Here is a 230,686-nt window from a genome sequence, read left to right as displayed (position 1 = left end):
GGAAGGGAGGAGGGTGTGCATCGGGCGATGCCAATGCGAACCGAGGGGTGCGACTGCGAATGGGCGACCGGCGAAGCGGAACCCGGCGCGCGGGCGTGCCGGATTCCGCCGGTCGGTCAGCGCATCAGGAACGTTCGTTCCACGTGTCCTTGTGGATAATGTTGCCGTCCTTGTACGACCACGTGATCGTCTCGTAGCGCAGTTCGACGTCTTCGAGATGGTTGTGTTTCTCGTAGTCGGGGTTCTTGATGTCGAGCATCTTCGGCTTCACGGCAACGATCTTCACGTTGTCGAGCTTCGTGTTGAAGTACTCCTTCTCCTTGCCCGCGTCGTCGATCTTGTACCACTTGATCTCGACCGACTTCAGCGTCTGGCCGCTCGTCACGGCCTTGTACAGATAGGGCGTCGACGCGTCCGTCTCTTTCGTCAGCGTGATCGGCTTGTGCACGCGCGTGCCGGTGAGCTTGCCCGTGTTGCCGTCGGTCGGAATGTGCACGCCGTGATCGAACGCGACCAGTTCGACGCTGCCTTCGCGATCCTGGACGGTCACCGAACCCTTGATGTCCGCACCGCCGTCGTCCTTGAGCCACATGTAGGCCGGAATTGCCATTTGTTCACTCCTTCTTCTTCGTACTGCGAATCGCCGGAACCGGAGCCCGGCGCTGACAAACCCGGGGCGGATGCCCCGGGAACCAAAACGCGTGTTACATCGCGGTGCGGATCGAAGCGGACGGCGCCGGCATATCGGGCACCAGCGTGATTTCGACCCGACGATTCTTCGCCCGTCCTTCGGGTGTCGCGTTGTCCGCTACCGGTCGCGTATCGCCATAGCCCTGAATCGCGAATTGCGTCGTCGGCAAGCCCGATGCATCGACGAGCCAGTCGCGCACGGCGGTCGCGCGGTCGATCGACAGCTTCAGGTTGCGGTCGGGGCGGCCCTGGTCGTCCGCATAACCGGCGACAAGTACGCGCTTGCCGGGATGCGCCTTGATCAGTTCGAGCGCATCGACCATCGCGCGCGTGGTGCCCGGCTTCAGCTGTGCTTTGCCGCTGTCGAACAGCGACATGCTGTCCAGCGTGACGACGGCGGGCGGCGGCGCGGGCGGTTCGTAGGAGGCGATCGCGTCGTTGAGCATCGGCAGCAGTCGAGCGCCGCGATATGTGCCGAACGACAGTCGGAGCGGAACGCCGATGCGCGCATACCGGTCGAGTTGGTCGCGGTCCGACGAAAGGGATTCGAGCGCGTCGCGCTTCGCGGCGTCTTGCGCAGCGGGGAGGCGGTTGTAGCGCTCGACGTGTTCGCCGATTCGGGTCATCAGCGTTTCGTTGTTTTTCGCGGCGCCGCAGACGGCGACTGTTGCCGCGCAAGCAACGATCGCGACGACATGCGCGACCGCGGTGAAGCGCGGTGATCGCCACGACCGGCGCGGCATCGCATCGATCAGCGGCTGCGGCAGCGGCCATGGGGAAGGCGATGCAGATAGCGCGGCCGGCGCGATACCGATGCACGATCGGACTTCACGTTCCCATGGCTTGCCGGGGCCCGTCGCCGGGCCATGGTCGATCCAGCCGGCGCCGAACAACGGCCAGGGCGACGCAGGCTGGCGTCGGTCCGTCAGCGTGTCGAACACGGTGCGGCGAGTCCATCCGATCATTGATCCGATGCCGGCGGCGCGTGCCGCGACTGCGTGGCTTCCGTCGGCATGGAGGGCATCGGATTCGGCTGCGTCGATCGCGGAGTCGAAACGGTGCATATCCGCGATCGGCGAGCCTGCCGATACGCCATACCACTGGGGCGCCTGCCCCGCTGAAACGGCTGAATCGGAGAGCCGCTGATAGATCGCGACGTAGCCCGGCAGCGACGCACCAAGCAGGCGCGACGTGTCTGCAACCGCCTGCCGGATGACGCGCAGCGTTTGCGACAACACATCGTCGTTCGCATGAAGTCCCGGCGCGACCGACAACACGACGCAATCGGGCGCATGACCGTCCCGCCACTGGCGGACGGCGACGGCAAGACGGGGAAGATCCTGGGGGCGATCGGCCCGTAACCAGATGGCGCCGTCGCCGACGTGGACGAAACGCGACCGGGTTGCGTCGCGATCGAACAGGGCGGGCAGGCCGTCCCCGGTGACGAGGGCGAGCGGCATCCTGGTGCGCAGCGCGACGGGCAGGTCGGCGGTCGCCGCGCCGAGTTGCCCAAGCACGTGCACGTTCCGTTCGCGAGCATGCGTCAACCTGCGCGAATGCAACCAGACGATCAGCGCCGAAAGCGCGACGACGATCGCAATCAATCCCCACATGACGCCGCGGTCGACGGGCAAAACCCATCCGATGACGGCAAGCGCCAATGCGGCCGATATCGTCACGACGGTGCGCAGCGGGTAGCCGAGGCCCGACAGGGCCGCGCGGGCGGCATCGGAGTCGGCGCGTGTTGCCGCCGGCGGGAGAGCGGTATCGGAAGTCACGGCCGCTTCGCTTTCTGGACGAGTTGTGCCAGTTCCGCGTCGAGGATGCGATCCCACGCGAACCACACGCATATCGCGATCACGCATGCCGTTCCCGCAATCGCCCACGGCGACAGGCGCCTGAGCCGGTCGATCAGTCGCGCGTTCGAGCGGTCGGTGACGAACCCCGGCTGCGCGGCCGGTCGCAACTGATCGATCCGTGCGACCAGCGCAGCGATCACGGCCTGACGTTTCGCTTCGCCGTCGTGGGCTTCCGCCGACAGGCCCGAACGGGCAGCGTAACGGCCGCGGAACCCGAGGCCGAGCACGGCCGCATAGCATTCGAGCAGGTCGACGTTCGGCGCGGGTTCGCGCATCCGGTGATCGAGGCGCTCGTAGATGCGCGTTCCCGCGTCGTGGGTGCCGAAGCGCTCGACCTGCAGCGGTCGGGACTCCCAGTTCCCCTTGTCCGACGCGGAAAGGTAACGCAATGCCGCTTCATCGATCAGCCCGCACTGAGCGAGGACGGCGTCGTCCCGGATATCGGCGGCGATTCCTTGCGCATCGAGTGCCGTCGCGAACTGCGCGATGAGCCTGATGCACTGCTGACGCAGGTTCTCGTGGCTGTCGATCTGCCCACCGTTCGACAGGTGGGTAACGAGCAGCGCGGTATCGCGCAGCAGCGCCCGCATCGAAGGCCGGGGCGAGCGGCCGGACGATGGCTCCCGCGCCAGCAGCGCGGATTCGTGACGAGTGGAGACGATGGCATTCATCAGCGCAGCACCGCATAGAGTTCGATCGACGCGTCCGGAATCGACGCGGGCAGATAGATCTGGCACGCGCGTGCGGCGAGCATCCGCGCATGCGCGGCGTCATGCGCATCGAGCGCGAAATAGTGGTTGTCCAGCCGGACCGGAATGGCACCGGGCACTCGCTGCACGGCCTTGAGCGGAATGCCGGCCACCGCGGAATTGACGATGTGCTCGACGTCGTCCGGCGCACCGATCTTGCACAGGCGCGGAAATTGTTCGACGAGCTCGAATGCCGGCAGCGCGGCGCTGACGGACAGGTACCAGTCCGCCGCGTCTTCGACGATGCGCTCGTCACGGAACTGGCCGGCCCAGGTTGTCGGCGTCGTGTGCGAAAGTCCGATCGACACGACCCGCGACGGGATGATCGCGTCCAGCAGATCGCGGATCAGCGATTCGAGCGTCGCGAAGACCTCATGTGCCGCGGCGTGATCGTAAGGCGGGATGTCGGTCAGCGACACGCGCGTCGAGAACGTGGTCAACGATCCTGCCAACTGGGCGAGTACCTGGTACAGGCGATCCGTGGGCTGCCCCGGATGCGACGCGAGGAAGCGCAGTTGCGGCCACGCTTGATGAATGCAGTGCAGGAGCCAGAAGAGCTGGACGTCGGCGACACCGTATTCGGCCACCTGCTCGATCCGCTCGCTGCGGCGCGCGCCGAGGAGCGCGCTTTTGGCGGCGAGGATATCCGCAAGCCGCCGGATGCGCTCGATATGCAGTGCATGACCCGACAGCGACAGGCAAGGCGGCACATATCCGCGATCGATCTGGAACTGGCCGCTCGTCGTGCGCGTCAGGCGGGCTATCGCGCATGTCGTATCGTCCGCGTGCGATTCATAGCCGTACAGCAACCGGACCGCGTGGCGCTCGGCGGCGATTTCGGATTCCGCCGCTCCGTTCAGGTCCGTCACCTTCACGAATTCGCGGTACGCGCGACGCGGGCGGGCCAGCGCCGTTTCGTCGAAACGGCAGTTGCTGCCGTTCGCATCGGGCAGCGCGAGCGCGGCGAGCACCTCGACGGTCTGGGTATCGGCGGGAATTTCGCTGATGAGGTCGCGAGCGGGCGGCAGCGCGTCGGCGACGGTCGTGTCGACCGGCGTGCCATCCGGGAAGCGTAGCCGCAGCCGCGTGAGCTTCAGGCGGCCGGAGGCCAGTGCCTCTTCGTCGACGTCGACGTTCAGCGTTCCCCAAGGCGATACGGCAATGGCCGACGCCAGTTGTTGCAGCGCGAACCCGTTCCAGCGGTCCTGCTGCTGGAAATGCTGCTGCGTAAGAATCAGCCCTTCATGCCAGAGCGGCTTTTCGATCCGCATGGTTTGGTCTATATCGATTAGGAATTATGAGGCGCCGATTCTATACGGTATTTTCTGATTTCGTATACCCCTGGATTGGGTGATTCTTTAACGAATGTGTCATTTGGATTGAGATATTTGAGTGATTTATTTTGAGATTGCGCGGGTGGATGGATTTTGCGGGTGAGGGAGTTTGGGTGCGTGGTTTTATTGGGATAGTGGAAATTTTCGAATTGGATATTTTTGTATAAAAATCAATGTTTTGGATTGATGGTTTTGCTATTTGAAATTGGTTTTGTATTCGGGCTGATCTCGACCCGGCGGGGCGGGTGGCTGGATTATTTATTCGGACTTGTCCTATTTTGTAAATTCCGCGTGTGGTTGGCGATCGATTTTTGGTTTTGGTGGTTTACTTCATGTGAAAGGGCATGATATTTTTTGCCGCCTGAATCGGATGTCGTGCCGCGAATATCCGATTCGGTCGTCCGTCAATATGTGTTGCGGGGTTGAGCAAAGGTGACGTGAACGACGGTGCACCAGCGGTTGCGGGTGCGCATCGCGGAGTCTTCAAGCTTCCTGAGATAAGGAGAACGAATTGGATAGCTTTCAGCGAGAGATCCCGAAGAGCCGGGTGTCGATCACCCTTGATCTGCATACCGGTGGGGCGCAAAAGAAGGTCGAGCTGCCGCTGAAGCTGCTGGTGGCCGGCGACTTCAGCGCCGGCCGCGAGCAGGCGCCGCTGGCCGAGCGGAAGAAAGTGAACATCGACAAGAACAACTTCGACGCCGTGCTGGCCGATTACGCGCCGGATCTCAGGATCGCCGCGGACAACACGCTGGCCGGCGACGGTTCGGAGCTGCCCGTCAACCTGTCGTTCCGATCGATCAAGGATTTCGAGCCCGAGCAGGTGGCGCGCCAGATTCCCGAGCTTCAGGCGCTGCTCGCGATGCGCAATCTGTTGCGCGACCTGAAATCGAACCTGCTCGACAACGGCACGTTCCGTCGGGAGTTCGAGAAGGTGCTGAAGGACGACCGCCTGTCCGCGAAGCTCCGTGGCGAACTCGCGCAGATCGCGACCGCCGCGACGCAGCCGGAAGGGCATGCGTGAACGACGCTGGGCAAAGCGCGCGTTCAGCGCATTCCGCAACATCGTAGCGATTCGATCGCAGACAGGACCCGAGATGAAATCCACTGAAACGCAGCAGACTGGCGCGACCGAGACCGTCGTGCTGGACGTCCCGCATGGGGATATCGACAGCGTCTATGCATCGCTGTGCAGCAAGATCAACCTGAAGCCCGTCAACGAAGCACGCCCGCTCGAGGCGTTCCGCGACAACGACATGCTGTCCGAGGCGTCGGCCGACGAGCGCATCGCGCGCGGAATGGGCGCGTTCCTCGAGCTCGTCGCGAAGGCGAGCCAGCCGGTCGACCGGCTGGACAAGTCGCTGCTCGACTTCCATATCGGCCAGATCGACCGGCAGATCGGCCGCCAGCTCGACGCGGTGATGCATGCGCCGGAATTTCAGGCGCTCGAAGCACGCTGGCGCGGCCTGAAGATGCTCGTGAGCCGTACCGATTTCCGCAAGAACGCGCGAATCGAGGTGCTGGACGTGTCGAAGGATGCGCTGCAGCGCGACTTCGAGGACACGCCTGAACTGATCCAGAGCGGCCTGTATCGCCTCACGTACATCGAGGAATACGACACGCCGGGCGGCCAGCCGATCAGCGCGATGATCAGCGACTTCGAGTTTGCGAATTCGCCGATGGATGTTGCGCTGCTGCGGAACATATCGAAGGTCGCCGCCGCCGCGCACATGCCGTTCATCGGCTCGGTCGGGCCGGCGTTCTTCGGCAAGCAGTCGATGGAGGAAGTGGCGGCGATCCAGGACATCGGCAATTACTTCGATCGCGCCGAATACATCAAGTGGAAGAGCTTCCGCGATACCGACGACGCGCGCTACGTCGGCCTGACGATGCCGCGCGTGCTCGGCCGCCTGCCGTACGGCAAGGATACGGCGCCGGTGCGGGCGTTCAACTACGAGGAAGCGGTCAAGGGCCCCGATCACAACAAGTATCTGTGGATGAACGCATCGTTTGCGTTCGCGGCGAACATGGTGCGCAGCTTCGTCAGCAACGGCTGGTGCGTGCAGATTCGCGGGCCGCAGGCGGGCGGGAAGGTCGAGGATCTGCCGGTCCACCTGTACGACCTCGGTACCGGCTATCAGCCGAAGATTCCGACCGAAGTGCTGATCCCGGAAACGCGAGAATTCGAATTCGCGAATCTCGGCTTCATCCCGTTGTCGTTCTACAAGAACCACGACTTCGCGTGCTTCTTCTCCGCGAGCTCGACGCAGAAGCCTGCGCTGTACGAGACGAAGGAAGCCACGGCGAACAGCCGCATCAACGCGCGGCTGCCGTACATCTTCCTGCTGTCGCGCATCGCGCACTACTTGAAGCTGATTCAGCGCGAAAACATCGGTACGACCAAGGATCGCCGTCTGCTCGAACTCGAACTGAACGGCTGGATCAAGGGGCTCGTGACCGAGATGAAGGATCCGGGCGACGAGTTGCAGGCGTCGCACCCGCTGCGCGATGCGAAGGTGACGGTCGAGGATATCGACGACAACCCGGGCTTCTTCCGGATCAAGCTGTTCATCGTGCCGCACTTCCAGGTCGAAGGGATGGACATCGGGCTGTCGCTCGTGTCGCAGATGCCGAAGGCCAAGAACTGATCAGGCGTTAGTTCCATGAGGCGCCCCCGGGGCGAAAGTCGCCCCGGCGTGCCGCATGCTCGCGCAACCGAGAGATTCCATGTCGATGATTCTGCCTTCGCAGGCTTATGAATTGAAACTGGCGCCACATCCGGCGCCGTTCTCGATCCTGACTTTCACCGGGCTGGACCGGATCAGCGAGCTGTACCGGTACGAGATCGAATTCACAAGCCCGGTCGCGGGCATTCCGATGGATCAGGTGCTGGGGCGACCGGCGAAGTTCATCGTCGATCCGGTCGATCCGGACATGGGGTATCTGCAGAAGATGTTCGGGGAGAACGCCGGACAGTTCAGCACGAAGCCGCCGGCATATACGGTGCACGGGATCATCACCCGGTTCGACGAGCTCGGGACGTCGGCTGATGAGACGCACTATCGAGTCGTGCTGGAGCCGACATTGGCGGATCTCGATCGCGGGGTGACCAGCCGGCTGTTTCAGAAGCAGTCGGTCGAAGAGATCGTGACCGATACGTTGCGGCATTACGGGTATCGCGCGGGCGTCGATTTTCAGTTCCAGTTGCGAGGCGAGTACAAGCGTCGCGAGTACGTGACGCAGTATCGAGAGACCACGTTCGCCTTCATCCGGCGTATCTGCGCCGAGGCAGGGATATGGTTCCGGTGGGAACAGAAGAAGGATCGCGCGGTGGTCGTGTTCGGCGACGATCTGGATGCCTATGCGCGCAAGCAGCGCACGGTTCCCTATCGTCGTGATTCGGGGCTGGAGAGCGTCGGGGCCGACGCGATCAAGATGCTTGGGCGTGAAATGCAGCGTGTGCCGGAAACGGTGCGATTGCATGACTACAACCATCGGCAGGCGGGGGTGTCGCTACTTGTCGAGGAAAACGCCGCGCGTGACGACAAGACGACGAACTCAGTCGATTATCGCTGGGGCGAACATTACGAGACGCCGGAGGAAGGCACGCGCGTAGCCCGGTTGCGGCACGAGGCTTATCTGGCCGGACAGATCATCTTCAAGGGGACGGGCAATCCATTCTGGCTCGAAGCCGGCGAGGTGATGCGGGTCGCGCCGAATCCGGTCGATGCGAAGCACGGGATTTTCGTGACGTCAGTCGAGTCGCACGGCGGGCGCAGCGAGGCGTATTGGGTGGCGTTCGAGGGGATTCCGTCGGATCGCGTGTGGCGTACGCCGATGGCGTTGGTTTCGCGGCCGGTGGTCGACGGGATCTTGCCGGCACGGATTACGTCGCCGGGGAATTACAAGTATGCGTATCTGACCGAGCAGGGCTGGTACGTGATCAAGCTGCCGTTCGATCTCGATGAATGGAGCCCGGGTGGAACGAGCCGCCCGGTGCGGTTTGCGAAACCGTATAGCGGCGACAACTATGGGCATCACTTTCCGCTGATCGATGGCGCGGAAGTGGCTATTGTCCATACGGACGGAGATCCGAATCGGCCGGTGATTATCGGCGCGATGCACGACAGCGTGCATCCGGATCTGGTCAACAACCTGAACCATACGCGGAACCTGATTCGTACTGCTGCGCGGAATGAGCTGCGGATGGAGGATAAGGAAAGCAACGAACACGTCCATCTGATCACGCCGTTCCGCGCGAGCCAACTGAATCTCGGCTTCATGGTGGATACCGATCGCAAGGCTCGCGGAACGGGTGCCGAACTTGCAACCGATGGACACGCGTCGATCAGGGCGGCAGACGGGGTGCTCGTATCGGCCGAGGCACAGCCAGGCGCGGCCGGCGAGCAGCTTGCCATGCAGAACGCGGACGCAACGTTCGCGCAGGCTGAAGAAATTTTGCGTTCGCTCAATGACGCCGCGAACGCGGCCAAGGCACTACAGGCTGAGGCTAACCAGCAACGCGTGCTGATCGAGCAAAAGCTTAGCCGCCTCCAGAAGCCAGTCATTGTTGCGAGCGCGCCAGAAGGTGTTGGCATCGCCAGTGGGCAGCACGTTCAGATCGCTGCACGCAAACAGATGTTCGTGACGGCCGGCGAAGGGCTCGACATCGGCGTGATGAAACGCATCACGGTGGCGGCCGGCGACGCGATTTCGTTCCTCGCCGCAAAGTTCGGAATCCGACTCTTCGCGGCAAAGGGCAAGGTACAGATTCAGGCACAAGGCGACGGTATGGAGCTGATGGCAATGCAGGACATGCTGATGAGCTCGTCGGACGGTGAAGTCACGATAACGGGCCGCAAGGGCGTCACGATTGGTGACGGCGCGGGCGCCTATATCAAGCTGGCAGGCGGAAAGATCATTCTCGGAAGCCCTGCCGGCGAGATCGAATTGAAAGGTAACCTGACCGTCAACGACGCCGCCGGCGGTAGTTTCAAATTCCCGACGTGGTCCACGGTGCCGCTCAACGACGTGAAGAACACATTGAATTTCGGATTTTCGGAGTAAACCCGACCATGGCGACCAAAGCCGCACCGAAGAAATCGCCGCCGCCGCCTGCCAAAGCCGGTTTGAAGCAATTGTCATTCGCGTTTCCGTTTTTGCGCAAAGGGCAAGGTCAGTCCGAGGCGTCCACTCGATTCACCAACGAGCACGATATTTATCGGTTGCTGGCCGAGAGTGAACCGTCCGGTACCTATCTCGCGAGCAGTAACGGCATGTGGCACGGCGGCATCCATGTCACGGAGGCCGGCGCCGGGCAGTCGCTGGACCTCGATGGGGGATTACGGTGCATCGCCGATGGCGTGTTGATCGCGTTTCGCGTCAATAAGGCCTATCCAGTCAGCGAGGTCGCAACGGCAGATGGCGGATCGCCGTACGAGGCACCGTATAGCACGACCTTTGCGCTGGTGCGGCACACGATGGAGTTCCCACGGGACACGAAGCTGACGTTTTACAGCCTATACATGCACCTGATGTCATGGGAAGACTACGCAAACTTCCCGAAGCGGGAAAAGCCGTCGTATTGGCCGCGGCAATGGCTGGTGACGCAGTATGCGCAGGACAAGCAAGCGTCTGGCCGAAGCGGGCAGGCTCCCGATCCGGCACAGCAGGGGCTGCGTATTCGCAAGACCCCGGGGGGGAGCCCCATCGCGATTCTGCCGCAAGGCGCCAACGTCGGCATCGGGAAGATTGAGACGAAGAACGGAAAGCCGTGGGGGCAGTTGATGGATCTTCGTGGGACATCACTGTATTCACAGAAAGCAGGTGAATATGTCGAACCGTCGAGTGCGATCGGCAAGTGGGTCTTTCTCGGCCAGGAAAACGGTGGTCCGGTCGCCGAAGAGACGGTTGAGGACTCTATATTTGATCGGGTTGTCGTGACGACTGGCCAAGGTGCGCCAGGTGATGCGTCCGGCATTCCAGTCAAGGCAGGGGACCTGATTGGGCATTTGGGGCGCTACGACTCGCTGAACCAGTGTAGTTCGGGAACCCGAATGGCACACATCGAAGTCTTCTGCGATGACAGCATCCAGCCGTTCCTCGAACAAGGACGTGCGTGGGTCAATCAACACAGTCCGAACAAGGAGGACTGGACTGCATTGGGCCTGCCATCCGAGCCGACGATCCTGCGGATCGCGCCGGGTACGGTGCTGTATCAACGTACTCAAGACAAGAAAAAATTTGTCCCTGGTGTTGACCCACAGTTGAGAAAGACGGACGCCGTTCAGATGTATTCGCTTGCTGAACTGGCGCGTGACCCGGATCGACGAGTTGCCGAGCCGCGACCGAATCCCGATCCGGGTTATCCCGTGAACTGGTGGCATGTTCACGGTGTGAATGCACAAGGTCAGCCGATTGACGGTTGGGTGTGCGACTTCAACCACGCGGGCGGCCAGGTGACCCGAGAGTTCGCACAGAAGTGGATTGATTTCGAGTGCCTGGCAGATACCCATGATCCGGCGCATACGATCTTTGCGACAACGCAGGGGTGGATTGATTATGCGAGCGGCGCCAATGTTGACGACCTTGCTTCACGTTCGAAGCTCAGTCCGTTGATGCTCAAGGTGTATGACGCTCTGTTTACGGCAGGAGATGGCAAGCGAGCGGCTGATGAATTATGCGCACTGTCTCGGACCGAGCGTGGTGGATATCCGTGGTTGATGCAGGCGGCGTCTCGGCTGATCGTCAAGCATGAAAGTGAGTGGGCGAATTCGTCGAAATGGAAGCAACTGATTGCGGAGTTGGAAAAGAAGACGGGATCCAGCCGTCAGAATGAGGAAGAACGAAAGCGAATCGAGAAGCTCGTGTGGTGGGATGAGGTGAGGGCCGGAGTAGCGGAATTTCCAGGATCGGAGGTTTTTCATATTCATCCTGTTGCGTTAGGGGGGAATTTTTTAAAAGGGGATGCTTGCGCCTGCGGATGTTGTCTTGGCAAGGTATTTAACCGCTACCGTTGGGTAAGACATCGGCGTCACTATCCGCCTCAGACATACTATGGCCCGGTTTTTGCGGGTACAAAGAAGTTGGATAAGTTCACGGGATGGGATGATCTCATTGCTAAGTCCAAGGCCACTGAGGACGAAAAGTCAATCGTAATCGCCATGTCGTCCAACGAAGGTAATATGGATGCTGTGCAGGCTTGGGATTGGCAGACATTCAGTGCCGGTGCCATGCAGAAGACCGTGACACCAGAAGGCTACGGAGAACTCCCACAACAGATCTGGGAATTTCAGAACGAAAATCCTAGTCTGTTCGAGGAAATTTTTGGCCGATGCGGATGGTCCGTTGTACAGGAAAAAGGTCCGAGGATTTACTATTCATCCAGTGATACCGGAAACAGGAAAATCACTGGGCAGGAACTCTATGACTTCATCAAGAAGGAGTTTCAAGAAGCGGACAGTGGATTCCCAAAGGAGTCGAAACCATTGGCTTCCATTGCGCACGCGATGATCAATGAGGAGTATCAGAAGAAGCAGGTTGTGGATTTCATTGGCCGTTTGCACATTGCCATCGCTAAGAAACCGAGTGGTTATAGTAATTCCGCAAGTGACTTCTTTTCATCCCAGTTAGGTCGCGCACTTGTTCTTGATCAAGACGTCAACGCACCCGGTAATGTCTCTGTAGATCTTGGAGCATCGATTAATACACTTCGGGCACGGCACACGGGATTGGGCACGGACCCGACGCAATGGGGTGACAACAGATCGCAGTATGAAGCCGAACTCATTCAGATCTATGGCCCATCACGCCATATGAACTCTGCTGTAGAACGTTACAACCACCTTCGCGGGATGCTGTAGGACTTCAAATGATTCGTAGATCCCTATATTTGTTCTTGGCAGTACTGTCTGCTTGCGTTCAGGCTCAGGTGAATGTGTCGGGTGAATCAAGTATTTTAGAGTATGCCAATCACGGGCACGACGCCTACCAATCGCTTCGCTTTAAGCGGCTAGATGGTACGATGTTTGCCCCTTTCGATGAGGGGTTGAGATTTTACGAGCCCGGTACGAACAGCCTGTCTCCGGACAAACAGTACTCGGTCGTGAATTTTTCTGCTGAAGGAGAGCTCGCTGATTCCAGTGGTGTGTCTGTGCGCTCCGAGTATCTATGTGCCTTCGTACGTATGAAGGACGGTTGCGTTGTACATGTGGCGCAAGATGCACTCTGTGGTGGAGAGTGGCAAGCGCCTCACCAGTGGTCCGTCAACATTGAGCCGATCTTCGATAATCCACCTAATGCAACCGACATCTATGCCGCTTATTCATCGAAACACAAAAACGGATACCAAACTTCACAGCCGCCAATCCTAGCATATCTGGCGGAAGGTACCACATTTGACAATCTGCTTGCGTGCGATCCACCACGTGCAGGTAACAGAAGTGCTTATTTGAAACTACTTGTCCAATTGCAGAGGGATGGAGACGCGGAAAACGCCGCTAAGTTGAAGAAGATCCTGACTAGCGGTCGGAATGGCAGACCTATCCACGTAGCACCAGTTGAGTCGGGTGCCTGGGTCGGACATGCAGTGATTTCAAAGAAGGCGTATCTATATGCAATGCCCGAGAAATCATCAGTTACTAGATCCTACCTTGTCCAAGGTGATTCAGTATTGGTGAATGAATCTGGCTTGTCGAAGGGGTTTGTGATGTCAAGGTATCGTCAGAAGAACGGAAATATTATCGAGCGATGGATTCGTTGTGAAGATGTGAATGCGTGCTCCACAGGTAATTGAAGCGTCGAGTCTTAATTTTCTGGGCAATATTTGCTTAAGGCGTACGATGCTCCATGGCGCTACCGCATACCTAGACGGCGGCAGCTTCAAATTTCCGTCGTGGTCCGAGGCGCCACTCAACGACGTGAAGAACGCCACGAACTTCGGATTCTCTGAATAAGCTCATCCATGCCAACCCAACCCGCACCGAAGAAGCCGGCCGCGCCAGCCAAGCTGAAGCTACTGCCGTTTGCGTTTCCGTTCCTGCGCAAGGGGCAGGGCCAGTCCAAGGCATCCGCGCAGTTCACCGATGAACACGCAATTTATCGACTGCTAGCCGAGCGTGAGCCGTCCGGGACCTATCTCGCGAGCAGTAACGGCATGTGGCATGGCGGCATCCATGTCACGGAGGCCGGCGCCGTGCAGTCGCTGGACCTCGATGGAGGATTGCGGTGCATCGCCGATGGCGTGTTGATCGCGTTTCGCGTCAATAAGGCCTATCCAGTCAGCGAGGTCGCAACGGCAGATGGCGGATCGCCGTACGAGGCACCGTATAGCACGACCTTTGCGCTGGTGCGGCACACGATGGAGTTCCCACGGGACACGAAGCTGACGTTTTACAGCCTATACATGCACCTGATGTCATGGGAAGACTACGCAAACTTCCCGAAGCGGGAAAAGCCGTCGTATTGGCCGCGGCAATGGCTGGTGACGCAGTATGCGCAGGACAAGCAAGCGTCTGGCCGAAGCGGGCAGGCTCCCGATCCGGCACAGCAGGGGCTGCGTATTCGCAAGACCCCGGGGGGGAGCCCCATCGCGATTCTGCCGCAAGGCGCCAACGTCGGCATCGGGAAGATTGAGACGAAGAACGGAAAGCCGTGGGGGCAGTTGATGGATCTTCGTGGGACATCACTGTATTCACAGAAAGCAGGTGAATATGTCGAACCGTCGAGTGCGATCGGCAAGTGGGTCTTTCTCGGCCAGGAAAACGGTGGTCCGGTCGCCGAAGAGACGGTTGAGGACTCTATATTTGATCGGGTTGTCGTGACGACTGGCCAAGGTGCGCCAGGTGATGCGTCCGGCATTCCAGTCAAGGCAGGGGACCTGATTGGGCATTTGGGGCGCTACGACTCGCTGAACCAGTGTAGTTCGGGAACCCGAATGGCACACATCGAAGTCTTCTGCGATGACAGCATCCAGCCGTTCCTCGAACAAGGACGTGCGTGGGTCAATCAACACAGTCCGAACAAGGAGGACTGGACTGCATTGGGCCTGCCATCCGAGCCGACGATCCTGCGGATCGCGCCGGGTACGGTGCTGTATCAACGTACTCAAGACAAGAAAAAATTTGTCCCTGGTGTTGACCCACAGTTGAGAAAGACGGACGCCGTTCAGATGTATTCGCTTGCTGAACTGGCGCGTGACCCGGATCGACGAGTTGCCGAGCCGCGACCGAATCCCGATCCGGGTTATCCCGTGAACTGGTGGCATGTTCACGGTGTGAATGCACAAGGTCAGCCGATTGACGGTTGGGTGTGCGACTTCAACCACGCGGGCGGCCAGGTGACCCGAGAGTTCGCACAGAAGTGGATTGATTTCGAGTGCCTGGCAGATACCCATGATCCGGCGCATACGATCTTTGCGACAACGCAGGGGTGGATTGATTATGCGAGCGGCGCCAATGTTGACGACCTTGCTTCGCGTTCGAAGCTCAGTCCGTTGATGCTCAAGGTGTATGACGCTCTGTTCACGGCAGGAGACGGCAAGCGAGCGGCTGATGAACTATGCACGCTGTCTCGGATCGAGCGTGGTGGATATCCATGGCTGATGCAGGCGGCGTCTCGGCTGATCATCAAGCACGAGAGCGAGTGGGCGAATCCGTCGAAATGGAAGCAGTTGATCGCCGAGTTGGAAAAGCAGACGGGGCCGAAGCTGCAGCATGAGGAAGAACAGAAGCGAATTGAGAAGTTGGCGTGGTGGGATGATGTGCAGGCTGGAGTAACAAGTTTCCCAGAGGCGAATGTCTATCACATCAATCCGATCGCGATCATCGCAAATTTTGCAGACGAGTGCGACTGCGCCAAAAAATTTAAAAAAATATCGCCAATTATCCTTCGTCATGAAGGGGGGTATTCGAATAGAAAGAACGACAAGGGTGGCGCAACTAATCACGGGATTGCGTGGAACACATGGCAGGCCTATGCAATGGAAGATCTTGGTGTTGAGCCTAGTCTCGAAAATCTTAAAAATATGACCGACGAACAGGCGGAGACGATATATTTGAAGAGATACTGGCAGCCAAAGGGGTTCTGTAAGTTCAAGGATATGCGTGTTGCATTGATGGTGTATGACTGGACAATTACATCTGGTGGTGCGGCTAAGCAGATTCAAAAATTAATTAATGAAAAATATAATGGTAATGTTGCCGTGGATGGCGGGATGGGAGAGCAAACCGTCTCGGCACTAAATAATGTCAATGACCAAGACACCCTTCTACAGGACATTGCTGAAATTCGCCGCCAATACTATACGAATCTGACTGTTAACGATTCAACGCAACTTGAAAATTTGAAGGGTTGGCTCAACCGTGTAAATGATTGACTCGGCGTGGAGATTTAGAGTATGGAGATGAGGTCGCTATTTTGGCTTTCGGCTGTTTTGATGATATTGAAGTCCGGGCTTGCATTTGCAAATGACCAATCGTTCTCTGGAAGTTGGTCATTCAAAGAGGTTGTCACGGGGCAAAGCAAGCCCTACTCCACGTTTGTCGTCAAAATTAATGAAGACGGGGCAGGGAATATTTCAGGGTCGTACTGCTTTATTACTCGGAATGGCAACAGAATAGATTGCAGTCCGGACGGGGAGCATAATATAAGTGGCCGTGCAGAAGATAGAAAAAATAAGGCACTTGTTAATTTTTACTCGTTTTTTGGTGCTACGGGTGGAGTCGCGGAGATTACGTTGGAAGGCGAGCGGCTGCTGTGGAAAGTTGTAAAGCAGCCGAAAGGAGGGGGTTACTATGGCCCGAATCGGGTTGAAATGCACAGGGATGATTTGTTGGGATATCGCGCCGGCGAACGAAAGGTTGTTGCGAAAAGAGCTTTTTTGTACGATTCCCCGTCGAAGTCGCAAGTGAGTCGCTCCTATGTAATCAAGGGCGATTCGGTGAGAATAATTAATGTATCCCCTGACTCAAGATTTTGGAAGATCGAATTTGTAACGGCTAATGGGCGTCATCTTGTTAAATGGATTGATTGCTCGGACATAGATTTTTGTGCCAAGTGATTGTGTGTGGATAAGTTGATGTTTTTTTAAAGATAATTAATTGAAGAGTCGTGGTTTGCGAAGGTGAGGTGCCGCGATGTGGTGAAGTGGTGAGGCGATCGGTGGCCATCTTGATGGATTAAATTATGATTATTTTGTGATGATTAAAGGTTTCATCTTTATGGTGATTGCGCTTGTAAGTGGTTCGGCGTTTTCGAAAGATTCGTGTTCTGATCTTCAAGGTAAGCAAATTTTTCCATCATTGAATACAAAGAGTGGAACGGTTTGCTTTGTTCGGGAGCCTATATTGGATGATAGGACTGGGGTGCCAATCGGTCTTGATGGAATTTCGTTGTATTCCAGTGCGCTTGGAGGTGTGCCGGTGGAAGCGAAAGGAAGAGGGCTACCTTATGACGACACTCCTGGTGAAATTGTCGATGCCTTTTCAATGAAAATTGGACCTGATCAACGAGAAAAAGTCTTTGTAATTCACTCTTTTGAAGTTCGGTACTCGCTTGTGGAGCCTAATTCGTCGGGTAAGTTTTACTCAGTTTCTGTTTTTGAACAAATCGGGGATATCTTGCGTCAAGATGAGCGCTCTACTGAATGGTTCGGGGTTGGTTACAGTTGGCTATCCGACGGTCAGAAACGAGTTTGGAAGTTTCCTTACCAATCGAGAAAAGATGTTCGGAAAGCGATAGATTCTCCTCTTGCCTTGTTGATGAGTTCGGCCGACAGTATTCCTGTCAGAGTGAAGTCGAAAACATATCTATTTGACGAGTCGAGTATCAGAGGAAAGACAAAAAAATATTTGATTGAAGGGGATCGAGCGGTGGTTGAAGAGGCTGGGGCTGGATGGTGCAAGATTAAGTATGAAGGGGGTGTGAAGCCAATAAGGATGTGGTTGATGTGTAGTGCGCTTGATGTTGAAGAACAAGCGAGGAGGATGAATTAGCGCTTGATTTTTGTGCGCGACGCGAATGGCACGACGAATTCCTGATTTTATGAAATTCATAGGGGAAAACGCGAAATGAAAAATCTCGCATACGAAGGCGATGCAACGAGCCACGGCGGAAAGATCCTGACCGGCTCGGACCGCATCAAGGTAAAGGGTCGCCGGGCCGCCCGTGTGGGTGACAAAGTCTCGTGTCCGATCCACGGCGACAACGAAATCGTCGAAGGCAGCGGCAGGATGAAGGATGGCACCACGCCGCTATCGCGCAATGGCGATCGCACGCGGTGTGGGGCGGCGCTCATTGCGTCGTCCACCGGAGCGCAGGTCAAGTAAGCGATGCCCGTCGATTTCAATCGCGTGCCGCCGCGAGTGGATGTGCCACCTCCGCCTCGAGCTTCGATGATCGTCTGGACGCCGCTGCTGGTGCTCGTCATGGGAGCCGGGGCCGGGCTGACGATCACGTTTTGGCCAACGGACCGCCCGACGAATACGCTTTGGTTCTGGCTCTGTGTCGTTGGTTATCCCTTCCTGGTCTGGGCTTTCCTGCTATTCGCGTGGCTCGCGTATGGCTACACCCGTCGCAATCAGGCGATCGCGACCAACCGCGTTAGTGATGAGGCCGAGCAGGCATGCCACGCAATGGCGAGCAGACCGCTCGCGATACTGGGCCATGCATGGTGCTTCTCTGCGAACGATTCGGAAAACTCGCTTGAAGGGATACTGACGGGAACTGAACTGGCGAAGCTTCGGCCGAGCGGCGCGGTCGCGGATAGTGACGTCAATGCACGTTGGCTCGACATCCCGGAGATGCATTTTCATCCGGGTAACGAACTCACTGAACATGCTCGGCATCATGCCGTGTGTACGTGGCTGCTCAAACGCTTGATAGACCGTCTCCTGCCGCAGCTTAATACGCTTCCACCGAGAACGACGCTTCAGATCGATCTTCATCATCGATCCAGGCTGAAATCCGAGGTTTTCGAGACCCGGCTACGGGAAGTGCTCACTGAACGAGTGCCTGCGTTGAAGGTGGACGTCACATCGGGTGAACAAACGATTTCGCTCTTCCGAACGGACGCGTGGCTGGACAATCGAGCTGTCGATACGGTCCACCTGCTGGTCGCCGTTGAGCTTCGCAATGCAATCAGTTCCGTCCTGTCCGATGGCGTTGCAGAGGTGGGTGTCGCATTGCTCGTCGGACACCCGCGCCTGGAGTCACCGGCCATGCCAGTCGGGTTGCGGTTGCATCGCCCCGCCAGGGGCTCGCTCGATACCGCCGCCCGGACGCTTGAGCTTGCCGCGCGCTGGGGACAAACCTCGCGCGACCGTCTGAGCACGGTGTGGACGCATGGCCTGACCGGCGACAGAGTAAGTGCAGTTCGGCAAGCCGCATCGTTTCCCGACGAGACGCGATGGATCTCGCTCGAGACGTCAGTGGGTGACTGTTCCGGCGCAGGGCCGTGGTTGGCTGTCGCCCTTGCTGCAGAAAGTGCCCGGACAACGGGCGACCCGCAACTAGTGCTGTGTGGCGAAGGTGAAGAACTGATCGCCCTCATGTGCAGAAAGCAGACATGAACGATAACAAGAACGACAACAAGACCCGGCCGGCGGGCCTTTTCATAGGCATCGCGGCAGTGATCGTCTTCATTGCGCTCGGTAGCGCGGTCTGGATGGAAGGGCCCCGTCACGGATGGTCGCGCGATACCCGGATCATCATCGAGCTTGTGCTGTTGGTGGGTTTGCTGATAGTGATCCTGTCGATCAAGTACTTCGAGTTTGTGCTGCTTTCGATTGCCTCGCTGAGAGCATCCCGTTGGTTTGCTCGTTACGATGCCGGAAAACGCGCAGCGTCCGTCGACCACAACGATCAGAGCGGTCCACCGGGGCCGGTCGACAGAGCTACGGCGCTGCGGAATCTCCTGCGTGACCGTCACGGCTGGCGTTGGCGCAATCGCGAACGATGGGTGCTAGTCGCCGGCGACCTGCCGCTGGTGAAGCGCTTGGCACCGGGACTTGCCGACACGGGGTACGTAATCAACGGCGATACGATCCTGCTGTACGCCAGGCAAACCCGCGACACGCTTGAGACGGAATGGCTCGATCAGATCCGCCGTCTGCGCCGGTATCGCCCGACCGACGCGATCGTTGCGGTAACACGCAACCGCAGTTCGGCGGACGTACCGTTCGACGTCGATGGCGTTCGCCGGCAACTCGCGCTTCACGCGCGTGCCCTGCGCTGGGCGGCGCCCGCATATCTGCTCGATGCCACCGATTTCGGCAGCATGACGTCGAGCCCGGATGAAGCAATCGGCTTTATCTGGTCGAACGTGTGCCTGAACGCAGACGGTATCGATTCGTCGCTGCAAGATCTCACCTACGACCTGGCGAGCACGGGAGTTGTACGCCTCACGAAAGACGCACGCGATCGCTATCCCGTCGAGTTGTCGCAGCATATTGCCAATCTGCGCTCTGCGTTGACGAGTCTCGTGCTGGAAGCTAACCAATCGCGTGCCTGGAAACATGGGGTTCACGGCCTACTGTTCGCGCCATTGTTCAAGGAGCGCGAACTCGAACCGCCGCTATCAAGCGATACGAGCGACGACGACTCGCCACTCGGTCCTCAACATCGAACGATCTGGCAAACCGTCGCCGATCACAGCCGCAAGGTTCATGGTCGCCGCGTCGGCTTTTCGCTGTCGACCACGGCAGCGTGGATGGCGACAGCCATGCTCGGCTGCTGGATTGCCGGCACGATGCTGTCCGGCTTCGTCAACCGCGCGACGATTGGAAGTGCGGCAGACACGGTCGTGAATATCAAGGAAGCCCAGGATCCGACACTGTCCCTGCAGACGCTTACCCATCTTGACCGACAGATCGACACGCTTGAAATCCACCAGCGCACCCGCGCACCGCTGAGTGCCCGCTTCGGCCTGAACCGCGACCACGCATTGCTCGATGCCCTCTGGCCGCACTATGCCGATGCGGCAAACCGGATTCTCGTCGGCCCGATTCGCCGGCAGCTCGAGGCGCGACTGCATCAACTGGCATCGTTGTCCGACGCGGAAATCGCCAGCGGCGGCGATGCTCAGGTACAGGCCGCATACGACACGCTCAAGACCTATCTGATGCTCGCGAAACCGGAGCGCGCGGTGGGGGCGTTCCTGACACCCCAACTCGTCGCGACGTCCATGCCGGCGCGCCCCGTCAATTCATCGTTGTCGCCAGGCAGGTGGGAGGACTTGCGGCAGCAAGCCATTACATTCTTCACGAACCATCTGGGACCCGGTGCGAAATCGACGGCTGCTGCGTTGGCAATCGTTCCGGACAGCACCTTGATCGCAGCGACTCGCCAGACTGTGATCGGCGTTCGGGGCATACAGAATTCGCGGGACGCGGTCTATCAGCAGATCCTCGACGAAGCGACGCCGAAGTACCCGCCGGTATCGCTTGCCACGCTGCTGGGTGACGCGGCATCCCAGGCCGGTGCAGGCGGCGCAACAAGCCGGGGTTTGTTCAACACGACCATGACCATACCGGGCGTATTTACGCGCGCAGCATGGGACGAACGGATCGCCAAGGCCATCGACGAAGCCGGCGAGCAACACGATGTGGCAAGCGACTGGGTGCTTTCCGACACCAAGGCCGAAGGCCAGTCCTCGTCGACACTAAAGGACGAACTGCGCCAACGCTATTTCGACGACTATGCGCGCGCCTGGGCACAGTTCCTCAACAGCGTGCGCTGGCAACCAGCACCGACGCTTTCCGCCACGGCCGATCAACTGACCTTGCTGGGCGATCCGCAACGTTCGCCGCTCGTCGCGCTGATGAACGCGATCGTCTATCAGGCTGGAACGGGAGCCAACACGCAGTCGCTGTCCGACACGCTGATCAGCAAGGCACAGCAGCTCGTCGGTGCCGACGAAAAGGATCCGTCGAAGCAGGTCAAGCCGCGGCTCGCGCCGCTGGCGGCTGCGTTCGGCCCGATCCTGCGCCTGACCGGCAGCGATCTCGTTTCCGGCGTGCCGGCCAACGGCAAAACCGCCGTCGCGCAAATGGCCGCGACCGGTGACCTGAGCCTCGCCCGTTATCTGGAGCGCATCACGGCCATGCGCCTGAAGACGTCGCAGATCGTCTCCAGCGCCGATCCGGATGCGGTCGCGCGACTGGCCGCCCAGTCGGTGTTGCAGGGCAAGACATCCGACATCGCCGACAGCCGCGACTATGCGAGCCGGGTTGCCGCGAGCCTCGGCGAGCAATGGTCCGGCTTCGGCGCACTGTTCCGGGCGCCGTTCGATCAGGCATGGCAGGTCATCGTGCAGCCGGCCGCGTCGAGCCTGAACGAGATCTGGCGCGCGGCGATCGTGGCCGACTGGAACAAGTCGTTCGGCGGCCGCTATCCGTTCGCGGATTCGGACAACGACGCGTCGTTGCCCGAAATGGCGCGCTTCATGCGGCCCGATGGCGGCGTGATCACGCAATTCGTGACGACACAGCTCGCCGGCGTCATCGAGCGGCAGGGCGACCGCTGGGTGCCCGCACAGGGCACCGATTCCGGTGCCCTGACGATCGATCCGGGCTTCCTGAGCGGATTGAACAAACTCACGCGCATTTCGACGGTGCTGTTCCCGTCCGGCGATGCACGCGTGCGCTACGAGTTGCAGGCGGTGCCGACACCGGGCGTCACCGACATGCGGTTCGTGTTGTCCGGCCGCGAATTGCACTACTTCAACCAGAAACAGGAATGGACGTCGTTCGAATGGCCTGGCCAGTCGCTCGAAAACCTGTCGCATATCGAATGGCAGACGGAGCAGGGTGGTTTGCGGACGGCGCTCGATTCGCAAGGGCGCTTCGGACTGGTTCGCCTGTTCGAGCGAGCGAAGGTCACGCAACAGGACAACGCACGCTACCTGCTGACCTGGACGCCGGATACGAGCCAGGGCATTCCGCTGAAGGTGCAACTGCGCAGCGAGGCGGGCGCCGGCCCGCTTGACGTTCTACAGTTGCGCAACTTCGTGCTGCCTGCACGGATTTTCATGACCGGGGCGGCAAGCGCCGGGCCGAAGGTGTCGACGGCCAGTCCGCCGCCGTTGCCGGCTGCCGCGATTGCCGCAGCCAGGCATGCTGCCGTGCCGTTGCCACCGGGGCTGCCGGGTGCGATGACATGGCCGGATGAGGCGATGCCGGTGGAGTCCAGGAAGGCGTCCCGTCAGACGACCGCGATAGCTGAAGCACGTCCGAGCGCGCCCGTCGAGAAACCACCAAAGAGCGATCCGCGGATGGCGGTGTCGTCGTTGGCGACGAATTCCGCATCTTCCGATGCCTCCACCAGACCGTTCGGACACGCCCTCCGTTTGCTGGGCGACGCATTTACGTTCTGAGACCTGCCATGACGCTTGCCAATTTCGTAAAGACACTCGTCGGCGGTCCTCGCGTCGATTCGCTGCAGGAATCCCGACAGACCACCTGGGCAGCATGGCTGGTTCCGATACCCGGGGAGCAAGCATGCGGCCGCGATCCCGGCTACGAGGATGCGTTCTTCGAACTGAAGGACGAGGCAAACAAGCTGTCGGGAATCGACGACGGACTGATCGTCCGCACCTGCGAGCAATTGCTCAAGGAAACTGGAAAGGATCTGCGTCTGGTCGGCTACTACACGTTTGCGAGGTTGCGGCAGGACGGTCCGGCCGGCTTTGCCGACGGACTCGAACTGGCTGCTTCGCTAGTCGACCGGTTCGGCGACGCAGTGCTGCCCGCGCGGGCCGAAGCGAAGCGGGCGGCGATGGAAATGCTGGCGACGTCGCGCATGATCGAGACGCTGGACAGTCGCGGCGACTTTGCGCCGGCCGATCTCGAACGTGCGCTTGCTGCGCTCGACGTGCTCGTCGAACAAACGGGGAACTGGCCGGAAGCCGCGCGGCCGAATCTGCAGCCGCTGGTTACCCGTTTCGAGCGCAAGGAGGAACCAGCTCGCGGTGCGAATTCGGGCGTGGTCCCGTCACAAAAGATCGCTTCGGTTCCCGCGTCGAGCGGGGCGATCGCGTCGGCGCGCGACCTGCTCGATCAGGCACGTTCGATGTCGACGTGGCTGCGGGATCAGGAAAACGGCTATTTGCCGTCGGTGCGCCTCGTGCGCAGCGTTCGATGGGACACCTTGCATGACGTGCCGCCAGCGGATGCCGCATCGCATACGCGTCTGGCGCCGCCGCGTGCCGAGTTGCGCCAGCAGATGAAGCGCCTTGTGCTGCAGAAGCACTGGCACGAGTTGCTGGAGCGTGTCGAGGGCGCGTTCATGGAAGGTGTGAATCACCTGTGGTTCGATCTGCAGTACTTCCAGCATGTCGCGCTCGATCACGTCGGCACGCCGTACAGCGCGTGGCGCGAACTGCTGCGCGCCGACTTTGCGCTGTTTCTCGAACGGTTGCCGGGCATCGAACGACTGGCATTCAGCGACGGCACGCCATTCTCCGACGACACGACGCTCGAATGGATCGCCCGGCACGCGGTCGTGCGCGACCTGGAGGCGGGCGAGACGGTGGCGCCGCTGTCGGTCTCCGCGGATAGCGACGGCGACGCCGCCGGCGATTGGCCCGAGATCGAGACTCAGGCCCGCGAACTGGCCGCGCGCGAAGGCATCGAGACGGCCTTCGCATGGCTCGAAGCGCTACCCGGCATGAAAACCGATCGGCATCGCTACCTGCAGCGGCTCGTAATGGCCCGATTGGCCGATCATGCCGGCCGTCCCGACGCTGCGCTCGCGCTGCTTGCCGAGCTCGACGCGTCGTCCCGGTCGCTGCCGCTGATGCGCTGGGAGCCTGCGCTGACGTTCGAAGTCAAGCAACAACTCGTCAAGGCATTGAAAACGATGAGCAGCCGCAAAGATGCCGACAAGCCGGCGCTCATGCGTCGTGTTGCTGAACTGCAGGCCGAACTCACTGTGCTCGATCCCGCTCGCGCCTTGACCCTTTCGTAACGGATTCTCATGGACAACAACGATTCCATCTTGCGCTACTACGAAGCGGAAATGCGCTATTTGCGCGAATCCGGCAAGGAGTTCGCGAAGGCACACCCCGATCGTGCGCGCCTGCTCAATCTCGATCGCGTAGGTGATCGCGATCCTTACGTTGAGCGGCTCTTCGAGGGTTTCGCGTTCCTGACCGGCCGGCTCCGACAAAAACTCGACGACGAATTGCCCGAACTGACCGAGGGACTCGTCAGCCTGTTGTGGCCGCACTATCTGCGGATGATTCCGTCGCTGTCGATCGTGGAGTTGATGCCGTTCGCGGAGAAACTGCAGAAGACCGAGGTGGTGCCGGCCGGCGCACCCGTCAGGTCGGCACCGATCAATATCCCGTCGCCCGGCGGTGTCGAAGGTTCGGCGCCGCGAACGATCCAGTGCTTGTACCGGACCACACAACCCGTCGCGCTTCAGCCGGTTACGATTACCCACGCCGGTCCGGCCGTGCGCCATGACGGCCGTTCGGTGATCAGGATCGGCTTCGCGTTGGAGGGATCCGCACTGCGCAACGAAACGAACCTGTCGCGCCTGCGTGTGCATCTGAACGCGGATCTTCCGACCGCATTCGCGATGCATCTCGCGCTCACAAGGCAGGTCGACGCGATCCACTGGCGCATCCCGGAAATTCGCGACGGCGAACCGGTGCCGCTCACGGGTGTCACGATCGAGCCCGCGGGCTTCTCGACGGAAGAGCGATTGTGGCCCAAGGCCGATGCTGCGTTTTCCGGGTATCAGCTTCTGCTCGAGTACTTCACGTTTCGCGAGAAGTTCCTGTTCGTCGACCTGTGCGGACTCGATGTCGCGAAGCTTCCGGAAGGTGCGACCCGCTTCGAACTCGAAATCGTGCTGAAGCACGCGTATCCGTCGGACCAGCGATTCAGCGCTGAGAACGTGCGGCTGTTCTGCACGCCGGTCATCAACCTGTTCGAACTCGATGCCGAGCCGATCGAGATCGATCATCACGAAACCGAATATCGCGTCGTGCCGGCCGGCCATCAGGGCGAGCATGTCGAAACGTATTCGGTCGATGCGATCGCGACATTCGACCACGATACGGCCGAACGATACGAATACGTGCCGTTCGCCACGTTCCGTCATCGCGGCGGCATGCTGCGGCACGAGGCCCCCGAGCGCTATTTCCATACGCGCGTGCGTCCCGGCGTGTCGGGGTTGCACGAAACCTGGGTGATTCTCGGCGGCCATGCGTGGGAAACGATGGATACGCTTCCCGAGGAGAGCCTGTCCTTGCGCGTGACCGGCACGAACGGAATGCTGCCGCGCAAGGGTTTGCGCGAGGCAAGTCTCAACGAGATCGCGGTCAGCACGCAAAGCGTTGCCGGCGTGCGTAATCTCGTGTCGCCGACGTTGCCGCTGTATCCGCCGACGGAGGATCGCTTTCAGTGGCGCGTGTTGTCGCATCTGGCGCCGAACTTCCTTTCGATGATGAACGCGGAAGTATTGCGCGGCGCCCTGGCGCTTTACGACTGGACCAGCGACGAGCTGAACCGTCGACGGCTCGCGGGCATTCTGCATGTGTCGCAGGAGTTGATCGAAGAGGTGTCGGGCGGTGCGGTCGAGCGAGGCGCGCTGATCGAGATCACGCTCGACTCGCACGCGTTTTCCGGCGAAGGCGACGTGATGCTGTTCGGGGAATTGCTGCATCGGTTCTTCGAGGCATATGCGGAGATCAACCTCTTTACTAAGCTGGCGATCGTCAGCCTGCCGTCCCAGCTTCGGACCGAGTGGCCCCGCGGCAAGGTGCAGAGGGCGGCACTATGAGGCGGTCATTCAATCGGGTTGGCGTCGAAGCGACCGATGCACAAGCGCTTCCGGCAATTGTCGGGAGCCTGCTGGCGCGTGCACCGAAGATGAGCTTCATGCAGTTCTGTCGACTGCTGGAAGCCTGTGATCCCGACACGCCCGGATTCGGCACGCGCGACACGCCGGAACACGAGCCGGTGCGATTCCGGCCGCGTCCTCGTTTGGGCTTTCCGGCCGGCGAGATGGCGGCGGTCGAGAGCGACGACGAGGATGGCGATGCGCCGCCGACCATCCGCACGACGTTCATGGGGCTGTACGGGGTCGATGCGGCGATGCCGTCGCATACGGTCGACGAGATCGCGCTGCGCGAAGAGGGACATGAAGCGGTCGAGGCGTTTCTCGACCCGTTCAATCATCGCATCGCGACGCTGCTGTACCGCACATGGAAGAAATACCGCTATCCCGAGCGTTTTCAGACCGGTGGCGTCGACGATTATTCCCGGAGCCTGTTGTGTCTGGCAGGGTTCGGATGGGGCGACAAGCCCGCGCGCGCCGGTTTGCCGGCGTCGCGAATGCTGGCGCTGCTCGGTCTCCTGATTCAGCGCACGCGAACATCCGAAGGGCTGGCCGGCGTCATTGCGCTTGCCGCGCCGCGCGTCGGCGTCCGCGTCGACGAGTTCTGGGCGGTGACGACAAGTGCGGGCCAGCCGAGGCCGCTGACGTCGACACGCCCGGCGATTGCAGCTTCACGGGACGACCGGCGTGTCGGTCTCGGCGGGGGTTACGTGCTCGGCAGGCGCATCGCGTATCGCAGCCGTGCGGTGCGTGTGACGCTGCGGCCTGACGATGTGCACCAGGCGCATGATTTGTTGCCGGGCGCGTCGTTGCACCGCGAGTTGATGGCGTTCATTCGGTTGTATGTCGGCGTGAAAGCCGATGTGCATTTGCGAATGGAAGTGTCGTCCCGTTTCGTTCCGAGTCCGGTTGTCGGGGCAGGGCGTGCAGATCCTGCGCCGCGTCTCGGCTGGACCACGGTGTTGCCCTCCGGGGACGCGCGCTTGATCGATATCGCGCTCGGTATCTACGAGGCATTTCCGACACCTCAATCGAACTCGCATCCCGTGCCACGCACGATCTGATTCCGGAGTCTTCATGTTCAATCGAATGAGCGCGGCGACCGTTGCCGCAGCGTTGCTTCTGTCGGGCTGCGGTGCCTGGCAGTCCGTCTCGGATGCATCATCGAATGCCTATCGTGCGGTGTTTTTCAAGCAGGTGAAGGTGCTGAATGTCGATCTCACGGCACGGGCTGCACTGAATCCGGACGAGGCGGGGCGAGCGACGTCGGTAGCGGTTCGCGTGTATCAGCTTAAGGATCGCAAGATATTCGATGAAGCAACGTACGAGGACCTGTTGAAGAGCGATCGGACTGTTCTCGCGCCGGATCTGCAGGCAGACATGTCGGCGGTTGTGAATCCTGGCGCGTCGTCGAGTTTGTCGCAGCCCATGCAACGAGAGACGAAGTACGTGGCGATCGTTGCGTTGTACCGCGCCCCCGGAGCGTCAGGAGACTGGAAGCGGGTGATTGAGAAAAAGAAGCTCGATCCGGATAAGCCGCTCCGAATGGATCTGTCGCTGAACGGGCTACAGGTGGCAGGAGAAGTCACGAAGTCAGCGTCTTCTAGATAAGCTGCGGAGACGGCGATAGAGAGCTGATATCGCGTGCAAACGCAGGGCGTTTCAGTCCCCGCGCGGGCCCATGTGCCGGGTAACCGGCAGCATGGGCCGCTGGGGAATTACCGATCGTCTTCCCGAACCGAAGACGGATGCCGGCACAGCGCCCGGACCTCGAGCTCCATATACGGAAACAGCGGCAACTGGCTGAGCAGATCATGCAGTTGCTGCACGCTCTCGACATCAAAAATGCTGACGTTCGCATAGCGCCCCGCGATCCGCCACAGATGTCGCCAGATCCCTTCGTTCATCAGCCGCTGGCACATCGCCTTTTCTTCCGCCTTCAGCGTCGCCGCCTTGACCGGATCCATGTCCGCCGGCAGACGGACCGTCATTTCCACATGAAACAGCATCCTGCACTCCTTGCGTTATCGATTCGTCGAACGGAAAGGCCGCTCAGGCTTGCGCGCGGGCACGCTCGACTTCGCTCGCCGGCACGTCCTGCTTTTCCTTGAGCAGCGAGAAATCGAAGTCGATCAGCGCGAACTGCCCGTCGACACCATACGGCTTGCCTTCCGCGCCCTCGGCCTGCTTGACCTTCGGGATCAGCCCTTCGCGGGTCGCGAATGCGAAGTCGTCCCAGATGTGCGGATCGCCTTCGATGTTGATCTGCGTCGTCAGCTTACGATAACCGTCCGCCGAAACGAAGAAGTGAATGTGCGCCGGACGATGGCCGTGGCGGCCGAGCTGGTCGAGCAGCTGCTCGGTCTTGCTGCCCGGCGGCACGCTGTAGCCGACCGGCAGCACGCTGCGGAAGCTGTAGCGGCCTTCGGCATCGGTGCGGATCGAGCGGCGCAGGTTGAACGCGGGCTGCGATTGATCGAAGTACGAATAATTGCCGAGATGGTTCGCGTGCCATACCTCGACCAGCGCATTCGCGAGCGGCGCGCCATCGTTGCCGAGCACCTGGCCGCGCATGATGAGCGTCTGGCCCGGGTCGGTGCCGTCGTCGAGACGCGCATGGCCGACCGATTCCGGTGCACCCGCTACATACAGCGGCCCTTCGATCGTGCGCGGCGTGCCGCCCTGGATGCCGGCCTTTTCCTCGGCCTCGTCCATCCGCACGTCGAGGAAGCGCTCGAGGCCGAGGCCCGCGGCGATCAGCCCGAATTCGCGGCCGGCTTCGTTCAGGTAGTTGAGGGCCGTCCAGAACTCGCTCGGCTGCACGTCGAAGTCCTCGATCGTGTAGCAGATGTCCTTCACGATCCGGTTGACGATCGCGCGCACGCGCGGGTTGCCGGGTTTCTCGGCGGCGTCGTCGAAGGTCTTCAGCAGTGCGTCGATGGCTTGCTTGTTCATCTGTGTCTCCGGTTTCGGTTGTCGTGTGGGGATCAGCGGGCGCCGCGTCGCATCCGTTCGATGCGGGCCCAGTCGAAGGTGATGCCGAGGCCGGGCGTCGCCGGCAGGTGCAGCTTGAAATCCTGGTAGCGCAGCGGCTCGACGAGGATTTCCTCGGTGAGCAGCAGCGGGCCGAACAGTTCGGTGCCCCATTTCAGCGAGTCGAACGTGCTGAACAGTTGCGCGGACGCCATCGTGCCGGCCGCGCCTTCGAGCATCGTGCCGCCGTACAGTTCGATGCCGGCCGCCGCCGCGATCGACGCGACGCTCGCCGCGCCCTGCAGGCCGCCCGATTGCGCGATCTTCACCGCGAACACGTCGGCCGCGCGATCCTGCGCGAGCGCGAACGCATCGACGGGGCCGTGCAGCGCCTCGTCGGCCATGATCGGCACCTGCGCGAGCTGCGTGAGGCGTTTCAGCCCCGCGCGGTTGGTCGCGGCGATCGGCTGCTCGACCAGGCTCACGCCGGCGTCCGCGAGCCGCGCGCCGGCCCAGATCGCGTCGGTTTCGCTCCACGCCTGGTTCACGTCGACCCGCACGTCGCCGCGCTCGCCGAGCGCGCGCTTGATCGCGACCACGTGGGCGACGTCGTCCGCGACCGTGTTCGAGCCGATCTTCAGCTTGAATGCACGATGGCGGCGTGCGTCGAGCATCGCCTCGGCTTCCGCGATGTCGCGCTGCGTGTCGCCGCTCGCGAGCGTCCAGGCGACGTCCACCGCATCGGTCCTGCGGCCGCCGAACAGCTCGGACAGCGGCACGCCGAGACGCTGCGCCTGCGCGTCGAACAGCGCGGTCTCGATCGCGCACTTCGCGAAACGGTTGCCCTGGAACAGCTTGCGCGCCCGCGCCATCGCGGCGCCCGGGCGTGTCGCGTCCATGCCCTGCAGCAGCGGCGCGAAGTAGGTGTCGATGTTGACCTTGATGCTTTCGGGGCTCTCCTCGCCGTACGCGAGGCCGCCGATGGTCGTCGCCTCGCCGACGCCTTCGATACCGTCCGTGCATCGAATTCGGACCAGCACGAGGGTCTGGCAATTCATCGTGGCGACCGACAATTTGTGGGGCCTGATCGTCGGCACGTCGACGAGCAATGTCTCGATGCGTTCGATGGTGGCGGCAGTTGCTATCATGCGATTCCTCCTGTTGGTGCACATGGTAGGAATTCCCGCCCCGCGTCGTCCAACACTCTTTCCGACTACTTCCATACCTTTGAGGCATGAAATGGAATTGCGCCAGCTCCGCTACTTCATCGCCGTCGCCGAGGAAATGAACATCACGCGGGCCGCCGAGCGGCTGCACATGACGCAGCCGCCGCTGAGCCGTCAGCTCCAGGCGATCGAGGACGAGATCGGGCTGCCGCTGTTCGAGCGCGGTGCGCGGCCGCTGAAGCTGACGGACGCCGGGCGCGTGTTCTATGCGCAGGCGAAGCGCCTCGTCGACCAGGCCGACGAGCTCGGCCCGCTGACGCGGCGGCTCGCGCAACTGTCGGAGCGGATCGTGATCGGCTTCGTGCCGTCGACGCTGTACGGCGCGCTGCCAGACGTGATCCGCGCGTTTCGCGAGGCGCAGCCGGACGTCGAGCTGTCGCTGATCGAAATGTTCACGCTGGAGCAGCTCGGCGCGCTGAAGGGCGGGCGGATCGACGTCGGGTTCGGCCGCCTGCGTTTCGACGACGACCAGGTCGTGCGCGAGGCGCTGATCGAGGAAAAGCTGATCGCGGCGCTGCCGGTCGGGCATCCGCTCGCCGATCCCGACCGGCCGCTCGCGCTCGCGGATATCGCGAACGAGACGCTGATCGTCTATCCGAGCACGCCGCGGCCGAGCTTCGCCGACCAGCAGTTATCCGCATTGCGCGACGGCGGGCTGGTGCCGGCGGCCGTCCATGAGGTGCGCGAATTGCAGACGGCGCTCGGGCTCGTCGCCGCGCAGGTCGGCGTATCGCTGGTGCCGGAGAGCGTGGAGGGCGTGCGCGTGAGGGGTGTCGTCTACCGGCGGCTGCCGGAACCGGCCGCAACGTCGCCGATCATCATGAGCCGCCGGCTGCACGGCGAAAGCGCTGCGACAGCCGCGTTCTGCGCGATCGCGCGGGAGATGATCGTGCCGGCGGCGTAACCGCCGTCGCTGGTTTTATAAGTCGCAACTAACGGTCTGTTTCGGCATGTGCCGTCGAATGCGGAGAGGGTATCGCGATGTCATGCCGTCTCGCGTGATGCCGTTGCCGGTTGCGCAAGCTGCCGCGTGCACCGGCGGACTCATTGTCAGCGCTTCCCGTCGAGCGTCTCCGACGGCGATTCCCCGAACTTCTCCCGGTACGCGATCGCGAACCGGCCAAGGTGCGTGAACCCGCAATCGAGCGCGACATCCGCAATCCGCCGGTCGGACGCCGCGCCGCGCAGCAGCTCGCGTGCATGGTCGAGCCGCGTCGCGCGCAGGTATTGCATGGGGCTCATCCCGCGGAACTGCAGGAACGCGTCGCGCAGCGTCCGCTCCGGCACGTTGGCGGCGCGGACGATATCGGCAAGCTGCAGCGGCTGAGCGTAATGTGCGTTCACGAACTCCTGCGCGCGCCGCACGAAGCCCGGCGCCGGATCGCGGTGCGACGCGGGCAGCACGGACGGCGGGTGGCCTTCGATCAGCAGGTCGATCAGCAGGTGCTCGAGCTGCGACGCGACGCGCGGGTTCGCGTTGGCGCGTTCGAGCAGTTCGGGCGAACGCGCGACGAGCATCAGTTGCTGGCGCCATGCGGCGAGCGCGGCGTCGCTGATGTGCAGCACGGGGTCGAGCGTCGCGCGCGGGTCGCCGGTCAGCGAGCCGACGGTCGCTGCGTCGATGCGCAGCACGAACTGCTCGCAATCGGCGGACAGTACCGCATCGAAGCGCTCGCCGGGCGCGCACAGCACGCCGGTCTGGCCGTCGACGCCGAGCTGCCGCCCCATCGCGCGCACCTCGGCCTGGCCGGACAGGCAGAACATCAGCAGGTAATAGCCGTCGACCGCGTCGACCTGTACGCGCATCGCGTCGCCGAACGCGATCGTGCCGATCCCGAGCCCGCCGAGCTTGACGAAATCCATGTGCGACGCCCCGTGCACGCGGCCGTTCGGCAGCAGCGCGTGCGGCTGCATCACGCGCGAGATCCGCTCGCGCGTCTCGTCGAGATCGCGGGATTCGAACAGCCGGTGCGCGCGCAGCGCGAGCGGCTCGAACGACATTGGGGACATGGGCCTCAGCCTGATTGGGGACGCCGCGTTTCGATCCGACGAATGGGTCGCGATCGGACGCGGCATCGTGTGTGCCGCCATGCTAGCTCAGAAATCCGCCGAAAGTGGATATTGCACCGCCGCAATCGCACTTTCCGGATAGACGGCGAATATTAGCCTTTCAAAAATGGACCCCATCTTATTAATGAAACGGATCAACAAGGAGTCCGACATGGAGCAGACAGAATCGCCCGTCGTGTTCGCCGCGCGCGGCGACGCGTCCGACGTGAGCTTTCCGCACGACGACGGCTCGCGCGTGCCGTACAAGGTGTTCAGCTCGCAGGCCGTCTACGAACGCGAGCAGGAACGCATCTTCCGCGGGCCGACGTGGAACTTCGTCGCGCTGGAAGCGGAAATCCCGAACGCCGGCGACTTCAAGAGCACGTTCGTCGGCGACACGCCGGTCGTCGTCACGCGCGCCGAGGACGGCACGCTCGCCGCATGGGTGAACCGCTGCGCGCATCGCGGCGCGCAGGTGTGCCGCAAGTCGCGCGGCAACGCGACCTCGCACACGTGCGTCTATCACCAGTGGAGCTTCGACAACACGGGCAACCTGCTCGGCGTGCCGTTCCGGCGCGGCCAGAAGGGGATGACCGGGATGCCGGCTGATTTCGACCCGAAGCAGCACGGGCTGCGCAAGCTGCGCGTCGACAGCTATCGCGGGCTCGTGTTCGCCACCTTCAGCGATGAAGTGATGCCGCTGCCCGACTATCTCGGCGAGCAGATGCGCCCGTGGATCGACCGGATCTTCCACAAGCCGATCGAGTATCTCGGCTGCACGCGCCAGTATTCGAAGTCGAACTGGAAGCTGTACATGGAGAACGTGAAGGACCCGTATCACGCGAGCATGCTGCACCTGTTCCATACGACCTTCAATATCTTCCGCGTCGGGATGAAGGCGCGTTCGATTCCGGACGCGAACCACGGGCTGCACAGCATCATCACGGTGACGAAGACGAACGACGACACGTCGGCCGCGTACAAGCAGCAGAACATCCGTTCGTTCGACGAGGGCTTCCACCTCGAGGACGAATCGATCCTCGATCTCGTGTCGGAATACGACGAGGACTGCACGAACCATATCCAGCCGATCTTCCCGCAGCTCGTGATCCAGCAGATCCACAACACGCTGGTCGCGCGGCAGATCCTGCCGAAGGGCCCCGACAACTTCGAGCTGATCTTCCACTTCTTCGGTTATGCGGACGACACGCCCGAGCTGCGCGCGCTGCGCATCAAGCAGGCGAACCTGGTCGGGCCGGCCGGCTATATCTCGATGGAGGATACGGAGGCGACCGAACTCGTGCAGCGCGGTACGGTGCGCGACGGCGATGCGACGTCGGTGATCGAGATGTCGCGCGGCAATCCGGACCAGCAGGACACGGTGATCACCGAAAGCCTGATCCGCAAGTTCTGGGTCGGTTACCAGAAGCTGATGGGCTATTGAAGCGGGAGCGAGAAATGACGGAAGACATGAAGACGTGGTTCGAGATTTACATGCTCCAGAACCGCTACATCGGGCACCTCGACAACGACCGGCTCGAACACTGGCCGGAAATGTTCACCGAGGACTGCACGTACGAGATCGTGCCGAAGGAGAACGCGGATCTCGGGCTGCCGGTCGGGATCGTCCACTGCACGAACCAGCGGATGCTGCGCGATCGCGTGGTGTCGCTGCGGCACGCGAACATTTTCGAGGAGCACACGTACCGGCACATGACGTCGGGCCTGACGATCGTCGCCGAACGCGACGGCGAGATCGACACCGAGAGCAACTACGTCGTCGTGCAGACGCGCAGCAATGGCGAATCGAACGTGTACCAGGCCGGCAAGTACTACGACACGGTCGTGCGCACGCCCGACGGGCTGCGCTACAAGACCAAGCGGGTGATTTACGACACGTCGCGCGTGCAGACGCTGCTCGCCACCCCGATCTGACGAAGCAAGGAACCGACATGACCGAAGCAACGCTCGCCGAGTGGCATCCGCTCGGCGCTTTCGACGAATTCTCCGAAGACGAACCGGCGGCGCGTGTCGCCGGCCAGAAGCCGATCGCCGTGTTCCGGATCGGCGACGAACTGTTCGCGATGCACGACCTTTGCACGCACGGCCATGCGCGGCTGTCCGAAGGTTATGTGGAGGACGGTTGCGTCGAATGCCCGCTGCACCAGGGGCTGATCGACATCCGCACCGGCGCGCCGAAATGCGCGCCGATCACGGAGCCGGTGCGGACCTATCCGCTCCGGATCGTCGACGGGCAGGTGGAAGTCAATGTCGGCTGATCCGTTCGTAATCGTCGGCGCGGGCCACGCGGCCCGGCGCACGGCCGAAGCGCTGCGCGAGCGCGATGCCGCCGCGCGTATCGTGATGATCGGCGCGGAGCGCGAGCTGCCATACGACCGGCCCGCGCTGTCGAAGGATGCGCTGATGAGCGACGGCGGCGAGCAGCGCGCGTTCGTGCGCGATGCGGCGTGGTACGACACGCAGCGTATCGAGCTGCGGCTCGGCACGCGCGTCGATGCGATCGGGCGCGACGCGCAGCGCGTGCAGCTCGACGACGGCACGACGCTGCCGTACGCGCGGCTCGTGCTCGCGACGGGTTCGCGGGTGCGCACGTTCGGCGGTGCGATCGACGAAGGCGTCGAGCCGCATTACGTCCGCACCGTTGACGATGCGCGTGCGTTGCGCACGCGACTCGCGCCGGGCCGCCGCGTCGCGGTGCTCGGTGGCGGTTTCATCGGCCTCGAGGTCGCGGCTGCGGCGCGCCAGCTAGGTTGCGACGTGACGGTGATCGATCCGGCACCCCGATTGCTGCAGCGTGCGTTGCCGGAAGTCGTCGGTGCGTATGCGCGTCAGTTGCACGACGCGCGTGGCGTGGTGTTTCAGATGGCGACGCTGCCGCGTGCGATCCGACGTGCGCCGTCCGGCGGTGCGATCGTCGAGACCGATCGCGGCGATGTGCCGGCCGATATCGTCGTGGTCGGCATCGGTGTCGTGCCCAATGTCGAGCTTGCACAGGCGGCCGGGCTCGACGTCGACAACGGGATACGCGTCGACGCGGGCTGCCGCACCGCCGATCCCGCGATCTTCGCGGCGGGCGAGGTGACGATGCATTTCAATCCGCTGCTCGGGCGTCACGTGCGGATCGAATCTTGGCAGGTTGCCGAAAACCAGCCGGCCGTTGCGGCCGCGAACCTGCTCGGCGCGGACGAGACCTATGCCGAACTGCCGTGGCTATGGTCCGATCAGTACGACTGCAATCTGCAGATGCTCGGGTTGTTCGGCAGCGAATGCACGACCGTCGTGCGCGGCGATCCGGCGAGCGGGCCGTTCACGGTGTTCGGGCTGGGCGACGACGGCCGAATCGCCGCGGTGGCCGCGGCGAACCTGGGGCGCGACATCGGCGCATCGCGCCGGCTGATCGCGGCAGGAGCGGTGCCCGATCCGGTGAAACTCGCCGATCCGGCGGTGAACCTGAAAACGTTTCTGTAGCGGCGGCAGGCGCGGCGAGCATGGCCGGCGCGGCGGACGGATTGCGTCGGCGATGACGTCGCCGGCCGCGCGCTTACCGGACGGTTGCGCGAGCGGAGGGTGACCTGATGCGCGGCGGCGATCGCGCGGGCCCGTCGCGCATCATGCCGCGCGTTTGTCGGCCGGGGCGAAATCGGGGATATTAGCGACATCGCCGATCCGCCCGTCCTCCATGACGCCTGACAAAGCCCTCGAACTGAAACGAAGCAAGCGCCGCGCGCTGTGGCTGCTGCTGGCCGCAGTCGCGGTGTTCGTCACGACGATCCTGCTGCCGCGCGGCCCGTGGGTCGACGGCGTCAAGGCCGTGGCCGAGGCCGCGATGGTTGGTGCGCTCGCCGACTGGTTCGCGGTCGTCGCGCTGTTCCGTCGCGTGCCGATTCCGTTCGTGTCGCGCCATACCGAGATCATCCCGAAGAACAAGGACAAGATCGCCGACAACCTCGCGGTGTTCGTGCGCGAGAAGTTTCTCGGCCCCGATGCGCTCGCCGCACAGATCCGCCAGCACGATCCCGCGCAGAAACTCGGCGCATGGCTCGGCGAGCCGGCGAACACCGACGCGCTGGGCGTCTACGTGACGAAGCTGATGAGCTTCGCGCTCGACATGACCGACGACGCGCGGATCCAGTCGTTCGTCCACGACGCGTTCCGCGCGGTGATCGACCGGGTCGACCTGTCGCAATCGGCCGGCGCGATCCTCGACACGCTGACGAAGGACGGCCGCCACCAGGCGTTGCTCGACGATGCGATCGAACAGGTGGTCGACGTGCTCGACAAGGAGGAGAACCGCGAGGTGATCGCGGGATTCATCGTCGAATGGCTGAAGACGCAGTATCCGAAAATCGAGAAGATCATGCCGACGCAGTGGTTCGGCGAGAACGGCGCGCGGATGCTCGCGAGCGCGGTGAGCCGCGTGCTGGAAGACGTGGCGGCGGATCCCGAGCACGAGCTGCGGCAGCGCTTCGACCGGACGGTCGTGCGGCTGACCGTCCGGCTGAAGCACGATCCCGTGTTCATCGAAAAGGGCGAGGAGATCAAGCGCTACATTCGCGACGGCGATGCGTTCAACGAATACGCGCGCGACTTGTGGGACCAGTTGCGCGCGTGGCTGAAGGCCGATCTCGCGCGCCCCGATTCGGTGCTGCACCGGCAGGCCGCGACGCTCGGCGGCTGGCTCGGCGCGCGGCTCGCCGAGAGCCCGGCGCTGCGCGCGTCGCTGAACGAGCATATCGAGAAGGCCGTGCACGAGATGGCGCCGGATTTCGCCGATTTCCTGATGCGCCACATCCGCGACACGGTGCGCAACTGGGATGCGCGCGAGATGTCGCGGCAGATCGAGCTGAACATCGGCAAGGATCTGCAGTACATCCGCATCAACGGCACGCTGGTCGGCGGGCTGATCGGGCTCGGGCTGTATCTGGTGTCGCTGGTGCCGCGCTGGGCGGCCGGGTGGTTGCACTGACGCGGCCATGCCGGCGAACGGCGGCCGCGGTGCCTACGCGTGCGTGCGCTCGCGCGGTTCGACCTTGCGGTCGATCTCGCTGCGCGTCGGCAGTGTCTTGAGATCGTAAGCGGCTTGCAGGTTCAACCAGAATTCCGGCGACGTATCGAAGTAGCGCGCAAGCCGGTAAGCCGTATCGGCCGTGATGCCGCGCCGTTCCTTGACGATTTCGTGCAAGCGTGTCGCCGGCACGTTCAACGCGAGCGCCAGTGCGTTGACGCTCATTTCCAGCGGAACGAGGAACTCTTCCCGCAGGACCTCGCCCGGATGAATCGGGCGCATTCCATTCTTGAGCATGCGAGGCTCCAGTCAGTGATAGTCGACGATCTCGACCTGGGTGGGGCCATCGTCGCTCCATTCGAAACAGATCCGCCATTGCTCGTTGATGCGGATGCTGTGCTGGCCTCCCCGATCGCCTTGCAACGCCTCGAGCCGGTTGCCGGGAGGCGCCCGCAAATCGCGCAGTTCTTTCGCAGCGGCGACCATTTGCAGTTTCCGGGTGGCAACGGTTTCGATCGTGCGGAAGCGCTTGGGCGATTCTCCAGCAAACAGCAACTGGGTATCCTTGCATCGGAACGATCTGATCATTACGGGCATGGTATTACGTTTGGCGTAATACGTCAATAAGGGCGAAATGGTTTCAACGATGCGTACGTCGAAGCGCCGCCGCGTGAAACGACAAATAGGAAACCTAAATGATTGGGAATGGGTGAGGTCAACGCGTGATGACAGGTATCGCCAATGCATGCCGGCCGGTTTCTGTCGTCCCGACGAGTATAGGGGCGCGCGTTGCCTTTACGGGTCCGCTATGCCATTCGGACGATCCATTGCATCAACGGTACGCTGGTCGGCGGGCTGATCGGGCTCGGGTTGTATCTGGTGTCGCTGGTGCCGCGCTGGGCGGCCGGGTGGCTGCATTGATGCGGCCGCGGCCATCGCGCAGACGGCGCGGTGGCGCGCGCCCACGCATCACGCGTGCGCTTTCGAGCCGTGCAGTTGCAGGCCGAGCGCCTTGATGACCTTCAGGATCGTGCCGAAGCTCGGGTTGCCGTCGTGCGACAGCGCCTTGTACAGCCCTTCGCGCGACAGGCCCGCATCGCGCGCGACCTGCGACATGCCGCGGGCGCGTGCGATCACGCCGAGCGCGTGCGCGATGAAGGCCGGATCGTCGCCGGCCTCTTGCAGGCAGGCCTCGAAGTAGTCGGCCATGTCGTCTTCGGTTTTCAGATGGTCGGCCGAATCCCACGGCCGGGTGCTGATCTTGTCCATCGATCACTCCATGTCGAGATGCGCAAGCATCGCGTGCGCGGCGCGTATGTCGGCCTGTTGCGTCGATTTATCGCCGCCGCAGAGCAGGATGACCCAGATCGTTCCGCGCCGGACGTAGTAGACGCGATAACCGGGGCCATGGTCGATACGCATTTCGACGACTGGCGAGCCGGCGGATTTCCAGTCGCCCGGATTGCCCATCGACAGGCGGTCGATGCGTGCCTGGATGCGGCGCTTCGCGACGCGATCCTGCAGGCCGGCAAACCATGCGTCGAAGACGTCGGTGGTCCGGATGCTGAACGTAGGCGCACTGTAGGGCATTGATTGCAGTATGTCAACCATGGTTCACAGGTATATCGGGCTATTCCGTAGTCGCTACATTAGGGCAGCCTGCTTCGTTTGCGCGCCAAATGGCCATTCGGCCGAAGTCGAAATTTTCCGAATCCGTCTACAATCAATCACGTCTTTGCCGCCCGTGCGCGCCCGTCGCGCACGGGCGGGTCCGTTCGTCCTCCGGTATCCGGAGGCGCCGCCGCGCATCGCTCATTGCGCGGCGGGAAGTGCCGTGGTCAGTGTCCAGTAGGTAAAGCGTCCGCGTGCCGTAGGCCGGCGCGCGTCATGTACGCCGCGTGTCCGTAGGCCGGGCAGGCGGCATCAACCGAGAGTCCCCCATGAAAGCATCGGATCTGTTCGTGAAGGCGCTGGAAGCCGAAGGTGTCGAGTACGTGTTCGGCATTCCCGGCGAGGAAAACCTCGATCTGCTCGAATCGCTGCGGCGATCGAAGATCAAGCTCGTGCTGACCCGGCACGAGCAGGCGGCCGGCTTCATGGCCGCCACCTACGGCCGCCTGACGGGCCGCACCGGCGTGTGTCTCGCGACGCTCGGGCCCGGCGCGACGAACTTCGTGACGGCCGCCGCGTATGCGCAGCTCGGCGGGATGCCGATGCTGATGATCACCGGGCAGAAGCCGATCAAGTCCAGCAAGCAGGGCCACTTCCAGATCGTCGACGTGGTCGACATGATGCAGCCGCTCACGAAGTTCACGCGGCAGATCGTGTCGATCGGCAACATCCCGTCGGCCGTGCGCGAGGCGTTCCGCCGCGCGGAGGAAGAGCGCCCGGGCGCCGCGCACCTCGAATTGCCGGAAGACATCGCGCACGAGGAAGGCGACGGCAAGCCGATCCCGCGCAGCTACAGCCGGAGGCCGATCGCCGAGGAGAAGGCGGTCGCGCACGCGGTCGACGCGATCCAGGCCGCGCGCCATCCGCTGCTGATGATCGGCGCGGGCGGCAACCGCAAGACGACCCGCAAGATCCTCGTCGAATTCGTCGACAAGACGGGCATCCCGTTCTTCACGACGCAGATGGGCAAGGGTGTGATCGACGAGACGCACCCGCTGTGGCTCGGCAATGCGACGCTGTCCGACGGCGACTTCGTGCACCGCGCGATCGAGCATGCGGACTGCATCATCAACGTCGGCCACGACGTGATCGAGAAGCCGCCGTTCTTCATGCGCGCGGACGACAAGACCGTGATCCACGTGAACTTCCTCGGTGCGCAGGTCGACCCCGTCTATTTCCCGCAGATCGAGGTGGTCGGCGACATCGCGAACGCGGTGTGGCAGATGACGGAAGCGATCGCGCCGCAGCCGCACTGGGATTTCGCGCGCTTCGCGATGATCAAGGAGCATTTCGACGCGCACCTGGAGAAGGGCCAGCACGACCCGCGCTTCCCGATATACCCGGTGCGCATCGTCAACGACCTGTACAACGCACTGCCGGCCGACGGGATCGTCTGTCTCGACAACGGGATGTACAAGATCTGGTTCGCACGCTACTGGCGCGCGCACGAGCCGAACTCGCTGTTGCTCGACAACGCGCTCGCATCGATGGGCGCGGGCCTGCCGTCGGCGATCGCGACGAAGATCGTGCATCCGCAGCGCAAGGTGATCGCCGTGTGCGGCGACGGCGGCTTCATGATGAATTCGCAGGAGCTCGAAACGGCCGTGCGGCTGAAGCTCGACATCGTCGTGATGATCCTGCGCGACGATGCATTCGGGATGATCCGCTGGAAGCAGGAGAACATGAATTTCCCCGATTTCGCGATGACGCTGCAGAACCCCGATTTCGTGTCGTATGCGCAAAGCTACGGCGCGCACGGGCATCGCGTCGAATCGGCCGACGATCTCGAGCCGCTGCTGCGCGAGTGCTTCTCGTCGCCGGGCGTGCACGTGATCGACGTGCCGATCGACTATTCGGACAACGAGCGCGTGCTGAACCGCGAGATCAAGCGGCTGTCGGCGCAACTCTGAATTCACCGTTCACAGGAAGGAGTCGTTCCATGTTGAAGGAAACCTATCCGTACTACCTCGCCAACGAGGCCGTCTACGCGAACACCGATCTGGAAGTGACGGACAAGTTCAGCGGCAAGGTCGCGACGCGCGTCGCGCTGGCCGACGCGAAGGCGATCGATGCGGCGATCGGCGCGGCGGTCGACGCCGCGAAGCCGATGCGCGAGCTGCCGGCCTTCAAGCGGCAGGCCGTGCTCGACCATTGCGTCGCGCGCTTTCGCGAGCGCTTCGACGAGCTGGCCGAAGCGCTGTGCATCGAGGCCGGCAAGCCGATCAACGATTCGAAGGGCGAAGTGACGCGGCTGATCGACACGTTCCGCGTGGCATCCGAGGAATCGGTGCGCATCGACGGCGAGATCATCAACCTCGAGATCTCCGCGCGTGCGCAGGGCTATACGGGCTACACGAAGCGCGTGCCGGTCGGCCCGTGCTCGTTCATCTCGCCGTTCAACTTCCCGCTGAACCTCGCCGCGCACAAGGTCGCGCCCGCGCTCGCGGCCGGCTGTCCGTTCGTGCTGAAGCCCGCGAGCCGCACGCCGATCGGCGCGCTGATCATCGGCGAGGTGCTCGCGGAAACCGACCTGCCGAAGGGCGCGTTCTCGGTGCTGCCCGCGCATCGCGACGGCGCCGATCTCTTCACGACCGACGAGCGTTTCAAGCTGCTGTCGTTCACGGGCTCGCCGGCCGTCGGCTGGGCGCTGAAGGAGAAGGCCGGCAAGAAAAAAGTCGTGCTGGAACTCGGCGGCAACGCTGCCGCGATCGTCGATGCGGATCAGCACGACCGGCTCGACTACGTGGTCGAGCGTCTTGCGTTCGGCGCGTACTACCAGTCGGGTCAGAGCTGCATCGGCGTGCAGCGGATCCTCGTGCATGCCGATCTGTACGACGCGCTGCGCGAGAAGCTGATCGCGAAGACGCGTTCGCTGAAGATGGGCGATCCGAAGGATCCGTCGACGTTCGTCGGCCCGATGATCTCCGAGTCCGAATCGAGCCGGCTGTCGGGGTGGATGGATGCGGCCGTCGCGGCGGGCGCGAAGATCGTCGCGGGCGGCAAGGTCGACGGTGCGATGTTCGAGGCGACGCTGCTGGAAAACGTCGGGCATGAGCAGGACCTGTACCGGAAGGAGGCGTTCGGCCCCGTCGCGATCCTCGAGAAATTCGACCGGTTCGACGACGCGCTCGCGCGCGTGAACGACAGCGACTTCGGGCTGCAGGCCGGCGTGTTCACCGATTCGCTCACGCATGCGCAGCGCGCGTGGGACGAGCTGGAGGTCGGCGGTGTCGTGATCAACGACGTGCCGTCGTTCCGCGTCGACAACATGCCGTACGGCGGCGTGAAGGACTCGGGCCTCGGCCGCGAAGGGATCCGCTACGCGATCGAGGACATGACCGAGCCGCGGCTGATGGTCGTGCGGCGCCGGTAACGCGGGGCGGGCAGCGCGGTGCCGCGACGGCACGCGGGCGGGCGATCGTGCCGGCCCGCGTGCCGTTTTCCATCGCGGCGCACACACCGGCCCGCAACGGGCCCGTACCGCGTGGCGGGCCTCCCGAACGCGCTCGACTGCGGGCATCGCATCGTGATGTAATCGCGCCAAACTGCCGACCGGGGTACGACGCCGGAACGCGCGAATTCATTCTTCACGAGGTCGATTCATGTCTCCCGTCTCGGCATTCAAGCTGGTTTTGTTGTCATTCCTGGCGATCGTCGCGCTCGAATGCATCGCCAAGCGGCTGCGGCTGCCGCCCGCGGCCGCGCTGCTGATCGGCGGCATCGGCATCGCGTTCATCCCCGGCTTGCCACCGATCAACCTCGATCCCGAACTGGTGCTGCTGGTATTCCTGCCGCCGCTGCTGATGGACGGTGCGTATTTTTCGGTGTGGGAGGAGTTCAAGCGCAACGTCGGCGGCATCCTGCTGCTCGCGATCGGCGCGGTCGTGTTCACGACGTTCGCGGTCGGCTTCGCCGTGCACTGGGTCGTGCCGGCGCTGCCGTGGGCCGCATGCTTCGCGCTCGGCGCGATCGTGTCGCCGCCCGACGCGGTTGCCGCGAAGGCCGTGCTCGAACGCGTCGCGCTGCCGCGCCGGCTGATGGTGCTGCTCGAAGGCGAGAGCCTGCTGAACGACGCGGCCGGCCTCGTGCTGTTCCGCTTCGCGGTCGCGGCCGCGCTCACCGGCGCGTTCAGCCTCGAGCATGCGGTCGTGCGCTTCGCGGAGCTCGGGCTCGGCGGCGTGGTGGTCGGCTTCGTGGTCGGCAGGCTCGTCGTGTGGTTCCTGAAGCTGCTCGACGATGACTATCTCGTGATCACCGTCGCGGTGATTGCCGGCTGGATCGCGTATATCGCGGGCGAAATGGTCGAGGTGTCGGGCGTGATCGCGACCGTCACGGCCGGCATGATCATCGGCTGGCATCAGCACGAGGTGTTCTCGGCGGCCGTGCGCACGCGCGGCACCGCGTTCTGGCAGGTCATCGTGTTCCTGCTCGAAGCGATGGTGTTCGTGCTGATCGGGCTGTCGCTGCGCGGCGCGATGCACCGGCTCGGCGGCTTCGAACAGGTGCTCGCCACGATGGTGCCGCCGGTGCTCGCAGTGCTGTCGGCGGTGATCGTGTCGCGCTTCGTGTGGATCTACGCGGTCGAGGCGCTGAAGTGGCCGGTGCGCGGGATCGCGCGGCGCGGCGACGCGCCCGACTGGAAGGCCGCGACGATCATGAGCTGGGCCGGGATGCGCGGTGTCGTCACGCTGGCGATCGCGCTGTCGCTGCCCGAGGCGATGCCCGGCCGCGACGTGATCCTGGTCGCGTCGTTCGCGGTGATCCTCGTCACCGTGTTGCTGCAGGGCACGACGATCGGGCCACTGATCCGGCTGCTGCGTTTGCCGCAACGCGAAGCGCGCGCCGCGCATCACCTGACCGAGCCGCAGACGTGGGCGTACGTCGAGGCCGCGCAGCTCGCGGCGATCCAGCCGCTCGTGCGCGACGAGAACGGCGTGGTCATCCATCCGCGCCTGCTCGAGCAATACACGTATCGCGCGGAAATGACCGAGCGGGCGAAGAACGAGCCCGCGTATCCGGCGGAAGTGCGCACCGCGCACTACGACGTGGTGCTGGCCGCGATCAAGGCCGGGCGCGCGGAACTGTTGCGCCTGCATCGTTCAGGCCGCATCCACGACGAGATGCTGCACATGCTCGAACGCGATCTCGACCTGCAGGAAGTGTCCGCGCAGCACGGGCGCGGGTAGGCGGCCGCACCTCCATCATCGGGCCGGCTTCCTGCCGGCCCGATGCGCGCGGGTCGATCCTCGCCCTGGGCGCCGTATTTTTCTCCCTTCCTCCGGCCGATTCGGTGCATTTTCATCAGGCCCCAATACGTCTCGCAATCGAGCCTTGCAGCGCATGCAAACCTCGCTTTGCCGAGCTCGCAAACGTTATCGTGTTTCGAATCCGGAAATGATCTGATTTATCTGATTGCGGCTCTTTCTGCATATTTGGCAAAACTAAACCGGAAGGAGATAGATGCTGTGTTCTAATTTCATTTAGAATCAGCCGGTTATCTTTATTGAGAGAAAGAATGCGGAGGTAATGCGGCCGTCGACGGGGAAAATCCGGCGTCCGGAGCCCCGCAAGGCATTGCCGACAGGCCAAATCGGCGGAATCAGGCGGGGTTTTCAACCGCCAATATAAGATCGCGTCCAAGTCGGATAAACAACTCCCATGAAAGAATCGGTTGGAGATTCGGCGTTTGAAACTGTATTTATGAAAGAATCAAGCAGCGATAATGCCCCGGATTGTCTTGAATCGGGGCTTTCGGTTCTCCTGGTCGACGATCAACCGTTCGTCGGCGAGGTGATCCGCCGCGCGCTGCGCAGCGAACACGACATCGACCTGCACGTGTGCACCGACGCACACCGGGCGATGGCGGTTGCGCGCGACGTGAAGCCGACGGTCATCCTGCAGGATCTCGTGATGCCGGAGATCGACGGCCTCGATCTCGTTCGCGCATGGCGTGCGGACGCCGGCACCGCACGCGTGCCGATCATCGTGCTGTCCGCGAAAGAGGAGCCGATCGTCAAGCGCGAGGCGTTCATCGCCGGCGCGAACGACTATCTGGTGAAGCTCCCCGACGCGATGGAACTGACCGCGCGCATCCGCTATCACTCGAATTCGTACCTGATGTCCCGCCAGCGCGACGAGGCGCTCGATTTCCTGTCGCACGACATGCGTTCGCCGCAGACGTCGATCCTCGCGCTGCTCGACGTCTACCGGACCGAGCACGGCGACATGCCGGCGATCATGGAGCGCATTGCCGGCCATGCGCGGCGCGCGCTTGCGCTCGCCGACGGCTTCATCCACCTGACCCGCGCGCAGTCCGAGCGCCGCGCACACGAGGTCGTGAGTCTCAACGAGATCGCGCTCGATGCCGTCGACCAGCTTTGGGAGAAGGCGGCCGGGTGCGGCAGCCGGGTCGTCGCGCACGTGCCCGATACCGAGTGCGTGACGATGGGCGACCGCATGATGCTCACGCGCGCGGTCGCGAACCTGATCGACAACGGGCTGAAGTACGGCCCGGCCGGCACGGACGTGCACTGCACGCTGAGCGGCGAGGGCGGTGCCTGGCTGATCGGCGTCGAGGATACCGGCGCCGGCATCGCACCGGAGCAGCGCACGGCCGCGACCGAGTCGTTCGTGCAGCTCGAATCCGCGCATGGCGCGGCGCGCAGCGGCTTCGGCCTCGGGCTCGCGTTCGTCCGCGCGACGGCGGCGCGGCATCGCGGCCAGATTTTGATGCGCAATACGGCGCGCGGCTTCATGGTCGCGCTACGTTTGCCGGCGCAAGCGGAGCGGTGATTTCGCGGCGCGGCCTGCCGGCGCCGCGTCGTCCGCATCCGACCACGAGGCGCTCGTGGCGCGCCGACCGGCGCGCAGGCGGGCGTGGATTTTTTCAACGCTGATTTTAGAAAGCCCATAACGAACATGGCCACCGTGACGCCCCGCGCGACCAATGAAAGCCTGCATCCGACGATCGGCGCTACCCGGCTGACGCTCGGCAATCGCATTCTGCTCAGCTTCGGCGTGCTGTTCGTGCTGATGCTGGTGACAGCTGGCGTGTCCTACGAGCGCCTGCGCGCGATCAACAGCGAAGCCGTCAGCATCGAGCGCGACTCGCTGCCCGGCGTCTACCTCGCGGCGTCGCTGCGCGGCGCGGTCAACGAATCGTTCGCGCTGCTGCAGCAGGCAACGTTCGTCGACACCGACCCCGAAGCCGTGCAGCGCGATCTCGCGAAAATTGCCGACGCGCTGAAGGACGTCGAGTCGCTGTCGGTCGATTACCAGAACACGACGTTCCGCGACGACGACCGTCAGCGTTTCGCGACGTTTCGCGGCTCCTACGACCGCTACCAGCCGCTGCTGAACGAAGCCGTGCAGAAACACCGCATGTCGCGCGACGATGCCGTTGCCGCCTACGCGAAGGTACAGCCGGTGTGGATCGAGGTCGTGCGCAATGCCAATACGCTGGTACAGGAGAACCGCAAGTTCGCCGACCAGTCCGCCAAGCTGATCCGCGAATCCGTGCAGGACACCGAGGTCGTGCTCGCGACCGCACTGGCGGTCATGCTGCTGTCCGCGATCGCGCTCGGCTATTTGCTGTTCCGTTCGGTCACCGTGCCGATGGCGCGGCTCGTCGAAGTGCACGACGTGATGCGCACCGGCAACCTGACGCGCCGCCTCGACCTGCGCCGCCGCGACGAATTCGGCACGCTCGAGACGGGCTTCAACCGGATGGCCGACGAGCTGACCGAGCTGGTCTCGCGAGCGCAGCAGTCGTCGCTGCAGGTGACGACGTCGGTCGCCGAGATCGCGGCGACGTCGCGCGAGCAGCAGGCGACGGCGAACGAAACCGCGGCGACGACGACCGAGATCGGCGCGACCTCGCGCGAGATCTTCGCGACGTCGCGCGACCTGCTGCGCACGATGAACGAGGTGGCCGGCGTGGCCGAGCAGTCGGCGACGCTCGCGGGCGTGAGCCAGAGCGGGCTCACGCGGATGGGCGAGACGATGCGCAGCGTGATGGACGCGGCCGGTTCGGTGAACGCGAAGCTCGCGATCCTCAACGAGAAGGCGCTGAACATCAACCAGGTGGTCGCGACGATCACCAAGGTCGCCGACCAGACCAACCTGCTGTCGCTGAACGCGGCGATCGAGGCCGAGAAGGCCGGCGAGTACGGCCGCGGCTTCGCGGTCGTCGCGACCGAGATCCGCCGCCTCGCCGACCAGACGGCCGTGGCGACCTACGACATCGAGCAGACGGTGAAGGAAATCCAGTCGGCCGTGTCGGCGGGCGTGATGGGGATGGACAAGTTCTCCGAGGAAGTGCGCCGCGGGATGCTCGACGTGCAGCAGGTCGGCGGGCAGTTGTCGCAGATCATCGCCGAGGTGCAGACGCTCGCGCCGCGCTTCCAGATGGTCAACGAAGGGATGCAGACGCAGGCGAACGGCGCCGAGCAGATCACGCAGGCGCTGTCGCAACTGTCGGAAGCTGCGCAGCAGACCGCCGAGTCGCTGCGCCAGTCGTCGCAGGCGATCGACGACCTGACGCTCGTCGCGAACCAGTTGCGCACCAGCGTGTCGCGGTTCAAGGTCGACGCGTGACGCGCGCCGACCCGCAGAGCGGCGCGCACGCGCTGTTCCTGATGTTCGAGCTCGACGGCGAGCGCTATGCGCTCGACGCGGCCGGCATCGAAGAGGTGCTGCCGCTCGCGATCACGAAGGCCGTGCCCGGTGCGCCTGAATGGATCGCCGGGCTGCTGATGCGCGGCGGCCAGCCGGTGCCGGTGATCGACGTGCCGATGCTCGCGCTCGGGCGGCGCGCGCATGCGCTGCGCTCGACCCGGCTCGTAATGGTGCGCTACCGCGCGGGCAATGCCGACGGCGAGCGCGTGATCGGCCTGATCGTCGAGCGCGCGACGCAGACGATGCGAATCGATCGCGCGGCGTTCCGCGCGAGCGGCATCTCGACCGCGCGCACGCGCTGGCTCGGGCTCGTCGCGAACACGCCCGACGGCGTCGTGCAGCAGGTGTCGATATCCGACCTGATCGACGACGTTGCGCGCCTGTACCTGTTCGACGGCCTGCCGGGCCACGTGGAGGAATCCGCATGAAAGAGTCCGAATCGCGATTTCGCGGCTGGCTGCTGCGCGAAACCGGCATCGACCCCGACTCGCTCGGCAACGATTTTCTGATCCGTGCGCTGACGGAGCGTGTGCACGCGCTGCAAACGGACGGCGAGCGGCTGCCGTCGGCGGCGCGGCCGCCCGTGACGCAGGACGCGCTCGACGCGTACTGGCAGCAGCTCAACGCGTCGGCCGACGAGCGGCGTGCGCTGATCGAGCTGTTCGTCGTGCCCGAGACGTGGTTCTTTCGCGACCGCGAGGCCTTCGCGACGCTTGCGCGGCTCGCGGCCGAACGGTTCGCCGCGACGCCCGGGCGCGTGATCCGCGTGCTGAGCGCGCCGTGCTCGACGGGCGAGGAGCCGTATTCGGCGGCGATGGCGCTGCTCGACGCGGGGCTCGAACCCGCCAGCTTCACGATCGACGCGATCGACCTCAGCGCGCGCGCGATCGAGCAGGCGCGGCTTGGCTGTTACGGGCGCAACGCGTTTCGCGGCACCGCGACGGAGTTTCGTGCGCGCTACTTCAGGCCGGCCGCCGACGGCTGGCTGCTCGACGAGCGCGTGCGCGCGTGCGTGCAGTTCCGTCACGCGAACCTCGTCGAACCGATCGCCGATACGGGCATTCGCTACGATTTCGTGTTCTGCCGCAACGTGCTGATCTACTTCGATCGCGACGCACAGGATCGCGTGATCCGTTCGCTCGGCGCGTGTCTGGCCGACGACGGCATGCTGTTCGTCGGGCCGGCCGAAACGGGCGTCGCGATGCGGCACGGGATGCGCTCGGCGCGCGTGCCGCTGGCATTCGCGTTTCATCGCGAGCCTGCCGCCGGTGTGGCGGCCGATGCAAGTGCGGCCCGGGCTGCGGCAACGCCGTCCGCGGCAGCGGCGTACCGGCGCGCGGAGCGCCTCACGGTCGCGCCGCTCGCGGCGACGCGCCCGGTGCTGGCCGTGGCGCCGCCGCCCTGGTTCGGCGACGGGCTGCAGCCGTTCGCGGCGCCGGCCCCGGCCGTGCGTACGGCCGCGTTCGACGCACGGGCCGACCTGTCGGTGGCGACGGCCGAAGCGGCCGCGTCCGTCGACGAACGTGTTGCGCCGACGCTCGAGGATGCGCAGGCGCTCGCGAACGCCGGCGCGTTCGACGAGGCCGAGCGCGTGCTTGCGCAATTCTCGGCGCGCGTCGGCCCGCATGCCGATGCGTTCTACCTGAACGGGCTGATCGCGGATGCGCGCGGGCGCGCGGCGGAAGCCGGCGACTTCTACCGCAAGGCGCTGTATCTGCGGCCCACGCACCACGAGGCGCTGACCCATCTCGCGACGCTGCTCGACGTCGGCGGCGATCGCGCGGGCGCGCAATGGCTGCTCGAGCGCGCACGGCGCTCGGCCGGCTGATACGAATACGGGATCGGGACCGACACCGCGATGACCAGAGGAATCCATGAACCGCGACGCCGCTGCCACTGACGACACGACGATCGACGTCGACGATTGCTGGAACCGGATCGGCACGCGCGGCGACCGCTCGTGCGAGCGGCTGGCCGACTGCCAGCGCTGCCTGAACTGCCCGGTCTACGCGTATCACGCGGCGAAGCTGCTCGAGCGTCCGCTCGGCGACGCCGAGATGGCCGACGCGACGCGCCGGATCAGCGCGTTCGGCACCACCCGCGTGCGCGACGACGACGGCGATACGCGCCACGCGGCGCTGGCGTTTCGCGTGGCCGACGAATGGCTCGCGCTGCCGATCGGCGTGCTGCGCGAGATCGCCGGCACCCGCCCGATCCATTCGCTGCCGCATCGCCGCAATTCGGCCGTGCGCGGCGTGGTCAACATCCGCGGCACGCTGCGCATCGCGATCTCGATCGGCGCGCTGCTCGGCCTCGATGCCGGCCAGGGCGGCAACGGCGGTGGCGACGGCCGTTTCACGCGGTTGCTGGTGGCCGCGTACCAGGGCGAACCGGTCGTGTTTCCGGTCGACGAAGTCGAGGGCGTGCTGCGCTTCGGCGCATCCGACTGGGTGCCCGTGCCGGCGACGGTCGGGCGCGCGAGCGCCGGCCTGTCGCGCGGCGTGCTGTCGTGGCGCGGCAAGTCGGTGGGCCTGCTCGACGACGATCGCCTGTTCGACGCCGTGACACGGAGCATGCGATGAGCGGCGATGACGATCTGAGCCACCTGTCGCTGCTCGAGCTGTATCGAGAGGAGACGCGCACGCAGACCCAGGCGCTGTCCGAGCGCTTGCTCGCGCTCGAATCGGGCGAGCCCGATGCCGTCGCGCTCGAGGCGTGCATGCGCGCCGCGCATTCGCTGAAGGGTGCCGCGCGCATCGTCGGCGTGCCGCTCGGCGTCGACATCGCGGGGCGGATGGAAGAATGCTTCGTCGCCGCGCAGGCCGGCACGATCGCGCTGACGGCCACGCACGTCGACGTGCTGCTCGCCGGCGTCGACCTGCTGGTGCGCGTCGGCGATCCGCAGGGGCCGCCCGTGTCGTCGACCGAGATCGACGTGTTCGCAGCGGCGCTGACGGGCGCCGACGGCGCGCAGACGATGCACGCGCCGGCCGTCGTGCCGCCGCAGGTGCCACGGTCGGCCGTGCCGTATCGCGAGCACGACGGCGCCGCGAACGAGCCGGTCGGGGCCGGCGCCCCGGTGCCGCCGCTCGCGGTGTCGGGCACGGTGCCCGATCCGGTCCAGGCCGGCCGCGTGGCCGGTGCCGGCGCGATGCGCCGCGTGCGCGCCGATACGCTGAACCGGCTGCTGAGCCTGTCCGGCGAATCGCTGGTCGAATCGCGCTGGCTCAAGCCGTTCGCCGAATCGATGCTGCGCGTGAAGCGCGCGCAGCGCGACGCCGCCCGTTCGCTCGATCTGATGGTCGAACAGTTCGCCGACGATCTCGACGCGGGCATGCTCGCGTCGATGAACGAAGTGCGGCACATGCTCAACGACCTGCAGCGTTCGCTTGCCGAGCGCATGGACGAATTCGACCGCTTCGAGCGGCGCAGCACGCATATCGCCGAGCAGCTCTACGACGAGGCGCTGCAATGCCGGATGCGGCCGTTCGGCGATGCGACGCGCGCGTATCCGCGCATCGTCCGCGATCTCGCGCGTTCGCTCGGCAAGCAGGTGCGCTTCTCGATCGTCGGCGAGGGTACGCAGGTCGACCGCGACATCCTCGACCTGCTCGACGCGCCGCTCGGCCACCTGCTGCGCAACGCGATCGACCACGGCGTCGAGTCGCCCGACGCGCGGCTCGCGCGCGGCAAGCCGGCCGAGGCGAGCGTGACGCTGGAGGCGCGCCATAGCGCCGGCTCGCTGCTCGTCAGCGTGATCGACGACGGCCCGGGCGTCGACATGGACGCGCTGCGCGCGGCCGTCGTGCGCCAGCGCCTGACCGACGACGAGACGGCTGCGCGGCTGTCCGATCCCGAACTGCTCGAATTCCTGCTGCTGCCGGGCTTTTCGATGCGCGACGCGGTGACCGACGTGTCGGGTCGCGGCGTCGGCCTCGACGCGGTGCAGGAGATGGTGCGCGGCGTGCGCGGCGCGGTGCGGATCTTCAACGAACCGGGCGCGGGCATGCGCTTCGTGCTGCAGTTGCCGCTCACGCTGTCGGTGATCCGCAGCCTGCTCGTCGAAGTCGGCGGCGAACCGTATGCGTTCCCGCTCGCGCACGTGCGCCGCACGCTCGAACTCGCGCACGACGACATCGACGTGCTCGAAGGGCAGCCGCATTTTCCGTTCGACGGCCGGCGCGCGGGGCTCGTCGCCGCGCACCAGTTGCTCGATGCGGGCGAGCCCGACGCGGCGCGCGCGAGCACGGCGGTCGTGGTCGTCGGCGGCGAACCCGAGCTGTACGGCGTCGCGGTCGACCGTTTCCTCGGCGAACGGATGCTCGTCGTACAGCCGCTCGACAGCCGCCTGCACAAGATCCAGAACATCGCGGCCGGCGCGCTGCTCGAGAACGGCGACCCCGTGCTGATCGTCGATGTCGAGGACCTGATCCGCTCGGTCGACAAGCTCGTGCGCGGCGGGCAGCTCGCGCGGCTCAAGCGCGACCCGCAGCTCGCGCTCGTCGACCGGCGCCGCCGCGTGCTCGTCGTCGACGATTCGCTGACGGTGCGCGAGCTCGAACGCAAGCTGCTGGAAAAGCGCGGTTACGACGTGACCGTCGCGGTCGACGGGATGGACGGCTGGAACGCGGTGCGCAGCGACGCATTCGATCTCGTCGTCACGGACGTCGACATGCCGCGCATGGACGGCATCGAACTCGTCACGCTGATCAAGAGCGATCCGATGCTCAAGCGCGTGCCGGTGATGATCGTGTCGTACAAGGATCGCGACGAGGATCGCCGTCGCGGGCTCGATGCCGGCGCCGACTACTACCTCGCGAAGAGCAGCTTCCACGACGAGGCGCTGCTCGATGCCGTGCACGACCTGATCGGGGGCGCGCGCGGATGAACATCGGCATCGTCAACGACCTGCCGCTGGCCGTGGAGGCGCTGCGCCGCGTGCTCGCGCTGCGGCCGGACCACCGCGTGCTGTGGGTGGCGACCGACGGCGACGAGGCCGTGGATTTCTGCATCGCGCATCCGCCCGACCTCGTGCTGATGGATCTCGTGATGCCGAAGGTCGACGGCGTTGCCGCGACGCGCCAGATCATGGCGCGCGCGCCGTGCGCGATCCTGGTGGTGACGGCGAGCGTCAGCGCGAACACGTCGTCGGTCTACGAGGCGATGGGCGCAGGCGCGCTCGATGCGGTCGACACGCCGACGCTCGCGCTCGGGCTGTCGACCGACGCGTCGCCGCAGGCGCTGCTCGCGAAGATCGACCAGATCGGCCGGCTGCTCGAAAGCCGCACCGCGGCGCTCGTGCCGCCGGGGCCGACGCCCGCGCGCGGCCAGCCGACGCTCGTCGCGATCGGTGCGTCGGCGGGCGGGCCGACCGCGCTTACCGCGCTGCTGCGCGCGTTGCCGGCCGATTTCCCGGCTGCGATCGTGATCGTCCAGCACGTCGACCAGGCGTTCGCGCTCGGGATGGCCGAATGGCTCGACGGTTTTACGCGGCTGCCGGTACGCGTCGCGCGGCAGGGCAGCGTGCCGCAGGCCGGCGAGGTGCTGCTCGCGGCGACCGACGATCACCTGACCCTGTCGCCGCGCGGCGTGCTCGGCTATACGCGGCATCCGGCCGAGACGCCGTACCGGCCGTCGATCGACGTGTTCTTCAACAGCGTCGCCGACGGCTGGCAGGGCGACGCGCTCGGCGTGCTGCTGACGGGCATGGGGCGCGATGGCGCGCTGGGCCTGAAGGCGATGCGCGCGAAAGGCTGCTACACGATCGCGCAGGACGAGGCGACCAGCGCCGTCTACGGGATGCCGAAGGCGGCCGCGGCGATCGGTGCGGCGTCGGCGATCCTGCCGCTCGAACGGATCGCGCCGCAACTGATCTCGCGCATCGCGCGCACGCCGCGGGACTGACGGCGCGCCCGGGGGGAGGGGCGCCATCCTGTCCGGCGGTCCTGGTGACCGCGTTGCGTGCGGTGCGCGGCGGCGCGTACAATTGCGGCCTGCGGAGATGGCATGCCTCCCTGCGGTCGTTCCGGCGCGTTGCGCGCGGTGCGGCCCTCAACCGCCGGTTTGCCCGGCTGATGATGCCTGCGTGTTCCTGGGTCGTCAGGAGGTCGCAGGCCGTCCATGCGGTATTCTGCCGCCCAGGTTTTGATGTTCTGTCGAATCTGGAAATCATGTTTTTCACGACTTCTGCCGATCTTCTCGCGACCGTGCGCTACGTGTGCCGCTGGCTCGCGCTCTCGGCCCTGCTCGGCGCGCTGGCCGGCACGGCTTCCGCGCTATTCCTGATCGCGCTCGACTGGGCGACCGGCACGCGCGTCGCGCATCCGTGGCTGCTGTGGGGGCTGCCGGCCGCCGGTTTCGCGACCGGGTGGATCTACCATCGTTTCGGCCAGTCGGTCGCGCGCGGCAACAACCTGCTGATCGACGAGATTCACGACCCGAAGGCGCTGGTGCCGAAGCGGATGGCGCCGCTCGTACTCGTCGCGACCGTCGTCACGCACCTGTTCGGCGGCTCGGCCGGCCGAGAAGGCACGGCCGTGCAGATGGGCGGCGCGCTCGCCGATCGCGTCACGCACGTATTCCGCCTCGATCGCGAGCATCGCCGCGTGCTGCTGATGGGCGGCATCGCGGCCGGTTTCGCGTCGGTGTTCGGCACGCCGCTCGCGGGCGCCGTGTTCGGGCTCGAGGTGCTCGCGATCGGGCGCGTGCGGTACGACGCGCTGCTGACCTGCGTCGCATCGGCGATCGTCGCGGACGTCGTGTGTCGCGCGTGGGGCGTGCATCACACGGCCTATGCGATTCCGTTCGTGCCGGCCGTATCGGCGACGGGGCTGGCCGTGACGGTCGTCGCGGGCATCGCGTTCGGCGTCGTCGGGCGGCTGTTCGCGTTTGCGACGCATGCGCTGACCGCGTGGTTCCGGCGCATCGTCCGCTGTGCGCCGCTGCAGCCGGTGCTCGGCGGCCTGCTGGTCGCGGTGGCGGCCACCGTGCTGAACGTGCCGCAGTACCTCGGCCTCGGCATCCCGACGATCGAGGCCGCGTTTCACGGCCCGCTGCCGCTGTACGATTTCGCGGGCAAGTTCGCGTTCACCGTCGTCACGCTCGCATCGGGGTTCAAGGGCGGCGAGGTGACGCCGCTGTTCTACATCGGCGCGACGCTCGGCAACGCGCTCGGCCAGGTGCTGGCGCTGCCGGTGCCCGTGCTCGCGGGGCTCGGCTTCGTCGCGGTGTTCGCGGGCGCGGCCAACACGCCGATCGCGTCGACGATCATGGCGATCGAACTGTTCGGCGCCGATATCGGCGTGTATGCGATGGTCGCGTGCGTCGTCGCGTATCTGTTTTCGGGGCACGCGGGGATTTATCGCGCGCAGCGCGTGGCGGTGGGGAAGGGCGAGCAGGCCGAGGCGGAGTGAGGCGGAACCGTGAGTCGAGGTGTTCGCCGACGGAACCCGGCACGCCGGCATCCGTTACTTCTTCGGCAGCTTCGCGACGTTGCGGGCCAGCAGCTCCTCGATATCGACGCCTTTTTCCGCGAGCAGCGCCGTGACGATGCCGGTCAATTCGCCGAGCGTTTCCTTGACCGATTCCCGGATCGTATCCACGACGACCTGCGTGCTTCGCTCGATCTCGATGTTGACCGTGTCGTTGACGCCCTTCGCATCGAAGGTGGTTGCGCGCCGCGTTTCGGGAATCAGCCAGACGTCGAACCAGCCTTCGTCGCGATTGACGTCCGAAACGGTGAGGCTGCAGCCGTTGATCGCGATATAGCCTTTCGCGAACACATAGCGTTTGAAATCGGCTGGCACGCCGATACGAATCATCCGGTTATGTTCGGACGACGCGATGTGCAGGATGGTCCCCGTGAAGTCGACATGGCCGGACAGCGGATGCCCGCCGATTTCCGCGCCGTCCTTCGCGGCCCGCTCCACGTTGATCCGCGCGCCTGTCGCGAGGTCGGCCAGCGTGGTGATTTTCAGGCTCGGCAACATCACGTCGAAGTCGATCAGTTCCGGCGAATGGATGGTCGTCACCGTCAGGCACACGCCGTCGACCGAGACGCTGGCGCCGATCTCGATGTCGTCGGTGAACCGCTCGGGGAATTCGACGCTGAAGGTTCTCAGCTCCCCGTGATCCTTGATGGCCTTGATGGCGGCAACGCCCTGGACAATTCCTGTAAACATGATCGATCCCTCGTCGCAGATTTCCTGGCCGACATGATAAGTGATCCGGGAAAAGGCGACGCGGCGGCACGAGGTTCAGGGGCGGCCGGCGATACCCACGGACGCAAAAAAGGCCGTGCACGTGGCACGGCCTCGATCCGAATCCGGTCGGGTCGACACGGCCCGGCGGTGATGACCCCACCGCCGGGCCGCATCGCGACACGCTTGCGTTACGCCTCGGCCGGCTCGCCCAGCGGCCCGGCGGCGTCGTCCGCCGTGCGCCGCGGCGAATCGATCAACCCCTTCGCGAGCTCCAGCGCCTGCCGCTCGAACAGCCGGCGATAGATACCGCCGTCGATGCGGATCAGCGCGTCGTGGTTGCCTTCCTCGATCACCTTGCCGCGATCGAGCACGAGCAGCCGGTCGAGCGCGCGCACGGTCGACAGCCGGTGCGCGACGACGAGCGTCGTGCGGCCGACCATCAGTCGCTCCATCGCCTGCTGGATCAGCAGTTCGCTTTCGCTGTCGAGGCTCGACGTCGCTTCGTCGAGGATCAGGATCGGTGCGTCGGCGAGGAACGCACGTGCGATCGCGACGCGCTGGCGCTCGCCGCCCGACAGCTTGATCCCGCGTTCGCCGACGAGGGTGTCATAACCGTCCGGCAGCGTGGCGATGAACTCGTGCGCGCTGGCGAGCCGTGCGGCGCGCTCGATGTCCGCGCGGCTCGCGTCGGGGCGCGCATACGCGATGTTCTCCGCGAGCGTGCGGTGGAACAGCACGGGCTCCTGCTGGACGATCGCGATCTGGCTGCGCAGCGATTCCTGCTGCACGCGCGCGATGTCCTGCCCGTCGATCGTGATGCGGCCGCCCGACACGTCGTACAGGCGCTGGATCAGCTTGATGAACGTCGTCTTGCCCGACCCCGAGTGGCCGACGAGGCCCACGCGCTCGCCGGGCGCGATCCGCATCGAGAAATCGTCGTACAGCGGCACCGGATGGTTGCCGTAGCGGAACGTCACGTGCTCGAAGCGGATCTCGCCTTGCCCGATCCGGATGGCCGGCGCGCCGGGGCGATCGTCGATGCCGAGCGGCTGGCGTTCGAGCGCGACGAGTTCCTCCATGTCGTTCACCGAACGCTGCAGGTTGCGGATGTGCATGCCGACGTCGCGCAGGTAACCCTGCAGCATGAAGAACATCGTCAGCGCGAACGCGATGTCGCCGACGCTCGCCTCGTCGTTCGCCCACAGCCGCAGCGCAACGCCGATCATCGCGGCCTGCATCGCGACGAGCATCGCGCCCTGCAACCCGCCGTTGAACGTGCCGCGCACCCACGTGCGGCGCGTGCGCTGCCGCCACTTGCCGATCACGCGCGCGAGCCGCGCTTCCTCGCGCGTTTCCGCGCCGAACGCCTTGACGACCGCGTTGCAGCTCACCGCGTCGGCGAGCGCGCCGCCCATGCGCGTATCCCACAGGTTGCCGAGCCGCGCGGCCGGCGCGACGATGCCGAGCGACACGGCGACCGTCACCGCGATGTACAGCAGCGAGCCCGCGCCGACGACGAGCCCCATCACGGGCCAGTGCGTGCCGAGCAGCACGGTTGCGCCGACCAGCATCGTGACCGACGGCAGCAGCGCGATCAGCACGGTGTCGTTCAGCAGGTCGAGCGCCCAGATCCCGCGCGTGATCTTGCGCACGGTCGAACCGGCGAAGCTGTTCGCGTGCCAGTCGGTCGAGAAGCGCTGCACGCGATGGAACGACGCGGCGGCGATCTCGCTCATCATCTTCAGCGTGAGCGTGATGATGTTCAGGTAGACGCCTTGCCGCAGCACCGTCGCGCCGATGCCGAGCGCGGCGAGCGTGCCGAACGCGACGACGGCCGAATGCCACGCGGCGGCGCGGTCGGTCAGGCCGGTCGACAGCGCGTCGACGAGGCGGCCTGCGAACAGCGGCGTGAGCACGTCGGCGAGTGCGGCGAGCAGCGCGAAGGTCGAGACCGTGGCGATGCGCGCCGGCTGCTTGCGCCAGTAGCGGATGGTGAAGCCGAAGACGGCCTTGAATGCGTGGCCGCCCAGATGGGAGGTTTTTCTGGTCATTTATCGTTGCCCGGCGCATCGCGCGACGGGACTTTCCGGTTCGGAGAACGTCGAAAACGCAACAGCCGGAGCCGCGTGGAAAACGCGGGCGGAACGAAACGGGCTGTCGGGAAAAGCGCGGCTGACGGGTTAGCGGAAAACTCGGGAGCCGGCGCGGACGGCGGGCTGGATCAGCTACGCCGTGGGACCACGTTCGGGAAGGTTGCTGGCATTCGGAACATCTGCACCTCCCCTGAAGTGAACGGTTGAAAAGACGCCGAAAAGACGTGTAAAGATTCTATCAGCAGTGTTCTGCACGCCGCAACGTCTGACGAATGCGGCGTTGCGGCGTCGATACGGTTAGTATTCAGGGTTTCGGCCCTTCTTTAGCGGACCTTCCGCAAAGGGCCGGCGGGCGCTTCGATTACACTTCGGCGTCCGCGGCACGCGACGGTGCGTGCGTCCCGGCGCGGCCCGGCACGACGAGCGGCCGGCCGATGCGGCCCTCGCAGATTCACCCCGATACACTCCTGAGGAAACGATGAGCGACGTTCAGCAAGGCATCCTGGCTCCGATCGACACGGCGGCCCGATACCTCACTTTCACGATTTCGAATGACGGCAATGTGGCGGCGGCGCTGGCCGCGCTGCGCGAGATCGTCGACGGACGCGACACGGTCGTCGGTTTCGGACAGGCGCTGGCGGCGCACCTCGGGCGCCCGGTTCCGGGCCTGACCGACTACCCGGCGTTCGCAGTGAAGGACCGCACGCTGCCGGCGACGCCGGCCGACGTGTGGGTCTGGCTGCGCGCCGACGATCGCGGCGAGATCGTGCTGCGCGCGCGGGCGATCGAACGCGCGCTGGCGCCGGCGTTCGCGCTGCAGGACGCCGTCGACGGCTTCCGCTATTCGAACGATCGCGACCTGTCCGGCTACGAGGACGGCACCGAGAACCCGACCGGCGACGACGCGCTCGCGGCGGCGATCGTGGCGGGGCAGGGCGCAGGGCTCGACGGGTCGAGCTTCGTCGCGGTCCAGCAATGGCTGCACGACTTCGACCAGATGGAACGCATTCCGTCGGGCGACATGGACAACATCATCGGGCGCCGCCGCTCGGACAACGAGGAACTCGACGACGCACCCGAGTTCGCGCACGTGAAGCGCACCGCGCAGGAAAGCTTCGAGCCGGAGGCGTTCATGCTGCGCCGTTCGTCGCCGTGGTCGGACGCGCGCCGCGCGGGTCTCTACTTCGTTGCGTTCGGCTGCTCGTTCCGCGCGTTCGACGTGCAGATGCGCCGCATGAGCGGCGCGGAGGACGGGATCGTCGACGGCCTGTTCCGCTTCACGCGGCCGCTGACGGGTGCGTATTTCTGGTGCCCGCCGATGAAGGGCGGCAAGCTGGACCTGTCCGCGCTCGGGCTGTAAGCACCTGCTGATATCGATGGACGGGCGGGCCGCGCATCGTGCGCGGCCCGCCCGTTTTGTTTTTCAGGTGGCGAACGTGCGTTGCTTTCTGCTCGCCGCTCGCCGTGCACCACTCGCCGCGCGCGTCATTTCAACGTCGTCTCGATTCGCGTACCGCGCTTGATGAACTGCGTCACCGGCGTCTTCTCGCAGATTTCCGCGAGGCGCTGGCGTTGCGCGTCGTCGAGCGGGCCGTCGAGCGTCACGACACGGCGCACGTATTGCACGCCTTCGCGATCGGCATGCAGCTCGGTACGCACGTCGATGCGCGCGGCCGGCCACGACTTGCGCTGCATATACATGCGCAGCGTCGCGGCCGTGCATTGCGCGAGACCGGCAAGCACGAACTCGTACGGCGCCGGCCCGCGATCCTGGCCGCCTTCGCGCGGCGCTTCGTCGCCGGTCAGCGCATGCGTGCCGGCCTGCAACTGGACGACGTAGTCGGGCGCGTCGGCATCGAGGACGGCGGCGGCATGAATGAGCGACATGGCAAGTCTCCGGTAAGCGGAATATGGAGCAGGGCGCCGCGTGGCAGCGCGAAGCCGTCAGCATACCGTTTCGATCGTCACGGCGTACGCAGCGTGCCTACGCGTCCGCAATGCCGGCGCTGCTGCGCACGAGTGCGGCGATGCGTTCGCGTACCCACTGGTGCGCGCGATCGGTGTCGCGCGATTCGTGCCAGTACGCGAGCAGCGGGAACGGCTTGAGCCGCAGCGGCAGCGGCCGCACGACGATCGGCAGCAGCGCGGCCATCCGCAGCGCACAGGTGTGCGGCAGCGTCACCAGCAGGTCGCCGGTCGCGGCGATCTGGCACGCGGCGAAATAGTGTTGGCAACTGAGCCGGATATCGCGGAAGCGCCCGTCGTTGCCGAGCAATACGTCGAGCGATTGCGGTTCGCCGAACGACGACACCGCGATATGCCGCGCCGCGAAATAGTCGCCGCGCCGCAGCGGGTCGCGCGCAAGCGGATGATCGCGGCGCAGCGCGACGACGAGCGAATCGTCGAGCAGGTGTTCGGTGGCGATGCGCGGGCCTGTCTGTACGCGACGATCGATGACCAGATCGAGATTGCCCGATGCGAGTTCGCGCTCGATGTCGGACACCGCGACACGTCGGCTCACGAGCCGCAGGCCCGGCGCTTCGTCGGCGAACGCGGCGACGATTCGCGGTAGCGCGATCGATTCGAGCACGTCGCGAATGCCGACCGCGATGCTCAGGTCGAGCGTCGCGGGATCGAATGCCGACGGATCGCGCGCGGTGCCTTGCAGGCCGTTCAGGTGCAACTGCACGTCCGCGATGATCGACCGCGTGCGTTCGGTCGGCACGACGCGGTTGCCCTGTCGCACGAACAGCGGATCGTCGAAATGCACACGCAGCCGGTTGAGCGCGTGCGTGACCGCAGGCTGCGTGAGATGCAGCGCGCGGGCGGCCGCGCCGATGCCGCCGTACACGTAGACGGCGTCGAGCACGCGAAACAGGTTCAGGTCGAGACGGTGATCGGCGGGCACGGGGCGCGGGTGGCGTGGTGAACGGTGGATCGATTCTAAAGGATGCGCAGGCAACGGATACGCGGGTTTTCGTGCGCGGCGATCGGCGGCGTTCGATGCATGTCGATGCCGTTCGGACCGGTAAGCGACCGCAGCTTCGTCCGATCTGCAACGCATCACAATGAAACGAAATGTGCACATCGTGACGCATGACGGCCGCAATGATCGGCTGCATCGACGGGCGCGATTCCGTGCCGGCATACCCGTGGCCCGCGACAGTCTGTAGTAATCCGCCATCATGCTGTCCACGTCGGCCATTTCGCGCCAAAGGCGCTACCCGTTCGGCTAAGATGCCGTCGCTTCATATTTCGAGATAGCCGTCCTGTCGCACGCATTCAAACCAAATATAAGCCTGACAGTTCGACGGTATTAGAAGAAGTCGAAACAAGTCGGGGGCTTGGCAAGTGAATGCAGCAGATCAGCGGTGGGTCGTTATCTATTTGAGTACGGGGTTTTCGTTGGCCCAGGCCGCGCGTCTCGGCGAGGCTTTCAATCTGGCGAATCGCCTGCATGCGTTCAGTGCGGATTACCAGTTGAAGTACGTATCCGAAAGCGGGGGACTGTTGCAGTCGTCGTCCGGCGTGAGCATCGCGGCCGATCCGCTCGGCGACGAGCACGGCCGCCGTGCGCTCGCGTTCTTTCATCTTCATGGCGATCGCGCGGCCGTCAACTGGGACGACGCATTGCAGCGCCGCCTGACCGACATTCGCCGGCACGCACGCTGGATCGTCGACGCGATGGACCTGCTGTCGCTCGCGGCCACGCAGCGGCCGTCGACGGCGCTCGACGTGCGGCCCGGCCGGGCCGGGCGCCGACCCGCCGCGACGGTCGAGCTGCAGGCGGGCGAGACCGATGTGTTCGCCGCCGCGCTCGACATGTTCCGCGCCGATCTGGGCGACAGCGCCGCGCAGGAGATCGCCAGCAACATGCTGCGGCCGGTCGAGCAGCGCTATGCACAGTCGATGTGGGCGTTTCGCGAACTGAGCGCGAGCCCGTCGATCCGGATGTCGGCGCAGCGGCTGCGCGCGCAGAGCGTGAACCGCATCTCGATCGCGAATGCCGCGCAGGCGGCCGCGATGAGCGAGCGCAATTTCCTGCGGCGCTTCAAGAAGGAGATCGGCGTGACGCCGACCGAGTTCGTCCAGAACGTGCGGCTCGAGCGCGCATGCCACATGCTGATCCATACGACGCTGCCGGCCGACAAGGTCGCGCGCCGCACGGGGTTCGGCAGCGGCGAGCGGCTCGCGAAGCTGTTTCGCCAGCGCCTGCTGATGTCGCCGACCGAATTTCGCGTCGCCGAGCGGGAAAAGATCCTCAGCCACGGCGCCGCATCGCCCGATGCGGACGACGGGCCCGCAGCCGCGTTTTGCGACGGTGACGGGGGAGGTTACGGCGCGTGCGCCGACGCTCGGGAGAAAACGGGGCGGATACCCGTAGAATCGTGCTGTCGCGATCTCGATTCCCGGTTTCCATGTCCTTCCTCCCCACTACCGCCACCGCCCCTTTCTGCCCGTCGGAAGTAAAGGGCAGCATCACGATCGACGCCGGCGCGTCGCGCTGGCTGAAGCTCAAGCGCTTCTTCGGCCCCGGCTTGCTCGTCGCGATCGGCTACATGGATCCCGGCAACTGGGCGACCGACATCCAGGCCGGCTCGCAGTTCGGCTATTCGCTGCTATGGGTCGTCGCGTTCTCGAGCCTCGCGGCGATCTTCCTGCAGATGCTCGCGGCGCGGCTCGGCCTCGTCGCCGGCAAGGATCTCGCGCAGGCCAGCTACGACCGCTACGGCCGGTTCGGCCGCATCGTGCAGTGGGTCACCGCCGAAGTGTCGATCATCGCGTGCGACATCGCGGAAGTCCTCGGCTGCGCGCTCGCGTTCAAGCTGCTGCTCGGCGTGCCGCTCGCGTGGGGGATCGTGCTGACCGCGCTCGACACGGTGATCGTGCTCGGCCTGCAGGGCAAGGGGGTCCGGCAGATCGAGGCGATCGTGCTCGGGCTGATCGCGACGATGGCGTTCTGCTTCGTCGCGCAGGTCGCGATCACGCCGCCCGACTGGCACGCGGTGGTCGGCGGGCTCGTGCCCGGCGATCCGGGCCACGACCGCAAGGACGCGATCGTGCTCGCGCTCGGCATCGTCGGCGCGACGATCATGCCGCACAACCTGTATCTGCATTCGTCGGTCGTGCAGACGCGGCGCGTCGTCGGCGGCGCGCGCGGCGTGGTGCGCGACACGCTCGCGCTGGTGCGCATCGATACCTGCGTGTCGCTGTTCGTCGCGATGCTCGTCAACGCGGCGATCCTGGTCGTCGCGGGCGCGGCGTTTCACGCGACGGGCCAGCACAACGTGACCGACATCGAGCAGGCCTACAAGCTGATTACGCCGATCGCGGGCGGCGCGGCCGCGCTGCTGTTCGGCATCGCGCTGCTCGCGTCGGGGCAAAGCTCGACGCTGACCGGCACGATCGCCGGCCAGGTGATCATGGACGGCTTCCTGCACACGAAAATCCCGTGCTACCAGCGCCGGCTGATCACGCGCGGGCTCGCGCTCGTGCCGGCGCTGATCGGCGTGCTGTGGCTCGGCGACGGGTCGGTCGGGCAACTGCTCGTCTGGAGCCAGGTGCTGCTGAGCCTGCAGTTGCCGTTCGCGATGTGGCCGCTGATCCGGTCGGTCAGCGATCGCAACACGATGGGCGAGCACGCGATCGGCCGCAAGATGCAGGTTGCCGCGTGGGCGCTGTTCGTCGTCATCACCGGCACGAACCTGCTGCTGATTACCGGTGTCGCGGGCTGATACAGCCTGTCACAGGCTGACACCGGCGCGGTGCGCGCATGCGGTAAACTGCGGCCTTTCGATAGCCGTCCGAAGTCCGTTATGTGGAGTGAAATCAGCAACATCGGCGATGCCGCGCTGACCTTGCCGATCGCGCTGACCTGCGCGGTGTGGCTGGCGCTGACCGACTGGCGCCTCGCCGTGCGCTGGGTCGTGCTGCTGGCCGCCGGCATGGGCCTCGTCGGCGCAACCAAGATCCTGTATGCCGGGTGCGGCATCGAGATTCCCCAATTCGATTTCCGCGTGATCAGCGGCCATACGATGCTGTCGACATCCGTGTGGACGGTCGCGCTGTCGATGCTGTGGCAGGCGTTCCTGCCGGGCAAGGCGCCCGGCGTCGCGGCCGGGCTGGCCGTCGGCGCGGTCACGGCCGTCGCGCGCGTGTTCGATCACTCGCACACGGTTCCGGAAGTCGTCGTCGGCTGGATGCTCGGCGCGGTGGTCGCGCTGGTGTTCCTGCGCGGCTACGACGGTGCGCGCCAGCGCGCGTTCTCGCCGCGCATCGCGGCTGCCTGCCTGCTGCTCGTGTCGGGCATCGCGTACGGGCATCGCGCGCCGTTCCAGCAGATGATCGATACGCATTCGCCGCAACTCTGCGCGTTCGTGCGCGCGCCGTCGGGCGACGGATTCTGACGGTTGCCGGTTGCGGCGGTCCGGTGAGCCGGTGCCGCCAGGTTGCCGCCGGCGATTGCCCGGCTGTTGCACGATTCCTTTTCCGATCGTTTCCTGCCCGGTGCGGAACGCATCGCCCGTCATTCCCCCGAGTCAATGAACCGGCCGCTCCGCAGGATCGGCCGTGCCGTTTTGCGCAACGACGCAGGCGCGCGAAGGTCATGAACGGAATCTATGACCGGGCATAACGAATATTCATTTCATCGATAGGCGGCATTCGCGTACGCTGGCTGTCGTTCGAGCGCGGCCGGCTGCCCGGCGCGGGTCACGCTCGTCTCGATATACTCGCGGAAACCGTGCGGCACCTTATGAAGCCGATGCGCCGTCGACCGGCATGCGTCGGCCGCAACATGCACGGAAACCCCGTCGCGGCAGCATGCAGCGACGACGATTCACGACAGGAGCAACTCACATGACAGTCGTTTCTCCGCGCCTCGCCGGCAAGTGCGCATACATCACGGGCGCCGCGGGCGGCCTCGGCCGCGCGATCGCGCGCCGGATGGTCGAGCAGGGCGCGCGCGTGTTCTTGACTGACATCGCCGAAGCGGCGGTGCTCGACGCGTTCGCGCAGGAACTCAACGCGGGCCACGCGACGCCGGTCGCGTTCGCCGCGACGCAGGACGTGCGCGACGAGGCGCGCTGGCAGGCGCTGCTCGCGCAGGCGGACGATGCGATGGGCGGGCTGTCGGTGCTCGTCAACAACGCGGGCGTCGGCTCGATCGGCTCGCCCGCGCAAATCGAGCTGGACGAATGGCGGCGCGTGATGGCGATCAACGTCGAAAGCATCGTGCTCGGCTGCAAGCATGCGCTGTCGTACCTGGCCGAGAGCCATCCCGCGTCGATCATCAACATCTCGTCGGTCGCCGCGTTCAAGGTCGAGCCGGATTTCACCGCATACAACGCGTCGAAGGCGGCGGTTGCGTCGCTGACGAAGTCGGTCGCGATCGACTGCGCACGCCGCGAGCTCGACGTGCGCTGCAACTCGATTCACCCGGCGTTCATCCGCACGGGGATCGTCGAGCCGCTGTTCCAGACGCTCGGCGAACGCGACGCGACGCGCAAGCTCGCGCGCGGCATTCCGCTGCGCCGGCTCGGCGAGCCGGACGACGTCGCGCATGCAGCCGTGTATCTCGCATCCGACGAGAGCCGCTTCGTGACGGCCGCCGAACTCGTGATCGACGGCGGCATGTGCGCGGTCTGACGCGCATCCCGAGTAACAACTACCGGAGGAGAACATCGTGTCGACACCCGTGAACCGCCAACTGCTGCTGAAGACGCGCCCGGAAGGGCGGGTCGGCCGCGAACACTTCTCGCTCGTCGAGACGCCGGTGCCGGCGCTCGCGGACGGCGAGGTGCTCGTGCGCGTGCTGTACCTGTCGATGGACCCGACCAACCGCGTGTGGATGAGCGACGTGCCGCAGTACCTGCCGCCCGTCGCGATCGGCGAGGTGATGCGCGCGCTCGGCATCGGGCGCGTGGTTGCGTCGCGCCATGCCGGTTTCGCGGAAGGCGATCTCGTGCAGGGGCTCGTCGGCTGGCAGGACTACGCGGTCGTGCCGGCCGACCAGGCCGTGCAGCTCGTGAAGCTGCCCGCGCAGTCGGGCCTGCCGTTGCCGACGCTGCTCGGCGCGTGCGGGATGAGCGGGCTGACCGCGTACTACGGGCTGACCGACATCGCGCCGGTGCAGCCCGGCGAAACGCTCGTCGTGTCGGCGGCGGCCGGTTCGGTCGGCTCGATCGCCGGGCAGATCGGCAAGATCCACGGCGCACGCGTGGTCGGCATCGCGGGCGGCGCTGACAAGTGCCGCTACCTGACCGAGACGCTCGGCTTCGACGCGGCCGTCGACTACAAGGCCGACGATTTCCGTCAGCAACTGAAGGCGGCGACGCCGGACGGCGTGCACGTGAACTTCGAGAATGTCGGCGGCGAGGTGATGCGCGCGGTGTTGTCGCGGATGGTGATCGGCGGGCGCGTCGCGCTGTGCGGCGTGATCTCGAACTACAACAGCGGCCGCGCGGCCGACGACGTCGGCGTGCTGATCTCGAAGCGGCTGACGATGCGCGGCTTCCTGATCCTCGATTACCGCAAGAGCCGCGAAGCCGTGCAGACGCTCGCGGGCTGGCTGCGCGACGGCCGGCTCAAGGCCGAGGAGACCGTTGCCGACGGTCTCGAAAACGCGCCCGACGTGCTGAATCGCCTGTTCGACGGCGACCATCGCGGCAAGCTCGTGCTGCGCGTCGATCCGGACGCGTGACCGGCCTGCGGTGCGGCGCGCGAGATCGGTCGCGCGTTGCCGCGAGGTGTTGTCGAACGCGGTGAGTTCGATCAACCGGGCTTCAGTTTCGGACTTGTCCCATATATTGTCCGAGCGTCTCTCCCTAAAGTGATTGCCAGCGAACAGGCGGTGTGACCGACGCGTCACGCCGCCTATTTTTTCTGGTCACGCGGCAGAGGAGAGGGAACATGCGGAACACCGCGAAGCGGGCGGCATCGGTATCGGCAGCAGCGATGCGCAATCGAACGGTGCGGTGTGCCGGTGCCGTGCGGACGATGGCGATCGGGCTGGGTGTCGTGCTGGCGATGTCGAATGCGGTGGCGGCCGGGCAGGCCGTGTCGGACGGTGTCGTGCGGTTCACCGGCGCGCTCGTCGATCTCTACGACGTGACGTTCGACGCGCCGTCGGGCGCGGTTGTCGAAGGACGGGAAGCAGCGGGCAGCGGGGCCGCGGCGATGCTCCGGTTCGATGCGCATGGCCGGCGTTTGCCGGGGGCTCATGTGGCACTGGTCGGGCCCGACGGTGCGCCGCTCGCGCTGGATGCCGGTTCGGGCGTGCGCGCAACGTGGCGCGATGCGCACGACGATCGAAGCGTGCCGCTGGTATCGGGCCGCGTTCATCGCGTGGGCCCGTATGGCGGCGTGATGACCGTCGCGGCGGATGAAGCGACGGGCGCCGTGGCGCCCGTCGTGATCAGGATTCGCCATCCGTGACGGAGGGCGTGTGCATGCGGATGGAGCGGTGGCGGACGGGGGCGTGGCACGCGGCCACGCGCGGCGTCATTCGCCCTGTTCGGCGCGCGCGTAGATGTCCCAGCTCGCCATGAACAGCGCGGCGACGAGCGGCCCGATCACGAAGCCGTTGATGCCGAACAGCGCCATCCCGCCGAGCGTCGAGATCAGCACGACCCAGTCGGGCATCTTCGTGTCCTTGCCGACGAGGATCGGGCGCAGCAGGTTGTCGACGAGGCCGATCACGCCGACGCAGAACGCGACGAGGATCACGCATTTCCAGATTTCGCCGGTCGCCAGGAAGTAGAGCGCAGCCGGTATCCACACGAGGCTCGCGCCGATCGCGGGCAGCAGCGACAGGAACGCCATCAGCGCGCCCCACAGCACGACGCCCTGGATGCCGAGGATCCAGAAGATCAGCCCGCCGAGCGCGCCCTGCACGAGCGCGACCGCGACGTTGCCTTTCACGGTCGCGCGCACGACCGTCGTGAACTTCGCGAGCAGCAGGTTCTTGTGCTCCTCGTCGAGCGGCAGCGCGCGGCGCACGCGGCGGCCGATCTCGCCGCCGTCGCGCAGCAGGAAGAACACCATGTACAGCATCACGCCGAAGCTGACGATGAACTGGAACGTGTTCTGGCCGATGCTGAACGCCTGGGCCGCGGCGAACTGGCTGATCTGCGCGGCGCCGTCGGTCAGCTTCTTCTGGATGCCGGGGATGTTGGACAGCCCGTATTTCGCGAGCAGGCGCTGGATCGAGGTCGGCAGTGCGTGGATGAGGTCCTGGAAGTACTGCGCATAGTTCGGCTGCGCGGTCTTGAGTTCCTGGTAGACGTAAGCGATTTCCTGTACGAGCGTGGCCGTGACGAACACGAGCGGCAGGATCACGATCAGGACGATCAGCGTCATCGTCACGAGCGCGGCCAGGTTGCGCCGCTTGCCGAAGCGCGCAGCGAGCCAGCGCTGCACGGGCTGGAACAGGATCGCGAGAATGGTGCCCCAGAACACGGCTCCGGAGAACGGCGCGAGAATCCCGCACATGCCGACGGTGACCGCGAACAGCAGGAAATAGAAGAATTTTTGGTGATCGTGTCCGCTATCCATGGGTGGCATTTGCGCAGATTGATGCTTGGTTTGATTGAATCTCGTTGCCTCGGGCGCGATCGGCTCGCGAACGTCACGGGTTCGCGGCGAAACGCGCCGCCGGGCGGCCCAACCGGAGTATGCCCGCAAAGGTGCCGCCATCATAGCCGCTGCGCGCGACCCATGCGAAAACGCCGCGGCCGGGGCCGCGGCGCTGCCGGGAAGCGGGCGCGGCCGAAGGCCGCGTGCCGCATCGTCAGATATCGAGCTTCGTGACCTTCGTGCCGTTCACCGACAGGTCGCCCATCAGGCCCGCGTTGGTCAGGACCAGCACCTCGACCGGCGCGGTGGCCGTGTTGGTGTCGACCGCGCCGTTCGCGCCGACCTTCACGACCGCGACCGACGCGTCGGCGCCGGCGGCCCAGCCGTCGGACTTGCGGAACGAGTCGAGCGCATCCTGCGTCATGAACAGGAACACGATCGCCTTCGATTGCGCGCCGGCCTGCAGGCCGACCGACAGCGACGACGTGTTGTAGTAGCCGACGGTGCTGCCGCCGACCCGCAGCGCGCCGTTGCCGGACTGGCCGCCGACGATGAAGCCGGCCTGCAGCACGTTCGGGAACACGAGCACGCCGCGCGATTTCGCGACGAGTTCACGCGAACCCGGCACCGTCGAATAGAGCCGCGACAGCGTCGCGTTCACGCTCGCGTCGATCGACTGGCGCTTCGATGCGCTGGTCGACGCGTTTTCGGGTTTGTCGGGCGTGGTCGTGCAGCCGGCGAGCGCGAGGCTGCCGAGCATCACGGCGGCGGCGGCTTTCATGGCGAGAGACTTCTGCATGGCGGTTCTCCTTCGTTGTCTGATTGAGAGCGGACGGGGCGGGCGGCGGTGCGGGCCGCCCCGTTCAACGGCGGGCGAGGAGCAGGCCCGCAACGAATGCGAGGCCCGCGACGACGCCGGCGGTCTGCCACGGGTTGTCGTGCACGACCTGCGACACGCGTTCGGCCGAATCGCGCAGCCGGGCGGCCGCGCTGCCCGACGCGTAGTCGAGCGTGCTGCGCGCTTCGTCGAGCCGGGATTGCACGCGCTTGCGCAGCGCGGCGATATCGCCGTCGCCATCGTTTTTCAGCAAGTCTTCCAGTTCGTCGACCAGCCCGCGCAGGTCGTCGGTTACATCCGCATGCAGGTCACGGGCGGCCGAGCGCGTCGTGCGTCCCACGCGGCGGCCGGTGCGACGGATGTCGGCCAGCCCGCGGTCCAGCTTGTGTTCGATCGAGTCGGTGAGTGCCATGGTGTTTATCCTCCTTCGATTCAACGCTAATTTTGAAGATAAGACGAATCCCAGCAACTAGTGTGATTCACTTGATCCAGTTGAGTTTCGCGACAAATTTTCAATTCGTCGGCCGGATCGCCGCGAAGCCCCGTCGCGCGGGGCGGTGCGGCGGTTGAAAAAATTTCGCAATCAGGTGTGTCAGGCAGCGGTACGAAGTGAACGCCCGGTAAATATGGCGTAGCCAGGGGGTTCAGGTAAATAGTGCCGTTTCAGGCCTCGCGTTGATGCCAGTGCACTAGTCGACGCCGTTTGGCGGAGCACGGTTTGTTCCCGAGCCACGCTGCGGGCCGCCATCGCCAAGCGCGACATCGACGATGACGGGATCGTGGTCCGACGAGCGATATGCGTCGGGTGCGTAATAGGACGACCGGTGCACGCGCGTTTTGTAATCGGGCACGGCTTGCAGCGCAACCGGCTCGTCGGCGTTGATGTGCCATATGTGCACGGCCTTCACGCGTGCGGCGAGCGTCGACGTGGCCAGCGCGTGGTCGAGGTTGCCGGCTTCGCCGCGAAATACGTAGCTGTACGCAGCATCGCCGACGAAGCGGGCAACCAGGTTCGCAAAACCGCGCGATTCGAGCGCGCGGATCGGATCTTCCTTCGCGTAGCTGTTCAGGTCGCCGATCAGCAGTGTGCCGTCGGCCGCGGCGCCCGTCGGCGACGCGGCGAGCCAGTCGGCGATGCGCGTGGCCGCGCGCGCGCGTGCCGCATTCCAGCAGCCCTGGCCGTCCGCCTGGTCGAGATCGGCGCCGGTCGCGTTCGGGCAGTTCTTCGACTTCAGGTGATTGACCGCGACCGTGAACGCGCGCGTGCCATCGATGCGCCGGAATGTCTGAGCAAGTGGCGGGCGGTGCCGGCCGCCGAGCGCGACGGTCGCCGCGCGCCCGACCGGCTCGACCGTGCGGCTGTCGTATAGCAGCGCGACCGCGATGGCGTCGCGGCCGAGCCGTGCGGTGCCGGGATCGACCGCGCGCCAGCTGTCGCCAAGTTGCGCCGCGAGACGCCGCACGGCGCTCGCGTTGCCGTGGCCGTTGTTCGCGATTTCCATCAGCCCGATCACGTCGGCGCGCAGCGCGCGCAACGCCGCGACGATCTTCGCTTCCTGCCGCGCGAAGACAGCGTGCGTCTTTGCGCCACGGTTGGACGGCGCGTCGAATCCGCCGCCATGGCCGTCGCCGTTGAAATAGTTGAACACGTTGAACGACGCGATGCGCACGTCGGCGTCCGCATGCCGGATCGGCGCATCGGTACGCGGATTCGCGGCGACGTCGAAGACGGGCGCCGCGCCGGCTGTCGGTTGCAGCCGCCACGTGCCGTAGCGCAGTTCGAGCACGCCTTCGACGCCGCGCACCGTGTAGCCCGTGCGCAGCGTGTTGGCGGCGCCCAGCGCGGGCGGCGGATAGCGGACGGTCCCGGGATCGCGGCGGCTCGAGCCGTCGTCGAGCACGATGCGGTTGCGCGCGTTGGCCGCCGCGTGCGCGGCGGCTTCGGCCGGCGGCGCGACGTGGGTCGGGATGCGCAGCCGGCCGTTGCTGAGAACGAGGGTGCCGTAGCGGCCGAGTTCGTAGGTATCGCTGACCGTCAGCGTTTGCGGCAGGCGCACCCGCATGCCTTCGTGCGCGGCCAGCACGGCCGGCGTGTCGACCGGCAGCGTGAGCGTCGCAGGCGTGACCGTCTGCCCGCGTGCGCAGATGGCGATGCCGCCCGACAGAGCGAACTGCGTGCGGCCGTATTTATCGTCGACCCGGCCCGTGAGATGCACGAGATCGCCGGCGTTTGCGCGCGCGTTCGGCGCGTAGACAAACAGGCCTTCCGGCACGCCCGGCCGATGCCGCCGCTGCGCGTCGGCCTGCTGGACGAAGAAGCCGCCGAAGCTGTCGGCGCCGCCGAACACCGCGGTGACGACCGCTTCGATCGACGTCGTTTGCCCGGCCAGCGGCGACGGGCCGCCGGCACTGCGGAGGTCGGCAATCGCCGTGGTTGCGCCGCCGCAGCCGGCGCTGACCGGCAGCGCAGCCGCGGCCGGCGGGAAGGAGAGGGCGAGCGATAGTGCAACGGCAAGCGACGGAAGCAGGCGTGACATGGGACGGTCCACTGGAAGAAAATCCGACAGTTCGGGAACGCATCTTGACGGCAAAATGTCGGGAAGCGGCCGAATTGGCCGTCCGGCCAGTGCCGGATGGCTAACGATGCATGCAGGCCCTGCCGCGGCTGTTACGCTTTCGCATCGGGTGCCGCATTCCGATCGCACAGCGAACGCTGCCGCACCCGTCCCCACAGGAGAATTCCATGTCTTACATGCTGTTGATTGTCGAACCGACCGACCAGCGCGCCGAACGCACGCTCGACGACGGCCAGGCACTTTACGCGCGGATGGTCGATTTCGCCGAGACGCTGAAGGCACGCGGCGTGCTGCGCGGCGTCGAGTCGCTGGAGCGCTCCGAGCGCGGCACGCGCGTGCAGGTGCGCGACGGCGAGACGCGCCTGCTCGACGGCCCGTTCGCGGAGGCGAAGGAGATGGTCGGCGGCTTCTTTCTCGTCGACGTCGACACGCGCGAGGAAGCGATCGAGATCGCACGCCAGTGCCCGGCCGCGCAATGGTGCACGGTCGAGGTGCGCGCGGTTGGCCCGTGCTTCCTGTGAAGGCCGTGACTCGGTATTTACCCTGATTTGTCGTGGCGAGTGTCGATCCGTTCGTCTTCCGCCCGTCGTCTGGATAGGGCGCCGATGAACGGGCGCCTCCTGCCACCGACGACAAGGAGTGAACGATGCGATTCATGATCATGATCCGGGCCAACGCCGTCAGCGAATCCGACGCGTTGCCGGACAACCGGCTGGTCGAGGCCATGACCGTCTATCACGAGGAACTGGCCAATGCGGGCGTGCTGCTCGACGCGAACGGCCTGCGGCCGAGCGCGCGCGGCTGGCGCGTGCGCTACACGGGCGGCAAGGGCACGGTGGTCGACGGCCCGTTCGCCGAAACGAAGGAGCTGATCGCCGGCTATACGCTGATCCAGGTGCGTTCGCGCGACGAGGCGCTCGAATGGACGCGCCGGTTCCCCGCGCCGTTCGGCGCCGAGATGGATTGCGAGATCGAGGTGCGGCCGCTGTTCGAACTCGACGACCTCACGCCGAGCGAAGCGGTCGAGCGGTTCCGCGAACTTCATGTCGGCCGCGGCAACGCCGCCTGAATCCCAGCCTGAATCCAACCTCACCCGGAGCACCCGTCATGCACAAAATGGTTTTCATCAACCTGCCCGTGGCCGACCTGCCGCGCTCGAAGACGTTCTACCAGGCGCTCGGCTTCGAGGTCGTGCCGGCCTATACGAACGATCAGGCTGCTTGCATCAAGATCAGCGACACGATCTTCGCGATGCTGCTCGTGCGGCCGTTTTTCCAGACCTTCACCGGCAAGACCATCGTCGATCCGGCGACGCAGGTGCAGGTGCTGTCGTGCCTGTCGTGCGACAGCCGCGCCGAGGTCGACGCGATCGTCGCGAAGGCGGTCGCGGCCGGCGGGTCCGCGCCGCAAGCGCCGCGCGAGTATCCGAACATGTACGGCCACGGGTTCGACGATCCGGACGGCCACGCATGGGAGCTGATGGCCATGCCGCTGGACGCGTCCGCGCAGGGGGCATCGGCGTGACGCGCGAGGCGACGCATCGTGCGATCGAGGCGGTCTGGCGGATCGAGGCGCCGAAGATCATCGCGCGCGCCGCGCGCGTGGTGCGCGACGTCGGCGTGGCCGAGGAACTGGCGCAGGACACGCTCGTCGCGGCGCTCGAGCACTGGCCCGTCGACGGCGTGCCCGACAACCCGGCTGCATGGCTGATGACGGCCGTGAAGCGTCGCGCGCTCGACCGCGTCCGGCAGGAGTCGCTTCATGCGGCGAAGCGCGACCAGCTCGGCCACGAGATGGACGCGCTCGAAGCGCATGTCGTCCCCGACATCGCCGATGCGCTCGCCGACGCGACTGCCGACGACATCGGCGACGACCTGCTGCGGCTGATCTTCACGTCGTGCCACCCGGTGCTGTCGACCGACGCACGCGTCGCGCTGACGCTGCGGCTGCTCGGCGGGCTGACGACGGGCGAGATCGCACGTGCGTTCCTGACGCCCGAGCCGACGATCGCGCAGCGGATCGTACGCGCGAAGCGCACGCTTGCGGCGGCGCGCGTGCCGTTCGAGGTGCCGGCCGCCGATGCGCGGCCCGCGCGGCTCGCGTCGGTGCTCGAAGTGATCTACCTGGTGTTCAACGAAGGCCATGCGGCGACCGCGGGCGACGACTGGACGCGTCCGGCGCTGTGCGAAGAGGCACTGCGGCTCGGCCGCGTGCTGGCCGGGCTCGCGCCGGACGAGAGCGAGGTGCTCGGGCTCGTCGCGCTGATGGAGCTGCAGGCGTCGCGCATGCATGCGCGCACCGATGCGCAGGGCCGGCCGGTGCTGCTGCTCGACCAGGACCGCAGCCGCTGGGATCAGTTGCTGATCCGGCGTGGCCTCGCGGCGCTCGAACGGGCGTCGAAGCTCGGCGGCGTGCGCGGGCCGTATGCGCTGCAGGCCGCGCTGGCCGCCTGCCATGCGCGGGCGCGCCACGCATCGGAAACGGACTGGGCGCAGATCGTCGCGCTGTACGACGCGCTCGCCGAAGTCGCCCCGTCGCCGGTCGTCGAACTGAACCGCGCCGTGGCTGTGGGAATGGCGTTCGGGCCGGCCGCGGCGCTCGAACTCGTCGACGCACTGCGCGACGATCCCGCGCTCGCGCGTTATCACTGGCTGCCGAGCGTGCGCGGCGACCTGCTGGCGAAGCTCGGCCGTGCCGACGAGGCGAAGCTCGAGTTCCGCCGCGCGGCGGAACTGACGCGCAACGAGCGCGAACGCGAATTGCTGCTCAAGCGCGCGATCGATGCGTGACGCATGAAGCGCGCGCAAGCGCGGCCTACGCGACGCTTACACACCCTCCCGATGCCCCCCGATGCGCGCCCGGGACTATCGCCCGGATTGAAAAAGCCTATTGGGGGATGCGAACGCGAGCGCCTAGATTGAAAGGCACGATGCGTACGCCCTCCGGCAAACGCATCGTTCCCCACATATCTGATCGGCCCGGCTTCGCATGCGGCCGCGCCGACTCGAACGGAGGCGTAAATGGCTCACCTCAAGGGCAGCAAAACCGAAGAGAACCTGAAGGCTGCATTCGCAGGCGAATCGCAAGCGAATCGACGCTATCTGTATTTCGCTTCGAAGGCTGACGTAGAAGGCCAGAACGACCTCGCCGCGCTGTTCCGCTCGACCGCCGAAGGCGAAACCGGCCATGCGCACGGCCACCTCGAATACCTGGAAGCCGTCGGCGATCCGGCCACGGGCTTGCCGTTCGGTTCGTCGCGGCTGAATCTCGAATCGGCGATCGCCGGCGAGACGCACGAATATACCGACATGTATCCGGGCATGGCGAAGACGGCGCGCGACGAAGGCTTCGACGAAATCGCGAACTGGTTCGAGACGCTCGCGAAGGCCGAACGCAGCCACGCGAACCGCTATACGAAGGCGCTGGGCAGCCTCGTCGACTGACGGGCCGCCGCAGGCCGCACGGTACGGCCGTGTGGCCCGCAAGCGGCCGGCCGTTCGTTCATCGCTGCCCGCAGCGCGCGGGCGGCGCGCTCGCGCGCATGCGCGCCACGCTGGAGCGCCCCATGCCCCACAAGGAAGGCAGTCTCGAAGCCCCGACCCGGCATCCGCTCGACTGGCAGTCCGATGCGTTCTACGACCAGGCCGCGATCGATGCGGAAATGACGCGCGTGTTCGACATCTGCGCCGGATGCCGGCGCTGCGTGTCGCTGTGCGGCGCGTTCCCGGCGCTGTTCGATCTGGTCGACGACACGCCGATGGGCGACATCGACGAAGTACCGAAGGCAGCCTTCGGCAAGGTCGTCGACCAGTGCTATCTGTGCGACCTCTGCTACATGACGAAATGCCCGTACGTGCCGCCGCACGCATGGAACGTCGACTTCCCGCACCTGATGCTGCGCGGCAAGGCGGCGCGCTACAAGCGCGGCGAAGCATCGCTGCGCGACAAGGTGCTGTCGAACACCGATGCGCTCGGGCACTTCGCGGGCATCCCGATCGTCACGCAGACGGTGAACGCGGTGAACCGCACGGCGCCCGCTCGGCATGCGCTCGAAGCGACGCTCGGCGTCGATCGCAACGCGTGGCTGCCGGAGTTCGCGCCGCGCAAGTTCCGGCGCGCCGCGAAGCGCTCGGACAACCCGCCCGCGCGCGACGGCGAACGCACGCCCGGCAAGGTCGCGATCTACGCGACGTGCTACGTGAATTTCAACGAGCCCGGCATCGGCCACGACCTGCTCGCGATCCTTGCGCACAACGACATTCCGTACGAGCTCGTCACGCGCGAAGCGTGCTGCGGGATGCCGCTGCTGGAGCAGGGCAACCTTGCCGGTGTCGCCGCGAAGAAGGACGTGAACCTGCCCGTGCTCGAACGCTATGCGCGCGAAGGTTATGCGCTGATCGGCGCGATCCCGAGCTGCGTGCTGATGTACAAGAGCGAGCTGCCGCTGATGTTCCCCGGCGACGAAGCGGTGCGTGCGGTGGCCGATGCATTCTGGGATCCGTTCGAATACGTGATCGCGCGGCATCGCGACGGGCTGCTGAAGACCGATTTCAAGACCGGCCTCGGCACCGTGTCGTATCACGTGCCCTGCCATGCGCGCGTGCAGAACATCGGCCGCAAGACGGCCGACACGCTGTCGCTCGTGCCCGATACGCGCGTGAATGTCGTCGAGCGCTGCTCGGGCCATGCGGGCACGTTCGGCGTGAAGAAGGAATTCCATGCGGACGCGATGCGGATCGGCACGCCGGTGTTCAAGGCGATGGCCGAGCCGCAGCCGGATTTCGTGTCGTCGGACTGCGCGCTGGCCGGCCATCACATCGTGCAGGGCATCGACGAGAAGGGGCTGCCGTCCGCGCCGCTCGCGCATCCGCTCACGCTGCTGCGCCGCGCATATGGCATCTGAGCCGCTGCCGGCCGACCCACGAGGACAACCCATGACGCTGACCCGCGACTCCCTGCTGACGCTCGAAGCGTACGCGAAGATCCGCAGGACCGAACACGCGCGGCTCGTCGCGTACAAGCGCCGCCGCGCGGTCGCGCTCGGCAACCACCTGCGTTTTTTGTTCGAGGACGAGACGACGATCCGCTATCAGATCCAGGAGATGCTGCACGTCGAGAAGATCTTCGACGAGGCGGGCATCGAAGGCGAGCTGGAAGCGTACCTGCCGCTCGTGCCCGACGGCACCAACCTGAAGGCGACGCTGCAGATCGAATACGAGCACGAGATCGAGCGGCGCGCGGCGCTCGCGCGATTGATCGGCGTCGAGGATCGCGTGTACCTGCAGGTCGACGGGCAGGCGCGCGTCTATGCGATCGCCGACGAGGATCTCGAGCGCGACAACGACGAGAAGACGTCGGCCGTGCATTTCGTGCGCTTCGAGCTCGACGCGCCGATGCGCGCGGCGCTCAAGGGCGGGGCGGCGCTGTCGATCGGCTGCGATCACCCGGCTTACACGATGCCGCCGCAGCGCGTGGATCCGGATGTGGCCGCGTCGCTGGCCGGCGACCTGCGCTGACACGACCGCCGCGCGTCCTGCGCGGCGTATCCCGCTTTTCCGTTCCGACCCGAAAACAGGCTTTCCGCGATTAGCGTGGCACGGGCGCTCGCCTGTCGCCGCGAAGATGTAACAGGCGCCCCGCGCTTGCATACCGAGAAATAATGTGCGTCCCGCGTCAGCGTGCTTTCATCACTCGCGGTGAAACAATAAAAAGATTGTGCATGGAGATAATTCAGTTGAACGGAAATTGAATGATTTACCGATTCATGAATATCTTGTTACTGAATTTTCCCTGATTTACCGATTTTATGGGGCAATTCCGGGGATTGTTGCCGACAGGGGGCGGATCAGCCCGGAAGGGCCCGTTGGCGGCCATTCTTCATACCTTGTAGAGCCCCGCCAGGCGGGCCTTTGCGGCGCCGGGCATAAAGATCTCGCAAAAAAATTCATCCGTAAATGCATTGCGCATTCATGGCAGGTTGTTTCAGTGCGTAACATTAAGTCATTGTCATATTGAGATAAACCCTGAGGATGGTATGCTTCGTGCACAAAAATTCCCACATTGGAGTGAGACCGTGACTTGTGCGCCATTGCCGGGAATTCCGGCACCGTGAAAGTGCGGTGTCGGCCGGCATGCACAACACCGGATAAACATAATGTGCAACCTGGCCGCCCCGCGACGCGATAAGTCGCGACGGCGCCGCCAATCGCAGCCCGGCCTGGCTGCGTGGAGAGATCTACTATGTTCTTCGATGAGCTTAACGATGAAGAGTGGTTTCGTCTTTCAACGCTGATCGCCGATGAACCCATCCGGCTGAATCGTCGTGGGCGTCCACGAGCCGAACCGCGCGTCGTTGCCAACGCGGTGCTCTGGATCCTGACGACCGGTGAAGCCTGGTCCAAGCTGCCCGGTCGTTATCCGTCCGGGCCGACGTGCCGTCGTCGCTACGAGGAGTGGCTCGCGAGCGGCACGTTGCTGCAGATGATCGACGTGCTGACCCAGTTCAGCGGGCGCACGTTCGCGTATATTCCGCCGCCGCCGGTGCCGGTCGTGCCTGCGCGTCGCGCGGAGCCCGTGCCCGACAACGATCGCTTGCGCGGCGTGTTCTGGCAAAACCCCGAGTCGTGGCAATTGCCGGTTGCGCAGGCAAACGTTTGGGAGGGCGAAGGTGCGTCGCTGAGCGCGAGGCCGGATGACGAAGTGGCCGATCCGGCCGGCACGTCGTTCGCGGTGCCCGGTACGCCTGCGGCGGAACTGCGCCATGCGCGCGCGTCGTCGGCGAGCTTCGCCGCGGCCGAGCCGCAAGTCGACGAGTATCGCGGTTATACGATCTGCGGGATCGCGCAGCCCGTGCAGAACCTGATGTATCGCGCGTGGGCCGAGATTTCGCAGGACGACCGGCGCGTCGAGCGCTCGGGTCTCATCGGCCCGCGTTTCACCGATGCCGAGGAAGCCGAGCAGTTCGCGCTGGACTGGGCACGCCAGTGGATCGATCGCCACGGTGCGAGCGACGAGCCGGCGCGTGCGCCGCAAAGCGAGGTGCTGGCCGGTTTGTCCGCGCTGGCGCGTGCGGAGTCGGATATCAAGCGCTTCATCGCCGAGCGTCATGCGGGCGCGCTGTCCGAAAGCCGCAACGATCCCGTGCAGTCGGATCGCCGCGAATATTCGTACCGCGTAGGTTGAGCACCGGTCGAATGCATCGCGCGGGCCGTCGTGTGCCACGACGCCCGCGCGGAGGCTTCGTCTCTCCATGCTTGCCGCACCGGGGGGGGCGCCGCTGTCGCAGCGGCGCCCCCGGCGCTTGATGCGTCACTGCCGGCCGTAGGTATCGTCGAAGCGGACGATGTCGTCCTCGCCGAGATACGCGCCCGACTGCACTTCGATCAGTTCGAGCGGCATCTTGCCCGGGTTCTCCAGGCGGTGCGATACGCCGAGCGGGATGTACGTCGATTCGTTTTCGGACAGCAGGAACGTTTCGTCGCCGCGCGTGATGCGCGCGGTGCCGCGCACGACGATCCAGTGTTCGGCGCGGTGGTGGTGCATCTGCAGCGACAGTCGCGCACCCGGCTTCACGACGATGCGTTTCACCTGGAAGCGCTCGCCCATGTCGACCGAATCGTAGTGGCCCCACGGACGATGCACCTTGCGGTGATCGGTGGCTTCCGCGCCTTGTTGCGCCTTGATGCGGCCGACGATCTTCTTCACGTCCTGCACGCGCGACTTGTCCGCGACGAGCACCGCGTCGGGCGTTTCGACGACGACGAGGTTCTGCGTGCCGACGCAGGCGACGAGCCGGCTTTCCGAATGCGCGAAGGTCGATTCGGCGCCTTCGAACAGCACGTGGCCGCGGCCGACGTTACTGGCCTCGTCCTTCTGCGAGATCTGCCAGATCGCGTCCCACGAGCCGACGTCCGACCAGCCCGCGTCGAGCGGCACGACGACGCTCTCGCACAGTTGCGGCAGGCTCGCGAGCGGCTCCATCACCGCGTAGTCGATCGAGTTCGACGGCGATGCGGCGAACGCATCGCGATCGACGCGGAAGAAGTCGCCATCGGCCTTGCCCTGTGCGACGGCCTGTTCGCAGGCTGCGTAGATCGCCGGTTCGAGCTGGCGGATCGCCTTCAGCCATACCGACGCGCGGACGATGAAGATCCCGCTGTTCCACCAGTACTCGCCGGACGCGACGTACTGCTGCGCGAGTTCGAGGTGCGGCTTCTCGACGAAACGGTCGAGGCGGCGCACGTCGAGGTCGCCCCTCGCGGCGTCGCCGAGCGGCGCGCCGACGCGGATGTAGCCGTAGCCGGTTTCCGCGTGCGTGGGCACGATGCCCATCGTCGCGATCCTGCCTTGCACCGCGCAGTGCACGCCGGCCGCGACGGCCGCGTGGAAGCGCGGCAGGTCGGCGACCGCATGGTCGGCCGGCATCACGGTCATCACCGCATCGTTGCCGTCGGCGACGAGCCGCAGCGCGGCGAGCGTCAGCGCGGGCGCGGTGTCGCGGCCGAGCGGCTCGAGCATGATCGTCGCGGGCTTGGCGGTCAGGCGCAGTTGTTCGGCGGTCGTGAAGCGGTGGTCCTCGCCGCACACGATCAACACGTCGTCGTTCAGCGGGTGGTCGGCCGTCAGGCCGTCGAGGCGCAGCGCGGTCGACTGCAGCAGCGAATGATCGCCGAGCAGGCCGATGAGCTGTTTCGGAAAACGTTCGCGCGACATCGGCCACAGGCGTGTGCCGGAACCGCCGGCAAGAATCACCGGCTGCACGGCGACGCGCGTGCCTGCGGCGGGGGCGGCGGAAGAAGATTGGCGCGTTTCGGCGGCCACGGCCGGAGCATTCATGATGATACTCTCCACGGTTGAAGTCAGTGCCTGTCGTTGTAGCATGAAGTAAATCGACAATAAAACCGGGTCCATTGGCTGATATTCGCCAGGCATTCATCTGGAAAAATTTTCCGCGATAGCATCGGATGCAAATAAAAAAATAAAAAATAATTCCGGGCATTGTTGGCCATCCCGTTCCTGCAAAGGGCTTGCGGCGAACGTAAAGTTTCCGAAATCTTCCCGATTTCCGATCGATTCGGGAAAACCTGCCGAATTAAATCGAAAAGTTCGCAGCAAGAATTTCCGATTATTTTTCGAAATACTTGTGCGCTTGAGGGGCGAATTTCTTGCCGCTTCAATAGCGTCATGCAACGTTTGAATCGAATGTGCGGCAAGGGCTGCACGAGGAGCTGTTCGGCAAACGCCTGTTCAAAGAGGAAGCAGACATGTTGAGCGTGCTGGCGAGAGTCATCGATATCGCGATGGTCGTGGCGGGGGCGCTGATCGCCGCCGCGCTGCACGACGGCAGCATCTGGCTCAACGACCTGCAGCGCACGACGGTGCTGTTCGACTGCCTGCTGGTCGTGGTGTTCTTTCCGGCCATCGGCATCTATCAGTCGTGGCGCGGCAAGCGTCTCGTCGGGCTGATGGGGCGTGTCGCGTTCGCGTGGCTCGTGGTCGAGCTCGCGGGCATCCTGATGAGCTTCAGTTTTCACCAGTCGGGCGACCTGTCGCGGCTGTGGCTCGGTTACTGGGCGCTCGTGACGATGGCGCTGCTCGCCGGCTCGAAGGCGTGCGTGCACGTCGTGCTGCGGCAACTGCGCCGCGGCGGCTACAACCTGAAGGCGGTCGCGATCGTCGGCGGTACGCCGGCGGCGCGGCGGCTGATTGCGCAGATGCGGGCGCGGCCGGAAGCGGGCTTCAACCCGGTGTGCGTGTACGACGAAAGCGAAGCGCGGGGCGATGTCGCACTCGACAACGTGCGCATCGAGCGGCAGTTCGAATCGCTGGTGTGGCTCGTGCGCAGCCGCGCGATCAGCGAGCTGTGGCTCACGCTGCCGATCTCGGAGGAACCGAGGATTCACCAGATCGTGACGGTGTTCCGCCACGACTTCGTGAACATCCGTTTCATTCCGGACGTGCGCACGCTGTCGTTCTTCAACCAGGAAGTGGTCGAGGTGCTCGGCGTGCCGGCGATCAATCTCGCGGCGTCGCCGATCACCGACGTGCGGATCCTGCCGAAGTTCGTGTTCGACCGGCTGTTCGCGCTGGCGGCGCTCACGGCGCTCGCGCCGGTGATGCTGCTGATCGCGGGGCTGATCAAGCTGACGTCGCGCGGGCCGGTGTTCTTCCGCCAGAAACGCAAGGGCATCGACGGGCACGAGTTCGAGATCTACAAGTTTCGCTCGATGAAAGTGCACCAGGAAGCGGCGGGCACGGTGACGCAGGCGACCAAGCACGACACGCGCGTGACGCCGGTCGGCCGGTTCCTGCGCCGCACGAGCCTCGACGAGCTGCCGCAGTTCATCAACGTGCTGAAGGGCGAGATGTCGGTCGTCGGCCCGCGCCCGCATGCGCTCGCGCACGACGACATCTACAAGGATCTGGTCAAGGGCTACATGTTCCGCTACCGGATCAAGCCCGGCATCACCGGGTGGGCGCAGATCAACGGCTTTCGCGGCGAGACCGACCAGATCGAGAAGATGATGGGCCGCGTGAAGCTCGATCTGTACTACATGCAGAACTGGTCGTTCTGGCTCGACATCAAGATCGTCGCGCTGACGCTCTGGAAAGGCTTCACCGGCAGCAACGCGTATTGAGTGCACCCAAGGGGACTTCCTGCGGGGCGGAAGACCCGGGACGGCCCGGCGTTTTCCCGAGACGCACTCCCGTGCAGGCATTCCGGTTTAACGATTTTCGAATCATTGGTCACGAGGTCCGACACATCATGAATCTGACTATCATCGGCAGCGGTTACGTAGGTCTTGTCACCGGCGCCTGTCTCGCCGACATCGGGCACGACGTGTTCTGTCTCGACGTCGACCAGGCAAAGATCGACATCCTGAACAACGGCGGCGTGCCGATCCACGAGCCGGGCCTCAAGGAGGTCATCGCGCGCAACCGCTCGGCCGGCCGCCTGCGTTTCTCGACCGACGTCGAGGCCGCGGTCGCGCACGGCGACGTGCAGTTCATTGCGGTCGGCACGCCGCCCGACGAGGACGGCTCGGCCGACCTGCAATACGTGCTCGCGGCGGCGCGCAACATCGGCCGCTACATGACGGGCTTCAAGGTGATCGTCGACAAGTCGACGGTGCCGGTCGGCACGGCCGAGCGCGTGCGCGCGGCGGTCGCCGAGGAGCTCGCGAAGCGCGGCGGCGACCAGATGTTCTCGGTCGTGTCGAATCCGGAATTCCTGAAGGAAGGCGCGGCGGTCGACGATTTCACGCGGCCGGACCGCATCGTGATCGGCTGCGACGACGACGTGCCGGGCGAGCGCGCCCGCGAGCTGATGAAGAAGCTGTACGCGCCGTTCAACCGCAACCACGAACGCACGCTGTACATGGATGTGCGCTCGGCCGAGTTCACGAAATACGCGGCGAACGCGATGCTCGCGACGCGCATCTCGTTCATGAACGAGCTGGCGAACCTTGCCGACCGCTTCGGCGCGGACATCGAGGCCGTGCGCCGCGGGATCGGCTCCGATCCGCGCATCGGCTATCACTTCCTGTACGCCGGCTGCGGCTACGGCGGCTCGTGCTTCCCGAAGGACGTCGAGGCGCTGATCCGCACGGCTGACGAGCACGGGCAATCGCTGCAGATCCTGAAGGCCGTGTCGTCGGTCAACGCGACGCAAAAGCGCGTGCTCGCCGACAAGATCGTCGCGCGCTTCGGCGAGGACCTGACGGGCCGCACGTTCGCGATCTGGGGCCTCGCATTCAAGCCGAATACCGACGACATGCGCGAAGCGCCGAGCCGCGAGCTGATCGCCGAGCTGCTGTCGCGCGGCGCGCGCATCGCCGCGTACGACCCGGTCGCGCAGCAGGAAGCGCGCCGCGTGATCGCGCTCGATCTTGCCGATCACCCGAGCTGGCTCGAGCGCCTGAGCTTCGTCGACGATGAAGCGCAGGCCGCGCGCGATGCCGATGCGCTCGTGATCGTCACCGAATGGAAGGCGTTCAAGAGCCCCGACTTCGTCGCGCTCGGCCGCCTGTGGAAGTCGCCGGTGATCTTCGACGGCCGCAACCTGTACGAGCCGGAGACGATGAGCGAGCAGGGTATCGAATACCACCCGATCGGCCGGCCGGGATCGCGCCAGGCCGTCGCCGCCCGCGTGCCGGGCACCGCGCGCGCGAGCGCGTAACCCGTTTCACGTCACTCGTTACGAGACGCCATGTTCCGGAACATCCTGATCGTCTGCCACGCGAACGTCTGCCGCAGTCCGGCGGCGGAAATGCTGTTCAAGTCGCACGCCGCGTCGCGCGGCGGCCCGCGTCCGACGTTCCACTCGGCCGGCGTTCATGCGAACGACGGCGACGGCATCGATCCGGTGATGCGGCAGTTGCTCGCCGAGCGCGGCGTCGATGCGACGACCCACCGCTCGCGGCGGCTGTCGCGCCGGTTCGTGCGCGACGCCGACCTGATTCTCGTCAGCGAGCGCGGACAGATCGCGGCCGTCGAATCGGTCGATCCGTTCGCGCGCGGCAAGGTCCACCTGCTCGGCAAGTGGGAAGGGGCCGAGATTGCCGATCCGCACGGCGGCCGCGAGGCCGATTACCGCGAGAGCTACTCACTGATCGAACGTCTGGTTCAAGGATGGCTACAGAAATTATGCTGAAACGCCCGATGCGCCCAATGCGCCCGGTGGCGCTTGCCGTCGCGCTGACGACTTTCCTGTCAGCCTGTGCAACCGCGCCCGGCAACTACCTCGACTCGTCGAACCTGAAGGACGAAGGCCGCCAGCAAGCGGCCGAGACCTATCCGGTTCATTACATCGACGCCAAAGTGGTGATGGACCAGTTGCAGAAGCAGCAGGTCGAGCACCCGCTGCCGCCTGCACGCTATACCGATCCGTCGCAGTACGTGTACCGCGTCGGCCCGCAGGACATCCTCGGCGTGACCGTCTGGGACCACCCCGAGCTGACGACGCCGCAGGGCCAGTCGTTCTCGAGCGGCGGCAACACGACGCAGACGATCGCGGGCGCGCTGCAGCAGCCCTATTCGTCGTCGCTGCCGGGCCAGGCCGATCCTTATGGCCAGACGGTGGCCGCCGACGGCACGATCTTCTTCCCGTTTGTCGGCCGCATCCACGTGGCCGGCAAGACGATCGCGCAGACCCGTGACGAGCTGGCCACGCGTCTCGCGCGCTATGTGAAGAACCCGCAGCTCGACGTGCGCGTGCTGTCGTTCCGCAGCCAGAAGGTGCAGGTGACGGGCGAGGTGAAGACGCCGGGCCCGCTCGCGATGAGCGACGTGCCGCTGACGCTGGTCGACGCGATCTCGCGCTCGGGCGGCTCGACCACCGAGGCCGACCTGCAGCGCGTGCGCCTGACGCGCGACGGCAAGCTCTACACGCTCGACGCGAACGGCGTGCTCGACCGCGGCGAAGTGCGGCAGAACGTGATGCTGCAGCAGGGCGACATCGTCAACGTGCCGGACCGCAGCGACAGCCGCGTGTACATCATGGGCGAGGTCAAGACGCCGGTCACGGTGCCGATGCTCAAGGGCAAGCTGACCATCGCCGACGCGCTGACGGCCGGCGGCGGCATCCTCGACACCGATGCGAACCCGCGCAAGATCTACGTGATGCGCGGGATGCGCGACAACCCGACGAAGCCTGAAGTGTTCCGTCTCGACATGACGCAGCCCGATGCGCTGATGCTGTCGAGCCGCTTCCCGCTTCAGCCGCTCGATGTGGTCTATGTCAGCACGGCGAGCTCGGTGCAGTTCAACCGGGTGCTGCAGCAGGTGCTGCCGACGATCCAGACGATTTTCTTCATGAAGCAAATCACGCGCTGATAGCCCGCCGGGGCGGCGCCTCCGCCCCGGCACCACTCAAGCGGGAACGAATGGTGAACACGCAAGCGAAACACTCCTACGCGGATCTGTCCGTGAAAACCGAGGAAGAGGACGTCGTCCTCGGCCAGTTGCTCCAGGTCATCATGGACGACATCTGGCTGCTGCTCGGCATCGCGGTGACCGTCATCGCGCTCGCCGGCCTCTACTGCTACATCGCGAAGCCGGTGTATCAGGCCGACGTGCACGTGCGGGTCGAGAGCAACGACAACACGTCGCAGGCGCTCACGCAGACGCAGACCGGCGCGACGATCAACACCGGTCCGCAGCAGGCGCAGACCGATGCGGAAATCGAGATCATCAAGAGCCGCGGCGTCGTCGCGCCGGTCGTCGAGCAGTTCAAGCTGAACTTCTCGGTCGTGCCGAAGACGCTGCCCGTGATCGGCAGCCTCGCCGCGCGCGTCGCGACGCCGGGCACGCCGGCACGGCCGTGGCTCGGCCTGAAATCGTATGCGTGGGGCGGTGAAGTCGCCGACGTCGATTCGATCAGCGTCGCGCCCGCGCTCGAAGGCAAGAAGCTGACGCTGACGGCCGGCCCGAACGACACGTATTCGATCGTCGACCAGAACGGCACCCGGCTGCTGGCGGGCCAGGTCGGCGAATCGGCGCAGGGCGGCGGCGTGACGCTGCTCGTGAAGAAGCTCGTCGCGCGCCCCGGCACGCAGTTCACAGTGGTCCGCTACAACGATCTCGATGCGATCGGCGGCTTCCAGGCCGGTATCCAGGTGAGCGAGCAGGGCAAGCAGACGGGCGTCGTGCAGATCTCGCTCGAAGGCAAGGACCCGGACCAGACCGCCGCGATCGCGAACGCGCTCGCGCAGTCGTACCTGAACCAGCACGTGATTGCGAAGCAGGCCGAAGCGACCAAGATGCTCGACTTCCTGAAGGGCGAGGAACCGCGCCTGAAGTCCGACCTCGAACGCGCGGAAGCCGCGCTGACGCAGTACCAGCGCACGTCGGGCTCGATCAACGCGAGCGACGAGGCGAAGGTCTACCTCGAGGGCAGCGTGCAGTACGAGCAGCAGATCGCCGCGCAGCGCCTGCAGCTCGCGTCGCTCGCGCAGCGCTTCACCGAATCTCACCCGATGGTGATCGCCGCGAAGCAGCAGCTCGCGGAGCTGCAGGGCGAGAAGGACAAGTACAGCAACCGCTTCCGCAGCCTGCCGGCGACCGAAGTGAAGGCCGTCCAGCTCCAGCGCGACGCGAAGGTCGCCGAGGACATCTACGTGCTGCTGCTGAACCGCGTGCAGGAACTGTCGGTGCAGAAGGCCGGCACGGGCGGCAACATCCACCTCGTCGATTCGGCGCTGCGCCCGGGCGATCCGGTCAAGCCGAAGAAGGTGCTGATCCTGTCGGCCGCCGTGTTCCTGGGGCTGATTCTCGGCACGGGCGTCGTGTTCCTGCGCCGCAACCTGTTCCAGGGCATCGAGGATCCCGATCGCGTCGAGCGCACCTTCAACCTGCCGCTGTACGGGCTGGTGCCGCAAAGCGCCGAGCAGGTGAAGCTCGACGCCGCGGCCGAGAAGAGCGGCAGCCGCGCGCGGCCGATCCTCGCGAGCCTGCGTCCGAAGGATCTCAGCGTCGAGAGCCTGCGCAGCCTGCGCACCGCGATGCAGTTCGCGATGATGGATGCGAAGAACCGCGTGATCGTGCTGACAGGCCCGACGCCCGGCATCGGCAAGAGTTTCCTGGCGGTCAACCTCGCGGTGCTGCTCGCGCATTCGGGCAAGCGTGTGCTGCTGATCGACGCCGACATGCGTCGCGGCCTGCTCGACCGCTACTTCGGCCTTACCGCGCAGCCGGGCCTGTCCGAGCTGCTGAGCGACCAGTCGCCGCTGGAGGATGCCGTGCGCGAAACGCCGGTGCAGGGCCTGTCGTTCATCGCGGCCGGCACGCGCCCGCCGAACCCGTCGGAGCTGCTGATGTCGACGCGCCTGCCGCAATACCTCGAAGGGCTCAGCAAGCGCTACGACGTCGTGCTGATCGATTCGCCGCCGGTGCTGGCGGTGACCGACGCGACCATCATCGGCCGCATGGCCGGCTCGACGTTCCTCGTGCTGCGCTCGGGCATGCACACCGAAGGCGAGATCGCCGACGCGATCAAGCGCCTGCGCACCGCGGGCGTCGATCTGGAAGGCGGGATCTTCAACGGCGTGCCGCCGAAGGCGCGCGGCTACGGCCGCGGTTATGCGGCCGTGCACGAATACCTGAGCGCCTGACCGCAGTGCGCGAAACTGGGCCGGCGCGCAGCGCGCCAGCCCGGCCGACTGGAGAACCATCGATGAAAATTTCCGTGCTCGTTCCGACCTACCGGCGCCCGGCCGACCTCGCGCGCTGCCTGCTGGCGCTGCAGCGGCAGCAGCGGCTGCCCGACGAGGTGATCGTCGTCGCGCGCCCGGAGGACGACGCCACGCACGAACGGCTCGCCGATCCGGCGGTCGGCGGCGCGCTGCCGCTGCGCATCGTGCCGGTCGACGTGCCGGGGCAGGTCGCCGCGCTGAACAAGGGGCTCGACTCGGCGAACGGCGACATCGTCGCGATCACCGACGACGATGCGGCGCCGCGTCCCGACTGGCTGGCGCGCGTCGAGTCGGCATTCCAGGCCGATCCGCGCGTGGGTGCGGTCGGCGGGCGCGACTGGGTGCACGAGAAAGGCCGCCTGCTCGACGAGTCGCGCGAACGCGTCGGCCAGCTCACGCTGTCCGGCAAGATCGTCGGCAATCATCACCTCGGCGTCGGCGGCACGCGCGAAGTCGACATGCTGAAAGGCGCGAACATGAGCTACCGCCGCACCGCGATCGAACGGCTGCGTTTCGACACGCGGCTGCGCGGCGCCGGTGCGCAGATGCACAACGACATGGGTTTCAGCATGCACGTGCAGCGCGCCGGCTGGAAGCTCGTCTACGACCCGGCGATCGCGGTCGATCATTTCCCGGCCGAGCGCTTCGACGACGACCGGCGCGATGCCGCGTCGCTGAATGCGATCAGCAACGGCGCGTACAACATGCATCTGATCCTGCGCGAGCATCTGCCGCCGCTTCGGCGCGAGATCGCGTGGTGGTGGTGGACGCTGGTCGGCACGCGCGTCTATCCGGGGTTCGCGCACGTGCTGCTGTCGCTGCACACGGCGCAGCGCGACCGGATCCGCGAGCATTGGCGCGCGGTGCGCCGCGGCGCACGCGATGCACGCCGCGCGAACCTTGCCTCCCATCGTGCGGCGATGCCGCCGGTGACGTCTTGAACGGGCTGCGCGCATCGCGCGCGGTAACCCCCGGAGGGCTCGAAATGAAACAACCCCCACGCGCGCCTTGCGCTCTGCCCCCCGAGGGGGCGGTCAGCCTCCTTGGGGCGGCCCGGCGGAGGCTGACATGACTTCAACAAACGTTCACGTCCACCTGTTTTACGGCGCCGATCCGCGTACCTATCGGAAAGGCGAGAACATCGGCTGCCTGTACGGTTATCACCATGCCGAATCCGACGAGTTCCGGCTGACGTATTCGCAGGACGGCGGCGAGAGCCGTGTCGCCAGCCTCGCGCGCCGCGCGCTAAAGGCGGCGCTCGGCTTCGACGTCGTGCATGCATGGCGCAACCGCGCCGCGCTGCTGAACACCGATGTGATCTGGACGCACACCGAGCAGGAGCACCTCGCCGCTTCGCTGATCCTGAAGTTCGCCGGTGCGCAGGGCAAGCGCCCGCTGCTGCTCGCGCAGAGCGTGTGGCTGTTCGACAAGTGGAGCAGCTTCGGCGGCCCGCGCCGCTGGCTGTACCGCAAGCTGCTTGCGCGCGCCGATGCGTTGACCACGCTCGCCCGCGACAACGCCGACCTGTGCCGCCGCTACCTCGGGCGCGATGCCGAGTTCGTCTACTACGGGCTGAACACGCAGGATTTCCCGCTTACCGAGCCGCAGCAGTGGAAACCGAACCGGCCGCTGCGGATCGCGGCGATCGGCAACGACCGCGACCGCGACTGGCGCACGTTCCTCGCCGCGTTCGGCGGCGACGAGCGCTACGACGTGCGGCTCGCGACGCGACGCCGCGTGCCGCGCGAGTGGCATGCGCCGAACGTGCAGATCGGCTCGGCGTCGGGGCTCGCGAAGCAGCACGAGCTGTACGCGTGGGCCGACGTGATCGTCGTGCCGCTGCGGCCGAACTTCCACGCGTCGGGCATCACCGTGATGCTCGAGGCGGCAGCCGTCGGCAAGCCGATGATCGTGTCCGACGTCGGCGGGCTCAGCGACTACTTCCCGCACGATACGGCCGCCTATGTGCCGGCGTTCGACGCGCAGGCGATGCGCCAGGCCGCCGACCGCTTCGTCGCCGACCCGGTTGCGGCGCTCGGCTGCGCGCGGGCCGCCGCCGCGTGCCTGCGCGAGCGCGACCTGACCACGCAGGCGTTCGCCGAGCAGCACGTGCGGATCACGCGCGACATGCTGCGCCGGCGCCGCACGCCGGCGGCCGCGGGCCTGGCGATGCCGCTGGCGGATTCGCATCCGTCGTCGCGGTGAGAGAGGATCGATGAGTACGATTGCCGCCGAACGCGCACCGTCGCGCAACCGCAGCTGGTTTGCCGAACCGAAGCACTGGATCGGGCAGGCCGGGCTGTGGTCGTTCACCGCCGCGCTGATCGCCATTCACCAGGGCAAGGTGCTGACGCTCGCGTTTCCGGTGCTGGCCATCGCGGTCGGCATCTGGCTGTATTTCAAGAGCCCGGCGCGTTATGTCGGCTTCATGTGGTGGGTGTGGTTCCTGAGCCCGGAAGTGCGCCGTCTCGCCGACTGGTCGAAGGGCGCGTTCACGCCGACCAGCCTGATCCAGGTCGCGCCGCTCGCGGTGACGATGATCGCCGGCCTGGGGCTGATCCGGCATTACCGCGTGCTCGCGCAGCGGCGCGGGATACCGGTGCTGCTGATGCTGTTCGGGCTCGCGTATGCGTATCTCGTCGGGATCGTGTCGAGCGGCGTGATGGCCGCGACTTATGACCTCGCGAACTGGGTGTATCCGGTGCTGATCGGCTTTCACATCATGGTCAACGCGCGCGACTATCCCGAGTACCGCGACGTGCTGCTGTCCACGTTCATGTGGGGCATGCTCGTGATGGGCGTGTACGGCGTCGTGCAGTATTTCGTGATGCCGCAGTGGGACGTGCTGTGGATGATCGGCTCGGACATGGGTTCGCAGGGTGAGCCGGTGCCGTACGGCGTGCGGGTATTCAGCACGATGAACTCGTCGGGGCCGTTCGCGTTCGCGATGATGGGCGCGCTGGTGTTCGTGCTCGCGGCGCCGCAGAAGATCCGCTGGTTCGCGGGCGCAGCCGGTTTCGTGTCGTTCGCGCTGTGTCTCGTGCGTTCGACGTGGGGCGGCTGGGTGATCGCACTCGCGATCCAGCTCGCGCAGTCGAACAACCGCGTGCGGATGCGGATCCTCATCAGCGGCGTCGTGCTGGTCGGGTTATGCGTGCCGCTCCTGACCGTCGGGCCGGTGGCCGATCGTCTCGGCGCGCGCCTGCAGTCGATCACGAACCTGAAGGACGACCGCAGCTACGACGACCGCAACAAGTTCTACGCCACCTTCGCGCAGACGGCGTTTACCGACGTCGCCGGCGAAGGGATGGGCGCGACGGGCGCATCGACGAAGCTGTCGAGCGACAGCGGCGAGCTCGGCAAGTACGGCAGCTTCGACAGCGGCGTGATGAACGTGCCGTTCGTGCTCGGCTGGCCCGGCACGCTGCTGTACCTCGCCGGCGTCGTGATGCTGTTCGGCCGCACGCTGCGCGCGGCGTTCAAGCTGCGCAAGGACAAGTTCGTCGGCGCGTGCCTGAGCCTGTGCCTGTCGACGTTCGCGATGCTCGTGTTCACGAACTCGCTGATCGGCACGGGCGGCCTGCTGATGTTTACAGCCATTTTTTCGATACTTTCCGCGGCGCACTGGCAGAAGTCGAAGCGCTTGCAGGTCGCCGCGCGTCTACGGGGAGGCGACCTTTGAGAATCGCGATCGTCACGCATGTCGTGCGACATAACGACGGGCAGGGCCGCGTCAATTACGAAATCGCGCGCGCGGCGCTGGCCGAGCACTACGAAGTCACGCTGGTCGCGTCGCACGTCGCGCCCGAACTGCTGGCCGACCCGCGCGTGCGCTGGGTGCCCGTGAAGGTCGGGCGCTTCTGGCCGTCGAATCTCGTCAAGCAGCAGGTGTTCGCGCTGAAGAGCGCGTGGTGGCTGCGCACGCATCGCAGCGAGTACGACGTGCTGCACGTGAACGGCTTCATCTCGTGGATCAAGGCCGACGTGAATACCGCGCACTTCGTGCACGGCGGCTGGTTCAGGAGCCCGTACTATCCGTTCGGGCTCACGAAGGGGATGTGGTCGGCTTACCAGTACGTCTATACGCGCGTGAACACCGCGCTCGAGCGCTGGGCCTACCGGCGTTCGCGTGCGATCACCGCCGTGTCGCAGAAGGTGGCCGACGAGATCGCCGCGCTCGGCATCGACAGCCGCAAGATCAGCGTGATCTACAACGGCGTCGACGGCAGTGCGTTCGCGGGCGCGCAGGCCGATCGCGCGGCGTTCAAGCTGCCGGACGACGCGTTCCTGCTGCTGTTCGTCGGCGACCTGCGCACGCCGCGCAAGAATCTCGGCACCGTGCTGAAGGCGCTGACGAAGCTGCCGGCGAACGTCCATCTGGCGGTGGCCGGCTATCTGCCGGGCAGCCCGTATCCGGACGAGGCGCGCGCGCTCGGCATCGATTCGCGCGTGCATTTCCTCGGTCTCGTGAAGAACATGCCGACGCTGATGCGCTCGGTCGACGCGTATGTGTTCCCGTCGCGCTACGAAGCGATGAGCCTGTCGCTGCTCGAGGCGATGGCGGCCGGCCTGCCGGTCGTCACCGCGCGCACTGCGGGCGGCGCGGAAATCATCACGCGCGAATGCGGGATCGTGCTGGAGGATCCGGACGATCCGGCTGCGCTCGCGCAGGCGATCGGTTCGCTGGCGGCGTCGCGCGACACCTGCCGCGCGATGGGCGACGCGGCCCGCGAACTGATGACCCGTTTCGGCTGGGCACACATGGGTGCCCAGTACGTCGCGCTTTACCGGCGCATCGGCCAACCCACGCAGCCGTCCGCTTTCGAGCGGGTCGAGCATGCAGTCACGCAGGAGCAGTCGTGATGTCCCAATCTTCCCGGCCGATCAAATCGTTGCAGATCGGCATGCACTGGTTCCCCGAACGTGCGGGCGGCCTCGACCGGATGTATTACTCGCTCGTCGGCGCGCTGCCGGGCGCGGGCGTCGAGGTGCGCGGGCTCGTCGCGGGCTCGCCGAAGGTCGCCGACGACACGGGCGGCGCGATCCAGGGCTTCGGTCCCGCGTCGCAGACGCTCGCGCGCCGGATGCTCGCCGCGCGGCGCGCATTGCGCGAGGAGATCCGCAGCGAGCGGCCGGACGTGATTTCGTCGCACTTCGCGCTGTACACGTTCCCGGGCCTCGACGTGACGCGCGGGATTCCGCAGGTGTCGCACTTCCAGGGGCCGTGGGCCGACGAAAGCCAGGTCGAGGGCGCCGCGTCGCTCGGGCAGCGCGCGAAGCGCTATCTCGAACAGGCCGTCTATACGCGCTCGTCGCGGCTGATCGTGCTGTCGCAGGCGTTCGGCCAGATCCTGACGAACCGCTACGGAATCGAACCGTCGCGTGTGCGCGTGATTCCCGGCTGCGTCGATACCGCGCAGTTCGACACGCCGCTCACGCCCGCCGAGGCGCGGCACAAGCTGCAACTGCCGCAGGACCGGCCGATCGTGCTGGCCGTGCGCCGGCTCGTGCGGCGCATGGGGCTGGAGGACCTGATCGACGCGATCGGCCTCGTCAAGCACCGTCACCCGGACGTGCTGCTGCTGATCGCCGGCAAGGGCAAGATCGGCGAGGAGCTGCAGCAGCGCATCGACGCGGCAGGGCTGCAGGACAACGTGAAGCTGCTCGGTTTCGTGCCCGACCATCATCTCGCGGCGCTGTACCGCGCGGCGACGGTCAGCGTCGTGCCGACGGTCGCGCTCGAAGGCTTCGGGCTGATCACCGTCGAATCGCTCGCGTCCGGCACGCCCGTGCTGGTCACGCCGGTCGGCGGGCTGCCGGAGGCGGTTGCCGGGCTGTCCAGCGATCTCGTGCTGCCGTCGACCGGCGCGGACGCGATCGCGGAAGGGCTTGGTGGCGCGCTGTCGGGCGCGATCGCGCTGCCCGACGAGGCCGCGTGCAAGCGTTATGCGCGCGATCATTTCGACAACGCGGTGATCGCGCGGCGCGTCGCCGGCGTGTACGAAGAGGCGATCCAGGCGGCAGGCTGAGCGCCCGCGGCGCGCACCGTGCGTGCCGAACCGAAGATCGAACCGGCGCGCATGCGCGGCCGGTTCGTGCGCCGGCCGCCCGTTACGGGCGCGCCGGCTTTTCTCGTTCGATCCGCATCGCCGGCACGCGTCACGCGTCACGCGCGCCTGAGCGTCGCGGCCCACACGCCGAGCGCGGCCACGCTCACGACCGCGCCGAGCGCGCAGACGCCGGTCCATCCGGCGCGCGCATACATCATCGTCGATGCGATCGCACCGAGCCCGCTGCCGGCCGAGTAGAACAGCATGTAGCAGCCGACGAGGCGCGCATGCGCGTCGGGCCGCGTGCCGAGAATCATGCTCTGGTTGACGACGTGGACGGCTTGCCCGCCGACGTCGAGCAGCACGATGCCGACGATCAGCAGCGCAATCGACGTATTGGCGAACGCGAGCGGCAGCCACGAGCACGCGAGCAGTGCGAGCGCGGCGCCGGTCGTCGCTTCGCCCCGCCCGCGATCGGCGAGCCGGCCTGCGCGCGTGGCCGCCGCCGCGCCCAGTGCGCCGACGAGGCCGAACGCGCCGATCTGCGTATGCGACATCGAATGCGGCGGTGCGCTCAGCGGCAGCACGAGCGCGCTCCAGAAGATGCTGAACGCCGCGAACATCAGCAGCGCGATCGCACCGCGCACGCGCAGCACGCGTTCGTCGCGGAGCAGCGACACCATCGATCGCAGCAGCGCCATGTAACCGATGCGTTCGCGCGGTCCGTTCGTGTCGGGCAGCATCCGCGACAGCACGGCGAGCATCGCGATCGCGAGCGCACCCGAGACGAGATAGACCGCGCGCCAGCCGGCGATATCGGTGACGACGCCGGCCAGCGAGCGCGCGGCCAGCAGCCCGATCACGACGCCACCCTGCGCGGCGCCCACCACGCGCCCGCGTTCGCCGGCGCCGGCCAACGCCGCCGAGCACGCGATCAGCCCTTGCGTCATTGCGGTGCCGAGCAGCCCGACCGCGACCATCCCCGCCAGCAGCGCGATGCGCGTCGATGCCGCCGCCACGCCGATGCAGGCCGCCGTCAGCAGCAGAAGCTGCACGGCGATCAGCCGCTTGCGGTTCAGCAGGTCGCCGAGCGGCACGACGAACAGCAGCGCGAGCGCGCAGCCGAGCTGCGTGGCCGTGATGACGCCGCCGACCGCGGCTTGCGACACGCCGAAATCCCGCGCGATCGAATCGAGCAGCGGCTGCGCGTAGTAGACGTTCGCGACGCTCGCCGCACAGCAGGCGGCCAGTAATGCGACGCTCGCCGCGGACAGGCGGCCGTCGCCGGCCGGATGCGCTGCGTTCGACGGAACGGTACTTGAATGACAGGAAGACGCCATGGGTTTCCTCGCGCAATGTAGTTGCAATTTGAAACCAGTGTGAGTGTAGGAAAAGTAGTTTTAAAATGCAACCTGTTGTGCGGCGGGCGATGGGCCCGCGCACGAATGGCCGGTGCTGCCGCGAGGGCGGCCGGCAGGACTGCGGAGAGGAACATGGCCAGGCAGAAGAGTCTTGCGGATTCGCCGTGCCCGGTGGCGCGGGCAACCGATATCGTCGGCGATCGCTGGGCGTTGCTGATCGTGCGCGATGCGTTCGACGGCGTGCGCCGCTTCGGCGATTTCCGCGCGAGCCTCGGCGTCGCGAGCAACATCCTGTCCGACCGGCTCAGGATGCTGGTGGACGCCGGCGTGTTCGACGTCGTGCCGGCGTCGGACGGCACCGCGTATCAGGAGTACGCGCTGACCAAGAAGGGCGAGGGGCTGTTTCCGGTCATCGTGATGCTGCGGCAGTGGGGGGAGGCGAACCTGTTCGCGCGCGGCGAGCCGCATTCGGTGCTGGTCGACCGCGACACGGGGCGCGCGATCCGCAAGCTCGCGCTGCGGCACGACGATGGCCGGCCCGTGAAGGCGGCCGACACGGTCGTGAGGAAAGTTGGCGACGAAGCGGGCGCGACGCGGCGGTGAGCATCATGCGCACCCGGTCAGTCGACGGCCGGCACCGCCCGACCCGCGGGCGATGCGCCGCGATGCGCATCGGGCCGGACCAGCGTTGCGAGCAGCGCGGCGATGACCAGCAGCGCGACCGACACGGCCGTTTCGATCCGCAACCCGTCGACGACCTGCCACGCACCGCCGCCGCCCGCGAGCGCGCCGAACGCGGCGACGCCCATCGCGCCGCCGGCCTGCCGCGCGGTATTCAGCACGGCCGACGCGATCCCGGCCCGCTCGGGCGCGACCGACGCGAGCACGGCCGTCGTCATCGCCGGTACCGCGAAACCCATTCCCAACGGAATCAGCAGGAACGGCACCAGCAGCACGGCCAGCGGCGTCGACGCATCGACGAAATGCAGCGACCCGTAGCCGAGCGCGGCGACGAGCGCGCCCGCGATCATCGGCACGCGCGGGCCGTGACGCGCGACGACCCGGCCGCTCGCGAGATTCGACAGCAGGAAGCCGCCCGTCAGCGGCAGGAACGCGAGGCCCGCCTGCAACGCCGATTCGCCGCGCGCGCGCTGCAGGTACAGCGCGAGCACGAACACGGTGCCGTAGTACGTGAGGTTCACGCAGATCCCGAACAGCACGGCCGCGCTGAACGTGCGATGGCGAAACAGCGACAGCGGCAGCATCGGCGTGGCCGTGCGCGACTCGACCGCGACGAACGCGAGCGCGGCGAGCGCCGCCAGCGCGAAGCCGCCGGCGACGACCGGGTGCGCGAAGCCGAGTGGCCGCCATTCGATCACGGCGCCGGTCAGCGCGGTCAGCATCGCGATCGCGATGAGCTGGCCGCGCAGGTCGAGCGCGCGGATGGAGCGGGTGCGCGCGGCTACCTCACGGCGTGCGGGTACCCACGCGAACGCGGCCGCGAGCCCCGCCGCGCACAGCGGCAGGTTCACGAGGAAGATGCCGCGCCAGCCCCACGCCGCGATCAGCAGGCCGCCGACGACCGGGCCGGCCGCGATCGAGATCGAGCCGGCGGCCGTCCACCAGCCGACGGCCCGCGCACGCAGGTGCGGGTCGTGCCGGCACGCGTCGTTGAGCAGCGCGAGCGAATTGGGCAGCATCGCCGCGGCGCCGACACCCTGCAGCGCGCGGGCCGCGATCAGCATCGCGGGCGCGCTCGCGGCGCCGCACGCGAGCGACGCAAGCGCGAACAGCACGAGGCCCGCGACATACAGGCGGCGCGCGCCGAAGCAGTCGCCGAGCGCGCCTCCCGACAGCATCAGTACCGCGAACGCGAGCGTGTACGCATCGACGACCCACTGCAGGCCGGCGACCGGCAAGTGCAGGTCGCCGGCGAGATGGGCGAGCGCGATGTTGACGATCGTCACGTCGAGCTGCGTGACGACGAAACCGGTGCTGACGGTCGCGACGACGCGTGCCAGCGCGGGCGGGAAGGCGGGGGAGGGAACGGTCGTATCCATGCGCCCATCGTAGGACGCGACGGGCCGGCGATGTTTCAGCGGTACGTGAAGCGTCGATACGCGCGACGCGCTGCAGCCGGGCTGCGAGCGGGAAAGAAGCGGGAACGAAGCGGGAACGAAGCGGGAACGAAGCGGGGGCGATGAAGGTTGCGGCCGAACCGGCGCGAATGTGGTTTGCCGAACCATGCCGCTACGTGGATTGACGCGTGTCCAGGGAGACGGATTCGCTCAATGCCGCTCGCCGCGCCAGCGTCCCGGCGCAACGCCGAAACGCTTCGTGAACGCATGCGTGAACGTGCTTTGGTCCGCGAAGCCGACCATGCCTGCGATATCGACGAGCGGATACCGGCCGTCGGCGAGCAGCACGATCGCCGCATCGAGCCGCAGCCGCTGCAGGTAGCGATGTGGCGTTTCGCCGAATGCATCGACGAACAGTTGATGAAACCGGCGCATCCCGTAGCCGCAGTGCGCGGCGAGATCGGCGATGCGCAGCGGCTCGGCGAGCCGTGCGCGCAGCCAGCGGTCGATGCGCGCGAAATCGAGGCCCGACGCGGGCGCGTCGATGCCGGCATCGTCGAGCAGCGCGCCGCACAGGCGCGCGGCGGCCTGCCACTGGAAACGGTGCGCGGCGGCCTGCCGCGCGTCGCCGGCCGGTGCATCGAGCTGCACGGCGGCCGCCGCGACCTGCGCGACGAGCGACGTCAGGGCCGGATCGATCGACACGGCGCGCGCACGGTCGAACAGCCGCTGCGGCACCGCGAGCGATGCCGCGGGCAGGTCGATCACGAGCTGGCGATTGTCGCCGAGGCCCGCATAGTCGTGGCGCGCGCCGGCGGGAATCAGCCAAGCCGCGTGCCGGTCGATGCGCCGGCCGATCCCGTCCACCGCCATCACCATCGCGCCATCGACGCCGAGCACGACCTGGTGGAAGTCGTGCACGTCCGACGCTTCGCACGTGTCGTAGCGGCGCAGCGCAATGGCGGGGGAGGCGATGCGTTCCATCGGAAGGAAACGGCCGGTTGCGTCGTCAGACGTCGAGCAGTTCGACTTCGAACACGAGCGTCGCGTTCGGCGGAATCACGCCGCCTGCGCCGCGCGGGCCGTAGCCGAGTTGCGGCGGGATCGTCAGGCGACGCACGCCGCCGACCTTCATGCCCTGCACGCCTTCGTCCCAGCCCTTGATGACCATGCCGCCGCCGAGCACGAACGCGAACGGGTCGTTGCGGTCCTTGCTCGAATCGAATTTCTGACCGTCGGTCAGCCAGCCCGTGTAGTGGACGCTGACGGTCTTGCCGGCTTGCGCTTCCGCGCCGGTGCCTTCGGTCAGGTCTTCGTATTTGAGGCCCGATTCGGTCGTGATGACAGACATGACTTCTCCTGAAAGAGGTTGCGTAAAACCGCTATTGTAGGCGAGCGCGCAGCGGGTCGCCGCACGTGGCTTTCACCCGCCGGCACGCGTGTCGCGGACGGCTGCGGGACGCCGCGCCGACGACCGCCGAAAACATGAATGGAACGCGCGTTTGAATTTTTCACGGGCCGCGCGACCGAGGTTGCACCGCGCGAGTGCGCCGCGCGTATGAATCGGTGCTACCCGGGCAGTATTCCGCATCCCGCGCACCGCCGATGGATTCCTCGGAACGCCCGTCGCACGGGGCTTTCGCGCCGATGTCGGGATGCAGCGCCGACTGCCTCGCCTCGCTCGCAGGCCGACGAGTGCGTTCGAATCGAAGCCCGTCCGGGCGCGGTTCGAACGCCGTTTTTTCCGCCTTTTTGACCGTGCCCTGTTTGGAAGCGCGCATCTACCGCGCGGCTTGCACGCGCCGGCGCGGGCGGCCTATCTTTACATCTGTCGATGTCAAGATTTTGGCGGTGCGCGATGTGCCGCCCGGGCCTGCGCCGGCCGCGTCGGACGACGCGCCGGGCCGCTCCGGAACAGGAGAACGATGAACATGAAGTCAGCCGTTTCCGCCACCGCAGCCGGGATCATGCCGGTGCGCCGCGACCTGCGCTTCGACCTGCCGGTCGAACGCGCGAAGGACTGGCATGGCCTCGGGTCGCACGTGACCCATTTCTTCAACGCGCTGTCGCTGCTGTTTCCGGCCGGCGAGCGCTTCTTCATGGATTCGGTGCGCAATTACCGCGACCGGATCGACGATCCCGTGCTGAAGCAGCAGGTGCTCGGCTTCATCGGCCAGGAGGCGATGCATACGCGCGAGCACATCGAATACAACGAGCTGATGCAGGCGAACCGTTTGCCCGCACGCAAGCTCGACAAGCGCGTGTGGGCGGTGCTCGGCTACATGAAGCGCAAGCTGCCGCATTCGGTGCAGCTCGCGCATACGGTCGCGGCGGAACACTATACGGCGATGCTCGCCGACTGGCTGCTGCGCGACCCGACGCGCCTCGAAGGTTCGGTCGAAGGCTACCGGCAGATGTGGATATGGCATGCGCTGGAGGAAACCGAGCACAAGGCCGTGTCGTTCGACGTGTGGAATGCCGCGATGAAGCCGGGGCTGCGCCGTTACCTGATCCGCATCGGCGTGTATCTGCTGACGACGCTGACGTTCTGGCCGACCGTGTTCCTGATGCACGCGACGCTGCTGTGGCGCGATCGCGGCGCCGGACATCACGTGCGCGGGATGCTGCGGATGATCGCGTTCCTGTACGGGCCGCGCCGCGGGCTGTTCCCGCGCATCGCGGGCGAATGGCTGAGCTTTTTCCGGCCGGGCTTCCATCCGTGGGATCACGACAACCATCACCATCTCGCGCGGGTCGACGCGCTCGTCGACACCTACGGCGACCACGGCGGCACCCTGGCCGGCCGTGGCCGCGCGAACGCGCTGGCGCCGGTCGCGTCAGGTCGCTGACACAATCCGCCGCTCCGCCATGGGCGGCGTCGGGCCGCGCATGTTGCGTTCCTGCATCAGCCGGCTTCCTCTGACGATTGACGGAAGTCGATCGGAGCCGGTTGCGCGGGCGTCCGGCGGTCCGGTCGACCGCCCTCGCGTGCCTGTCCCAGGTAGCCGATTCCGCGTGCACCGCATCGCACGCGAACGCCGCGCGCCAGCACCGGCGCGGCTTTGCGCGCAGCGCGCCGGCCCGTTCCGGGTTCGCGCCGTGCACGCTACAGGGATAACACCCATCTAGCCGCAGGCCGGCCGCATCGATATACCGTTCATGACAATGTCCACCTCACGCACGATTCATGCACGGGGGGATTTTATTCGTACCGAAATGCGGCCAATATGTCGGTTCAATCATGGTCCGTCGTTCGCGGCGGCGAGTCGTCGAGCCGGCGCGCGATACCAACGCCAAGCGGGGAACAACGATGGTTGCAAGGTCACCCGACGCAGACGGGCATGCGGCGCCCGAGATGACGCAAGTATCCGTCACCGCTCCCGAGGCCGGCCGCAAGCTGTTCGTGATCATGCGTGCGCCCGACGAGCCGTTGCTTGCGCAACTGCGCGGGCTCGGCTGGGAGATCGCGGTCGCGAAAACAGCCGGCGCCGCGCAGAACATGACGTCCGGCGTAAACGTCGCCGCCGGGCTGGTCGATTTCACGGGGTTCACGTCACGCGACTATCCGGCACTGAAGGCGTGCCTGAGCCAGCCGGCGATCGGCTGGATTTCGATTGCGCAGGCCGGCATCACGATCGGTCCAGCCGTGCGCGAACTGATCCGCAGCTACTGTTTCGATTACGTGACGCTGCCGCTGCCCTACGAATGGATTTCGCATGTGCTCGGCCATGCGCGCGGGATGGCCGCGCTCGACCGCGTCGACGGCGCAGCCTATGCGGCGTCGATCGGCGAACACGGGATGATCGGCAACTGCGAGGCGATGCAGCAGTTGTTCAGCACGATCCGCAAGGTCGCGAAGACCGATGCCAGCGTGTTCATCTCCGGCGAGTCGGGCACCGGCAAGGAACTGACGGCGCTCGCGATTCACGAGCGTTCCGTCCGCGGCAAGGGGCCGTTCGTCGCGATCAACTGCGGTGCGATTCCGCATCACCTGCTGCAGTCGGAACTGTTCGGCTATGAGCGCGGCGCGTTCACCGGCGCGAACCAGCGGCGCGCGGGCCGGATCGAATCGGCGAACGGCGGCACGCTGTTTCTCGACGAGATCGGCGACATGCCGGTCGAAAGCCAGGCGAGCCTGCTGCGTTTCCTGCAGGAAGGGAAGATCGAGCGGCTCGGCGGACAGGAATCGATCGCGGTCGACGTGCGGATCATCTCGGCGACGCACGTGGATCTCGACGGCGCGGTCGAGGCCGGGCGTTTCCGCGCGGATCTCTATCACCGCCTGTGCGTGCTGCGCATCCACGAGCCGCCGCTGCGCGCGCGCGGCAAGGACATCGACATCCTCGCGCACTACGTGCTGCAGAAGTTCAAGGCCGACAGCGGCCGCAAGATCAGCGGTTTCACGTCGGCCGCGCTCGATGCGATGCGGCGCTACGAATGGCCAGGCAATGTGCGCGAGCTGATCAACCGCGTGCGGCGCGCGATCGTGATGGCCGAGAGCCGGCTGCTGACACCGCACGATCTCGGGCTCGAGACGCCGGGCGAAACCGAACCCGTGACGCTCGAACAGGCGAGGGCGCTCGCCGAACGCACCGCGATCGAGAATGCGCTGCTGCGCAACGATCACCGGATCAACAAGGCCGCCGCCGAACTCGGCATCTCGCGCGTGACGCTCTACCGGATGATGATCGAGCACGGGCTGAACGATCACGACAACAGCGGCGGGAACGGCGACAACGGCGGGAACGACGGCGCGCCGTCCGGCGACGCGGGGCACCAGCGCGTCGGCTGAGCGGCGCGCAAGGCGCTTGAACCGGTTCGGTGTCAGGGTTCAGCGATACGTCCAGAGCCGGTGCAGCACGAACGTGACGGGCGGCACGCACAGCACGACCGCGACGACGCTCCATGCGCGCGCGAGCCCGAGCATCCCGGTGCCGTGCGCGAGCAGCATCGTGACGACGAGGCCGGCCGTTGCGACCGCGAGAAAGCGTGCGAAGTTGCCCCACGTCGCGGGCGACGAAAAACTCCACAGCGTATTGGCGAGATACGAGAACGCGGTCGAGCAGACGAACGCGGCCGCGTTCGCGATCACGGGCGTCGCATCGAACAGCGCGAACGTCGCGGCCGCGATCAGCGCATGCAGCGCGGTCGAGCAGAGGCCCGACACGCCGAAGCGGATCAGTCTGGCGCGCTCGGCGGCATAGAGGGTGCGGATCATCGACGGGCGGTCGTGCGGGCGGTGAGGTGTCGCGTGAAGCGTTGTCGCGCGGCGCGGCGTTCGCCGGTGAAGGTCGCGCGCAACGCGTGGCGCGTTTCGGCTTCGCAGTATAGCCGTGCGATCGGCAGCCGGACCGGCCGCCCCCGCCATCGCCGGCCCGGCCCGCGCACGACCAGCGGCCCCGATGCCGCCGACGGCATGTAAAGCGCATGAAACATTTCGCGTCGGCAACCGGGTGAATTTCCTCAGCGAATCGGGCCGACCGGAACGGCGCCGGTCGGTAAGAATTCCGTGCCCCATTGTTCAGCCTTATCCCGCAAGGTTTGGTCGCCACGCGGCCGGCGCGTGCCGCGCGCCGCATGTTTCAGTTTCGTAACTTCCGGCATTCGGCACCCGTTCCGGCTGCCATCCCGCGCGCCCAACCCCTTGTGCGGATGGGCGCGCGCGAAGCTGGCCCGCTCCTTGCGAATGAAGGTGTACGAAAGTCGACGACGCGAGGTCCGGCCGGTTCTGCAGCGAACCCTGTCAGTACCGGCCAGGACGCAGTCCGCGGGGATGCGGCGGCGGAGCGCGGCGCAGCAGCCGCGCTCCGGCGAGCACGGAGCGTCGTCGCCTGATCGTCGGGGCACCGGCATCGTCCGGTTGCCGGAACAAGCATCAGACTGAAAGCGGGGGTAGAAAAATGATCGATCGCCAAACGCCGCGGCCGGCTGGCCGCGATCGCAGTGATACGGGGCATCGCCGGTCGAACGTCGTTCTCGCAGCCGGCCGGCATGCATCGACAGGCCATCTCTCCGCGCCCGGTGCGAGGCGGATCCGGCTGATTCCCGGTCATCCGCGCCGGGTCGGGACTTTCCTGCACGCAGACCGGATTCGAAAGGGCATGTGCACACGGGCGCCGGTATCGCGACGCCCGATCTTCGCCTACTGAATTCGCACGCTATCCGGTCGCGTTGCTCATCGGTCACGCGAACCATTGCAAATGATCTGCGATCCGTATCAGGTTTGACGCGTTGAGTTGCGTTGCGCTGCGCGCGCGACGGAGGATGAATTCGATGCGGCGGCGAACGGCGCAATGCCGTTGCCGCCCGGTGGTGAGGGGAGGGCGGTCGGACGCGCGCGACGGGAGTGGCGGGAGTGGTGCCCGTACGCGCGCGACGCCGTTTCAGCCGCCGTAGATGTCGAAGTCGAAGTACTTCGACGCGAGCCGCTTGTAGGTGCCGTCCTTGACCATGTCGGCGATCGCGCGGTCGATCTTCGCCTTCAGGTCGGTGTCCTCCTTGCGCAGCCCGATGCCGGCGCCGATGCCGAGCACCTTCTCGTCGACGAGCTCGGGCCCGACGAACTGGTAGTTCGCGCCGCGCGGCGATTTCAGGAACCCGATCGCAGCCTGCACTTCGTCCTGGAGCGCCGCGTCGAGGCGGCCCGAGGTCAGGTCCGCGTACACACCGTCCTGGTTCTGGTACGACACGACGTTCGCGCCTTGCTTGCCCCAGTACGCCTTCGCGTACGTTTCCTGCGTCGTGCCCTGCTCGACGCCGATCGACTTGCCCTTCAGCGATTCGGGCGTCGGCAGCAGCGGCGAGCCCTTCTTCACGACGAGCCGCGTCGGCTGGTTGTAGATCTTCGTCGTGAAGCCGATCTGCTCCGCGCGCTGCGGCGTGATCGACATCGACGACAGCACCGCGTCGAACTTCTTCGCCTTCAGCGCCGGAATCATCCCGTCGAAATCGTTCTCGAGCCACACGCACTTCGCCTTCAGGTGCGCGCAGATCTCGTTGCCGAGGTCGATGTCGAAACCGACGAGCTTGCCGTCGGGCGCCTTCGACTCGAACGGCGCGTAGCTGGCATCGGTGCCGAAGCGGATCGTGGTCCAGTCCTTCGCGACGGCGGGGCCTGCGGATACCGCGAGCAGGGCGATCGAAACAGCGGCAATCAGTCTCTTCATGGTGTGTTCCTTGGCGGGGGGCTTCCGGTTCTGTGCGACACGGTTCCACGGACACGAACCGCGTCTGCGCGCGGTGTCCGCATGGCCATTAACGCAGAAAATAAAATTAGAGTCCAGAATGGACAAAAAATATCGTTTTGTCGGGTGCGCGGGGCGGCCACCGCTGGCCGATCGTCGGGTGTCGATCCTTGCAAAAATACGAAAATGGACTAGTCTTGTTAGTGAATTCATTTCGAGACTAACGATCATGTCACAGCCTGCCTACGAATCGCATTCCGCCCCGCCGCAGGCCTCGTTCGCGCAAATGTCGGCGGCTGGCCTGCGTGCGTTTTTCAACATCGCGCGCGACTGGGAACTGACGATCGACGAGCAGATCGTGCTGCTCGGGTCGCCCGGCCGTTCGACGTTCTTCAAGTGGAAGGCCGCGCCGGAATCGGCGCGGCTGCCGCGCGATACGCTCGAGCGGCTATCGCTGCTGCTCGGCATCTACAAGGCGCTGCAGATCCTGCTGCCGCAGCCGGCCTCGGCCGACGCATGGGTCAAGCGGCCCAACGACGCGGCGCCGTTCGGCGGCAAGCGCGCACTCGACCGCATGCTGGCCGGCAATGTCGGCGATCTGGTCGCCGTCCGGCAATATCTCGACGCGATGCGAGGTGGCTGGGCGTGACGATGCCGATCGAAGCAAAACAATGGCCCACGACCGCCGTCGACTGGGCACCTGCCTATCGTGTGATCCCCACCCGTTTTCCGGCCATCAACCTGTTCGACCGCGTCGCGTCGGCGGACGATTTCGACGCGCTGTACGCGCTCGAATCGCTGACCAACGACCGCATCCGCAACGAAGTCGGCACGCTCGACCTCGTGCCGCCCGCCGAGCGCCGCTACGGGCTGGGCTGGGGGCCGATCATGGCCGCGTTCACGCACCTGAATCCGCAAGGCAGCCGCTTTTCCGACGGCAGCTACGGCGTGTTCTACTGCGCCCGCTCGCGCGACACGGCGATCGCCGAAACGCGCTATCACGGCGCGCTGTTCCTGGCTGCGACGAAGGAGCCGCCGATGCGCCAGCAGATGCGGCTCTACACGGTGTTCGCGCAGGGCGACGTGGTCGACGTGCGCACGTGGCCGCAGCGCGATCCGGCGTTGCTGCATCCGCTCGATTACAGCGCGGGGCAGGCGCTCGGCCGCGAAGTGCGCAATGCGGGCGGCGCGGGGATCGTCTATCCGTCGGTGCGCGACCCGCGCGGCGAGTGCCTGGCGGCGTTTCGCACCGCGCTGCTGCGCGACTGCCATCATGCGGCCTACCTCGAATACAACTGGAACGGCTCGGCCGTCGACGCGGTGTTCGAACTCAACCAGGTCGGCTAGGGCCTGTTCCCGCTAATAACGGGCTTGCGAACGTGCCTTGCCGGCTGCAGTGCAAGAAGCAAGGAGCGCCGTTTGGCCGAGCCAAACAAGCGACGCGCGACGCCGCAATGCGGCCGGCAAGGCACGTTCCCCTGTTCTTGGAAAATACATTCGTGGGGCTGGCCACCAGAAGGGCCGATCGCTGCGTCATGCTCCTTGCGAATACGTCGAGTATTCGCTTCGTCGCAATCCTTGCGCTCGGCCCTTCTGGTGGCCAGCGCAAGCCCGTTATTAGCGGGAACAGGCCCTAGCGCTCGCTCGCGGGTCGATGCGGATGCGAGGGCGCGAGGGGATCAGGGCAGCGGCCAGTCGCCTGCGTGGCGTTCGCGCGCCTCGGCCTGCGTCATCGACCATGTGCGGCCGGTGCGCGGCTCGGCGAGCGTGAGCCGCCCGGACTGCGCGAACGCGCCGGTGTCGATGAACCACTGCGCGCCGATCCGCTGCGGTGCGCGCACGGGCGTGTGCCCGGTGCAGGTCAGCGACAGCCCGGCCTGCCGCGCCGGATCGGCGAGCCCCTGGACCAGATCGCGGCCCCAGATCAACCGCTCGCGCACGTCGTGCGAATAGCTGCCGGTGTCGAGGTCGGCGTCCGAGCCGAAGAATTCCGCATGCAGCACGTTGAAGCGCTCGGGGCCGTCGCCGATCACGCGCACCAGCGGCAGCGCGTCGACGCGTGCCGCATGCGCGTGCAGCCGTTCCGGCGGCAGGTCGGCGCCCCAGTCGCCGCCGATCCCGCGCCACGCGTCGGGCGACAGCTTGCCGCGCGACACGAGGCTCAGCACTTCCTCGTGATTGCCGCGCACGACGTGGCACCACGGGCGGTCGAGCAGGTCGAGCGTGGCTTCGGATGCAGGGCCGCGGTCGACGAGATCGCCGACCGAGAACAGGCGGTCGCGGGCCGGGTCGAAGCGGATGTCGTGCAGCAGCGCGCACAGCACGTCCACGCAGCCGTGCAGGTCGCCGACGACGAAGTCGCGGCCGGCCGTGTTCGCGGGGTGGCGGCAGAGGGGGGCGGTGGCAGTCATCCCATTATCTTAGGCGCTCGCGCCCATCGCCACGTCACGATGGAATGGCGATAATCGGGGCGCGTTACCCGCCGGCACGGCGCAGCGGGCCGCCCCGCGCGACGCTCGAACCCTTTCCATCCGCTTTCGGAATTTCACGATGACGTTTTATCCGCAGGTATTACGCAACCGGCCGCGCATGGTCGCGGCGTTCGTCGCGGGCGTGCTGTGCGCGGTGCTGCTGCCGTTTCCGCTGCGTTCGACCGTGCGTGCGCTGATCGGCTGGGATTGCGCGATCTGGCTGTATCTCGCGCTGATGTGGGTGCGCATGGTCACCGCTCACCATCACAAGGTGCGCGAAATCGCGGTCCGCGAGGATGAAAACGCGACGACCGTGCTGACGGTCGTCTGCCTCGCGACGGTCGCGAGCGTGGCCGCGATCGCGATCGAGCTGGCGACGGCCAAGGGCGTCGGGTTTCGCGCGGGGCTCGGCCATTACGCGGTGACGGGCGCGACGCTGTTCGGCGCATGGTTCCTGATCCCGACGATCTTCACGCTGCACTACGCGCGGCTCTACTACGGCTCGCCGAGCAGCGACCGCGCGCTCCGCTTCCCGGACCAGCACCCCGAACCCGATTACTGGGATTTCCTGTATTTCGCGTTCACGCTCGCGGTCGCGTCGCAGACCGCCGATGTGTCGCTGGCGAACCGCTCCGCGCGGCGCGCGGTGCTCGCGCAGTCGATCCTGTCGTTCTACTTCAACATGGCCGTGCTCGGGCTGTCGATCAACGTCGCGGCGGGGTTGCTGAGTTGACGCCGGTTACTTGAGCAGGTCGTACGGGCCGCCGCGTTCCAGCGCCCGCCGGTATGCAGGCCGCGCGTGGATCGTGTCGAGAAAACGCGCGATCGCGGGGTACCGGCTGCCGCCGACGCGCGCGGTCGCGGCTTCGAGCGGAAAGCTCATCTGGATGTCGGCCGCGCTGAAGCCGTCGCCGACGAACCACCCCGTGCGATTCAGCGCGCCGTCGATATGGCCGAGGTGCAGCGCGATCTGCGGATCGACGAAGCCCGACTGCAGCGTGTCGGCGATCTTGCGCGCGATCGGCCGTGCGAAGAACGGCATCGGCGCATGCGCGATCCGCAGCGCGACGAGCTTGAGCAGCAGCGGCGGCATCGCCGACCCTTCCGCGTAGTGCAGCCAGTACGTGTAATCGTGCCGCTCGGGCGTGCCGGGCGGCGGCGCGAGGCGCCCGTTGCCGTAGCGTTCGACCAGGTATTCGATGATCGCGCCCGATTCGGCGAACGTGCGGCCGTCGTCGGTGACGATGGGCGACTTGCCGAGCGGATGGATCGCGCGCAGCGCGGGCGGCGCGAGCATCGTTTTCGGATCGCGCTCGTAGCGCACGATCTCGTACGGCACATCCAGTTCTTCGAGCAGCCAGAGCACGCGCTGCGAGCGCGAGTTGTTCAGGTGGTGGACGGTGAGCATGTCGAGGCCGGAAGGGGGCGGGAACGACATCATACCCAGCGCGTGCGGCGTGTACGCGAATCGCGCCGCCCGCCGTTTCGAGCCGCTTCGATCCGTTATGCGCGCCGCACCGCGATCCATGCGCCCCAGAACAGGCTTGCGAAAAAGCGCAGCGGCATATCGAAGCCCGCATCGCGCAGCAGGTCGAACACGGCTTCCTCGGACGCGGGCGGATCGGCGCCTTGCAGTATCTTCGCGAGTTGCGCGCGTACGGCGTCGGGCGTCGCGCCCTTCATGCGCCAGCGTTGCTGCCACGCGTCGAGCAGGCGAGGGTGGTCCGCGTAGCGGCGATGATTGCCGGCGAGCACGAGCGGCGCGCCGGGCTTCAGGCGCCGCGCGATCGCATGCAGCAGCGCCGCCTTCGCATCGTCGCCCGGGACATGATGCAGCACGCCGATCAGCGTCGCGCCGTCGAACGCGGGCGCGTCGGGCAGCGCATCGACGTTGTCCTCGACGAACGTCGTGCGCGCGCCGAAGCCCGCGGCTTCGACGTTCGTGCGCGCGAGCGCGAGCATCGGCGCGGACGGGTCGACGGCCGTGAACCGCCAGCCCGGTTCGAGCGCGGCCGTCACGCAGATTTCCTGCCCCGTGCCGCCCGCGCCCGCGACGAGTATCCGCGCATCGGGCACGCCGATCGCCGACGCGAGCATGCACGCGGTGAGTTCGTGGCAGGCATCGTAGCCGGCGAGCGCGATGCGCGATTGCTCGGCGTATTCGTGTGCGCGTGCCGGATCGAATTTCGCGGCGCTGGCGGGAAGCGACATGGCGGGTTCCTCTGGTTGGGCGCGGACGACGTGTCCGCGAGCATCGCGCAGAGCGTAAGCGGGCGTGGTCGACGCAACAAGGCGAGCGGTCATTCCGGTATGCCGACTACCCGACTCGGCAAGCGTCGGGTTGCCGATTTTCCGGGGGTCGATTCGCATTAAAAAATGTCTGACCACGATGCATCGCGGTGGCGAATCCGGCGCATACTCGTTCCTCTCCCCCCGCCTGGCCGTCGCATGCCGGGCCCCGATGCGCCGCACCACTGGCGCGGCCATGCCGCTCGGCACGCACGAGGAGCGCATGATGTCCGATTGTCCGCACGATCCGTACGCGCAGCACTACATTCATTGTTTGCCGTTTGGCGCGCAGCCCTGTGGCGCGTTGTGCACGACGCCGCGCACGCATTTTCGCGTGTGGGCGCCGGGCAGCACGCAGGTCCAGCTCGAACTCGATACCGGCTTCGGCCCGACGCTTGTCCCGATGACGGCCGCCGGCCCGAACTGGTTCGAAGTCTTTGCCGATTGCGGCGCAGGCGAGCGTTACCGGTATCGCCTCGACGATGCCGTGTCGATTCCCGATCCCGCATCGCGCTCGCAACCGGAAGGGCTCAACGGCCCGAGCGAGGTCGTCGATCCGCGCGCATTCACGTGGCGCAACACGTTCTGGCGCGGGCGCCCGTGGGAAGACATCGCGCTCTACGCGATTCGCCCGCATGCCGTTGGCGGCTTCGAAGGCGTGCGCCGCCGCCTGCCGCAACTCGCGCGCCTCGGCGTGACCGCGGTGGAACTGCTCGCATCGCCGCACGACAGCCTGCCGTTCGCGCCGCTTGCGGCTGAAGGCGGCCCCGACGCGCTGAAGGCGCTGATCGACGACGCGCACGGCTACGGTCTCGCGGTGCTGCTGGAACTCGACTACGCGCGCTTCGGCAGCGGTACCGAAGCGCTGCGTCACTACGCGGCGCCGTTCTTCCATACGCGCGACGATCCGCTGCAGGTGCCGCCGCTGGCGCTCGATCATCCGGAAGTCTGCGATTTCTTCTGCGACAACGCGCTGTACTGGATCGACGAATACCGTTGCGACGGGCTGCGCCTGCGCGAAGCCGACCGGATCGGCGTATCGTGGCTGCGCGAGATCGCGGACCGCGTGCGCGCGGCCGTGCCGGCCGACCGGTTCATCCATCTCGTGCTCGGCAGCGAGCGGCATCCGGCGCATCTCGCCGATACCCATTTCGATGCGCAATGGAACGGTTGCGGCGAACGCGCGCTGCACCGGCTGACGGGGCGCGACACGTCGGCCCACGAAGGTATTTCCACGCACCAGTCGATCCACACGCTCGCGCGCGCGCTGACCGCGGCCGGCGCGGCGTTCCAGCCGGCCGCGTCGGGAGAAGGCATGGCTGCCGAAACCGGGCTGTCGTTGACGTCGCTGGTGTTGTCCGATGGCGCGTGGCGCGACTGCGGCCAGGGTGGCAGCGGGCAAGAGGCCGGCCTGGCCGGGCTTGCGCTGTCGCTGCTCACGCCGCAGATCCCGCTGATCTTCGACGAAACCGCGCGCGACGCCGATCGTGCGCATTTCGTGCAGTCGGCGCTCGCGGTGCGCGCGAAGCTGATCGCGCCGCGCTTGTCCGATTGCCGGCCGCAGGACGCGCATGCGCTGAAGGCGAACGGCGACGGCGATGCCGACGCGCTGCTCGCGTCATGGCGCCTTGCCGACGACGAGACGCTGACGATTGCGTTGAACCTGTCGCCCGATGCGGTGCCGTTCGATGCGCCGAGAGGGCAGGTCGTGTTCGAGACGCCGGCGCGCGCGCGCGACCGGGTCGATGAAGGGGAATTGCCGCCGTATTCGCTCGTCGCGTGGCTGACGGGCGACGTCAACCGGTACGCGCTCACACACGACGTGCGTCGTATCGACGACGGCTCGTGGCGTGGAGCGCGACCGAACCTGAACGCGTGAAGCACGCCTGAGCGCGTGAACGCGTGACTTTCCGAGCGGCCGGGCGCTTCCGCGCCCGGCTGCACTGCCGGAACGCCCCGAATTACCAGAACCCGCGAATGCCTGCGATGCCGTACGCGCCGTGACGGCGCGCATCGTCGAGGTGTGCGCGCGTCATTCCGCCGAGCGCGTAGACGGGCATCGCGGCTTGTGCGGCCAGCGCGTCGAATCGGCTCCAGCCGAGCGCCGGCGCACCGGGGTGGCTGAGCGTCGGCAGCACGGGCGACAGCGTGACGAAATCCGCGCCGGCGCGCGCGGCCAGCAGCAGGTCGTCTTGCGTGTGGCAGGCGGCGGACACCCATCGTCCGGCCGGCAACGGCCGCTGCGCGGCGGCGCGCAACGCGGTGCCGTCGAGATGCCAGCCGGCGCCGTCGAGCCGCATCACACCGGCCGCATCGATCGGGCCGTTCAGCATCAGGTGCGCGCCGGCGGCATCGCAGCGCGCGAGCGCCGCGGCGGCGAGCCGCGCGAACGCGGCCGCATCGAGCGATTTCACGCGCAGTTGCACGAGCGTCTCGCCGCGCGCGAGCACGGCCGACAGCCGGTCGAGAAACGCGTCGCAATCGGCCGCCGACGCGGACACCGGTTCCGGCGTGATCACGCAGCAGCGCGGCAGCGTCGCGTTCATCGTGTGCGGCGACGACAACGAGCGGCCGTCATTCGTCGGCCTCCTTCGCGATCTTCGGGTAGACGCGCACCAGCACGATGCGCGGCCCGTTCATCTTCTTCACGACGACGTCGAAGCGGTCGAACGACACGCGCTGCCCTTCGGTCGGCAGGTCGCTGAGCGCCTGGATCACGAGGCCGCCGACCGATTCCGCGCGGCCTTCGTCGATGTCGATGCCGAGCGCCTGCTCGAGCGACACGACGGGCAGGCTGCCCTTGCCCATCAGCGTGCCGTCGTCGAGGCGGCTCCAGTCGGCATCGCCCTGGCGGAACTCGTCGTGGATCTGGCCGACCAGCGCGCCGAGCAGGTTGTCGAGCGTCAGGAAGCCGATCGGCTTCTCGCCCTTGTTGCCGACCAGCGCGAAGTGCGGCGCGCCCTTGCGGAAGCGGCGGAACAGGTCGAGCGCCGGGGTGTCGGGCCTCACGTACTGCACCGGGCGCACGTAGTCGGACAGGTCTTCCAGCGCAGCACCGGCGTGACGCGCGAGCAGCAGGTCCTTCAGGTGGATCAGCCCGCTCACCTGTTCGCGCGACGCGTCCTCGAACAGCGGATAGCGGCTGAAGCGGTGCCGCGCGACGATCTCCATGTTGTCGGGCAGCGGCAGGTCGCGCCGCAGGCCGATCATTTCATGGGCCGGCCGCATCAGGTCCGACACGGTCATCGACGAAAAATCGAGCGAATGCGCGAGCGTGTTCCACTCGTCGTTGCTGTACGTGCCGCGCGCCGGCTGTGCCGGGTTGCCGGCCGTGCTGCGGCGGCTGCGCAGGATCAGCTTCAGCTCGTCGGTCGAATAGTGCGCGTCCCCGCCATGGTCGGCCGACAGCCCCGCGAGCCGCAGCACCGCGTTGGCGCTGTTGTTGAGCACCCAGATCGCCGGATACATCGCCCAATAGAACGCATAGAGCGGCAGCGCGACCCACAGGCCGACCTTCTCGGACTGGCGGATCGCCATCGATTTCGGCGCAAGCTCGCCGACGACGATGTGCAGGAACGAGATCAGCGAGAACGCGAACACGAGCGAGATCAGGTGCACGACGCGTTCGGACTGCACACCGATCAGGTCGAGCAGCGGGCCGATCAGTTCCGCGAAGGCAGGTTCCCCGACCCAGCCGAGGCCGAGCGACGCGAGCGTGATGCCGAGCTGGCACGCGGAAAGATACGCGTCGAGCCGGCCGTGCACGACGCCGAGGATGCGCCCGCGCAGGCCGTGCTTGCGGGCAAGGGTCTTGACGCGCGTCGCGCGCAGTTTGACGAGGCCGAATTCGGCCGCAACGAAGAACCCGTTCAGGGCCACCAGGAACAACGCGCCGATGAGCGCGAAGATCTGTAACAAAGAATCGCTCCGGTTATGACAGGCCCATCAGTATAGGGCCTGAAATGAATTTGTAATGTCTCGGGCGGCCGATTGCTTACACCGGCGCCTCGCACGGAACGGTGAACGTGATGGCGGCGGTCGCGCCGTCGGCGAACGCGGTATGCGAGAACGTGCCGCCGTGCGCGAGCGCAACGCGCTGGCACAGCGCGAGCGCCCAGGCGATCCGCTTCGCGTCGCGCTCGCGCAGCATCTCGCGCCGCGCGAACGATTCGAACGCATGCAGTTGCGCCGGATCGGCGAGCGCGTCGGCGCTGACGGTGCAGGAGGCGCGCGCGGCGAACTGCGCACCGTCGCGCGTGCAGGCGAACGTCACGCGGCTGCCGGCGGCGCTGGCCTCGACGGCCGCCGTCAGCAGGGTCCAGAGCGCCTGCGCGATGCGTTCGCGGTCGGCCGACAGCGACGGCTCGCCGTCCGGCAGCGTCGCGTCGAGCGCGACCTGCCGTGCGTCGGCGAGTGCGAAACGGACCAGCGCGATCGTGTCGTCGAGCAGCGCGCGCAGCGCAAACGGCCGCGGCGCGATCGCGAGCGTGCGCGTTTCGGCACGCGGCGCGTCGAGCACGTCGTCGATCAGCGTCACCTGCTGGTCGATGCCCGTGCGGATGCCCGCGAGCGCGCGCTGCAGGTTCGGATCGGCATTGGCGAGCTGGCGCTCGAGCACGTATGCCCAGCTATGCATCGCATTCAGCGGGCTGCGCAGGTCGTGCGACGCGGTGGAGAGCGCCTGGTCGCGCAGGAACAGCGCCGCCTGGGTGGCGTAGTGCGCTGCGCGTTCGCGCAGCAGGTCGGCGGCGGGATCGACGGAAGTGGACGTCACGGAGCAGGCCTGTCGGAAGCGGTTGGCGTGGCAGTCACGCGAACCGCCATTATAGGGACGGTGCGTGTCACGCCGGCAGCGCGTCCTCGTCCTTTTTCCGTGCGTCGCCATTCGGCAGCAACTGGCACGCGAGCAGGCCGGCCAGCATCAGCGCGCAGCCGACGAGCGCGCGCAGCGTCAGCGTTTCGCCGAGCGCGGCCCAGCCGGCGATCGCCGCGAACACGCCTTCCATGCTGAAGATCACGGCCGCGTGCGCGGGCGCCGCGTCGCGTTGCGCGACGACCTGCAGCGTATAGCCGACACCGACCGACAGCAGCCCGCCGTACAGCAGCGTCGGCAGCGCGCCGCGCAGCATTGCGACGCTGACCGGCTCGACGGCGAGACCGACCGCGAGGCACGCCACGCCGCAGACCACAAACTGCAGGAACGCGAGCACGAGCGGATCGTGGCGTTTCGCGAGATGGCCGACGGCCATCACGTGCGCGGCGATGATGACGGCGCCCGCGAGCTGGAACCAGTCGCCGTAGAGCACCGAGAAATGCTCGTCGATGCTGAGGAAATACAGGCCGATCGCCGCGAGCAGCGCGCCGAACCACGTGCCCGCGCCGATCCGGTGGCGCGCGAACACGCCCATCAGCGGCACGATCACGACGTACAGCGAGCTGATGAAGCCCGCGTTCGCAACCCGCGTGTACTGCAGGCCGAACTGCTGCAGCGAGATCGACACGGCGAGCAGCCCGCCGAGCGCGAGGCCCGGCAGCAGCAGCGCCGGCGCGCGGCGGATCGCCGCGAGTTGCGCGCGCGACGCCGTGTTCAGCATCAGCAGCGGAACCAGTACGAGCGCGCCGAGCAGGAAGCGCAGCCCCGTGAACAGGAACGGCCCGATCACGTCGAGGCTCAGTCGCTGCGCGACGAACGCCGAGCCCCAGATCGCGGCGGCGGCGAGCATCAGCAGGTTGGCGCGGAGGTGCTTGCGGGCTTCGGGCTTCATCGGATTCTTCTGGAGATTGCGGGCGGCGAAACCCGATAGTTTACGCCGAGATTGCAAGGCTGTCGGCAAACCTGCGCAGCGCGGCGGCTGCACGGGCGTCGCGCACGCGCGAATACAGCACGACCTGCGACTGCGGCAGCGGCGGCAGCCCGAATTTCGCGCCGACGTCGACCAGCGTGCGCGGCGCGACACGCCGCGCGAGCGGACAGACGGCGAGCCCCGCCGCCGCGGCCGCCGTGACCGCCGCGACACCGCCGCCGGTGAAGCGCTCGCGCCACGGCCGCCCCGCATGATCGAGCGCGCGCAGTGCGGCGGCTCGCACGCCGCACGGGCCGGCCAGCACCGCGAGCGGCAGCGGCTCGCCCGCGCGCGGTGCCCAGTCGGGCGCGGCGAGCCAGGCCAGCGGTTCGGCAAACAGCAGCGTGCCGTCGTCGCGCGGCGGGTCTTCGCCGGGCTCGTGCCGCACGATCGCCGCGTCGAGCCTGCGTTCGTCGTATTGCGCGAGCAGGCCCGCCGACATCCCGAGATGCATTTCCAGCGACAGCCCCGGATCCTGCCGATGCAGGCTCGTGAGCACGGCCGGCAGGTCGGGCACCGCGACGTGCTCGCTGACGCCGAGTGACAGGCGGTGCGTGCCGGCCGAGATCGCGCCGAGCGCGTGGTCGTGCGCGTCGAGCAGCGCCCGGGCGGCCGGCAGGAAGTTCTCGCCGTCGGCGGCGAGCTTGACCACGCGCGGCGTGCGCGCGAGCAGCGGCTTGCCGAGGTGCGCCTCCAGCCGCTTCAGCTTCAGGCTGACGGCCGATTGCGTGGTGCCGAGCGCGTCGGCGGCGCGCGTGAAGCTGGCGAGATCGGCGACCAGCACGAACGCGCGTACGGCATCGAGATCGAGTACTTTCATTTCAAATGAAAATGAATGAAATATTCATTGATGACTGTTAATTATAGATCGGCAAGCCTAACCTGACGCTGCGTTTCCGTTCTTCAACGTCACCGACAGGAGCAGGACCATGCCATTCACCCGTATCGCAGTGCGCGAAGGCAAACCGGCCGCATACCGCGCGGCGCTCGTCGACGGCGTGCATCGCGCGCTGATGCACACGTTCAACGTGCCCGAGGACGACATCTTCATGGTCGTCACCGAGCATGCGGCCGAGAACTTCGTGTTCGGCCGCCATTACCTCGACATCGAACGCAGCGACGATCTCGTGATGATCCAGATCACCGCGAACAACACGCGCACGCTCGAGCAGAAGCGGGCGCTGTACCGGACGATCGCGGAGAACCTCGCGCAGCAGCCCGGCGTGCGGCAACAGGACGTATTCATCAGTCTTGTCGAGGTGCTGAAGGAGGACTGGTCGTTCGGCAACGGCATCGCGCAATACGCCGTTTGATGTGTGGCAGGGCGACGGGGCCGGATCGTCGCCAGCACGCTTTTGCGGCGTGTACTATGGAAGTTGCTTCACGGGCGACGCCGGCGCGGACGATGCGCCGGCGATTCTTCATGTGCGGGAGCCTCCATGTCGCGTGTGCTGGAAATCGTGTTGTCGCTGTCGCTGGAAGGTTGGCCGGTCAAGGCTGCGAGTCGCGCCCGCGGCGCGCAGCGCGATTTCGGCGCCGAACTCGTGCGTGCGTGGCGGATCTGCCCGCAGGTCCGGATGAGGCGAGGCCAGGAGCGCGTGACGATCGAGCCGTGCCAGGTCGAGGAGGCCGAACCGAGCCCCGGCGCAAGCTGGTGGACCTGGGTCGAGTCGAATGCGCATGGCACGCGGGTCGTCGCGTCCCGCACGAAGGCGTTCGCGCCCGGCGTCACGCAGCGCGAACTGTTCGACGCGGAGCATGAGGGCATCGTCGTCGCGATGCCGCTACCCGGACCCGCGACGGCCGTCGCGGCCAGTGCCGACGCGCCGACCGGCGAAGTCGATGGCGTCGCACCGGAATCCACGGAGCCCCCGGCCGCCGGTGCGTCGCCGGAATCGTCGGCGCTGCGCCTCGTCAGCGAACGGCGGCGCGGGCGGTGGGCCGACGACAGCGGCGTCGTGGTCGAGATGACGCTCGACGACGTCATTGTGTACGGCGGCGGCGAGCCGCCGCGCCGCTGCGTCGAGCTGCGTCTCGCCGCGCCCGACTGGGAAACCTTGGCCGCACGCACGGCCGCGCTGCACGCGCTGTTTGCTGCGGCGCGCGAACTGAGCGGCGCGTGGCCGGCATTCGTGCAACTGACCAGCGTGATCGACCGCACCTGTGCGGGCGAGCCGGTTGCCGCCGGGCCGGTCAAGGCGCAGCTCGTCGACCTGACCGGCATCCGCACGCAGCGCGCCGCGCTGTTCGCGCTGTCCGGCGACATCACCGCGCAATGGCTCGGCAACGAGGGCGGCGTGCTCGAGCGCGACGATCCCGAATTCGTGCACCAGATGCGCGTCGCGCTGCGCCGCCTGCGCACGCTGATGCGCTTCTTTCCGCTCTTTGCCGATCGCCAATGGCGGGACACGCTCGGTGTCGACCTGCGCTGGCTCGCCGCGCTGCTCGGCACGGTGCGCGACTGGGACGTGTTCTCGACCGAAAGCCTGCCCGCGCTGATCGCGGCCGACGGTGGCGGTGCGGACTGGAACGGCACGCTCGATGCGGCGCGTGCGCAGTCCATGGCCGCGCGCGTCGAGCTGCGGCATGCGCTGCATTCGGCCCGCTATGCGCGGCTGACGCTCGGCTGGCTCGAATGGCTGGGCGCGCTCGCGCTGCCGCCAGCCGAAGGCGGCGACGCACCGTCGCTGCGGCGCCACGCGACGAAGCGTGTGCGGCGGCTGTTCGGCCATCTGTACGCATCGCCGTCGCTCACGTCGCTCGATACGGCTGCGCGCCACCAGGTGCGGATCGACGCGAAGCGGCTGCGCTATGCGCTCGAATTCTTCGCGTCGCTGGCGTCGCGCCGCACGCGCAACGAGACGATCAAGACGCTCGCGCGCGTGCAGAGCGTGCTCGGCGAATCGAACGACACGATGGTCGCGCTGCAACATCTCGAGCAACTGGCGGCGCCGCCGTACCAGCTCGGTTTTGTGCGCGGCTATGGCGCGGCGCTCGAACAGCGCGCGGCGCGCGATGCCGAGACGCTGCTGGCCAGCCTGCGTCCGCCGAAGCTCGACGGCAAGCCGCGCTGAGCGGTGCGCGCTGACTATAATGCCCGCCCGTTTCCCGCATCCATACCCATGACCGACGCACCGCATGCTTCCCCGTCCTCCGAGCCGCTCGAACTGGGCGGCGAGCTGTGGCTGCGCGCGGGCGAACAGACGCTCGGCGGCGCCACGCGCATCGCGCTGCTCGCGGCAATCGGCGACACCGGTTCGATCACGCGTGCGGCGAAGGCCGTCGGCCTCAGCTACAAGGCTGCATGGGATGCGGTCGACACGATGAACAATCTCGCCGGCGAACCGCTCGTCGCGCGGTCGACGGGCGGCAAGGGCGGCGGCGGCACGACGCTGACGCCGCGCGCGACGTCGCTGATCGCCGCGTTCCGCACGATCGAGCGCGAGCATCGCCGCTTCATCGAGGCCGCGAGCGCGGTCGTTGCCGGGTTCGACGTCGACTGGGCGCTGATTGGCCGGATCGGGATGAAGACCAGCGCGCGCAACCAGTTGTTCGGCAAGGTCGCGTCGATCGTGCGCGGCACTGTCAACGACGAAGTGACGCTCGCGCTGCCCGGCGGGCAGCCGGTCGTCGCGGTGCTGACGCACGAAAGCGTCGATGCGCTCGGCCTGCAGGAAGGTGCGGACGCCTGCGCGCTGGTGAAGGCGTCGTGGGTCGTGCTGGCGGTCGACGATGGCGGGCCTGAGCTGAAGGTGTCCGCGCGGAACCGGCTGCGCGGCAGCGTCGAATCCGTCACGGCGGGCGCGGTGAACAGCGAAGTGACGCTGGCGCTCGACGGCGGCGGGACGCTGACGGCTGTCGTCACCAACGAAAGCGTCGATGCGCTGCGGCTCGACGCCGGCCGGCGCGCAATCGCGCTGTTCAAGGCATCGAGCGTGATTCTCGCGGTGACGGGCTGACAGCGCAGGCAGCGCAGCGCGCGGGCGTGCGGCGGCGATCGTGTGACGGACGGGGCGAAGCCGGCGCCGGACGTCGTCTGCACGGCGCCGGCTTCGTTTCCGTTTTCAGCATATGCCGCGACGTGCGGCTTCTCTCAGGCTCCAACGTGGCTGCCAGCGCCACGGCCTCGGCCTCGCGCGTTCACGTGACGCGCGTCGGCAACTCGGCGTGCGGCGGGGGCGCCTGCACGCGTCCTTCGCTCAATTGCACGACCTGGTCGCCGAACGCGGCGACGTCGTCGGGGTCGTGCGAGATCAGCACCATCGGGATGTCGAGCCGTGCCTGCAGTTCGGCGAGCTCGTGGCGCATGCGCTGGCGCATGGCGCCGTCGAGCGCCGCGAACGGTTCGTCGAGCAGCAGGATTCGCGGTTGCGCAACCAGCGCACGAGCGAGCGCGACGCGCTGCTTCTGCCCGCCCGACAGTTGCGCCGGATACTGCCCGGCGAGCCCTTCGAGGTCGAACGCGTGCAGCCAGTACGCGACTTCGGGCGGCACCGTCTTCGCGCGCGGGTTGCGCAGCCCCGACGTGAGCCCGAACGCGATGTTCTGGCGCACGTTCAGATGCGGAAACAGCGCGTAGTCCTGGAACAGGTACGCGACGCGGCGTTCACGGGTCGGCACGTCGATGCGGCGCGCGGCGTCGAACAGCGGCTCGCCGTTCAGCGCGATCGTGCCTTCGTCGGGCGACAGCAGGCCGGCGATCGCCTGCAGCGTCATGCTCTTGCCCGCGCCGGACGGCCCGAACAGCACGACGCGTTGCGTCGCTGCCGTGAACGACACGTCGAGCGTGAAGCGGCGCTCGGCGTTCGCGTAGGTCTTGCGGATGTCGACGACGAGGCTCATGCGGACCTCCGCCGAAGCAATCCGGCTGCGGAGCAAGACAGCCTGTACGGACGAGACAGGCGCTTCATGTCAGCTGGCTCCGCGAGGCGCGCGCCGGCACGAGCCAGCCGGCCGAGAGCAGCACGAGCACGCAGGTGATCGACGTCACCAGCACGAGAAAGTTGGCCGTGCTGTCGTCGCCGGCCTGCACGGCCGCGTAGATCGCGACCGACAGCGTCTGCGTGCGGCCGGGCAGGTTGCCCGCGATCATCAGTGTCGCGCCGAACTCGCCGAGCGCGCGTGCGAACGCGAGCAGCGCGCCCGCGAGGATCCCGCGCGTGGCGAGCGGCAGCGTCACGCGGAAGAACACCGCGGCTTCGCCGAGCCCGAGCGTGCGCGCGGCGCGTTCGAGATGCGGATCGACGCCTTCGAACGCCGCACGCGCCGACTTCAGGATCAGCGGAAACGCGACGATCATCGACGCGATCACCGCGCCTTGCCACGTGAAGACGAGTTCGATGCCGAGCTTGTCGAGCCACGCGCCGAACACGCCGCGCCGGCCGAGCAGTACGAGCAGGTAATAGCCGAGCACGGTCGGCGGTAGCACGAGCGGCAGCGTCAGCAGCGAATCGACGACGTCGCGCAGCGGCGAGCGCCAGCGCGCGAGCACGAACGCGGCCGCGACGCCGAGCACGATGTCGAGCGCGGTCGCCCAGCCGGCGACCTTCAGCGACAGCAGCAGCGGTACCCAGGCGTCTTGCATCGCGATACGCTCACTTGCCCGCGGGCTTGAAGCCGAACGTCGACAGCACGGCCTGGCCCTGCGGCGACGCGACGAAGTCGATGAACGACTGCGCCTGCGCGGCGTGGCGGCTGTCCTTGACCACGGCGATCGGATAGGTGATGGCCGTCTTCGTCGGCACCGTCAGTGCGACCTTCACGCGGCCGGGCATGATCGCGGCGTCGGTGCCGAACACGAAGCCCGCGTCGACCTCGCCGCGCGCGACGTAGTCGAGGCTCTGGCGCACGTTGGCGGCCAGCACGCCCTTCGCGCTGACGGCATCCCACACGCCGGCCGCGCGCAGCGCGCCTTCGGTGTAGCGGCCGACCGGCACCGATGCCGGGTCGCCGTACGCGATGCGCTTCACGCCGGGCGCGGCCAGGTCATTCAGCGACGTCGGCGCGGCCGCGTGGCTGTCCGCCGGCACGATCAGCACGAGCGAGTTCGCCGCGAAATCGCGGCGCGTGCCGGGCACGATCACCTTTTCATCGGCCGCGCGATCCATTGCCTTCTGGTCGGCCGATGCGAACACGTCGGCCGGCGCGCCCTTGGTGATCTGCTGCATCAGCACGTCCGACGCGCCGAAGTTGAACAGCACCTTGGTGTCCGGATGCTGCTTCTCGTACGCATCGCCGACGGCCTTGAACGCGTTCGTCAGGCTGGCGGCCGCCGACACGACCAGTTCGTCGGCGGCGGAAGCGGGCGCGCTGAACGCGACACCGGCGGCGGCAAGCGTGGCGATCGGCAGCAGGCGGAGCAGGGTGCGGCGAAGCGGACGGACGGTCGAGCGCATGGTGGATTCGTTGTAATGGGTGGAAACCGTAATCGTAATATAGGGCGGGTTATAACGCTCGGCATACCGCTCATGCGACGGTGCGCATGAAATGGTCAGGTCTGAAGAATGGCGGGCGTGACGGCCGGGCGGCCCGTCACGCGTGCAGCGTGTGCGTCGACGATTCGGTGCGCTGCAGCGACGACGGCTGCGACGCGGGATGGTAGTTCGGGTTGGCCTTCCAGCGCGCGCGGACGAACGGGCGCTCGTGGCCCGACAGCTCCAGCGCAACCTTGGTGACCCAGCGATGCGACGGCACCGTGATGCCGTGCAGCGCCACGGTGACGATCGCGAGGCTCGCGACGACCGCGGGCACCGACCAGCGGTGCGGCACCGCGCGCCACGAGCCGGCGATGAACGCAAGCGCGGCGATCGCGCCGACGATGCAGCCGGTGATCGATTCGGACGGCGAATGCGCGTCGAGCGCGACGCGCGACACGCCGACCGCGACGCCGGCTGCGAGCCCGAGCGCGATGCCGGCGATCCGCACCGGCGTGCGCGTGCGGATCAGCATCAGGAAGATCGCGACCGGATAGACCGACGTCGACAGCATCGCGTGGCCGCTGAAGCCCGTGAAATCCCACGCGCGGATGCCGATGCCCCAGCCGAGGAACGCGATCTTCGTGAGCGCGACCACGCCGATCGCGGCGGCGAGCACGCCGAGCCACGCGGTCGCACGCTGCCACGAGTAGCCGAGCGTGAGCCAGACGGCGATCGTGATCGCAAGCGGCAAGGTCAGGCCGGCGCCGCCGAACGCGGTGATCATGATCCACAGGTGAGATGACAGGTCGAACATCGGGAAGGGGACGAACGAAGGCGGGGAGGATGCTTAATTCAACGCGCGAGCCGGGAAGAACGACTACAACGGATACAAGCGGCGAAACTCCAGTATAGCGCCGCGTGCGCACGAGCCCCGTTTTTTGCGCCGCCGGGAACTATCCACGCGCAGGAAAAATCCCAGAAACAATGTTATGGTGCATTGCACAAAGTCGAACGATGCATCCGTTGCGGCGCCCTCATGGCGCCCCTATTTTTCCTGACAGCGAGCCCGATCGATGACCAAAAGTCTGACCAAAGTGTGGCTGGGCGGCATGAAACGCATGTTGTCTCCGGCCGCCAAGCGCGCGGCGCGCGATGCGCAGCGCATCACCCGCGACGCACTCGAGGCCGCCGCGTCTCCCGCCGTATCCGATCTGTCCCCGCCGCGCGAATCGCGCGTGCGTCCGCGCGCAGCCGCGTGGGCGGCGGGCGAGTGGACGCGCGGTGAACACCCGATGGCGCCCGCGCTCGGGCGCCTCGTCCAGAATCTCGCGTACGGCCTCTACGTGCCGCCCGGCCGCCGGCGCGGCGCGATGCCGCTCGTCGTGATGCTGCACGGCTGCCAGCAGTCCGTCGACGAATTCGTGCAGGGCACGCGGATGAACCTGCTGGCCGACAAGCACGGCTTTGCGGTGCTGTATCCGGAACAGTCGCTGCGCGCGCACGCGCACGGCTGCTGGCACTGGTATGAAGACACCGACCGCGCGGGCCGCGGCGAGGCGAACGCGGTTGCGTCGCTGGTCGACGCGGTCGTCGACGAACACGGTTTCGATGCGTCGCGCGTTTATGTCGCGGGGCTGTCGGCCGGTGCGGGCCTCGCGTCGCTTCTTGCACTGCACCATCCCGACCGCTTCGCGGCGGTTGCGCTGCACTCGGGCCCCGCGCTCGGCGAGGCGAATTCCGGCATCACCGCGATGGACGTGATGCGGCGCGGCGTGCGGCAGAACCCGGCCGCGGCCGTCGATGCGCTGGTCGACGCCGCTACGTATCCGGGCATGCCCGCGCTGATCGTCCAGGGCGACGGCGATCACGTCGTCGCGCCGAAGAATGCCGACCAGCTGACGGTGCAGTTCATGCGGCTGAACGGGCTTGCCGACAGCCGCGGCGCGCTGCGCGGCGGCGAACGCGTCGAGACGCGCGGCGCGGGCGTACAGATCACCGATGTCTGCCGCGACGGCGAACCGGTCGTGCGGCTCTGCCATGTGAAAGGGCTCGATCACGCGTGGGCAGGCGGCGACGAAGCCGTGCCGTTTCATGCGGCCGTCGGGCCCGACGCGAGCGCGATGATCTGGGCCTTTTTCGAAGCACAACGTCGCACTGTGGCGACCGAACGACGCATCGTTTGATCGACGCTGGCCAAAGACTAGGGTTTTCCCTATAATTCGGGAAAACCCTAGTCAAAGACCCTTTGGATTGCGAGATCGAACATGTACCTGCTGAGCCACCTCTTCCTGATGCTGACCAAGAACGCTGAAACGGCCCGTAAAGAGCGCGCCGAGGCGTACCTGTCCGAAGCAACCGACATCTACGATCTCGAATTCCGTATGCGCAAGATCGATCGCGAAGCGTCGATGAACCGCCCGTATTCGTTCGGTGCGCGCTAAGTAGCGCAGGCGGGCCAGCCGGCCCGCCGTTCCGGCGAGTCACGCAAAAGGGCGCGTGCGGCAAGAAGCCGCACGCGCCCTTTTTGCATTCGTCGCGCTGTGCCGCGTCAGACGACCGTCAGACGCACCGGCACGTTGTTGCGCGTTGCGTTCGAATACGGGCACACGTGGTGCGCCTTGTCGACCAGCGCCTGCGCGTCGGCCTTGTCGAGCCCCGGCAGCGATACGCGCAGTTCGATGTCGAGCCCGAAGCCGCCTGCGTCGTTCGGGCCGATGCCCACTTCCGCCGTGACCTGCGTATCGGCCGGCAGCGCCTGCTTGTTCTGGCCGGCGACGAATTTCATCGCGCTCAGGAAGCAGGCCGAGTAACCTGCGGCAAACAACTGCTCCGGATTCGTGCCTTCCGCGCCCGTGCCGCCGAGTTCGCGCGGCGCGGCCAGCTTCACTTCCAGCTTGTTGTCTGCGGAAACCGCGCGGCCATCGCGGCCGCCCGTGCTCGTGGCGCTGGTCTTGTACAGAATGTTCATCGTGCAGCTCCTGTCGGGAAAAGGGGAGAAAAGCGGCCCGGTCGAATGGAGTGTCGCCGGCCACGAAGAAAATATAGAACACAAATCATTAGTGTGCAAATGAAATTTTGAAGAAAAACCCGGCCGTGCCGGGTCGGTTGGCCGATGCTCGGCTCGTCAGCGTTCGTTGGCGGCCGACAGCGCGTCGCGCAACTGCTGGAGATCGGCGCGCAGCCTGATCAGGAACTCGGGCGTTTGTTGCATCGCGCAGAAAAGATCGGTGGGCACCGAGCGCGCGGGATCCTTCAGCGCCCGGCCTTCCGGCGTCACGCGCACGTTCACGACGCGTTCGTCGGCCGCACTGCGCACGCGCTCGACGTAGCCGAGCGCTTCCAGCCGCTTGAGCAGCGGCGTGACCGTGGCCGGGTCGAGGTCGAGCCGCGCGGCGATGTCCTTCACCGCGATGTCGTCACGCTCCCACAGCACGAGCATCGCGAGATATTGGGGATAGGTCAGCGACAGCTTGTCGAGCAGCGGCTTGTACGCCTTCGTCATCGCATGCGAAGTCGAGTAGAGCGCGAAGCACAGTTGCTCGTCGAGTGTCTGGGGCAGCGGGGGTGGGCGGTCCATGATTCAGGAGGCGCGGCGGACGCGCGAACAATTTGTACGCAAATTATTTTGCGCGCAAAAGATTCGGTTGAACAGGGGCGCCCGGCCAGGGGCAGCGGGCGGAGGATGCGCGGAGCGGTGCGTGACAGGGGGAGCGCCGGGGCGTAGCCCGGCGCGGGGAACAGTGTGACGGCCGGCGACGCGCGCCGGCCGCGGCGGGCTTCAGCGGCCCGACGTGGTGGTCGTCGGCGCGCCCGGCTCCTGGACGCCGAAGCAGCCGCGATAGGTCGCGTAGAACGAGCAGTACAGCATCGTGACGATGATGATCGTCACCGGCATCATGATCGTCAGCGCATAGGCGCCGGCGCCGAGCGCCTGCAGCAGCAGCGACAGCGCGAGCGACGTGCCGATCGCGACGCCGAACCACAGCACGCCGTACACGACGAACGCGCCGCGATTGCGCCAGCAGCTCACGACGCTGAAGAACAGCGCCTTCGCGGGCGGGACGTCATGCCATGCGACGAGCACTGGCGCGAACCAGAACAGCATCGCGATCGGCAGATACAGCAGCGTCGCGAACATCAGCGCACCGAACGTGCCTTGCGCGGCGAGCGTTTCCGGCGTCGCGCTCGCTTCGTCGGCCGCGCCCATCATCACGTGGAACAGCGCACCGCCGTCCACGAACGACGAAGCGGCGAACACGAGCACCATCGACGCGACATAGATCACGCCGAGCACGAGCAGCCGCTGGGTCGCGACGGTGCCGTACGAGCGGAAGCCGTCGATCAGGATCGTCGGCATCACCGGCTTGCCGGCCACCGTGTCGCGGCACGCGGCCATGAAGCCGACCGCGATGCCGGGAATGAGCACCAGCGGCAGCGCCGAGCCGATCACGGGCACCATCGACACCAGCGTGATCGCCAGCAGGTACGTGAAGAACAGAGTGATGAACGCGAGCGGGTTCCGGCGGAACAGCCAGACGCCTTGACGGAACCAGACATAGCCCGTTTTCGCGGGCACTTCGATCAGTTGCATGCGGTTTGGATCTCGGGAAGCGCGGGCGTATGCGCGATACGCTCGCGCAGGATACGTTCGAAATGGCCAGGGTCGTGCGGCTTGAGCATCTCGGCCGCGCGCGGCAGGTAGAAGTCGTACAGGCGCGACACCCAGAAGCGGTACGCGCCCGCGCGCAGCATGTCGCTCCAGTGGCGGCGTTCCTCGGCCGTGAACGGCCGCACGGTCTGGTACGCGCGCAACAGCGCATCGGCGCGCGCGACGTCGAGCACGCCGGTCGCGAGGTCGACGCACCAGTCGTTGACGGTCACCGCGACGTCGAACAGCCACTTGTCGCATCCGGCGAAATAGAAGTCGAAGAAGCCGCCGAGCCGCACGTCGCGGCCGGTGCCCGGCGCCGCGTGCGCGAACAGCACGTTGTCGCGGAACAGGTCGCAATGGCACGGCCCGGCCGGCAGCGCCGCGTAGTCGGCCGACGCGAAGAAGGCCGCCTGGTGCGCGAGCTCGCCTTCGAGCAGCGTGCGTTGCGCGTCCGTGATGAACGGCACGATCGCCGGCACGTTCTCCTGCCACCACGGCAGGCTGCGCAGGTTCGGCTGGTTGCGCGGGTAATCGCGCCCTGCGAGGTGCAGGCGCGCAAGCATCTGCCCGACCTCGATGCAGTGTTCGACCCCCGGCGCGAGTTCGGCCGCGCCGTCGAGCTTCGTGACGATCGCGGCCGGCTTGCCGTGCAGCTCGCCGAACAGCGCGCCGTCGTCGCGCGGGATCGGATCCGGCACCGGCACGCCGTGGCCGGCCAGGTGGCGCATCAGGTCGAGGTAGAACGGCAACTGTTGCGCCGTCAGCTTTTCGAAGATCGTGAGGACGTACTCGCCGCGCGTCGTCGTCAGGAAGAAATTGCTGTTTTCGATACCGGACGGAATGCCGCGGAACGCAAGCACGTCGCCCAGTTCGTAGTGGCGCATCCATTGCGCGAGATCGGAGTCGGAAACAGCAGTGAAAACGGCCATGCGGGATGCGTCAGGTCAGGGTGTCGGCACGCGGGCGGCGTGCGTCGCGACAGCAGGTGAAGGGGGGGCGGCGCGCCGCGATCGACGCGGCGCGACGGAATCAGTAGCGCAGGTTCAGCGACGGCAGGCGCGTGATCGGGACGCCCGCGTCGTGCGGCTTCGGCGACGTGTCGGGCGTCGAGCTCATCTGGTAGCGCGTGCCGAAGTTCGACTTCACGTCGATCTCGACCGGCTTGCCACGGTCGCGGTATTCGGTGACCTCGGTGCCGTTCTTGCTCTTTTCATGGAAGCTCGGCGTGCGGCGAATGTCGGCGAAGTCGACTTTCGACGTGACTTCGGCACCCGGCCGGTTGATTTTGCGGAGATCGGGCAGGCCGGCGGCTTCGTTGGCCTCGGCCCGGGCCTGCGCGTCGGCGTCAGGCGTGGTGCCGGCGGCGTAAGCGACGCTGGCGGCGGCAAACGCGGCGGCAGCGGCGACGAGAATGAGCGGCTTCATGATGAGTCTCCAGTGAACCCACGGATTTTAGCAAATACTGCGCGGTATCCGGCCCTGGCGTGCGTACGGGCGGCCATGAGAGTGACCGGGTTCCGTGGTAATGTCGTCGGATCAGACGAGGTGATACAAATGAAGAACGATTTGAGCCGCCGGCACCGTGTGCTGACGCCCGAAAGCCCGTCGGTCGAGGCTTTCGACGATCCGATCGCCGCCGTCGGGCGGCTGTCCGCCATTTACGACACGAATACGGGTTTCCTGCGCGACGCATTCGCGCGGTATCGCCGCCACGAACCGATTATCGAGCACGTGCGCGCGTGCTACCCGTTCGTGCGGATCCGCACCGACGTCAACACGCACGTCGATTCGCGCCGCTCGTACGGCTTCGTCGCCGGCCCCGGCGTGTTCGAGACGACGGTCACGCGCCCCGATCTCTTCGCGAACTACTATCGCGAGCAACTGCGCCTGCTGTCGAAGAACCACCATGTCAAGATCGAGATCGGCGTGTCGTCGCAGCCGATTCCGATCCATTTTGCGTTTCCGGAAGGCATCCATCTCGAAGGCGAGCTCGACCGCGACCGCCTGCTCGCGATGCGCGACATCTTCGACACGCCCGACCTGTCGTATCTCGACGACCGCATCGTCAACGGCACGTTCGAACCGGCACCGGGCGAGCCGCATCCGCTCGCGCTGTTCACGGCCGCGCGCGTCGACTTCTCGCTGCACCGGCTGCGTCACTACACGGCGACGTCGCCCACGCATTTCCAGAACTACGTGCTCTACACGAACTACCAGTTCTACATCGACGAGTTCGTGAAGCTCGGCCGCATGATGATGACGGAAAGCACCGATCCCGAGGTGCGCGCGTACCGCAGCCAGTACAGTTCGTTCGTCGAGCCGGGCGATGTCGTCACGTACAACGCGAACCTCGGCAGCGAGCCGGCCGAGGGCTCCGCGCCGCCGCGCCTGCCGCAGATGCCCGCGTATCACCTGAAGCGCGCGGACGGCAGCGGGATCACGATGGTCAACATCGGCGTCGGCCCGTCGAACGCGAAGACGATCACCGACCACATCGCGGTGCTGCGTCCGCACGCATGGGTGATGCTCGGTCACTGCGCGGGGCTGCGCAACACGCAGCGCCTCGGCGACTACGTGCTGGCGCACGGTTACGTGCGCGAGGATCACGTGCTCGACGCCGACCTGCCGCTGTGGGTGCCGATTCCGGCGCTCGCCGAAGTGCAGCTCGCGCTCGAGCGCGCGGTGGCCGACGTCACGCGGCTCGAAGGCGTCGAACTGAAGCGCGTGATGCGCACGGGCACGGTCGCGAGCGTCGACAACCGCAACTGGGAGTTGCGCGACCATCGCGAGCCCGTGCAGCGGCTGTCGCAGAGCCGCGCGATCGCGCTCGACATGGAAAGCGCGACGATCGCCGCGAACGGCTTCCGCTTCCGCGTGCCGTACGGCACGCTGCTGTGCGTGTCGGACAAGCCGCTGCACGGCGAGCTGAAGCTGCCGGGCATGGCCGACACGTTTTATCGCGGGCAGGTCGACCAGCACCTGCAGATCGGCGTGAAGGCGATGGAGATCCTGCGCACGAACGGGCTCGACAAGCTGCATAGCCGGAAGCTGCGGAGCTTTGCGGAAGTGGCGTTTCAGTAACTGCCCGGCGCGATGGCGCCTCCAATGACAAAGGCCTCACGCGAACGCTTGTTCACGTGAGGCCTTTGTCTTTCCGCGTCAGCGCCGGGGCAGGACGGCCCGGCGGTCATGCGCTCAGCACTCGCCCTTCTTCGCGTGTCCCGGCGGGCAGTGGTAGCCGCGGCGATCGTCATGACCACGATAACGCTGATGATCTTCCCACTCGCGGCGTTCCCAGTAGCGGCGGCCATCCCAGTAGCGGTCGCCATGCCAGCCGATGATGACTGCGGGCGCCGGAGCGACCAGGACGGGCGCGGGCGCGACGACGACCGGCGCGGGCGTGCCGATGTTGACGTCGACGTTGACGGCGTGGGCGAGGCCGGACAGCGAGAGGCCGAGGCCGGCGAAAGCGAGAGCGATCGATGAGCGCTTCATGTTCTTATCCGTGATGTCGTTGTGAGGAGGTCGGCGCGGCGCAACGGGAGCGACTCCGAATCGCGAATCGTTCCGCAGGGGGGGATCGCCTGCGCCGACGGAATGCAGTGTGCTGCGACGCGTTGGAAAAGGCGAGGGGCGTTTATTACGGCGAGTTGAAAGCCGGTGCGAGCGGAACGCGCATGCTGCGCGGCGCGACTTGACAATGACGGGCCGCAGGGCCGGGACCGTGATGTTGCACGACGCAGCGTCGGCCGCGCGAATTTGACATTCGGCGGCGCGCGGCCGTGAAGCGGGATTAACAGCGCGTTACAAAGTAGCGTGCGGCAGGCGGCGCGATCGCCATGCCTGCCGCGCGGAAAGCAGTACGCCGGCCGTCGGGCCGGCGGTTGTCACGGAGCGATTACAGATAGAACATCCGGTCTTCTTCGGGCCGCGGCGGATGCCCTTCTTCGTCCGAACCTTCTTCCTCGCCGCTGTCCTCGTAGAACGCGAGCACTGCGTCGAGCACCTGGTCGGGATCGTCGATCACCTGCATCAGATCCATGTCTTCCGGATTGATCAGGCCCATCGGAATGAGCTGGTCGCGGAACCATTGCAGCAAGCCCTGCCAGAACGTGCTGCCGACGAGGATGATCGGCACGAGGCGCGATTTCTTCGTTTGGATCAGCGTGAGCACTTCGGACAGCTCGTCGAGCGTGCCGAAACCGCCGGGCATCACGATCACCGCATCCGAATTCTTCACGAACGTGACCTTGCGCGTGAAGAAGTGGCGGAAGCGCAGCGAGATGTCCTGGTAGTGGTTGCCGGCCTGCTCGTGCGGCAGCTCGATGTTCAGGCCGACCGACGGCGCCTTGCCGGCGTGCGCGCCCTTGTTCGCGGCTTCCATGATGCCGGGGCCGCCGCCGGAGATCACGGCGAAGCCGGCGTCGGACAGCTTGCGCGCGATCTGCGCGGCCAGCTTGTAGTGCGGCGTATCGGGTTTGAGGCGGGCAGAACCGTAGATGCTGACAGCCGGGCGGATCTCCGACAGGTACTCGGTCGCCTCGATAAACTCTGCCATAATCGTGAACATCTGCCACGATGCGCGGGCCTTCTTGGCCGTCGCGCGTTCTTGATCTGCGAGCGAACGCAGACTCGGAATCACTTTTCTCTTGTTCATAATGCCTGAAGAACGAAATCTGGAAGGTAAGACCCTGCTATTGGTTGACGGTTCGAGCTATCTGTATCGGGCTTACCATGCGATGCCTGATTTGCGTGGCCCTGGCGGGGAGCCGACCGGAGCGCTCTACGGAATCATCAACATGCTGCGCCGTATGCGCAAGGAAGTCAGTGCAGAGTATAGCGCTTGCGTGTTCGATGCAAAGGGCAAGACGTTCCGTGACGACCTTTATGCCGACTATAAGGCAAACCGTCCGTCGATGCCGCCCGACCTCGCATTGCAGGTCGAACCGATCCACGGCGCCGTGCGCGCGCTCGGCTGGCCGTTGCTGATGGTCGAAGGCGTCGAGGCCGACGACGTGATCGGCACGCTCGCGCGCGAAGCCGAACGGCACGGGATGAACGTGATCGTGTCGACCGGCGACAAGGATCTTGCGCAGCTCGTGACCGACCGCATCACGCTCGTCAATACGATGACCAACGAGACGCTCGACCGCGACGGCGTGATCGCGAAGTTCGGCGTGCCGCCCGAGCGGATCATCGACTACCTGGCATTGATCGGCGACACCGTCGACAACGTGCCGGGCGTCGAGAAGTGCGGGCCGAAGACGGCCGTGAAATGGCTGTCGCAATACGACAGCCTCGACGGCGTCATCGCGCACGCGGGCGACATCAAGGGCGTGGTCGGCGACAACCTGCGCCGCGCGCTCGACTTCCTGCCGCTCGGCCGCACGCTCGTGACGGTCGACACGGCCTGCGATCTCGCGCCGCATCTCGAATCGATCGAAGCGTCGCTGAAGAGCGACGGCGAAGCGCGCGACCTGATGCGCGACATCTTCGCGCGCTACGGCTTCAAGACGTGGCTGCGCGAAGTCGACAGCGCGCCTGCGGAAGGCGGCGGCGCCGATGCGCCGGAAGGCGAGCCGGCACCGGTGGTGGCGGCCGACATCGTTCGCGAATACGACACGATCCAGACCTGGGAGCAATTCGACGCGTGGTTCGCGAAGATCGACGCGGCCGCGCTGACCGCGTTCGACACCGAGACGACCGCGCTCGATCCGATGCTCGCGCGGCTCGTCGGCCTGTCGTTCTCGGTCGAACCGGGCAAGGCCGCGTACCTGCCGGTCGCGCACCGCGGCCCCGACATGCCCGAGCAGCTTCCGATCGACGAAGTGCTCGCGCGCCTGAAGCCGTGGCTCGAGTCGGCCGATCGCAAGAAGGTCGGCCAGCACCTGAAGTACGACGCGCAGGTGCTCGCGAACTACGACATCGCGCTGAACGGCATCGAGCACGACACGCTGCTCGAATCGTACGTGGTCGAATCGCACCGCACGCATGACATGGACAGCCTCGCGCTGCGTCATCTGGGCGTCAAGACGATCAAGTATGAAGACGTCGCCGGCAAGGGCGCGAAGCAGATCGGTTTCGACGAAGTGGCGCTTGCGCAGGCCGCCGAATACGCGGCCGAGGATGCCGACATTACGCTGCAGCTTCATCACGCGCTGTATCCGCAGGTCGCGCGCGAACCGGGCCTCGAGCGCGTGTATCGCGAGATCGAGATGCCGGTGTCGCTCGTACTGCGCAAGATGGAACGCACGGGCGTGCTGATCGACGACGCGCTGCTGCAGGCGCAGAGCACCGAAATCGCGACGCGTCTGATCGAGCTCGAAGCGCAGGCGTACGAACTGGCGGGCGGCGAATTCAATCTCGGCTCGCCGAAGCAGATCGGGCAGATCTTCTTCGAGAAGCTGCAGTTGCCGGTCGTGAAGAAGACGCCGAGCGGCGCGCCGTCGACCGACGAAGAAGTGCTGCAGAAGCTGGCGGAGGATTACCCGCTGCCGAAGGTGCTGCTCGAGCATCGCGGGCTGTCGAAGCTGAAGTCGACCTATACCGACAAGCTGCCGCGCATGGTGAACCTCGCAACGGGCCGCGTGCATACGAACTATGCGCAGGCCGTCGCGGTGACGGGCCGTCTCGCATCGAACGATCCTAATCTTCAGAACATTCCGGTGCGCACGGCCGAAGGCCGGCGGATCCGCGAGGCGTTCATCGCATCGCCGGGCCACCGGATCGTGTCGGCCGACTATTCGCAGATCGAGCTGCGGATCATGGCGCACATCTCGGGCGACGCGTCGCTGCTGCGCGCGTTCTCGCAGGGCGAGGACATCCACCGCGCGACGGCCGCCGAGGTGTTCGGCGTGACGCCGCTGGAGGTCCATTCCGACCAGCGCCGGATCGCGAAGGTGATCAACTTCGGGCTTATCTACGGGATGAGCGCGTTCGGGCTCGCGTCGAACCTCGGCATCACGCGCGACGCGGCTAAGCTCTATATCGACCGTTATTTCGCCCGCTATCCGGGCGTCGCGCAGTACATGGAAGACACGCGCGCGATCGCGAAGGAGAAGGGCTACGTCGAAACCGTTTTCGGTCGCCGCCTGTGGCTGCCGGAGATCAACGGCGGCAACGGCCCGCGCCGCCAGGCGGCCGAGCGCGCGGCCATCAATGCGCCGATGCAGGGTACGGCGGCCGACCTGATCAAGCTGTCGATGATCGCGGTGGACGACTGGCTCACGCGCGACAAGCTTGCGTCGCGGATGATCATGCAGGTGCACGATGAACTGGTGCTCGAGGTGCCCGACGACGAACTGTCGCTCGTGCGCGAGAAACTGCCGGAAATGATGTGCGGCGTCGCGAAGCTGAAGGTGCCGCTCGTCGCCGAAGTAGGCGCCGGCGCGAACTGGGAAGAGGCACACTGACGCACCGCTGCGCGGTTCCCGATTCCTGCGGCATATTGTTGCAGGGATGCTGAATATCGAGATGGTTTGCTTGTGGTCAACGCGCAAGCTCCCGGACAATGCATGTCAGTCATGTCATTGACGCGGGGCGGCGCGCCCCGCGTTCCGGGATCGGACGCATCGAAGTGCTTCGAACTGCACATCGATGATGTCCGAACCGGTTAATCCACCGGGTGGCGCGAATGCATCGCGTTTGCTTCGCCTGGCGGCAGCAGTTTCGAATCGCAAAGGGGGAATCGGATGCATCGGATCATCATCGTAGGCGGAGGCGCGGGCGGCCTGGAACTGGCGACGCGGCTCGGCGACCGTTACGGCGCGCGCGGCAATCGTCCCGCGCGTGCGCTTGTCACGCTCGTCGACCGCAATCCGACACACATCTGGAAACCGCTGCTGCACGAGGTCGCGGCCGGCAGCATGGACCCGTTCACGCAGGAGCTCGAATACGCGGCGCAGGCGCGCTGGCACGGCTTTGAGTTTCAGCAGGGCGAGCTGACCGGGCTCGACCGCGCGGCGAAGCGCGTCACGCTGTCGCCCGTCAACGACAGCGACGGCGAGGAACTGCTGCCGGCGCGCGAGCTGGAATACGACACGCTCGTGATCGCGATCGGCAGCACGACCCACTTCTTCGGCGTGCAGGGCGCGCCGGAAAACGCGATCGCGCTCGATACCGTTGGCGAGGCCGAGCGCTTCCGCAAGCGGCTGATCGCCGCGTGCATGCGTGCCGAGCACCAGGCGCCGGCGCCGACCGCGCCGGGCGATGCGGCCGAGCCGCGCATCCAGGTCGTGATCGTCGGCGGCGGCGCGACGGGTGTCGAGTTGTCAGCAGAACTGCGCAACACGGCGCAGGTGTTGTCCGTGTATGGGCTGCACAAGCTCGACCCGCGCCACGACGTCGGCATCGTGCTGATCGAATCGGGGCCGCGGATTCTGCCGGCGTTGCAGGAGCGCGTGTCGTCGGCGACGGCCGAACTGCTCGAAAAGCTCGGCGTACGGCTGATGCTCGGCGAGCGTGTGACCGAGGTTGCGCCGGGGCTCGTGCATACCGCGAGCGGCAAGGCAGTGCGCGCGGACCTGACGGTCTGGGCGGCCGGCATCAAGGCGCCGTCCGTGCTCTCGCATCTCGATGGTCTCCAGGTCAACAAGCTCGGCCAGCTCGACGTGCGCCGCACGCTGCAGACCTTCACCGACGACAACGTGTTCGCGCTCGGCGATTGCGCGGCATGTGCGTGGCCCGGCAACGAACGCAACGTGCCGCCGCGCGCGCAGGCCGCGCACCAGCAGGCGAGCTTCCTGCTGAAGGCGATCGGCTGCCGGCTCGACGGGCGTCCGCTGCCCGAGTTCACGTATCGCGATTTCGGTTCGCTCGTGTCGCTCGGCCATTTCAGCGCGGTCGGCAACCTGATGGGCGGGCTGATCGGCGGCAACATGCTGATCGAAGGGCTGTTCGCGCGCTTCATGTACATGTCGCTGTACCGGCTGCACATCGCGGCGCTGCACGGCTATCCGCGGATGATGCTCGACACGTTCGCGCACTGGCTGCGGCGCACGACGCTGCCGCGCGTCAAGCTGCACTGACCGCGCGTTTGCGTGCGTAGCGGGCGGGGAGTGCGCACGTCGTGCGCGTTCTCCGCCCGTTGTTTTTTTCCGGGCAGCCGGGCGGTCGTGCAGGCTTTTGCCGAGTGAGATCGTTCGCGCGTTTTCCTTTTCAATCCGCAAGCTTCCAGTCGCGCAACGGCGATCGACCCATGCAGGCCCGCGCCATGATCTGGCGGGGCGACGGCACACATCGCTACCGTGGCCGGCACAGCCGGATCGATTCTTCGTAATTGAGTCTTACACATCTGACAATTGACGCGACAACGGATTATTGGGCATCTTGTCCGGGTTTCCGTTTGCGGCGGAGTGCCAACCGTCGCGACATCCGCGCCGCGCGCCGGCGTGATGTCCCGTCATGCCGCATCCACGATCATGACGGCGGCGCCCAATCGAGGAGTGCATTCATGTTGAAACCCGAAGTCGACAGCCTGGTTCCCCACGTCCCGTTCTCGCGTCGCAAGTTCATGCAGGCCGCGCTGGGCGGCACCTTCGCGGCGGCCGTGCTGCCCGTGTCGGCGCAGACGGTCACGACCGACAGCGCCGGGCTGGACGTCAACACCGTCGAGATCCGCTCCGGCGACGCGAGCGTGCCGGCCTATCGCGCGCAGCCGGCCGGCAAGACGAACCTGCCGGTCATCATCGTGATTCACGAGATCTTCGCCGTGCACGCGCATATCGCCGATGTATGCCGCCGCTTCGCGAAGCTCGGCTACCTCGCGATCGCGCCCGACCTGTTCGCGCGGCAGGGCAGCGTGTCGAAGTATCCGACGATCCAGGCGCTCGTCGACAACATCGTCAACAAGGTACCGGACCGGCAGGTCACCGAGGATCTCGACGCGACCGTCGCATGGGCCGGCAAGAACGGCGGCGACCTGACGCGTCTCGGCGTGACGGGGTTCTGCTGGGGCGGCCGCCAGGCGTGGCTGTATGCCGAGCATAATCCGCACGTGCGCGCGGCCGTTGCATGGTACGGGTTCGTCGAGGGCAAGACCGACGAGATGACGCCGTTTAATCCGGTCGATCATGCAGCGTCGCTGAAGGTGCCCGTGCTCGGGCTGTACGGCGAGAAGGATACGAACATCACGCAGGCCTCGCTCGCGGACATGCGCAAGGCGATCCAGGCGAGCGATTCGAAGATCGCGCGCGAATCGGAGATCGTCGTGTATCCGGATGCCGGCCACGCGTTCTTCGCCGACTACCGGCCGAGCTATGTAAAGGGTGATGCCGAAGACGGCTGGACGCGCGCGATCGCGTGGTTCCACAAGTACGGCGTGATGTAAACGGAACGCGGCGGCCGAATGGCCGCCGCTTCGCTTCGCCGGTGCGCCGTGCGCCGGATTACGGGTTCGGGCCGGTCGCGATCGGCCGCGACGGATCGGCGCTCCATTCGCTCCACGAGCCCGGATACAGCGATGCGCCGTGCAGCCCCGCGATCTCCAGCGCAAGCGCGTTGTGGCAGGCGGTGACGCCGGAGCCGCACTGCAGGATCACGAGGTTCGGTTCGGTGCCCGCCAGCAGTGCGGAAAACGTCTCGCGCAATTCATGGCCGGTCTTGAAGCGGCCGTCGGCGTTCAGGTTGTCCTTGAAGAACCGGTTGCGCGCGCCGGGGATGTGGCCGCCCACGGGATCGATCGTTTCGTTTTCGCCGCGATAGCGGTCCGGTGCGCGAGCATCGATCACGACGCGCGTGCGCGACGTCACGTTCGCGAGCACGGCTGCCGCGTCGACCGTCGATTCGAGTGGTGCTGCCGCGCGGAAATCGCCGGCGGCCGGTTGCGGTACGTCGGCCGCCAGCGGCTGGCCGGCCGCTTCCCACGCCTGCAGGCCGCCGTCGAGCACGGCGACCGAATCGTGGCCGAGCCAGCGCAGCAGCCACCACAGACGTGCCGCATACGCGCCGCCTTGTGCATCGTATGCGACGACCTGCTGGCCTTGCTTGAGTCCGCGGCTCGCGAGCAGCGTGGCGAGCGCATCGCGGGTCGGCAGCGGATGGCGGCCGTTGGTGCCCGTCTTGCGGCCCGACAGGTCGCGGTCGAGATGAAGATACTGCGCACCGGGGATGTGGCCGGCCGCATAGGCTGCTTCGCCCGCGCCGGGATCGACGAGATCGAAGCGGCAGTCGAACAGCACGACGCTGCCGGGCGCCGCGGCCAGGCGCTCGGCGAGATTGGCGGCGGAGATGAGCGTGGTGTAATGAGTGTGTGGCATGACAGCTCCCTGGAGTGCGAATGGCCTGACACTCCAAGTCTAAACAAAAAAAGACGGGCCGAAGCCCGTCTTTTCGTCTGCCGGATGCCGTGCGGCGTCAAAGCGCCGCACCGGCCGTCAGATATCGCCGAGGTGGCGGCGCAGGAACTCGTGGAAGTGCTGCATGCCGTCTTCCATCGGGCTCTGGTACGGGCCGACCTGCGACTCGCCGCGTGCCATCAGCGCACGGCGGCCTGCGTCCATCCGCATCGCGATTTCGTCGTCCTCGACGGCTGTTTCCATATACGCGGCGCGCTCGGCCTCGACGAATTCGCGTTCGAACAGCGCGATTTCCTCGGGGTAATAGAACTCGACGATGTTGGTCGTCTTCTGCGGGCCGCGCGGGATCAGCCACGACACGACGAGCACGTGCGGATACCACTCGATCATCAGGCCCGGGTAGTAGACCATCCAGATCGCGCCGAACTCCGGCGGCACGCCGTTGCGGAACTTCAGCACCTGCTCGTGCCATTTCTGGTAAGTCGCGCTGCCCGGTTTCGCGAGTGCGTTGTGCACGCCGACCGTCTGCACGCTGTACCAGTCGCCGAACTCCCACGTCAGGTCGTCGCACGACACGAAGCTGCCGAGGCCCGGGTGGAACGGGACGACGTGATAATCCTCGAGGTAGACCTCGATGAACGTCTTCCAGTTGTAATCGCACTCGTGCACTTCGACGTGATCGAAGTGGTACTCGGAGAAGTCGAAATGATGTTTCGTGCCGAGATGGGCGAGATCGCGCGCGACATTCCGGCCTTCGGTCTCGAACAGCAGCCCCTGCCAGTTCTGCAGCGGGCTCTTGCCGAGGTTCAGGCACGGCTTCTCGGGGAAGTGCGGCGCGCCGAGCAGCTCGCCTTCCAGGTCGTACGTCCAGCGGTGCAGCGGGCACACGATGTTCTGCGTGTGGCCGCGCCCGTTGAGCATGATCGCCTGCCGGTGGCGGCAGACGTTCGACAGCAGTTCGATCTGGTTCGTCTGGTTGCGGACCAGCACGCGGCCTTCCTTTTCGGACGGCAGCGCAAAATAATCCCCCGCCTCGGGCACCATCAACTCGTGCCCGACGTAACGAGGTCCTTTCTTGAAGAGGGTTTCGATCTCGCGCTCGAGTAGCGCCTCATCGAAATATGCAGTGACTGGAAGCTGGCTGTGAGCCGACTTCAACTGAAGCGCATCGCTCAGATTGGACATTCCCACTCCCGGTGTTAGCGTGAAAGCAGTGAACAACCCAACCATCGAAAAATCGATTTAGGGAAACGGGGAATTATACCCGGTTCGCCTCGCAAGGCTAGGAATAAGTGCCTGATTTGTGTCAATTTTTTGTCCGGAGACAATCGGGAGGCGCACACTGTGTGTCGGAGATGGGGCCGGAATATGTGCCAGGCGCCCCAAGTCGGCAGATCGGAGAATTCTCTTTTGCCGTAGAATGTCCGACTTGTTTTGAAATTTGACACCCTTGTCCATGGCGAAAACCGCATCCCCAGGCGCCACGCCGCCCGGTAACGGCACAGAACCGTTGCCGGACAATTATGAGATGGCGCTCGCGGAACTCGAGACGCTGGTTGCCCGGATGGAAGGCGGCGCGTTGAGCCTCGAGGATTCACTGGCGGCGTACCGCCGCGGTGCGACCCTCGTTGCGTTTTGCCAACAGCAGCTCGAGAAAGTGGAGCAGCAGGTTCGCGTGCTCGACGGCGCGACGCTGAAGCCGCTTTCGTCCGGAACGGCCGCCACGGACGGCGAAGACGACGATCTATGACATTCGAACAATGGATGCGGTCCGTGCTTGACCGTGTCGAGCACGCACTCGGTCACTATCTGCCCGCTGAAACCGCGATGCCCGCGCAACTCCACGAGGCGATGCGCTACGCGGTCCTCGGCGGCGGCAAACGCGTTCGCCCGCTGCTGTGCCATGCAGCAGGCGAGCTGACCGGCGCGACGGAAGCGGCGCGCAATGCGGCGGCGGCGGCGCTGGAGATGATCCACGTCTACTCGCTCGTGCACGACGACATGCCGTGCATGGACGACGACGCGCTGCGCCGCGGCAAGCCGACCGTGCACGTGCAGTACGACGAGCCGACGGCGCTGCTGGTCGGCGATGCGCTGCAGTCGCAGGCGTTCGTCGCACTGACCGACGCCATCGCGCTGACGCCGGTGCAGCAGGCGGCGCTCGTGCGCGAGCTTGCGCTCGCCAGCGGCTCGGTCGGCATGGCCGGCGGGCAGGCGATCGACCTGGCGAGCGTCGGCCTCAAGCTGACGCGCGAGCAACTCGAGACGATGCACCGGATGAAGACGGGCGCACTGCTGCGCGCGGCCGTGCGGATGGGCGCACTGGCCGGCGAGACGCCGTCCGCGGACACGATGGCCGCGCTCGATGTCTACGCGGGGGCTGTCGGTCTGGCCTTCCAGGTCGTCGACGATATTCTCGACGTCACGACCGATTCGGCGACGCTCGGCAAGACGGCCGGCAAGGACGCGGCGAACGACAAGCCGACCTACGTATCGATCCTCGGCCTCGAGGCGTCGCGCGAGCTCGCCGCGCAATTGCGCGCCGAAGCGCACGACGCGCTGAAACCGTTCGGCGCACGCGCACAGCGTCTCGCCGAACTTGCCGACCTGGTGGTAAACCGGGTCAGCTGACGCGAAAGCCCGCCGCCGCGCACACGCTACGGTGCGTGCAATAGAATGCGGGCGCGTTTGATTTCCTACAATGGAACGACGATGTACGACTTGCTGAAAACCATCGACGACCCGGCGGATTTGCGCCGCCTCGATCGTCGCCAACTGCAACCGCTCGCGGATGAACTGCGCGCGTTCGTGCTCGACAGCGTGTCGAAGACGGGCGGCCATTTGTCGTCCAATCTCGGGACGGTCGAGCTGACGATCGCGTTGCACTACGTGTTCAACACGCCGAACGATCGCATCGTCTGGGACGTGGGCCACCAGACCTACCCGCACAAGATCCTGACGGGCCGCCGCGACCAGATGCATTCGCTGCGCCAGTACGACGGCATCTCGGGTTTCCCGCGCCGCAGCGAATCCGAATACGACACGTTCGGCACCGCGCACTCGAGCACGTCGATCTCGGCCGCGCTCGGCATGGCGATCGGCAGCCAGCTGAACGGTGACGACCGCTTCTCGATCGCCGTGATCGGCGACGGCGCGATGACGGCCGGCATGGCGTTCGAGGCGATGAACAACGCGGGCGTGTCGGAAGATGCGAAGCTGCTCGTGATCCTGAACGACAACGACATGTCGATCTCGCCGCCGGTCGGCGCGCTGAATCGCCATCTTGCACGCCTGATGTCGGGCCGCTTCTACGCGGCTGCGCGCGCGGGCGTCGAGCGCGTGCTGAGCGTTGCGCCGCCGGTGCTCGAACTCGCGCGCAAGCTCGAGGAGCACGCGAAGGGCATGGTCGTGCCGGCCACGCTGTTCGAGGAGTTCGGCTTCAACTACATCGGCCCGATCGACGGTCACGATCTCGATTCGCTGATCCCGACGCTGCAGAACATCCGTGAACTGCGCGGCCCGCAGTTCCTGCACGTGGTGACGAAAAAAGGCCAGGGCTACAAGCTCGCCGAAGCCGATCCCGTGCTCTATCACGGCCCGGGCAAGTTCAATCCGGCCGAAGGCATCAAGCCGTCGACCACGCCCGCGAAGAAGACGTACACGCAGGTGTTCGGCGAGTGGCTGTGCGATGAAGCCGAGCGCGATACGCGCGTCGTCGGCGTCACGCCCGCGATGCGCGAAGGCTCGGGCATGGTCGAGTTCGAGAAGCGCTTCAAGGATCGCTACTACGACGTCGGCATCGCCGAGCAGCACGCGGTGACGTTCGCGGGCGGCCTCGCGACCGAAGGGCTCAAGCCGGTGGTCGCTATCTACTCGACGTTCCTGCAGCGTGCTTACGATCAACTGATCCACGACGTCGCGCTGCAGAACCTGCCGGTCGTGTTCGCGATCGACCGCGCGGGCCTCGTCGGCGCGGACGGCGCGACGCACGCGGGTGCGTACGATCTCGCGTTCATGCGCTGCATCCCGAACATGACGGTCATGGCCGCATCCGACGAGAACGAATGCCGCCAGATGCTGCACACCGCGCTGCAGCAGCCGAACCCGACCGCGGTGCGCTATCCGCGCGGCGCGGGCACGGGCGTGCCGACAGTGAAGGAATTCACCGAGATCCCGCTCGGCAAGGGTGAAGTGCGTCGCCGCACGGCGCAGCCGGAAGGCAAGCGTGTCGCGATCCTCGCGTTCGGCACGATGGTCGCTCCGTCGCTCGCCGCGGCCGAGGAACTCGATGCAACCGTCGCGAACATGCGCTTCGTGAAGCCGGTCGATGCCGCGCTCGTGCGCGAACTCGCCGAGACGCACGACTACCTCGTCACGATCGAGGAAGGCTGCGTGATGGGCGGCGCGGGCTCGGCCTGCGTGGAAGCCCTGATGGAGAGTGGGGTTATCCGACCCGTACTACAATTGGGCCTCCCTGACCAGTTCGTCGATCACGGCGACCACGCAAAGCTGTTGTCGCAATGCGGCCTCGACGGCGCGGGCATCGCGAAATCGATTCGCGAACGCTTCCTGAACCCGGCGGCCGACGTCGCCGGTCAGGCGAAGCGCGTCGCATAAGCTGGCGCCGCCCGCGGGCGGTGTCGGTGCGACTGGCGCAACCGGTCTTCATTGATGCGGAAAACATGGGCCTGCGGGCCCATGTTGCTTTTCCGGCTGCCGCATGACGCGGCGTGCGCGTCGTCGAACGCGCGGCTTACAAGGATTGAACAAGATGAACCAGATGAATCCCGCCTTCGTGATGCCCGACGTGCAGAGCACGGTGGATACCCGTCAGATTCCGATTCAGCGCGTGGGCGTGAAGGCGGTCCGGCATCCGTTGACGGTGCGTACCGAAAGCGGCGACGTGCAGCCGAGCGTCGGTGTCTGGAACCTCGACGTCCGCCTGCCGGCCGACCAGAAGGGCACGCACATGTCGCGCTTCGTCGCGCTGCTCGAAGAGAACCGCGCGCCGCTGACGGTCGAGCGCTTCCGCACGATGCTCGCGTCGATGCTCGAGAAGCTCGAAGCCGAGGCGGGCCGCATCGAAGTGACGTTCCCGTACTTCGTGAACAAGACGGCGCCGGTGTCCGGCGTGCAGAGCCTGCTCGACTATGAAGTGACGCTCGCGGGCGAAAGCCGCAACGGCGACACGCGCCTGTTCCTGAAGGTGCTCGTGCCGGTGACGAGCCTGTGCCCGTGCTCGAAGAAGATCTCGCAGTACGGCGCGCACAACCAGCGCTCGCACGTGACGATCGATGCCGAGCTTGCGGGCGACCTTCCGGTCGAGGCGCTGATCCGCATCGCGGAGGAAGAGGCGTCGTGCGAGCTGTGGGGGCTGCTGAAGCGTCCGGACGAGAAGTTCGTCACCGAGCGTGCGTACGAGAACCCGAAGTTTGTCGAGGATCTCGTGCGCGACGTCGCACAGCGTCTCGATGCGGACGAGCGCGTGATCGCATACGTGCTCGAAGCCGAGAACTTCGAGTCGATCCACAATCACAGCGCGTATGCGCTGATCGAGCGCGACAAGCGGCAGGCTGCATAACGCTGCGTCGTTTTGCCGCGCCGATGAAAAAGGCCGCTCGTTTGAGCGGCCTTTTTTGCGTCTGCCGGTGCGTGCGGCGTCGCGTTGCGCGGCTCAGCGGGCGAGCGACGCGAGATCCCAGCGCGGCTTCACCGTGAATGCGTAGTCGGCATTCGCCTGCTCGGGCCAGCGGCCGAGCCGCAGCGCGCCCGCGAGCGCGATCATCGCGCCGTTGTCGGTACACAGCGCAAGATCGGGGTAATGCACGTCGAAGCCGCGCTTGGCCGCGGCGGCCGACAGTGCCTCGCGCAACTGGCGGTTCGCGCCGACGCCGCCGGCGACCACGAGGCGCTTGAGTTTCGTCTTCTTCAGCGCGGCGAGCGACTTCGCGACGAGCACGTCGACGGCCGCGTCGACGAAACCGCGCGCGAGGTCGGCTTTCGCGCGTTCGAGCGCTTCGCCCGTCAGCTTCGCCGCTTCGAACTTCTTCATCTGCGTGAGCACGGCCGTCTTCAGGCCGCTGAAGCTGAAGTCGAGGTCGCCCGAATGCAGCATCGGACGCGGCAGCACGACCGCGCCCGGCGTGCCCGTTTCGGCGAGCTTCGACACTTCAGGGCCGCCCGGATAGCCGAGGCCGATCAGTTTCGCCGTCTTGTCGAACGCTTCGCCGGCCGCGTCGTCGAGTGTTTCGCCGAGCGTCTCGTACACGCCGACGTCGGTCACGCGCATCAGTTGCGTGTGGCCGCCGGAAACCAGCAGCGCGACGAACGGGAACGGCGGCGGCTCGGCGACGAGCAGCGGCGACAGCAGGTGGCCTTCGAGGTGATGGATGCCGACGGTCGGCTTGTTCCAGGCGAGCGCGAGCGCATTCGCGATGCTCGCGCCGACCAGCAGCGCGCCGGCGAGGCCGGGGCCTTGCGTGAACGCGATCGCGTCGATGTCGTCGCGGTGCGTGCCGCTTTGCGCCATCACTTCCTCGAGCAGCGGCAGCGCGCGGCGGATGTGGTCGCGCGACGCGAGCTCGGGCACGACGCCGCCGTAGTCGCGGTGCATCGCGATCTGCGAATGGAGCGCGTGCGCGAGCAGGCCGCGCTGCGTGTCGTAGAGCGCGAGGCCGGTTTCGTCGCAGGAGCTTTCGATGCCGAGAACGAGCATGGGTACGGGCGGGGCGCGCCGTATCGGACGCGCCGCAGGAAGGTCAACGTAACCGCAAAGTATAGCAGGCGAGGGACAGCCGCCGCTGCCGGCGGCCCGGGCCCGATGCCGGGCAGGTACAATCCGCGCCATGGAAACTTATGACATCGCCGTGATCGGCGCGGGCGCCGCCGGGATGATGAGCGCCGCGGTCGCCGGGCAGCTCGGCCGCCGCGTCGTGCTGATCGATCACGCACCGCGGCTCGCCGAGAAAATCCGCATCTCGGGCGGCGGCCGCTGCAACTTCACGAACCTGTATGCCGGCCCCGACAACTACCTGTCGGCGAATCCGCATTTCGCGCGCTCGGCGCTGGCGCGCTATACGCCGCGCGACTTCCTCGGGCTGCTCAAGCGCCATCATGTGACCTGGCACGAAAAGCACAAGGGTCAGCTTTTTTGCGACCACGGCAGCGACGCGGTCATCGACGTGCTGAAGCACGAGTGCGACGCGGGCGGCATCGCGTGGCGTCGGCCCGTCGTCGTCGACGCGGTGCGCCACGCACCGGCCGACGGCTTCACGCTCGACACGCAGCAGGCCGGGTCGATCGGTGCGCGTGCACTGATCGTGGCGACCGGCGGCCTGTCGATCCCGAAGATCGGCGCGACCGACTTCGGCTACCGGCTCGCGAAGCAGTTCGGCCACAAGCTCATCGATACGCGGCCCGCGCTCGTGCCGCTCACGTTCGCGCCGCACGACTGGGAGCCGTTCGCGGCGTTGTCCGGCGTGTCGCTCGAAGTGCGCGTGTCGACCGGCGACAAGAAGCGCGGCGGCGAATTCGTCGAGGACCTGCTGCTGACCCATCGCGGCCTGTCGGGGCCCGGCATCCTGCAGATCTCGAGCTACTGGCAGCCCGGCGACCCGATCCGCGTCGACCTGCTGCCGCAGCGCGACACGGTGGCCGACCTGCTCGACGCGAAACGCACGTCGAAGCGCCAGATCGGTTCGCTGCTCGCGGACTGGGTGCCGTCGCGCCTCGCGCACGCATGGCTCGACACGCATCGCGTCGCGGCCGACGCGCGGCTCGCGGACCTGCCCGACAAGACGCTGCGCCAGATCGGCGACGCGCTCGCCGGCTGGACGCTGACGCCGAACGGCACCGAGGGCTACAAGAAGGCCGAGGTGACGAAAGGCGGGGTCGATACGCGGGAGCTGTCGTCGGCGACGATGATGAGCGCGCGCGTGCCGGGGCTGTTCTTCATCGGCGAGGCGGTGGACGTGACGGGCTGGCTCGGCGGCTACAACTTCCAGTGGGCATGGGCGTCCGGCACGGCCGCCGGGCAGGCCGCGGCCGAGTATTCGCGCGGCGCGTGAGGTTCCCGGCAAGCCCGGTTTAGCGGGACCAGTCCCCGTGCCTTTGAACAATCGCTCTGCTATACTCGGTAGTCTTTCCCTGCAAACCTTTATTCGTGTCGGATCATGACGATCATTCGCGTTAAAGAGAACGAGCCGTTCGAAGTTGCAATGCGTCGCTTCAAGCGCACGATCGAGAAGAACGGTCTGTTGACCGAACTTCGTGCGCGCGAGTTTTACGAGAAGCCGACCGCGGAGCGCAAGCGCAAGAAGGCGGCTGCGGTGAAGCGTCATTACAAGCGTATCCGCAGCCAGACGCTGCCGAAGAAGCTGTACTGAACGATTGGGCGCCGCGCGGTTCGCTGAGCGGCGCACCGGCGACTCCGTGCGATCGGGTACGATCGCACAGCTGATCAGGCGGCGAGTCGCCGATGCCGGATTCGAGCAACCCGCTTGAGACACTGTCCCAAGCGGGTTTTTGTGTTGACGCCCGTTCGCGGGCGTCGGATTCACGTTTCCATCCCGGGTGAAAGATGAGTTTGAAAGAGCAGATCAGCGAAGACATGAAGGCCGCGATGCGCGCGAAGGACAGCGAGCGCCTGTCGACGATTCGCCTGCTGATGGCTGCGATCAAGCAGCGCGAGGTCGATGATCGGGTCACGCTCGACGACGCGGGCATCACGGCCGTGATCGACAAGATGATCAAGCAGCGCAAGGATTCGATCAGCCAGTTCCAGGCCGCCGGCCGCGACGACCTCGTCGCGAAGGAGCAGGCCGAGCTGACCGTGCTGGGCGGCTACATGCCTGCGCAACTGTCGGACGCCGAAGTGGCGGCCGAAGTCCAGGCGGCGGTCGCGCAAACCGGCGCAGCCGGCCCGCAGGACATGGGCAAGGTGATGGGCGTGCTGAAGGGCAAGCTCGCCGGCCGTGCCGACATGACGGCCGTTTCCGCGCAGGTCAAGGCCGCGCTCACGAAGTAAACCCGTTCCCGGCGCGCGCGGCGTTGCGTGCGCCGGGCGTCGTATTGTCTTTTTTCGCTCGATCCCACGGTGATTCCGCATTCGTTCCTGCAGGACTTGCTGAACCGCGTCGATATCGTCGACGTGGTGGGTCGGTACGTGCAGCTCAAGAAGGGCGGCGCCAACTTCATGGGGCTGTGCCCGTTCCATAACGAGAAGAGCCCGTCGTTTACCGTCAGCCCGACCAAGCAGTTCTATCATTGCTTCGGCTGCGGCGCGCACGGCACGGCGATCGGCTTCCTGATGGAGCATGCGGGGCTCACGTTCCCGGAAGCCGTGCAGGAACTCGCGCAGTCCGTCGGGCTGACCGTGCCACACGAACCGTCGATGCGCGGCGGCGGTGGTGGCGGAGGCGGCGATTATCCGGCGCCCGTGTCGAAATCCGTCGCGACCGCGCTGTCCGATGCGATGACCGCCGCGTGCGACTACTACCGCAAGCAGTTGCGCGGGGCGACCGTCGCGATCCAGTACCTGAAGAACCGGGGCCTGACCGGCGAGATCGCCGCGCGTTTCGGGCTCGGTTATGCGCCGGACGGCTGGCAGAACCTCGAAACCGCGTTCCCGGACTATCGCGACGAGTCGCTCGTAGAGTCCGGGCTCGTGATCGTCAGCGAGAAAACCGATGCGCAGGGCGTCGCGCGCCGCTACGACCGGTTCCGCGAGCGGATCATGTTCCCGATCCGCAACGTGAAGGGGCAGGTGATCGGCTTCGGCGGCCGCGTGCTCGGCAGCGGCGAGCCGAAGTACCTGAACTCGCCCGAAACGCCGCTGTTCAACAAGGGCAGTGAGCTGTACGGGCTGTTCGAGGCGCGGCTCGCGATTCGCGAGCGCAAGTACGTGCTGGTCGTCGAAGGCTACATGGACGTCGTCGCGCTCGCGCAGCTCGGTTTTCCGAATGCGGTCGCGACGCTCGGCACCGCGTGCACGCCGATCCACGTGCAGAAGCTGCTGCGCCAGACCGACACAGTTATTTTCAGTTTCGACGGCGACTCGGCCGGGCGGCGTGCGGCCCGGCGCGCGCTCGAGGCATGCCTGCCGCATGCGGCGGACAACCGCACGATCCGGTTCCTTTTTCTGCCGGCCGAGCACGATCCGGACAGCTATGTGCGCGAGTTCGGCGCGGATGCGTTCTCCGAGCAGGTCGAGCGCGCGATGCCGCTGTCGCAATTTCTGCTGAACGAAGCAATTGCCGACAAGGCGCTCGATCAGCCGGAAGGCCGCGCGAAGGCGCTGTTCGATGCGAAGCCGCTGCTGCAGGCGCTGCCCGCGAACGCGTTGCGCGCGCAGATCATGCACATGTTCGCGGACCGCCTCGACATCCCGTTCGAAGAGGTCGCGGGGCTGTCCGACGTCGATACGCGGATCGCGGCGCCGCCGCGCCAGGCGCCTGCGCGCAGCGAGCGGCGCCGCGTGACGGACAGCGAAAAGCGCGCGTTGCGCACGCTGGTGATGCATCCGCGCATCGCGTCGCAGCTCGACGATGAACAAATTGCGACGCTGCGCGCGTTGCCGCGCATTGGCGAACTGTTCGCCGAGGTCGTCGACCATGCACGTGCGCTGGGCGACGGCGCGGAGTTCCGGCTGCTGTCGGATGTCCTGCGGACGTCCTCGAACGGGGCGACTTACGAGGAAATCTTCCGCGAAATTCTGGACTATGATGAAAACGTCCGCGATTTGCTGTTACAGAATCCGGAAGACGAGACGGTGCCCGAGCGGCAGCGTGAACAGGAGCGGATCGCGGGGGAGGAGCTGCAGGCGGCGGTGCTCAAGATGCGCTACGACGCTTGCTGCGACCGGCTCGATCGGCTGGCGCGGCAATCCACCTTCACACCCGAGGAACTGGCTGAATTGACGGAATTGAACCAGCAGCGAACCGACATGAAGCGTCGGCTCGGGCTGTAGGCGGCCGGGGCGCTTAGAGAGGGCTCCCCAGCGTGCTATAATATAAGGTTTCCAGCGGTTTGTTTTCCAAGCAGAGGCGAGAATCGCGATGGCAAAGACGACAGGCGGAAAGAAAGCAACAGGCAAGGGCTCGACGGAGCCGACCAAGAAGGTCACAGCGGCCAAGTCTGCTTCTTCCACCAGAACAACGTCTTCAGCATCGTCAGCCCCTGCGGGAAAGAAAACCGCGGCCGGCACCGCTCAGGCTGCGCCGGCACCGGCAGCCAGAACACGGGCTGCCGCCAGACCCGACTCCGGGCCGGCCAAGCCGGCGGCGAAGCGGGCAAGTGCGAAAAGCGCAAGGGACACGACTGCCGCCGCGGACGAAACGGCAGTACGTACTACTCATGCACCCACGGTTCAACCGGCTGTCGTCCAGCAGCCGCGAGTCGATATAGCCGGTACGGCGAACTCCATGACCAAAAAGCTGAACGAAGTATCCGTCGACGACGACGCAAATCAGAGCGACGAGCAGCCCGCAGCCGCGGCTGCCCCGGGCAAATCCAAGGTGCGCGATCGTCGCGCCAAGGAAAAGGCGCTGCTGAAGGAAGCGTTCGCGACGAGCACGCCGGGCACGGCCGAGGAGCTCGAAGAGCGCCGCGTGAAGCTGCGCGCGCTGATCAAGCTCGGCAAGGAGCGCGGCTTCCTGACGTACGCCGAAATCAACGACCACCTGCCGGACAACTTCACCGAGACCGAAGCCCTCGAAGGCATCATCGGCACGTTCAACGACATGGGCGTGGCGGTCTACGAGCAGGCGCCGGACGCGGAAACGCTGCTCCTGAACGACAACGCGCCGGCCGCGTCGTCGGACGATGAAGTCGAAGAGGAAGCGGAAGTCGCGCTGTCCACCGTCGATTCGGAATTCGGCCGCACGACCGATCCGGTCCGGATGTACATGCGCGAGATGGGCACGGTCGAGCTGCTCACGCGCGAAGGCGAAATCGAGATCGCGAAGCGGATCGAGGACGGCCTGCGCCACATGGTGATGGCGATTTCCGCGTGCCCGACGACGATCGCCGACATCCTCGCGATGGCCGAGCGCGTCGCGAACGAAGAGATCCGCGTCGACGAGCTCGTCGACGGCCTGCTCGATCCGAATGCTTCGGACTCCGCCGATACGGACGGCTTCTCCGCGAAGGAAGCGGAAGCCATCGAGAACGAGGACGAGGAAGCCGAGGAGGAAGAGGAAGAAGAGGAAGAGGAGGAGGATGACGGTGCCGCGCAGGCATCGGCCAACGCCGCCCAGCTCGAAGCCCTCAAGCGTGCCTCGCTCGACAAGTTCTCGCAGATCAGCGAGTGGTTCGACAAGATGCGCCGCGCATTCGAAAAGGAAGGCTACAAGTCGAAGGCCTACCTGAAGGCGCAGGAAACGATCCAGACCGAACTGATGACGATCCGCTTCACCGCGCGTACCGTCGAACGCCTGTGCGACACGCTGCGTGCGCAGGTGGACGAAGTGCGTCAGGTCGAACGTCAGATCCTGCACATCGTCGTCGACAAGTGCGGCATGCCGCGTTCGGAATTCATCGCGCGCTTCCCGGGCAGCGAAACCGACCTCGACTGGTCCGAGAAGATCATGGCCGAAGGCCATTCGTACAGCGCGGTGCTGTCGCGTAACGTTCCGGCGATCCGCGAACAGCAGCAGCGCCTGCTCGACCTGCAGGCGCGCGTCGTGCTGCCGCTGAAGGACCTGAAGGAAACCAACCGCCAGATGGCGGCCGGCGAACTGAAGGCGCGCCAGGCGAAGCGCGAAATGACCGAGGCGAACCTGCGTCTCGTGATCTCGATCGCGAAGAAGTACACGAACCGCGGCCTGCAATTCCTCGACCTGATCCAGGAAGGCAACATCGGCCTGATGAAGGCGGTGGACAAGTTCGAATACCGTCGCGGCTACAAGTTCTCGACCTATGCGACGTGGTGGATCCGTCAGGCCATCACGCGCTCGATCGCCGACCAGGCGCGCACGATCCGTATTCCGGTTCACATGATCGAGACGATCAACAAGATGAACCGCATCTCGCGGCAGATCCTGCAGGAAACCGGTCTCGAGCCGGATCCGGCAACGCTCGCCGAGAAGATGGAGATGCCGGAAGACAAGATCCGCAAGATCATGAAGATCGCGAAGGAGCCGATCTCGATGGAAACGCCGATCGGTGACGACGACGATTCCCATCTCGGCGACTTCATCGAGGACAACAACACGGTCGCGCCGGCGGATGCCGCGCTGCATGCGAGCATGCGCGACGTCGTGAAGGACGTGCTCGATTCGCTGACGCCGCGCGAGGCGAAGGTGCTGCGGATGCGTTTCGGTATCGAGATGAGCACGGACCACACGCTCGAGGAAGTCGGCAAGCAGTTCGACGTCACGCGCGAGCGGATCCGTCAGATCGAGGCCAAGGCGCTGCGCAAGCTGCGTCACCCGAGCCGTTCCGACAAGCTGAAGTCGTTCCTCGAAGGGAACTGATTTCCAGCGTCTCTCCTGCGAACGCCGCCGGCATCTGCGTGATGCCGGTGGCGTTTGTCTCCTTTGTTGTTACAATGCCGGCCCGGCTTCGTTGCCGGGGCTGCGTGTAGCACGCTTCGTATCTCATCAGGGCTTGTAGCTCAGCGGTTAGAGCAGTCGACTCATAATCGATTGGTCGCGGGTTCGAACCCCGCCGGGCCCACCACATTCGCTTCCATGGTGTTCCATGGAATGCCGCCAACCCGCGATAGCCGCAAGGCTTCGCGGGTTTTTTGTTTCTCGGGGCGTGCAGGGGAGTCTGTCGGCAGCCAGGAGGATGGGGTTGCGTCCAGCAGCGTGTCGACGCTGCGGGCGCATCGCACGGCGCTACCCGGAGCCGGCCAGCCTCAGGTCCGGCTCGACCAGGAATTGGGATTTCACATGATCGACGACATGGATGACCACGCCGCTCGTCCGGCGCGTCCTCGGTGAATAGTCGAATTCGGTCGCATCGGCGTCGGCGGATGCCGGCCTCACGAGAAACACGCGCATCCCGGCCTTGAATACGTGATGCGAGGGCAGGCGCTGATTGACCAGTTCGATGAATTGCGTGGCCGAGATCACGGGCATGAAAGCGGACATGGAACTTCTCCGGTACGAACCGACAAGGCATTCAGGACGGACGAGCGTGAAGGTTGCAGGGTTTCACGCAGTCCGACGCCGCAGCATCAAAGCGTACTGCGGGCCGTGGACGATTCGGCATTCAACCAGTAGCCGTGCTTGCCGTAGAACTGGTGCAGCACAATCTCGTCGCTTCGATAGACGGGCTGCGAATCGTCGTATTCGGGGCTCTGGCGAATCGAGTCGCGGTTGAGCGCGGTCGATACCGTTTCCGTGGCCCAGTCCACCCGGTCGAGCCAGTGCGTCGCGATCAGGACTTCCTTGTTGGTCAACCACCAGTTCCGCGTACGGATTGCGAGGTAGCGGATCACCCAGGCTTCATCGTCGTAGATGAAGTCGGACACGCGGCCGATGCGTCCGGCCGTGGCTTCGAGCCGATAACCCTTGACCTTGCCGGTGCCGCGGAGATGCGTATCCGTCGGCGTATCTGCCGGCGCGTCGGCCGGCGTTGCGCGGGTGGGCAGCGGATTGCCAGCCTCGAGATCTTGCGACAGCGCGGCAGAATTGAACGCAGGGTATGCGTCCATGCCCCACAGGTTCGGGCCACCCCAGTAGGGCGGGTAATGGTAGTAACGCAGGTATTCGATCTCGTGTTGGCGGGATACCGGCTTGTGTGTGTCCAGATCCGGACTGTCTGCTACCTGATGGCGCGTCAGGTCGACATGCAGCGTGCTGGATCGGGAGTCGGTGTGTTTGACGGAATAGGGCGAGATGAGCACCAGCCTCTCGTGCAGCCAGTCGCCCGTCTCGACGACGAGGTAGCGGATGCACCAGTTGTCGTCGTCGAAGTAGGCTTGAATGACGTGTCCGATGTCGCCGTCCTTCGCGCGGACCGCGCTTCCGTGTAATTCCTTGATGCTTCGTAGCATGATGTTCTCGTCAGATCGATGCGCGGCATGTCGATGATCCGGCTGAACCGCGTGCCGTGCGGTGGCGTCCAGTCGCTCGCCCGTGGATGCCGAGCGATTCGTACCGATCCCGTTTATGCGCGTGGTGCCACAGTCTGGCGTTTCGTCGTGACGGATTCCGGCATGCTTACACGGTACCGGCAACGGGCGGCCGACGCGGTACGAAAGCGTACAGAGTGTGCGCCGGATCGGACATCGGTCTGTTGGATCGACGCGGATCAGAATACCGAATCGACTGGAACATTCCCGTGCGCAGAGGGGCGGGGGCTCATGTCTACATGAACCAGATGAACGTATGGCGCGCGTGCCGGGATGCCGAAACTTCCACGATGTATTGCTCGGATTGGCCGTTGTAGCTGGCGTTGATCGCATAACGACCGTTCTTCAGATTGGCCAGCATGAACGGGCCGTCAGACGGCGTCTCCAGGACCGTATTGCCTTTCATGTCCGTGATGGTCATCAGTACGTCGGACAAGTATTCGTTCCCGCTTCGGGCCCGGCGGACGAAGGTGAGCACGAGCGCGTAGTCGCGCATGGCCCCCTTGATGGCGACCGATTGATCGAGCCCGATGCCGCCCGACATATAGGTAACCTGATCGGTGTGCTGCATCGGAGGAAGGTTGTCGTCGGCTGCAACCGGGGTGATTCCGACTAACGTGGCGCTTAGAAGGAACGCAAGCATTAAGGACGCGGATGTTTTCATGAGGGATCTCCTTGAGGATTCGGCGGGGAGTCGACGTGTAGCGGCAGTGTTGGTCTGACTGACAGGGCCGGCTCGCCTCTCACCAATGCGGCTATTCGCGCCGCATGTCTGTTCGGTCCCGAACGCTTGGTTTTCATCCGATTGCGCGCCGTCCGGGGCGTCGTACGCGCCGGCTTCGGCAACTTGAGCATCGCGCTGCCTGCGGGCGTCCGTTACGGCGAACACGGCGTCGGCGGCCTGGTGCGCGTGTACGCCAGCCGACCGACAGGACATTCGAATGCGCTCAACCTGAGGTCGAAGGACGCGTTCGCATGCTTCACGGACGGCGTGCGTCGGGGGCCGTCGAGGGAAGAGGCTTGCCGATACGCTATCTGTTTCGGCTCGGACCGAGATCCGAGCGGAAAGCCGATCCCGAGATAGGCCATGGCCGCGCTCGACGGCGGGCACTGTGTGTGCTCGCATCGATTTCCACCCTGAATGTCGGTGCGAGCGTTTCCGCCGCAAGCAGCAGCGGCATGTCGCGCGTCTTCAGAACACCGTCACCGGGAAAACACGGAGAGGATGCCGTCCCGATGGCAATCGAAGTATGCTGTGGCGCGGCACGGTCCGCGCGCGATGCCTGTCGGGCGCCCGGTCAGCCGTCGAGCCCCGCGATCCATCCGGCGGCCAGAATAAACATACTTCGCCGGGGAGTGGCGACGATCATCATGATCATGCTGCGTTCGTGGGGTGCGATTCTTTCGTTGCTGGCGCTCGTTGCGTGCGCGAGCCTGCCGCCGCAGGCCGACCGCGCGCCGACGCATGCGTTCGCCGACACGGAAAACACGCGGCTGGGCGTCGCGTTTCGACAGCAGGCCGGCATGCATCCGGGGCTTGACGCGTTTCATCTGCTGACCGATCCGGTCGATGCGCTGGATGCGCGCGTGCTGCTTGCCGATCGCGCGGACCGGTCGCTGGATCTTCAGTACTACATCTGGCACGACGACCTGACCGGGCATGAACTGGCCGACGCGATCATTCGCGCGGCCGATCGCGGCGTGCGCGTCCGCGCGCTGCTCGACGATCTCGGCACGAACGCCGACGACCGCAAGCTGCTCGAGATCAGCTCGCATCCGAACATCGAGATCCGGCTGTTCAATCCGGTTGCTACGCGCACGTTCAAGAAGATCGGCACGGTGTTCGAGTTCTCGCGCGTCAACCGGCGCATGCACAACAAGGCGATGATCGCGGACAACCAGGCGGCGATCGTCGGCGGCCGCAATATCGGCGACGAATACTTCGGCGCATCGTCGATGCTGGAGTTCGGCGATCTCGATGTCGTCGTCCACGGTCCGGTCGTGAAGGACATCTCGACGGAATTCGATACGTTCTGGAATTCCCCGTATGCGTATCCGATCGACGCACTGGTGGGGCACGAAGCGGCGCCGGGTGGGCTGGACCGCGAGCGCGAGCGGTTACGCGACTACCTGAGGGCGATGGAGGACAATCCGTATGTGCTCGAAGCGAGGCAACGGCTCGACCGGATCGTTCATGGGCAGGGCACGGAATTGTCGTGGGGGCGCGCGACGGTGCTGTACGACGACCCGTCGAAGATCGCGCATTCGCCGAACAACCGCGACGGGCACCTGATGCCGCAGTTGCGCGCGCTCGCATTGCAGCCCGAACATGACCTGCTGATCGTGTCGCCGTACTTCGTGCCGGGCAAGGCCGTCGTCGAGCGGCTGCGCGCGCTCTCGGCGCGCGGCGTGCGCGTGACGGTGCTGACCAATTCGCTCGCGTCGACCGACGTGGCGGCCGTGCATGCCGGCTACCGTGGCTACCGAAGCGATCTCGTGGCGGCCGGCGTCCGGCTTTACGAACGGCGGCCGTCGGGCGACAAGAGTATTTCGAAGCAGGTCATCATCGGATCGTCGCGAGCGTCGCTGCATGCGAAGACCTACGTGTTCGACCACAAGAGCATTTTCATCGGGTCGATGAACCTCGACCCGCGCTCGCTGAACCTCAATACGGAGATCGGCGTTTACTGCGAGAGTCCGGCGATTGCGTCGCAGGTTGCAAACGATCTGGAATCCCGACTCGATCGGATCGCGTGGCGTGTCGAGCCGAGGACCGATCCGGCGGGGAAAGGGCAGCTCAAGTGGGTTCAGACCGATTCGGACGGGACGGTCACCGAGCTCGACCACGAACCGGAAGTTTCGGCTGCGCGCCGGATGGAAGTCTGGTTTCTCGGGTTGTTTCCGATCGAATCGCAACTGTGAGCGACGATGCGGCGTGCTGCGTTCAGCTCCGCGTGCGGCTGAGTTTTTCGATGACGCCAGCGAACTGCCTCGTTGCTGTCGCGATCGTCGCGTCGCTTAGGCCGGAATATCCGAGCACGAAGCCGTTGTATCGGCGGCCGTCGCCGACGGCGTAGCTGCTCAGCGGCTGAAGCAGCAGGCCATGCGCGGACGCGGCGCGCGCGACTTCGGTGTCGTGCAGCGGCAGCGCGAGATCCGCCGACAGATGCATGCCGCCCGGGCTCTCCCGAACGCTCAACGCGGTGCCGAGGTGGCGGGCAAGGGCCGCTTCGAGGCTGCTGCGCCGCTCGGCGTACAGCGCTCTCATCCGGCGCAGGTGGCGCGCAAAGAGGCCGGTGTCGATGAATTCGGCCATCGCCAGTTGATCGGCCGAATGGCCGCGATGGACGAGTTCGCGCAGCGTTCGGGTGAAGCGGTCGACCAGGACCGGCGGCACCACCATGAAGCCGAGCCGGAGGGCGGGAAACATCGTCTTGCTGAATGTGCCGAGATAGCAGACCGGCGCGTCGGCATCCAGGCCCTGGATCGCCGGGAGCGGCTGGCCGCCATGGCGGAACTCGCTGTCGTAGTCGTCCTCGATGATCCACGCACCGCATGCACGTGCGTGCTCGACGAGTGCCGCGCGTCGCCGCGGGCTCATCAGCGCGCCGAGCGGGTATTGGTGTGACGGCGTCGTATAGATCAGCCGGGGCGGCTTGTTGCGCCACTGTTCGGCGGTCGGCGCCATGCCTTCGTGGTCGACCTCGATCGGCACGATATTCAGGCCGGTCGAGCGGAATGCCGTCCGGGCGCCGTTATAGCAGGGGTTCTCGAGCCAGCCGAATTCGCCGGGATTCGCGAGCATGCGCGCACACAGCTCGAGGCTGCTCTGCGTGCCGTCGGTGATGAATACCTGGCCGGTCTCGCAGCGCACGCCTCGCGAGATGCGGATGTAGGCGGCCACGGCGCGCCGCAATTCGGGCAGCCCTTCGACCGGCCCATACGCGAGCTGGGCGGGTTTGACGGCTTTCCACGCGCGCTCGATGCAACGGCGCCACTGGGCGACGGGGAATTCGTCGAGCGACGGGAGACCGGGGACGAACGGCAGCATGCGCTCGGGTTCGGGATGGGCGTTCTCCAGGCCGTGCACGCGCTCGGACAGGTGAACCGGGGCCGGGCTGCCGTCATTCCCGGCGCTCGATCGGCCGCATCCGTCCCACAGCGTGATCGTGCCGTTGCGCGTGGCCGCCACGAAGCCCTCCTCGGCAAGACGCTCGTACGCATAGACCGCGGAGTTGCGCGCGATGCCCAGTTCCGCCGCGAGCACGCGCGTCGACACGAGCCGCGTGCGGGGCGGAATCTGCCCGTCCAGCAGCATGCTGCGCAGGCTCCGGTACAGGGCTTCCTGCTGGCTGTGTCTTGTCGTGCCGTCCTGCCTGGAAAGCGACGAGATGAGCAGCGCGAGATCCATAGGCTGGTTCCAGAAATTTTCCTTGGGCTGGTTCTTTTTAAGAATCAACGCACATCGTATTGTTCACGTTCTCGCGGCGCAGGCCCGTGCCGGGCGATTCGCAGCGGCTTGCCGGTACGTCGGACGATCGTTGCAATCGCGTATTTTGATCGATTTGGCGAGCGACTGTCGACGAGTCGATCGACCGGTTGCCCACGCTTCGATATCGTGCGATTCCGATGCGATTCATTTCGCAGTACATAGATATATTCGACCGGATATCCGTGTCTTGCGGAAGCGCGGGCCGATCGATGCGCGCCAGGTGGCGCGCGAACAGGAAAACGAAACATGAACGACCAGACCCTGAGCTCTCCCACATCCCGTACCACCATTCGCCGCCTGCCCGAACTGGCGAATCACGATCGCACGATGCTCCACCGCATCGTGGACGATGCGTACGTCTGTCACATCGCGTTCGGCGACGGACGGGACACGCACTGCATCCCGACCGCGCACTGGAGAAGGGGCGATGATCTCTATATTCACGGATCCAACGGGAGCCGGATGATCAAGGCGTTGTCTGCGGGCGCGCAGGCGTCCGTGGCGATTACGCTGCTGGATGGGCTCGTGCTGGCCAAGTCGGCCTTCAGTCATTCGATGAATTATCGATCGGCGGTGATCTACGGGCAGTTCGACGTGGTGGACGGCAGCGCGGCAAAACTCGCGGCGCTGGATGCCTTCATGGACAAGATCGCCGCGGGCCGCAAGCATGAAGCGCGACCGGGCAATTCGAAGGAAATCAACGCAACCAGCGTGCTGCGGACTTCTCTTGCGGAGGCGGCCGTGAAAGTCAGCGATTCGCTGCCTTCCGACAAGGAGGAAGATCTCGCGCTCGCCGTGTGGGCGGGGATCCTGCCGCTGAAGACGACGCGCGGTACGCCGGTTCATGCCGACGGAAACGGCGGCGTGCCCGTGCCGGACTACGTCCGGAACTGGGCCGATTGAGTACCGCGGCAAGACCGGGAGGCTTCGCAGGAGGCGGCGGCGCGCGGCGTACGCGGAATGCAGAAAACCCGCGAGGGCTTCGCAGCCTTCGCGGGTTTTTTACGCAGTTGCATGCAGTTCCGGGCGCACGAAACGGCGCGCACCCGGAACCGCGTCGGTCATCGATCCATCAGCGCGCGAAATCCGACGTGCTCTGGATGAACGCGTTCAGCTTCGAGATGTTCACGCTGCCGAAGCCCGTCGTTGCGTCCCAGCCGGCCTTTGCCTTGTAGCCGTAGGTGCCGCTGCCGTTGTTGCCGGACGTGACGTCGTGCAGCAGCGCCGCGTTGGACGGAAAGTACTTGTAGATGCTCGACGCGGGGAACCCGAGCGCGTTGTTGTTCGCCGACTGCAGTCGCGCCCAGATGCCGGTGAAGATCGGCGCGGCGAGGCTCGTACCGCCTTCGTTGTTCAGGTAGCCCGAGCCCCACAGCGTGTCGGACGTCTGGCCGTTCACCACCAGAATCGCGCCGGTGCGCAGGTCGGCGTCGAAGCCGACGTCCGGCAGCGCGCGCTTGGTCGACCCGGTGAGGGTCGACGATTGCCACGACGGCGCGGCCTCGTACTTGCTGTATCCGCCGCCCGTCGACCACACGGTGCCCGGCTGCCAGCTCGGATCGTTCCAGACGATCTCGCTGTTGTACGCGTTGGTCGACGTGTTGGTGAACAGCGTCGTGCCGCCCACCGCGATCACGTACGGCGACGTCGCCGGTTCGCTCACCGTGTAGGTCGAGCGCGACGGCGTGCCGCTCGCGCATTCGTACGCGCCATGGTCGCCCGCGGAGACGGAGAAGGTCTGCCCCTGCGCGACCGCCTGCTTGAAGATGGCGTCGTCGGTCGCCTGCGAGCCGGTGCTGTTTGCGGACGATTCGCACACGCCGAGCGACACGTTGATCACCTTCGCGACGTTGTCCGTCACCACCTTGTTGTACGCGGCCGTGATCGCCGTGAGCGTCATCGACGGCGCCGCGTAGAACACGACCTGCTTCACGCTGCCGCCGGCGGCGCCGACGATCGACTGGCTGTCGAGGTTCCACTCGACGGTGCCGGACGTATCGGTGTACGAACTGCCGGCCGGGCCGGTCTGCACGATGCTGCTGCTGATCGTGCCCAGGCCGTTGTTCGCGGCAAACGTATTGAGGTCGCTCACCGTCTGCGACAGGTCGCCTTCGGAGATGATGCCGACCGTGGTTTGCGAGGCCGTCGGCGTGCCGTCGCCGCCGTAGATCGACGAGAATTCGGTCGGGTTGTGCGGCACCGCCGACGCGCCGGCCGGGATCGTCAGGTTGCTGGTGTTGCCTTGCGGCTTGCTGCCCGCGCCGGTATGCATCAGCTCGACGTTCTGCAGGCCGAGCACCGCGCCCACGATGCCGCCGATCGCGTTCGGCACTTGCGCGGCGTCGGTATTCGCATAGACGCTGCGGCCGTTGCGCGTGAAGCGCTTGAGCGTCGTGCGGAACGCGGACTTGATGGTCGCCGCGGTGCCGGACGCGGACACCAGCAGGCGGTTCGGCGCGACCACGATGTTCACGAAACCTTCCTTGCGCAGGTGCGCGACGACGGACGCGACCTGCTGGTCGGTCGGCGCATATTGCGCGGCGAACTGCGCCGGCGTGAGGAACTGACGGTAGTGCGGCGAGCCGGGCGTATGCAGGTCGCGCAGGGTCTGGTCGAGTTGCGCCTCGTTGCGCAGGTTCAGGCCGAGCACGATGTCCACCGATTCGCCGGGCGCCAGTTCGACTGCCGCGGCCGCGGCGGCAGCTGTGCTCGCGGCAGGTGCGCCGGCCGCGCTGGCTTCGCTTTGCTGCACGAGCGGCAGGAACCCCTTGGTGCGCGTTTCCGTCCAGCCGGCCGCCGGCGCGGCGTGGACGGTCGCCATGCCGAACGAAGCGGCCGCGGCGGCGGCGAATGCGAGCTTGACGATGCGAATGTGCTTTTGTTTCTTGTCTGCAACCTGATTCATTTGAATTACCCCTCCGGTTGAACATCGAACGGCACGAACAACAACGGTCGACAGCGGTGCGGGTCGTGCACCGCCGCTTTCTGTCGCGCTCGTGCGGTCGGCGCGGACGCGACAGGGCCTTTCGCCCGATCCGGAAAGGTGGTTTCTCTCCGGGGGGCGAAATACGGAAAACGCGGTAGCGGAAGGGCTGCGCCGCGATGCGGAGCAGCCGCACGGACATGGCGCGGGCGGGATTGCTAGAGCAACAGCTTCGTTGTCCTGCTCATTTGATTCGATCCTTCGGCCCGCTGCCGGATGGCAGCCGTCCAATGAGTTGCATCGGGATGTTGCATGTGCCGGTGCGCGAACGACACGGCCGGCGGCGAGCACTTCGGTGCGGCGGAAGCGAAAAAAACGTAGAGCGGAATCGATTGCGTGGTGAACAATTCGTCCGGTTGCTTGAAGCTGACGGTATCAAGAACGAAAGCGGAGTGTCAAACTTTTTTTGATTATATGAAACAAAATTAAATCGAATAAAGCGAAATATTTTTGAAAAGATCGGCAGTATTTTGTAATTTTCAAAATCGATTTCGCTGGTAATTCCGAAGGCGATTCGCCGATCCTTTCCGATTCGTCCTGTAATGGGTCGACCGTTATCGAGGAAGTGCTCGAATGGGCGGCGCTTCCGGTTGCTCGACAACCCGAAGGTCGTCGACAAACCGGAACAGCCCGTCCACACAGTGAAGCAGGGCTTCGCGCGACGATGCGTCCGCTTCGGTGGCGAGCCCCCGGATTTCTTCGAGCCGGGTTTCGAGTTCCGCGAGTGGTGCGCGCATTGCGTTGCCGCCGGCGGCGGCTGCGGTTGCCGCATCGAACGAAGTCAGGTGTTTCAGTTGAATGGTCATCGTATTGAAGTCCTCAATGAATCGCGACGTGTTGGTCAGGCAGCCGTGGCGAACACCAGGCAGGTGGAGGCTCGGCTTTGCCGGCACGGTCACTGCGCGCCCCGCAGCCGGTAGCCGACACCGCGCATCACTTCGGGCATGCCTGGCGCACCGGCCTGTTCGAGCTTCCTGCGCAGCCTGCTGACGTGGCTGTCGACCGTGCGCTCCAGTGCACTCATGTCGGCCATGCACGCGTCGAGCAGTTCGCTTCGCGTGAAGACGCGGCTCGGCGATCTCGCCATGTGCGCGAGCAGCCGGAATTCGGTCAGCGTCAGCGCAATCGGCACCTCGGCCGATTCCGTCCGCACGCGCGCCAGATAGCTTTCGGTGTCGATTTCCAGATCGCCGACGCGAAGCATGCGCGCGGTCGGCGGCGGGCCCGCGCGGCGCAGGATCGCGCGAAGCCGCGCGACGACCTCGGCCGGGTTGAACGGCTTGACGACGTAGTCGTCCGCGCCGGCATGCAGTGCCTGCAGCCGGTCGAGGTCGCGGTCGAACGCGGTGATGACGACGACCGGCGTATTGCAGCGCCGCCGAAGCTCGGCGAGCACGTCCCAGCCGTTTTTTTGCGGCATCTTCACGTCGAGCAGGATCAGGTCGGGCTTCAGGTGCGGTTGAACGTCGAGCACCGCTTGCCCGTCCGCGACGCGGCAGGTGCGAAAACCGTCGCGCTTCAGGTACGCGTCGAGGATGTCGGAGATCTCGGGTTCGTCTTCTGCAATCAGTATCAGGGAATTCGTCATTGGGTTTGCCGTGCGATGTCGAACCATCGGAGCAGCCCGTTGCCGGGCTGAATCGCGCTGCGCCATTCCGCGTGCTGCCGCGGATGGCGCAGCGCCTGACGTTCAGTCCTGCACCACGCTCGTCGAAGGCGCGACATCCCTTTCCGTCAGGCCGCCGCCGAGCGCCTTGTACAGCGCGACTGCATTGCCGAGCTCGCTGCGACGCAGGTCGAGCAGCGCCTGCCGTGCCGAATAGAGCTGCCGCTGCGAATCCAGCAGCTCGAGCCGACCCTCGACGCCCGCGCGATAGCGCAGGTTCGACAGGTCGGTGCGGCGTTCGGCCGAGCTGACCACACGCGTCTGCGCTTCGATCTGGCGTCCGAAGGTTTCGCGCCCGGCGAGACCGTCGGCGACTTCGCGGAACGCGGTCTGGATCGCGCGTTCGTATTCGGCCACCGCGCTGGACTTGCGTACTTCCGCGAGGCGCAGCTCGGAGCGCAGCCGGCCGCCCTGGAAGATCGGCACCGTGACCTGCGGCGCGAAGCTCCACACGTTCTGGCCGCCGGCGAACAGGCTGCCCATCGCCGGGCTGAGGAAGCCGATCGACGACGTCAGCGACAGGCGCGGGAAGAACGCGGCGCGCGCGGCGCCGATGTCCGCGTTCGCGGCGACGAGGTTCTGTTCGGCCTGCTGGATATCCGGGCGGCGGAACAGCAGCTCGGACGGCAGCCCGGCCGGCAGTTGCGTCATCACCGGCTGTTGCTGCAGCGGCAGTGCGTCGGGCAGATCCTTCGGCGGCTCGGTGCCGAGCAGCAGGCGCAGCGCGTTGCGCGCCTGCTCGACGGCGCGCGTGCGCGCTTCCAGGTCGGCGGTGGCGCTTGCGACCTGGCCTTCGGCCTGCGCGATGTCGACACCGCTCGCCTGATGCGCTTCCTTGAGGCGGCGCGCGAGATCGAGCGACTGCCGCCAGTCGCCGAGCGTGCGCTCGGACAAGCGGCGCTGCTCCTGCGCGAGGCGTTCCGCGAAATACGCGTCCGCCACCGCGCCGACGAGCGAGATCTGCACCGCGCGGCGGCCGTGATCGGTCGCGAGGTAGCGTGCGAATGCCGCATCCGACTGCGACTTCACGCGGCCGAACAGGTCGATCTCGAACGCACTGATGCCGACGTTCACGCCGTACTGGTTCTGCGTCGTTTCGAACACTGGCGGGTTCGACTGCGGGTCGGCCGCCGTGCGCTGGCGCGTGAAGTTCGCGCCGGCGCCGATCGACGGCAGGCGCGCGGCGCGCTGGATGCCGTACTGCGCTTCGGCGGCGTCGACATTCAGCGCCGCGAGACGCAGGTCGCGGTTGTTGTCGAGTGCGATCTCGATCAGGCGCTGCAGGCGACGGTCGCCGAACATCGTGCGCCAGCCGAGATCGGCCGCATTGGCCTGCCGGTCGGCGGCAGCGGCGGCCGTGTAGGCCGTCGGCACCGGCATGTCAGGCTTGACCAGCGTCGGCGCCAGCGAGCATGCCGACAGGGCGAGGACGAGGGGAAGAACAAGCAATCGCATGGCATCAACCTTCTTGTTCGTGGTGTGCAGCGGCAGGTTTCCGGCGGGAGGCCCGCCACGCGGAGATGCGCTCCTGGATACTCATCACGAACACAAAGAAAACTGGGACGAAGAAAACGGCCAGCACGGTGGCGGTCACCATGCCGCCGAACACGCCGGTACCGATCGCGTGCTGCGTCTCGGCGCTCGCGCCGGTCGCGATCATCAGCGGTACGACGCCGAGGCCGAACGCGAGCGAAGTCATCAGGATCGGGCGCAGGCGCAGCTTCGACGCTTGCACGGCCGCTTCGATCAACCCCTTGCCTTCCTCGCGCAACTGCTTCGCGAACTCGACGATCAGGATCGCGTTCTTGGCGGACAGGCCGATCACGGTGATCATCCCGACCTTGAAGAACACGTCGTTCGGCAATCCGCGCAGCAGCACCGCGCCGATCGCACCGATCAGGCCGAGCGGCACCACCAGCATCACCGACAGCGGAATCGACCAGCTCTCGTACAGCGCGGCCAGCACCAGGAACACGACGATCATCGACAGCACCATCAGCATCGGCGCCTCCGACGCCGACTGGCGTTCCTGCAGCGACTGCCCGGTCCATTCGACCGCGAAGCCGGGCGGCAATTGCGCGGCGAGACGCTCCATCTCGGCCATGGCCGCGCCGCTCGACTGGCCGGGTGCGGCGCCGCCCGAAATGCGCGCGGACGGGTAGCCCTGGAAGCGCACCATCTGCAGCGGCGTCTCGGTCCAGACCGGGCGGACCATTTCGGACAGCGGGACCATACCGCCGGCCGCGTTGCGCACGTAGAGCTTCATCACGTTGTCGATCTGCATGCGCGCCGGCGCATCGGCCTGGATGATCACCTGCTGCATGCGGCCTGCGTTCGGGAAATCGTTCACGTAGGTCGAGCCCATCGCGGTCGACAGCGTGTCGCTGAGCGTCGTGAACGACACGCCGAGCGCTTGGGCCTTCGCACGGTCGATCTCCAGGCGCACGCTCGTGCCGGCCGGCAGGCTGTCCGGATACACACCCGTCACGATCCTGCTTTGCGCGGCCAGCCCGAGCAGCTTCGCTTCAGCCGCCTTGAGCGCGGCCTCGCCCTGGTTGGCGCGGTCTTCGAGGCGCATCGTGAAGCCCGAGCTGTTGCCCATTTCGTCGATCGCCGGCGGCAGCAGGCTCATCACCGTGCCTTCGGTCACACCGGCCATCGCCCGCTGGGCGAGCATGCTTTCCTCGAGCGTCGACGAGCCGCCGCGGTTCTTCCAGTCCTTGAGCACCGCCCAGTTCAGCGCGGCGTTCGAGCCCTGGCCGGAGAAGCCGTAGCCCATCACGGAAATGTTCGACTGGATCGCCGCGCGCGAAGCAAGATGCCTCTCGAGCTTCTTGACCACGTCATGCGTGCGATCGGTGGTCGCGTCCGCGGGCAGCAGGAAGCTGGTCATGAAGTAGCCCTGGTCCTCGTCGGGCAGGAACGAAGACGGCAGGTTCCTGAAGCCGAACACCAGCGCGCCCGCGATCGCGACGAACAGCAGCATCACGCGACCCGTGCGGCCGACCAGGCGGCCGACGCGCGTCTCGTACCATGTCGTCAGGCGGTCGAAGCGGCGGTTGAACCAGCCGAAGAAGCCGCGCTTCTCGTGATGGCCCGGTTCGACCGGCTTGAGCATCGTCGCGCACAGGGCCGGCGTGAGCGTCAGCGCGAGCAGCGCCGAGAACAGGATCGACACGGCCATCGACAGCGTGAACTGCTTGTAGATCACGCCGACCGAGCCGCTCGACATGGCCATCGGGATGAACACGGCGGTCAGAACGAGCGTGATGCCGACGATGGCGCCCGTGATTTCCTTCATCGCCTTCGATGTCGCGTCCTTCGGCGACAGGCCTTCCTCCGCCATCAGGCGCTCGACGTTCTCGACGACGACGATCGCGTCGTCGACGATGATGCCGATTGCGAGCACCATGCCGAACATCGTCAGCACGTTGATCGAGAAGCCTGTCATCGCCATGATCGTGAACGTGCCGAGCATCGCGACCGGTGCGACGATGGCCGGAATCAGCGTGTAGCGGACGTTTTGCAGGAACAGGTACATCACGAGGAACACGAGCACCATCGCCTCGATCAGCGTATGCAGCACTTTCTCGATCGAGATCTTCACGAACGGCGACGTATCGAACGGAATCGAGTAGGTCATGCCCGACGGCATCGCCTTGCTCAGCTCGGCCATCCGCGTACGCACGGCGTCGGCGGTCTTCACCGCATTCGCGCCCGGCGAGAGCAGCACGCCGGCGAGGGTGGCCGGCTTGCCGTTCTCGCGGTTCACGAAGCCGTAACCCTGCGAGCCGAGCTCGACGCGGGCGACGTCGCCGAGCACGACCCTGGAGCCGTCCGCGTTCGCGCGCAGTACGACTGCCGCGAACTCTTCCGGCGTCGTGAGCTGGCCCTGGACGGTGAGCGGCACGCTCACGCGCTGGCCCGGCAGCGCGGGCGACGCGCCGAGGCTGCCCGGCGCGATCTGTACGTTCTGCTGACCGATCGCGGTCGTCAGGTCGCTCATCGACAGTCCGTAGTTGATCAGCTTCTGCGGATCCACCCACACGCGCATCGCGCGTTCGGAGCCGAACAGCTGCACGCGGCCCACGCCGTCGATCCGGCGCAGTTCCTCGGCCACGCTGCGCGACATGTAATCGCTGAGCGCGCCTTCGTCGAAGCGGCCGCTGTCGGAACGCAGGCCGACGAGCATCAGGAAGCCGGACGCCGCGGACTCCACGATCACGCCGTTCTGGCGCACGACCGACGGCAGGCGCGGCTCGACGGTCTTGAGCTTGTTCTGCACGTCGACCTGCGCCATCGCCGGATCGGTGCCGGGCTTGAACGTCACCGTGATCTGCGCGCTGCCGGACGTATCGGCCGACGATTCGAAGTAGAGCAGGTTCTTGACGCCGGACAGTTCGCGTTCGATGAGGCTCAGCACGCCGTCGTTCATCGTTTGCGGCGTGGAGCCGGGGTAGCTTGCGGTAATCGTGACGGTCGGCGGCGCGACCGACGGATAGCGCGCGATCGGCAGTTGCGGGATCGCGATCAGCCCCATCAGGATGATGAAGAGGGCGATCACCCACGCAAATACCGGGCGGCGGATAAAGAATTCAGCCATGACGGAAGGCTCCCTGTGACTCAGTGCGCGGACGCGGTGGCGGCCGCATCAGGCGACTTCCAGTCGGTCGCGGCGGTCGGTGCGCCGTCGATCAGGCGTTCCATGCCTTCGACGACGATCTTCTGCCCGGCCTGCAGGCCCGACTTGATGCGATAGCTGCGGTTCGTCAGCTCGCCGACTTCGACGGCCTTCAGATGCGCGGTGCCCTTCGCGTCGAGCACCCAGACCTGCGGTTTGCCGCCGGCGCGCACGACTGCCTGCTGCGGCACCGTCAGCGCGTTCGCATAGTGCGCGCGCGGAATGCGGGCGCGCACGTACATGCCCGGCAGCAACTGGCGCTTCGGGTTGTCGACCAGCACGCGCACCAGCACGTCGCCGGTGCCCGGGTCGACGTTGACGCCCGAGAACAGCATGCAGCCCTTCACGTCGTAGCGCGTGTCGTCGCCGCGCAGCACGTCGACCGGCAGGCCGTTGCGCGTTGCGTCCGGCTGCGACGCGAGCGCGCCGCGCAGCGATTCGAGCGACGCGGCCGGCTGGCGCACGTCCACGTAGACCTGGTCGATCTGCTGGATGCGCGCCATCGGCTGGCTGTCGGTGCTGGCGACCAGCGCTCCCTCGGTCACGAGGGCCTGGTCGATGCGGCCGGCGATCGGGGCTTCCACTGTCGCGAATTTCAGGTCGAGCTGGCGGCGCGCGAGCGTCGCGCGGGCCTGTGCCACGTCGGCGGCCGCCTGGTCGCGTTGCGACACGGCGTCGTCGTACACCTGGCGGCTGATCGCATCGGCTTCGACGAGCGGCTTGAAGCGCGCCGTCTGCACCTTCGCGCGCTCGAGCGCGGCTTGCGCGCGCTGCAGCGACGCCGCGGCCGTATCCATGTCGGCCTTGAACGGCGCCGGATTGATCTGGAACAGCGGCTGGCCCGCGCGCACTTCGCTGCCTTGCTCGAACAGCCGCCGCTGCACGATGCCGCTGACCTGCGGCCGGATCTCGGCGGTCCGCACGGCCGCGACGCGGCCCGGCAGGTCTTCGGTCACGTCGAGGCGCGAGGCTGCCAGGGTCATCGCCGCAACCGGGGTGGCCGGTGCCGCGGCCTGCTGCCCGGCGGGCCCGCAACCCGCCAGCATCGCCGCCACCAGCGCGCATACGGCGCCGTAGCAGCATCGTTCTTGATTCTTCATAGCGACTCCAGGAAGCGCAGGCAGCCCACTGCCTGCTTTGACGGAGCGGAGTTTGCGTCGAATAGTTGGCGTCTTTGATGCGGAAAGATGGAGATTCGATGGAGCGGGCGAAAAGCGCGGGGAGAAGATGTCGGCAGGCCTTGCCATGCTCCGACGAATGGGCGATTGCGGCCGCCTGGGCGTGGCCGATCGCTATCAGGATCTGGCACTGGCGGTGCGCGGTATCGAAGCGGATCTCGGCAGCGAATGGGTCGCGCCTTTCTTCGTGCGGTACCGAGGGATCGGGGTCGCGCTACCGTTCTGCACCGGCATGTCGCAGCGCATCCGCGGCTTCCGTGTTGTCGTGCGTCAGCGCGAGCCGCAGCAGCGACTGGCCGCGCCGATCGACATGGTTCGGATTCGCGCCATGCGCGACGAGCAGCGGAATCAGCTCGAAGCGATTGAACAGCGTCGCGAACCCCAGCGCGGTTTCGCCGGCGCCGTTCGTCTGGTCGATCGGGCATCGTGTGTCGATCAGGCGCCGCGCGATGTCGGGTTCGTTCTTGAAGAGGGCGCCCATCAGCGCCGTGTTGCCGTGGCGATCGCCGGCGCATGCATTGGCGCCGGCCGACAGCAGGTAGTCGAGCGCAGCGGGCTGGCCGTCGTAGGACGCGAGTATCACGGCCGTAAAACCGCGGCTGTCGGTGGCGTCGACCGGATAGCCGGCGTCGTGCAATGCACGCAGGATGTCGACGCGCCCGACGCGGGCGGCGTCGAACCAGTCGCCGTCATAGCGGCGCAGCGCGGCCGGATCGGCCCTGGAATACGCCGCTTGGTCGGGAAGATGCGCGCAGCCGGCGATCGCGGCCAGCGCCAGGGCCGTTGCGGTCGCGCGGATCGTGCGTGTCAGGCGTTCTGATCGCATGGGGATGTCCTGATGTGGGGATAGGGCCGACGTGCGCGGCGCAACCCCGCACGTCGACGGCGACCGGAGTCGCGGGATCAGTTCTCGCTCAGCTTCGCCGCGAGCGACTGCACCTGCTGAACGTTCGCGTGGACGGCTTGCGCGAGACGCGTGCCGTAGTCGGCGTCGGCCTTGTAGAAGTACGACAGCATCGCGTACTGGTTGCGCGCGTTCGTCACCTTGCCGAGATCGCCGGACAGCGCGGTGATCAGGTCATCCTTGTCCTGCTGCGACAGGCCGCGGTAGTACTCGCCCGCCTGACGGAACAGCAGCTTCTTGTGGATCGCTTCCTGCTGCGTCGTTCCGGCGAGCGTCGTGCGGACGGACTTGTACTGCGGATCCTGCGCGAGCTCGTGCAGCGTCGACGGCTCGTAGTTCACCTCGCCCTTGCGGTCGCCGGCATTCATCTTGCCGTCCTGGTTGTTGTTGACCACCGGCACGACGGGCCGGTTGATCGGCAGGTCCATGTAGTTCGAGCCGAGCCGGTACAGCTGCGTGTCGGCATACGCGAACAGGCGATCCTGCAGCATCCGGTCTTCGGACGGTTCGATGCCCGGCACGAGCCGCGACGGCGCGAACGCCGATTCCTCGGTCGACTGGAAGTAGTTGTCGGGCACGCGATTCAGCGTCATCGTGCCGATCTTGCGTTCAGGGACGCCGGTCCAGACCTTCGTGTCGTCCAGCGCATCGAAGTCGAAACGGTTCAGGTCCTTCGGCGTGAGCACCTGCACGTACAGATCCCACTTCGGATAGTCGCCTTGCTTCAGCGCGCCGTACAGGTCGTTCGTCATCATGTTCCAGTCGCGCCCGATCGACGCGGCGATGTCCTGCGGACGCAGGCCGTGCACGCCTTGCTGGCTTTTCCAGTGGAACTTCACGTAGTGCACGTCGCCACGCGCATTGACGAACTTGAATGCATGCACCGCGAAGCCGTCCATGCGGCGATACGAATCGGGCATGCCGGCATTCGTGTACAGCATCGTCAGCATGTGCGTCGCTTCGGGCGTGTTCGCGAAGAAGTCGAATGCGAGGTTCGGATCCTGCACGCCGGTCACGGCGCTCGGCTTGTTCGCGTGAACGAAGTCGGGGAACTTGATGCCGTCGCGAATGAAGAACACGGGCCAGTTGATGCCGACCATGTCCCAGTTGCCCTGCTGCGTATAGAACTTCACCGCGAAGCCGCGCGGATCGCGCGCCTGTTCGGGCGAGCCGCGCGAGCCCATCACGGTGGAGAACCGCACGAACACCGGCGTGCGGGTGCCCGGCGTGAAGACCTTCGCTTTCGTCAGGTCCGAGATGTCGGCGGTCGGCACGAACTCGCCGAATGCGCCGGTGCCGCGCGCATGCACGACACGTTCGGGAATGCGCTCGCGATCGAAGCGCTGCAGTTTCTCGATGAGCGCGGAGTCCTGCAGGAGCACGGGGCCGGCAGGGCCGGCCGTCTGCGAATTCTGGTTGTCGCCGACGGGCGCGCCGGAGTCCCGGGTGAGTTCGGCGGCATGGGGAGAAGCGGAGAGTGCAACGCAGATCGCGGCGACTGCGTGCCTCAGCACGCGATGGGAGGATGAGGACATGACGATGGAACTCCTTGAATCCGATCGGTGGTGGGGAAGCCGACTGAATTAGAAGAGATCGTCAGACGATTGACCAATTGATATTGGATATGTTTTCGATAGCCGCGGCGTCGGTGCGGTGCGGGCCCGGTCGATGCGGAAGGAAAGAACGAATATTGTTGCGCGCGCAATGAGTCATTGCGCTGAGAATGATGCCGCAGCCATGCATGTATCGCGCAGGCACCGTCAAACCGCGCCTGCCTGCCATCCGAGCCCGAGGCTCTTCTGCAGCGACACGTAATCCTTGATCAGTTCGGCTTGCCCGGCGATCACGTTCTGCTGCGCGGACAGCGCTTCGCGTTGCGTGTCGAGCAGGTCGATCATCGATGCGACGCCCGCGCGATAGCGCTCGTCCATCAGCGATCGGGAATGCACGGCCGACGTTTGGACCTTGGTGAGCGCAACAACGTGCTCGCGCTGGTGTCCATAGCGCTGCAGTGCCGTATTTGCATCCTGCAGCGCGCCGAGCACAGCCTTCAGGTAATTCGCTTCCGCTTCGTCGCGCGATGCTTCGGCCGCGCGCACTGCGCCGCGTGTGCGGCCGAAATCGAGAATGTTCCATTGCAGATATGGCGCACCGACCCACGTGAAGTTCTGCTTGCGGAACAGATGGCCGGGGTCCGTCGCGCTGAAGCCGAGATCGCCGAGCAGCGTCACCTTCGGGAAATAGTCGGCGACATGCTCGCCGATCTGCGCATGGCTCGACGCGAGCCGGCGCTCGGCCGCGCGAATGTCGGGGCGCTGCTTCAGCAATGCGGCGGGATCGCCGATTGCGACGCTGCCGGGCAGCGTCGGCAGCGGGGCGTCCGGTGTCGACAGCGCGGCGTCGAGCGCACCCGGCGCGCGGCCCGTCAGGATCGCGAGCCGGTCGAGCGACTCCGTCACCTGCGCGTCGAGCGGGATCAACGACGCACGCGTGCTCTCGACCTGCGTCGTCAGGCGTTCGATGTCCACATCGGCCGCGATGCCGCGTGCGCGGCGCTGCTGCGTCAGGTCGAGCATCGTCTGCTGCAGTTCGGCCGTGCGCTGCGACAGCGCCAGCCGCTGCTGCTGGTCGCGCAGGTCGACGTAGGCGGTCGCGACTTCGGCGGCGATCGACACCTGGGTGTCCGAGAGATCCGCGTCGACGGCCTCGGCCTGTGCGAACGCGGCTTCGACCGCACGGCGCGTGCCGCCGAACAGGTCGATTTCCCAGGTCGCGTCGAAGCCTGCCGAATAAAGCTGCAGCGGCCCCGAGCCGCCAAGCGACGGCGACGTACCACCCGACTGGTTCGAGCCGTTCGACGGCAGCAATGAGCCGAGTGCGCTGACGTTCGGTTCGCGCATGCGGATGGCCGCGACGGTGGCCGACGATTTCGGCAACTGGGCCGCGCGCTGTTGCGAGAGCTGCGCGCGCGCTGCGCGCAAGCGTGCCTGCGCGGCGTGCAGATCGGGGCTGTATACGAGCGCCGCGGTGATCAGCTCGTCGAGCTGGCGATCGTTCAGCGCGTGCCACCACGCGCTGGGTGCGGGCGCGGCGGTGTCGACGCCGGATGCCGGCGCGCGCACGAAGGTCGGCGCATCGGGTACGGCGGGCGCGCCATGGTAGTCGGGGCCGACCGTGCAGCCGGCGAGCAGGCACGCGGCCGCGCACAGCGTGAGCGCAGGGCGGCGGGGCAGGGAGAAGGGTTTCATTGCGGAAGACGGTTCAATGGCCGGACGACATCGGTTGCGGCCCGCGCGGCGTTCTCAGCAGCAGCGCGAGCGGCACGCACGCGAGCAGCGCGAGGCCCAGCAGATAAAAGGTTTCGGAATAGGTCATCACGACCGCCTGGATCTGGATCTGCTGCGCAAGCTGTCCGAGCGCACGCAGGTTCGAATATGCGAGATCGCCGGTGTGCGCGAACCAGTTGGCCGCATAGGCCGACAACCGGTCCTGCCCGATCAGCGAGTTCGCGGTCACCGATTCGCGGAGCGCGGCCGTATGGAAGGTCGTGCGCCGGTCGATCACGGTGCCGATGATCGCGAGCCCGATCGAGCCGCCGAGATTGCGCGCCATGTTGTAGAGCCCGGCCGCGTCGCCCGAGTCTTCGCGCGCGACGGCCGCCATCGACGCCTGGTTGAGCGGCATCATCGCGAGCATCTGCGCAAGACCGCGGATCAGCTGCGACCACACGAAGTCGTGGCCGACGCTCTGCGCGGTCAGGCTGATGTCGAGCATGCAGCTCAGGCAGAACAGCAGCAGCCCCGAGATCACGAGGATGCGGAAATCGACCTTGCCGAGCAGGCGCGGCAGGATCGGCATCACGAGAAAGGCCGGCAGGCCCGACAGCAGCATGATCGCGCCGGCCTGTTCGGCGTTGTAGCCGGCGACGATCGCGAGGAACTGCGGCAGCAGGTAGGACACGCCGTACAGCCCGGCGCCGACCGCGGACACGATCACGATCACGCTCGCGTAGCGCGGGTTGCGCATCAGCGACAGCCGCATGATCGGCCGCTTCGCGAAGCGCTGCGACAGCGCGATCAGGATCATCCCGGCGAACGACACGACGCTCAGCGTGACGATCGTCTGCGATTCGAACCAGCGCTCGCGCTGGCCTTCCTCGAGCACGACGGTGAGCGAGCTCAGCCCGATCGCGAGGCCGGCGATCCCGAGCCAGTCCGCGTTGAAGAACGCGCCCCATTGCGGGCGATCCGACGGCAGACCGAACACCAGCAGTGCCATCAGCAAAAGGCACACGGGCAGGTTCAGGAAAAAGCACCAGCTCCAGTTCACGTTCTCCGCGAGCCAGCCGCCGAGCACCGGGCCGAACAGCGGCCCGAGCAGCACGATCAGGCCGAACAGCGTCATCCCGACCGGTAACTGCGACAACGGCAGCCGTGTGCGGATGATGGTCTGCGCGGTCGGGATCAGCGCGCCGCCGGTGAAGCCCTGGCCGATCCGGCCGGCGATCATCATCGGCAGCGAATGCGACCAGCCGCACATCATCGAGAACGCGATGAACAGCGCGGAGTTCGTCAGCAGGAAATTGCGCAGCCCGAACACGCGCGTGAGCCACGCGGCGAGCGGGATCATCACGATTTCCGACATCAGGTAGCCGGTCGAGATCCACGTGCCTTCGGTGCCGGTCGCGCCGATTTCACCCTGGATCTGCGGCAGCGCGGAGTTCGTGATCGAGATGTCGAGCGTCGCCATCAGCGCGCCGAGCGCGCCGGCCGCGACCGCGATCCAGTCGGTCACGCTCGCGCGGCCTTCGTGCGGCGGCGCGGGGGTCGTCGCGGGCGTGTCAGCCATGGCGCTGCTCGTCGCGGGCCGAGCGTGTATCGACGTCGACCGTCACCGACAGCCCCGGCAGCAGCATGTGCTGTGCGCGGGCGTCCGCGGCGAGGCGGATGCGCACCGGCACGCGCTGGACGATCTTCGTGAAGTTGCCGGTTGCGTTCTCGGGCGGCAGCAGCGCGAACTGCGCGCCGGTGCCGGGCGCGAAGCTGTCGACGATGCCGGATAGCGCGCCGTCCGGCAGTGCGTCGACATGCAGTTCGACGGGCTGGCCGATGCGCATCTGGCGGATCTGCGTTTCCTTGAAATTTGCGACGAGGTAGATCGAATTGACGGGAACCACGGTCAACAGGCGCGTGCCGGGCTGCACATATTGACCGACGCGCACCGTGCGATCGCCGACGCGGCCGTCGAGCGTGCTGCGCACGATCGTGTTGTCGAGGTCGAGCTGCGCCTGCGCGGCGCTGGCCTGCGCGGCCTCGAGCTGCGCGCGCGCCTGCTGGAGCTGTGCGGTGAATGACGTGATCTGCGTGCGTGCGTGCGGCGGCGATCGACGCATTGTTCGCGGCGAGCGTCGCGGTTGCCTGGTCGCGCGTGCTCTTCAGGTCGGCGACGCGTTCGTGCGTTTCGGCGCCGGTCGCGGCGAGCGGTGCATAACGCGCGTACTCGTCGCTCGCGTGCCGCGCGTTGATCTGCGACACCTTCGCCTGCGCATCGGCCTGTTCGAGATTCGCGTGCTGCTGGCTGATGTCGGCTTCGGCGCGCGCGATATCGGCGCGGCGCGCGTCGACGGTTGCGCGCGATTGCGCGAGCGCGACCTGGTACTGGCGGACGTCGAGCCGCACGAGCGGATCGCCGGCCTTCACGGCCTGGTTGTCGCGCACGTAGACGTCGGTCACGTAGCCGGCGACCTTCGGCGCGGCGGTCATGCTGTCGGCCTGCAGGTACGCGTCGTTGGTGCTTTCGATGAAGCGGCCGACCGTCCACCAGCGGCCGAGCCAGGCGGCGGCGCCGAGGGTCGCGAGCACGGCGACGACGAGCAGGATGCGCCGCTTCGATCCGACCTTGCCGTTGCGCGGCGTTGTTCCGGTTTCCTGACGATTTACTTTCTGTGGCGGGTCTTGCAGCGTCGACATGCTGGCATCCAATTTATTCCGAGTGGAAGAATTATTCCAGTTGATAAAATTGTGTCAAGTAGAATGTCGGTCGATCGAATGACGAGGAAGGCATGAACGAAGCGAAGAAGCTGCGCCGCACGTCGGCGGGCGGCTACGCGCGCGGCGACGAAACGCGCCAGCGGATCATCGAGGCGGCGATCGAACTGTTCGGCGAACGCGGGTTCGCGGGTGCATCGACGCGCGAGATCGCCGCGATGGCCGGCGTGAACGCGCCGGCGCTCCAGTACTACTTCGAGAACAAGGAAGGCGTTTATCGCGCGTGCGTGGAGACGATCGCCGAGCACGGCTGGGAGGTGTTCGCGCCGGCGGTCGGCCATGCGTGGGCGATGCTCGATGCGGACGCGGACGTCGACGTGCTGATCGACGCGTTCGTCGGGCTGCTGCGCGCGTTGTCGGACCGGATGTTCACCGCACCGAAGACGATGAACCAGCGGATGTTCTTCGCGCGCGAGCAGGGCGGCCAGGAGCCGGCGAGCGCGAGCGGAATCCTGATGAAGCGCATGCGCAAGCCGCTCAACGACGTGAGCGCCGAGCTGATCGGCCGCATCTCCGGGCGGCCGGCCGACGATCCCGTCACGCGATTGCGCGCGCTGAGCCTGTTCGGGCAACTCACGGTGTTTCACATCGCGCAGCGTTCGGCGCTTCAACTGCTCGAATGGGAAGCGTTCGAGGGCGAACGCGCGACGCTGCTGATCGAGACGATCGCCGACCAGACGCGCGTGCTGCTCGAACAATGGCACGCACAGCGCGACGCGGGTGCCGCTGGTGCTGAAGCCGGTGCGAAGCGGGGGCAGCGTGCCGCGGCGAAACGCACGGCGAAGCCGGGTCCGTCAACGCCTGCGGCGGCAAGCACGCGGCGTGCGAGGAAGCCCGCCGCGCGTTGAGCGCGGCGCGCCGCTAGCCCTGGCCGGTCAGCCCGGCTTGCGCTCCGGTTCGCCGGGCGAAGGCGGCCGGGCCGCCGTTTCGGTGGCGTTGCCGTTGTGGGTGTTGCTGCCGCCGTCGCCGTTGCTTTCGCCTTCGCCTTCGCCTTCGCCGTTGCCGCCAGGCCGTGATCCATCCGCATACGCGACGAGGCTGCGTTGCGGATTGGCGATCCGGATGCCGCGTTCGCGGAACGTTTCCGCGATCCGCCGGTTGAATTCACGCTGCACGCTCCAGCGCGTCGAGTCCGTGCACTGCATCTGCCCGGCGAGCGCGAGCGCCGCACCGTCGACCTGGTCGATGCCCCAGTAGCTGAAGTCCGACAGGATCCCGTCGTGGTATTTCGGATCGTCGCGCAAGGCGGCGCCGATCTCCTTCAGCGTCGCGATCGCGCGGTCGATGTCCTCGCCATACGCGATGCTGACCTTGACGGCCGCGTTGCCGAGCCCGCGATTCGTGTTGTTGACGGTCGTCACCGAGCTGAACGGAATCGTGTACAGCGACCCGTCCCCCGCGCGCAGCCGCACGGTACGGATCGACAGGTATTCGACCGTGCCCGACACGCCGGCGAGCGTGACCCAGTCGCCGACCTGCATCGCGTTTTCCATCAGCAGGAAGATCCCGGTGATGAAATCCTGCACGAGCTTCTGCGAGCCGAAGCCGAGCGCGACGCCGAAGATGCTGGCGCCGGCCAGCAGCGGGCCGACGTTCACGCCGAGTTCGCTGAGGCCCGTCAGCACGACGACCAGCGCGATCATCACGAACAGCAGCGAGCGCAGCATCGGCAGCAGCGTGCGCAGCCGCGCCGCGCGCACGAGATTGCCTTCGCGGGTCCATCGCTGCAGACGTCGCTCGATCGCGATGTTCGCGGCTTCCCATACGACGAGCGCGACGATGGCCGCGATCGCGATCGTCACCAGCGCCGACGCGAGCCGGTGGCCGATCGTGCCCGTCTCGAACGCGCGGAAGATCGGCACGCCCCAGATCTGCAGCAGCAGCGCGACCGTCACGATGCCGATCGCAACCGATACGATCTGGCGCAGCAGCGGGTAGTAGCGGTACGCGTGCAGGTGGACGAGCGTGCGGTCTTCGTCGCGGCGCTGGAATAGCCGCGCGAGCGCGTCGAACACGATGATCGACACGATCCGCATGCCGATCATCGCGGCGATCGAACGGCCGCCGAGCGTGATCAGCACGCGGTAGCCGTGATGGACGTCGAGCGCCCACACGAACCACAGCGCCATCACGATGAATACCGACACGGGCGCCCATGCGTCCGCGAGCGCGTTGCCGACCACCGCGACGGTCGGATGGTCCGCGCCGGCTGCGCGGATCCGCGCGGCGACCGACCGGCGGCACTGCAGGATCAGCGCCGAGATCATCACGTGCCCGACGAGCGCGACGGCTTTCAGCAGCGCGACGTGACCGGCCTCGCTGAGCCCGAAGTTCGCGGCGATCTCGATCGCGGCCGTGCTGACGCCGACCACGATCACGATTCGCGCGATCGAGCGTTGCGCGAAGTCGGCCCATGCGTCGCTGATTTGCAGCAGCCGCAATTGCCGTGCATCGGGCTGGAACGACAGCCGGCTGACGATCGTGACCAGCCGGCAGATCACGTAGATGTCGATCAGCGATTCGAGCGCGGATTCGATCGGCGTGCCTGCATCGCCGATCATCGACATCGTCAGGCTCGCGGCACCGACGAACACGAGCAGCGGCACCGCGCGCAGCGCGAGGCTGACGAGCGCGCGCGGCATCCGGTGCAACAGTGTGGTGTGACGCCGCGCGTGGCCGCGGTCTTGCGATGACGCGGGTATGGCGTCGGATGCGTCGGCAGTGTCGGCAACGTCAGGGGCGTCCGGCCGGTCTGAAGATTCCGGTGGCGGCGCGTTGTCGTCGTCGGGCGCGGTGCTGCGCGACGAGTCGGCGCGCCGTGCCGCCAGCGCGGCCAGCGCGCGCCGCAGCAGCCGCTTCGCGAACCATTCGAACAGCAGCGCGGGCACGAGCACGGCGATGATGATCCAGAGCGCGTGCGCGAGATCGGCGCGCTCGTCGGCGCGCACCAGCCTGTCGTGCCACCAGCTTCCGACCGAGCCTACATCGAGCAGCGAGCGCAGCGATTCCTTCAGCGCGCTGCCGATTTCGGTGCTCCAGCGCGCCCCCTGGCGGACGAGCATCGACGCGAGCCCGTTCGACGTGAGCGCGGTCGGCGCGGCGGCAGCAGACGCGCCACTTGCCGCGTCGGCTTCGCTTGCCGCGACCGCGGGTGCGCTCAATGCGCCGACGGCGGCGATTGCGCGCAGCGTCGTTTCGACCTGGGCGCGCTGGCGCGGGTTTTCGAGCACGGCGAGTGCCTGCTGGGCCTGTTGCGGCGTCAGCGCGGGCGCGGTGCCGGAGGCGGCCGATGCGGCGGCCGGTGCGGGAGCGGCCGCGTGCGCAGCCGAGACGACGGCGGCGAGCAGCCAGCCGAGGAGAAGTTGGCGCATGAGTAGTCATGCGGGCGCGCATCGGCGCGCGGCCCGCCGGGCTGAACGATGGACGGAAGTTAACATGATCTCGATCGAAGCCGAATAGTTCCATCGACGAATATTCGATTCGGGCATACGCGAGGCAGCGCGGGCGTTGGCGGCCCGTATTTGCATCGCGATCTTGTCGGCAGGGCGTTCGGACGGGCAAGTGTCCGACACAAGACTGTAACGATCCGACATGTGGACACGTCCTTCTTGTCGAATCGTAAGCGTCCTGTAACGCATACCTGTTGGGGACCCGGTGTACAGATGTGAACCGGGAACGGTTGTCGAACGCGAATGGCGTATCGTTATGCGAGCGTTCGCCCGATCACGAACAAAGGACAATCATCGCAACACGCACGTCGCATTCGATGGCTTCGCATTCCTGACGAATCACGCGTGCTCGTCGTGAAAAACCGGCAGCACATGCTCGGCGAGTTCTTCGATGACCTCGCGCACGGGCCGGTCCGATCCCGGATTCAGCGTGACGTGATGCGTGCCTGCCGCGCGCATGTCCTGCAGGATGTCGATCAATGCACGGCGCCCGGTGGCATAGCCGAGCGACAGCGCGGTGGCGGGTGCATCGGGATGCGTGGCGAGGTCGAGCCGCATCGACACGCCGAACGCGCGAAAAGCCGGCGACGCGAGCCGGTCGACCGCCGCGCGCCACATCGAATAGCGGGCGCGCTGCGTGTCCGGATCGCGGTGGTACGTCATCCAGCCGATCGCGTGCCGCGCGATCCAGTCGACGCTCTGTCCGCCCGAGCCGACCGCGAGCATCGGCACCGCGTCGTCGCCGCGCGGCAGCAACATGAATTCGGGTGCGTCGGGCGGCGCTTCGTCGGGCAGCACGCGCGACGGCACGCCGAGCGCGGCCGCGACGACTTCCCAGTGTTTGCGATAGCGATCGCGCCGCGTTTCCGCGTCGACGCCGAACGCCGCGTATTCAGGCGGGCGGTCGCCGGAGCCGAGCCCGAGGATGAAGCGTCCGCCCGACAGCGTTGCAACCGACAGCGCGCCCTTCGCGATATGCAGCGGATGACGCAGCGGCAGCACGATCGCGCCGCTGGCGAGCGCGATCTCGCGCGTGCGCGACGCCAGTGCGCCGAGCAGCACCCACGGATCGAGGTGGCCCACCGGGTCGGGATAGTCGGCGCTGTTCAGCGGCACGTCGCGAATCCACAGCGCGCGAAAGCCGAGCGTATCGGCAAGTGCCGCGAGTTCGAGCTGTTCGTTGAAGTCGGCGACGATATTGCCGCTGCGAAGCAGCGGCAGCGTGAGGCCGATCGACAATCGCCCGGCCGAAAAGACGCGGTGTGCGCCGTCGGCGCGGGTGGGGACGGGCGTGGTCATGTCGAATCCGTGGCGGAGGTGCAGAGCGAACGCTCGCCGGTTCGTGCTGGCGGGGCGTTCCGTGTCCGAATGCTAACGTGTTTGCGCCGGGCGGGAGCGGGGCGGCCTGCGCCGAACACGGCGCTACGCGATTCGCAGCGTGAGGCCGAGGCGGGACGCCACGCGTTGCGGCGCGGTTGTCGCTGTCGGCGCTGTAGAACAGCGTGCGGTAGTCGATATCCAGCCAGTCTTTTGCGCCAGGCATGTGTCGGGTATGGATCTCCGGTGATGCGGCGAGGGGCCGCGCGAAGCGCGCAAGGCCAGGTGCACGCGTCCGGTCATGCGGGCGTCGCCACCGTCGGGCGATTGTAAGTCGATTGGCGATAGCGCAGATGCAACGCCCCCGATGCCCGCCCGGGCTGCGCCCGGACAGGTCATGTTCCGTGTTTCAGTTTCGAAACATTCGCGCTTTTTGCCGATGCGCGATTCGCGCCGACGGTATTTCGGCGGCCCGCGCGGCCTTGCGGCGTGAAGCATGGTGCGCTCCTTGCGTATCTGTACGGGCCGTGAGTGCAATCGCGGGCGCAGTCGGCCTGCCGATCGCTTCAGTGGGTCGGACATATCAAAGACGGGGACAAGAGAATGAAAACAGACCGAATCGCAACGTGTCATGTTGCAAACATGAATCGCCGACCTGCCCGGGTATTCGCTTCGCCGTTGATTACGGCGACGTGAGCGCGCGGCTTTCCGTTCCATCCGAGCAATCGGGTTCGTTCTGAACGACGACGTGCATGCGTGACGCACGAGGCCGACCGGTGCCGGTCGGCCGTCGGGGATGAACCGTGAACATGGCTCCGGCCTGGATCCCGGATCGTCATTCCGTAGCGCAACGCGAGTCGTCGCGCGGCGGATCCGTTCGCGCGCCGCGCATCGCATCGGCGTGGCGGGCAGAAGAGCCGGATCGCACCGGAAAGCCGGCCGCGCAACGATGCGCGCGGCATTGCGGAACACGCGTAGTCCAGGGGAAGCGTTTGCCGGCCTCAGCGCGGCGGACGTCGCAATATTGTGCTGTCAGTTGATCCACTACCCCGATGGATCAATTGTTGAAGCGCCCATCGCCGAGCGGCTGATGGGCGTCTTTTTTTGCGCGCCGGTTTGCTGTGCAGGCCGCCGGCCGGATCGCGCGGCGTTCTGTATCATGTGCTGGCGCGCGGGCCGCTCGTGCGGTCGCACGGCTTGCCGGCGCGCCCGATCACGCGTCGCCAACATGAACGATAAAGCCTTGCACGATCCCTCATCCGCCCATGTCGATCCGGCCGCACTAGACGCGCTGCATACGTTCGTCGAGCGTCATCCGCGCCTGCTCGTGCTGACCGGCGCGGGCATCAGCACCGATTCCGGCATTCCCGGCTATCGCGACCGCAACGGCCAATGGATGCGCTCGCCGCCGATCCAGCTCCACGAATTCCTCGGCTCCGATGCCGCGCGGCGACGCTACTGGGCGCGCAGCATGATCGGCTGGCCCGTCGTCGGCCGCGCGCAGCCGAACCGGTCGCACGTCGCGCTGGCGCGGCTCGGCGGCGCGGGCCGGATCGAGCGCCTCGTCACGCAGAACGTCGACGGCCTGCACCAGCGCGCGGGCAGCGACGACGTGATCGAACTGCACGGCGGGATCAACGGCGTGACGTGCCTCGAATGCGGCGCGCATCATGCGCGCGCGACGATCCAGGCCGTGCTCGAAGCCGACAATCCCGAGCTGCTGGGCGCGCAGGCCGAGCCGGCCGCGGACGGCGACGCACACCTCGAATGGGCCGCGCTCGACACGTTCCGTATCCCGGCGTGCCCCGCATGCGGCGGCCTGCTGAAGCCGGCGGTCGTGTTCTTCGGCGAGAACGTGCCGCGCGAGCGGGTGGCGCTGGCCGCGCAGGCGCTCGAGGCGGCCGATGCGCTGCTCGTCGTCGGGTCGTCGCTGATGGTGTATTCCGGTTACCGCTTCTGCGTGTGGGCGCAGGCGCAGCACAAGCCGGTGGCCGCGCTCAATCTCGGCCATACGCGCGCCGATCCGATGCTGACGCTGAAGGTCGAGGCGCAGTGCGCACCCGCGCTCGACGCACTCACCGCGCGGCTGGGCCTCGCGGGCAACGCAACGGAGCACGCATCGTGACCGGCCCGACACCCGCACCCGATCCGTCCGCGCGGCTGTCGGCGCCGGCGGCCGAACGCAATCGCGGGCCGATCCTCGACGTCTTGCGCCGCGTGCTGCCGGCGACCGGCAGCGTGCTCGAAATCGCGAGCGGCACGGGGCAGCACGTCGTCCATTTCGCGCAGGCGCTGCCGGGCCTGCGCTGGCAGCCGAGCGATCCCGACGCGCAGGCGCGGCGCTCGATCGCCGCGTGGATCGCGCATGCGGGCCTCGCGAACGTCGCCGGGCCGCTCGCGTTCGACGTGCGCGATGCATCGTGGCCGCTCGACGCGCTCGACGCGATCGTCTGCATCAACATGATTCACATCTCGCCGTGGGCGTGCGCCGACGCGTTGTTCGCGGGTGCGTCGCGCCTGCTGCGGCCGGGCGGCGTGCTGTTCCTGTACGGCCCGTATCGTCGCGAAGGCCGGCATACGGCGCCGTCGAACGAAGCATTCGACCTGCAGTTGCGCAGCCGCGATCCGTCGTGGGGCGTGCGCGATCTCGAGACGGTCGTCGCGCTCGGCCTCGATCGCGGGCTCGACTGCATCGAGGTCGTCGAAATGCCGGCGAACAACCTGAGCGTCGTGTTCCGGCGGCTTCCGCACGCGGAGCAATGACACGCAAGCGCGCATCGCCGCCGGGTTTCCACTATCCTTTCGCCTGTGCGCGCGGCCCGGGTCGGGTCGCGCCCTGTTTTTTCCGGAGAATTGACTAATGGGCAAACAAGCAATCGGTGTGATCGGACTCGCGGTGATGGGCCGCAATCTCGCACTCAATATCGAGAGCCGCGGTTACGCGGTGTCGGTGTACAACCGCAGCCGCGAGAAAACCGACGAACTGATCGCCGAATTCCCCGGCCGCAATCTGGTGCCGACCCATACGCTCGAGGAGTTCGTCGCGTCGCTCGAAACGCCGCGCCGGATCCTGATGATGGTGAAGGCCGGTGAGGCGACCGATGCGACGATCGCGTCGCTCAAGCCGCTGCTCGAAAAGGGCGACGTGCTGATCGACGGCGGCAATACGCACTTCACCGACACGATCCGCCGCAACCAGGAACTCGCGCAATCGGGCCTGCATTTCATCGGCACCGGCGTGTCGGGCGGCGAAGAGGGCGCGCTGCGCGGCCCGTCGATCATGCCCGGCGGCCAGCGCGACGCGTACGACCTCGTCGAGCCGATCCTCAAGCAGATCGCCGCGAAGGCACCGTCGGACGACGAGCCGTGCGTCGCGTACATGGGCCCGGACGGCGCCGGCCACTACGTGAAGATGGTCCACAACGGCATCGAATACGGCGACATGCAGCTGATCGCCGAAAGCTACTCGGTGCTGAAGAACGTCGCGGGCCTGACCAACGACGAGCTCGGCGCGGTGTATACCGAATGGAACCAGGGCGAGCTCGACAGCTACCTGATCGAGATCACGTCGAAGATCTTCGGCAAGAAGGACGAAGAGACCGGCAAGCACCTCGTCGACGTGATCCTCGATCGCGCCGCGCAGAAGGGCACCGGCAAGTGGACGAGCCAGAACGCGCTGGATCTCGGCGTGCCGCTGCCGCTCATCACCGAATCGGTGTTCGCGCGCGTGCTGTCGTCGCTGAAGACCGAGCGTGTCGCGGCCAGCAAGATCCTGTCGGGCCCGGCCGTCGCGCCGTTCGACGGCGATCGCGCCGCGTTCGTCGAAGCGGTGCGCCGCGCGCTGTACCTGAGCAAGGTGATCTCGTACGCGCAGGGCTTCGCGCAACTGCGCACGGCGTCCGGAGAGTACGGCTGGAACCTCGATCTCGGGACGATCGCGAAGATCTTCCGTGCGGGCTGCATCATCCGCGCGCGCTTCCTGCAGAAGATCACGGACGCGTATGCGAAGGATCCGGCGCTCGCGAACCTGCTGCTCGATCCGTACTTCAAGGACATCGCCGCGAACTACCAGGCCTCGCTGCGCGACGTCGTGGTCGCCGCGGTGAAGGCCGGCGTGCCGGTGCCGGCGTTCGCGTCGGCGGTCGCGTACTTCGACAGCTACCGTTCCGAGCGGCTGCCGGCGAACCTGGTGCAGGCACAGCGCGACTTCTTCGGCGCGCACACGTTCGAGCGTACCGACAAGCCGGGCAGCTTCCACGCGAACTGGTCGTAACCGGGCCGCGGGGCGGTATTGTTGCGAAAATCTATTCTATGAATAGGGTTTCTCTATCCCGGATGCCGGCATTGTTGGCTCCGGGGAAACAGTGTTTTCGCTCTTTCATGGTTTTCCCTAGGGGACGTCGGGACTAAACTCTGTTCCATCGCTGCAGACATGGTGTGTGCGGCGGAGCAAAAAAATCCCGGAGGTAATCATGAAATCGCTGATCGCAACGTTCGCTGCAGCTGCTGTCCTCGCCGTTCCCGCCGTCTCGTTCGCCCAACAGAACGCGCCCGTCACCCGTGCGCAGGTGAAGGCCGAACTGGTCCAACTGCAACAGGCCGGCTACAAGCTGGGCAGCGACCGGACGAACTACCCGGAAGGCATCCTGGCTGCTGAAGCCCGTGTGAACCCGCAACAGAATGTCGCCGCCGCCGACACGACCGGCTATGGCGCGCAACCGGCCGCCGCGCAGGAATCCGGCGCACCGGCCGCGGCAAAGACCGGCTGGCAAGTCAAGCGTATCGCTGACGGCGCACCGGTCTACAAGGGTCGTTAATGGCGCGGCCGCCTTGGCGGCCGGACCTGACCCCATGTAGTACAAACAGCCCGTCGTCCCGCTTTGCGGGACGACGGGCTGTTTTCTTTGGTGGCGCCTGCGGCGCCGGTTCCGTCATGCGGAACGACGGCCTGTTTTCATGGGTGGCGCGTGCTGCGCCGGCAGTCAGTGCAGCGGGCGCCTGCCGCGCCCGATATCCCGGAACAGCGCTTCGGCCGGCTCCAGCACCTGCAGCCACGTTTCGTCGTAGCCGCTCAGCGTGTCGAGCGCCTCGCGCAGCCGCTCGATCGCGAGGACCGGCAGCTCGACGCTGTGGCGCGTGGCGCCCGTCAGGTGCGCGACGCTCGCCAGCTGGACGAGCGCATCGGCCGCCTCCGCGACGTCGGTCGCGAACAGCAGGTGCCGGTTGAGCAATTCGACCAGGCCGCTGGAACCGGCGAAATCGTCCGCGTTGAGCTGCACCGAAAGAAACGTCGCATTGTTCATTGTCATGCTCCTCGTTGTCGTTGGATCGCGCTGCGCATCACCGAGTATAGGCGGCGATCGAAGGGGAGAATGTGACGGAGCCGAGACGGCAGACGGCGGCGGCGAAGTAGGCGGAAGACCGGCGGCAGGCCCGCCGGATGGGTCGCGCGGCGCGGCCCGCGGGCCGTCGGCACGCAGGGGCGGGGCCGCAAGATGGTTGCCGGAACCTGCAACTGTCGCGGTCCTGACCGCGACAAATGGTATCTTTGCCGGTCGGAGCGACGCGAAAAAGGGGCCGGTGAGCCCGTTCGCGCCGACGTTCCGCTGTGGAAACTGACGGCCGCGAGAGCGGTCGGATACTGGTTGGTCCGGCCGTCCGGCCGGACATCGTGCGTCGCGCGCCGGAGGGCGGTGGGCGGCGCAACGACGCAAATCCGGGAGGACCCTTGAGAGAAACTATTCCCATCCACGATTCGCTGGCGCGCTGGCTGCCGCAGGCGGCGCTCGTCGCGGCAGCCGTCGCGCTGTCGGGCTGTACGCTGACGCCGTGGACCGACAACTGGCAGCCGGCGCGTTCGTCGGCGCCGACGTCGGCCGCGACGCCGGGCGTGATTGCTGGCTATTACCGCGTGAACCCGGGCGATACGCTCGCGGGCGTCGCGAACGCCTACGGGCAACGCGTGCAGGACGTGGCGAGCTGGAATCACATGGCGCCTACCGACGCCGTGTATCCCGGCCAGGTGCTGCGCGTCGCGCCGCCTGCCGCGACGTCGTCCGCGCAGCCGCCCTCGGCGGCCGCGCAGCCGGGCTCGCTCGCGTGGCCGGCCACGGGTGTCGTCGCGACGCAGTTTGCGGCCGGCAAGACGCGCGGCATCGTGATCGCCGCATCCGGGCCCGACCATTCGGTGCGGGCCGCGGCGAACGGGCGGGTGGTCTACGCCGGGTCCGGCGTCAAGGCGTACGGCCCGCTCGTGATCCTGAAGCACGACAACGGGCTCATCACGGCCTACGGTCACAACGGCAAGCTGCTCGTCAACGAAGGCGACGCGGTGCGCCAGGGCCAGCCGGTCGCCGAGATGGGCACCGACACGAGTGGCCGTTCGACGTTCGAGTTCGAAGTTCGCCAGAACGGCAAGGTCGTCGATCCGATGAACTTCCTGCCACGCAGCGGCGGCTGACGAGCCGCATCGCCACGTGTGCGCCGGGCGGCGCACACGCTCCCGCCTTCTTCCGCGTTCATCCTTCCTTCAGCGTCGCGGCGCCGGACTGTCTCGCGTGATTGCCGAGCCAGCGGATGCCCAGTGCGAGTGCCGCCGCGCCGAGTGCGATCAGCGAGCACTGGATCGCGACCGGCAGGTAGCCGTGCGGCCGCGGATCGACGAACGGGTAGGGGTACCAGTTCTGCAGCGCGCCGCGCACGAGCGTATAGCCGAGATAGACGACCGGAAAACCGAGCCACGCGAACGCGCTGCGCCGCGCGATCGGCGAGCGCGGCTCCACGTACAGCCAGTCGCACACCATGACGAGCGGCACGATCCGGTGCAGCACCCAGTTGTTGAACGCCGGCGTGATGTGGCGCAGCGCATCGTGGCGCGCGAGCAGCAGCTCGTAGACGATCGCGGTGATCAGCACGTACAGCACGGCCGCGCCGCGCATCGATTCGTAGCGGGCCGAGCCGGGGCGCGCGATGCGCCAGAGCCCCGCGGCCAGTATCGTGGCCGCGTAGAGGCTGCTCAGTTGCGTGAAGTAGCTGAGGTAGTTGCCGAGCTGGAACGCGGGCATGCCCCAGTAGCCGGCGATGCCGTGCAACGTCGTGGACACCGCGAGCAACGCGGCGGTCAGCCGGTAGGCCGCAACGAAGAACGCCTTGCTCATGATGCGCGCACAACGTCGACACCAAAGCTTCATCGTGCCACAGCCATTCCCGTGCGCGATGCGGACTTTCCATATGACAGCCCCGCGCGGCGTGCGTTGACGATTCGTCGGATATTTGACCGCGTCGCGCAAAACCGGACGCCCGCGCGGCTACAATCGTGGCAACTCTGCCGGGCGCAGGCCGGTTGCGGCATGCGCCCCTCCCCGCATACAACACGAGACGACGCATGAAAAACATCCTCGCGAAACAGAGGCGCTACAGCTCGCCCGCGATCTTCTTCCACTGGGCCATCTTCCTGCTGGTGGCGCTGGCGTACCTGGCCATCGAGATCCGCGGGCCGAAAGGCAGCGACAGCCGGGTGTTCTGGATGAACGTGCACCTCACCGCCGGCACATTCGTGCTCGTGCTGTCGGTGCTGCGCGTGCTGTGGCGGGTCGTCAGCCGCGTGCCGGAAGCCATTCCGCAGGCCGCGCTGCTGCGCTGGCTCTCGACGCTCTCGCATGTCGCGCTCTACGTGTTCATCATCGCGCAGCCGCTGCTCGGCATCATGATGATCAACCTGGGCGGCAAGCCGGTGTCGCTCGACTGGCTCGGCGTGTCGTTCACGCTGTTCGGCCCGGACAAGGCGCTGCGGCCGACGATCAAGGAAGCGCACGAGCTGATCGGCAACGCGTTCTACTTCGTGATCGGCCTGCATGCGCTGGCCGCGCTGTATCACCATTTCATCCGGCGCGACGACGTGTTGCGCCGCATGGCGCCCTGAGCGTCGCGCGCCGGACGCGCGCAGCAGGCGGGGGCGCATGGTTGTGTTGACAACCATGCGCCCCCGGTCCGTTTACCGTCATCCGCGGCTGGTCATCGCGGCGAACATTCTGTAACATCTCGGCTGTTTTTACGTTCCGCTTACTCGCCGCCGCGCATGCTGTACCGACATCGTCACCTGACCGCCTGGCTTGGCGTGCTCGCGATCTGGTTCGCGATCGCGGCGCCGCTGGTGTCGCAGTGGCGCATCGCGCAGGCGGCCACGCCTGACGCAATCGTCTGCAGTGCAGAGCATGGCCCGCATCGGTCGCCCGATGCGGGCCGCATGCACGATCACGCGTTGCATCTCGATGCGTGCGGCTACTGCGGCTTCTTCGCGCACAGCCCCGCGATCGGCGTGCCTGCCGCCGCATCGTTCGCTTCCGCTTCCGTCGCTTCCGTTTCCGCCGCCGCGCCGCCTGCCGTCGCGGCGCGCGCCGACCGCTATCCGCGCGCGTATCCACGCGCACCGCCCGAGCGCGCCTGACGCGCTTTCTTCCGTTTTATCTACCGCCGATATCCGTGCGGCCCGTCGAGGCCGCGTGGAGGGCGTCACTCGGGCTTTCGATCATGACCATTTTCCAGTTGCGTGCGCCGCGGGCGTCACGCAATGCCGGTGCGCGGCGCGTGCCGCGCATGTTGAAACTCACCGTTCCCGCGCTCGCCGTCGGCGCGCTGGCCGCGACCGCGACCGCTGCCGCGGCCGAAACGACTCGCGCGGCCGGCATGCCTGCGGACGATGCGGCCGTGCTGCTGCCGCCCGTCGAAGTCGTCGCGACGCCGCTGACGACGCCGCTCGTCGTCGTCACGGATCCGAAGGCGCCGCGCCAGCCGCTGCCCGCCAGCGACGGCGCGGATTACCTGAAGACGATTCCCGGCTTCACGTCGATTCGCAGCGGCGGCACGAACGGCGATCCGGTGCTGCGCGGGATGTTCGGGTCGCGGCTGAACATCCTGGCGAACGGGATGCCGACGCTCGGCGCCTGCCCGAACCGGATGGATGCGCCGACGTCGTATATCGCGCCGGAAAGCTATGACAAGGTCACCGTCGTGAAGGGGCCGCAGACCGTGCTGTACGGCCCGGGCGCGTCGGCCGGCACCGTGCTGTTCGAGCGCGTGACGCCGCGTTTCGACAAGCCGGGCATGCGTTTCGAGGGCAGCCTCGTCGGCGGCTCGTTCGGTCGCAACGACCAGAACATCGACGTGACGGCCGGCACGCCGGACGTCTACGGCCGCGTGACCGCAAACCACGCGCATTCGCAGGACTACAAGGACGGCAATGGCAACACGGTGCCGTCGCAGTGGGACAAGTGGAACGCCGATGCGGCGCTCGGCTGGACGCCCGACGACCACACACGGGTCGAACTGACGGCGGGCACGGGCGACGGCTACGCGAAGTATGCGGGTCGCGGGATGGACGGCGCGCATTTCCGCCGCGAGACGTTCGGCCTGTCGTTCGACAAGCGGCATCTCGGCGACGTGCTCGACCGGATCGAGGCGCGCGTGTACTACAACGAAGCCGACCATGTGATGGACAACTACACGTTGCGGCAGCCCGACCCGACCAGCAGCATGCCGATGCGGATGGCGGCGGAGGTGCGGCGCCGCACGTTCGGCGCGCGCGCGGCCGCGACGTTCCGTTTCGGTGACGACTTCAAGCTCGTGACCGGTGTCGACGCGCAATCGAACCGGCTCGATTCGCGCTCGGCGATGGGGCGGCAGAACTACGGCGACCAGCCGTGGGATGCGCAGGCGACGATGTGGAACGCGGGCGCGTTCGGCGAGCTGACGTGGTACGCGAGCGGCGTGTCGCGCGTGATCGGCGGCGCGCGCGTCGACTACGCGAGCGCACGCGACAAGCGCGCGACGACGAGCGGGATGATGATGAGCAAGCCCAACCCGACCTTCGACGACGATCGCGCGCGCGTGCTGCCGAGCGGCTTCGTGCGCTACGAGCGCGATCTCGCGTCGCTGCCCGTTACGTGGTACGCGGGGATCGGTCATGCGGAGCGCTATCCCGACTACTGGGAGCTGTTCTCCGCGAAGCGCGGGCCGGCCGGTTCGGTCAACGCGTTCTCGGCGGTGCAGCCGGAGAAGACCACGCAGCTCGACATCGGCGCGCAATACAAGAGCGACCGGTTCGATGCGTGGGTGTCGGCCTACGCAGGTTATGTGCAGGACTTCATCCTGTTCAACTACGCGGCCGGCATGATGGGCCCGACCACGCAGGCGACCAACGTCAACGCACAGATCATGGGCGGCGAAGCGGGCGTGTCGTGGCGGCCGGTTGCGCCGCTGCGCGTCGAGACGTCGCTCGCGTATGCGTGGGGGCGCAACGTGGCGAGCGGCGATCCGCTGCCGCAGATGCCGCCGCTCGAGGTGCGCATCGGGCTCGAATACACGCGCGGCGCGTGGTCGGCCGGCGGCCTGTGGCGGATCGTTGCGCCGCAGCATCGTTATGCACTGAATGAGGGCAACGTGGTCGGCAAGGACTTCGGCCCGAGTACCGGATTCGGCGTGCTGTCGCTGCATACGCAATACAACGTCAGCAAGACCGTGCAGGTCTCGGTCGGCGTCGACAACGTGCTGAACAAGGCCTACACCGAGCATCTGAACCTCGCCGGCAACGCGGGCTTCGGCTATCCGGCGAACGCACCGGTGATGGAACCGGGCCGTACCGCATGGGTACGCGTGAGCGCGAAGCTGTAGCGCGTTGCGCGTGTGCGTTGCAGCATGCGCGCGCATGAACGCGGCCCCGCCCGAACGGGCGGGGCGCGTCAAGCGATTAGAGAACCGTGTCTAGTCAGGGCGCAAACGTTGGCCGCTCGTGTTTCACTCCGGCATTCGACGGTCACGGCGCACGCGAGGGCGCCGCGTGCGTCGATTCGAGTTCATTCGCACCGGCAGCACAATAATCAGGAGAACATGCATGGCCAGATCGATGCGTTCCAGGGTGGTGGCAGGGGCAGTGGCATGCGCGATGAGCGTCGCGCCGTTCGCGGGGGCGACCGCGGTGATGACGCTTGCGACGACGCACGCGGCGATGGCGGCGACCGCGCCCGCCGACGACTACGCGACGACGCGTTATCCGATCATCCTCGTGCACGGGCTCACGGGTACCGACAAGTACGCGGGCGTGCTCGAGTACTGGTACGGCATCCAGGAAGACCTGCAGCAGCATGGCGCGACCGTCTACGTCGCGAACCTGTCGGGCTTCCAGAGCGACGACGGGCCGAACGGGCGCGGCGAACAGTTGCTCGCGTACGTGAAGACGGTGCTCGCCGCGACGGGCGCGACCAAGGTCAATCTCGTCGGCCACAGCCAGGGCGGGCTCACGTCGCGTTACGTTGCGGCTGTCGCGCCCGATCTCGTCGCGTCGGTGACGACGATCGGCACGCCGCATCGCGGCTCCGAGTTCGCCGACTTCGTGCAGGGCGTGCTCGCATACGATCCGACCGGGCTTTCGTCATCGGTGATCGCGGCGTTCGTCAATGTGTTCGGAATCCTGACGAGCAGCAGCCACAACACGAACCAGGACGCACTCGCGTCGCTGAAGACGCTGACGACCGCCCAGGCCGCCGCGTACAACCAGAACTATCCGAGCGCGGGCCTCGGTGCGCCGGGCAGTTGCCAGACCGGCGCGCCGACGGAAACCATCGGCGGCAACACGCATCTGCTGTATTCGTGGGCCGGCACGGCGATCCAGCCGACGCTCTCCGTGTTCGGTGTCACGGGCGCGACGGACACGAGCACCATTCCGCTCGTCGATCCGGCGAACGCGCTCGACCCGTCGACGCTCGCGCTGTTCGGCACGGGCACGGTGATGATCAACCGCGGCTCGGGCCCGAACGACGGGCTCGTATCGAAGTGCAGCGCGCTGTACGGCAAGGTGCTGAGCACGAGCTACAAGTGGAACCATATCGACGAGATCAACCAGTTGCTCGGCGTGCGCGGTGCGAATGCGGAAGATCCGGTCGCGGTGATCCGCACGCATGCGAACCGGCTGAAGCTGGCGGGCGTGTAATCGATGGCGGCACGTGAAGGGCGCGCGCCGCTGGCGCGGCGCGCTGCAGTCTACGGTGTCGTGGGGCTGGCGGCGATCGCCGGCGTCGCGATGTGGAGCGGGGCGGGATGGCATCGCGGTACGGGTAGCGCCGGCGAAGCGCCCGATGCGGCGGCAGTGGGCGGCGTGGCTGCGGCACCGCCGCAGGCCGCCGCGCCGGCGAGCGCGGGCCTGCCGTCGTCGCTGGCCGGCTCCAGCGCGCCGCGGCTGCCGCTCGATGCGGGCGGCCATCTCGCGAAGGTGCGCGCGGTGCGCGATTTCTTCGACTACTGCCTGACCGCGCAGAGCGACCTCAGCGCGGCCGCGCTCGATGCACTCGTCGTGCGCGAGATTGCCGCGCAGCTCGACGGTACGGCGGCGCAGGCCGAGGCGCTCGACGTGTGGCATCGCTATCGCGCGTATCTCGACGCGCTCGCGAAACTGCGCGATGCCGGCGCAGTCGACAAGTCCGACCTGGGCGCGCTGCAGCTCGCGCTCGACCAGCGCGCATCGATCGCGTATCGCACGCTCGGCGACTGGAGCCAGCCGTTCTTCGGCGCGGAGCAGTGGCGGCAGCGCTACGATCTCGCGCGGCTGAAGATCGCGCAGGATCGCACGCTGACCGATGCGCAGAAGGCCGAACGGCTCGCGGCGCTGGAGCAGCAGATGCCGGCCGACGAACGCGCGGCGCAGCAGCGGGGCGACCGGCAGCGGGCCGCGATCGACCAGATCGCGCAACTGCAAAAGAGTGGGGCGACGCCCGATGCGATGCGCGCGCAACTGACGCAGACGCTCGGGCCCGAGGCCGCCGCGCGCGTCGCGCAGATGCAGCAGGACGACGCAGCGTGGCAGAGCCGCTACGCGGACTATGCCGCGCAGCGCGCGCAGATCGAGTCGGCCGGCCTGTCGCCGCAGGGCCGCGACGCGCAGATTGCCGCATTGCGGCAGCGCGTGTTCACGAAACCCGGCGAAGCCGTGCGCGCGGCGTCGCTCGATCGCGGGGCGGGCAGCGCGCAGTAACGCGGGCGGCGCCGCGTGCGACCGCTCCTATGCCGCGCGCGTGATGTGCCGCGGCAGATGCTGCTCGATGGTATTCGCGAGCGTGTCGAACGCGGGCCCGATGCTTTCGTGCGGGACGCACGCATAGCCGAGCAGCAGGCCGCGCTGCGCGGTGTCGCGGTTGCTGTAGTAGCTGGTGAGCGGGCGCACGATCACGCCCGCGTCGAACGCGCTCTGCGTGACCGCGCGATCGTCGCACGCGTCGGGCAAGCCGAGCACCAGGTGCAGGCCGGCCTCGTCGCCCATCACGGGCAGCGCGTCGCCGAAGCGCGCGCGGATCGCGTCGATCATCAGTTGCCGGCGCTCGCCGTACAGCGTGCGCATCCGCCTTACGTGCGACGTCAGGTGGCCATCCATGATGAATTCGGCGAGCACGGCCTGCTGCATCAGCTGGCCTTCGCGGTACAGCTCCGACAGCCCGGTGCGGAAGGTATCGACCAGATGCTCGGGCACGACCATGTAGCCCATCCGCAGGCCCGGGAACAGCATCTTGCCGAGGCTGCCGACGTAGATCACGCGGCCGCCGTCGTCGAGCCCCTGCAGCGACGCGAGCGGCCGGCTGCCGTAGCGGAATTCGCTGTCGTAGTCGTCCTCGATGATCCAGCAGCGGTGCTGGCGCGCGTATTCGAGCAGCATCCGGCGCCGCGCGAGGCTCATCACCATCCCGAGCGGGTACTGATGCGACGGCGTGACGAGCACGAGCCGCGGCGGATGCTGCATGTCGCCGGCACGCGGGGCGAGCCCTTCCTGGTCGACCGGCACCGGCGCGAGCGTGAGGCCGGCCGCCTGCAATACGCTGCGCACGCCCCAGTAGCACGGTTCCTCGACCCACGCGCGATCGCCGATGTCGGACAGCAGCCGCACCGCGAGATCGATCGACTGATGAATGCCGGTCGTGATGATCACCTGGTCCGGCGAGCATTTGACCGAGCGCGCGACGCGCAGGTAATCGGCGAGCGCGCGCCGCAATGGCCGGTAGCCGCCGCCCGGCGCATAGGTCAGCAGCTCGGGGTTGGCCTCCTTCCAGAGCCGCGCCTGCAGGCGGCTCCACGTGCGGCTCGGAAACTCCGACACGTCCGGCACGCCCGGCATGAACGCACCCCACTGGCGCCGCGACACGCCCGCGTGCTCGATCAGTTGCCGGCCGCGCATCGACAGGCTGCCCTGCGCGTCCGGCAGCGGCAGCGTACCGGCGTCGGACGGCGGCGGCGCGGCGCCCGGCGCGCGAATCGCCGCGGCGTCCGGCCGCGTGTCGGCCACGTAGGTGCCGCTGCCGGTCGTCGTCAGCACATAGCCTTCGGCCGTCAACTGGTCGTACACGTGCAGCACGGTATTGCGCGCGATCGACAGGTCCGCCGCCAGCGTCCGGGAGCTGGGCAGTTTCGTTCCTGGCCCCAATTCCCCGGTCAGGATGGCCTGCTGCATCTGCTGCAGCAACTGCCGGTACATCGGCTCGGACGAGCCGCGGTCGAGGCGGGCGGAGAGCCAGTCGGCAAGGATCACGGTATCCAAAGTGGTCCTACTAGTAATATTGAAATGGTTCCCTATTGTAGAACCGTGGGCACCGTATAGTGGCTCGCATCTTGAAAACAATTGTCGCGCAGCAAGGGGACAGCCACGATGAAGTCCGATGATGTGATCGTCAGTTTTCGCGGTGTGCGGAAGACTTATGACGGCGAAACGCTGGTCGTCAAATCGCTCGACCTCGATATCCACCGCGGGGAATTCCTGACGCTGCTCGGGCCGTCGGGTTCGGGCAAGACGACCTGCCTGATGATGCTCGCCGGTTTCGAGTTTCCGACCGGCGGCGAGATTCGCCTGGACGGCGAACTCCTGAACAACGTGCCGCCGCACAAGCGCAACATCGGCATGGTGTTCCAGAACTACGCGCTGTTCCCGCACCTGACGGTCGAGCAGAACGTCGCGTATCCGCTGACCGTGCGCAAGCTGCCGGCCGCCGAGCGCGCGGAGCGCGTCGCGCATGCGCTGAAGATGGTGCAGATGGAGCGCTTCGCGAAACGCTATCCGGCGCAGTTGTCGGGCGGCCAGCAGCAGCGCATCGCGCTGGCGCGTGCGCTCGTGTTCGAGCCGAAGCTCGTGCTGATGGACGAGCCGCTCGGCGCGCTCGACAAGCAACTGCGCGAACACATGCAGTACGAACTGAAGGCGCTGCACGAAAAGCTTGGCGTGACTTTCGTCTACGTGACGCACGACCAGGGCGAGGCGCTGACGATGTCCGATCGTGTGGCCGTGTTCGACAAGGGCATCGTGCAGCAGCTCGACACCGTCGATTGCCTGTACGAATCGCCGTGCAACGAATTCGTCGCGAACTTCATCGGCGACAGCAACCGGCTGCGCGGCACCATCGCACGCGTCGACGGCGAATTCTGCGAGTTCCGGCTCGACGACGGCACGCAGCTCGTCGGCCGCCATATCGGCGAAGCCGCCGAGGGCGCGTCGGCCGTCGCGTGCATCCGCCCCGAACGCATGAGCCTCGCCGCGCACGGCGCGAACGGGCACGCGAACGGCGCAGCCGCGAACCGGCTGACCGGCGAGGCACGCAGCCTCATCTATTTCGGCGATCACGTGCGCATGCGCTGCGCGCTGCCCGGCCAGGACGAATGCTTCGTGAAGGTGCCGCTCGGCACCGGCGCGCTCGACGCGTTCTCGCCTGGCGCGCCGGTTTCGCTCGCATTCGCGCCCGAACACCTGCGCGTGTTCGCGTGAGCAGGGTTTCCCCGATTTACCGCAGCACGTCGTCAACAACAAAGCCCACTTCCACCACGAGAGGAGAGGAACCATCATGAAACGAGCAAGCTTTACGGCGAGCCGCACCGCACTGGCACTGGCGCTCGCCGTCGTCGGCGCATCGGCAACGGCCGCCGAACTCACGGTCGTCAACTTCGGCGGCGCGAACGGCGACGCGCAGAAGGCCGCGTTCAACCAGCCGTTCGAGAAGGCGACCGGCAACAAGGTCACCGCCGTCGAATACAACGGCGAGCAGGCGAAAGTGAAGGCGATGGTCGAGGCGAAGCACGTCAACTGGGACGTGGTCGAAGTCGAGTCGGGCGACCTGAACCGCGGTTGCGACGAAGGGCTGTACGAGAAGCTCGACTGGTCGAAGATCGCGAAGAAGTCCGACCTGATTCCGGAATCGCCGCAAACGTGCGGCGTCGGTTTCTTCGTGTGGTCGACGGCGCTGTCGTACAACGCGGACAAGCTGAAGTCGGCACCGACCGGCTGGGCCGATTTCTGGAACGTGAAGAAATTCCCCGGCAAGCGCGGGATGCGCAAGGGCGCGCGCTACAACCTCGAGTTCGCGCTGATGGCCGACGGCGTCGCGACGAAGGACGTGTACAAGGTGCTCGGCACGAAGGCTGGCCAGGACCGCGCGTTCAAGAAGCTCGACGAGCTGAAGCCGTACATCCAGTGGTGGGAAGCGGGCGCACAGCCGCCGCAGTTCCTCGTCGCCGGCGACGTCGTGATGTCGACCGCGTACAACGGCCGCATCGATGCCGCGCAGAAGGAAGGCAAGAACCTGAAGGTCGTGTGGAACGGCAGCATCTACGACCTCGACTACTGGGCGATTCCGAAGGGCTCGCCGAACAAGGCGCTGGCCGAGCAGTACATCGCGTATTCGCTGACGCCGAAGCCGCAGCAGGCGTATGCGCAGCACATCGCGTACGGCCCCGCGAACATCGCCGCGATCAAGTCGCTCGACGCGAAGACGCTCGCGAACCTGCCGAACTCGCCGGCCAACGGCAAGAACGCGGTGCTGGAGGACATCGGCTTCTGGACCGACCACAGCGACGAGCTCGAGCAGCGCTTCGCCGCGTGGGCGACGAAGTAACCGTTCAGGCATCCTGATGCAACCTGCCGCGCGGCGCGTCGTTCGCGTCGCGCGGCATTCCGCCGGAGCGTGCCCGGCCGGAGAGAACCGTTGAATACGATGACGATCGCGCCTTCCTCGCCGTCGACAGCCGCGCTCAAGCGCGAACTGAAGGCCGCCGAGGCCCGCAAGCGCACGATGGCGCTGATGCTGGTCGCGCCGCTCGCGATTTTCCTGCTGCTGATCTTCGTCGTCCCGATCGGCACGCTGCTCACGCGCGCGGTGCAGAACCCCGAGATCGCGACCGCGTTGCCGAACACGGTCGCCGCGCTGTCCGGCTGGGACCGCAAGACGCCGCCGGCCGACGCCGCGTACGTCGCGCTCGCAGCCGACATGACGAAGGTGGCCGACAGCGAGGCAATGGGCGCGCTCGCGCGGCGCCTGAACACCGAGATTCCCGGTTATCGCTCGCTCGTCGCGAAGACGGCGCGTGCGATGCCGCTGAAGGGCGACAACGATGCCGCCGCCGCGACGCTCACGCCCGCGCAGACGCGCGCGAAATTCATCGAGCTCGACTCACGCTGGGGCGACGTCGCGTACTGGCAGTCGATCGCGAAGAACGGCAGCCAGGTGTCGCCGTTCTACTTGCTCGCCGCGCTCGACCACAAACAGGACGGTTTCGGCCACATCGTGCAGGCCGATCCCGACCAGTCGATCTATGTCGCGATCTTCGGCCGCACGTTCGTGATCGGCATTGCGGTCACGCTGTTCGCGCTGCTGCTCGGCTACCCGCTCGCATACTGGATCTCGACGCTGTCGGAGCGGCGCGCGAACCTCGTGATGATCCTCGTGCTGATTCCGTTCTGGACGTCGGTGCTCGTACGCGTCGCCGCGTGGATCGTGCTGCTGCAGAGCGAAGGGCTCATCAACACGGCGCTGATCGGCAGCGGGATGATCTCGCATCCGCTGACGCTGTTGTTCAATCGCATCGGCGTGTACATCTCGATGACGCACATCCTGCTGCCGTTCATGATCCTGCCGCTGTACAGCGTGATGAAGTCGATCCCGCCGACCTACCAGCGCGCGGCCGTGTCGCTCGGCAGCCATCCGTTCGCCGCGTTCTGGCGCGTGTACGTGCCGCAGACCTATCCGGGCGTCGGCGCGGGCGCGCTGCTCGTGTTCATCCTCGCGATCGGCTACTACATCACGCCCGCGCTGCTCGGCGGGCCGAACGACCAGATGGTCAGCTACTACGTCGCGTACTTCACGAACGTGACGATCAACTGGGGCATGGCGTGTGCGCTCGGCGGGCTGCTGCTCGCGGCGACGCTCGTGCTGTATGCGGTGTACGGGCGCTTCACGCGCACCAACGTGAGCCTCGGTTGAGCGCCGCGCACCAGGAAACGGGAAAGGGAATCCGACCATGAAACTCGCCAGGCCGCTGTTCGCGCCGCACATGTCGTTCGTCGAGCGCGCGTGGTACGTCGCATTGCGCGTGCTCGTCGTGCTGACGCTGCTGTACCTGATCCTGCCGGTGCTCGCGATCGTGCCGCTGTCGTTTTCGTCGAGCACGTTCCTCGTCTATCCGATCCCGGGCTTCTCGATGCGCTGGTACGAGAACCTGATCGCGTCGGACGAGTGGCGGATGGCCGCGAAGAACAGCTTCATCGTCGCGCCGTCGGCCACCGTCGTCGCGACCGTGCTCGGCACGCTCGCCGCGATCGGCCTCACGAAGGCGGACTTCCGCGGCAAGGGGCTGCTGATGGCCGTGCTGCTGTCGCCGATGATCGTGCCGGTCGTCGTGGTCGGCGTCGGCATGTACCTGTTCTTCGCGCCGCTCGGGCTCGCGAACACCTATACGGGGCTGATCGCCGCGCACGCGGCGCTCGGCGTGCCGTTCGTCGTGACGACGGTCGCCGCGACGCTGCAGGGCTTCAACCAGAATCTCGTGCGTGCGAGCCTGTCGCTCGGCGCGAATCCCGTGTCGACGTTTTTCCGCGTGACGCTGCCGGTGATCGCGCCGGGCGTGATGTCGGGCGCGCTGTTCGCGTTCGCGACGTCGTTCGACGAAGTCGTCGTCACGCTGTTCCTCGCGGGTGCGGACCAGACGACGCTGCCGCGCCAGATGTTCACGGGCATCCGCGAGAACATCAGCCCGACGATCGCCGCGCTCGCGACGATCCTGATCATCTTCTCGACGAGCCTGCTGCTCGCGCTCGAATGGCTGCGCGGACGCAATGCGCGGCGCGCGGTGACCTGACCTGATCTGATCTGGCGCGACGGCGGTGCGCGCACGCCATGCTCCGGCGCATTGCCGATGCGTGGTGCCGCCGGCAGACGCGGCCGGACCGGCCGCCAGCGCCGACACGACGAAGCCGGGCACGAGCCCGGAAGGCGACCCGGTGCGCGCCGGATCGTCGATCGTTGTGCGCTCAACGATGCCGCACGCATCGTACGGCATAGCACGGCATAGCACGGCATAGCACGGCATAGCACGGCATAGCACGGCATAGCACGGCATAGCACGGCATAGCACGGCATAGCACGAAGCTTTCGTTCCGCTGACTGACGACGCGGCTGCCTGCAGGTTCGATGCGGCTCTGCAACAATACGGATCGCGGCAGCGCGCCCCGGTCTTGCCGTCCGGGACGCTCGTGGCCGCGCCGCTCAATCCGCGACGCCGCGCGTCGCTCGTCAGCCGAGCCTCATCTTGTCCGAATTCGCATCCTCCGCCGGCGCCCGGGAGCCGGCCGTCAACTGGCGCGCGATGTCCGCCGTGCTGCTGGCCGTCGCGCTCGCGACGCTCGACACCGCGATCGCGAACACCGCGCTGCCCGCGATCGCCGCCGACCTGCATGCGTCGCCGGCCGCGTCCGTGTGGATCATCAATGCGTACCAGCTCGCGATGGTCGCGACGCTGCTGCCGTTCGCGTCGCTCGGCGACATCGTCGGGCACAAGCGCGTGTATATCGCCGGGCTCGCGGTGTTCACGCTCGCATCGCTCGGTTGTTCGCTCGCATCGACGTTGCCGATGCTGACGGCCGCACGGATCGTGCAGGGCTTCGGCGCGAGCGCGATCATGAGCGTCAACGTCGCGCTGATCCGCGGCCTGTTTCCCGCGCACCGGCTCGGGCGCGGCGTCGGCTTCAACGCGCTCGTCGTCGGCGTGTCGTTCGCGGTGGGGCCGACGATCGCGTCGCTGATCCTGTCGGTTGCCGCATGGCCGTGGCTGTTCGCGGTGAACGTGCCGCTCGGCGTGTTCGCGCTTGCAGTGGCGATCCCGTCGCTGCCGCAGACGGCGCGCGGCAAGCATGCGTTCGATCCGGTCGCCGCGCTGTTCAACGTGATCACGTTCGCATCGCTGATCTTCGCGCTCGGCGAATTCGCGCAGCGCGGGCCGCTGCGTATCGTGCTCGCGGCGGCGGCGGTCGCGCTGGTGTTCGGCTGGCTGCTGATCCGCCGCCAGGCCGGGCACCCGGCGCCGATGCTGCCGGTCGACCTGTTTCGCCGGCCCGTGTTCACGCTGTCCGCGCTGACCGCCGTGTGCGCGTTCGCCGCGCAGGGGCTCGCGTTCGTGTCGTTGCCGTTCTATTTCGAAACCGTCCTGCATCGCAACGCGGTCGAGACGGGGTTCCTGATGACGCCGTGGTCGGCGATCGTCGCGCTCGCCGCGCCGATCGCGGGCCGCCTGTCGGATCGATACCCGCCCGGCCTGCTCGGCGCGATCGGGCTTGCGTTGCTGAGCGCGGGCATGGCGTCGCTCGCTGCATTGCCGGTGTCGCCGAACGTATTCGACATCGGCTGGCGGATGATGCTGTGCGGCGCGGGCTTCGGCTTCTTCCAGTCGCCTAACCTGAAGGCGCTGATGTCGAGCGCGCCGCCTGAGCGCAGCGGCGGCGCGAGCGGGATCATCGCGACCGCGCGGCTGATCGGGCAGGCGACCGGTGCGGCGCTCGTCGCGCTGTCGTTCGGGATCGCGGGGCACCACGGGCCGACGCTTGCATTGATGCTCGGTGCGGGTTTCGCCGGGGCCGCGAGCGTCGCGAGCGGGTTGCGGCTGTTTGCGCCGTCGCATCGGAACGGTGTGCCGGCCGCGCCGGAGCGTGTGACGGAGCCGGCGACGGAGTAGGGTGATGCACGAATACCGCGCGACCTGAACGCGACAAAGCCGGCGCGCGGCAAACCACTGCCGCGCGCCGGCCTTTACGCATCGCTCAGAACCCGCCCGACTTGATCAGCTGGTTGAGCTTCGCGATGTTCAGGCTGCCGAAGCCGGTCGTCAAATCCCAGCCGGTGCCGGCGGTGTAGCCATAACCCTGATAGCCGTTGTTCCCCGACACGACGTCATAGCGCACGAGCGACGGGTTCGACGGGATCGCGCCATACAGGTTGCTGGCCGGGAAACCGAGGCCGGTGCCGTTCGCCGCGAGCAGGCGCGCCCAGAAGCCCGTGAAGATCGGCGCGGCGAGACTCGTGCCGCCGATCTGCTGCAACTGGCCGTAGTTGTAGATGTACGCGCCCGTGCTTTGCGCGGCGTCGAACGACACGTCCGGCAACTGGCGGTTGCTGCCCGACTGCCACGACGGCGCCGGCAGGATCGTGCTGACGCCGCCGCCCGTCGCCCACAGCTTGCCGTTGCCGTCGAGGCCTTCGTTCCACACAGTTTCGTTCGAGAAGGCGCCCGACGATGTCGTGTAGAGCGTCGTGCCGCCGATCGCGAGCACGTGCGGCGACGAAGCCGGCCACGACACCGTGTAGTTCGAGCCGTCCGGATAGCCGCGGTTGTTGCACTCGTACACGCCTTCGTCGCCCGACGACACCGAGAACGTCTGGCCTTGCGCCGCGGCCGTCGTGAAGATCTGCTCTTCGGCGTCGATCGTGCCGTCCGCGTTCGCGTCGGTTTCGCACCAGCCGAGCGACACGTTGATCACCTTCGCGGTGTTGTCCGACACCGCGCGGTTGAACGCCTGCGTGAGGCCCGTGTTGCCCGAGGCGTTGAGGTCGGCCATGTAGAACACGAGCTTGCCGACCTGGCCGCCCGCCGAGCCGACGATCGACTGGCTGTCGAGATCCCATTCGCCCTGGCCTTCCTGGTCGTCGCTGTAGCTGCCGCTCGTGCCGTTGGTCTTGACGGTCTGCGTGGAGACCGTGCCGTAACCGTTGCTCGACGTGAACTGCTTCAGGTCCTGCAGCGTCTGCGACACGCCGCCGATCGTGATGATGCCGACGGTCACGCCGGCCGCGGTCGGCACGCCGGTCGCGTTGTAGAGGCCCGGGAATTCCTTCGGATAGTGGCCCGTCGCCGTGCCGGCCGCGAGCGCCTGCGGCTTCGCGACGTTGCCGATGCGCAGCATCGGATGTGCACGCGCGACGCTCTGCAGCCCGAGCACCGAGCCGACGACGTTGCCGAGCGCGCTCGGCACCTGTGCGGTCGATGCGTTCGCGAAGCCCGAGCGGCCCGCGTACTCGAAGTGCACGAGCGACGTGTTGAACGCGGTCTTCACGGTGCCGGCCGTGCCGCGCGCGGACACCAGCAGCCGGTTCGGCGCGACCTCGATGTTCACGAAGCCGCTCTTGCGCAGATAGTCCACGACCGACTTCACCTGCGCGTCGGTCGGCGCATAGCTGGCGAGGAACTGTTCGTGCGTCAGGTACTGACGGTAATGCGCGCTGCCGGGCCGGTTCACGTCGCGCGCCAGCTGCTTGAGCTGCGCGGCATTGCGCAGCTTCAGGCTGACGACGACGTCCGTCGTCTCGCCGGCCGCGAGTTCGAGCGACGGCGCCGCGCTGCGCGCCATCAACTGCGGGCCGGTCAGAAAGGCCTTCGTGTGGGTATCGACCCAGTCCGTCGTCGCGTGCGCTGCGCCGGCGGCGAGCACGAGCGGCCATGCGCACGCAAGGTGGCGGGGCGAAGGAAGGGGCAGGGCAAACCGGGCATTCCTTTTCATCGGGAGTCCTTTTTAGGAGAGACGACGTTGCTGGAGCCCTCAGCCCTTGTGGGGCCGCGAGCGGTGACGAGCGTAGGGTGTCGGTGCCGTTCAGGTAGCTGCCAGTTTCCATAGCTGTCAGTTCTGACATCGGCGTGCGGAATCGCGCGTGGCGCGCGGTGAACGCGGCGAGCGGCGGGTGCCGACGAGGGAACCGGTTCGCGACACGACGGCACGACGACGCGCGACGTTCGCACGCACGAGTCGTTCGTCGCAGCGCCGGAACGTGCGCGATGACGTCGCGGACCGGCATGCGCATGCGTGCTTCGCGACCGGGTGTGGACGCAGGCCGAGTCGCACTATGTGGTCAAACGATGCGACGCGGGCCGAGCCGCTTCGCGCATGCACAAAAACAGGGCCGGCCGATCGCAAACGTTTCCCGAACTGTGGAACAGCGCATGGCCCAGTCTTGCAGGCGGCTTTCGGACGCAAGGCTGTCTTCGCGAATTAGAGCAAACACTCGAATCCGGACGGGCGAAGCAGACGTGATCCGACGGCACGCGAAGCCTTCGGTTAGCCCGCTTCCGGCGCGATTGCGCCCGACGCGAAGCGCGTCGCATGCAGCAGCGGCGCGCATCGGCATCCGCGAAATTCCTTCTTGACTCTTGCCGATCAGCCGATATCCTTCAATCCATAACCAACGGGTTATGAATTTGGACATGCAGAACGCTCACGACATGCTTTTCAGGACGCTTGCCGATCCGACGCGCCGCGCGCTTTTCGAGCGGCTGTGCGTGGAGGGCGAGCTGACGGTTGCCGCGCTGACGGCCCATGCGGGCGTCTCGCAGCCGGCCGTGTCGAAGCATCTCGGCGTACTGAAGCAGGCCGGGCTCGTGAATGACCGTCACGAAGGCCGGCAGACGCACTACAGCGCGCAGCCGCAAGCGCTGACCCCGCTGATCGACTGGACGAGCCAGATGGCAGGCTTTTGGCAGAACCGGTTCGACGCCCTCGAAGATCTGCTCAGAAGGATGGATCAATGAACCAAGCCACTACCGAAACGCGCTCCGTCGTCGTCGAACGGGAGCTCCCTCATCCGCCGGAGAAGATCTGGCGCGCGCTCACGCAACCGCACCTGATCGAGGCGTGGCTGATGAAGAGTGACTTCGAGCCTGTCGCGGGCCGCGCCTTCAGCTTCCGCGCGGACTGGGGCTCGGTCGACTGCACGGTCCTGACGATCGAGCCGCAGCGCGCGCTGTCCTACACGTGGGCTGCGTACGGCCTCGAAAGCGTCGTCACGTGGACACTGACGCCGACGCCGGCCGGCACGCACCTGCGCATGGAGCAGGTCGGCTTCCGCGCGGATCAGGAGCAGGCGTACCGCGGCGCACAGCACGGCTGGGTCGGGTTCTTCGAGTCGCTCGAACAGGTGCTGGCCCGGCCTGACGAAGGCACGGAGGCCCGCGCATGAGTGCAACTGACCTGCAACCGTCGGCGCGCATCGACGCGCTGATCGCCGGCATCGCCGACTGGCGCGGCCCGCTGTTCGCCGACCTTCGTCAGACGATCCTCGCGGCCGACGACGGCATCGTCGAGGACTGGAAATGGATGGGCAGCCCCGTGTGGTCGTGCGACGGGATGATCGCGGTCGCGAACGCGCACAAGGGCAAGGTGAAGCTGACCTTCATGCACGGCGCGCATCTGCCCGATCCCGGCGGGCTGTTCAATGACGGCCTCGACGGCAATGCGCGGCGCGCGATCGACTTCTTCGAAGGCGACCGGATCGACAAGCGGGCGCTGAAGACCCTCGTGCGCGCGGCGATCGAATACAACCGCACGCATCTGAAGAAGAACGCACGAGGCGCGGGGGGCGGCGCGAAGGCGCGCGGCGACAAGGCGGCGTGACGCGCCGGGCAATCGGCAACATCGCGTAACGCGCGCAGGAAAAAAAAGCCCGACACGAGGTCGGGCATCCAAATCGGCCGCAACCGCCGCGAGGCGGCTGCGGCACCTGCAAAAGCAGGGCGCTTACGCTGCGAGCAGCGAGCGCAGCACGAACGGCAGGATACCGCCGTGCTTGTAGTAGTCGACTTCGATCGGCGTATCGATGCGCAGCAGCACCTGCACGCGCTGCGTTTCGCCGTTCTTGCGGTTGATCACGAGCGTGACGTCCTGCTGCGGCTTGAAGTCGTCGCCGAGGCCTTCGATGTCGTACGTCTCGTCGCCGGTGATGCCGAGCGACTGGACGCTGTCCGAGCCCTTGAACTGCAGCGGCAGCACGCCCATGCCGACCAGGTTCGAACGGTGGATGCGTTCGAAGCTGCGTGCGATCACGGCCTTCACGCCGAGCAGTTGCGTGCCCTTCGCGGCCCAGTCGCGCGACGAGCCCGTGCCGTACTCTTCGCCCGCGAACACGACGGTCGGCGTGTCGGCGGCGATGTACTCCATCGCCGCGTCATAGATCGACTGCTGCTCGCCGCTCGGCTGGTGGATCGTCAGGCCGCCTTCGACGCGCGTGCCGTCTGCCTTCACCGGGATCATCAGGTTCTTGATCCGGACGTTCGCGAACGTGCCGCGCATCATCACGTCGTGATTGCCGCGGCGCGAGCCGTAGCTGTTGAAGTCGGCCTTCTGCACGCCGTTTTCCTTCAGCCACTTGCCTGCCGGCGAGTCTTCCTTGATCGAGCCTGCCGGGCTGATGTGGTCGGTCGTGACCGAGTCACCGAAGATGCCCAGTGCGCGCGCGCCCTTGACCGACGGGATCGAAGCGGCCGGTTCCATCGAGAAGTCGTTGCCGAAGAACGGCGGCTCCGCGATGTACGTCGACTTCGGCCAGTCGTAGACCTGGCCCGATTCGCCCTCGATCTTGCTCCAGAGGTCGCCCTTCTTGGTCAGCTTCGCGTAGTTGTCCTCGAACTTCTTCGGATCGAGCGCGAACTTGAGCAGCGCGTGGATTTCATCGCTCGTCGGCCAGATGTCGCCGAGGTAGATGTCGCGGCCGCCCTTGCCCTTGCCGACCGGCTCGGTCATCAGGTCGCGCGTGATGTTGCCGGCGATCGCGTACGCGACGACGAGCGGCGGCGACGCGAGGAAGTTCGCGCGGATGTTCGGGTGGATCCGCGCTTCGAAGTTACGGTTGCCCGACAGCACGGCTGCCGCGACGATGTCGTTCTTCGTGATCGCTTCGTTCAGTTCCGGCGTCAGGTCGCCCGCGTTGCCGATACAGGTCGTGCAGCCGTAGGCCGCGACTTCGAAGCCGAGCTTCGACAGGTAGGGCAGCAGGCCCGTTTTCGTCAGGTACTCGGTGACGATGCGCGATCCCGGCGCGAGCGACGTCTTGATGTGCGGCGCGACGGTCAGGCCGGCTTCGACCGCCTTCTTCGCGAGCAGGCCGGCGGCCAGCAGCACGCTCGGGTTCGACGTGTTCGTGCACGACGTGATCGCGGCGATCAGCACGTCGCCGTTCTTCACGTCGACGCCGTTGCTCGTCGTGTATTGCGTGTTCAGGTCGTCCGCCTTCTTCGCGAAGCCGTTGTCCGCGACCGGCTTCGAGAACAGGTCGGTGAACGTCGACTTGACGTTGCCGATCTCGATGCGGTCCTGCGGGCGCTTCGGGCCGGCCAGCGACGGTGCGACCGTCGCGAGATCCAGCGTCACCGTCTTCGTGTAGTCGATGTCGCCGGCCTTCGGGATGCCGAACAGCTTCTGCGCCTTGAAGTAGTTTTCGAACGCGGCGATTTCCGCCTTCGTGCGGCCGGTGCCTTCGAAGTAGTCGATCGTCTTTTCGTCGACCGGGAAGAAGCCCATCGTCGCGCCGTATTCCGGCGCCATGTTGCCGATCGTTGCGCGGTCCGGCAGCGACAGCGACTTCGTGCCTTCGCCGAAGAATTCGACGAACTTGCCGACGACCTTCTCCTTGCGCAGCATTTCGGTGATCGTCAGTACCAGGTCGGTGGCCGTCACGCCTTCGCGCAGCTTGCCCTTCAGCTCGACGCCGACGACGTCCGGCGTCAGGAAGTACACCGGCTGGCCGAGCATGCCTGCTTCGGCCTCGATGCCGCCGACGCCCCAGCCGACCACGCCGATGCCGTTGATCATCGTCGTGTGGCTGTCCGTGCCGACGAGGGTATCCGGGTAGTACACGGTGTCGCCGCCGTCCGCCTTCTTGTGGACGCCGCGCGCGAGGTATTCGAGGTTCACCTGGTGGACGATGCCGACGCCCGGCGGCACGACCTTGAACGTGTCGAAGGCCTGCATGCCCCACTTCATGAACTGGTAGCGCTCGTTGTTGCGCTGGAATTCCAGTTTCATGTTCAGGTCGAGCGCGTCCTTCTGGCGGAAGTAGTCGATCTGCACCGAGTGGTCGACGACGAGATCGACCGGGACCAGCGGCTCGATCTTCTTCGGGTTCTTGCCCGTGCGCTCGGCGACGCCGCGCATGGCCGCGATGTCGGCGAGCAGCGGCACGCCCGTGAAGTCCTGCAGCACGACGCGCGACACCACGAACGGAATCTCGTCGACGCGCTTCGCGGTCGGCTTCCAGTTCGCGAGCTGCTCGATGTGCTCTTCGGTGATTTTCTTGCCGTCGTAGTTGCGCAGCACGGACTCGAGCACGATACGGATCGACACCGGCAGGCGTTCGATCTTCGTCTTCAGCTCCTTGCCGAGTTGCGGCAGCGAGTAGAACTTGCCTTTGCCGGAACCGCTGTCGAATTCCTTGAGGGTCTTGTGGAGATTGTGGGCCATGGTGATTTTCCTGGGTTTAAGGCTAGGAAACAAAGAGTCCTGTAGATGACCAGGGGGCTGTTTGCGGATGAAACGTGCATGCGTTGCCCCGAGAAAGGCCGCTCGCAAGGACTGCGACGCAGCGAATACTGGACGTATTCGCAAGGAGCGTGACGCAGCGAGCGGCCTTTCTCGGGGCAACCCCAAACTTAAATTTTATTCCACGGGAATGCCCCAAATCGGCCGCATGACGGCGTCGTTCGTCTCTTGTTTGGCACGGCCAAACGGCGCTCCTCACTTCTTGTCCTGCGACCGATTTGGGGCATTCGCATGTACGTTTCATCCGCAAACAGCCCCCTATATCACATACAAGTCGACGTACTCATCGACCGGCATCGCTTCGAGCTTTGCCTGGTCCAGCGACACGTCGAGAATCGCTTGTTGCTGCTTTGCCGGGAAGCGGCGGGCGAGGTTGGTCCGGAACTTCTCGACCAGCAGCGGGATGCCGTCCGCGCGGCGTCGCTTGTGGCCTATCGGATACTCGACCACCACTTCGGCAAGCTTCGATCCGTCCGTGAATTCGATCGTCAGCGCATTCGCGATCGATCGCTTGTCCGGATCGTGGTAATCCTTCGTGAACTGCGGATCCTCGACGCACACGGTTTTCGCGCGCAGCGCGTCGATGCGTGGGTCCGCTGCGGCCGAATCTTCATAGTCGGCCGCGGTCAGCCGGCCGAACAGCAGCGGCACGGCGACCATGTACTGGATGCAGTGGTCGCGGTCGGCCGGATTGGCGAGCGGGCCCTGCTTGTCGATGATGCGGATCGCGGCCGCATGCGTGCGGATCGTGATCCGGCCGATCTCGTCGGTCGTGCGGCCCGCCGCGGCGAGCTGCGCGTGCAGCTGCAGCGCGGCCTCGGCGGCCGTCTGCGCATGGAATTCGGCGGGGAACGCGATCTTGAACAGCACGTTCTCCATCACGTACGTGCCGTACGGGCGCTGGAAGCGGAACGGCTGCCCGTTGAAGAGTACGTCGTAGAAGCCCCAGGTCTTCGCGGTGAGCGCCGACGGGTAGCCCATTTCGCCGGTTTTCGCGATCAGCGCGAGGCGCACCGCGCGGGACGTGGCATCGCCGGCCGCCCACGACTTGCGCGAGCCGGTGTTCGGCGCGTGGCGGTAGGTGCGCAGCGCGTGGCCGTCGACGAACGCGTTGGACACCGCGTTGATCAGCTCGTCGCGCGTGAGCCCGAGCAGCCGGCCGACGACGGCTGTCGACGCGACCTTCACGAGCAGCACGTGGTCGAGCCCGACCGCGTTGAACGAATTCTCGAGTGCGAGGCAGCCCTGGATCTCGTGGGCCTGGATCATCGCGACGAGCACGTCGCGCATCAGGAGCGGCTTCCGGCCGGCCGCGACGGCCGTGCGGGAGAGCCAGTCGGCCGTCGCCAGGATTCCGCCGAGATTGTCGGACGGATGACCCCATTCGGCGGCGAGCCAGGTGTCGTTGAAGTCCAGCCAGCGGATCATCGCGCCGATGCCGAACGCGGCCTGGACGGGATCGAGCTGGAAGGACGTGCCGGGCACCTTCGCGCCGTTCGGCACGATCGTGCCGGGCACGACGGGGCCGAGCAGCTTGGTGCAGGCAGGGTAGGACAGCGCCTCGAGTCCGCATCCGAGCGTGTCGATCAGGCAATGACGCGCCGTCTCCAGCGCGAGCGCGCTGTCGATGCCGGTGTTCAGCACATAGTCGACGATATCGACGAGTACCGTATCCGGAGCAGGGCGGACGTTGGAGACCGGGGCGGACATCGAGGGGCCGGGGGGAACGTGCTTAGTTCGTTGCCGGCTTCAGCTCGTTCGACTGCGTCGGTGCCGGCGTGCCTTGCGCCATTTCCGGCGTCACGCATTCGTCTGCGAGGCGCTCGCCGCCGTTCGCGTCGGAGAACAGCATCGCCTTGGTCGGGATCACGACCAGCTTGAAGCCCGCTGCCGGATCGTAGAACGTGTCGGCGCCCGTCGTCGTGGCCTGACGCGGCAGCTTGTAGTTTTTCTTCGCCCAGTGAACCGTGACGACCTGGTCGCGCTTCATGTCGCCGGCGAGGTCGAACGACAGGCCTTCCTTACAGGCCCACTTGACCGCGCCTTCCGGTACCGTATCGACCTTGGCGGCGGCACGCGCCTGTGCCTTCTTGCTGCGCGGGATGATGCGCTTGGCCGGCGCCGGGCGCTTGGCCGTGGCTTTCTTCGCGGTCGTGGTGGCCGTACCCTGGGCAAACGCGCTCGGAGCCGACACCAGCATCGTGGCGGACAAGGCGCCGATAGCGGTAGCGATCAGGAGTTTCTTCATGGAGTCAGAACCTTTCGATAGTCAGTTGACAAGGGCCGGCAATCGAAGCTGCCGGCCGGTTTGAAACTGCACGCGCCCCGAAAGCGCGCAGCGGCCGCTATTTTCGCCTATTTGGTCGCGCATACATCAGGTTTTCGGGCTCCGTTACGTTTTTTGTCGTTTCGCAAACCTTTGCCCGGTTCGCGCCTCGGTGAATGCATGAAACTCGTGTATCGGCGCGGCGGCGCGCGCTCACTGCACGTCGCCCGCGGCGGCCGGGCCGAACAGCGGCGCGGCCTCGGCCGGTACGGGCTGGCCGGTGGCCCGCGCGCGGCGCAGCACCGACCAGTAATAGCGATAGCTCGCGCGATCGTGCAGCGTATCACCGTGGCGCGTCGGACCCCAGTCGGCGGCCTGCGCGGCCAGCAGGATCTCGGCGGCCAGCGCAACCTCGTCGGTGCGCGGCGCGAAGGCGTCGACGATCGGGTGGATCTGCGCGGGGTGGATGCTCCACATCCGCGTGAACGCGAATTCGTCGCGCGCACGGTGCGCATCGGCGGCGACGACGCTCATGTCGCGCACCTCGGTCGTCACGTTGTGCGACGGCGTCTTGCCGTGCGCGTGGCAGGCCGCGGCGATTTCCAGCTTCGCGCGGCGCACCAGCGGGTGTTCGAACTGGCCGGGCGAGCGCATCGCGGAATCGGGAATCGCGCCGTGGTGCGCGGAGACGAAATCCATCAGACCGAAGCTCAGCGTGCCGACCATCGGCAGCGCGGCGAGGGCGGCCGCCTGCGCGAGCGCGCCGTGCGTCTCGACCAGCACGTCGACCGGGATCGGCTGCGCGATGCCGAGCTCGCGGCGCGCGCCTTCGATGAACGCGGCCATTTCGGCGGCGTCGGCGGCGTTCGCGATCTTCGGGAGCGTGATGTAGGCGGGTGCGCGCGCGGCGCGCAGCACGATGCGGACATCGTCGCGCCAGTGCGGGTGGGAAAAGTCGTGGATCCGGACGCCGACGCGGCCGAAGCGGTTCTCGGCGCTGCCGAGCAGTTCGGCGACGAGTGCCGCGTGCGCGGCTTCCTGGCCGACGGCCGCGCCGTCCTCGCAGTCGAACGTGATGTCGAATACGGGGCCCGTTTCGGCCTGCAGCGCGAGCGACTTGCGCATCAGCTTCTCGCTGCCCGCGTAGTGATCGCAGCATGGCAGGATCGCGGGCGGGGACGCCCCGTCGTACAGCACTTGTGCAGGAGTGAGCGCGGCCATCTCTTCTACGTCAGGGAAGCGGGTCAACGTGGCGAAAATCGGATTCGGGCGCGTTCTGGGCCGGTGCGCGGTGCGCACGAGGCGGCAAAACGTGCCCGGATCGGATCGGGCGGCAGGGCCGGCGTGCGCCGGCCCTGCGTTGACGGGCTGCCCGGAGGCTGCCCGTCGCGGTGCCGGATTTAGTTCTTCAGCAGGTGGGCGACGCCGTCGCGCTCTTCGAGCAGCTCGGCCAGCGTGCCGTCCATCTTCTCGCGCGAGAACGCGTCGATTTCCAGGCCTTCGACGCGCTTGTACTCGCCGTTTTCGCAAACGACCGGCACGCCGTAGATGATGTCTTCGGGGATGCCGTACGAGCCGTCCGACGGGATGCCCATCGTGACCCACTTGCCGTTCGTGCCGAGCACCCAGTCACGGACGTGGTCGATCGCCGCGTTGGCTGCCGACGCTGCCGACGACAGGCCGCGCGCTTCGATGATCGCCGCGCCGCGCTTGCCGACGGTCGGGATGAACGTGTCGCGGTTCCACACGTCGTCGTTGATCAGCTTCAGCATCGATTCGCCTTCGGCGGTCGCGAAGCGGAAGTCCGGGTACATCGTCGGCGAGTGGTTGCCCCACACGGCGAGCTTCTCGATCGATGCGACCGGCTTGCCCGACTTGGCGGCGAGTTGCGACAGCGCGCGGTTGTGGTCGAGGCGCAGCATGGCCGTGAAGTTCTTCTTCGGCAGGTCCGGTGCCGACTTCATCGCGATGTACGCGTTCGTGTTCGCCGGGTTGCCGACGACCAGCACCTTCACGTCGCGGCTCGCGACTTCGTTCAGCGCAGCGCCCTGAACCGTGAAGATTTCGGCGTTCGCCGACAGCAGGTCCTTGCGCTCCATGCCCTTCGAGCGCGGACGTGCACCGACCAGCAGCGCGACGTCTGCATCCTTGAATGCAACCTTCGGATCGTCGGTGATCACGACGCCCGCGAGCAGCGGGAACGCGCAATCGTCGAGTTCCATCACGACGCCTTTGACGGCGGCTTGGGCTTGCGGGAGGTCGAGCAGTTGCAGGATGACCGGCTGGTCCTTGCCGAGCAGGTCGCCGTTCGCGATGCGGAACAGCAGGGAGTAAGCGATTTGACCTGCGGCGCCGGTGACGGCAACGCGCTTTGCGGGCTTAGCCATTGAAAATCTCCAGGACGGGTGAAGCGTTGGACGCTAGCGAAAACGCCATTCTATGCGCGTTGTGCGTAACGTTGCATTGAAGCAGGGCGGAGGACTCGCGATGGCAGACGCGGTGAACCTGGAGACGGCCGTGGCACGTAGCCGGGGACGCGCTCTTGCACCCGCGAACCCTTGCTCGACCGGGAGTGTAGGAGCCGTCTCGCGCAATGTCAAACGGTATCATATGTCTTATATAAGACAGATGTTTTGCGGAAATTGAGTGGACGAAAAAGTGCGGTTTGTGATGAAATGCGCGCCATGACATCGAACCAGGCGAATACCGCGAATCAGACCGGCGCAGGCGGCCCAGGGCAGCCGGGCGCGAGCGATCCCGCACCTTCGCCTGCGGCGTCTCCGTCGCCGACGTTCAGCCCGTTATACCAGCAGATTAAGTCATTGATCACGCAAAGTCTCGAAACCGGCGAATGGAAGCCGGGCGAGATCATTCCGAGCGAAGTGGAGCTCGCGGCCCGTTACAAGGTCAGCCAGGGCACCGTTCGCAAGGCGATCGACGAACTGGCCGCCGAGAACCTCGTGGTCCGGCGGCAGGGCAAGGGCACGTTTGTTGCAACGCACAATGAGGATCGCGCGCAGTTCCGCTTCCTGCGGCTGCTTGCCGACGACGGTGCCGAGCATCCGCACGTGAGCCGCCTGCTCGAATGCCGGCGCCTGCGCGCGCCGGCCGAGATCGCGCGGCAGCTCGACCTGAAGCCGGCCGATCCCGTCGTGCAGGTGCGCCGACTGCTGGAGTTCGAGAACGAAGCGACGGTGCTCGACGAGATCTGGCTGCCGGGCGCGATGTTCCGCGGGCTCACGTTCGAGCGGCTGAGCGAGTACAAGGGGCCGCTCTACGCGATGTTCGAGACGGAGTTCGGCACGCGGATGATCCGCGCGACGGAGAAGATCCGCGCGGTCGCGGCGGAGCCGGCGGTGGCCGACCTGCTGCACGTGCCTGCGGGTTTTCCGTTGCTGTCGGTCGAGCGCGTGTCCTATACATACGGAGACCGGCCGGTGGAAGTGCGTCGCGGCTGGTATGTCACAACCGGGTACTACTATCAGAATGACTTGAGCTGACGACGGTTCGGTTCAGGCCGAGTGCGTTCGCGTTCCCCACGCTCGCGAAGCACGTTTCGGGCCGCCTTTGTTCGTGTTCGCGCAACTATCCAGAGCAGACTTTCGCTGCAGCGCGATATAAAAAGGCGCTAAAATCGCGGATTAGTGTGACAACATAGTAGGGGTCTAGCATGACTGATGCAGTAAGAAAACCGAGGCCGGAATACCGGAACATCGGATTCAGCGATATCACGATGAAATATCGCATGCCGCTGGCAGCGACTTTGTCGATCCTCCATCGAGTCAGCGGCGCGCTGCTGTTCTTGTTCCTGCCTTTCCTGCTGTTCCTCTTCGACCAGAGCCTGACGTCCGAGCTCAGCTTCGAAGTCTTCAAGGCCTTCCTCTCCAACATCGTCGTCAAGCTGATCGTCCTCGCGTTGTCCTGGGCCTTCTTCCACCATTTCTGCGCCGGCATTCGCCACCTGCTGATGGACGTCAACCACGACGCCGTCACGAAGGAAAGCGGCAAGCGGACGGCAGTCGTCGTCTTTGTCGTCTCGATCGCGCTGACGATCGCCATGGCACTCAAACTGTTCGGAGCATTCTAAGAAAATGGCAGCCAATAACCGAATCGGCTCGAAGCGCCTCGTCGTCGGCGCGCACTACGGCCTGCGCGACTGGCTCGCGCAGCGGATCACCGCCACGATCATGGCGGTCTACACGGTCATCCTGCTCGTCCTGTTCTTCGGCGCGCACGACTTCTCGTACGAAGGCTGGGCGTCGATCTTCTCCGCGCAATGGATGAAGCTCGCGACCTTCGTGATGCTGCTTTCCCTCTTCTACCACGCGTGGGTCGGCGTGCGCGACATCTGGATGGATTACGTGAAGCCCGTCGGTGTGCGCCTGCTGCTGCAATCGCTGACCATCGTCTGGCTGCTCGCATGTGCGGGCTACGCCGCGCAGATTCTCTGGAGAGTGTAAAGAATGGCTGCAATCAAAACTTCCCTCCCGCGTCGCAAGTTCGACGTCGTGATCGTCGGCGCGGGCGGCTCCGGCTTGCGCGCAGCGCTGCAACTGTCGCGCGCGGGCCTGTCGGTCGGCGTGCTGTCGAAGGTGTTCCCGACGCGTTCGCACACGGTGGCCGCGCAGGGCGGCATCGGCGCGTCGCTCGGCAACATGAGCGAAGACAACTGGCACTTCCACTTCTACGACACGATCAAGGGCTCCGACTGGCTCGGCGACCAGGACGCGATCGAGTTCATGTGCCGTGAAGCGCCGAACGTCGTGTACGAACTCGAGCACTTCGGCATGCCGTTCGACCGCAACGCGGACGGCACGATCTACCAGCGCCCGTTCGGCGGCCACACCGCGAACTACGGCGAGAAGCCGGTCCAGCGCGCGTGCGCGGCCGCCGATCGTACCGGTCACGCGCTGCTGCACACGCTGTACCAGCAGAACGTCGAAGCGAAGACGCAGTTCTTCGTCGAATGGATGGCGCTCGACCTGATCCGCGACGCGGACGGCGACGTGCTCGGCGTGACGGCCCTCGAGATGGAGACGGGTGACGTCTACATCATGGAAGGCAAGACGACGCTGTTCGCGACGGGCGGCGCAGGCCGGATCTTCGCGGCATCGACCAACGCGTTCATCAACACCGGCGACGGCCTCGGCATGGCCGCGCGTTCGGGCATCGCGCTGCAGGACATGGAGTTCTGGCAGTTCCACCCGACCGGCGTGGCCGGCGCGGGCGTGCTGATCACCGAAGGCGTGCGCGGCGAAGGCGGCATCCTGCGCAACGCGAACGGCGAGCGCTTCATGGAGCGCTATGCACCGACGCTGAAGGATCTGGCGCCGCGTGACTTCGTGTCGCGCTCGATGGACCAGGAAATCAAGGAAGGCCGCGGCGTCGGTCCGAACAAGGATCACGTGCTGCTCGACCTGTCGCACATCGGCGCCGAGACGATCATGAAGCGTCTGCCGTCGATCCGCGAAATCGCGCTGAAGTTCGCGAACGTCGATGCGATCAAGGAACCGATCCCGGTCGTCCCGACGATCCACTACCAGATGGGCGGCATCCCGACCAACATCCACGGTCAGGTCGTCGGCACGTCGCGCGATCACAAGGAACCGGTCAACGGCTTCTACGCAGTGGGCGAATGCTCGTGCGTGTCCGTGCACGGCGCGAACCGCCTCGGCACGAACTCGCTGCTGGACCTCGTGGTGTTCGGCCGTGCGGCCGGCAACCACATCGTCGAGCACGTGAAGAGCCAGAAGGAACACAAGCCGCTGCCGGCCGATGCAGGCGAGTACTCGCTGGCGCGCCTGAACAAGCTCGACAAATCGTCGTCGGGCGAATACACGCAGGACGTCGCGAACGACATCCGCGCGACGATGCAGAAGCACGCAGGCGTGTTCCGCACGTCGGCGCTGCTGAAGGAAGGCGTCGACCAGATGGCCGGCCTGGCGGCACGCGTGGAAAACATCCACCTGAAGGACAAGTCGAAGGTGTTCAACACCGCGCGCGTCGAAGCGCTCGAGCTGGAGAACCTGATCGAAGTCGCCCGCGCGACGATGGTGTCGGCGGAAGCGCGCAAGGAAAGCCGTGGCGCGCACGCACACAGCGACTACGAACACCGCGACGACGAGAACTGGCTGCGCCACACGCTGTGGTACAGCGAAGGCGATCGCCTCGACTACAAGCCGGTTCAAATGAAGCCGCTGACGGTCGAATCCGTGCCGCCGAAGCCGCGCACGTTCTAAGCCGAGTCAAAGGAATCCGAAATGGCAAAACGCATTTTTGAAGTCTACCGCTACGATCCGGACAAGGACGCAGCGCCGCGCATGCAGACGTATGAGCTCGAGATCCAGCACGAGCGCATGCTGCTCGACGCACTGGTCAAGCTGAAGGCACTCGACGAAACGCTGTCGTTCCGCCGTTCGTGCCGCGAAGGCGTGTGCGGTTCGGACGCGATGAACATCAACGGCAAGAACGGTCTCGCGTGCCTGACGAACCTGAACGACCTGCCGCAGAAGATCGTGCTGCGTCCGCTGCCGGGCCTGCCCGTCGTGCGCGACCTGATCGTCGACATGACGCACTTCTTCAACCAGTACCACTCGATCAAGCCGTACCTGATCAACGACGCGCCGCCGCCGGAGAAGGAACGCCTCCAGTCGCCGGAAGAGCGCGACGAGCTCGACGGCGTGTACGAGTGCATTCTGTGCGCGAGCTGCTCGACGTCGTGCCCGAGCTTCTGGTGGAACCCGGACAAGTTCGTCGGCCCGGCCGGCCTGCTGCAGGCTTACCGCTTCATCGCGGACAGCCGCGACACGGCCACCGGCGAACGTCTCGACAACCTGGAAGATCCGTACCGTCTGTTCCGTTGCCACACGATCATGAACTGCGTCGATGTCTGCCCGAAGGGCCTGAACCCGACGAAGGCGATCGGCAAGATCAAGGAACTGATGGTTCGCCGCGCGGTTTAAGGTTGCAATGAGCGACGATTCGCATCAATCCGACCCGCACCGCCGCGCGCGCCTTCGCTGGCGCGCGCGGCGGGGTCTGCTGGAAAACGACATCATCTTCGAGCGTTTCTTCGGCAGATACGAGCATGACCTCACCGATGCAGACGTAGGCGCGTTGTCGCGCCTGCTCGATCTGAGCGACAACGACCTGATGGACTTGCTCCTCGCGCGCAAGGAACCAGAGGGCGACCTAGACAGCCCGGAGATTCACCGGCTGTTGGAGATGCTGCGCAACGTGTAACGCGTTACGCCCGTTATCGAATCCCGTTTCTTTATTTCGATTGAGGATGTGCCATGACTCCGTCTGATGTTAAAGCCACGCTATCGTTCAGCGACAACTCGCCGAGCGTCGAACTGCCGATCTACAAGGGCACGATGGGCCCGGACGTGATCGACATCCGCAAGCTGTACGGCCAGACCGGCAAGTTCACGTACGACCCGGGCTTCATGTCGACGGCAGCTTGTAATTCGGCGATCACGTACATCGACGGCGACAAGGGCGAGCTGCTGTACCGCGGCTACCCGATCGACAACCTCGCGCAAAATGCGGACTTCCTCGAAAGCTGCTACCTGCTGCTGAAGGGCGAGCTGCCGAACGCAGCGCAGAAGAAGGAATTCGTCGACACCGTCACGAAGCACACGATGGTGCACGAGCAGATGCACTTCTTCTTCCGTGGCTTCCGCCGCGACGCGCACCCGATGGCGATCCTGGTCGCCGCGGTCGGCGCGCTGTCCGCGTTCTACCACGACTCGCTCGACATCAACGACCCGCGTCACCGCGAAGTGTCGGCGATCCGCATGATCGCGAAGCTGCCGACGCTCGTCGCGATGGCGTACAAGTACAGCATCGGCCAGCCGTTCGTGTATCCGAAGAACTCGCTGTCGTACAGCGCGAACTTCATGCACATGATGTTCTCGAACCCGTGCGAAGAGTACAAGGTCAACGACGTGCTCGTCCGCGCACTCGACCGCATCCTGATCCTGCACGCCGACCACGAGCAGAACGCATCGACGTCGACGGTCCGCCTGGCCGGTTCGTCGGGCGCGAACCCGTTCGCATGTATCGCGGCCGGTATCGCCTGTCTGTGGGGCCCGGCGCACGGTGGTGCGAACGAAGCCGCGCTGAACATGCTCGAGCAGATCGGTTCGCCGGACAACATCCCCGAATTCATCAAGCAGGTGAAGGACAAGAATTCGGGCGTGAAGCTGATGGGCTTCGGTCACCGCGTGTACAAGAACTACGACCCGCGTGCGAAGCTGATGCGCGAGACGTGCTACGAAGTGCTGAACGAACTGGGCCTGCACGACGACCCGCTGTTCAAGCTCGCGATGCAGCTCGAGAAGATCGCGCTGGAAGACGAATACTTCGTGTCGCGCAAGCTGTACCCGAACGTCGACTTCTACTCGGGCATCGTCCAGCGCGCGCTGGGCATCCCGACGTCGATGTTCACGTGTATCTTCGCGATGGCACGTACGGTCGGCTGGATCGCACAGTGGAACGAAATGATTGGCGATCCCGAGCAGAAGATCGGCCGTCCGCGCCAGCTGTTCATCGGCGATACGCCGCGCGAAGCGAAGTCGATCGACGCACGTTAAGTCGTGCGCGGCGCGACGGCCGGCAGGCCGCTCGCGTCGGGCAATCGCAACGCCACGACACCCCGGTGGGTTTATCCCGCCGGGGTGTTTTCATTTGCGGGCCGGATTTGCGCGGTGCTCCAGCGACGGCGGCCGTGTGTCGAGTGCCGGTGCGTTTTCGTCGGGGGCGTGGCCGTGCTGCAGGAAGAACTGCCGGTATGCGCCCGGGGTCATCCCGCGCGCGGCGAGGAACTGGCGGTTGAAGTTCGCGGCATTCGGAATGCCGCAGCGCGCAGCCACCGTCGCGATCGGCCAGTCGGTGCCGACGAGATGACGGCACGCGTGCGCGAGCCGCAGCCGCTGCACATGGCGGCCGACGCTTTCGCCGAGATGCCGGACGAACAGGCGCTGCAGCGTGCGCTCGGACATATGCGCGGCAGCCGCGAGGGCATCGATGCGCAGCGGTTCGTGGAAGCACCGGTCGATCGCGTCGAGCACGCGATCGAGGCGCTCGGCTTCCGGCGCGGCCACGTCGGCGCGCGGTGTCGTGCCGTCGGGCCGGTCGTACGCGTGCGCGGTGGCGAGCGGCTCGCCGCCGGCTTCCGCGAGATCGGCGAGCGTGTCGAGTGCGGCCGCGAGTCGTACGCGCGGAGCCGGATCGAGCAACTGCGGCAGCCGTGCACGCATCGCGCGGGCCGTGTCGGTGTCGAAGCGCAGGCCCGGCGCCGCGCGCCGCAGCAGCGAGCGCAGCGGCGCGTATTCGGGGCAGCAGTCGGCGAGCCGCCGCACCCAGTCGCCGTCGAACCAGACGACGAGCGCGACCTCGGGCGCATCGTGATCGATGCGTGCATTCGACGACCAGGTATGCGGCAGGTTGGGCGGCACGAGCACCAGGTCGTCGTCCGCATAGCGCGCGACGTGATCGCCGATGAAGCGCTGGCCGCGGCTGTTGAGCGTCAGCGTCAGCTCGTATTCGGGATGGCGGTGCCATTCGAACGGGATGCGCGCGAGCTGGCGGTGGTACACGCGGATCGAACAGCCGGGAGCGAACGTCACGTGTTCGTACTGCGGTTTCATCGCGGCCTCCGGGTGGGGCGGGCTGCGCGCCGTGGCATGATCGTGAGCGATCGTCACCACGGAGCGATGCCATGTTTTCACATGTTTGCGTGGGCGTCAGCGATACGACGCGCGCCTACGATTTCTATGCGCCGCTGTTCGCGGAACTCGGGTTGCGCCTGAAGTTCCGCGAGCCGGACGGCTGGTCCGGCTGGATGCCGGCCGACGCCGACCGGCCGCTGTTCTTCTTCGGCCAGCCGCTCGACGGCCGCGCACCCGAACCGGGCAATGGCCATACGATCGCGTTCAACGCGCCGACGCGCGCGCACGTCGACCGCTGCCACGCGCTCGCGCTGCGGCATGGCGGCACCTGCGAAGGGCCGCCGGGCCTGCGGCCGCATTACCACACCGACTACTACGGCGCCTATTTCCGCGACCCGGACGGCAACAAGCTCTGCGTGGTCTGCCATCGCCACGAGTAAGGTACGGTTGTCGGGATTGTATCGATAGTTGGCCGGATAGCGGTGATGACGGTCGTGCGCCGGCCGTACGCTGACAGCACATCACGACACGTTTCAGCGAGGAGACCACGATGCAACTGATGATTGACGATCTGCCGGCCGCAATTCGAGCGGCGAAACAGGCGTTGCGCGCCGACCTGCCCGGTTACGCGGCCACGTTCCGCGAACTGGAAGGCGACATCGCGCGGCAGGTCGACGCGATCCGCCGCGCGCATGCGCATGGCCGCGACGTGATTCCGGTGGTGCCGTTCGCGGATATCGCGGGCGGCACCGTCGATCCGCATTCGATTGCCGCGATCCGCACGCATGGCGCGGTCGTGATTCGCGGCGTGTTCGATGCGCAGCAGGCGCGCGACTGGAACGACGAGATCGGCGCGTATCTGGATTCGAACCGTTTCACCGACCGGCTGCATGCGCGTGCCGAGGATCGCTATTTCGGCAACCTCGCGTCGGGCAAGCCGCAGATCTACGGCGTCTACTGGTCGAAGCCGCAGGTGGCCGCGCGCCAGTCGCCGGCGCTCACGCAGGCGCGCGTGTTCCTGAACCGCCTGTGGCGGCATGCGGACGGCGCGCGCACGCATTTCGATCCCGACCAGGTGCCCGCCTATGCGGACCGGATTCGCCGCCGGCCGCCGGGGGCGACGTCGCTCGGGCTGTCGCCGCATGTCGACGGCGGCTCCGTCGAACGCTGGCTCGGCGCGAACTTCCGCCAGGTCTATCGCCACGTGCTGGCCGGCCGCTGGCGCGATTACGACCCGTTCGACGCCGCGTTCCGTCCCGATGTCGAGGAGATTCCGTCGCCGGCCGTGTGTTCGATGTTCCGCACGTTCCAGGGATGGACCGCGCTGACGCCACAGGGGCCCGGCGACGGCACGCTGCAACTGATCCCGGTCGCGAACGCGATGGCCTATGTGGTGCTGCGCGCGCTGCAGGACGATGTCGCCGACGACGACCTGTGCGGCGCACGTCCCGGCCGCGCGCTGTCGATCCGGCCCGAATGGCACGCGCTGCTGCTCGACGGGCTGGTGCCGATCCCGCACATGGAGCCGGGCGACGCGGTGTTCTGGCACGGCGACGTCGTGCATGCGGTCGAGGATGCGCATCGCGGCAGCGGCGACAGCAACGTGATGTATATCGCGGCCGCACCCGGCTGCGCGAAGAACGACGCGTACCTGCGGCGCCAGTTGCCCGCGTTCTTGCGCGGCGAGAGCCCGCCCGATTTCCCGGCCGATCATTTCGAGGTCGAATTCGACGGGCGTGGCGGGGAGGGCGATCTCACGGCGCTCGGCCGCTCGCAGATGGGGTTCGGGCCCGGCGCGTAACGGGCGCGCCGCATACGAACGCGGCCGTTCGCGACACGGCGGACGGCCGTTTGCCGAATCCGCTGCGTGCTGCGCACAATTCGACGCAATCGGCTGTCGGTGCAGCCGAAATCGACGCGAATTGCGCAATTTGGCTTCCGATAATGGTCCGGACACAACGCCGCTGCCCCGTGCGCCGCACGGGTGTGGCGATGACCAAGGAGGAGTCGATGCAATTCACGCAAGCGATCGTTCGCCGTCCCGCGCCGTCCTGTGGCGCGGGCCTGACCACTGCCGAACTCGGCGCACCCGACTACGACAAGACGCTCACGCAGTTCCACGCGTATTGCGACGCGCTGCGCACGCTCGGTGTCGAGCTGATCGAGCTGCCGCCGCTGGACGCATTCCCCGATTCGCATTTCGTCGAGGACGTGGCCGTCGTGACGCCGGAATTCGCGGTGATCACGCGCCCCGGCGCGCCCGCGCGGCGCGGCGAGACGGCGCATATCGAAGCGGCGCTCGCCGCGCATCGCGACCTGCTGCCGATGCAGGACGGCCGTCTCGACGGCGGCGACGTGATGCTGGTCGGCAAGCGCTTCTACATCGGCCTGACGGGCCGCACCGACGCCGAAGGCATTGCCGCGTTCGAATCGCTCGTGGCGCGCTACGGTTATTCGGTCATCGCGGTGCCGGTCGGCGCCGGCCTGCACCTGAAGTCGGTCGTCAACGCGCTCGGCGACGACACGCTGCTCGTGACCGAAGCGCTGGCCGCACACCCGGCGTTCGCCGACTATCGCCGGATCGCAATTTCGGCCGCCGACGAATACGCGGGCAACACGCTGCGCGTGAACGGCACGCTGATCACGCCGGCCGGTTATCCGCGCGTGCACGACGCGATCGCGTCGCTCGGGTTGCCGCTGCACGTGATCGACACGAGCGAGTTCCGCAAGATGGATGGCGGCCTGACCTGCCTGTCGCTGCGGTTCTAGCCGATTGGCGCGCGGCCGCTTCGGCCGGATAATGTGGCCCCCGCGCGGACAAGGAGACGTTCCGCGCACCAGCCACGACCCGACCGGAGCGAACGCGGATGACCGACAAGAAGATGCAGCTCGACAAGATCGATCTCCGGATCCTCGACATCCTGCGCACCGACGGGCGGATTTCCTACCGGAAGCTGTCGGAGCTCGTGAACCTCACGCCGCGGCCCTGCCAGGCGCGCGTGGAGCGGCTCGAGGCGCTCGGCGTGATCGAAGGCTACCGCGCGGTGATCAAGGCGCCGCGCGCGACCAAGCCGATCGTCGTGATCGCGCAGATCGTGCTGGCCGATCACGGGCGTTCGCAGGCGCCGTTCGAGGATGAAATGCGGGCGAATCCGGCCGTGCTCGATTGCTGGCTCGTCAGCGGCACGTTCGATTTTCTCGTGCGGCTCGCGTGCGAGGATCTCGACGAGTACCGGCGAATCGCGAACGTGTGGCTGGAAAGCCCGCGGTTCCGGATCGAGAAGATCGTGACGACGGCCGAACTGCAGGCGATCAAGCGCAGCGTCGTTTGACGCGGCCGGGAAGGTCCGGCCGCGGCAGGTCCGGCTTCGATGCGAATGACCGGGCCAATCGATTTGCATTCCGAATCAAATCGTTCGAACCGAAATCCAATCAGGGTGAACACTATGGATGCTTTGCAAGCGGCAGCGCAGACGGCCGCGCCGTCCGGGACGACGCTGAAGCGCCGTCTGCAGGGCCGCCACATCGCGATGATCGCGATCGGCGGCTCGATCGGCACGGGGCTGTTCGTCGCGTCGGGCGCGTCGGTCGCGCAAGCGGGGCCGGGCGGTGCGATCGCCGCGTATCTCGCGATCGGGATCATGGTCTACTTCGTCGTCACGGGGCTCGGCGAGATGGCGGCGCTGATGCCCGTGTCGGGCTCGTTCGCGATCTACGGCGAGAAATACGTCGACGAAGGCTTCGGCGTCGCGCTCGGCTGGACCTACTGGTATAGCTGGGCCGTGACGATCGCGATCGAGCTGGTCGCCGCACAGATCGTGATGCGCTACTGGTTTCCGGCCGTGCCGGGCGTGTGGTGGGGCGCGGCCTTCCTCGTGCTGATCTTCCTGCTGAATACGCTGTCGGTGCGCGGCTTCGGCGAATCGGAATACTGGTTCTCGCTGATCAAGGTCGTCACCGTGATCGCGTTCATCGCGGCCGGGCTGCTGATCGCGGCCGGCGTGCTGGGCACCGGGCATCCGGTCGGCTGGCGCAACTTCACGACGGGCGACGCGCCGTTCGTCGGCGGCGTGCACGCGATGATGAGCGTCGCGCTGATCGCGGGCTTCTCGTTTCTCGGCACCGAGCTGGTCGGGATCACGGCCGGCGAATCGGAGAATCCGCGCAAGACGATCCCGCGCGCAGTGAAGCAGATCTTCTGGCGGATCATGCTGTTCTACGTGCTCGCGATCTTCGTGATCGGCCTGCTCGTGCCGTACACCGATCCGAACCTGCTGAAGAGCGACGTGACCGACATCGGTGTGAGCCCGTTCACGCTGGTGTTCAGCCATGCGGGCTTTCCGCTCGCGGCCGGCGCGATGAACCTCGTGATCCTGACGGCCGTGCTGTCGGCCGGCAATTCCGGCACCTACGCGGCGACGCGGATGCTGTACAACCTCGCATCGGAAGGGCGCGCGCCGGCGATGTTCGCGACGCTATCGCCGGGCGGCGTGCCGCGCAATGCGCTGTACGCGACGATGGCCGTCGGCGGGCTGTGTTTCCTCACGTCGCTGACGAACAACCAGAGCATCTATCTGTGGCTGCTGAATACGGTCGGCATCACGGGCTTCATCGCGTGGCTCGGCATCGCGGTCTGCCATTACCGGTTCCGCAAGGGCTTCCTGAAGCAGGGCTACCGGCTCGATCAGTTGCCGTATCGCGCGAAGTGGTTTCCGTTCGGGCCGCTGTTCGCGATCGCGATCTGCATCGTGATCTCGCTCGGACAGGATTACCAGGCGTTCTTCGCGGCCCGCATCGACTGGATGGAAGTGCTGTCGATCTATGTGTGGATTCCGCTGTTCGTCGCGATCTGGTGGGCGTATCGCCGTGCACGCAAGAGCCGGCTCGTGCGCTACGAGGAGATGGACATCGGGCCGTGGCTGACGCGCTCGGTCGAGGCCGTCGACGCGGCGGCGGACTCGCGCGAGCGAGCGCGCGGCGCGTAGTGATGGCGATCACGCATCGAGTTCGGGGTAATGCCGGAAGATGCCCGATTCGTTGAACGGGATGCGCCGGTCGGAATCCAGATAGCGCGCGACGGGTTCGAGCTGCGCGACGCGGTCGTGCAGGCTGACGAGCCCCGCGACTTTCCGCTCCGCGCGCTTCATCGCCTTCGGGAACGCGTAGCGCAGCCCTTCGATCAGCTGGAACATCGACAGATCAGCATAGCTAAGCGCGCTGCCGGCGATATGGCCGCCCTTGTGCGGATTCTGTTCGAGCACGCGATCGAAGTAGCCGAGGAATTTCGGCAGCCGATTCTCGATGAAGTCGGCTGCGCGCTCGGCCGCTTCCGCTTTCTGGTCCTCGTAATACAGGCAACTTGCAATCGGATGATGCGTGTCGTGGATCTCGGTGACGAAATCGGTGACGGTCAGCTGAATCTGGTGCACCCACAGCCGGCCGGCTTCGTCGTCGGGCGCGAGCCCGAGCCGTGCGCCGAGAAACAGCAGGATGTTCGCGGTCTGCCCGACGACCACATCGCCGGCCTTCAGGAACGGCGGCGCGAACGGCACGCATTCCGCCTTCGTGCTGTCCATCATGCGCATCATTGCCGACACGCCCATGCCGCGACCCGACTCGCGCGCGACGTCGACATAGTCGGCTTCGGCCGCCTCGAGCGCGAGCCGCACATACTCGCCGCGGCCCTGTATCTCGGGCCAGTAATAGAGTTCATATCGCATGCTGTTCTCCCGTCCAGTTGAACCGGATGCTTGAGCTATCGTGAAAACGGTGCGGCCGTCCGCCGCGAATAGACAGTCTAGGCAATCGCAAGAAACGTGCAGTGCGCGTCACGCGCCGCGTTCGCCGCCTTCGGGGCCGTAGAAGAACACCCAGGTCGAGAAGTCGCCGGAGAAATCGACGAAGCGATGCACCGCATGCGCAGGGACGAACAGCGCGTCGCCGGCCGCGACGTCGCACTCGCGTCCGCCGACGATGAAGCGCGACGTGCCGGTGGCGATCACGTAGACCTCGTCGCGCGTATGCGGCTTCTGCTGGTCCGCGATGCGTGGCCGGTACAGCTCGACGTCGAGTGTGCCGTGGCGAAACAGCGTCGTGAACAGCGTGCCTTCTTCGTCGAGGCGAGCAAGCGAATCGTTCAGGCCGAGCTTCATCGTGGTGTGCTCCGGATCCGTTCGTGGGAACGTGCGTTGCGCCATCGTATCGCGAAATCCGGCGAACACGGGTCGGCGCGCGACGACGCACGCGAATCGGATACTCCCCACCGGTGAAACGTTGGTCGCATTCGCTCGCCATGGATGAAACACATTCGTCCATCGATGAAACGGCGTGACGATTGCCTGCATTCGATCGACAGGTTCACCGCAATTTAATAAACGCCCACTACGATCCTGCATCGTCGATCGACAAAATGCAGCGATCCGATCCACGCGTCGACTCTGCGGACCGTCGCTGAACCGCGCGACTCGCCCGATTGCCATTTCCCGTGACCCCGCGATCTGCAACGCCTCGACTTGCCACAGGCGTTATTCGCATTGTTTCGTCATTCTTATGAATCTGAATCCGTCGGCTTCTTCACGCAGAAAATTTCTTGCCGCCGCACCCGCCGTTGCGGCGGCGCCGCTGCTCAGCGCATGCGGCGGCGGCGACGTCACGTCGACGCCCATCGCCGATAGCGCACTAGCCGCGCAGATGTCCGCGAAGCTGAACGCGCAGCTCGGCGATGCGGCGACGGTCAATGCGATCGTGCCGGCGATGACCGATGTCGGCTTCACGTGGGATCTGCCGACGGTCCCCGCCGCGCAGATCGGCGCGATCGTCGCATACAGCTTCGGCAACCGCCCGAACGCGGCGAGCGGCAACACGTCGAGCACGGGCGGCAACCAGTCCGCGCTGCCCGATCCGGGGCCGGTCAACGAAGCGCTCGCGGACGCGGTCTACCGCATCCGCCAGTTGAAGCCCGTCAAGGTTTACGCGCAGTGGGAAATCGCGCGCTTTCTCGTGTCGAAATACGGAATGGGCGCCGACGTGCTGTCGTCGATCGAACCGGTGATCGCGAGCAACGGCTCGATCGTGTACCTGAGCACGGCAGGCGTTGCGGCCGTGGCCGTGTCGCGCGCGGGCGGCGCGGCCGCGATGGGCACGGTTGCGGTGGTCGGCCATCGCGATCACGCGAAGCGCTGCATCCAGACCTCGCAGCAGGCGGGCATGAAGGCGGCAGCGGTTGCCGAGGTGCCGCTCCCGACTGTGTACGACCCGCAATCGGGCCAGCCGTGGACGCGCAACCGCAGCCTCTACCTCGTGCACGACATGTATGCGCAGATGCTTTCGCGCGCGGTGACCGCGACGATGCAGGCGTTCCCGAAGGGCTGACGCCTTCCGCTCTCCACTCGATTCCCATGACCATGAAGACCCGCCGCCATTTCCTGGCTTCCACTTCCGTACTTGCCGCCTCGTGCGCGGCCGCCACGCCCGTGTTCGCGAGCGACGCGCCGGTGTCCGATGCCGAGCTCAAGCGCCAGATGCTCGGCAAGCTGACGAACGAACTGAACGATCGCGCGACCGCCGCCGACGAGACGGGTTACCTGTTCGACACGTTTTTCTCGTGGGCGCCGCCTACCGTCGAGGCGACCGGCATCAATGCGATCGCCGCGTTCAGCTTCGGCAGCCGCGCCGCGGCGCCCGGTGCCGCGCCGGTGCCGGGCCCGGTGAACGAGGCGATCGCCGACGCCGTGTTCGCGCTCCGGCAGAAGGTCGCCGTGCCGGTCTACGCGCAGCAGGAAGTCGCGAGCGTGCTCGCGTCGAAATACGGGCTGACGGCCGGCGTGACGACGATCGCGACGCCGGCCATGAGCGCCGGCAGCCCGATACCGACGCCCGACGGCGTCGCCGCCGCGATCGTCAGGCAGGCCGGCTCGGCCGCGGCGCTCGGCAAGGTCGCGATCGTCACGCATGCGGATCAGGCGTCGATCGCCGTGCGCGTGTCGAATGCGGCGGGGATGCAGGCGGCGGTGCCGGCCGGGCTGGCGCTGCCGGTCGCCTACGACACGTCCGCGCAGCCGCCCGCGATGCGCCGCCGCGATCTCTACCTGATGAGCAACGCCGGCATGCAGCTCGCGATGCTGCGGCTCGACCTGATCAACCGCGAATATCCGAACGGCTGACGCCGCGGGGTTCCGGCCGGTCGCGCCCTGTCCGGATGACGCGAGCCGCGATCGCGGTCATCCGGACCCGGCGCGCCCCATTTGCCGGGTAATGCCGATACAGGTATTGGGGCTACCTGCCAAACCACTGTTTTTAATGGGTTTTTTCGCGTCCGGCCTGCGCTGCGACGCGTTCTGCGTGGCATAATCGACCGCATCCGTAAGGCTTGTAGTCACAACGACCCCGCATACCCATGGCACAGACTCTCTACGACAAACTGTGGAATACCCACGTGGTCCACACCGAGGATGACGGCACGACTTTGCTGTACATCGACCGTCAGCTGCTGCATGAAGTCACGAGCCCGCAGGCGTTCGAAGGGCTGAAGATCGCGCAGCGTCCGGTGTGGCGCATCAGCGCGAACCTGGCCGTGTCGGATCACAACGTGCCGACGACGGACCGCAGCCACGGCATCGCCGATCCCGTCTCGAAGCTGCAGGTCGACACGCTCGACTCGAACTGCGATGCGTTCGGCATCACGCAGTTCAAGATGAACGACGTGCGCCAGGGCATCGTCCACATCATCGGGCCGGAGCAGGGCGCGACGCTGCCGGGCATGACGATCGTGTGCGGCGATTCGCATACGTCGACGCACGGCGCGTTCGGCGCGCTCGCGCACGGCATCGGCACGTCGGAAGTCGAGCACGTGCTCGCGACGCAAACGCTCCTGCAGAAAAAGAGCAAGAACATGCTCGTGAAGGTCGAGGGCGCACTGCCGCGCGGCTGTACCGCGAAGGACATCGTGCTCGCGATCATCGGCAAGATCGGCACCGCAGGCGGCACGGGCTACGCGATCGAATTCGGCGGCTCGACGATCCGCGCGCTGACGATGGAAGGCCGCATGACGGTCTGCAACATGGCGATCGAGGCCGGCGCGCGCGCGGGCATGGTCGCGGTGGACGACACGACGATCGATTACCTGTTGGGCCGTCCGTTCGTGCCGACCGGCGCGGAATGGGACCAGGCCGTCGAATACTGGCGCCAGTTCAAGTCGGACGAAGGCGCGCAGTTCGACCGCGTCGTCGAGCTGAACGCGGCCGAGATCGTTCCGCAGGTCACGTGGGGTACGTCGCCGGAAATGGTCACGTCGATCGACGGTCGCGTGCCCGATCCCGAACGCGAGAAGGATCCGGTCAAGCGCGACGCGATGGAGCGCGCGCTGGCCTACATGGCGCTCGAGCCGAACACGCCGATCGAATCGATCAAGGTCGACAAGATCTTCATCGGCTCGTGCACGAACGCGCGGATCGAGGACATCCGCGCGGCCGCGTATGTCGTGAAGAAGCTGAACCGTCGCATCGCGTCGAACGTGCGGCTCGCGATGGTCGTGCCGGGCTCCGGCCTCGTGAAGGCGCAGGCCGAACGCGAAGGGCTCGACAAGGTGTTCACCGATGCCGGTTTCGAATGGCGCGAGCCGGGCTGCTCGATGTGCCTCGCGATGAACGCCGACCGGCTCGATCCGGGTGAGCGCTGCGCGTCGACGTCGAACCGCAACTTCGAAGGCCGGCAGGGCGCGGGCGGTCGCACGCACCTCGTGAGCCCCGCGATGGCGGCGGCGGCGGCGATCGAAGGTCACTTCGTCGACATTCGCAAGCTGGGGTAATGCGTGACGGCATCGAAGGTCATCACGCGGCTGGTTGCCGCACTGGCGCTCGCGGGGCTGGGCTTCGGCCTTGCGGGCTGCAATACCGTCCAGGGCTTCGGGCAGGACGTCAACGCCGCCGGCAACGCGCTGAAGCGCGCCGCGGAGTGACGATTCCCGCCGAGAATTTGTCGATGTGCGCCGGCTGAACGCCGGCCCTCCAACCGGATAGACGGATCATGGAAAAATTCACAGTACATACCGGCGTCGTGGCGCCGCTCGATCGCGAGAACGTCGACACCGACGCGATCATCCCGAAGCAGTTCCTGAAGTCGATCAAGCGCACGGGCTTCGGTCCGAACGCGTTCGACGAGTGGCGCTACCTCGATCACGGCGAGCCGGGTCAGGACAACTCGAAGCGTCCGCTGAATCCCGACTTCGTGCTGAACCAGCCGCGCTACCAGGGCGCATCGGTGCTGGTCGCGCGCAAGAACTTCGGCTGCGGCAGCTCGCGCGAGCACGCCCCGTGGGCGCTGCAGCAGTACGGCTTCCGCGCGATCATCGCGCCGAGCTTCGCGGACATCTTCTTCAACAACTGCTACAAGAACGGTCTGCTGCCGATCGTGCTGACCGAGCAGCAGGTCGATCACGTGTTCAACGACACGTACGCGTTCAACGGCTACCAGCTGACGATCGACCTCGACGCGCAGGTCGTGCGCACGGGCGACGGCCGCGAGTATCCGTTCGAGATCGCCGCGTTCCGCAAGTACTGCCTGCTGAACGGCTTCGACGACATCGGCCTCACGCTGCGCCATGCGGACAAGATCCGCCAGTTCGAAGCCGAGCGGCTCGTGAAGCAGCCGTGGCTCAATACCAAGCTGGTCGGCTGATATCGCCTTCGAGGCGGGCGCGCTTGCCGCGCGTTCGCCGGCCTGCCTCCATAACCTACCCAGTCAGGAATAACGCATGAAGATTGCAGTGTTGCCCGGCGACGGCATCGGTCCGGAAATCGTCACCGAAGCGGTGAAGGTGCTGAACGCACTCGACGAGAAGTTCGAACTCGAACAGGCGCCGGTCGGCGGCGCGGGCTACGAGGCCAGCGGCCATCCGCTGCCCGACGCGACGCTGAAGCTCGCGAAGGAAGCCGACGCGATCCTGTTCGGCGCCGTCGGCGACTGGAAATACGACTCGCTCGAGCGCGCGCTGCGCCCCGAGCAGGCGATCCTCGGTCTGCGCAAGCATCTGGAGCTGTTCGCGAACTTCCGTCCGGCGATCTGCTATCCGCAGCTCGTCGATGCGTCGCCGCTGAAGCCCGAGCTC

General features: G+C 66.2%; 199 protein-coding genes, 1 tRNA gene, 2 pseudogenes and 1 riboswitch (1 of these 203 running past the window's edge). Of the genes and pseudogenes, 124 read left to right on the top strand and 78 right to left on the bottom strand.

The window, feature by feature from the left end:
* Positions 1-124: 124 nt before the first annotated feature.
* The 4 genes from ABD05_RS17845 to tssK all read right to left on the bottom strand — a co-directional run bounded on the left by ABD05_RS17845 (position 125) and on the right by tssK (position 4,569).
* On the bottom strand, positions 125-610 hold the full coding sequence (locus tag ABD05_RS17845) for an Hcp family type VI secretion system effector (protein WP_006479553.1): 486 nt from the start codon (positions 608-610) through the stop codon (positions 125-127).
* Positions 611-704: 94 nt separating this feature from the next.
* Entirely contained in the window at positions 705-2,468 is a 1,764-nt protein-coding gene (locus ABD05_RS17840; protein ID WP_053059950.1) for an OmpA family protein, read from the bottom strand.
* Positions 2,465-3,139, bottom strand: coding sequence for a DotU family type IV/VI secretion system protein (locus tag ABD05_RS17835; protein WP_082146143.1), 675 nt, complete (start codon positions 3,137-3,139; stop codon positions 2,465-2,467). The genes ABD05_RS17840 and ABD05_RS17835 overlap by 4 nt, the downstream gene beginning before the upstream one ends.
* A gap of 80 nt (positions 3,140-3,219) precedes the next feature.
* A complete protein-coding gene (gene tssK / locus ABD05_RS17830; protein ID WP_047901496.1) occupies positions 3,220-4,569 on the bottom strand; it encodes a type VI secretion system baseplate subunit TssK in 1,350 nt (449 codons plus the stop codon).
* Positions 4,570-5,143: 574 nt separating this feature from the next.
* On the opposite strand from tssK, the gene tssB reads away from it, so the two are divergent.
* The 15 genes from tssB (at position 5,144) to tssJ (ending at position 28,086) form a co-directional block, all read left to right on the top strand.
* Positions 5,144-5,656 (top strand): type VI secretion system contractile sheath small subunit, encoded by a 513-nt coding sequence (gene tssB, locus ABD05_RS17825; RefSeq protein ID WP_047901495.1) that lies wholly within the window; start codon positions 5,144-5,146, stop codon positions 5,654-5,656.
* Between the two features lie 73 nt (positions 5,657-5,729).
* On the top strand, positions 5,730-7,280 hold the full coding sequence (gene tssC, locus ABD05_RS17820) for a type VI secretion system contractile sheath large subunit (protein ID WP_047901494.1): 1,551 nt from the start codon (positions 5,730-5,732) through the stop codon (positions 7,278-7,280).
* Positions 7,281-7,359: 79 nt separating this feature from the next.
* Positions 7,360-9,699, top strand: coding sequence for a type VI secretion system Vgr family protein (locus tag ABD05_RS17815; RefSeq protein WP_047901493.1), 2,340 nt, complete (start codon positions 7,360-7,362; stop codon positions 9,697-9,699).
* Between the two features lie 8 nt (positions 9,700-9,707).
* The gene (locus tag ABD05_RS17810) at positions 9,708-12,494 is read left to right on the top strand and encodes a hypothetical protein (RefSeq protein WP_238594155.1); all 2,787 of its coding nucleotides are present in this window, start codon (positions 9,708-9,710) and stop codon (positions 12,492-12,494) included.
* Between the two features lie 8 nt (positions 12,495-12,502).
* Positions 12,503-13,426, top strand: a complete 924-nt coding sequence (locus ABD05_RS37665; protein WP_148669110.1) for a hypothetical protein — start codon at positions 12,503-12,505, stop codon at positions 13,424-13,426.
* 168 nt (positions 13,427-13,594) lie between these two features.
* Complete coding sequence (locus ABD05_RS17805) at positions 13,595-16,006, top strand: glycoside hydrolase family 108 protein (protein WP_202967908.1); 2,412 nt, start codon at positions 13,595-13,597, stop codon at positions 16,004-16,006.
* Positions 16,007-16,027: 21 nt separating this feature from the next.
* The gene (locus ABD05_RS37660) at positions 16,028-16,690 is read left to right on the top strand and encodes a hypothetical protein (RefSeq protein WP_148669109.1); all 663 of its coding nucleotides are present in this window, start codon (positions 16,028-16,030) and stop codon (positions 16,688-16,690) included.
* A gap of 139 nt (positions 16,691-16,829) precedes the next feature.
* Positions 16,830-17,624: a hypothetical protein gene (locus tag ABD05_RS37655; RefSeq protein WP_148669108.1), complete on the top strand. Its 795-nt coding sequence runs from the start codon at positions 16,830-16,832 to the stop codon at positions 17,622-17,624.
* 75 nt (positions 17,625-17,699) lie between these two features.
* A complete protein-coding gene (locus ABD05_RS17800) occupies positions 17,700-17,957 on the top strand; it encodes a PAAR domain-containing protein (RefSeq protein ID WP_047901492.1) in 258 nt (85 codons plus the stop codon).
* Between the two features lie 66 nt (positions 17,958-18,023).
* Positions 18,024-19,199: a hypothetical protein gene (locus tag ABD05_RS17795; protein ID WP_238594154.1), complete on the top strand. Its 1,176-nt coding sequence runs from the start codon at positions 18,024-18,026 to the stop codon at positions 19,197-19,199.
* Positions 19,196-23,002 carry an ImcF-related family protein gene (locus ABD05_RS17790; RefSeq protein WP_047901490.1) on the top strand — a complete coding sequence of 1,269 codons (3,807 nt, stop codon included), beginning with the start codon at positions 19,196-19,198 and terminating at the stop codon, positions 23,000-23,002. The genes ABD05_RS17795 and ABD05_RS17790 overlap by 4 nt, the downstream gene beginning before the upstream one ends.
* Before the next feature lie 8 nt (positions 23,003-23,010).
* The gene (gene tssA / locus ABD05_RS17785) at positions 23,011-24,594 is read left to right on the top strand and encodes a type VI secretion system protein TssA (protein WP_047901489.1); all 1,584 of its coding nucleotides are present in this window, start codon (positions 23,011-23,013) and stop codon (positions 24,592-24,594) included.
* Between the two features lie 9 nt (positions 24,595-24,603).
* Positions 24,604-26,418 carry a type VI secretion system baseplate subunit TssF gene (gene tssF / locus ABD05_RS17780; RefSeq protein ID WP_047901488.1) on the top strand — a complete coding sequence of 605 codons (1,815 nt, stop codon included), beginning with the start codon at positions 24,604-24,606 and terminating at the stop codon, positions 26,416-26,418.
* A gap of 98 nt (positions 26,419-26,516) precedes the next feature.
* On the top strand, positions 26,517-27,539 hold the full coding sequence (gene tssG, locus ABD05_RS17775) for a type VI secretion system baseplate subunit TssG (RefSeq protein WP_420796370.1): 1,023 nt from the start codon (positions 26,517-26,519) through the stop codon (positions 27,537-27,539).
* Positions 27,540-27,552: 13 nt separating this feature from the next.
* Positions 27,553-28,086, top strand: a complete 534-nt coding sequence (tssJ, locus tag ABD05_RS17770) for a type VI secretion system lipoprotein TssJ (protein ID WP_047901486.1) — start codon at positions 27,553-27,555, stop codon at positions 28,084-28,086.
* A 107-nt stretch (positions 28,087-28,193) separates the two neighbouring features.
* Here the strand turns inward: tssJ and catC are convergent, their stop codons facing one another.
* From catC to ABD05_RS17755, 3 genes are read right to left on the bottom strand one after another with little or no spacing between them, the layout of a single operon-like run.
* Positions 28,194-28,484, bottom strand: a complete 291-nt coding sequence (gene catC, locus ABD05_RS17765) for a muconolactone Delta-isomerase (protein ID WP_034185107.1) — start codon at positions 28,482-28,484, stop codon at positions 28,194-28,196.
* Between the two features lie 43 nt (positions 28,485-28,527).
* Entirely contained in the window at positions 28,528-29,430 is a 903-nt protein-coding gene (catA, locus tag ABD05_RS17760; protein WP_047901485.1) for a catechol 1,2-dioxygenase, read from the bottom strand.
* A gap of 32 nt (positions 29,431-29,462) precedes the next feature.
* Positions 29,463-30,596 (bottom strand): muconate/chloromuconate family cycloisomerase, encoded by a 1,134-nt coding sequence (locus ABD05_RS17755; protein ID WP_047901484.1) that lies wholly within the window; start codon positions 30,594-30,596, stop codon positions 29,463-29,465.
* A 91-nt stretch (positions 30,597-30,687) separates the two neighbouring features.
* Between ABD05_RS17755 and ABD05_RS17750 the strand changes: the two genes are divergently transcribed.
* Positions 30,688-31,578, top strand: coding sequence for a LysR family transcriptional regulator (locus tag ABD05_RS17750; protein WP_047901483.1), 891 nt, complete (start codon positions 30,688-30,690; stop codon positions 31,576-31,578).
* 146 nt (positions 31,579-31,724) lie between these two features.
* Here the strand turns inward: ABD05_RS17750 and andR are convergent, their stop codons facing one another.
* Positions 31,725-32,684, bottom strand: a complete 960-nt coding sequence (gene andR / locus ABD05_RS17745; RefSeq protein ID WP_047901482.1) for an anthranilate 1,2-dioxygenase regulatory protein AndR — start codon at positions 32,682-32,684, stop codon at positions 31,725-31,727.
* 211 nt (positions 32,685-32,895) lie between these two features.
* On the opposite strand from andR, the gene andAc reads away from it, so the two are divergent.
* The 5 genes from andAc (at position 32,896) to ABD05_RS17720 (ending at position 37,710) form a co-directional block, all read left to right on the top strand.
* The gene (gene andAc / locus ABD05_RS17740; protein WP_047903620.1) at positions 32,896-34,167 is read left to right on the top strand and encodes an anthranilate 1,2-dioxygenase large subunit AndAc; all 1,272 of its coding nucleotides are present in this window, start codon (positions 32,896-32,898) and stop codon (positions 34,165-34,167) included.
* A 14-nt stretch (positions 34,168-34,181) separates the two neighbouring features.
* Positions 34,182-34,658 carry an anthranilate 1,2-dioxygenase small subunit AndAd gene (andAd, locus tag ABD05_RS17735; RefSeq protein ID WP_014900133.1) on the top strand — a complete coding sequence of 159 codons (477 nt, stop codon included), beginning with the start codon at positions 34,182-34,184 and terminating at the stop codon, positions 34,656-34,658.
* 17 nt (positions 34,659-34,675) lie between these two features.
* Positions 34,676-35,002: an anthranilate 1,2-dioxygenase ferredoxin subunit AndAb gene (gene andAb, locus ABD05_RS17730; protein ID WP_034185113.1), complete on the top strand. Its 327-nt coding sequence runs from the start codon at positions 34,676-34,678 to the stop codon at positions 35,000-35,002.
* Positions 34,992-36,212: an anthranilate 1,2-dioxygenase system ferredoxin--NAD(+) reductase gene (andAa, locus tag ABD05_RS17725; RefSeq protein ID WP_047901481.1), complete on the top strand. Its 1,221-nt coding sequence runs from the start codon at positions 34,992-34,994 to the stop codon at positions 36,210-36,212. The genes andAb and andAa overlap by 11 nt, the downstream gene beginning before the upstream one ends.
* A 211-nt stretch (positions 36,213-36,423) precedes the next feature.
* Positions 36,424-37,710: a DUF445 domain-containing protein gene (locus ABD05_RS17720; RefSeq protein ID WP_047901480.1), complete on the top strand. Its 1,287-nt coding sequence runs from the start codon at positions 36,424-36,426 to the stop codon at positions 37,708-37,710.
* A 33-nt stretch (positions 37,711-37,743) separates the two neighbouring features.
* Here ABD05_RS17720 and ABD05_RS17715 read toward each other — a convergent pair whose 3' ends face one another.
* Both ABD05_RS17715 and ABD05_RS17710 read right to left on the bottom strand, forming a co-directional pair.
* A complete protein-coding gene (locus ABD05_RS17715) occupies positions 37,744-38,046 on the bottom strand; it encodes a HigA family addiction module antitoxin (RefSeq protein WP_047901479.1) in 303 nt (100 codons plus the stop codon).
* 12 nt (positions 38,047-38,058) lie between these two features.
* The gene (locus tag ABD05_RS17710; protein ID WP_047901478.1) at positions 38,059-38,337 is read right to left on the bottom strand and encodes a type II toxin-antitoxin system RelE/ParE family toxin; all 279 of its coding nucleotides are present in this window, start codon (positions 38,335-38,337) and stop codon (positions 38,059-38,061) included.
* A 201-nt stretch (positions 38,338-38,538) separates the two neighbouring features.
* On the opposite strand from ABD05_RS17710, the gene ABD05_RS39300 reads away from it, so the two are divergent.
* A complete protein-coding gene (locus ABD05_RS39300) occupies positions 38,539-38,670 on the top strand; it encodes a hypothetical protein (protein ID WP_261309909.1) in 132 nt (43 codons plus the stop codon).
* A gap of 48 nt (positions 38,671-38,718) precedes the next feature.
* Here the strand turns inward: ABD05_RS39300 and ABD05_RS17705 are convergent, their stop codons facing one another.
* The gene (locus ABD05_RS17705; protein ID WP_039344756.1) at positions 38,719-39,018 is read right to left on the bottom strand and encodes an addiction module antidote protein; all 300 of its coding nucleotides are present in this window, start codon (positions 39,016-39,018) and stop codon (positions 38,719-38,721) included.
* 3 nt (positions 39,019-39,021) lie between these two features.
* The gene (locus tag ABD05_RS17700) at positions 39,022-39,339 is read right to left on the bottom strand and encodes a type II toxin-antitoxin system RelE/ParE family toxin (RefSeq protein ID WP_096474909.1); all 318 of its coding nucleotides are present in this window, start codon (positions 39,337-39,339) and stop codon (positions 39,022-39,024) included.
* A gap of 350 nt (positions 39,340-39,689) precedes the next feature.
* Here ABD05_RS17700 and ABD05_RS17695 point away from each other — a divergent pair, with 350 nt between their 5' ends.
* From ABD05_RS17695 to ABD05_RS17645, 11 genes are all read left to right on the top strand, one after another.
* Positions 39,690-41,330 (top strand): acetolactate synthase large subunit, encoded by a 1,641-nt coding sequence (locus ABD05_RS17695; RefSeq protein ID WP_047901476.1) that lies wholly within the window; start codon positions 39,690-39,692, stop codon positions 41,328-41,330.
* 29 nt (positions 41,331-41,359) lie between these two features.
* The gene (locus tag ABD05_RS17690) at positions 41,360-42,793 is read left to right on the top strand and encodes an aldehyde dehydrogenase family protein (protein WP_047901475.1); all 1,434 of its coding nucleotides are present in this window, start codon (positions 41,360-41,362) and stop codon (positions 42,791-42,793) included.
* A gap of 229 nt (positions 42,794-43,022) precedes the next feature.
* Entirely contained in the window at positions 43,023-44,606 is a 1,584-nt protein-coding gene (locus ABD05_RS17685; RefSeq protein ID WP_047901474.1) for a Na+/H+ antiporter, read from the top strand.
* A gap of 472 nt (positions 44,607-45,078) precedes the next feature.
* Positions 45,079-46,212 carry a hybrid sensor histidine kinase/response regulator gene (locus tag ABD05_RS17680; RefSeq protein WP_047901473.1) on the top strand — a complete coding sequence of 378 codons (1,134 nt, stop codon included), beginning with the start codon at positions 45,079-45,081 and terminating at the stop codon, positions 46,210-46,212.
* A 126-nt stretch (positions 46,213-46,338) separates the two neighbouring features.
* The gene (locus ABD05_RS17675) at positions 46,339-48,015 is read left to right on the top strand and encodes a methyl-accepting chemotaxis protein (RefSeq protein ID WP_047901472.1); all 1,677 of its coding nucleotides are present in this window, start codon (positions 46,339-46,341) and stop codon (positions 48,013-48,015) included.
* Entirely contained in the window at positions 48,012-48,524 is a 513-nt protein-coding gene (locus ABD05_RS17670) for a chemotaxis protein CheW (protein ID WP_047901471.1), read from the top strand. Before ABD05_RS17675 ends, ABD05_RS17670 begins: the two co-directional genes overlap by 4 nt.
* Positions 48,521-49,924 (top strand): CheR family methyltransferase, encoded by a 1,404-nt coding sequence (locus tag ABD05_RS17665; protein WP_047901470.1) that lies wholly within the window; start codon positions 48,521-48,523, stop codon positions 49,922-49,924. The genes ABD05_RS17670 and ABD05_RS17665 overlap by 4 nt, the downstream gene beginning before the upstream one ends.
* A 46-nt stretch (positions 49,925-49,970) precedes the next feature.
* Entirely contained in the window at positions 49,971-50,678 is a 708-nt protein-coding gene (locus tag ABD05_RS17660; protein WP_047901469.1) for a chemotaxis protein CheW, read from the top strand.
* The gene (locus ABD05_RS17655; RefSeq protein WP_047901468.1) at positions 50,675-52,984 is read left to right on the top strand and encodes a hybrid sensor histidine kinase/response regulator; all 2,310 of its coding nucleotides are present in this window, start codon (positions 50,675-50,677) and stop codon (positions 52,982-52,984) included. Before ABD05_RS17660 ends, ABD05_RS17655 begins: the two co-directional genes overlap by 4 nt.
* Complete coding sequence (cheB, locus tag ABD05_RS17650) at positions 52,981-54,000, top strand: chemotaxis response regulator protein-glutamate methylesterase (RefSeq protein ID WP_047901467.1); 1,020 nt, start codon at positions 52,981-52,983, stop codon at positions 53,998-54,000. Before ABD05_RS17655 ends, cheB begins: the two co-directional genes overlap by 4 nt.
* A gap of 84 nt (positions 54,001-54,084) precedes the next feature.
* Positions 54,085-54,187, top strand: a riboswitch (Fluoride riboswitch).
* Positions 54,188-54,266: 79 nt separating this feature from the next.
* Positions 54,267-55,508 carry a voltage-gated chloride channel family protein gene (locus tag ABD05_RS17645; protein ID WP_047901466.1) on the top strand — a complete coding sequence of 414 codons (1,242 nt, stop codon included), beginning with the start codon at positions 54,267-54,269 and terminating at the stop codon, positions 55,506-55,508.
* Between the two features lie 54 nt (positions 55,509-55,562).
* Here ABD05_RS17645 and ABD05_RS17640 read toward each other — a convergent pair whose 3' ends face one another.
* The gene (locus ABD05_RS17640; protein WP_047901465.1) at positions 55,563-56,276 is read right to left on the bottom strand and encodes a riboflavin synthase; all 714 of its coding nucleotides are present in this window, start codon (positions 56,274-56,276) and stop codon (positions 55,563-55,565) included.
* A 209-nt stretch (positions 56,277-56,485) separates the two neighbouring features.
* Positions 56,486-58,348, bottom strand: coding sequence for an ABC transporter ATP-binding protein (locus ABD05_RS17635; protein WP_047901464.1), 1,863 nt, complete (start codon positions 58,346-58,348; stop codon positions 56,486-56,488).
* A gap of 520 nt (positions 58,349-58,868) precedes the next feature.
* On the opposite strand from ABD05_RS17635, the gene ABD05_RS17630 reads away from it, so the two are divergent.
* A complete protein-coding gene (locus ABD05_RS17630; RefSeq protein ID WP_047901463.1) occupies positions 58,869-59,750 on the top strand; it encodes a Dyp-type peroxidase in 882 nt (293 codons plus the stop codon).
* 125 nt (positions 59,751-59,875) lie between these two features.
* On the opposite strand, the gene ABD05_RS17625 is transcribed toward ABD05_RS17630, so the two are convergent.
* Together ABD05_RS17625 and ABD05_RS17620 are read right to left on the bottom strand one after the other, a co-directional pair.
* Entirely contained in the window at positions 59,876-60,277 is a 402-nt protein-coding gene (locus ABD05_RS17625) for an OsmC family protein (protein WP_034185134.1), read from the bottom strand.
* 97 nt (positions 60,278-60,374) lie between these two features.
* The gene (locus ABD05_RS17620; RefSeq protein ID WP_047901462.1) at positions 60,375-61,298 is read right to left on the bottom strand and encodes a LysR family transcriptional regulator; all 924 of its coding nucleotides are present in this window, start codon (positions 61,296-61,298) and stop codon (positions 60,375-60,377) included.
* 497 nt (positions 61,299-61,795) lie between these two features.
* Between ABD05_RS17620 and ABD05_RS17615 the strand changes: the two genes are divergently transcribed.
* The 6 genes from ABD05_RS17615 (at position 61,796) to ABD05_RS17590 (ending at position 67,825) form a co-directional block, all read left to right on the top strand.
* Entirely contained in the window at positions 61,796-62,860 is a 1,065-nt protein-coding gene (locus ABD05_RS17615; protein WP_047901461.1) for a helix-turn-helix domain-containing protein, read from the top strand.
* Positions 62,809-64,125: an Nramp family divalent metal transporter gene (locus tag ABD05_RS17610; RefSeq protein WP_047901460.1), complete on the top strand. Its 1,317-nt coding sequence runs from the start codon at positions 62,809-62,811 to the stop codon at positions 64,123-64,125. The genes ABD05_RS17615 and ABD05_RS17610 overlap by 52 nt, the downstream gene beginning before the upstream one ends.
* Before the next feature lie 81 nt (positions 64,126-64,206).
* Positions 64,207-64,797 carry a phosphatase PAP2 family protein gene (locus tag ABD05_RS17605; protein WP_047901459.1) on the top strand — a complete coding sequence of 197 codons (591 nt, stop codon included), beginning with the start codon at positions 64,207-64,209 and terminating at the stop codon, positions 64,795-64,797.
* 451 nt (positions 64,798-65,248) lie between these two features.
* The gene (locus ABD05_RS17600) at positions 65,249-66,037 is read left to right on the top strand and encodes an SDR family oxidoreductase (RefSeq protein WP_047901458.1); all 789 of its coding nucleotides are present in this window, start codon (positions 65,249-65,251) and stop codon (positions 66,035-66,037) included.
* A 37-nt stretch (positions 66,038-66,074) separates the two neighbouring features.
* Positions 66,075-67,091, top strand: coding sequence for an NADP-dependent oxidoreductase (locus ABD05_RS17595; RefSeq protein WP_047901457.1), 1,017 nt, complete (start codon positions 66,075-66,077; stop codon positions 67,089-67,091).
* A gap of 209 nt (positions 67,092-67,300) precedes the next feature.
* Entirely contained in the window at positions 67,301-67,825 is a 525-nt protein-coding gene (locus ABD05_RS17590; RefSeq protein ID WP_047901456.1) for a hypothetical protein, read from the top strand.
* Between the two features lie 66 nt (positions 67,826-67,891).
* Here the strand turns inward: ABD05_RS17590 and ABD05_RS17585 are convergent, their stop codons facing one another.
* The 4 genes from ABD05_RS17585 to ABD05_RS17570 all read right to left on the bottom strand — a co-directional run bounded on the left by ABD05_RS17585 (position 67,892) and on the right by ABD05_RS17570 (position 72,340).
* Positions 67,892-68,944 carry an AI-2E family transporter gene (locus tag ABD05_RS17585; RefSeq protein ID WP_047901455.1) on the bottom strand — a complete coding sequence of 351 codons (1,053 nt, stop codon included), beginning with the start codon at positions 68,942-68,944 and terminating at the stop codon, positions 67,892-67,894.
* A gap of 235 nt (positions 68,945-69,179) precedes the next feature.
* Complete coding sequence (locus tag ABD05_RS17580; protein ID WP_047901454.1) at positions 69,180-69,764, bottom strand: BPSL1445 family SYLF domain-containing lipoprotein; 585 nt, start codon at positions 69,762-69,764, stop codon at positions 69,180-69,182.
* 64 nt (positions 69,765-69,828) lie between these two features.
* Positions 69,829-70,215 (bottom strand): ElaB/YgaM/YqjD family protein, encoded by a 387-nt coding sequence (locus tag ABD05_RS17575; protein WP_047901453.1) that lies wholly within the window; start codon positions 70,213-70,215, stop codon positions 69,829-69,831.
* 277 nt (positions 70,216-70,492) lie between these two features.
* Positions 70,493-72,340, bottom strand: coding sequence for an ExeM/NucH family extracellular endonuclease (locus ABD05_RS17570; RefSeq protein WP_047901452.1), 1,848 nt, complete (start codon positions 72,338-72,340; stop codon positions 70,493-70,495).
* 206 nt (positions 72,341-72,546) lie between these two features.
* On the opposite strand from ABD05_RS17570, the gene ABD05_RS17565 reads away from it, so the two are divergent.
* The 8 genes from ABD05_RS17565 (at position 72,547) to ABD05_RS17530 (ending at position 79,561) form a co-directional block, all read left to right on the top strand.
* Complete coding sequence (locus tag ABD05_RS17565; RefSeq protein WP_047901451.1) at positions 72,547-72,900, top strand: YciI family protein; 354 nt, start codon at positions 72,547-72,549, stop codon at positions 72,898-72,900.
* A 125-nt stretch (positions 72,901-73,025) separates the two neighbouring features.
* On the top strand, positions 73,026-73,448 hold the full coding sequence (locus tag ABD05_RS17560; RefSeq protein WP_047901450.1) for a YciI family protein: 423 nt from the start codon (positions 73,026-73,028) through the stop codon (positions 73,446-73,448).
* Between the two features lie 38 nt (positions 73,449-73,486).
* A complete protein-coding gene (locus ABD05_RS17555; RefSeq protein WP_047901449.1) occupies positions 73,487-73,903 on the top strand; it encodes a VOC family protein in 417 nt (138 codons plus the stop codon).
* Positions 73,900-75,168 carry an RNA polymerase sigma factor gene (locus ABD05_RS17550; protein WP_047901448.1) on the top strand — a complete coding sequence of 423 codons (1,269 nt, stop codon included), beginning with the start codon at positions 73,900-73,902 and terminating at the stop codon, positions 75,166-75,168. Before ABD05_RS17555 ends, ABD05_RS17550 begins: the two co-directional genes overlap by 4 nt.
* 231 nt (positions 75,169-75,399) lie before the next feature.
* Positions 75,400-75,822, top strand: coding sequence for a rubrerythrin family protein (locus ABD05_RS17545; RefSeq protein WP_047901447.1), 423 nt, complete (start codon positions 75,400-75,402; stop codon positions 75,820-75,822).
* 122 nt (positions 75,823-75,944) lie between these two features.
* Positions 75,945-77,282, top strand: a complete 1,338-nt coding sequence (locus tag ABD05_RS17540) for a heterodisulfide reductase-related iron-sulfur binding cluster (RefSeq protein WP_047903619.1) — start codon at positions 75,945-75,947, stop codon at positions 77,280-77,282.
* A gap of 31 nt (positions 77,283-77,313) precedes the next feature.
* A complete protein-coding gene (locus ABD05_RS17535) occupies positions 77,314-77,895 on the top strand; it encodes a DUF3501 family protein (protein WP_047901446.1) in 582 nt (193 codons plus the stop codon).
* Between the two features lie 724 nt (positions 77,896-78,619).
* Positions 78,620-79,561, top strand: a complete 942-nt coding sequence (locus tag ABD05_RS17530; protein ID WP_047901445.1) for a transposase — start codon at positions 78,620-78,622, stop codon at positions 79,559-79,561.
* A 126-nt stretch (positions 79,562-79,687) separates the two neighbouring features.
* Here the strand turns inward: ABD05_RS17530 and ABD05_RS17525 are convergent, their stop codons facing one another.
* A complete protein-coding gene (locus tag ABD05_RS17525; protein ID WP_047901444.1) occupies positions 79,688-81,214 on the bottom strand; it encodes a mannose-1-phosphate guanylyltransferase/mannose-6-phosphate isomerase in 1,527 nt (508 codons plus the stop codon).
* Between the two features lie 428 nt (positions 81,215-81,642).
* On the opposite strand from ABD05_RS17525, the gene ABD05_RS17520 reads away from it, so the two are divergent.
* The 10 genes from ABD05_RS17520 (at position 81,643) to ABD05_RS17475 (ending at position 94,598) form a co-directional block, all read left to right on the top strand.
* Positions 81,643-83,016: an undecaprenyl-phosphate glucose phosphotransferase gene (locus tag ABD05_RS17520; protein WP_047903618.1), complete on the top strand. Its 1,374-nt coding sequence runs from the start codon at positions 81,643-81,645 to the stop codon at positions 83,014-83,016.
* 128 nt (positions 83,017-83,144) lie between these two features.
* A complete protein-coding gene (locus ABD05_RS17515) occupies positions 83,145-84,557 on the top strand; it encodes a UDP-glucose dehydrogenase family protein (RefSeq protein WP_047901443.1) in 1,413 nt (470 codons plus the stop codon).
* A gap of 30 nt (positions 84,558-84,587) precedes the next feature.
* Positions 84,588-85,031, top strand: coding sequence for a low molecular weight protein-tyrosine-phosphatase (locus ABD05_RS17510; RefSeq protein WP_047901442.1), 444 nt, complete (start codon positions 84,588-84,590; stop codon positions 85,029-85,031).
* Entirely contained in the window at positions 85,010-86,212 is a 1,203-nt protein-coding gene (locus ABD05_RS17505; RefSeq protein WP_409994819.1) for a polysaccharide biosynthesis/export family protein, read from the top strand. Before ABD05_RS17510 ends, ABD05_RS17505 begins: the two co-directional genes overlap by 22 nt.
* Positions 86,213-86,262: 50 nt before the next feature.
* Entirely contained in the window at positions 86,263-88,488 is a 2,226-nt protein-coding gene (locus ABD05_RS17500; protein ID WP_047901440.1) for a polysaccharide biosynthesis tyrosine autokinase, read from the top strand.
* Positions 88,489-88,550: 62 nt separating this feature from the next.
* On the top strand, positions 88,551-89,510 hold the full coding sequence (locus ABD05_RS17495; RefSeq protein ID WP_047901439.1) for a glycosyltransferase family 2 protein: 960 nt from the start codon (positions 88,551-88,553) through the stop codon (positions 89,508-89,510).
* A 127-nt stretch (positions 89,511-89,637) separates the two neighbouring features.
* Positions 89,638-90,774, top strand: coding sequence for a glycosyltransferase family 4 protein (locus tag ABD05_RS17490; RefSeq protein WP_047901438.1), 1,137 nt, complete (start codon positions 89,638-89,640; stop codon positions 90,772-90,774).
* Between the two features lie 10 nt (positions 90,775-90,784).
* A complete protein-coding gene (locus ABD05_RS17485) occupies positions 90,785-92,251 on the top strand; it encodes an O-antigen ligase family protein (protein ID WP_047901437.1) in 1,467 nt (488 codons plus the stop codon).
* Entirely contained in the window at positions 92,248-93,432 is a 1,185-nt protein-coding gene (locus tag ABD05_RS17480; protein ID WP_047901436.1) for a glycosyltransferase family 4 protein, read from the top strand. The genes ABD05_RS17485 and ABD05_RS17480 overlap by 4 nt, the downstream gene beginning before the upstream one ends.
* Positions 93,432-94,598 carry a glycosyltransferase family 4 protein gene (locus tag ABD05_RS17475; protein WP_047903617.1) on the top strand — a complete coding sequence of 389 codons (1,167 nt, stop codon included), beginning with the start codon at positions 93,432-93,434 and terminating at the stop codon, positions 94,596-94,598. The genes ABD05_RS17480 and ABD05_RS17475 overlap by 1 nt, the downstream gene beginning before the upstream one ends.
* Positions 94,599-94,735: 137 nt before the next feature.
* On the opposite strand, the gene ABD05_RS17470 is transcribed toward ABD05_RS17475, so the two are convergent.
* On the bottom strand, positions 94,736-95,959 hold the full coding sequence (locus ABD05_RS17470; RefSeq protein WP_047901435.1) for an MFS transporter: 1,224 nt from the start codon (positions 95,957-95,959) through the stop codon (positions 94,736-94,738).
* Between the two features lie 153 nt (positions 95,960-96,112).
* On the opposite strand from ABD05_RS17470, the gene ABD05_RS17465 reads away from it, so the two are divergent.
* A complete protein-coding gene (locus tag ABD05_RS17465; protein WP_175804802.1) occupies positions 96,113-96,583 on the top strand; it encodes a winged helix-turn-helix transcriptional regulator in 471 nt (156 codons plus the stop codon).
* Between the two features lie 17 nt (positions 96,584-96,600).
* On the opposite strand, the gene ABD05_RS17460 is transcribed toward ABD05_RS17465, so the two are convergent.
* The 3 genes from ABD05_RS17460 to ABD05_RS17450 form a co-directional block, all read right to left on the bottom strand.
* Positions 96,601-98,040 carry an MFS transporter gene (locus ABD05_RS17460; protein ID WP_047901433.1) on the bottom strand — a complete coding sequence of 480 codons (1,440 nt, stop codon included), beginning with the start codon at positions 98,038-98,040 and terminating at the stop codon, positions 96,601-96,603.
* A gap of 228 nt (positions 98,041-98,268) precedes the next feature.
* Positions 98,269-99,042, bottom strand: coding sequence for a helix-turn-helix transcriptional regulator (locus ABD05_RS17455; protein ID WP_047901432.1), 774 nt, complete (start codon positions 99,040-99,042; stop codon positions 98,269-98,271).
* Positions 99,043-99,067: 25 nt separating this feature from the next.
* Entirely contained in the window at positions 99,068-99,409 is a 342-nt protein-coding gene (locus ABD05_RS17450; RefSeq protein WP_006479474.1) for an FKBP-type peptidyl-prolyl cis-trans isomerase, read from the bottom strand.
* A 580-nt stretch (positions 99,410-99,989) separates the two neighbouring features.
* Between ABD05_RS17450 and ABD05_RS17445 the strand changes: the two genes are divergently transcribed.
* Together ABD05_RS17445 and ABD05_RS17440 are read left to right on the top strand one after the other, a co-directional pair.
* Complete coding sequence (locus tag ABD05_RS17445) at positions 99,990-100,907, top strand: metal-dependent hydrolase (RefSeq protein ID WP_047903616.1); 918 nt, start codon at positions 99,990-99,992, stop codon at positions 100,905-100,907.
* Positions 100,908-101,368: 461 nt separating this feature from the next.
* On the top strand, positions 101,369-102,850 hold the full coding sequence (locus tag ABD05_RS17440; protein WP_047901431.1) for a sigma-54 dependent transcriptional regulator: 1,482 nt from the start codon (positions 101,369-101,371) through the stop codon (positions 102,848-102,850).
* A gap of 39 nt (positions 102,851-102,889) precedes the next feature.
* On the opposite strand, the gene ABD05_RS17435 is transcribed toward ABD05_RS17440, so the two are convergent.
* Positions 102,890-103,276, bottom strand: a complete 387-nt coding sequence (locus tag ABD05_RS17435; protein ID WP_047901430.1) for a GtrA family protein — start codon at positions 103,274-103,276, stop codon at positions 102,890-102,892.
* 1,165 nt (positions 103,277-104,441) lie between these two features.
* Positions 104,442-105,224, bottom strand: coding sequence for an ABC transporter substrate-binding protein (locus ABD05_RS17430; RefSeq protein WP_047901429.1), 783 nt, complete (start codon positions 105,222-105,224; stop codon positions 104,442-104,444).
* A gap of 247 nt (positions 105,225-105,471) precedes the next feature.
* On the opposite strand from ABD05_RS17430, the gene ABD05_RS17425 reads away from it, so the two are divergent.
* Together ABD05_RS17425 and ABD05_RS17420 are read left to right on the top strand one after the other, a co-directional pair.
* On the top strand, positions 105,472-105,891 hold the full coding sequence (locus tag ABD05_RS17425; RefSeq protein WP_047901428.1) for an MbcA/ParS/Xre antitoxin family protein: 420 nt from the start codon (positions 105,472-105,474) through the stop codon (positions 105,889-105,891).
* Between the two features lie 2 nt (positions 105,892-105,893).
* The gene (locus tag ABD05_RS17420) at positions 105,894-106,589 is read left to right on the top strand and encodes an RES family NAD+ phosphorylase (RefSeq protein WP_047901427.1); all 696 of its coding nucleotides are present in this window, start codon (positions 105,894-105,896) and stop codon (positions 106,587-106,589) included.
* Positions 106,590-106,921: 332 nt separating this feature from the next.
* Here the strand turns inward: ABD05_RS17420 and ABD05_RS17415 are convergent, their stop codons facing one another.
* Positions 106,922-107,653: a metallophosphoesterase gene (locus ABD05_RS17415; protein ID WP_047901426.1), complete on the bottom strand. Its 732-nt coding sequence runs from the start codon at positions 107,651-107,653 to the stop codon at positions 106,922-106,924.
* A gap of 139 nt (positions 107,654-107,792) precedes the next feature.
* Here ABD05_RS17415 and ABD05_RS17410 point away from each other — a divergent pair, with 139 nt between their 5' ends.
* Positions 107,793-108,446: a DUF1345 domain-containing protein gene (locus ABD05_RS17410; protein WP_047901425.1), complete on the top strand. Its 654-nt coding sequence runs from the start codon at positions 107,793-107,795 to the stop codon at positions 108,444-108,446.
* Between the two features lie 6 nt (positions 108,447-108,452).
* Here the strand turns inward: ABD05_RS17410 and ABD05_RS17405 are convergent, their stop codons facing one another.
* Together ABD05_RS17405 and ABD05_RS17400 are read right to left on the bottom strand one after the other, a co-directional pair.
* Entirely contained in the window at positions 108,453-109,121 is a 669-nt protein-coding gene (locus tag ABD05_RS17405; RefSeq protein WP_047903615.1) for a glutathione S-transferase, read from the bottom strand.
* Positions 109,122-109,216: 95 nt separating this feature from the next.
* Complete coding sequence (locus tag ABD05_RS17400) at positions 109,217-109,924, bottom strand: class I SAM-dependent methyltransferase (RefSeq protein ID WP_047901424.1); 708 nt, start codon at positions 109,922-109,924, stop codon at positions 109,217-109,219.
* Between the two features lie 304 nt (positions 109,925-110,228).
* Between ABD05_RS17400 and ABD05_RS17395 the strand changes: the two genes are divergently transcribed.
* Positions 110,229-111,881, top strand: coding sequence for a DUF3459 domain-containing protein (locus tag ABD05_RS17395; protein ID WP_047903614.1), 1,653 nt, complete (start codon positions 110,229-110,231; stop codon positions 111,879-111,881).
* Between the two features lie 82 nt (positions 111,882-111,963).
* On the opposite strand, the gene ABD05_RS17390 is transcribed toward ABD05_RS17395, so the two are convergent.
* The 5 genes from ABD05_RS17390 to ABD05_RS17370 all read right to left on the bottom strand — a co-directional run bounded on the left by ABD05_RS17390 (position 111,964) and on the right by ABD05_RS17370 (position 116,665).
* Positions 111,964-112,548: a thiamine phosphate synthase gene (locus ABD05_RS17390; RefSeq protein ID WP_047903613.1), complete on the bottom strand. Its 585-nt coding sequence runs from the start codon at positions 112,546-112,548 to the stop codon at positions 111,964-111,966.
* A 28-nt stretch (positions 112,549-112,576) separates the two neighbouring features.
* Complete coding sequence (locus ABD05_RS17385; protein WP_047901423.1) at positions 112,577-113,920, bottom strand: hemolysin family protein; 1,344 nt, start codon at positions 113,918-113,920, stop codon at positions 112,577-112,579.
* 76 nt (positions 113,921-113,996) lie between these two features.
* Positions 113,997-114,776, bottom strand: coding sequence for a sensor histidine kinase (locus tag ABD05_RS17380; protein ID WP_047901422.1), 780 nt, complete (start codon positions 114,774-114,776; stop codon positions 113,997-113,999).
* Between the two features lie 67 nt (positions 114,777-114,843).
* A complete protein-coding gene (locus tag ABD05_RS17375; RefSeq protein ID WP_047901421.1) occupies positions 114,844-115,767 on the bottom strand; it encodes a DMT family transporter in 924 nt (307 codons plus the stop codon).
* 40 nt (positions 115,768-115,807) lie between these two features.
* Complete coding sequence (locus ABD05_RS17370; protein WP_034185176.1) at positions 115,808-116,665, bottom strand: LysR family transcriptional regulator; 858 nt, start codon at positions 116,663-116,665, stop codon at positions 115,808-115,810.
* A 109-nt stretch (positions 116,666-116,774) separates the two neighbouring features.
* Between ABD05_RS17370 and ABD05_RS17365 the strand changes: the two genes are divergently transcribed.
* The 3 genes from ABD05_RS17365 to ABD05_RS17355 all read left to right on the top strand — a co-directional run bounded on the left by ABD05_RS17365 (position 116,775) and on the right by ABD05_RS17355 (position 119,804).
* Positions 116,775-117,158 (top strand): tautomerase family protein, encoded by a 384-nt coding sequence (locus ABD05_RS17365; RefSeq protein WP_047901420.1) that lies wholly within the window; start codon positions 116,775-116,777, stop codon positions 117,156-117,158.
* A 126-nt stretch (positions 117,159-117,284) separates the two neighbouring features.
* Positions 117,285-118,919, top strand: a complete 1,635-nt coding sequence (locus ABD05_RS17360) for a CHAD domain-containing protein (protein ID WP_047901419.1) — start codon at positions 117,285-117,287, stop codon at positions 118,917-118,919.
* A 48-nt stretch (positions 118,920-118,967) separates the two neighbouring features.
* Complete coding sequence (locus ABD05_RS17355; RefSeq protein WP_047901418.1) at positions 118,968-119,804, top strand: TOBE domain-containing protein; 837 nt, start codon at positions 118,968-118,970, stop codon at positions 119,802-119,804.
* Between the two features lie 181 nt (positions 119,805-119,985).
* On the opposite strand, the gene ABD05_RS17350 is transcribed toward ABD05_RS17355, so the two are convergent.
* The 4 genes from ABD05_RS17350 to ABD05_RS17335 all read right to left on the bottom strand — a co-directional run bounded on the left by ABD05_RS17350 (position 119,986) and on the right by ABD05_RS17335 (position 123,075).
* A complete protein-coding gene (locus ABD05_RS17350; protein ID WP_047901417.1) occupies positions 119,986-120,687 on the bottom strand; it encodes a sulfate/molybdate ABC transporter ATP-binding protein in 702 nt (233 codons plus the stop codon).
* A 64-nt stretch (positions 120,688-120,751) separates the two neighbouring features.
* Positions 120,752-121,429, bottom strand: a complete 678-nt coding sequence (gene modB, locus ABD05_RS17345; protein WP_047901416.1) for a molybdate ABC transporter permease subunit — start codon at positions 121,427-121,429, stop codon at positions 120,752-120,754.
* Positions 121,430-121,439: 10 nt separating this feature from the next.
* Positions 121,440-122,240: a molybdate ABC transporter substrate-binding protein gene (gene modA, locus ABD05_RS17340; RefSeq protein WP_047901415.1), complete on the bottom strand. Its 801-nt coding sequence runs from the start codon at positions 122,238-122,240 to the stop codon at positions 121,440-121,442.
* Positions 122,241-122,376: 136 nt separating this feature from the next.
* Positions 122,377-123,075: a phosphatase PAP2 family protein gene (locus ABD05_RS17335; protein WP_047901414.1), complete on the bottom strand. Its 699-nt coding sequence runs from the start codon at positions 123,073-123,075 to the stop codon at positions 122,377-122,379.
* A gap of 259 nt (positions 123,076-123,334) precedes the next feature.
* Here ABD05_RS17335 and ABD05_RS17330 point away from each other — a divergent pair, with 259 nt between their 5' ends.
* Positions 123,335-124,444, top strand: coding sequence for an extracellular catalytic domain type 1 short-chain-length polyhydroxyalkanoate depolymerase (locus tag ABD05_RS17330; protein ID WP_047901413.1), 1,110 nt, complete (start codon positions 123,335-123,337; stop codon positions 124,442-124,444).
* An 81-nt stretch (positions 124,445-124,525) separates the two neighbouring features.
* Positions 124,526-124,702, top strand: a complete 177-nt coding sequence (locus tag ABD05_RS36265) for a DUF3563 family protein (protein WP_065502568.1) — start codon at positions 124,526-124,528, stop codon at positions 124,700-124,702.
* Positions 124,703-124,809: 107 nt separating this feature from the next.
* Here the strand turns inward: ABD05_RS36265 and ABD05_RS17325 are convergent, their stop codons facing one another.
* The 5 genes from ABD05_RS17325 to ABD05_RS17305 all read right to left on the bottom strand — a co-directional run bounded on the left by ABD05_RS17325 (position 124,810) and on the right by ABD05_RS17305 (position 128,337).
* Positions 124,810-125,229 (bottom strand): organic hydroperoxide resistance protein, encoded by a 420-nt coding sequence (locus ABD05_RS17325; protein ID WP_031399791.1) that lies wholly within the window; start codon positions 125,227-125,229, stop codon positions 124,810-124,812.
* A 156-nt stretch (positions 125,230-125,385) separates the two neighbouring features.
* Positions 125,386-125,838, bottom strand: coding sequence for a MarR family winged helix-turn-helix transcriptional regulator (locus tag ABD05_RS17320; RefSeq protein WP_047901412.1), 453 nt, complete (start codon positions 125,836-125,838; stop codon positions 125,386-125,388).
* Positions 125,839-126,039: 201 nt separating this feature from the next.
* Positions 126,040-126,852, bottom strand: a complete 813-nt coding sequence (locus ABD05_RS17315; RefSeq protein ID WP_047901411.1) for a BPSS1780 family membrane protein — start codon at positions 126,850-126,852, stop codon at positions 126,040-126,042.
* The gene (locus tag ABD05_RS17310; RefSeq protein WP_047901410.1) at positions 126,843-127,841 is read right to left on the bottom strand and encodes a homoserine kinase; all 999 of its coding nucleotides are present in this window, start codon (positions 127,839-127,841) and stop codon (positions 126,843-126,845) included. The genes ABD05_RS17315 and ABD05_RS17310 overlap by 10 nt, the downstream gene beginning before the upstream one ends.
* A 100-nt stretch (positions 127,842-127,941) precedes the next feature.
* On the bottom strand, positions 127,942-128,337 hold the full coding sequence (locus ABD05_RS17305; protein ID WP_047901409.1) for a hypothetical protein: 396 nt from the start codon (positions 128,335-128,337) through the stop codon (positions 127,942-127,944).
* Between the two features lie 129 nt (positions 128,338-128,466).
* Between ABD05_RS17305 and ABD05_RS17300 the strand changes: the two genes are divergently transcribed.
* The gene (locus tag ABD05_RS17300) at positions 128,467-129,993 is read left to right on the top strand and encodes an AMP nucleosidase (RefSeq protein WP_047901408.1); all 1,527 of its coding nucleotides are present in this window, start codon (positions 128,467-128,469) and stop codon (positions 129,991-129,993) included.
* 114 nt (positions 129,994-130,107) lie between these two features.
* Here the strand turns inward: ABD05_RS17300 and ABD05_RS17295 are convergent, their stop codons facing one another.
* Both ABD05_RS17295 and ABD05_RS17290 read right to left on the bottom strand, forming a co-directional pair.
* Positions 130,108-130,407 (bottom strand): hypothetical protein, encoded by a 300-nt coding sequence (locus tag ABD05_RS17295; protein WP_047901407.1) that lies wholly within the window; start codon positions 130,405-130,407, stop codon positions 130,108-130,110.
* A gap of 403 nt (positions 130,408-130,810) precedes the next feature.
* A complete protein-coding gene (locus ABD05_RS17290) occupies positions 130,811-131,569 on the bottom strand; it encodes an LOG family protein (RefSeq protein ID WP_047901406.1) in 759 nt (252 codons plus the stop codon).
* Position 131,570: 1 nt separating this feature from the next.
* On the opposite strand from ABD05_RS17290, the gene polA reads away from it, so the two are divergent.
* The 3 genes from polA to ABD05_RS17275 all read left to right on the top strand — a co-directional run bounded on the left by polA (position 131,571) and on the right by ABD05_RS17275 (position 137,239).
* Positions 131,571-134,324 carry a DNA polymerase I gene (gene polA, locus ABD05_RS17285; protein ID WP_047901405.1) on the top strand — a complete coding sequence of 918 codons (2,754 nt, stop codon included), beginning with the start codon at positions 131,571-131,573 and terminating at the stop codon, positions 134,322-134,324.
* 279 nt (positions 134,325-134,603) lie between these two features.
* The gene (locus ABD05_RS17280) at positions 134,604-135,938 is read left to right on the top strand and encodes an NAD(P)/FAD-dependent oxidoreductase (RefSeq protein ID WP_047901404.1); all 1,335 of its coding nucleotides are present in this window, start codon (positions 134,604-134,606) and stop codon (positions 135,936-135,938) included.
* 425 nt (positions 135,939-136,363) lie between these two features.
* Positions 136,364-137,239: a dienelactone hydrolase family protein gene (locus ABD05_RS17275; RefSeq protein WP_047901403.1), complete on the top strand. Its 876-nt coding sequence runs from the start codon at positions 136,364-136,366 to the stop codon at positions 137,237-137,239.
* Between the two features lie 58 nt (positions 137,240-137,297).
* Here the strand turns inward: ABD05_RS17275 and ABD05_RS17270 are convergent, their stop codons facing one another.
* Both ABD05_RS17270 and ABD05_RS17265 read right to left on the bottom strand, forming a co-directional pair.
* Positions 137,298-138,167 carry a sulfurtransferase gene (locus tag ABD05_RS17270; protein ID WP_047901402.1) on the bottom strand — a complete coding sequence of 290 codons (870 nt, stop codon included), beginning with the start codon at positions 138,165-138,167 and terminating at the stop codon, positions 137,298-137,300.
* A 117-nt stretch (positions 138,168-138,284) separates the two neighbouring features.
* Complete coding sequence (locus ABD05_RS17265; protein WP_047901401.1) at positions 138,285-139,391, bottom strand: aromatic ring-hydroxylating oxygenase subunit alpha; 1,107 nt, start codon at positions 139,389-139,391, stop codon at positions 138,285-138,287.
* 271 nt (positions 139,392-139,662) lie between these two features.
* On the opposite strand from ABD05_RS17265, the gene ABD05_RS17260 reads away from it, so the two are divergent.
* From ABD05_RS17260 to folE2, 4 genes are all read left to right on the top strand, one after another.
* Positions 139,663-139,956, top strand: coding sequence for an exodeoxyribonuclease VII small subunit (locus ABD05_RS17260; protein ID WP_006479428.1), 294 nt, complete (start codon positions 139,663-139,665; stop codon positions 139,954-139,956).
* Positions 139,953-140,837, top strand: coding sequence for a polyprenyl synthetase family protein (locus ABD05_RS17255; protein WP_047901400.1), 885 nt, complete (start codon positions 139,953-139,955; stop codon positions 140,835-140,837). Before ABD05_RS17260 ends, ABD05_RS17255 begins: the two co-directional genes overlap by 4 nt.
* An 81-nt stretch (positions 140,838-140,918) precedes the next feature.
* The gene (dxs, locus tag ABD05_RS17250; protein ID WP_047901399.1) at positions 140,919-142,823 is read left to right on the top strand and encodes a 1-deoxy-D-xylulose-5-phosphate synthase; all 1,905 of its coding nucleotides are present in this window, start codon (positions 140,919-140,921) and stop codon (positions 142,821-142,823) included.
* A 154-nt stretch (positions 142,824-142,977) separates the two neighbouring features.
* Entirely contained in the window at positions 142,978-143,787 is an 810-nt protein-coding gene (gene folE2 / locus ABD05_RS17245) for a GTP cyclohydrolase FolE2 (RefSeq protein WP_047903612.1), read from the top strand.
* A 93-nt stretch (positions 143,788-143,880) separates the two neighbouring features.
* Here the strand turns inward: folE2 and tsaD are convergent, their stop codons facing one another.
* Positions 143,881-144,921: a tRNA (adenosine(37)-N6)-threonylcarbamoyltransferase complex transferase subunit TsaD gene (tsaD, locus tag ABD05_RS17240; protein ID WP_047901398.1), complete on the bottom strand. Its 1,041-nt coding sequence runs from the start codon at positions 144,919-144,921 to the stop codon at positions 143,881-143,883.
* Between the two features lie 130 nt (positions 144,922-145,051).
* Here tsaD and ABD05_RS17235 point away from each other — a divergent pair, with 130 nt between their 5' ends.
* From ABD05_RS17235 to ABD05_RS17210, 6 genes are all read left to right on the top strand, one after another.
* Complete coding sequence (locus ABD05_RS17235; protein WP_047901397.1) at positions 145,052-146,272, top strand: BaiN/RdsA family NAD(P)/FAD-dependent oxidoreductase; 1,221 nt, start codon at positions 145,052-145,054, stop codon at positions 146,270-146,272.
* Positions 146,273-146,377: 105 nt separating this feature from the next.
* Positions 146,378-146,590, top strand: coding sequence for a 30S ribosomal protein S21 (gene rpsU, locus ABD05_RS17230; RefSeq protein WP_006479415.1), 213 nt, complete (start codon positions 146,378-146,380; stop codon positions 146,588-146,590).
* Positions 146,591-146,784: 194 nt separating this feature from the next.
* Positions 146,785-147,231, top strand: coding sequence for a GatB/YqeY domain-containing protein (locus tag ABD05_RS17225; RefSeq protein WP_047901396.1), 447 nt, complete (start codon positions 146,785-146,787; stop codon positions 147,229-147,231).
* A gap of 69 nt (positions 147,232-147,300) precedes the next feature.
* Positions 147,301-149,172, top strand: a complete 1,872-nt coding sequence (dnaG, locus tag ABD05_RS17220; RefSeq protein WP_047901395.1) for a DNA primase — start codon at positions 147,301-147,303, stop codon at positions 149,170-149,172.
* 88 nt (positions 149,173-149,260) lie between these two features.
* Positions 149,261-151,678: an RNA polymerase sigma factor RpoD gene (gene rpoD / locus ABD05_RS17215; RefSeq protein ID WP_082146142.1), complete on the top strand. Its 2,418-nt coding sequence runs from the start codon at positions 149,261-149,263 to the stop codon at positions 151,676-151,678.
* 129 nt (positions 151,679-151,807) lie between these two features.
* A tRNA-Ile gene (locus ABD05_RS17210) sits at positions 151,808-151,883 on the top strand.
* A 161-nt stretch (positions 151,884-152,044) separates the two neighbouring features.
* Here ABD05_RS17210 and ABD05_RS17205 read toward each other — a convergent pair.
* The 3 genes from ABD05_RS17205 to ABD05_RS17195 all read right to left on the bottom strand — a co-directional run bounded on the left by ABD05_RS17205 (position 152,045) and on the right by ABD05_RS17195 (position 153,949).
* The gene (locus tag ABD05_RS17205; protein ID WP_047901393.1) at positions 152,045-152,299 is read right to left on the bottom strand and encodes a hypothetical protein; all 255 of its coding nucleotides are present in this window, start codon (positions 152,297-152,299) and stop codon (positions 152,045-152,047) included.
* An 86-nt stretch (positions 152,300-152,385) separates the two neighbouring features.
* Positions 152,386-153,207, bottom strand: coding sequence for a PRC-barrel domain-containing protein (locus tag ABD05_RS17200; RefSeq protein ID WP_047901392.1), 822 nt, complete (start codon positions 153,205-153,207; stop codon positions 152,386-152,388).
* A 313-nt stretch (positions 153,208-153,520) separates the two neighbouring features.
* A complete protein-coding gene (locus ABD05_RS17195; RefSeq protein ID WP_047903611.1) occupies positions 153,521-153,949 on the bottom strand; it encodes a hypothetical protein in 429 nt (142 codons plus the stop codon).
* A gap of 707 nt (positions 153,950-154,656) precedes the next feature.
* On the opposite strand from ABD05_RS17195, the gene ABD05_RS17190 reads away from it, so the two are divergent.
* Positions 154,657-156,207 carry a phospholipase D family protein gene (locus ABD05_RS17190; protein ID WP_047903610.1) on the top strand — a complete coding sequence of 517 codons (1,551 nt, stop codon included), beginning with the start codon at positions 154,657-154,659 and terminating at the stop codon, positions 156,205-156,207.
* A 22-nt stretch (positions 156,208-156,229) separates the two neighbouring features.
* On the opposite strand, the gene pdxR (ABD05_RS17185) is transcribed toward ABD05_RS17190, so the two are convergent.
* Complete coding sequence (gene pdxR, locus ABD05_RS17185) at positions 156,230-157,696, bottom strand: MocR-like pyridoxine biosynthesis transcription factor PdxR (protein ID WP_047901391.1); 1,467 nt, start codon at positions 157,694-157,696, stop codon at positions 156,230-156,232.
* 327 nt (positions 157,697-158,023) lie between these two features.
* Between pdxR (ABD05_RS17185) and ABD05_RS17180 the strand changes: the two genes are divergently transcribed.
* The gene (locus ABD05_RS17180) at positions 158,024-158,680 is read left to right on the top strand and encodes a pyridoxamine 5'-phosphate oxidase family protein (protein ID WP_047901390.1); all 657 of its coding nucleotides are present in this window, start codon (positions 158,024-158,026) and stop codon (positions 158,678-158,680) included.
* A 169-nt stretch (positions 158,681-158,849) separates the two neighbouring features.
* On the opposite strand, the gene ABD05_RS17175 is transcribed toward ABD05_RS17180, so the two are convergent.
* The 6 genes from ABD05_RS17175 to ABD05_RS17150 all read right to left on the bottom strand — a co-directional run bounded on the left by ABD05_RS17175 (position 158,850) and on the right by ABD05_RS17150 (position 168,207).
* Positions 158,850-160,682, bottom strand: a complete 1,833-nt coding sequence (locus ABD05_RS17175) for a S53 family peptidase (RefSeq protein ID WP_047901389.1) — start codon at positions 160,680-160,682, stop codon at positions 158,850-158,852.
* Between the two features lie 632 nt (positions 160,683-161,314).
* On the bottom strand, positions 161,315-161,566 hold the full coding sequence (locus tag ABD05_RS17170) for a hypothetical protein (RefSeq protein WP_053059949.1): 252 nt from the start codon (positions 161,564-161,566) through the stop codon (positions 161,315-161,317).
* An 89-nt stretch (positions 161,567-161,655) separates the two neighbouring features.
* Positions 161,656-162,348 (bottom strand): response regulator, encoded by a 693-nt coding sequence (locus tag ABD05_RS17165; protein WP_047901388.1) that lies wholly within the window; start codon positions 162,346-162,348, stop codon positions 161,656-161,658.
* A 102-nt stretch (positions 162,349-162,450) separates the two neighbouring features.
* Entirely contained in the window at positions 162,451-163,881 is a 1,431-nt protein-coding gene (locus ABD05_RS17160) for an efflux transporter outer membrane subunit (protein WP_047901387.1), read from the bottom strand.
* A 4-nt stretch (positions 163,882-163,885) separates the two neighbouring features.
* Complete coding sequence (locus tag ABD05_RS17155) at positions 163,886-167,029, bottom strand: multidrug efflux RND transporter permease subunit (RefSeq protein ID WP_047901386.1); 3,144 nt, start codon at positions 167,027-167,029, stop codon at positions 163,886-163,888.
* Positions 167,030-167,049: 20 nt separating this feature from the next.
* Positions 167,050-168,207 carry an efflux RND transporter periplasmic adaptor subunit gene (locus ABD05_RS17150; protein WP_047901385.1) on the bottom strand — a complete coding sequence of 386 codons (1,158 nt, stop codon included), beginning with the start codon at positions 168,205-168,207 and terminating at the stop codon, positions 167,050-167,052.
* Between the two features lie 163 nt (positions 168,208-168,370).
* On the opposite strand from ABD05_RS17150, the pseudogene ABD05_RS36260 reads away from it, so the two are divergent.
* Positions 168,371-168,487 (top strand): annotated as a pseudogene (locus ABD05_RS36260) (APH(3') family aminoglycoside O-phosphotransferase); the annotation flags it as partial.
* Between the two features lie 12 nt (positions 168,488-168,499).
* Here ABD05_RS36260 and ABD05_RS17145 read toward each other — a convergent pair.
* The 5 genes and pseudogenes from ABD05_RS17145 to ABD05_RS17125 form a co-directional block, all read right to left on the bottom strand.
* The gene (locus ABD05_RS17145) at positions 168,500-169,111 is read right to left on the bottom strand and encodes an ankyrin repeat domain-containing protein (protein WP_047901384.1); all 612 of its coding nucleotides are present in this window, start codon (positions 169,109-169,111) and stop codon (positions 168,500-168,502) included.
* Positions 169,112-169,188: 77 nt separating this feature from the next.
* Entirely contained in the window at positions 169,189-170,724 is a 1,536-nt protein-coding gene (locus ABD05_RS17140) for a catalase (RefSeq protein ID WP_047901383.1), read from the bottom strand.
* Positions 170,725-170,949: 225 nt separating this feature from the next.
* Complete coding sequence (locus ABD05_RS17135; protein ID WP_047901382.1) at positions 170,950-172,437, bottom strand: efflux transporter outer membrane subunit; 1,488 nt, start codon at positions 172,435-172,437, stop codon at positions 170,950-170,952.
* A gap of 13 nt (positions 172,438-172,450) precedes the next feature.
* A complete protein-coding gene (locus tag ABD05_RS17130; RefSeq protein WP_047901381.1) occupies positions 172,451-174,037 on the bottom strand; it encodes an MDR family MFS transporter in 1,587 nt (528 codons plus the stop codon).
* Positions 174,030-175,158: pseudogene (locus ABD05_RS17125) on the bottom strand (HlyD family secretion protein). Before ABD05_RS17125 ends, ABD05_RS17130 begins: the two are co-directional and overlap by 8 nt.
* 92 nt (positions 175,159-175,250) lie before the next feature.
* Here ABD05_RS17125 and ABD05_RS17120 point away from each other — a divergent pair.
* Positions 175,251-176,084 carry a CerR family C-terminal domain-containing protein gene (locus ABD05_RS17120; RefSeq protein ID WP_047901380.1) on the top strand — a complete coding sequence of 278 codons (834 nt, stop codon included), beginning with the start codon at positions 175,251-175,253 and terminating at the stop codon, positions 176,082-176,084.
* Between the two features lie 27 nt (positions 176,085-176,111).
* Here the strand turns inward: ABD05_RS17120 and ABD05_RS17115 are convergent, their stop codons facing one another.
* Both ABD05_RS17115 and ABD05_RS17110 read right to left on the bottom strand, forming a co-directional pair.
* Positions 176,112-178,607: a mechanosensitive ion channel family protein gene (locus tag ABD05_RS17115; protein ID WP_047901379.1), complete on the bottom strand. Its 2,496-nt coding sequence runs from the start codon at positions 178,605-178,607 to the stop codon at positions 176,112-176,114.
* A 417-nt stretch (positions 178,608-179,024) separates the two neighbouring features.
* A complete protein-coding gene (locus ABD05_RS17110; RefSeq protein WP_047901378.1) occupies positions 179,025-179,984 on the bottom strand; it encodes an LLM class oxidoreductase in 960 nt (319 codons plus the stop codon).
* A gap of 1,246 nt (positions 179,985-181,230) precedes the next feature.
* Between ABD05_RS17110 and ABD05_RS17105 the strand changes: the two genes are divergently transcribed.
* The 4 genes from ABD05_RS17105 to ABD05_RS17090 all read left to right on the top strand — a co-directional run bounded on the left by ABD05_RS17105 (position 181,231) and on the right by ABD05_RS17090 (position 184,819).
* Complete coding sequence (locus tag ABD05_RS17105) at positions 181,231-182,127, top strand: NAD-dependent protein deacetylase (protein ID WP_047901377.1); 897 nt, start codon at positions 181,231-181,233, stop codon at positions 182,125-182,127.
* Complete coding sequence (locus tag ABD05_RS17100) at positions 182,124-182,765, top strand: DUF938 domain-containing protein (RefSeq protein ID WP_047901376.1); 642 nt, start codon at positions 182,124-182,126, stop codon at positions 182,763-182,765. Before ABD05_RS17105 ends, ABD05_RS17100 begins: the two co-directional genes overlap by 4 nt.
* A gap of 97 nt (positions 182,766-182,862) precedes the next feature.
* Positions 182,863-184,275 carry an NADP-dependent phosphogluconate dehydrogenase gene (gene gndA, locus ABD05_RS17095; RefSeq protein ID WP_047901375.1) on the top strand — a complete coding sequence of 471 codons (1,413 nt, stop codon included), beginning with the start codon at positions 182,863-182,865 and terminating at the stop codon, positions 184,273-184,275.
* Positions 184,276-184,474: 199 nt separating this feature from the next.
* On the top strand, positions 184,475-184,819 hold the full coding sequence (locus tag ABD05_RS17090; RefSeq protein ID WP_047901374.1) for a DUF4148 domain-containing protein: 345 nt from the start codon (positions 184,475-184,477) through the stop codon (positions 184,817-184,819).
* A gap of 165 nt (positions 184,820-184,984) precedes the next feature.
* Here the strand turns inward: ABD05_RS17090 and ABD05_RS17085 are convergent, their stop codons facing one another.
* The gene (locus tag ABD05_RS17085; protein WP_047901373.1) at positions 184,985-185,305 is read right to left on the bottom strand and encodes a hypothetical protein; all 321 of its coding nucleotides are present in this window, start codon (positions 185,303-185,305) and stop codon (positions 184,985-184,987) included.
* 425 nt (positions 185,306-185,730) lie between these two features.
* On the opposite strand from ABD05_RS17085, the gene ABD05_RS17080 reads away from it, so the two are divergent.
* A complete protein-coding gene (locus ABD05_RS17080; RefSeq protein WP_047901372.1) occupies positions 185,731-186,462 on the top strand; it encodes a peptidoglycan DD-metalloendopeptidase family protein in 732 nt (243 codons plus the stop codon).
* A gap of 58 nt (positions 186,463-186,520) precedes the next feature.
* On the opposite strand, the gene ABD05_RS17075 is transcribed toward ABD05_RS17080, so the two are convergent.
* Positions 186,521-187,159, bottom strand: a complete 639-nt coding sequence (locus tag ABD05_RS17075; RefSeq protein ID WP_047901371.1) for a Pr6Pr family membrane protein — start codon at positions 187,157-187,159, stop codon at positions 186,521-186,523.
* A 227-nt stretch (positions 187,160-187,386) separates the two neighbouring features.
* Between ABD05_RS17075 and ABD05_RS17070 the strand changes: the two genes are divergently transcribed.
* The 5 genes from ABD05_RS17070 (at position 187,387) to ABD05_RS17050 (ending at position 193,023) form a co-directional block, all read left to right on the top strand.
* Complete coding sequence (locus ABD05_RS17070) at positions 187,387-187,923, top strand: cytochrome b (RefSeq protein WP_047901370.1); 537 nt, start codon at positions 187,387-187,389, stop codon at positions 187,921-187,923.
* 156 nt (positions 187,924-188,079) lie between these two features.
* On the top strand, positions 188,080-188,448 hold the full coding sequence (locus ABD05_RS17065; protein WP_047901369.1) for a DUF2946 domain-containing protein: 369 nt from the start codon (positions 188,080-188,082) through the stop codon (positions 188,446-188,448).
* An 83-nt stretch (positions 188,449-188,531) separates the two neighbouring features.
* Complete coding sequence (locus ABD05_RS17060) at positions 188,532-190,670, top strand: TonB-dependent copper receptor (protein ID WP_047901368.1); 2,139 nt, start codon at positions 188,532-188,534, stop codon at positions 190,668-190,670.
* A gap of 220 nt (positions 190,671-190,890) precedes the next feature.
* The gene (locus ABD05_RS17055) at positions 190,891-191,985 is read left to right on the top strand and encodes an esterase/lipase family protein (protein ID WP_047901367.1); all 1,095 of its coding nucleotides are present in this window, start codon (positions 190,891-190,893) and stop codon (positions 191,983-191,985) included.
* A 3-nt stretch (positions 191,986-191,988) separates the two neighbouring features.
* On the top strand, positions 191,989-193,023 hold the full coding sequence (locus tag ABD05_RS17050) for a lipase secretion chaperone (RefSeq protein WP_047901366.1): 1,035 nt from the start codon (positions 191,989-191,991) through the stop codon (positions 193,021-193,023).
* 27 nt (positions 193,024-193,050) lie between these two features.
* On the opposite strand, the gene pdxR (ABD05_RS17045) is transcribed toward ABD05_RS17050, so the two are convergent.
* Positions 193,051-194,574 carry a MocR-like pyridoxine biosynthesis transcription factor PdxR gene (gene pdxR / locus ABD05_RS17045; RefSeq protein ID WP_047901365.1) on the bottom strand — a complete coding sequence of 508 codons (1,524 nt, stop codon included), beginning with the start codon at positions 194,572-194,574 and terminating at the stop codon, positions 193,051-193,053.
* Positions 194,575-194,682: 108 nt separating this feature from the next.
* On the opposite strand from pdxR (ABD05_RS17045), the gene ABD05_RS17040 reads away from it, so the two are divergent.
* The 5 genes from ABD05_RS17040 (at position 194,683) to ABD05_RS17020 (ending at position 201,020) form a co-directional block, all read left to right on the top strand.
* A complete protein-coding gene (locus ABD05_RS17040) occupies positions 194,683-195,789 on the top strand; it encodes an ABC transporter ATP-binding protein (protein WP_047901364.1) in 1,107 nt (368 codons plus the stop codon).
* Between the two features lie 76 nt (positions 195,790-195,865).
* Complete coding sequence (locus ABD05_RS17035) at positions 195,866-196,912, top strand: ABC transporter substrate-binding protein (RefSeq protein ID WP_047901363.1); 1,047 nt, start codon at positions 195,866-195,868, stop codon at positions 196,910-196,912.
* A gap of 99 nt (positions 196,913-197,011) precedes the next feature.
* Complete coding sequence (locus tag ABD05_RS17030; RefSeq protein ID WP_047903608.1) at positions 197,012-198,277, top strand: ABC transporter permease; 1,266 nt, start codon at positions 197,012-197,014, stop codon at positions 198,275-198,277.
* Positions 198,278-198,314: 37 nt separating this feature from the next.
* Positions 198,315-199,151 carry an ABC transporter permease gene (locus tag ABD05_RS17025; protein WP_047901362.1) on the top strand — a complete coding sequence of 279 codons (837 nt, stop codon included), beginning with the start codon at positions 198,315-198,317 and terminating at the stop codon, positions 199,149-199,151.
* Between the two features lie 450 nt (positions 199,152-199,601).
* Positions 199,602-201,020 carry an MFS transporter gene (locus ABD05_RS17020; protein WP_082146141.1) on the top strand — a complete coding sequence of 473 codons (1,419 nt, stop codon included), beginning with the start codon at positions 199,602-199,604 and terminating at the stop codon, positions 201,018-201,020.
* 85 nt (positions 201,021-201,105) lie between these two features.
* Here the strand turns inward: ABD05_RS17020 and ABD05_RS17015 are convergent, their stop codons facing one another.
* Positions 201,106-202,839, bottom strand: coding sequence for a S53 family peptidase (locus ABD05_RS17015; RefSeq protein ID WP_047901361.1), 1,734 nt, complete (start codon positions 202,837-202,839; stop codon positions 201,106-201,108).
* A gap of 698 nt (positions 202,840-203,537) precedes the next feature.
* Here ABD05_RS17015 and ABD05_RS17010 point away from each other — a divergent pair.
* From ABD05_RS17010 to ABD05_RS17000, 3 genes are read left to right on the top strand one after another with little or no spacing between them, the layout of a single operon-like run.
* A complete protein-coding gene (locus ABD05_RS17010; protein ID WP_047903606.1) occupies positions 203,538-203,861 on the top strand; it encodes an ArsR/SmtB family transcription factor in 324 nt (107 codons plus the stop codon).
* Positions 203,858-204,289 (top strand): SRPBCC family protein, encoded by a 432-nt coding sequence (locus ABD05_RS17005; RefSeq protein WP_047901360.1) that lies wholly within the window; start codon positions 203,858-203,860, stop codon positions 204,287-204,289. Before ABD05_RS17010 ends, ABD05_RS17005 begins: the two co-directional genes overlap by 4 nt.
* Entirely contained in the window at positions 204,286-204,723 is a 438-nt protein-coding gene (locus ABD05_RS17000) for a DUF1801 domain-containing protein (RefSeq protein ID WP_047901359.1), read from the top strand. Before ABD05_RS17005 ends, ABD05_RS17000 begins: the two co-directional genes overlap by 4 nt.
* 123 nt (positions 204,724-204,846) lie before the next feature.
* Here ABD05_RS17000 and acnA read toward each other — a convergent pair whose 3' ends face one another.
* The 5 genes from acnA to ABD05_RS16975 form a co-directional block, all read right to left on the bottom strand.
* A complete protein-coding gene (gene acnA / locus ABD05_RS16995) occupies positions 204,847-207,564 on the bottom strand; it encodes an aconitate hydratase AcnA (RefSeq protein WP_047901358.1) in 2,718 nt (905 codons plus the stop codon).
* 336 nt (positions 207,565-207,900) lie between these two features.
* Positions 207,901-209,352, bottom strand: coding sequence for a bifunctional 2-methylcitrate dehydratase/aconitate hydratase (locus ABD05_RS16990; protein ID WP_047901357.1), 1,452 nt, complete (start codon positions 209,350-209,352; stop codon positions 207,901-207,903).
* A 22-nt stretch (positions 209,353-209,374) separates the two neighbouring features.
* Positions 209,375-209,890 (bottom strand): hypothetical protein, encoded by a 516-nt coding sequence (locus ABD05_RS16985; protein WP_047901356.1) that lies wholly within the window; start codon positions 209,888-209,890, stop codon positions 209,375-209,377.
* Positions 209,891-210,121: 231 nt separating this feature from the next.
* A complete protein-coding gene (locus ABD05_RS16980; RefSeq protein ID WP_047901355.1) occupies positions 210,122-211,129 on the bottom strand; it encodes an HpcH/HpaI aldolase/citrate lyase family protein in 1,008 nt (335 codons plus the stop codon).
* 179 nt (positions 211,130-211,308) lie between these two features.
* Complete coding sequence (locus tag ABD05_RS16975) at positions 211,309-212,295, bottom strand: malate dehydrogenase (protein ID WP_034180017.1); 987 nt, start codon at positions 212,293-212,295, stop codon at positions 211,309-211,311.
* A 288-nt stretch (positions 212,296-212,583) separates the two neighbouring features.
* Here ABD05_RS16975 and ABD05_RS16970 point away from each other — a divergent pair, with 288 nt between their 5' ends.
* The 7 genes from ABD05_RS16970 to gltA all read left to right on the top strand — a co-directional run bounded on the left by ABD05_RS16970 (position 212,584) and on the right by gltA (position 218,505).
* Positions 212,584-213,408: a GntR family transcriptional regulator gene (locus ABD05_RS16970; protein WP_047901354.1), complete on the top strand. Its 825-nt coding sequence runs from the start codon at positions 212,584-212,586 to the stop codon at positions 213,406-213,408.
* A gap of 170 nt (positions 213,409-213,578) precedes the next feature.
* Entirely contained in the window at positions 213,579-213,995 is a 417-nt protein-coding gene (gene sdhC, locus ABD05_RS16965) for a succinate dehydrogenase, cytochrome b556 subunit (RefSeq protein WP_047901353.1), read from the top strand.
* A gap of 4 nt (positions 213,996-213,999) precedes the next feature.
* Positions 214,000-214,368 carry a succinate dehydrogenase, hydrophobic membrane anchor protein gene (gene sdhD, locus ABD05_RS16960; RefSeq protein WP_034180015.1) on the top strand — a complete coding sequence of 123 codons (369 nt, stop codon included), beginning with the start codon at positions 214,000-214,002 and terminating at the stop codon, positions 214,366-214,368.
* 3 nt (positions 214,369-214,371) lie between these two features.
* Positions 214,372-216,147, top strand: coding sequence for a succinate dehydrogenase flavoprotein subunit (sdhA, locus tag ABD05_RS16955; RefSeq protein ID WP_047901352.1), 1,776 nt, complete (start codon positions 214,372-214,374; stop codon positions 216,145-216,147).
* Positions 216,148-216,168: 21 nt separating this feature from the next.
* Positions 216,169-216,870, top strand: coding sequence for a succinate dehydrogenase iron-sulfur subunit (locus tag ABD05_RS16950; protein ID WP_006479352.1), 702 nt, complete (start codon positions 216,169-216,171; stop codon positions 216,868-216,870).
* Between the two features lie 7 nt (positions 216,871-216,877).
* Positions 216,878-217,150 carry an FAD assembly factor SdhE gene (locus tag ABD05_RS16945; RefSeq protein WP_006754979.1) on the top strand — a complete coding sequence of 91 codons (273 nt, stop codon included), beginning with the start codon at positions 216,878-216,880 and terminating at the stop codon, positions 217,148-217,150.
* Between the two features lie 53 nt (positions 217,151-217,203).
* Complete coding sequence (gene gltA / locus ABD05_RS16940; RefSeq protein WP_047901351.1) at positions 217,204-218,505, top strand: citrate synthase; 1,302 nt, start codon at positions 217,204-217,206, stop codon at positions 218,503-218,505.
* A gap of 90 nt (positions 218,506-218,595) precedes the next feature.
* Here gltA and ABD05_RS16935 read toward each other — a convergent pair whose 3' ends face one another.
* A complete protein-coding gene (locus ABD05_RS16935; RefSeq protein ID WP_047903605.1) occupies positions 218,596-219,561 on the bottom strand; it encodes a helix-turn-helix domain-containing protein in 966 nt (321 codons plus the stop codon).
* Positions 219,562-219,632: 71 nt separating this feature from the next.
* Here ABD05_RS16935 and ABD05_RS16930 point away from each other — a divergent pair, with 71 nt between their 5' ends.
* From ABD05_RS16930 to ABD05_RS16910, 5 genes are all read left to right on the top strand, one after another.
* Positions 219,633-220,022, top strand: a complete 390-nt coding sequence (locus ABD05_RS16930) for a VOC family protein (protein WP_047901350.1) — start codon at positions 219,633-219,635, stop codon at positions 220,020-220,022.
* Between the two features lie 110 nt (positions 220,023-220,132).
* Complete coding sequence (locus ABD05_RS16925; RefSeq protein ID WP_047901349.1) at positions 220,133-221,383, top strand: DUF1479 domain-containing protein; 1,251 nt, start codon at positions 220,133-220,135, stop codon at positions 221,381-221,383.
* Positions 221,384-221,592: 209 nt separating this feature from the next.
* Positions 221,593-222,351 (top strand): dimethylarginine dimethylaminohydrolase family protein, encoded by a 759-nt coding sequence (locus ABD05_RS16920; protein WP_047903604.1) that lies wholly within the window; start codon positions 221,593-221,595, stop codon positions 222,349-222,351.
* Between the two features lie 98 nt (positions 222,352-222,449).
* Positions 222,450-222,914 carry an Lrp/AsnC family transcriptional regulator gene (locus tag ABD05_RS16915; RefSeq protein WP_021158710.1) on the top strand — a complete coding sequence of 155 codons (465 nt, stop codon included), beginning with the start codon at positions 222,450-222,452 and terminating at the stop codon, positions 222,912-222,914.
* A 114-nt stretch (positions 222,915-223,028) separates the two neighbouring features.
* Entirely contained in the window at positions 223,029-224,567 is a 1,539-nt protein-coding gene (locus ABD05_RS16910; RefSeq protein ID WP_047901348.1) for an amino acid permease, read from the top strand.
* Between the two features lie 9 nt (positions 224,568-224,576).
* Here ABD05_RS16910 and ABD05_RS16905 read toward each other — a convergent pair whose 3' ends face one another.
* Together ABD05_RS16905 and ABD05_RS16900 are read right to left on the bottom strand one after the other, a co-directional pair.
* The gene (locus ABD05_RS16905; protein WP_047901347.1) at positions 224,577-225,302 is read right to left on the bottom strand and encodes a glutathione S-transferase; all 726 of its coding nucleotides are present in this window, start codon (positions 225,300-225,302) and stop codon (positions 224,577-224,579) included.
* A gap of 108 nt (positions 225,303-225,410) precedes the next feature.
* Positions 225,411-225,734, bottom strand: coding sequence for a cupin domain-containing protein (locus ABD05_RS16900; protein ID WP_047903603.1), 324 nt, complete (start codon positions 225,732-225,734; stop codon positions 225,411-225,413).
* Between the two features lie 397 nt (positions 225,735-226,131).
* Here ABD05_RS16900 and ABD05_RS16895 point away from each other — a divergent pair, with 397 nt between their 5' ends.
* The 6 genes from ABD05_RS16895 to leuB form a co-directional block, all read left to right on the top strand.
* On the top strand, positions 226,132-226,953 hold the full coding sequence (locus ABD05_RS16895) for a hypothetical protein (protein WP_047901346.1): 822 nt from the start codon (positions 226,132-226,134) through the stop codon (positions 226,951-226,953).
* Positions 226,954-226,985: 32 nt separating this feature from the next.
* Complete coding sequence (locus ABD05_RS16890) at positions 226,986-227,744, top strand: hypothetical protein (RefSeq protein WP_047903602.1); 759 nt, start codon at positions 226,986-226,988, stop codon at positions 227,742-227,744.
* A gap of 233 nt (positions 227,745-227,977) precedes the next feature.
* Positions 227,978-229,387: a 3-isopropylmalate dehydratase large subunit gene (leuC, locus tag ABD05_RS16885; protein WP_047901345.1), complete on the top strand. Its 1,410-nt coding sequence runs from the start codon at positions 227,978-227,980 to the stop codon at positions 229,385-229,387.
* 3 nt (positions 229,388-229,390) lie between these two features.
* Entirely contained in the window at positions 229,391-229,537 is a 147-nt protein-coding gene (locus tag ABD05_RS16880; RefSeq protein ID WP_027791137.1) for an entericidin A/B family lipoprotein, read from the top strand.
* Positions 229,538-229,605: 68 nt separating this feature from the next.
* Entirely contained in the window at positions 229,606-230,256 is a 651-nt protein-coding gene (leuD, locus tag ABD05_RS16875) for a 3-isopropylmalate dehydratase small subunit (RefSeq protein ID WP_034179996.1), read from the top strand.
* Positions 230,257-230,332: 76 nt separating this feature from the next.
* Positions 230,333-230,686 carry the start of a 3-isopropylmalate dehydrogenase gene (gene leuB, locus ABD05_RS16870; RefSeq protein WP_047901344.1) on the top strand. The gene runs 714 nt beyond the window's last position, so the window shows 354 of its 1,068 coding nt (coding positions 1-354); it begins with the start codon at positions 230,333-230,335; its stop codon lies off the right edge, out of view.

Origin of the sequence: Burkholderia pyrrocinia, from assembly GCF_001028665.1 — a bacterium.
In the GTDB taxonomy this organism is placed as follows: domain Bacteria; phylum Pseudomonadota; class Gammaproteobacteria; order Burkholderiales; family Burkholderiaceae; genus Burkholderia; species Burkholderia pyrrocinia.
The sequence above is the reverse complement of the archived record's forward strand: the minus strand, read 5'-3'. Positions and strand labels throughout refer to the sequence as shown.

Coding starts and splice junctions, on each gene's coding strand:
- ABD05_RS17570 (WP_047901452.1), bottom strand. CDS start 72,340: ATGTCACGCCTGCTTCCGTCGCTTGCCGTTGCACTATCGCTCGCCCTC.
- ABD05_RS17690 (WP_047901475.1), top strand. CDS start 41,360: ATGTTGAAGGAAACCTATCCGTACTACCTCGCCAACGAGGCCGTCTAC.
- ABD05_RS17255 (WP_047901400.1), top strand. CDS start 139,953: ATGACATTCGAACAATGGATGCGGTCCGTGCTTGACCGTGTCGAGCAC.
- ABD05_RS17300 (WP_047901408.1), top strand. CDS start 128,467: ATGAAGAACGATTTGAGCCGCCGGCACCGTGTGCTGACGCCCGAAAGC.
- ABD05_RS16920 (WP_047903604.1), top strand. CDS start 221,593: ATGCAATTCACGCAAGCGATCGTTCGCCGTCCCGCGCCGTCCTGTGGC.
- ABD05_RS17170 (WP_053059949.1), bottom strand. CDS start 161,566: ATGACCATTCAACTGAAACACCTGACTTCGTTCGATGCGGCAACCGCA.
- ABD05_RS17640 (WP_047901465.1), bottom strand. CDS start 56,276: ATGTTTACAGGAATTGTCCAGGGCGTTGCCGCCATCAAGGCCATCAAG.
- ABD05_RS17565 (WP_047901451.1), top strand. CDS start 72,547: ATGTCTTACATGCTGTTGATTGTCGAACCGACCGACCAGCGCGCCGAA.
- ABD05_RS17065 (WP_047901369.1), top strand. CDS start 188,080: ATGCTGTACCGACATCGTCACCTGACCGCCTGGCTTGGCGTGCTCGCG.
- ABD05_RS17685 (WP_047901474.1), top strand. CDS start 43,023: ATGTCTCCCGTCTCGGCATTCAAGCTGGTTTTGTTGTCATTCCTGGCG.
- ABD05_RS17145 (WP_047901384.1), bottom strand. CDS start 169,111: ATGCGATCAGAACGCCTGACACGCACGATCCGCGCGACCGCAACGGCC.
- ABD05_RS17055 (WP_047901367.1), top strand. CDS start 190,891: ATGGCCAGATCGATGCGTTCCAGGGTGGTGGCAGGGGCAGTGGCATGC.
- gndA (WP_047901375.1), top strand. CDS start 182,863: ATGGGCAAACAAGCAATCGGTGTGATCGGACTCGCGGTGATGGGCCGC.
- ABD05_RS16925 (WP_047901349.1), top strand. CDS start 220,133: ATGCAACTGATGATTGACGATCTGCCGGCCGCAATTCGAGCGGCGAAA.
- ABD05_RS17665 (WP_047901470.1), top strand. CDS start 48,521: ATGAAAGAGTCCGAATCGCGATTTCGCGGCTGGCTGCTGCGCGAAACC.
- ABD05_RS17225 (WP_047901396.1), top strand. CDS start 146,785: ATGAGTTTGAAAGAGCAGATCAGCGAAGACATGAAGGCCGCGATGCGC.
- ABD05_RS16895 (WP_047901346.1), top strand. CDS start 226,132: ATGAATCTGAATCCGTCGGCTTCTTCACGCAGAAAATTTCTTGCCGCC.
- ABD05_RS17320 (WP_047901412.1), bottom strand. CDS start 125,838: ATGGACCGCCCACCCCCGCTGCCCCAGACACTCGACGAGCAACTGTGC.
- ABD05_RS17070 (WP_047901370.1), top strand. CDS start 187,387: ATGAAAAACATCCTCGCGAAACAGAGGCGCTACAGCTCGCCCGCGATC.
- ABD05_RS17135 (WP_047901382.1), bottom strand. CDS start 172,437: ATGAAACCCTTCTCCCTGCCCCGCCGCCCTGCGCTCACGCTGTGCGCG.
- tssA (WP_047901489.1), top strand. CDS start 23,011: ATGACGCTTGCCAATTTCGTAAAGACACTCGTCGGCGGTCCTCGCGTC.
- ABD05_RS17715 (WP_047901479.1), bottom strand. CDS start 38,046: ATGCTCAAGAATGGAATGCGCCCGATTCATCCGGGCGAGGTCCTGCGG.
- ABD05_RS16915 (WP_021158710.1), top strand. CDS start 222,450: ATGACCGACAAGAAGATGCAGCTCGACAAGATCGATCTCCGGATCCTC.
- andAc (WP_047903620.1), top strand. CDS start 32,896: ATGGAGCAGACAGAATCGCCCGTCGTGTTCGCCGCGCGCGGCGACGCG.
- andAa (WP_047901481.1), top strand. CDS start 34,992: ATGTCGGCTGATCCGTTCGTAATCGTCGGCGCGGGCCACGCGGCCCGG.
- ABD05_RS36265 (WP_065502568.1), top strand. CDS start 124,526: ATGTACCTGCTGAGCCACCTCTTCCTGATGCTGACCAAGAACGCTGAA.
- ABD05_RS17655 (WP_047901468.1), top strand. CDS start 50,675: ATGAGCGGCGATGACGATCTGAGCCACCTGTCGCTGCTCGAGCTGTAT.
- ABD05_RS17705 (WP_039344756.1), bottom strand. CDS start 39,018: ATGGACAAGATCAGCACCCGGCCGTGGGATTCGGCCGACCATCTGAAA.
- ABD05_RS17490 (WP_047901438.1), top strand. CDS start 89,638: ATGACTTCAACAAACGTTCACGTCCACCTGTTTTACGGCGCCGATCCG.
- ABD05_RS17200 (WP_047901392.1), bottom strand. CDS start 153,207: ATGCTACGAAGCATCAAGGAATTACACGGAAGCGCGGTCCGCGCGAAG.
- ABD05_RS17355 (WP_047901418.1), top strand. CDS start 118,968: ATGACCGACGCACCGCATGCTTCCCCGTCCTCCGAGCCGCTCGAACTG.
- ABD05_RS17700 (WP_096474909.1), bottom strand. CDS start 39,339: ATGCCCTACAGTGCGCCTACGTTCAGCATCCGGACCACCGACGTCTTC.
- polA (WP_047901405.1), top strand. CDS start 131,571: ATGCCTGAAGAACGAAATCTGGAAGGTAAGACCCTGCTATTGGTTGAC.
- ABD05_RS17635 (WP_047901464.1), bottom strand. CDS start 58,348: ATGACCAGAAAAACCTCCCATCTGGGCGGCCACGCATTCAAGGCCGTC.
- ABD05_RS17610 (WP_047901460.1), top strand. CDS start 62,809: ATGTCCTTCCTCCCCACTACCGCCACCGCCCCTTTCTGCCCGTCGGAA.
- ABD05_RS17695 (WP_047901476.1), top strand. CDS start 39,690: ATGAAAGCATCGGATCTGTTCGTGAAGGCGCTGGAAGCCGAAGGTGTC.
- modB (WP_047901416.1), bottom strand. CDS start 121,429: ATGCAAGACGCCTGGGTACCGCTGCTGCTGTCGCTGAAGGTCGCCGGC.
- ABD05_RS37660 (WP_148669109.1), top strand. CDS start 16,028: ATGGAGATGAGGTCGCTATTTTGGCTTTCGGCTGTTTTGATGATATTG.
- ABD05_RS17075 (WP_047901371.1), bottom strand. CDS start 187,159: ATGAGCAAGGCGTTCTTCGTTGCGGCCTACCGGCTGACCGCCGCGTTG.
- ABD05_RS17235 (WP_047901397.1), top strand. CDS start 145,052: ATGGAAACTTATGACATCGCCGTGATCGGCGCGGGCGCCGCCGGGATG.
- ABD05_RS17510 (WP_047901442.1), top strand. CDS start 84,588: ATGTTCCGGAACATCCTGATCGTCTGCCACGCGAACGTCTGCCGCAGT.
- ABD05_RS16935 (WP_047903605.1), bottom strand. CDS start 219,561: ATGAAACCGCAGTACGAACACGTGACGTTCGCTCCCGGCTGTTCGATC.
- ABD05_RS17015 (WP_047901361.1), bottom strand. CDS start 202,839: ATGAAAAGGAATGCCCGGTTTGCCCTGCCCCTTCCTTCGCCCCGCCAC.
- ABD05_RS17270 (WP_047901402.1), bottom strand. CDS start 138,167: ATGCCACACACTCATTACACCACGCTCATCTCCGCCGCCAATCTCGCC.
- ABD05_RS17680 (WP_047901473.1), top strand. CDS start 45,079: ATGAAAGAATCGGTTGGAGATTCGGCGTTTGAAACTGTATTTATGAAA.
- ABD05_RS17165 (WP_047901388.1), bottom strand. CDS start 162,348: ATGACGAATTCCCTGATACTGATTGCAGAAGACGAACCCGAGATCTCC.
- ABD05_RS17525 (WP_047901444.1), bottom strand. CDS start 81,214: ATGAATGCTCCGGCCGTGGCCGCCGAAACGCGCCAATCTTCTTCCGCC.
- tssK (WP_047901496.1), bottom strand. CDS start 4,569: ATGCGGATCGAAAAGCCGCTCTGGCATGAAGGGCTGATTCTTACGCAG.
- ABD05_RS17265 (WP_047901401.1), bottom strand. CDS start 139,391: ATGTCCAATCTGAGCGATGCGCTTCAGTTGAAGTCGGCTCACAGCCAG.
- ABD05_RS17360 (WP_047901419.1), top strand. CDS start 117,285: ATGTCGCGTGTGCTGGAAATCGTGTTGTCGCTGTCGCTGGAAGGTTGG.
- ABD05_RS17575 (WP_047901453.1), bottom strand. CDS start 70,215: ATGGCACTCACCGACTCGATCGAACACAAGCTGGACCGCGGGCTGGCC.
- ABD05_RS17115 (WP_047901379.1), bottom strand. CDS start 178,607: ATGCGCCAACTTCTCCTCGGCTGGCTGCTCGCCGCCGTCGTCTCGGCT.
- ABD05_RS17750 (WP_047901483.1), top strand. CDS start 30,688: ATGGAATTGCGCCAGCTCCGCTACTTCATCGCCGTCGCCGAGGAAATG.
- dxs (WP_047901399.1), top strand. CDS start 140,919: ATGTACGACTTGCTGAAAACCATCGACGACCCGGCGGATTTGCGCCGC.
- ABD05_RS17275 (WP_047901403.1), top strand. CDS start 136,364: ATGTTGAAACCCGAAGTCGACAGCCTGGTTCCCCACGTCCCGTTCTCG.
- ABD05_RS17120 (WP_047901380.1), top strand. CDS start 175,251: ATGAACGAAGCGAAGAAGCTGCGCCGCACGTCGGCGGGCGGCTACGCG.
- ABD05_RS17505 (WP_409994819.1), top strand. CDS start 85,010: ATGGCTACAGAAATTATGCTGAAACGCCCGATGCGCCCAATGCGCCCG.
- ABD05_RS16910 (WP_047901348.1), top strand. CDS start 223,029: ATGGATGCTTTGCAAGCGGCAGCGCAGACGGCCGCGCCGTCCGGGACG.
- ABD05_RS17450 (WP_006479474.1), bottom strand. CDS start 99,409: ATGTCTGTCATCACGACCGAATCGGGCCTCAAATACGAAGACCTGACC.
- leuC (WP_047901345.1), top strand. CDS start 227,978: ATGGCACAGACTCTCTACGACAAACTGTGGAATACCCACGTGGTCCAC.
- ABD05_RS37655 (WP_148669108.1), top strand. CDS start 16,830: ATGATTAAAGGTTTCATCTTTATGGTGATTGCGCTTGTAAGTGGTTCG.
- ABD05_RS17660 (WP_047901469.1), top strand. CDS start 49,971: ATGAACCGCGACGCCGCTGCCACTGACGACACGACGATCGACGTCGAC.
- ABD05_RS17190 (WP_047903610.1), top strand. CDS start 154,657: ATGATCATGCTGCGTTCGTGGGGTGCGATTCTTTCGTTGCTGGCGCTC.
- ABD05_RS17630 (WP_047901463.1), top strand. CDS start 58,869: ATGAGCGACGTTCAGCAAGGCATCCTGGCTCCGATCGACACGGCGGCC.
- ABD05_RS17590 (WP_047901456.1), top strand. CDS start 67,301: ATGCGGAACACCGCGAAGCGGGCGGCATCGGTATCGGCAGCAGCGATG.
- ABD05_RS17375 (WP_047901421.1), bottom strand. CDS start 115,767: ATGAAGCCCGAAGCCCGCAAGCACCTCCGCGCCAACCTGCTGATGCTC.
- ABD05_RS17010 (WP_047903606.1), top strand. CDS start 203,538: ATGCAGAACGCTCACGACATGCTTTTCAGGACGCTTGCCGATCCGACG.
- andAb (WP_034185113.1), top strand. CDS start 34,676: ATGACCGAAGCAACGCTCGCCGAGTGGCATCCGCTCGGCGCTTTCGAC.
- ABD05_RS17295 (WP_047901407.1), bottom strand. CDS start 130,407: ATGAAGCGCTCATCGATCGCTCTCGCTTTCGCCGGCCTCGGCCTCTCG.
- ABD05_RS16985 (WP_047901356.1), bottom strand. CDS start 209,890: ATGAAGAAACTCCTGATCGCTACCGCTATCGGCGCCTTGTCCGCCACG.
- ABD05_RS17205 (WP_047901393.1), bottom strand. CDS start 152,299: ATGTCCGCTTTCATGCCCGTGATCTCGGCCACGCAATTCATCGAACTG.
- ABD05_RS17755 (WP_047901484.1), bottom strand. CDS start 30,596: ATGATAGCAACTGCCGCCACCATCGAACGCATCGAGACATTGCTCGTC.
- andR (WP_047901482.1), bottom strand. CDS start 32,684: ATGTCCCCAATGTCGTTCGAGCCGCTCGCGCTGCGCGCGCACCGGCTG.
- tsaD (WP_047901398.1), bottom strand. CDS start 144,921: ATGCTCGTTCTCGGCATCGAAAGCTCCTGCGACGAAACCGGCCTCGCG.
- catA (WP_047901485.1), bottom strand. CDS start 29,430: ATGAACAAGCAAGCCATCGACGCACTGCTGAAGACCTTCGACGACGCC.
- ABD05_RS17410 (WP_047901425.1), top strand. CDS start 107,793: ATGACGTTTTATCCGCAGGTATTACGCAACCGGCCGCGCATGGTCGCG.
- pdxR (WP_047901391.1), bottom strand. CDS start 157,696: ATGGATCTCGCGCTGCTCATCTCGTCGCTTTCCAGGCAGGACGGCACG.
- ABD05_RS17365 (WP_047901420.1), top strand. CDS start 116,775: ATGCCATTCACCCGTATCGCAGTGCGCGAAGGCAAACCGGCCGCATAC.
- ABD05_RS17455 (WP_047901432.1), bottom strand. CDS start 99,042: ATGGAACGCATCGCCTCCCCCGCCATTGCGCTGCGCCGCTACGACACG.
- ABD05_RS17460 (WP_047901433.1), bottom strand. CDS start 98,040: ATGGATACGACCGTTCCCTCCCCCGCCTTCCCGCCCGCGCTGGCACGC.
- ABD05_RS17465 (WP_175804802.1), top strand. CDS start 96,113: ATGGCCAGGCAGAAGAGTCTTGCGGATTCGCCGTGCCCGGTGGCGCGG.
- ABD05_RS17040 (WP_047901364.1), top strand. CDS start 194,683: ATGAAGTCCGATGATGTGATCGTCAGTTTTCGCGGTGTGCGGAAGACT.
- ABD05_RS17060 (WP_047901368.1), top strand. CDS start 188,532: ATGACCATTTTCCAGTTGCGTGCGCCGCGGGCGTCACGCAATGCCGGT.
- ABD05_RS17005 (WP_047901360.1), top strand. CDS start 203,858: ATGAACCAAGCCACTACCGAAACGCGCTCCGTCGTCGTCGAACGGGAG.
- tssJ (WP_047901486.1), top strand. CDS start 27,553: ATGTTCAATCGAATGAGCGCGGCGACCGTTGCCGCAGCGTTGCTTCTG.
- catC (WP_034185107.1), bottom strand. CDS start 28,484: ATGCTGTTTCATGTGGAAATGACGGTCCGTCTGCCGGCGGACATGGAT.
- ABD05_RS17370 (WP_034185176.1), bottom strand. CDS start 116,665: ATGAAAGTACTCGATCTCGATGCCGTACGCGCGTTCGTGCTGGTCGCC.
- ABD05_RS17625 (WP_034185134.1), bottom strand. CDS start 60,277: ATGTCGCTCATTCATGCCGCCGCCGTCCTCGATGCCGACGCGCCCGAC.
- ABD05_RS17090 (WP_047901374.1), top strand. CDS start 184,475: ATGAAATCGCTGATCGCAACGTTCGCTGCAGCTGCTGTCCTCGCCGTT.
- ABD05_RS37665 (WP_148669110.1), top strand. CDS start 12,503: ATGATTCGTAGATCCCTATATTTGTTCTTGGCAGTACTGTCTGCTTGC.
- ABD05_RS17415 (WP_047901426.1), bottom strand. CDS start 107,653: ATGACTGCCACCGCCCCCCTCTGCCGCCACCCCGCGAACACGGCCGGC.
- ABD05_RS17350 (WP_047901417.1), bottom strand. CDS start 120,687: ATGAGCCTCGTCGTCGACATCCGCAAGACCTACGCGAACGCCGAGCGC.
- ABD05_RS17390 (WP_047903613.1), bottom strand. CDS start 112,548: ATGAACGCGACGCTGCCGCGCTGCTGCGTGATCACGCCGGAACCGGTG.
- ABD05_RS17555 (WP_047901449.1), top strand. CDS start 73,487: ATGCACAAAATGGTTTTCATCAACCTGCCCGTGGCCGACCTGCCGCGC.
- ABD05_RS17335 (WP_047901414.1), bottom strand. CDS start 123,075: ATGTTCGACCTGTCATCTCACCTGTGGATCATGATCACCGCGTTCGGC.
- ABD05_RS17155 (WP_047901386.1), bottom strand. CDS start 167,029: ATGGCTGAATTCTTTATCCGCCGCCCGGTATTTGCGTGGGTGATCGCC.
- ABD05_RS17315 (WP_047901411.1), bottom strand. CDS start 126,852: ATGCAACTGATCGAAGTGCCCGCGAAAACGGGCTATGTCTGGTTCCGT.
- ABD05_RS16950 (WP_006479352.1), top strand. CDS start 216,169: ATGGCAAAACGCATTTTTGAAGTCTACCGCTACGATCCGGACAAGGAC.
- leuD (WP_034179996.1), top strand. CDS start 229,606: ATGGAAAAATTCACAGTACATACCGGCGTCGTGGCGCCGCTCGATCGC.
- ABD05_RS17035 (WP_047901363.1), top strand. CDS start 195,866: ATGAAACGAGCAAGCTTTACGGCGAGCCGCACCGCACTGGCACTGGCG.
- ABD05_RS17050 (WP_047901366.1), top strand. CDS start 191,989: ATGGCGGCACGTGAAGGGCGCGCGCCGCTGGCGCGGCGCGCTGCAGTC.
- ABD05_RS17105 (WP_047901377.1), top strand. CDS start 181,231: ATGAACGATAAAGCCTTGCACGATCCCTCATCCGCCCATGTCGATCCG.
- ABD05_RS17675 (WP_047901472.1), top strand. CDS start 46,339: ATGGCCACCGTGACGCCCCGCGCGACCAATGAAAGCCTGCATCCGACG.
- sdhA (WP_047901352.1), top strand. CDS start 214,372: ATGGCTGCAATCAAAACTTCCCTCCCGCGTCGCAAGTTCGACGTCGTG.
- ABD05_RS17180 (WP_047901390.1), top strand. CDS start 158,024: ATGAACGACCAGACCCTGAGCTCTCCCACATCCCGTACCACCATTCGC.
- ABD05_RS17405 (WP_047903615.1), bottom strand. CDS start 109,121: ATGCTCACCGTCCACCACCTGAACAACTCGCGCTCGCAGCGCGTGCTC.
- rpoD (WP_082146142.1), top strand. CDS start 149,261: ATGGCAAAGACGACAGGCGGAAAGAAAGCAACAGGCAAGGGCTCGACG.
- ABD05_RS17130 (WP_047901381.1), bottom strand. CDS start 174,037: ATGGCTGACACGCCCGCGACGACCCCCGCGCCGCCGCACGAAGGCCGC.
- ABD05_RS17515 (WP_047901443.1), top strand. CDS start 83,145: ATGAATCTGACTATCATCGGCAGCGGTTACGTAGGTCTTGTCACCGGC.
- ABD05_RS17400 (WP_047901424.1), bottom strand. CDS start 109,924: ATGTCGCTTCCCGCCAGCGCCGCGAAATTCGATCCGGCACGCGCACAC.
- rpsU (WP_006479415.1), top strand. CDS start 146,378: ATGACGATCATTCGCGTTAAAGAGAACGAGCCGTTCGAAGTTGCAATG.
- ABD05_RS17470 (WP_047901435.1), bottom strand. CDS start 95,959: ATGGCGTCTTCCTGTCATTCAAGTACCGTTCCGTCGAACGCAGCGCAT.
- ABD05_RS17475 (WP_047903617.1), top strand. CDS start 93,432: ATGTCCCAATCTTCCCGGCCGATCAAATCGTTGCAGATCGGCATGCAC.
- ABD05_RS17545 (WP_047901447.1), top strand. CDS start 75,400: ATGGCTCACCTCAAGGGCAGCAAAACCGAAGAGAACCTGAAGGCTGCA.
- ABD05_RS16900 (WP_047903603.1), bottom strand. CDS start 225,734: ATGAAGCTCGGCCTGAACGATTCGCTTGCTCGCCTCGACGAAGAAGGC.
- ABD05_RS17580 (WP_047901454.1), bottom strand. CDS start 69,764: ATGCAGAAGTCTCTCGCCATGAAAGCCGCCGCCGCCGTGATGCTCGGC.
- ABD05_RS17645 (WP_047901466.1), top strand. CDS start 54,267: ATGTTTTTCACGACTTCTGCCGATCTTCTCGCGACCGTGCGCTACGTG.
- ABD05_RS16975 (WP_034180017.1), bottom strand. CDS start 212,295: ATGGCTAAGCCCGCAAAGCGCGTTGCCGTCACCGGCGCCGCAGGTCAA.
- ABD05_RS17540 (WP_047903619.1), top strand. CDS start 75,945: ATGCCCCACAAGGAAGGCAGTCTCGAAGCCCCGACCCGGCATCCGCTC.
- sdhC (WP_047901353.1), top strand. CDS start 213,579: ATGACTGATGCAGTAAGAAAACCGAGGCCGGAATACCGGAACATCGGA.
- ABD05_RS17440 (WP_047901431.1), top strand. CDS start 101,369: ATGGTTGCAAGGTCACCCGACGCAGACGGGCATGCGGCGCCCGAGATG.
- acnA (WP_047901358.1), bottom strand. CDS start 207,564: ATGGCCCACAATCTCCACAAGACCCTCAAGGAATTCGACAGCGGTTCC.
- ABD05_RS16930 (WP_047901350.1), top strand. CDS start 219,633: ATGTTTTCACATGTTTGCGTGGGCGTCAGCGATACGACGCGCGCCTAC.
- ABD05_RS17790 (WP_047901490.1), top strand. CDS start 19,196: ATGAACGATAACAAGAACGACAACAAGACCCGGCCGGCGGGCCTTTTC.
- ABD05_RS17000 (WP_047901359.1), top strand. CDS start 204,286: ATGAGTGCAACTGACCTGCAACCGTCGGCGCGCATCGACGCGCTGATC.
- ABD05_RS16990 (WP_047901357.1), bottom strand. CDS start 209,352: ATGTCCGCCCCGGTCTCCAACGTCCGCCCTGCTCCGGATACGGTACTC.
- ABD05_RS16970 (WP_047901354.1), top strand. CDS start 212,584: ATGCGCGCCATGACATCGAACCAGGCGAATACCGCGAATCAGACCGGC.
- gltA (WP_047901351.1), top strand. CDS start 217,204: ATGACTCCGTCTGATGTTAAAGCCACGCTATCGTTCAGCGACAACTCG.
- cheB (WP_047901467.1), top strand. CDS start 52,981: ATGAACATCGGCATCGTCAACGACCTGCCGCTGGCCGTGGAGGCGCTG.
- ABD05_RS16945 (WP_006754979.1), top strand. CDS start 216,878: ATGAGCGACGATTCGCATCAATCCGACCCGCACCGCCGCGCGCGCCTT.
- ABD05_RS17605 (WP_047901459.1), top strand. CDS start 64,207: ATGTGGAGTGAAATCAGCAACATCGGCGATGCCGCGCTGACCTTGCCG.
- ABD05_RS17485 (WP_047901437.1), top strand. CDS start 90,785: ATGAGTACGATTGCCGCCGAACGCGCACCGTCGCGCAACCGCAGCTGG.
- ABD05_RS17530 (WP_047901445.1), top strand. CDS start 78,620: ATGTTCTTCGATGAGCTTAACGATGAAGAGTGGTTTCGTCTTTCAACG.
- folE2 (WP_047903612.1), top strand. CDS start 142,978: ATGAACCAGATGAATCCCGCCTTCGTGATGCCCGACGTGCAGAGCACG.
- modA (WP_047901415.1), bottom strand. CDS start 122,240: ATGCGCTCGACCGTCCGTCCGCTTCGCCGCACCCTGCTCCGCCTGCTG.
- ABD05_RS17425 (WP_047901428.1), top strand. CDS start 105,472: ATGTCACAGCCTGCCTACGAATCGCATTCCGCCCCGCCGCAGGCCTCG.
- tssC (WP_047901494.1), top strand. CDS start 5,730: ATGAAATCCACTGAAACGCAGCAGACTGGCGCGACCGAGACCGTCGTG.
- ABD05_RS17280 (WP_047901404.1), top strand. CDS start 134,604: ATGCATCGGATCATCATCGTAGGCGGAGGCGCGGGCGGCCTGGAACTG.
- ABD05_RS16905 (WP_047901347.1), bottom strand. CDS start 225,302: ATGCGATATGAACTCTATTACTGGCCCGAGATACAGGGCCGCGGCGAG.
- ABD05_RS17430 (WP_047901429.1), bottom strand. CDS start 105,224: ATGAAGAGACTGATTGCCGCTGTTTCGATCGCCCTGCTCGCGGTATCC.
- ABD05_RS16980 (WP_047901355.1), bottom strand. CDS start 211,129: ATGGCCGCGCTCACTCCTGCACAAGTGCTGTACGACGGGGCGTCCCCG.
- ABD05_RS17560 (WP_047901450.1), top strand. CDS start 73,026: ATGCGATTCATGATCATGATCCGGGCCAACGCCGTCAGCGAATCCGAC.
- ABD05_RS17495 (WP_047901439.1), top strand. CDS start 88,551: ATGAAAATTTCCGTGCTCGTTCCGACCTACCGGCGCCCGGCCGACCTC.
- ABD05_RS17140 (WP_047901383.1), bottom strand. CDS start 170,724: ATGTCCTCATCCTCCCATCGCGTGCTGAGGCACGCAGTCGCCGCGATC.
- ABD05_RS17310 (WP_047901410.1), bottom strand. CDS start 127,841: ATGGCCGTTTTCACTGCTGTTTCCGACTCCGATCTCGCGCAATGGATG.
- ABD05_RS17815 (WP_047901493.1), top strand. CDS start 7,360: ATGTCGATGATTCTGCCTTCGCAGGCTTATGAATTGAAACTGGCGCCA.
- ABD05_RS17720 (WP_047901480.1), top strand. CDS start 36,424: ATGACGCCTGACAAAGCCCTCGAACTGAAACGAAGCAAGCGCCGCGCG.
- ABD05_RS17150 (WP_047901385.1), bottom strand. CDS start 168,207: ATGAAGAATCAAGAACGATGCTGCTACGGCGCCGTATGCGCGCTGGTG.
- ABD05_RS16890 (WP_047903602.1), top strand. CDS start 226,986: ATGAAGACCCGCCGCCATTTCCTGGCTTCCACTTCCGTACTTGCCGCC.
- ABD05_RS17600 (WP_047901458.1), top strand. CDS start 65,249: ATGACAGTCGTTTCTCCGCGCCTCGCCGGCAAGTGCGCATACATCACG.
- andAd (WP_014900133.1), top strand. CDS start 34,182: ATGACGGAAGACATGAAGACGTGGTTCGAGATTTACATGCTCCAGAAC.
- ABD05_RS17795 (WP_238594154.1), top strand. CDS start 18,024: ATGATCGTCTGGACGCCGCTGCTGGTGCTCGTCATGGGAGCCGGGGCC.
- ABD05_RS17160 (WP_047901387.1), bottom strand. CDS start 163,881: ATGCGATTGCTTGTTCTTCCCCTCGTCCTCGCCCTGTCGGCATGCTCG.
- ABD05_RS17520 (WP_047903618.1), top strand. CDS start 81,643: ATGTTGAGCGTGCTGGCGAGAGTCATCGATATCGCGATGGTCGTGGCG.
- ABD05_RS17845 (WP_006479553.1), bottom strand. CDS start 610: ATGGCAATTCCGGCCTACATGTGGCTCAAGGACGACGGCGGTGCGGAC.
- ABD05_RS17435 (WP_047901430.1), bottom strand. CDS start 103,276: ATGATCCGCACCCTCTATGCCGCCGAGCGCGCCAGACTGATCCGCTTC.
- ABD05_RS17535 (WP_047901446.1), top strand. CDS start 77,314: ATGACGCTGACCCGCGACTCCCTGCTGACGCTCGAAGCGTACGCGAAG.
- ABD05_RS17810 (WP_238594155.1), top strand. CDS start 9,708: ATGGCGACCAAAGCCGCACCGAAGAAATCGCCGCCGCCGCCTGCCAAA.
- ABD05_RS17030 (WP_047903608.1), top strand. CDS start 197,012: ATGACGATCGCGCCTTCCTCGCCGTCGACAGCCGCGCTCAAGCGCGAA.
- ABD05_RS17290 (WP_047901406.1), bottom strand. CDS start 131,569: ATGAACAAGAGAAAAGTGATTCCGAGTCTGCGTTCGCTCGCAGATCAA.
- tssF (WP_047901488.1), top strand. CDS start 24,604: ATGGACAACAACGATTCCATCTTGCGCTACTACGAAGCGGAAATGCGC.
- ABD05_RS17195 (WP_047903611.1), bottom strand. CDS start 153,949: ATGAAAACATCCGCGTCCTTAATGCTTGCGTTCCTTCTAAGCGCCACG.
- ABD05_RS17330 (WP_047901413.1), top strand. CDS start 123,335: ATGACCAAAAGTCTGACCAAAGTGTGGCTGGGCGGCATGAAACGCATG.
- ABD05_RS17420 (WP_047901427.1), top strand. CDS start 105,894: ATGCCGATCGAAGCAAAACAATGGCCCACGACCGCCGTCGACTGGGCA.
- ABD05_RS17305 (WP_047901409.1), bottom strand. CDS start 128,337: ATGAAGCCGCTCATTCTCGTCGCCGCTGCCGCCGCGTTTGCCGCCGCC.
- ABD05_RS17325 (WP_031399791.1), bottom strand. CDS start 125,229: ATGAACATTCTGTACAAGACCAGCGCCACGAGCACGGGCGGCCGCGAT.
- ABD05_RS17110 (WP_047901378.1), bottom strand. CDS start 179,984: ATGACCACGCCCGTCCCCACCCGCGCCGACGGCGCACACCGCGTCTTT.
- ABD05_RS17175 (WP_047901389.1), bottom strand. CDS start 160,682: ATGAATCAGGTTGCAGACAAGAAACAAAAGCACATTCGCATCGTCAAG.
- ABD05_RS17445 (WP_047903616.1), top strand. CDS start 99,990: ATGAAGTCAGCCGTTTCCGCCACCGCAGCCGGGATCATGCCGGTGCGC.
- ABD05_RS17710 (WP_047901478.1), bottom strand. CDS start 38,337: ATGATCAGATCGTTCCGATGCAAGGATACCCAGTTGCTGTTTGCTGGA.
- ABD05_RS17805 (WP_202967908.1), top strand. CDS start 13,595: ATGCCAACCCAACCCGCACCGAAGAAGCCGGCCGCGCCAGCCAAGCTG.
- ABD05_RS17585 (WP_047901455.1), bottom strand. CDS start 68,944: ATGGATAGCGGACACGATCACCAAAAATTCTTCTATTTCCTGCTGTTC.
- ABD05_RS17260 (WP_006479428.1), top strand. CDS start 139,663: ATGGCGAAAACCGCATCCCCAGGCGCCACGCCGCCCGGTAACGGCACA.
- ABD05_RS17800 (WP_047901492.1), top strand. CDS start 17,700: ATGAAAAATCTCGCATACGAAGGCGATGCAACGAGCCACGGCGGAAAG.
- ABD05_RS17835 (WP_082146143.1), bottom strand. CDS start 3,139: ATGCGGGCGCTGCTGCGCGATACCGCGCTGCTCGTTACCCACCTGTCG.
- tssG (WP_420796370.1), top strand. CDS start 26,517: ATGCAGTTCTGTCGACTGCTGGAAGCCTGTGATCCCGACACGCCCGGA.
- ABD05_RS17085 (WP_047901373.1), bottom strand. CDS start 185,305: ATGAACAATGCGACGTTTCTTTCGGTGCAGCTCAACGCGGACGATTTC.
- ABD05_RS17395 (WP_047903614.1), top strand. CDS start 110,229: ATGTCCGATTGTCCGCACGATCCGTACGCGCAGCACTACATTCATTGT.
- ABD05_RS17025 (WP_047901362.1), top strand. CDS start 198,315: ATGAAACTCGCCAGGCCGCTGTTCGCGCCGCACATGTCGTTCGTCGAG.
- sdhD (WP_034180015.1), top strand. CDS start 214,000: ATGGCAGCCAATAACCGAATCGGCTCGAAGCGCCTCGTCGTCGGCGCG.
- ABD05_RS17500 (WP_047901440.1), top strand. CDS start 86,263: ATGGTGAACACGCAAGCGAAACACTCCTACGCGGATCTGTCCGTGAAA.